The sequence below is a fragment of the Shimia sp. R10_1 genome, from assembly GCF_017744095.1.
GTDB lineage: Bacteria > Pseudomonadota > Alphaproteobacteria > Rhodobacterales > Rhodobacteraceae > Shimia.
Window position 1 is genome coordinate 57,672 of record NZ_JAGHQX010000004.1, and the last position, 228,075, is coordinate 285,746.

Annotated in this window: 212 protein-coding genes, 2 tRNA genes and 2 pseudogenes (1 of these 216 cut by a window edge); 123 read left to right on the forward strand and 93 right to left on the reverse strand. The window is 56.2% G+C overall.

The features are described 5' to 3' along the window. The 3 genes in view from hemW to rph are tightly spaced (each overlapping or abutting the next) and all read right to left on the reverse strand, a layout consistent with a single transcriptional unit that may run on beyond the window. A protein-coding gene (gene hemW / locus J7413_RS09180; RefSeq protein WP_209097789.1) for a radical SAM family heme chaperone HemW crosses the window boundary here: on the reverse strand, positions 1-680 show its 5' portion. It extends 478 nt beyond the left edge of the window; only the first 680 of its 1,158 coding nucleotides appear in the window; the start codon lies at positions 678-680; the stop codon falls past the left edge of the window. After that, complete coding sequence (gene rdgB, locus J7413_RS09185) at positions 673-1,284, reverse strand: RdgB/HAM1 family non-canonical purine NTP pyrophosphatase (RefSeq protein ID WP_209097790.1); 612 nt, start codon at positions 1,282-1,284, stop codon at positions 673-675. The genes hemW and rdgB overlap by 8 nt, the downstream gene beginning before the upstream one ends. Beyond that, on the reverse strand, positions 1,281-1,994 hold the full coding sequence (rph, locus tag J7413_RS09190) for a ribonuclease PH (RefSeq protein ID WP_209097791.1): 714 nt from the start codon (positions 1,992-1,994) through the stop codon (positions 1,281-1,283). Before rph ends, rdgB begins: the two co-directional genes overlap by 4 nt. Positions 1,995-2,109: 115 nt before the next feature. Here rph and hrcA point away from each other — a divergent pair, with 115 nt between their 5' ends. Next, entirely contained in the window at positions 2,110-3,174 is a 1,065-nt protein-coding gene (gene hrcA, locus J7413_RS09195) for a heat-inducible transcriptional repressor HrcA (RefSeq protein ID WP_209097792.1), read from the forward strand. Between the two features lie 9 nt (positions 3,175-3,183). Next, positions 3,184-3,744 carry a nucleotide exchange factor GrpE gene (locus J7413_RS09200; protein ID WP_209058282.1) on the forward strand — a complete coding sequence of 187 codons (561 nt, stop codon included), beginning with the start codon at positions 3,184-3,186 and terminating at the stop codon, positions 3,742-3,744. Positions 3,745-3,838: 94 nt separating this feature from the next. Here the strand turns inward: J7413_RS09200 and J7413_RS09205 are convergent, their stop codons facing one another. Both J7413_RS09205 and J7413_RS09210 read right to left on the reverse strand, forming a co-directional pair. Further along, positions 3,839-4,528 (reverse strand): Hint domain-containing protein, encoded by a 690-nt coding sequence (locus J7413_RS09205; RefSeq protein ID WP_209097793.1) that lies wholly within the window; start codon positions 4,526-4,528, stop codon positions 3,839-3,841. A gap of 51 nt (positions 4,529-4,579) precedes the next feature. Continuing rightward, positions 4,580-5,110, reverse strand: a complete 531-nt coding sequence (locus J7413_RS09210) for an invasion associated locus B family protein (protein ID WP_247743430.1) — start codon at positions 5,108-5,110, stop codon at positions 4,580-4,582. Positions 5,111-5,279: 169 nt separating this feature from the next. Between J7413_RS09210 and J7413_RS09215 the strand changes: the two genes are divergently transcribed. Further along, on the forward strand, positions 5,280-6,275 hold the full coding sequence (locus tag J7413_RS09215) for an asparaginase (protein WP_209097794.1): 996 nt from the start codon (positions 5,280-5,282) through the stop codon (positions 6,273-6,275). Between the two features lie 64 nt (positions 6,276-6,339). On the opposite strand, the gene J7413_RS09220 is transcribed toward J7413_RS09215, so the two are convergent. Both J7413_RS09220 and serB read right to left on the reverse strand, forming a co-directional pair. Continuing rightward, positions 6,340-7,098 (reverse strand): TSUP family transporter, encoded by a 759-nt coding sequence (locus tag J7413_RS09220; RefSeq protein ID WP_209097795.1) that lies wholly within the window; start codon positions 7,096-7,098, stop codon positions 6,340-6,342. A gap of 3 nt (positions 7,099-7,101) precedes the next feature. Then, positions 7,102-7,980: a phosphoserine phosphatase SerB gene (gene serB, locus J7413_RS09225; RefSeq protein ID WP_209097796.1), complete on the reverse strand. Its 879-nt coding sequence runs from the start codon at positions 7,978-7,980 to the stop codon at positions 7,102-7,104. Positions 7,981-8,274: 294 nt separating this feature from the next. Here serB and J7413_RS09230 point away from each other — a divergent pair, with 294 nt between their 5' ends. The 3 genes from J7413_RS09230 (at position 8,275) to J7413_RS09240 (ending at position 12,066) form a co-directional block, all read left to right on the forward strand. Then, complete coding sequence (locus J7413_RS09230) at positions 8,275-9,423, forward strand: phosphoserine transaminase (protein WP_209097797.1); 1,149 nt, start codon at positions 8,275-8,277, stop codon at positions 9,421-9,423. 86 nt (positions 9,424-9,509) lie between these two features. After that, a complete protein-coding gene (gene serA / locus J7413_RS09235; protein WP_209097798.1) occupies positions 9,510-11,105 on the forward strand; it encodes a phosphoglycerate dehydrogenase in 1,596 nt (531 codons plus the stop codon). 217 nt (positions 11,106-11,322) lie between these two features. Next, entirely contained in the window at positions 11,323-12,066 is a 744-nt protein-coding gene (locus J7413_RS09240; RefSeq protein WP_209097799.1) for a metallophosphoesterase family protein, read from the forward strand. Between the two features lie 12 nt (positions 12,067-12,078). On the opposite strand, the gene J7413_RS09245 is transcribed toward J7413_RS09240, so the two are convergent. Continuing rightward, a tRNA-Thr gene (locus J7413_RS09245) sits at positions 12,079-12,154 on the reverse strand. 216 nt (positions 12,155-12,370) lie between these two features. Between J7413_RS09245 and J7413_RS09250 the strand changes: the two genes are divergently transcribed. The 5 genes from J7413_RS09250 (at position 12,371) to msrA (J7413_RS09270) (ending at position 16,921) form a co-directional block, all read left to right on the forward strand. Next, entirely contained in the window at positions 12,371-13,594 is a 1,224-nt protein-coding gene (locus tag J7413_RS09250; RefSeq protein WP_209097800.1) for an argininosuccinate synthase, read from the forward strand. Between the two features lie 517 nt (positions 13,595-14,111). Then, on the forward strand, positions 14,112-14,393 hold the full coding sequence (locus J7413_RS09255; RefSeq protein ID WP_209097801.1) for an SCP2 sterol-binding domain-containing protein: 282 nt from the start codon (positions 14,112-14,114) through the stop codon (positions 14,391-14,393). Positions 14,394-14,746: 353 nt separating this feature from the next. Beyond that, the gene (locus J7413_RS09260; RefSeq protein ID WP_209097802.1) at positions 14,747-15,502 is read left to right on the forward strand and encodes an NAD-dependent epimerase/dehydratase family protein; all 756 of its coding nucleotides are present in this window, start codon (positions 14,747-14,749) and stop codon (positions 15,500-15,502) included. Continuing rightward, on the forward strand, positions 15,472-16,146 hold the full coding sequence (locus tag J7413_RS09265) for a sugar transferase (protein WP_247743431.1): 675 nt from the start codon (positions 15,472-15,474) through the stop codon (positions 16,144-16,146). The genes J7413_RS09260 and J7413_RS09265 overlap by 31 nt, the downstream gene beginning before the upstream one ends. A gap of 112 nt (positions 16,147-16,258) precedes the next feature. Further along, a complete protein-coding gene (gene msrA / locus J7413_RS09270; RefSeq protein WP_209097803.1) occupies positions 16,259-16,921 on the forward strand; it encodes a peptide-methionine (S)-S-oxide reductase MsrA in 663 nt (220 codons plus the stop codon). 21 nt (positions 16,922-16,942) lie between these two features. Here the strand turns inward: msrA (J7413_RS09270) and J7413_RS09275 are convergent, their stop codons facing one another. Further along, positions 16,943-17,812, reverse strand: a complete 870-nt coding sequence (locus tag J7413_RS09275; protein WP_209097804.1) for a ribokinase — start codon at positions 17,810-17,812, stop codon at positions 16,943-16,945. Between the two features lie 180 nt (positions 17,813-17,992). On the opposite strand from J7413_RS09275, the gene mutS reads away from it, so the two are divergent. From mutS to J7413_RS09290, 3 genes are all read left to right on the forward strand, one after another. Further along, entirely contained in the window at positions 17,993-20,608 is a 2,616-nt protein-coding gene (gene mutS, locus J7413_RS09280) for a DNA mismatch repair protein MutS (RefSeq protein WP_209098038.1), read from the forward strand. A gap of 107 nt (positions 20,609-20,715) precedes the next feature. Next, on the forward strand, positions 20,716-21,909 hold the full coding sequence (gene rlmN, locus J7413_RS09285; RefSeq protein ID WP_209097805.1) for a 23S rRNA (adenine(2503)-C(2))-methyltransferase RlmN: 1,194 nt from the start codon (positions 20,716-20,718) through the stop codon (positions 21,907-21,909). A gap of 71 nt (positions 21,910-21,980) precedes the next feature. Beyond that, on the forward strand, positions 21,981-22,370 hold the full coding sequence (locus J7413_RS09290; protein WP_209097806.1) for a phage holin family protein: 390 nt from the start codon (positions 21,981-21,983) through the stop codon (positions 22,368-22,370). Positions 22,371-22,437: 67 nt separating this feature from the next. Here J7413_RS09290 and J7413_RS09295 read toward each other — a convergent pair whose 3' ends face one another. Next, entirely contained in the window at positions 22,438-23,271 is an 834-nt protein-coding gene (locus J7413_RS09295; RefSeq protein WP_209097807.1) for a TIGR00730 family Rossman fold protein, read from the reverse strand. A 76-nt stretch (positions 23,272-23,347) separates the two neighbouring features. Here J7413_RS09295 and J7413_RS09300 point away from each other — a divergent pair, with 76 nt between their 5' ends. The 3 genes from J7413_RS09300 (at position 23,348) to J7413_RS09310 (ending at position 25,803) form a co-directional block, all read left to right on the forward strand. Then, complete coding sequence (locus J7413_RS09300; RefSeq protein ID WP_209097808.1) at positions 23,348-24,271, forward strand: threonine/serine dehydratase; 924 nt, start codon at positions 23,348-23,350, stop codon at positions 24,269-24,271. 78 nt (positions 24,272-24,349) lie between these two features. Next, complete coding sequence (gene dapD, locus J7413_RS09305) at positions 24,350-25,177, forward strand: 2,3,4,5-tetrahydropyridine-2,6-dicarboxylate N-succinyltransferase (RefSeq protein ID WP_209097809.1); 828 nt, start codon at positions 24,350-24,352, stop codon at positions 25,175-25,177. Positions 25,178-25,437: 260 nt separating this feature from the next. Beyond that, a complete protein-coding gene (locus tag J7413_RS09310) occupies positions 25,438-25,803 on the forward strand; it encodes a hypothetical protein (RefSeq protein ID WP_209097810.1) in 366 nt (121 codons plus the stop codon). Between the two features lie 17 nt (positions 25,804-25,820). Here the strand turns inward: J7413_RS09310 and J7413_RS09315 are convergent, their stop codons facing one another. Together J7413_RS09315 and J7413_RS09320 are read right to left on the reverse strand one after the other, a co-directional pair. Next, positions 25,821-26,855, reverse strand: coding sequence for a Hint domain-containing protein (locus J7413_RS09315; RefSeq protein WP_209097811.1), 1,035 nt, complete (start codon positions 26,853-26,855; stop codon positions 25,821-25,823). A gap of 134 nt (positions 26,856-26,989) precedes the next feature. Next, complete coding sequence (locus J7413_RS09320) at positions 26,990-28,555, reverse strand: Hint domain-containing protein (RefSeq protein ID WP_247743432.1); 1,566 nt, start codon at positions 28,553-28,555, stop codon at positions 26,990-26,992. A gap of 289 nt (positions 28,556-28,844) precedes the next feature. Between J7413_RS09320 and dapE the strand changes: the two genes are divergently transcribed. From dapE to rnr, 3 genes are all read left to right on the forward strand, one after another. Next, the gene (dapE, locus tag J7413_RS09325; protein ID WP_209097812.1) at positions 28,845-29,990 is read left to right on the forward strand and encodes a succinyl-diaminopimelate desuccinylase; all 1,146 of its coding nucleotides are present in this window, start codon (positions 28,845-28,847) and stop codon (positions 29,988-29,990) included. 34 nt (positions 29,991-30,024) lie between these two features. Beyond that, positions 30,025-30,582: a TIGR04282 family arsenosugar biosynthesis glycosyltransferase gene (locus J7413_RS09330; protein ID WP_209098040.1), complete on the forward strand. Its 558-nt coding sequence runs from the start codon at positions 30,025-30,027 to the stop codon at positions 30,580-30,582. Positions 30,583-30,694: 112 nt separating this feature from the next. Beyond that, positions 30,695-32,956 carry a ribonuclease R gene (gene rnr, locus J7413_RS09335; RefSeq protein ID WP_209097813.1) on the forward strand — a complete coding sequence of 754 codons (2,262 nt, stop codon included), beginning with the start codon at positions 30,695-30,697 and terminating at the stop codon, positions 32,954-32,956. On the opposite strand, the gene J7413_RS09340 is transcribed toward rnr, so the two are convergent. Then, positions 32,937-33,671 (reverse strand): glutathione S-transferase family protein, encoded by a 735-nt coding sequence (locus J7413_RS09340; protein ID WP_209097814.1) that lies wholly within the window; start codon positions 33,669-33,671, stop codon positions 32,937-32,939. The genes rnr and J7413_RS09340 overlap by 20 nt on opposite strands. Positions 33,672-33,754: 83 nt before the next feature. Between J7413_RS09340 and J7413_RS09345 the strand changes: the two genes are divergently transcribed. Both J7413_RS09345 and J7413_RS09350 read left to right on the forward strand, forming a co-directional pair. Beyond that, complete coding sequence (locus J7413_RS09345) at positions 33,755-34,447, forward strand: YafY family protein (RefSeq protein ID WP_209097815.1); 693 nt, start codon at positions 33,755-33,757, stop codon at positions 34,445-34,447. An 85-nt stretch (positions 34,448-34,532) separates the two neighbouring features. Then, positions 34,533-35,804, forward strand: a complete 1,272-nt coding sequence (locus J7413_RS09350) for a lytic murein transglycosylase (protein ID WP_247743433.1) — start codon at positions 34,533-34,535, stop codon at positions 35,802-35,804. 72 nt (positions 35,805-35,876) lie between these two features. On the opposite strand, the pseudogene J7413_RS09355 reads toward J7413_RS09350, so the two are convergent. From J7413_RS09355 to J7413_RS09380, 6 genes and pseudogenes are all read right to left on the reverse strand, one after another. Further along, positions 35,877-36,722 (reverse strand): annotated as a pseudogene (locus tag J7413_RS09355) (ABC transporter permease); the annotation flags it as partial. Positions 36,723-36,736: 14 nt separating this feature from the next. Next, entirely contained in the window at positions 36,737-38,011 is a 1,275-nt protein-coding gene (locus J7413_RS09360) for an ABC transporter permease (protein ID WP_209097817.1), read from the reverse strand. Between the two features lie 139 nt (positions 38,012-38,150). Further along, positions 38,151-39,257 (reverse strand): extracellular solute-binding protein, encoded by a 1,107-nt coding sequence (locus J7413_RS09365; protein ID WP_209097818.1) that lies wholly within the window; start codon positions 39,255-39,257, stop codon positions 38,151-38,153. Between the two features lie 85 nt (positions 39,258-39,342). Next, on the reverse strand, positions 39,343-40,446 hold the full coding sequence (locus J7413_RS09370) for an ABC transporter ATP-binding protein (RefSeq protein WP_209097819.1): 1,104 nt from the start codon (positions 40,444-40,446) through the stop codon (positions 39,343-39,345). Positions 40,447-40,752: 306 nt separating this feature from the next. Next, a complete protein-coding gene (locus J7413_RS09375) occupies positions 40,753-42,141 on the reverse strand; it encodes an aspartate aminotransferase family protein (protein WP_209097820.1) in 1,389 nt (462 codons plus the stop codon). Positions 42,142-42,227: 86 nt separating this feature from the next. Further along, entirely contained in the window at positions 42,228-42,944 is a 717-nt protein-coding gene (locus tag J7413_RS09380) for a GntR family transcriptional regulator (protein WP_209097821.1), read from the reverse strand. Between the two features lie 147 nt (positions 42,945-43,091). Here J7413_RS09380 and J7413_RS09385 point away from each other — a divergent pair, with 147 nt between their 5' ends. The 5 genes from J7413_RS09385 (at position 43,092) to J7413_RS09405 (ending at position 48,416) form a co-directional block, all read left to right on the forward strand. Further along, positions 43,092-44,174, forward strand: coding sequence for a polyamine ABC transporter substrate-binding protein (locus J7413_RS09385; protein ID WP_209097822.1), 1,083 nt, complete (start codon positions 43,092-43,094; stop codon positions 44,172-44,174). Between the two features lie 89 nt (positions 44,175-44,263). Beyond that, positions 44,264-45,388 carry an ABC transporter ATP-binding protein gene (locus J7413_RS09390; protein WP_209097823.1) on the forward strand — a complete coding sequence of 375 codons (1,125 nt, stop codon included), beginning with the start codon at positions 44,264-44,266 and terminating at the stop codon, positions 45,386-45,388. Positions 45,389-45,391: 3 nt separating this feature from the next. Beyond that, entirely contained in the window at positions 45,392-46,279 is an 888-nt protein-coding gene (locus J7413_RS09395; RefSeq protein ID WP_209097824.1) for an ABC transporter permease subunit, read from the forward strand. After that, a complete protein-coding gene (locus tag J7413_RS09400) occupies positions 46,276-47,094 on the forward strand; it encodes an ABC transporter permease (RefSeq protein WP_209097825.1) in 819 nt (272 codons plus the stop codon). The genes J7413_RS09395 and J7413_RS09400 overlap by 4 nt, the downstream gene beginning before the upstream one ends. Continuing rightward, the gene (locus J7413_RS09405; RefSeq protein ID WP_209097826.1) at positions 47,091-48,416 is read left to right on the forward strand and encodes an FAD-binding oxidoreductase; all 1,326 of its coding nucleotides are present in this window, start codon (positions 47,091-47,093) and stop codon (positions 48,414-48,416) included. The genes J7413_RS09400 and J7413_RS09405 overlap by 4 nt, the downstream gene beginning before the upstream one ends. On the opposite strand, the gene J7413_RS09410 is transcribed toward J7413_RS09405, so the two are convergent. The 3 genes from J7413_RS09410 to J7413_RS09420 all read right to left on the reverse strand — a co-directional run bounded on the left by J7413_RS09410 (position 48,395) and on the right by J7413_RS09420 (position 51,444). Beyond that, the gene (locus J7413_RS09410; RefSeq protein WP_348538739.1) at positions 48,395-49,240 is read right to left on the reverse strand and encodes a phosphotransferase; all 846 of its coding nucleotides are present in this window, start codon (positions 49,238-49,240) and stop codon (positions 48,395-48,397) included. The two genes, J7413_RS09405 and J7413_RS09410, sit on opposite strands and share 22 nt — an antisense overlap. A gap of 92 nt (positions 49,241-49,332) precedes the next feature. Beyond that, a complete protein-coding gene (locus J7413_RS09415; protein ID WP_209097828.1) occupies positions 49,333-50,013 on the reverse strand; it encodes a flagellar hook capping FlgD N-terminal domain-containing protein in 681 nt (226 codons plus the stop codon). A 9-nt stretch (positions 50,014-50,022) separates the two neighbouring features. Beyond that, entirely contained in the window at positions 50,023-51,444 is a 1,422-nt protein-coding gene (locus J7413_RS09420) for a flagellar hook-length control protein FliK (protein WP_209097829.1), read from the reverse strand. 113 nt (positions 51,445-51,557) lie between these two features. On the opposite strand from J7413_RS09420, the gene J7413_RS09425 reads away from it, so the two are divergent. The 6 genes from J7413_RS09425 (at position 51,558) to J7413_RS09450 (ending at position 55,330) form a co-directional block, all read left to right on the forward strand. Continuing rightward, complete coding sequence (locus J7413_RS09425; RefSeq protein WP_209097830.1) at positions 51,558-51,863, forward strand: rod-binding protein; 306 nt, start codon at positions 51,558-51,560, stop codon at positions 51,861-51,863. After that, complete coding sequence (locus J7413_RS09430) at positions 51,856-52,224, forward strand: flagellar biosynthesis protein FlgN (protein WP_209097831.1); 369 nt, start codon at positions 51,856-51,858, stop codon at positions 52,222-52,224. The genes J7413_RS09425 and J7413_RS09430 overlap by 8 nt, the downstream gene beginning before the upstream one ends. Positions 52,225-52,448: 224 nt before the next feature. Next, a complete protein-coding gene (locus tag J7413_RS09435; RefSeq protein WP_209097832.1) occupies positions 52,449-53,681 on the forward strand; it encodes a flagellin in 1,233 nt (410 codons plus the stop codon). Between the two features lie 82 nt (positions 53,682-53,763). Beyond that, positions 53,764-54,144: a flagellar biosynthesis regulator FlaF gene (flaF, locus tag J7413_RS09440; RefSeq protein ID WP_209097833.1), complete on the forward strand. Its 381-nt coding sequence runs from the start codon at positions 53,764-53,766 to the stop codon at positions 54,142-54,144. Next, positions 54,141-54,545, forward strand: coding sequence for a flagellar biosynthesis repressor FlbT (gene flbT / locus J7413_RS09445; RefSeq protein ID WP_209097834.1), 405 nt, complete (start codon positions 54,141-54,143; stop codon positions 54,543-54,545). Before flaF ends, flbT begins: the two co-directional genes overlap by 4 nt. 47 nt (positions 54,546-54,592) lie before the next feature. Continuing rightward, positions 54,593-55,330, forward strand: a complete 738-nt coding sequence (locus tag J7413_RS09450) for a DUF1217 domain-containing protein (protein WP_209097835.1) — start codon at positions 54,593-54,595, stop codon at positions 55,328-55,330. Between the two features lie 120 nt (positions 55,331-55,450). On the opposite strand, the gene J7413_RS09455 is transcribed toward J7413_RS09450, so the two are convergent. Then, positions 55,451-56,785 (reverse strand): FliI/YscN family ATPase, encoded by a 1,335-nt coding sequence (locus tag J7413_RS09455; RefSeq protein ID WP_209097836.1) that lies wholly within the window; start codon positions 56,783-56,785, stop codon positions 55,451-55,453. 84 nt (positions 56,786-56,869) lie between these two features. Here J7413_RS09455 and J7413_RS09460 point away from each other — a divergent pair, with 84 nt between their 5' ends. The 9 genes from J7413_RS09460 to J7413_RS09500 are packed head-to-tail and all read left to right on the forward strand — an operon-like array spanning position 56,870 to position 61,454. After that, the gene (locus J7413_RS09460; RefSeq protein WP_209097837.1) at positions 56,870-57,253 is read left to right on the forward strand and encodes a FlgB family protein; all 384 of its coding nucleotides are present in this window, start codon (positions 56,870-56,872) and stop codon (positions 57,251-57,253) included. 18 nt (positions 57,254-57,271) lie between these two features. After that, on the forward strand, positions 57,272-57,658 hold the full coding sequence (gene flgC / locus J7413_RS09465) for a flagellar basal body rod protein FlgC (RefSeq protein ID WP_209097838.1): 387 nt from the start codon (positions 57,272-57,274) through the stop codon (positions 57,656-57,658). Between the two features lie 22 nt (positions 57,659-57,680). Continuing rightward, entirely contained in the window at positions 57,681-57,968 is a 288-nt protein-coding gene (fliE, locus tag J7413_RS09470; RefSeq protein WP_209097839.1) for a flagellar hook-basal body complex protein FliE, read from the forward strand. Continuing rightward, a complete protein-coding gene (locus J7413_RS09475; RefSeq protein ID WP_209097840.1) occupies positions 57,968-58,237 on the forward strand; it encodes a flagellar biosynthetic protein FliQ in 270 nt (89 codons plus the stop codon). Before fliE ends, J7413_RS09475 begins: the two co-directional genes overlap by 1 nt. A 2-nt stretch (positions 58,238-58,239) precedes the next feature. Beyond that, a complete protein-coding gene (locus J7413_RS09480) occupies positions 58,240-58,953 on the forward strand; it encodes a flagellar hook-basal body complex protein (RefSeq protein ID WP_209097841.1) in 714 nt (237 codons plus the stop codon). A 15-nt stretch (positions 58,954-58,968) separates the two neighbouring features. Beyond that, complete coding sequence (gene flgG / locus J7413_RS09485; protein WP_209097842.1) at positions 58,969-59,754, forward strand: flagellar basal-body rod protein FlgG; 786 nt, start codon at positions 58,969-58,971, stop codon at positions 59,752-59,754. Between the two features lies 1 nt (position 59,755). Then, entirely contained in the window at positions 59,756-60,175 is a 420-nt protein-coding gene (gene flgA, locus J7413_RS09490; RefSeq protein WP_209097843.1) for a flagellar basal body P-ring formation chaperone FlgA, read from the forward strand. 40 nt (positions 60,176-60,215) lie between these two features. Beyond that, positions 60,216-60,923: a flagellar basal body L-ring protein FlgH gene (gene flgH / locus J7413_RS09495; RefSeq protein WP_247743452.1), complete on the forward strand. Its 708-nt coding sequence runs from the start codon at positions 60,216-60,218 to the stop codon at positions 60,921-60,923. 12 nt (positions 60,924-60,935) lie between these two features. Then, positions 60,936-61,454: a flagellar basal body-associated protein FliL gene (locus J7413_RS09500; RefSeq protein WP_209097845.1), complete on the forward strand. Its 519-nt coding sequence runs from the start codon at positions 60,936-60,938 to the stop codon at positions 61,452-61,454. Positions 61,455-61,573: 119 nt separating this feature from the next. On the opposite strand, the gene J7413_RS09505 is transcribed toward J7413_RS09500, so the two are convergent. From J7413_RS09505 to J7413_RS09550, 10 genes and pseudogenes are all read right to left on the reverse strand, one after another. After that, positions 61,574-61,984, reverse strand: a complete 411-nt coding sequence (locus J7413_RS09505; protein ID WP_209097846.1) for a hypothetical protein — start codon at positions 61,982-61,984, stop codon at positions 61,574-61,576. Continuing rightward, the gene (locus J7413_RS09510) at positions 61,981-63,072 is read right to left on the reverse strand and encodes a flagellar type III secretion system protein FlhB (RefSeq protein ID WP_209097847.1); all 1,092 of its coding nucleotides are present in this window, start codon (positions 63,070-63,072) and stop codon (positions 61,981-61,983) included. Before J7413_RS09510 ends, J7413_RS09505 begins: the two co-directional genes overlap by 4 nt. Continuing rightward, positions 63,069-63,842: a flagellar biosynthetic protein FliR gene (locus J7413_RS09515; protein ID WP_209098042.1), complete on the reverse strand. Its 774-nt coding sequence runs from the start codon at positions 63,840-63,842 to the stop codon at positions 63,069-63,071. The genes J7413_RS09510 and J7413_RS09515 overlap by 4 nt, the downstream gene beginning before the upstream one ends. After that, entirely contained in the window at positions 63,842-65,926 is a 2,085-nt protein-coding gene (gene flhA, locus J7413_RS09520; RefSeq protein WP_209097848.1) for a flagellar biosynthesis protein FlhA, read from the reverse strand. Before flhA ends, J7413_RS09515 begins: the two co-directional genes overlap by 1 nt. Positions 65,927-65,929: 3 nt before the next feature. After that, the gene (locus tag J7413_RS09525; protein ID WP_247743434.1) at positions 65,930-66,700 is read right to left on the reverse strand and encodes a transglycosylase SLT domain-containing protein; all 771 of its coding nucleotides are present in this window, start codon (positions 66,698-66,700) and stop codon (positions 65,930-65,932) included. A gap of 67 nt (positions 66,701-66,767) precedes the next feature. After that, positions 66,768-69,092, reverse strand: coding sequence for a hypothetical protein (locus J7413_RS09530; protein ID WP_209097849.1), 2,325 nt, complete (start codon positions 69,090-69,092; stop codon positions 66,768-66,770). Continuing rightward, entirely contained in the window at positions 69,089-69,958 is an 870-nt protein-coding gene (gene motA / locus J7413_RS09535; protein WP_209097850.1) for a flagellar motor stator protein MotA, read from the reverse strand. Before motA ends, J7413_RS09530 begins: the two co-directional genes overlap by 4 nt. A gap of 60 nt (positions 69,959-70,018) precedes the next feature. Beyond that, complete coding sequence (locus tag J7413_RS09540; protein WP_247743435.1) at positions 70,019-70,672, reverse strand: hypothetical protein; 654 nt, start codon at positions 70,670-70,672, stop codon at positions 70,019-70,021. A gap of 404 nt (positions 70,673-71,076) precedes the next feature. Then, a pseudogene (locus J7413_RS09545) lies at positions 71,077-71,355 on the reverse strand (hypothetical protein); the annotation flags it as partial. A gap of 11 nt (positions 71,356-71,366) precedes the next feature. Beyond that, positions 71,367-71,861, reverse strand: a complete 495-nt coding sequence (locus J7413_RS09550; protein WP_209097851.1) for a flagellar basal body-associated FliL family protein — start codon at positions 71,859-71,861, stop codon at positions 71,367-71,369. A gap of 141 nt (positions 71,862-72,002) precedes the next feature. On the opposite strand from J7413_RS09550, the gene fliF reads away from it, so the two are divergent. From fliF to rpsT, 7 genes are all read left to right on the forward strand, one after another. Further along, the gene (gene fliF, locus J7413_RS09555) at positions 72,003-73,637 is read left to right on the forward strand and encodes a flagellar basal-body MS-ring/collar protein FliF (protein ID WP_247743454.1); all 1,635 of its coding nucleotides are present in this window, start codon (positions 72,003-72,005) and stop codon (positions 73,635-73,637) included. Beyond that, positions 73,637-74,233, forward strand: a complete 597-nt coding sequence (locus J7413_RS09560; RefSeq protein ID WP_209097853.1) for a hypothetical protein — start codon at positions 73,637-73,639, stop codon at positions 74,231-74,233. Before fliF ends, J7413_RS09560 begins: the two co-directional genes overlap by 1 nt. Then, entirely contained in the window at positions 74,226-74,507 is a 282-nt protein-coding gene (locus J7413_RS09565; RefSeq protein WP_209097854.1) for a FliM/FliN family flagellar motor C-terminal domain-containing protein, read from the forward strand. Before J7413_RS09560 ends, J7413_RS09565 begins: the two co-directional genes overlap by 8 nt. Positions 74,508-74,554: 47 nt before the next feature. After that, positions 74,555-75,244 (forward strand): flagellar type III secretion system pore protein FliP, encoded by a 690-nt coding sequence (gene fliP / locus J7413_RS09570; RefSeq protein WP_247743455.1) that lies wholly within the window; start codon positions 74,555-74,557, stop codon positions 75,242-75,244. 89 nt (positions 75,245-75,333) lie between these two features. Then, positions 75,334-76,284, forward strand: a complete 951-nt coding sequence (locus J7413_RS09575) for a DMT family transporter (RefSeq protein ID WP_209097856.1) — start codon at positions 75,334-75,336, stop codon at positions 76,282-76,284. Between the two features lie 56 nt (positions 76,285-76,340). Next, a tRNA-Pro gene (locus J7413_RS09580) sits at positions 76,341-76,417 on the forward strand. Positions 76,418-76,640: 223 nt separating this feature from the next. Continuing rightward, positions 76,641-76,904, forward strand: coding sequence for a 30S ribosomal protein S20 (rpsT, locus tag J7413_RS09585; RefSeq protein WP_209097857.1), 264 nt, complete (start codon positions 76,641-76,643; stop codon positions 76,902-76,904). Positions 76,905-76,966: 62 nt separating this feature from the next. Here rpsT and J7413_RS09590 read toward each other — a convergent pair whose 3' ends face one another. Then, on the reverse strand, positions 76,967-77,770 hold the full coding sequence (locus J7413_RS09590) for an undecaprenyl-diphosphate phosphatase (protein ID WP_209097858.1): 804 nt from the start codon (positions 77,768-77,770) through the stop codon (positions 76,967-76,969). Between the two features lie 218 nt (positions 77,771-77,988). On the opposite strand from J7413_RS09590, the gene J7413_RS09595 reads away from it, so the two are divergent. The 6 genes from J7413_RS09595 (at position 77,989) to J7413_RS09620 (ending at position 88,202) form a co-directional block, all read left to right on the forward strand. After that, positions 77,989-79,425: an NAD(P)-dependent oxidoreductase gene (locus J7413_RS09595; RefSeq protein ID WP_209097859.1), complete on the forward strand. Its 1,437-nt coding sequence runs from the start codon at positions 77,989-77,991 to the stop codon at positions 79,423-79,425. A gap of 212 nt (positions 79,426-79,637) precedes the next feature. Continuing rightward, entirely contained in the window at positions 79,638-84,176 is a 4,539-nt protein-coding gene (gene gltB / locus J7413_RS09600; RefSeq protein ID WP_209097860.1) for a glutamate synthase large subunit, read from the forward strand. Positions 84,177-84,421: 245 nt separating this feature from the next. Continuing rightward, positions 84,422-86,170, forward strand: coding sequence for an ATP-binding protein (locus J7413_RS09605; protein WP_209097861.1), 1,749 nt, complete (start codon positions 84,422-84,424; stop codon positions 86,168-86,170). A 138-nt stretch (positions 86,171-86,308) separates the two neighbouring features. Next, positions 86,309-86,674, forward strand: coding sequence for a DUF4189 domain-containing protein (locus J7413_RS09610; RefSeq protein WP_209097862.1), 366 nt, complete (start codon positions 86,309-86,311; stop codon positions 86,672-86,674). Positions 86,675-86,750: 76 nt separating this feature from the next. Continuing rightward, positions 86,751-87,467 (forward strand): monofunctional biosynthetic peptidoglycan transglycosylase, encoded by a 717-nt coding sequence (gene mtgA / locus J7413_RS09615; RefSeq protein ID WP_209097863.1) that lies wholly within the window; start codon positions 86,751-86,753, stop codon positions 87,465-87,467. Positions 87,468-87,536: 69 nt separating this feature from the next. Then, positions 87,537-88,202, forward strand: coding sequence for a glutathione S-transferase family protein (locus J7413_RS09620; protein WP_209097864.1), 666 nt, complete (start codon positions 87,537-87,539; stop codon positions 88,200-88,202). A gap of 46 nt (positions 88,203-88,248) precedes the next feature. Here the strand turns inward: J7413_RS09620 and J7413_RS09625 are convergent, their stop codons facing one another. Continuing rightward, entirely contained in the window at positions 88,249-89,547 is a 1,299-nt protein-coding gene (locus tag J7413_RS09625; RefSeq protein WP_209097865.1) for an FAD-dependent oxidoreductase, read from the reverse strand. Positions 89,548-89,745: 198 nt separating this feature from the next. On the opposite strand from J7413_RS09625, the gene queG reads away from it, so the two are divergent. The 3 genes from queG (at position 89,746) to J7413_RS09640 (ending at position 93,091) form a co-directional block, all read left to right on the forward strand. After that, positions 89,746-90,816, forward strand: a complete 1,071-nt coding sequence (gene queG / locus J7413_RS09630) for a tRNA epoxyqueuosine(34) reductase QueG (protein ID WP_209098045.1) — start codon at positions 89,746-89,748, stop codon at positions 90,814-90,816. An 87-nt stretch (positions 90,817-90,903) separates the two neighbouring features. Beyond that, complete coding sequence (locus tag J7413_RS09635; RefSeq protein ID WP_209097866.1) at positions 90,904-91,611, forward strand: transporter substrate-binding domain-containing protein; 708 nt, start codon at positions 90,904-90,906, stop codon at positions 91,609-91,611. A gap of 148 nt (positions 91,612-91,759) precedes the next feature. Then, positions 91,760-93,091, forward strand: coding sequence for a DUF2793 domain-containing protein (locus J7413_RS09640; RefSeq protein ID WP_209097867.1), 1,332 nt, complete (start codon positions 91,760-91,762; stop codon positions 93,089-93,091). A 36-nt stretch (positions 93,092-93,127) separates the two neighbouring features. Here the strand turns inward: J7413_RS09640 and msrA (J7413_RS09645) are convergent, their stop codons facing one another. The 5 genes from msrA (J7413_RS09645) to J7413_RS09665 all read right to left on the reverse strand — a co-directional run bounded on the left by msrA (J7413_RS09645) (position 93,128) and on the right by J7413_RS09665 (position 96,292). Then, positions 93,128-93,628: a peptide-methionine (S)-S-oxide reductase MsrA gene (msrA, locus tag J7413_RS09645; RefSeq protein WP_209097868.1), complete on the reverse strand. Its 501-nt coding sequence runs from the start codon at positions 93,626-93,628 to the stop codon at positions 93,128-93,130. Beyond that, on the reverse strand, positions 93,625-94,077 hold the full coding sequence (gene msrB / locus J7413_RS09650) for a peptide-methionine (R)-S-oxide reductase MsrB (RefSeq protein WP_209097869.1): 453 nt from the start codon (positions 94,075-94,077) through the stop codon (positions 93,625-93,627). The genes msrA (J7413_RS09645) and msrB overlap by 4 nt, the downstream gene beginning before the upstream one ends. Before the next feature lie 136 nt (positions 94,078-94,213). Beyond that, positions 94,214-94,621 carry a thioredoxin family protein gene (locus J7413_RS09655; protein WP_209097870.1) on the reverse strand — a complete coding sequence of 136 codons (408 nt, stop codon included), beginning with the start codon at positions 94,619-94,621 and terminating at the stop codon, positions 94,214-94,216. Between the two features lie 15 nt (positions 94,622-94,636). Then, positions 94,637-95,350 carry a cytochrome c biogenesis CcdA family protein gene (locus tag J7413_RS09660; protein WP_209097871.1) on the reverse strand — a complete coding sequence of 238 codons (714 nt, stop codon included), beginning with the start codon at positions 95,348-95,350 and terminating at the stop codon, positions 94,637-94,639. A 57-nt stretch (positions 95,351-95,407) separates the two neighbouring features. Continuing rightward, positions 95,408-96,292, reverse strand: coding sequence for a DMT family transporter (locus J7413_RS09665; RefSeq protein ID WP_209097872.1), 885 nt, complete (start codon positions 96,290-96,292; stop codon positions 95,408-95,410). 191 nt (positions 96,293-96,483) lie between these two features. Between J7413_RS09665 and J7413_RS09670 the strand changes: the two genes are divergently transcribed. The 5 genes from J7413_RS09670 to J7413_RS09690 all read left to right on the forward strand — a co-directional run bounded on the left by J7413_RS09670 (position 96,484) and on the right by J7413_RS09690 (position 101,518). Beyond that, positions 96,484-97,143 (forward strand): potassium channel family protein, encoded by a 660-nt coding sequence (locus J7413_RS09670; protein ID WP_209097873.1) that lies wholly within the window; start codon positions 96,484-96,486, stop codon positions 97,141-97,143. Then, the gene (locus J7413_RS09675; RefSeq protein WP_209097874.1) at positions 97,140-97,508 is read left to right on the forward strand and encodes a VOC family protein; all 369 of its coding nucleotides are present in this window, start codon (positions 97,140-97,142) and stop codon (positions 97,506-97,508) included. The genes J7413_RS09670 and J7413_RS09675 overlap by 4 nt, the downstream gene beginning before the upstream one ends. A 99-nt stretch (positions 97,509-97,607) precedes the next feature. Beyond that, complete coding sequence (locus J7413_RS09680; RefSeq protein ID WP_209097875.1) at positions 97,608-99,647, forward strand: hypothetical protein; 2,040 nt, start codon at positions 97,608-97,610, stop codon at positions 99,645-99,647. Between the two features lie 93 nt (positions 99,648-99,740). Continuing rightward, complete coding sequence (gene aroC, locus J7413_RS09685) at positions 99,741-100,847, forward strand: chorismate synthase (RefSeq protein WP_209097876.1); 1,107 nt, start codon at positions 99,741-99,743, stop codon at positions 100,845-100,847. Then, a complete protein-coding gene (locus J7413_RS09690; protein ID WP_209097877.1) occupies positions 100,847-101,518 on the forward strand; it encodes an HD domain-containing protein in 672 nt (223 codons plus the stop codon). The genes aroC and J7413_RS09690 overlap by 1 nt, the downstream gene beginning before the upstream one ends. 3 nt (positions 101,519-101,521) lie before the next feature. On the opposite strand, the gene J7413_RS09695 is transcribed toward J7413_RS09690, so the two are convergent. Further along, on the reverse strand, positions 101,522-102,445 hold the full coding sequence (locus tag J7413_RS09695; protein WP_209097878.1) for a DMT family transporter: 924 nt from the start codon (positions 102,443-102,445) through the stop codon (positions 101,522-101,524). A gap of 124 nt (positions 102,446-102,569) precedes the next feature. Continuing rightward, entirely contained in the window at positions 102,570-103,439 is an 870-nt protein-coding gene (locus tag J7413_RS09700; protein WP_209097879.1) for a branched-chain amino acid aminotransferase, read from the reverse strand. Between the two features lie 178 nt (positions 103,440-103,617). Here J7413_RS09700 and J7413_RS09705 point away from each other — a divergent pair, with 178 nt between their 5' ends. The 6 genes from J7413_RS09705 to dxs all read left to right on the forward strand — a co-directional run bounded on the left by J7413_RS09705 (position 103,618) and on the right by dxs (position 108,895). Then, complete coding sequence (locus tag J7413_RS09705) at positions 103,618-104,115, forward strand: MarR family transcriptional regulator (protein ID WP_209097880.1); 498 nt, start codon at positions 103,618-103,620, stop codon at positions 104,113-104,115. Positions 104,116-104,127: 12 nt separating this feature from the next. Next, the gene (locus tag J7413_RS09710) at positions 104,128-104,829 is read left to right on the forward strand and encodes a response regulator (RefSeq protein WP_209097881.1); all 702 of its coding nucleotides are present in this window, start codon (positions 104,128-104,130) and stop codon (positions 104,827-104,829) included. 64 nt (positions 104,830-104,893) lie between these two features. Next, positions 104,894-105,829, forward strand: a complete 936-nt coding sequence (locus J7413_RS09715) for a histone deacetylase family protein (RefSeq protein WP_209097882.1) — start codon at positions 104,894-104,896, stop codon at positions 105,827-105,829. Continuing rightward, the gene (locus J7413_RS09720; protein WP_209097883.1) at positions 105,826-106,068 is read left to right on the forward strand and encodes an exodeoxyribonuclease VII small subunit; all 243 of its coding nucleotides are present in this window, start codon (positions 105,826-105,828) and stop codon (positions 106,066-106,068) included. Before J7413_RS09715 ends, J7413_RS09720 begins: the two co-directional genes overlap by 4 nt. Positions 106,069-106,103: 35 nt before the next feature. Continuing rightward, complete coding sequence (locus J7413_RS09725; RefSeq protein WP_348538735.1) at positions 106,104-106,973, forward strand: polyprenyl synthetase family protein; 870 nt, start codon at positions 106,104-106,106, stop codon at positions 106,971-106,973. A gap of 14 nt (positions 106,974-106,987) precedes the next feature. Beyond that, entirely contained in the window at positions 106,988-108,895 is a 1,908-nt protein-coding gene (gene dxs / locus J7413_RS09730; RefSeq protein WP_209097884.1) for a 1-deoxy-D-xylulose-5-phosphate synthase, read from the forward strand. A gap of 82 nt (positions 108,896-108,977) precedes the next feature. On the opposite strand, the gene J7413_RS09735 is transcribed toward dxs, so the two are convergent. The 5 genes from J7413_RS09735 to J7413_RS09755 form a co-directional block, all read right to left on the reverse strand. Continuing rightward, positions 108,978-109,832, reverse strand: a complete 855-nt coding sequence (locus tag J7413_RS09735) for an SDR family oxidoreductase (RefSeq protein ID WP_209097885.1) — start codon at positions 109,830-109,832, stop codon at positions 108,978-108,980. Between the two features lie 145 nt (positions 109,833-109,977). Further along, positions 109,978-110,763, reverse strand: a complete 786-nt coding sequence (locus J7413_RS09740) for a carnitinyl-CoA dehydratase (protein WP_209097886.1) — start codon at positions 110,761-110,763, stop codon at positions 109,978-109,980. Then, positions 110,760-112,781 carry an acetate--CoA ligase family protein gene (locus J7413_RS09745; protein WP_209097887.1) on the reverse strand — a complete coding sequence of 674 codons (2,022 nt, stop codon included), beginning with the start codon at positions 112,779-112,781 and terminating at the stop codon, positions 110,760-110,762. The genes J7413_RS09740 and J7413_RS09745 overlap by 4 nt, the downstream gene beginning before the upstream one ends. Before the next feature lie 241 nt (positions 112,782-113,022). Further along, positions 113,023-113,298 carry a SelT/SelW/SelH family protein gene (locus J7413_RS09750; RefSeq protein ID WP_209097888.1) on the reverse strand — a complete coding sequence of 92 codons (276 nt, stop codon included), beginning with the start codon at positions 113,296-113,298 and terminating at the stop codon, positions 113,023-113,025. Positions 113,299-113,364: 66 nt separating this feature from the next. Next, a complete protein-coding gene (locus J7413_RS09755; RefSeq protein ID WP_209097889.1) occupies positions 113,365-114,525 on the reverse strand; it encodes an acyl-CoA dehydrogenase family protein in 1,161 nt (386 codons plus the stop codon). Between the two features lie 78 nt (positions 114,526-114,603). On the opposite strand from J7413_RS09755, the gene J7413_RS09760 reads away from it, so the two are divergent. Beyond that, on the forward strand, positions 114,604-115,548 hold the full coding sequence (locus J7413_RS09760) for a GlxA family transcriptional regulator (protein ID WP_209097890.1): 945 nt from the start codon (positions 114,604-114,606) through the stop codon (positions 115,546-115,548). A gap of 131 nt (positions 115,549-115,679) precedes the next feature. Here J7413_RS09760 and J7413_RS09765 read toward each other — a convergent pair whose 3' ends face one another. After that, entirely contained in the window at positions 115,680-116,435 is a 756-nt protein-coding gene (locus tag J7413_RS09765; protein WP_209097891.1) for a class II aldolase and adducin N-terminal domain-containing protein, read from the reverse strand. A gap of 191 nt (positions 116,436-116,626) precedes the next feature. Here J7413_RS09765 and ade point away from each other — a divergent pair, with 191 nt between their 5' ends. The 3 genes from ade to J7413_RS09780 all read left to right on the forward strand — a co-directional run bounded on the left by ade (position 116,627) and on the right by J7413_RS09780 (position 120,330). Continuing rightward, positions 116,627-118,435: an adenine deaminase gene (gene ade, locus J7413_RS09770; RefSeq protein ID WP_209097892.1), complete on the forward strand. Its 1,809-nt coding sequence runs from the start codon at positions 116,627-116,629 to the stop codon at positions 118,433-118,435. Then, positions 118,432-119,910 (forward strand): AMP nucleosidase, encoded by a 1,479-nt coding sequence (locus tag J7413_RS09775; RefSeq protein WP_209097893.1) that lies wholly within the window; start codon positions 118,432-118,434, stop codon positions 119,908-119,910. The genes ade and J7413_RS09775 overlap by 4 nt, the downstream gene beginning before the upstream one ends. 132 nt (positions 119,911-120,042) lie before the next feature. Further along, on the forward strand, positions 120,043-120,330 hold the full coding sequence (locus tag J7413_RS09780) for an HU family DNA-binding protein (RefSeq protein WP_209058508.1): 288 nt from the start codon (positions 120,043-120,045) through the stop codon (positions 120,328-120,330). Between the two features lie 72 nt (positions 120,331-120,402). Here the strand turns inward: J7413_RS09780 and cysK are convergent, their stop codons facing one another. Further along, entirely contained in the window at positions 120,403-121,467 is a 1,065-nt protein-coding gene (cysK, locus tag J7413_RS09785; protein ID WP_209097894.1) for a cysteine synthase A, read from the reverse strand. A 408-nt stretch (positions 121,468-121,875) separates the two neighbouring features. On the opposite strand from cysK, the gene J7413_RS09790 reads away from it, so the two are divergent. Genes J7413_RS09790 through J7413_RS09800 form a run of 3 tightly spaced genes read left to right on the forward strand, consistent with a single transcriptional unit; the run spans position 121,876 to position 124,099 of the window. Next, on the forward strand, positions 121,876-122,580 hold the full coding sequence (locus J7413_RS09790; protein ID WP_209097895.1) for an ABC transporter permease: 705 nt from the start codon (positions 121,876-121,878) through the stop codon (positions 122,578-122,580). Next, positions 122,574-123,293: an ATP-binding cassette domain-containing protein gene (locus J7413_RS09795; RefSeq protein ID WP_209097896.1), complete on the forward strand. Its 720-nt coding sequence runs from the start codon at positions 122,574-122,576 to the stop codon at positions 123,291-123,293. Before J7413_RS09790 ends, J7413_RS09795 begins: the two co-directional genes overlap by 7 nt. Then, a complete protein-coding gene (locus J7413_RS09800; RefSeq protein WP_209097897.1) occupies positions 123,290-124,099 on the forward strand; it encodes a substrate-binding domain-containing protein in 810 nt (269 codons plus the stop codon). Before J7413_RS09795 ends, J7413_RS09800 begins: the two co-directional genes overlap by 4 nt. 12 nt (positions 124,100-124,111) lie before the next feature. Here the strand turns inward: J7413_RS09800 and J7413_RS09805 are convergent, their stop codons facing one another. The 4 genes from J7413_RS09805 to J7413_RS09820 are packed head-to-tail and all read right to left on the reverse strand — an operon-like array spanning position 124,112 to position 126,578. After that, positions 124,112-124,591: a DUF6505 family protein gene (locus tag J7413_RS09805; protein ID WP_209097898.1), complete on the reverse strand. Its 480-nt coding sequence runs from the start codon at positions 124,589-124,591 to the stop codon at positions 124,112-124,114. After that, a complete protein-coding gene (locus J7413_RS09810; protein ID WP_209097899.1) occupies positions 124,591-125,316 on the reverse strand; it encodes a biotin/lipoate--protein ligase family protein in 726 nt (241 codons plus the stop codon). The genes J7413_RS09805 and J7413_RS09810 overlap by 1 nt, the downstream gene beginning before the upstream one ends. Further along, entirely contained in the window at positions 125,313-126,377 is a 1,065-nt protein-coding gene (gene apbC / locus J7413_RS09815; RefSeq protein WP_209097900.1) for an iron-sulfur cluster carrier protein ApbC, read from the reverse strand. Before apbC ends, J7413_RS09810 begins: the two co-directional genes overlap by 4 nt. Then, entirely contained in the window at positions 126,378-126,578 is a 201-nt protein-coding gene (locus J7413_RS09820) for a DUF6494 family protein (RefSeq protein ID WP_209097901.1), read from the reverse strand. Positions 126,579-126,670: 92 nt separating this feature from the next. On the opposite strand from J7413_RS09820, the gene J7413_RS09825 reads away from it, so the two are divergent. Further along, a complete protein-coding gene (locus J7413_RS09825; protein ID WP_209097902.1) occupies positions 126,671-127,420 on the forward strand; it encodes a hypothetical protein in 750 nt (249 codons plus the stop codon). On the opposite strand, the gene J7413_RS09830 is transcribed toward J7413_RS09825, so the two are convergent. Next, positions 127,414-129,387, reverse strand: coding sequence for a 4Fe-4S binding protein (locus J7413_RS09830; RefSeq protein ID WP_209097903.1), 1,974 nt, complete (start codon positions 129,385-129,387; stop codon positions 127,414-127,416). The genes J7413_RS09825 and J7413_RS09830 overlap by 7 nt on opposite strands. Positions 129,388-129,708: 321 nt before the next feature. On the opposite strand from J7413_RS09830, the gene J7413_RS09835 reads away from it, so the two are divergent. The 11 genes from J7413_RS09835 to J7413_RS09880 all read left to right on the forward strand — a co-directional run bounded on the left by J7413_RS09835 (position 129,709) and on the right by J7413_RS09880 (position 141,558). Beyond that, positions 129,709-130,266: a DUF3305 domain-containing protein gene (locus tag J7413_RS09835; RefSeq protein WP_209097904.1), complete on the forward strand. Its 558-nt coding sequence runs from the start codon at positions 129,709-129,711 to the stop codon at positions 130,264-130,266. Continuing rightward, positions 130,263-130,946, forward strand: coding sequence for a DUF3306 domain-containing protein (locus tag J7413_RS09840; RefSeq protein WP_209097905.1), 684 nt, complete (start codon positions 130,263-130,265; stop codon positions 130,944-130,946). The genes J7413_RS09835 and J7413_RS09840 overlap by 4 nt, the downstream gene beginning before the upstream one ends. Next, a complete protein-coding gene (locus J7413_RS09845) occupies positions 130,943-131,551 on the forward strand; it encodes a molecular chaperone TorD family protein (protein WP_209097906.1) in 609 nt (202 codons plus the stop codon). Before J7413_RS09840 ends, J7413_RS09845 begins: the two co-directional genes overlap by 4 nt. A 49-nt stretch (positions 131,552-131,600) precedes the next feature. After that, positions 131,601-131,792: a ubiquinol-cytochrome c reductase iron-sulfur subunit N-terminal domain-containing protein gene (locus J7413_RS09850; protein WP_209058538.1), complete on the forward strand. Its 192-nt coding sequence runs from the start codon at positions 131,601-131,603 to the stop codon at positions 131,790-131,792. Positions 131,793-131,897: 105 nt separating this feature from the next. Continuing rightward, entirely contained in the window at positions 131,898-134,792 is a 2,895-nt protein-coding gene (locus J7413_RS09855) for a formate dehydrogenase subunit alpha (protein ID WP_209097907.1), read from the forward strand. 12 nt (positions 134,793-134,804) lie between these two features. Then, complete coding sequence (fdh3B, locus tag J7413_RS09860; RefSeq protein ID WP_209058542.1) at positions 134,805-135,398, forward strand: formate dehydrogenase FDH3 subunit beta; 594 nt, start codon at positions 134,805-134,807, stop codon at positions 135,396-135,398. Positions 135,399-135,517: 119 nt separating this feature from the next. Further along, a complete protein-coding gene (locus J7413_RS09865; RefSeq protein ID WP_209097908.1) occupies positions 135,518-136,714 on the forward strand; it encodes a formate dehydrogenase subunit gamma in 1,197 nt (398 codons plus the stop codon). Positions 136,715-136,716: 2 nt separating this feature from the next. After that, entirely contained in the window at positions 136,717-138,012 is a 1,296-nt protein-coding gene (locus tag J7413_RS09870) for a c-type cytochrome (protein ID WP_209097909.1), read from the forward strand. 4 nt (positions 138,013-138,016) lie between these two features. Next, a complete protein-coding gene (locus tag J7413_RS20670; RefSeq protein ID WP_271309872.1) occupies positions 138,017-138,142 on the forward strand; it encodes a hypothetical protein in 126 nt (41 codons plus the stop codon). 4 nt (positions 138,143-138,146) lie between these two features. Then, positions 138,147-139,529 carry a sigma-54 dependent transcriptional regulator gene (locus tag J7413_RS09875; RefSeq protein WP_209097910.1) on the forward strand — a complete coding sequence of 461 codons (1,383 nt, stop codon included), beginning with the start codon at positions 138,147-138,149 and terminating at the stop codon, positions 139,527-139,529. After that, a complete protein-coding gene (locus J7413_RS09880; protein WP_247743436.1) occupies positions 139,522-141,558 on the forward strand; it encodes a HAMP domain-containing sensor histidine kinase in 2,037 nt (678 codons plus the stop codon). The genes J7413_RS09875 and J7413_RS09880 overlap by 8 nt, the downstream gene beginning before the upstream one ends. A 6-nt stretch (positions 141,559-141,564) precedes the next feature. Here J7413_RS09880 and J7413_RS09885 read toward each other — a convergent pair whose 3' ends face one another. Further along, positions 141,565-143,235 (reverse strand): sulfatase-like hydrolase/transferase, encoded by a 1,671-nt coding sequence (locus J7413_RS09885; RefSeq protein ID WP_209097911.1) that lies wholly within the window; start codon positions 143,233-143,235, stop codon positions 141,565-141,567. Between the two features lie 190 nt (positions 143,236-143,425). Here J7413_RS09885 and J7413_RS09890 point away from each other — a divergent pair, with 190 nt between their 5' ends. Both J7413_RS09890 and J7413_RS09895 read left to right on the forward strand, forming a co-directional pair. Then, positions 143,426-145,135 carry a cyclic peptide export ABC transporter gene (locus tag J7413_RS09890; protein WP_209097912.1) on the forward strand — a complete coding sequence of 570 codons (1,710 nt, stop codon included), beginning with the start codon at positions 143,426-143,428 and terminating at the stop codon, positions 145,133-145,135. Between the two features lie 5 nt (positions 145,136-145,140). Next, positions 145,141-145,902: a hypothetical protein gene (locus J7413_RS09895; RefSeq protein ID WP_209097913.1), complete on the forward strand. Its 762-nt coding sequence runs from the start codon at positions 145,141-145,143 to the stop codon at positions 145,900-145,902. On the opposite strand, the gene J7413_RS09900 is transcribed toward J7413_RS09895, so the two are convergent. The 10 genes from J7413_RS09900 to J7413_RS09945 form a co-directional block, all read right to left on the reverse strand. Next, on the reverse strand, positions 145,899-146,516 hold the full coding sequence (locus J7413_RS09900; RefSeq protein WP_209097914.1) for a CDP-alcohol phosphatidyltransferase family protein: 618 nt from the start codon (positions 146,514-146,516) through the stop codon (positions 145,899-145,901). The two genes, J7413_RS09895 and J7413_RS09900, sit on opposite strands and share 4 nt — an antisense overlap. A 10-nt stretch (positions 146,517-146,526) precedes the next feature. Further along, positions 146,527-148,047 (reverse strand): FGGY family carbohydrate kinase, encoded by a 1,521-nt coding sequence (locus J7413_RS09905; protein WP_209097915.1) that lies wholly within the window; start codon positions 148,045-148,047, stop codon positions 146,527-146,529. 106 nt (positions 148,048-148,153) lie between these two features. Then, positions 148,154-149,278: a glycosyltransferase family 4 protein gene (locus J7413_RS09910; RefSeq protein WP_209097916.1), complete on the reverse strand. Its 1,125-nt coding sequence runs from the start codon at positions 149,276-149,278 to the stop codon at positions 148,154-148,156. Continuing rightward, a complete protein-coding gene (locus J7413_RS09915) occupies positions 149,275-150,423 on the reverse strand; it encodes an LptF/LptG family permease (protein WP_209097917.1) in 1,149 nt (382 codons plus the stop codon). The genes J7413_RS09910 and J7413_RS09915 overlap by 4 nt, the downstream gene beginning before the upstream one ends. Then, positions 150,420-151,547, reverse strand: a complete 1,128-nt coding sequence (locus tag J7413_RS09920) for an LptF/LptG family permease (protein ID WP_209097918.1) — start codon at positions 151,545-151,547, stop codon at positions 150,420-150,422. The genes J7413_RS09915 and J7413_RS09920 overlap by 4 nt, the downstream gene beginning before the upstream one ends. A gap of 40 nt (positions 151,548-151,587) precedes the next feature. Further along, positions 151,588-152,463, reverse strand: a complete 876-nt coding sequence (locus J7413_RS09925) for a phosphatidate cytidylyltransferase (RefSeq protein ID WP_209097919.1) — start codon at positions 152,461-152,463, stop codon at positions 151,588-151,590. Further along, complete coding sequence (locus tag J7413_RS09930; protein ID WP_209097920.1) at positions 152,460-153,257, reverse strand: SDR family oxidoreductase; 798 nt, start codon at positions 153,255-153,257, stop codon at positions 152,460-152,462. The genes J7413_RS09925 and J7413_RS09930 overlap by 4 nt, the downstream gene beginning before the upstream one ends. After that, complete coding sequence (locus tag J7413_RS09935) at positions 153,257-154,366, reverse strand: inositol-3-phosphate synthase (protein ID WP_209097921.1); 1,110 nt, start codon at positions 154,364-154,366, stop codon at positions 153,257-153,259. The genes J7413_RS09930 and J7413_RS09935 overlap by 1 nt, the downstream gene beginning before the upstream one ends. After that, complete coding sequence (locus tag J7413_RS09940; protein ID WP_209097922.1) at positions 154,363-155,031, reverse strand: DUF4833 domain-containing protein; 669 nt, start codon at positions 155,029-155,031, stop codon at positions 154,363-154,365. Before J7413_RS09940 ends, J7413_RS09935 begins: the two co-directional genes overlap by 4 nt. Positions 155,032-155,035: 4 nt before the next feature. Further along, positions 155,036-156,262, reverse strand: coding sequence for an aminotransferase class I/II-fold pyridoxal phosphate-dependent enzyme (locus tag J7413_RS09945; RefSeq protein WP_209097923.1), 1,227 nt, complete (start codon positions 156,260-156,262; stop codon positions 155,036-155,038). A 313-nt stretch (positions 156,263-156,575) separates the two neighbouring features. Here J7413_RS09945 and J7413_RS09950 point away from each other — a divergent pair, with 313 nt between their 5' ends. The 4 genes from J7413_RS09950 to J7413_RS09965 are packed head-to-tail and all read left to right on the forward strand — an operon-like array spanning position 156,576 to position 162,437. Continuing rightward, positions 156,576-158,354 (forward strand): ABC transporter ATP-binding protein, encoded by a 1,779-nt coding sequence (locus J7413_RS09950; RefSeq protein ID WP_209097924.1) that lies wholly within the window; start codon positions 156,576-156,578, stop codon positions 158,352-158,354. Then, on the forward strand, positions 158,347-160,251 hold the full coding sequence (locus J7413_RS09955) for an ABC transporter substrate-binding protein (RefSeq protein WP_209097925.1): 1,905 nt from the start codon (positions 158,347-158,349) through the stop codon (positions 160,249-160,251). Before J7413_RS09950 ends, J7413_RS09955 begins: the two co-directional genes overlap by 8 nt. Before the next feature lie 9 nt (positions 160,252-160,260). Then, complete coding sequence (locus J7413_RS09960) at positions 160,261-161,289, forward strand: ABC transporter permease (RefSeq protein WP_209097926.1); 1,029 nt, start codon at positions 160,261-160,263, stop codon at positions 161,287-161,289. Then, the gene (locus tag J7413_RS09965) at positions 161,286-162,437 is read left to right on the forward strand and encodes an ABC transporter permease (RefSeq protein ID WP_209097927.1); all 1,152 of its coding nucleotides are present in this window, start codon (positions 161,286-161,288) and stop codon (positions 162,435-162,437) included. Before J7413_RS09960 ends, J7413_RS09965 begins: the two co-directional genes overlap by 4 nt. 58 nt (positions 162,438-162,495) lie before the next feature. On the opposite strand, the gene J7413_RS09970 is transcribed toward J7413_RS09965, so the two are convergent. Next, on the reverse strand, positions 162,496-162,960 hold the full coding sequence (locus tag J7413_RS09970; RefSeq protein WP_209097928.1) for a J domain-containing protein: 465 nt from the start codon (positions 162,958-162,960) through the stop codon (positions 162,496-162,498). A gap of 234 nt (positions 162,961-163,194) precedes the next feature. Further along, positions 163,195-165,669 (reverse strand): mechanosensitive ion channel family protein, encoded by a 2,475-nt coding sequence (locus J7413_RS09975; RefSeq protein WP_209097929.1) that lies wholly within the window; start codon positions 165,667-165,669, stop codon positions 163,195-163,197. A gap of 198 nt (positions 165,670-165,867) precedes the next feature. Here J7413_RS09975 and J7413_RS09980 point away from each other — a divergent pair, with 198 nt between their 5' ends. From J7413_RS09980 to J7413_RS10015, 8 genes are read left to right on the forward strand one after another with little or no spacing between them, the layout of a single operon-like run. Then, positions 165,868-167,145, forward strand: a complete 1,278-nt coding sequence (locus J7413_RS09980; RefSeq protein ID WP_209097930.1) for a nucleotide sugar dehydrogenase — start codon at positions 165,868-165,870, stop codon at positions 167,143-167,145. A gap of 35 nt (positions 167,146-167,180) precedes the next feature. Beyond that, positions 167,181-168,404, forward strand: a complete 1,224-nt coding sequence (locus tag J7413_RS09985) for a glycosyltransferase (protein ID WP_247743438.1) — start codon at positions 167,181-167,183, stop codon at positions 168,402-168,404. Beyond that, positions 168,401-169,648, forward strand: a complete 1,248-nt coding sequence (locus tag J7413_RS09990; RefSeq protein ID WP_209097932.1) for a glycosyltransferase family 4 protein — start codon at positions 168,401-168,403, stop codon at positions 169,646-169,648. Before J7413_RS09985 ends, J7413_RS09990 begins: the two co-directional genes overlap by 4 nt. Before the next feature lie 4 nt (positions 169,649-169,652). Then, entirely contained in the window at positions 169,653-170,732 is a 1,080-nt protein-coding gene (locus tag J7413_RS09995; protein WP_209097933.1) for a glycosyltransferase family 4 protein, read from the forward strand. Further along, positions 170,729-171,316, forward strand: coding sequence for a histidine phosphatase family protein (locus J7413_RS10000; protein WP_209097934.1), 588 nt, complete (start codon positions 170,729-170,731; stop codon positions 171,314-171,316). The genes J7413_RS09995 and J7413_RS10000 overlap by 4 nt, the downstream gene beginning before the upstream one ends. Further along, on the forward strand, positions 171,313-172,455 hold the full coding sequence (locus tag J7413_RS10005) for a glycosyltransferase (protein WP_209097935.1): 1,143 nt from the start codon (positions 171,313-171,315) through the stop codon (positions 172,453-172,455). The genes J7413_RS10000 and J7413_RS10005 overlap by 4 nt, the downstream gene beginning before the upstream one ends. Beyond that, positions 172,452-173,207: a polysaccharide deacetylase family protein gene (locus J7413_RS10010; protein ID WP_209097936.1), complete on the forward strand. Its 756-nt coding sequence runs from the start codon at positions 172,452-172,454 to the stop codon at positions 173,205-173,207. The genes J7413_RS10005 and J7413_RS10010 overlap by 4 nt, the downstream gene beginning before the upstream one ends. Then, a complete protein-coding gene (locus J7413_RS10015; RefSeq protein ID WP_209097937.1) occupies positions 173,204-173,680 on the forward strand; it encodes a class I SAM-dependent methyltransferase in 477 nt (158 codons plus the stop codon). Before J7413_RS10010 ends, J7413_RS10015 begins: the two co-directional genes overlap by 4 nt. 33 nt (positions 173,681-173,713) lie before the next feature. Here J7413_RS10015 and J7413_RS10020 read toward each other — a convergent pair whose 3' ends face one another. The 6 genes from J7413_RS10020 to J7413_RS10050 all read right to left on the reverse strand — a co-directional run bounded on the left by J7413_RS10020 (position 173,714) and on the right by J7413_RS10050 (position 181,583). Then, positions 173,714-175,369 (reverse strand): U32 family peptidase, encoded by a 1,656-nt coding sequence (locus J7413_RS10020; protein ID WP_209097938.1) that lies wholly within the window; start codon positions 175,367-175,369, stop codon positions 173,714-173,716. A gap of 155 nt (positions 175,370-175,524) precedes the next feature. Further along, on the reverse strand, positions 175,525-176,271 hold the full coding sequence (locus J7413_RS10025) for a sulfite exporter TauE/SafE family protein (RefSeq protein WP_209097939.1): 747 nt from the start codon (positions 176,269-176,271) through the stop codon (positions 175,525-175,527). Positions 176,272-176,352: 81 nt separating this feature from the next. Next, the gene (locus J7413_RS10030) at positions 176,353-177,147 is read right to left on the reverse strand and encodes a trypsin-like serine protease (protein ID WP_247743439.1); all 795 of its coding nucleotides are present in this window, start codon (positions 177,145-177,147) and stop codon (positions 176,353-176,355) included. A 98-nt stretch (positions 177,148-177,245) separates the two neighbouring features. Further along, on the reverse strand, positions 177,246-178,568 hold the full coding sequence (gene glcF, locus J7413_RS10035; protein WP_209097940.1) for a glycolate oxidase subunit GlcF: 1,323 nt from the start codon (positions 178,566-178,568) through the stop codon (positions 177,246-177,248). Positions 178,569-178,925: 357 nt separating this feature from the next. Next, entirely contained in the window at positions 178,926-180,062 is a 1,137-nt protein-coding gene (locus tag J7413_RS10045; protein WP_209098049.1) for an FAD-binding protein, read from the reverse strand. Between the two features lie 81 nt (positions 180,063-180,143). Continuing rightward, positions 180,144-181,583: an FAD-linked oxidase C-terminal domain-containing protein gene (locus J7413_RS10050; RefSeq protein ID WP_209097942.1), complete on the reverse strand. Its 1,440-nt coding sequence runs from the start codon at positions 181,581-181,583 to the stop codon at positions 180,144-180,146. Between the two features lie 84 nt (positions 181,584-181,667). Between J7413_RS10050 and J7413_RS10055 the strand changes: the two genes are divergently transcribed. After that, a complete protein-coding gene (locus J7413_RS10055) occupies positions 181,668-182,366 on the forward strand; it encodes a DUF599 domain-containing protein (RefSeq protein ID WP_209097943.1) in 699 nt (232 codons plus the stop codon). An 83-nt stretch (positions 182,367-182,449) separates the two neighbouring features. Here the strand turns inward: J7413_RS10055 and rlmH are convergent, their stop codons facing one another. The 3 genes from rlmH to J7413_RS10070 all read right to left on the reverse strand — a co-directional run bounded on the left by rlmH (position 182,450) and on the right by J7413_RS10070 (position 184,982). Then, positions 182,450-182,926, reverse strand: a complete 477-nt coding sequence (rlmH, locus tag J7413_RS10060; protein WP_209097944.1) for a 23S rRNA (pseudouridine(1915)-N(3))-methyltransferase RlmH — start codon at positions 182,924-182,926, stop codon at positions 182,450-182,452. A gap of 51 nt (positions 182,927-182,977) precedes the next feature. Continuing rightward, positions 182,978-183,394 carry a ribosome silencing factor gene (rsfS, locus tag J7413_RS10065; RefSeq protein ID WP_209097945.1) on the reverse strand — a complete coding sequence of 139 codons (417 nt, stop codon included), beginning with the start codon at positions 183,392-183,394 and terminating at the stop codon, positions 182,978-182,980. A gap of 151 nt (positions 183,395-183,545) precedes the next feature. Further along, the gene (locus J7413_RS10070; protein ID WP_209097946.1) at positions 183,546-184,982 is read right to left on the reverse strand and encodes a mechanosensitive ion channel domain-containing protein; all 1,437 of its coding nucleotides are present in this window, start codon (positions 184,980-184,982) and stop codon (positions 183,546-183,548) included. A 268-nt stretch (positions 184,983-185,250) separates the two neighbouring features. Between J7413_RS10070 and leuC the strand changes: the two genes are divergently transcribed. The 6 genes from leuC (at position 185,251) to leuB (ending at position 191,350) form a co-directional block, all read left to right on the forward strand. Beyond that, positions 185,251-186,657, forward strand: coding sequence for a 3-isopropylmalate dehydratase large subunit (gene leuC, locus J7413_RS10075; RefSeq protein WP_209097947.1), 1,407 nt, complete (start codon positions 185,251-185,253; stop codon positions 186,655-186,657). A gap of 12 nt (positions 186,658-186,669) precedes the next feature. Further along, positions 186,670-187,275: a 3-isopropylmalate dehydratase small subunit gene (gene leuD / locus J7413_RS10080; RefSeq protein ID WP_209097948.1), complete on the forward strand. Its 606-nt coding sequence runs from the start codon at positions 186,670-186,672 to the stop codon at positions 187,273-187,275. Positions 187,276-187,504: 229 nt separating this feature from the next. Continuing rightward, the gene (locus J7413_RS10085; RefSeq protein ID WP_209097949.1) at positions 187,505-187,888 is read left to right on the forward strand and encodes a GNAT family N-acetyltransferase; all 384 of its coding nucleotides are present in this window, start codon (positions 187,505-187,507) and stop codon (positions 187,886-187,888) included. Positions 187,889-188,254: 366 nt separating this feature from the next. Continuing rightward, the gene (locus J7413_RS10090) at positions 188,255-189,106 is read left to right on the forward strand and encodes a hypothetical protein (protein ID WP_209097950.1); all 852 of its coding nucleotides are present in this window, start codon (positions 188,255-188,257) and stop codon (positions 189,104-189,106) included. Between the two features lie 116 nt (positions 189,107-189,222). Beyond that, positions 189,223-190,143 carry an endonuclease/exonuclease/phosphatase family protein gene (locus J7413_RS10095; protein ID WP_209098056.1) on the forward strand — a complete coding sequence of 307 codons (921 nt, stop codon included), beginning with the start codon at positions 189,223-189,225 and terminating at the stop codon, positions 190,141-190,143. 103 nt (positions 190,144-190,246) lie between these two features. Further along, positions 190,247-191,350, forward strand: coding sequence for a 3-isopropylmalate dehydrogenase (gene leuB / locus J7413_RS10100; protein ID WP_209097951.1), 1,104 nt, complete (start codon positions 190,247-190,249; stop codon positions 191,348-191,350). Positions 191,351-191,414: 64 nt separating this feature from the next. On the opposite strand, the gene J7413_RS10105 is transcribed toward leuB, so the two are convergent. From J7413_RS10105 to J7413_RS10125, 5 genes are all read right to left on the reverse strand, one after another. After that, on the reverse strand, positions 191,415-192,080 hold the full coding sequence (locus J7413_RS10105; protein ID WP_209097952.1) for an ABC-type transport auxiliary lipoprotein family protein: 666 nt from the start codon (positions 192,078-192,080) through the stop codon (positions 191,415-191,417). Further along, positions 192,077-194,191 (reverse strand): MlaD family protein, encoded by a 2,115-nt coding sequence (locus tag J7413_RS10110; RefSeq protein WP_209097953.1) that lies wholly within the window; start codon positions 194,189-194,191, stop codon positions 192,077-192,079. The genes J7413_RS10105 and J7413_RS10110 overlap by 4 nt, the downstream gene beginning before the upstream one ends. After that, on the reverse strand, positions 194,192-194,989 hold the full coding sequence (locus J7413_RS10115) for an ATP-binding cassette domain-containing protein (protein ID WP_209097954.1): 798 nt from the start codon (positions 194,987-194,989) through the stop codon (positions 194,192-194,194). It abuts the gene before it with no gap. 20 nt (positions 194,990-195,009) lie between these two features. After that, positions 195,010-196,140: an MlaE family lipid ABC transporter permease subunit gene (locus J7413_RS10120; protein WP_209097955.1), complete on the reverse strand. Its 1,131-nt coding sequence runs from the start codon at positions 196,138-196,140 to the stop codon at positions 195,010-195,012. A 141-nt stretch (positions 196,141-196,281) separates the two neighbouring features. Next, a complete protein-coding gene (locus tag J7413_RS10125; RefSeq protein WP_209097956.1) occupies positions 196,282-197,073 on the reverse strand; it encodes a PaaX family transcriptional regulator C-terminal domain-containing protein in 792 nt (263 codons plus the stop codon). 160 nt (positions 197,074-197,233) lie between these two features. Between J7413_RS10125 and J7413_RS10130 the strand changes: the two genes are divergently transcribed. From J7413_RS10130 to J7413_RS10140, 3 genes are all read left to right on the forward strand, one after another. After that, entirely contained in the window at positions 197,234-198,061 is an 828-nt protein-coding gene (locus J7413_RS10130; RefSeq protein ID WP_209097957.1) for a trypsin-like peptidase domain-containing protein, read from the forward strand. 121 nt (positions 198,062-198,182) lie between these two features. Beyond that, entirely contained in the window at positions 198,183-198,656 is a 474-nt protein-coding gene (locus J7413_RS10135) for an Hsp20 family protein (protein WP_209097958.1), read from the forward strand. 96 nt (positions 198,657-198,752) lie between these two features. Then, a complete protein-coding gene (locus tag J7413_RS10140) occupies positions 198,753-200,000 on the forward strand; it encodes an MFS transporter (RefSeq protein WP_209097959.1) in 1,248 nt (415 codons plus the stop codon). Between the two features lie 53 nt (positions 200,001-200,053). On the opposite strand, the gene J7413_RS10145 is transcribed toward J7413_RS10140, so the two are convergent. After that, a complete protein-coding gene (locus J7413_RS10145) occupies positions 200,054-202,240 on the reverse strand; it encodes an esterase-like activity of phytase family protein (RefSeq protein ID WP_209097960.1) in 2,187 nt (728 codons plus the stop codon). A 178-nt stretch (positions 202,241-202,418) separates the two neighbouring features. Here J7413_RS10145 and J7413_RS10150 point away from each other — a divergent pair, with 178 nt between their 5' ends. Next, on the forward strand, positions 202,419-203,198 hold the full coding sequence (locus J7413_RS10150) for an alpha/beta hydrolase (RefSeq protein ID WP_209097961.1): 780 nt from the start codon (positions 202,419-202,421) through the stop codon (positions 203,196-203,198). On the opposite strand, the gene J7413_RS10155 is transcribed toward J7413_RS10150, so the two are convergent. Beyond that, positions 203,195-204,166 carry a P1 family peptidase gene (locus tag J7413_RS10155; RefSeq protein WP_209097962.1) on the reverse strand — a complete coding sequence of 324 codons (972 nt, stop codon included), beginning with the start codon at positions 204,164-204,166 and terminating at the stop codon, positions 203,195-203,197. The two genes, J7413_RS10150 and J7413_RS10155, sit on opposite strands and share 4 nt — an antisense overlap. A gap of 213 nt (positions 204,167-204,379) precedes the next feature. Here J7413_RS10155 and J7413_RS10160 point away from each other — a divergent pair, with 213 nt between their 5' ends. The 9 genes from J7413_RS10160 to J7413_RS10200 all read left to right on the forward strand — a co-directional run bounded on the left by J7413_RS10160 (position 204,380) and on the right by J7413_RS10200 (position 213,308). Further along, positions 204,380-205,588 carry an aminopeptidase P family protein gene (locus J7413_RS10160; RefSeq protein ID WP_209097963.1) on the forward strand — a complete coding sequence of 403 codons (1,209 nt, stop codon included), beginning with the start codon at positions 204,380-204,382 and terminating at the stop codon, positions 205,586-205,588. Between the two features lie 269 nt (positions 205,589-205,857). Further along, on the forward strand, positions 205,858-206,934 hold the full coding sequence (locus J7413_RS10165) for a hypothetical protein (protein WP_209097964.1): 1,077 nt from the start codon (positions 205,858-205,860) through the stop codon (positions 206,932-206,934). Then, positions 206,924-207,517: a hypothetical protein gene (locus J7413_RS10170; RefSeq protein WP_209097965.1), complete on the forward strand. Its 594-nt coding sequence runs from the start codon at positions 206,924-206,926 to the stop codon at positions 207,515-207,517. Before J7413_RS10165 ends, J7413_RS10170 begins: the two co-directional genes overlap by 11 nt. Before the next feature lie 2 nt (positions 207,518-207,519). After that, a complete protein-coding gene (locus J7413_RS10175; RefSeq protein WP_247743440.1) occupies positions 207,520-208,632 on the forward strand; it encodes a hypothetical protein in 1,113 nt (370 codons plus the stop codon). 67 nt (positions 208,633-208,699) lie between these two features. Continuing rightward, a complete protein-coding gene (locus J7413_RS10180; protein ID WP_209097967.1) occupies positions 208,700-210,637 on the forward strand; it encodes an ATP-binding protein in 1,938 nt (645 codons plus the stop codon). Next, positions 210,637-211,014, forward strand: coding sequence for a hypothetical protein (locus J7413_RS10185; protein ID WP_209097968.1), 378 nt, complete (start codon positions 210,637-210,639; stop codon positions 211,012-211,014). Before J7413_RS10180 ends, J7413_RS10185 begins: the two co-directional genes overlap by 1 nt. Positions 211,015-211,029: 15 nt before the next feature. Next, entirely contained in the window at positions 211,030-212,379 is a 1,350-nt protein-coding gene (locus J7413_RS10190) for a DUF6638 family protein (RefSeq protein ID WP_209097969.1), read from the forward strand. 3 nt (positions 212,380-212,382) lie between these two features. Then, complete coding sequence (locus J7413_RS10195) at positions 212,383-212,646, forward strand: hypothetical protein (protein WP_209097970.1); 264 nt, start codon at positions 212,383-212,385, stop codon at positions 212,644-212,646. Positions 212,647-212,657: 11 nt separating this feature from the next. Next, the gene (locus tag J7413_RS10200) at positions 212,658-213,308 is read left to right on the forward strand and encodes a DUF1523 family protein (protein WP_209097971.1); all 651 of its coding nucleotides are present in this window, start codon (positions 212,658-212,660) and stop codon (positions 213,306-213,308) included. Here J7413_RS10200 and J7413_RS10205 read toward each other — a convergent pair. The 5 genes from J7413_RS10205 to J7413_RS10225 form a co-directional block, all read right to left on the reverse strand. Beyond that, the gene (locus J7413_RS10205; RefSeq protein WP_209097972.1) at positions 213,305-214,180 is read right to left on the reverse strand and encodes a DmsC/YnfH family molybdoenzyme membrane anchor subunit; all 876 of its coding nucleotides are present in this window, start codon (positions 214,178-214,180) and stop codon (positions 213,305-213,307) included. The two genes, J7413_RS10200 and J7413_RS10205, sit on opposite strands and share 4 nt — an antisense overlap. Continuing rightward, positions 214,180-214,941, reverse strand: a complete 762-nt coding sequence (locus J7413_RS10210) for a 4Fe-4S dicluster domain-containing protein (RefSeq protein ID WP_209097973.1) — start codon at positions 214,939-214,941, stop codon at positions 214,180-214,182. The genes J7413_RS10205 and J7413_RS10210 overlap by 1 nt, the downstream gene beginning before the upstream one ends. Before the next feature lie 79 nt (positions 214,942-215,020). After that, on the reverse strand, positions 215,021-217,819 hold the full coding sequence (locus J7413_RS10215; protein WP_209097974.1) for a molybdopterin oxidoreductase family protein: 2,799 nt from the start codon (positions 217,817-217,819) through the stop codon (positions 215,021-215,023). 19 nt (positions 217,820-217,838) lie between these two features. Continuing rightward, entirely contained in the window at positions 217,839-218,831 is a 993-nt protein-coding gene (locus J7413_RS10220; protein WP_209097975.1) for a putative sulfate exporter family transporter, read from the reverse strand. Between the two features lie 137 nt (positions 218,832-218,968). After that, positions 218,969-220,102: a citrate/2-methylcitrate synthase gene (locus J7413_RS10225; protein ID WP_209097976.1), complete on the reverse strand. Its 1,134-nt coding sequence runs from the start codon at positions 220,100-220,102 to the stop codon at positions 218,969-218,971. Positions 220,103-220,138: 36 nt separating this feature from the next. Between J7413_RS10225 and J7413_RS10230 the strand changes: the two genes are divergently transcribed. After that, positions 220,139-220,990 (forward strand): phosphate acyltransferase, encoded by an 852-nt coding sequence (locus J7413_RS10230; RefSeq protein WP_209097977.1) that lies wholly within the window; start codon positions 220,139-220,141, stop codon positions 220,988-220,990. A 7-nt stretch (positions 220,991-220,997) separates the two neighbouring features. Here the strand turns inward: J7413_RS10230 and J7413_RS10235 are convergent, their stop codons facing one another. The 5 genes from J7413_RS10235 to J7413_RS10255 form a co-directional block, all read right to left on the reverse strand. Next, a complete protein-coding gene (locus J7413_RS10235) occupies positions 220,998-222,158 on the reverse strand; it encodes an acetate/propionate family kinase (protein ID WP_209097978.1) in 1,161 nt (386 codons plus the stop codon). Between the two features lie 3 nt (positions 222,159-222,161). Continuing rightward, complete coding sequence (xsc, locus tag J7413_RS10240; protein WP_209097979.1) at positions 222,162-223,943, reverse strand: sulfoacetaldehyde acetyltransferase; 1,782 nt, start codon at positions 223,941-223,943, stop codon at positions 222,162-222,164. 115 nt (positions 223,944-224,058) lie between these two features. Next, a complete protein-coding gene (locus J7413_RS10245) occupies positions 224,059-225,519 on the reverse strand; it encodes a PLP-dependent aminotransferase family protein (RefSeq protein WP_209097980.1) in 1,461 nt (486 codons plus the stop codon). Positions 225,520-225,590: 71 nt separating this feature from the next. After that, positions 225,591-226,181, reverse strand: coding sequence for a GNAT family protein (locus tag J7413_RS10250; RefSeq protein ID WP_209097981.1), 591 nt, complete (start codon positions 226,179-226,181; stop codon positions 225,591-225,593). 102 nt (positions 226,182-226,283) lie between these two features. Beyond that, positions 226,284-227,684 (reverse strand): aminotransferase class III-fold pyridoxal phosphate-dependent enzyme, encoded by a 1,401-nt coding sequence (locus tag J7413_RS10255; RefSeq protein WP_209097982.1) that lies wholly within the window; start codon positions 227,682-227,684, stop codon positions 226,284-226,286. Positions 227,685-228,075: the final 391 nt, after the last annotated feature.

Consider the following 228,075-nt stretch of genomic DNA (forward strand, 5'->3'; position numbering starts at 1 on the left):
TACATGTCTGCGGCAAGGTCATCTTCAGGCAGGCCGCGCAGTTTTCCTCGGTTGTACCGGTCACCAAATGCGGTGCCTTGTTCAATTGTAAGCTGATACAGTGACAAGTGATCGATTGTCATGGATAGAGCTTTGGAAAGTTCGCCTTTCCAGGCATCTAAAGTCTGATCTTGACGCGCGTAGATCAGATCAAAACTGACCCTATCAAAAGTTTTCCTTGCAATTTCAAAGGCTTTCCTAGCCTCTGAAACAGAATGGATCCGTCCAAGTCGACGTAGATCGTCGTCGTTAAGCGCTTGGATGCCCATAGAGATCCTATTCACGCCGCCGTCCCGATAGGCGACAAATCTACCCGCTTCGACAGAACCAGGATTCGCTTCTAGCGTGATTTCCATGTCGTTTGATGTTGGCCAGAGTGTGCGCACACGATCTAAAATAGATGCGACTATTTCCGGGTCCATCAAGCTAGGTGTTCCACCGCCAAAAAATACAGTGTTCAGAACCCGCCCTTGTGTTTCTGCGGCGACACGATCCAATTCTGAGAGATAAGCACGCAGCCACCGGTTTTGATCGATTTCACGGCTGACATGGCTGTTGAAATCGCAGTAGGGGCATTTGGCCTGACAAAATGGCCAATGAATATACAGGCCAAAGCCCCCGTTTTGCCAATCCTCAGCCAAAACAGCCCGCCACAAAGGCTTTCACGGCGCGACCGCGATGACTGATTTTGTTTTTTTCCCAGCGATCCATTTCCGCAAAGGTCACGTCATGGCCTTCAGGAACAAACATAGGATCATAGCCAAACCCGTCTTTGCCACGGATAGGCCAGACAAGATGGCCGGGCGCCACGCCCTCAAAGACTTCGTCATGTCCGTCTGGCCATGCCAGCACCAAGGTAGAGCGGAACTGTGCGAGGCGTGGGTGCGGAGCATTGATTGATTCAAGCTCCTCATGCGCGCGTGTCATAGCCATCATGAAATCTCGGCCATTCTCGGTTTCAGCCCAATCCGCAGTATAGACACCAGGCGCGCCATTCAACGCATCAATGGTGATCCCGCTGTCATCGGAGAGGGCGGGCAGGCCAGTCGCTTTGGCAGCCGCATGTGCCTTGATACGCGCGTTGCCGACAAAGGTGTCTTCGGTCTCTTCTGGTTCTGGCAGATCCATTTCTGCAGCACCTATGACTTTTACGCCAAAGGGCTCGAGGAGATGTGTCATCTCCTCGAGCTTGCCTTTGTTGTGCGTTGCCATCAGCAGAGTTTTGTCTGCGAACTTGCGGGTCATGCGACGGCTGCCTCTTGAGCGGCAACGAGTTCTGCCACGCCTTTTTCTGCAAGATCAAGCAGTTGGTTCATTTGATCGCGGGAATAGGTCGCGCCTTCCGCTGACATTTGGGTTTCGATCATTTGGCCGTTTGCGAGCATGATGAAGTTACCGTCTACGCCGGCTTCGCTGTCTTCTGGATAGTCCAGATCAAGCACAGGCTGACCTGCGTAGATGCCACAAGACACCGCGGCAACCGGGGAGATCAGCGGATCAGATGTGACATCGCCGGCTTTCATCAGCTTGTTCACTGCCAGACGAAGCGCCACCCAGCCGCCGGTGATAGATGCACAGCGCGTGCCGCCGTCGGCCTGAATGACATCGCAGTCCACGGTGATCTGGCGTTCACCCAGCGCCACACGATCAACGCCAGCGCGCAGAGAGCGGCCAATCAGGCGCTGGATTTCCACGGTGCGGCCACCTTGTTTTCCAGCGGCGGCTTCACGGCGCATACGCGAAGATGTGGAACGTGGAAGCATTCCGTACTCAGCTGTTACCCACCCCAGGCCAGAGCCCTTGATGAAAGGGGGGACGCGAGCTTCCAATGAGGCAGTGCAAAGCACATGGGTGTCGCCCATTTTGATCAGGCAAGAGCCTTCGGCGTGTTTGGTCACATTTGTTTCAATCGACACTTCACGCATTTCATTCAGCTGACGTCCAGAGGGGCGCATGGGAAATTCCTTCTCTTGATTTCATTTGGGCATAGCCGCGTGGGCAGGGCGGGTGCAACCCCGATTGACCTTTGCGCTTGAGCCTATTTTATTGAAAGACAGAAGGCACGGGCAGATGACAGACACCACTAAAATCCTAGAAGAAATGAATGATCGCAGTCGAGAAGTGTTTCGCCGTGTGGTCGAAGGCTATCTTGAGACCGGCGACCCAGTCGGATCACGGACGCTTACCAGATCGCTTTCTGAAAAAGTCAGCGCGGCAACAATTCGAAATGTGATGCAGGATCTGGAATATCTTGGCCTGTTGGACAGCCCACATGTTTCTGCTGGACGCGTTCCAACTCAGCAGGGTTTACGCATGTTTGTGGATGGATTGCTGGAAGTCGGTGACCTTGATCAGGGCGACCGCAAGAAAATTGATGCGACCTTGGGGGAAAGTGACACAGATGTGAGCAATATGCTCGATCGTGTCAGCACCGCACTTTCCGGCGTCACACAAGGCGCTTCATTGGTGCTTGCGCCCAAACATGAAGCACCAATCAAACACATAGAGTTTGTATCGCTGGCGCATGACCGCGCACTTGTGGTTCTGGTGTTTGCCGATGGACATGTCGAAAATCGATTGTTTACGCCACCGCCGGGGCAAACGCCAAGTTCAATGCGTGAGGCAGCCAATTTCCTAAATGTAGTGGCCGAAGGGCGCACATTGAGTGAGGTTGGGAAAGCGGTGCGTGAAGAGATTGCCCGCCGTCGCCAAGAGATAGACACACTTGCAGCAGATCTTGTGGAGAGCGGAATCGCGCTGTGGGCCGGCGACGGGGGGCAAGAGGAGCGCCTTATCGTGAGAGGCCGTGCGAATCTGCTTGGAACCGATGCAGAAGAGCAGGACTTGGAACGGATTCGGACGTTGTTTGATGATCTGGAACGTAAGCGCGATATTGCCGATTTTCTGGAACTTGCAGAGCAAGGCGATGGCGTGCGCATTTTTATTGGCTCAGAGAACAAACTTTTTTCACTTTCGGGTTCCTCTTTGGTGGTGTCTCCCTATATGAACGCTGATCGAAAGATCGTGGGTGCTGTTGGGGTCATTGGGCCCAAGCGCCTGAACTATGGACGCATTGTGCCGATTGTGGATTACACGGCACAACTGGTTGGAAAATTGATATCTGACCGCGGTTAGAGGTGAAAAATGGCTGAGCCGAAAGACAATGAGTTTCTGGACGATATCGCAGAAGCCGAAGCCGAAGAATTTGCTCAGAGCCTTGATGAGCTCGCAGATGAAGCGGTTGAACTGGATGAGTTGCGCGCAGAGCGTGACGAGCTGAAAGATCGCTGGATGCGTGCGTTGGCCGATGCCGAAAACGCACGTAAGCGCGGCGACAAAGCCCGTCGTGACGCGGAGCAATATGGTGGTTCCAAACTGGCTCGCGACATGTTGCCTGTATTTGACAACATGAAACGTGCCGTTGAATCCATCACCGAAGAGCAAAAAGAAGCTTCCTCTGCATTGATTGAAGGTATCGAGCTGACAATGCGTGAGCTGCTGAAAACCTTCTCTAAGCATGGCATCGAAATGATTTCGCCCGAAGTGGGCGACAAATTCGATCCAAATGTTCACGAGGCGATGTTTGAGGCCCCAGTGCCCGGTACCAAAGCTGGCGACATTATTCAGGTTTCCGCACAAGGCTTCATGCTTCACGATCGGCTTCTGCGGCCAGCTCAGGTGGGGGTGAGCTCCACACCAGCTTGAACTAAATAATAGCAGTTTGCTAAAGCCTCCGACTTTTCGGGGGCTTTTTTGTTGAAACTCTTTGATCTGAAGCTGCGAAATTCAGAAGCTTCTTCTATGCGCGCTTCTGAATTTCTACCAATAGCCTTGCGTCAGAGCGACTTAAACGGCGACGTCGATTGGAAGTTACAGAACTGAATTCTGGTGCACTCGGCAAAAACGCAGTCATTTCATCGGAGTCGACAGCTTCAAAAAGGGGCATGTCTGCTCCAGCATGGCGCATTTCGACTTGCATACCGTCCGCTGTGATAATTTGCGGAACATCGCAAAGCGCAAGGAAGTACTCCGTGCTTGGGCTGTGTGAAATGTCTTCCATTATGCCGCGCCACCCGATGAGGTCCTTGACTGGAACCATAACCTCGCGACTTGTGAAGGCTGCTTCAAAGGCAAAACTCCGCATCCAAATTCGAGTGTTAGGGGCGAGCCAGCAATCTCTTAATGGTACATTGCGACCCAGTGCACCTGCTGGCACCTTGATCGGACATTCGACCGCAGAGAGTTTTCCAATCCAACGGACAGGGCTGAGGCCGCGATCGCGGCTGACGATCTCGTCTCCAACCCGAAGAGTTTCGACCTTCACTTCTCCTCTCCGGGTTGCGATTTCTGTGCCGCGTGTCACCAAGCTTATATCTTTGGAAGCAAGACTTTCGATTTGATGCTCACAACTGCCTGTAAGGGCCTTAACGTTCTGTTCCACTTTCTGCTCTCCCATCACCAATAGACTGACCGTTTCTTCGATCAGCATCCCCGCGGTGGCAGTGTGTTCGTGGTTAAAGCCCTGGCAGAGGCTGTTTCTTCAGTTGCAGCGCTTTTCTGCGTCCTCAACAGCGGCGGTGAAGCCTCTCAATGAGAACGTGTCCGCTGTTTTGGTCCCACGCGAGGATCGGGCGGTCAACGTTGCATCTGCACCGCGTTTCATCGCTGCTACGATCTTTGCGTCATCACCAGAGGAGGCGGGCCAGGCCCATTCGCCTTCGGTGATCATGACAAAGCTTTGCCCATCGATGCTCACTTCAACTGTGGATCCCCCAGCAAAAGGGTAACCACCAGTAAAGCCCACCTGTGCAGAAACGCTTTCGTGCGGCAGGAAGGAAACCATCAGAAGGATATCGCTGCGTCTCACGGCAACCACCTGACCGCCGCGCGTATTTACGCTCTCTTTTGCAGTGCTCACCGCCCAACATTCACGTTTGTCGCCGTCTTTGTGTTCAAAAACGCTCCAATCCGTGATGGCGTTCACTTGGTTTTCGCTTGATGCTTGTGCTGAAACACTGCCACCCCAAAGTGTTGCCGCTATGCACAGCGCTGTCATCCAACGTGATGTCATGCTCTTCTACAGCCTCCAAGCTGTCTGTTGCCTCTTGTCGCCGCCCGCTGGCTTTGCACCATTTGTCTTGGGCTGACGCTTATTATACGCGATACAGTGAGCTTAGCCCATGATTGCCGCGAGACGAAAGACCCGTTGGCACAAATTTGCCCATGAAAGCGAGAGATTTATGACCAATGCCGTGCCCATGACTGAGATTTGGCGGGGAGATATTCTGGAGAGTGTCCACAGTGGGCATGCAGTGGTCTGCAACGTGGAGGGCGATATTGTAGAAGCTTGGGGAGATCCAGATGCAGTGGTGCTGCCGCGGAGCTCTTCCAAGATGATACAGGCACTGCCTTTGGTGGAAAGCGGCGCAGCGGATGCCGCAGGTCTGACAGACAAACACTTGGCGCTGTCTTGTGCCTCTCACAATGCCTCCAAAATCCACAACGATATGGTGAATGCCTGGCTTTCAGCGCAGGGGTTTTCGGATGATGATCTGATCTGTGGCCCCCAGGAGCCGCGCGATATTGGCATTCGCGACGAGTTGATACGCTGTAATGATCCTGTGTGTCGCGTGCATAATAACTGTTCTGGAAAGCACACTGGCTTTTTGACACTCACAAAACATCTGGGCGCAGAGCGAAACTACACAGACATCGATCACCCTGTGCAAAAAGCCGTTTTGGCAGCGCATGAAGACCTTACCCAAGAAACCAGCCCAGGATACGGTATTGATGGCTGCTCGGCGCCCAATCACGCAAGCACACTCAAAGGTATGGCGCGCGCGATGGCTTTCTTTGCTGCAGCGCGGGAAGGGCAGGGTACGCGAGAAACAGCCGCGGCGCGTTTGCGCGATGCGATGGCGAAACATCCGGAATATGTCGCGGGCGAAGGTCGCGCTTGTACCAACCTAATGCGGGCGATGGGCCACAAGGTTGCCATCAAGACCGGCGCAGAAGCATATTTTATCGCCATTTTGCCGGAACAAAAACTTGGAGTGGCGTTGAAAATCATCGACGGGGGCACCCGCGCTTCTGAGAATGCGATTGCAGCCATTCTCGCTAAGCTTGGCGTTCTGGATCCTGCTCACCCTGAAACCGCAAAGTATTTGGATGCGCCGATCAGAAACTGGGATGGCTTGCAAACAGGCATCATGCGGGCGTCTCCCGCGCTGCGTTAAAGTCTTTGTGTGATAGCCATCAGGCTGGAGCCTATAAACTAGGCTCCAGCAATTGTGTCTGCGCCTACAGCGCGTCCCAAAGTAGTTTCAGAGCAAGCGCAACCGAGGTCACAACCAAGAGAGGACGGATCAATTTCGCGCCTTTGGCCATCGCAACCTTTGCGCCGAGCCGCGCACCAAGGATTTGCATGGCCCCCATTGCCAAGCCAATCGCCCAAAGTGGGTTTGCCACGAGTATAAAGCCAGCCAGCCCACCGACATTTGATGCGAAGTTCAAGAGCTTTGTATGCGCAGTGGCCTTCAAAATCCCGTAGCCCCCCAAAGCTACGAAGGCGATCATGTAAAAACTACCTGCCCCCGGTCCGAGAATTCCGTCGTAGAATGCCACCAAAGGAACAGCAGACAGCGAAAAGGCAACCGGTTTGAGCCGTGCTGTTCTGTCCATCTCCCCGGGATCCTTGCGAAGTGCAAAGAACAGTGCGATGCCGATCAGCAATACTGGCAAGACAAGCCGTATCCAGTCTGTTGGCAGGAAAGAGACCGCCAACGCACCGATAAGCGAGGCAAAGAACGCCACAAGCGCTGGCACGGCTTGCGATTTAAGATCTACAAGTCCGCTTTTTGCATATGCGTAGGCGGCTGTACCTGAGCCAAACATGCCTTGAATCTTGTTGGTGGCCAATGCTTGCACCGGTGGAACACCTGCGATGATAAGTGCCGGAACCGTGATCAACCCACCACCGCCAGCGATAGCGTCTACAAAGCCCGCAAAGAACCCTGCTGCCAACAAGAGCAGCAGCCCTTCAATCCCAAATTCAAGCATAGATCAGAGGCCTACAAAATCGGACTTAGCATAGCCTTGGATATAAAGCAGGGCCGTCAGATCGCCATGATTGATACGAATGTCGCATTCTGCTGCGACAGAGGGTTTGGCGTGCAGTGCTACGCCGGCGCCAGCAAGCCCAAGCATGCCAAGGTCATTGGCGCCGTCGCCCACTGCCAAAACGTCTTCATGCGCCAAGCCTAAACGCGCTGTGATTTCTTTCAGTGCCTGTACTTTGGCTTCACGACCCAAGATGGGATAGCCCACCGCGCCGGTCAGTTTTTCATTCTCCACCAATAAGGTGTTGGCGCGGTTCTCGTCAAAGCCAAGTTCAGACGCCACTTTTGCAGTGAACGCTGTAAAGCCCCCTGATACCAACGCGGCATAAGCGCCATTGGCTTTCATCGTTGCCAAAAGCGCTTTGCCGCCGGGCATGAAGGTGATGCGCTCTGCCAGCACTCTGGAGATCACGCTCTCATCCAGGCCTTTCAGAAGACCAACACGTTCTGTCAAAGCCCCTTCAAAATCGAGCTCGCCATTCATAGCCCGCGCCGTGATGTCTTTGACGCGTTCGCCAACACCGGCCTCATCAGCCAGCTCGTCAATGCACTCCTGTTCGATCATGGTGCTGTCCATATCCGCGAGCAGCATCTTTTTGCGACGTCCCTCGGTGGGTTGCAGAACCAGATCCACGTGCGCTTTCTGAAGATCCTCCCACACTGTCCAAAGCGTGTCGGGTTTGATCGCAAGAGGAAACTCGGCGGCTTCGCCTTCTGCGAGCCAATGCGCCTCGCCGCCGCCCCAGGCATTTCGCAGAGACTCCACAAGCGCGCGATCCAGGTTTGGCGCGGCAGGGTTGGTCAAAAGCGTGGCGGTGAACATCGGCGACCTCAACAGATTTGGAATGTGGATGAGCGTCATAGAGCATGGCAGAGCCGGTGATTCCAGTACCAGATTTTGGTGCGGATAAGGTTTTCTTCACCAGAATCTGCACGCCCCACCTCCCTGAGCGCTTCAGGTACAGGTGTTTCCGATAGTGGTCATTTTGCGTCGCTTTTACCGCACAAAAAGTCGCTGTTGTCTTTTTACCTGTTGTCGACCGCCATCAATCCGCCTAAGCCGGTCCGTGGGACACCTCTCCCCAACGAGAGGCATTTATCTGGAAGGATAGCATTTATGGCTACTCAGCAACCGGCGGTTCGCCCGGCGAATCCGCGTTTCTCCTCTGGCCCTTGTGCCAAACCCCCCACATTTGATGTCACCAAGCTCGCCGATGCCGCTCTCGGCCGCAGCCACCGTGCCGCCATCGGCAAGGACAAGCTGAAGGCCGCGATTGAAGGCACGCGCGAAATTCTGGGCATCCCCGCAGACTACCGCATCGGCATTGTGCCCGCATCTGACACTGGCGCGGTTGAAATGGCGCTTTGGTCGCTTCTTGGTACGCGCAAAGTTGAAATGCTCGCATGGGAGAGCTTTGGCGCTGGCTGGGTCACCGATGTGGTGAAGCAGCTTAAAATCGACGCTGAAGTCAAAACTGCCGAGTACGGTGAGATCGTAGATCTGGCGGCCGTAGATACTAAGAACAACGATGTGGTTTTCACGTGGAACGGCACCACCTCCGGCGTGCGTGTGCCAAATGCAGACTGGATTGCGGATGATCGCGAAGGGCTGACCATCTGTGATGCCACCTCCGCCGCATTTGCAATGGATCTGCCGTGGGACAAGCTGGATGTAACCACTTTCTCCTGGCAGAAAGTGCTGGGTGGAGAGGCTGCGCATGGCGTTATCGTCCTGAGCCCACGTGCTGTTGAGCGTTTGGAAAACTATACGCCTGCATGGCCGCTGCCCAAAATTTTCCGTCTGACGAAAGGCGGCAAACTGATCGAGGGCATCTTCACTGGCGCCACCATCAACACACCCTCCATGCTGGCCGTCGAAGACTACCTTTTCGCGCTGGATTGGGCCCGTTCTGTAGGTGGCCTGAAAGGACTTATCGCGCGTGCTGATGCCAATGCCAAAGCGGTGTTTGATTTCTGTGAGGCAAATGACTGGATCGAAAATCTTGCAGAAGACACAGGCACACGCTCGAACACATCTGTTTGCCTGAAATTCACTGATGCCCGCATTCAAGACGGTGCAGCCTTTGCCAAAGCAGTGGCCAAACGTCTCGAAGCCGAAAACATCGCGCTCGACATCGGCGCGTATCGCGACGCCCCTGCAGGTCTTCGTATCTGGTGTGGTGGCACCGTAGAGACATCCGATCTGGAGGCGATGTTGCCATGGCTCACCTGGGCTTTTGAAGCAGAAATCGCAGCGCAAGTTTAAGAGCTGCGCCCCAAGGGCAAACCCTACGTAGGGTGCGCAATCTCTGCGCACCTTCCCTGACCTAGATTTTCCAAAGGACGCTCAAAATGGCTCCCAAAGTACTCGTATCAGACAAGCTTAGCGAAACCGCTGTTCAAATCTTTCGCGACCGCGGCATCGACGTGGATTTCATGCCTGACCTTGGCAAAGACAAAGAAAAACTTGCCGAAGTGATTGGCCAATACGATGGTCTGGCGATCCGTTCTGCCACCAAAGTGACCCCCACGATTCTGGAAGCTGCAACCAACCTGAAGGTTGTTGGCCGCGCAGGGATTGGCACCGATAACGTCGACAAAGAGGCGGCCTCCAAAAAAGGTGTGATCGTCATGAACACGCCTTTTGGAAACATGATCACCACCGCTGAACATGCCATTGCAATGATGTTTGCTGTGGCACGTCAGATTCCTGAGGCGTCTGAATCCACGCACGCCGGTAAGTGGGAAAAATCCAAGTTTATGGGTGTTGAGCTCACCAACAAAACGCTGGGTGTGATCGGTGCTGGCAACATCGGCGGTATCGTTTGCGACCGCGCCCGTGGCCTGAAAATGAAAGTGGTCGCATATGATCCGTTTTTGTCTGCTGAAAAAGCTGACAAAATGGGCGTGGAAAAGGTTGAGTTGGATGATCTGCTGGCGCGCGCCGACTTTATCACTCTGCACGTCCCCTTCACGGAAGCCACTGCAAATATCCTGAGCCGTGAAAACCTTGAGAAAACCAAAAAGGGTGTCCGCATCATCAACTGCGCGCGTGGCGGTTTGGTCGATGAAGAAGCTCTGGCAGAACTTCTCAAGTCTGGCCATGTCGCTGGAGCAGCTTTCGATGTGTTCTCCGAGGAGCCAGCGAAAGAAAACGCGCTTTTCAATCTTCCAAATGTTGTTTGCACCCCGCATCTTGGCGCAGCCACCACGGAAGCACAAGAAAACGTAGCGCTGCAAGTCGCTGAGCAGATGGCCAACTATCTACTGACTGGTGCTGTGGAAAATGCCCTCAACATGCCGTCTGTGACTGCAGAAGAAGCTAAAGTTATGGGCCCGTGGATCAAGCTCGCGGATCACCTTGGCGCTTTCTCAGGTCAGATGACCGACGAGCCGATAAAGGCCATCAATATCCTGTATGATGGTGTGGCGGCTGAGATGAACTTGGCTGCTTTGAACTGTTCTGTTGTTGCCGGGATCATGAAAAAGGCCAACCCAGATGTGAACATGGTTTCAGCGCCTGTTGTCGCCAAAGAGCGCGGTATTCAGATTTCTACCACCAATCAGGACAAGTCCGGTGCATTTGATGGCTACATAAAGGTGACCGTCGTGACCGATAAACGTGAGCGTTCGATTGCTGGCACGGTGTTCTCTGATGGCAAGCCGCGTTTCATCCAGATCAAAGGTATCAACATTGATGCCGAGATTGGCGCAAACATGCTCTATACAACTAACGAAGATGTGCCTGGCATTATTGGCGCATTGGGGCAGACTTTGGGAGACGAGGGCGTGAATATCGCGAACTTTACCCTTGGTCGGGCAGATGTCGGCGGAGAGGCGATCGCGTTGCTTTACGTTGATGAGCCGGTTCCAGCTGAGGCACGAGCGAAGCTGGCAGAAACGGATATGTTCCGCCAGATCAAACCATTGGCGTTTGATGTCGCTTAAGCTCGAAGCATTCAAAATAGAAAGGCGCTGCTATTTGGCAGCGCCACTTTTGTTTTTATGCGGGGCAGTTTCTTTGCTTGTGGTTCAATGATCTTCAATCAAAAGTGGCTGCGCGAATTGAGGGGCTGAACATGAAGCGTCTGCTTCCAAATTGAGTTGGTGCGTTGAAGCGCTGCGCATCGCATTTTTTGACCAACAATATCGAAGAAGAATACTGATGACAGATCCAATCTACGCCATCGGGGACGTTCATGGCCAACTCGAAAAACTCCTTGAGGTTATTGCACGGATCGAAGCCGATGGTGGGCCGACCGCCAATATTGTCTTTCTAGGCGATCTTGTAGATCGCGGTCCGGACAGTTCAGGTGTGATCGAATTGGTTATAAACGCCCGTCAACTGGGGAAAAACTGGCAAGTCGTGAAGGGCAATCATGACCGCATGTTCCAGTACTTCATGGAAGACACACCCAGACACGACACCCGGTTGCGGGCAGAGCTTTCTTGGATGCACCCGCGATTGGGTGGCCGGGAAACGCTCGCAAGCTATGGCGTTGATGTACACCCTGATCGCACTGAACAGGATTTACACGCCGAAGCGCGTGCCAAGGTACCACAATCACACATGGCCTTTATCGAAAGTCTGCCCTTCTTTCATCAAGTTGACAATCTCCTGTTTGTCCATGCAGGCATCCGACCTGGGATTGCTTTGCCGAAACAGTCAGAAGACGATTTATGTTGGATCAGAGATGACTTTTTGAATTATCCTCGCCAGCACCCCTGGCTTGTCGTCCATGGTCATACCGTGGTGCCTGCTGTCGAACACAGGGGGAACCGTGTGAATTTGGATACTGGTGCTGGTTACGGAAATCCGATTTCAGCAGTGGTGTTTGAAGGGGACCAAGTTTGGCGTTTGGGTCCAAATGGGCGTGAACTTCTTACACCCGCAGCAATCCAGATCTAGCTTTGGAAAAGCTGGTGCCTCAAGAGGGACTCGAACCCCCGACCTTGTCCTTACGAAGGACCTGCTCTACCAGCTGAGCTATTGAGGCACTCAGGCAGCTCGTTTAAACGCTCGTGCTTTGGCGCGCAAGAGTATCCAGCGATACGGTTGTACGTTTTCTCCCCGTTTTTGTGAGGTGCTATCGTGCGAATTCAACAATTCTGAGCCAGTTGGCAGGCAATACCGGCCTCAATTAGATGCTTATCTTGCCGAGACGGTCAAAAACCGTTATCGCGCGAGCGATATATGGACGAAGGATTAAGACATGTCGGCTCCGAAGAAAGTTGTGCTCGCCTATTCCGGTGGCCTGGATACCTCGATCATCCTGAAATGGCTGCAAACCGAATATGGTTGCGAAGTGGTGACCTTTACCGCGGATCTGGGTCAGGGCGAAGAGCTGGAACCCGCGCGCCAAAAGGCCGAGCTGCTGGGGATCAAACCCGAAAACATCTACATCGAAGATGTGCGCGAAGAGTTCGTGCGCGATTTTGTTTTCCCGATGTTCCGCGCCAATGCGGTCTATGAAGGGCTTTATCTGCTTGGCACGTCCATCGCCCGCCCCCTGATTTCAAAGCGTCTGATTGAGATTGCTGAGGAAACCGGCGCAGATGCGGTGGCGCACGGCGCAACCGGCAAAGGCAATGATCAGGTCCGTTTTGAACTGGCGGCCTATGCATTGAACCCGGACATCAAAGTGATTGCGCCTTGGCGCGAATGGGATCTGTCTTCCCGTACCAAGTTGATCGACTTTGCTGAACAGCACCAAATTCCAATCGCAAAAGACAAACGCGGCGAAGCCCCGTTCTCTGTGGATGCAAACCTTCTGCACACGTCTTCCGAAGGCAAAGTGCTTGAAGATCCTGCCGTTGCCGCGCCAGACTATGTGTACCAGCGCACGGTGCATCCTGAAGACGCGCCAAACGAGCCAGAATTCATTGAGATCGGTTTTGAAAAGGGCGATGCCGTCAGCATCAATGGCGAAGCGATGAGCCCTGCGACCATCCTCACCAAATTGAACGAATATGGTGGCAAGCACGGCATTGGCCGCTTGGATCTGGTGGAAGGCCGTTTCGTGGGTATGAAATCTCGCGGCATCTATGAGACGCCAGGTGGTACGGTGCTTCTGGAAGCGCACCGTGGCATCGAGTCAATCACCATGGACCGTGGCGCGATGCACCTCAAAGACGAATTGATGCCAAAATATGCTGAGCTGATCTATAATGGCTTCTGGTATTCGCCAGAGCGTGAGATGCTGCAGGCGGCGATCGACAAATCTCAAGAGCATGTCACCGGTACAGTTCGTGTGAAGCTCTACAAGGGCAGCGCAACCACTGTGGGCCGTTGGTCCGATTATTCGCTCTATTCTGAAGAGCACGTGACATTTGAAGATGATGCCGGTGCCTACGATCAGAAAGACGCAGCTGGCTTCATTCAGTTGCAAGCGTTGCGCCTGAAACTTATCGCAATGCGCAACAAGCGTAACAGCTGATTGTCTTATATTTGAAACGCTGAAAACCCGCCCTTTGGGCGGGTTTTTTGTGCCTGCAAAACACAAAAGTTTCGACGTGTATTCGTTCAGTGGTGAGCGACATAAAAATGCGCCGATTCCATTTTGTGTACCGGATCCTGTGATTTCTGCGGCTTACAAGTCAGCGGGTAGGTTGTGTTACTGTCGCATCCAGTGATGGGGTAAGTTCCGGTGTGCGAACACGCGGAAACGGCGGTAGCCAGGCAAGTAACAAGGATCAGTGAGCGCATTGGGGTCTCCTTAAGAAGTGACATATTGGTTTTGCGCGGCACTAACGCTTATCAGCCGGCCAAAACATGTCGGGACGGGCCATCTGTTTGATACTTTCGGCCAGAGCGTTGAAATGCGCTGTACGTCATCGATTATCCCTTTGCTTTTGACTACTTAACGTTGGGGTAACCAGTGTCACGTAACTCTTGCGACATAGCATTGAGACTGCGATTGAGTGCTAAGATTTAACCGTTTTTTGGGAGGACACATGCTGGAAGAGATTGCCGCGCAGATGCGCGAAGGGCTGAAAGACAAAGCGTTTGACAGCACGCTCAAATTTGATTGTGGTGACGCCGGGGTACTGGTGTTGGCAGATGGCACAGCGTCTGTCGAAGATCGAGAAACTGATTGCACAATCAAAATCTCTGCTGACAATCTGATCAAGCTTTTGGCGGGTGACCTAAAGCCAACAACGGCATTGATGTTGGGTAAGCTCAAAGTCTCCGGTGATATGGGGGTTGCGATGAAGATGGGTCAACTTCTGGCGTAAGCACTCTTATTGTTTTTTGAGGAGGCAGGAGGACCTGCCTTCACCCAAAAGCTTTTGTAATTTGTAGGCTTTCATTTTCAGAAGGCGATTTTTGTTCACGCAAAGAACTGGAAAGCTGACAAGCGATCTGTTCCGGCGTACCTAGTAAACTCCTGAAACATGTTCACACGTCGATGGACGTTTCCTTGCCACAGTTGGCAACTTGCGGTGAAAAATCATTGGGGGCACCACGAGTGACGCGCACAAATGACAATGACTTTGCCGCCTCGAGTGATCCAAAGTCTTTGCTTATTCTTGGTGGAACTGGGAAACTCGCCCGCCTGATGCGCGCTACAAAGCAACAGGATAATTCTTTGTTGCCCGATTGGCTGCCAATTTGGGCGGGACGCAAAGCTGACGATGGCGTTGACTTCACCTTTACAGAGACAACGACCGAGTTTCCAAGGGCAGATGCCGTCCTGGCGCTTTGGGGCATAATTCCAGGCGGCGGCGATCTTTCGCAGAATGCGCGATTGGCGACGCGCGCTGTAGATGTTGCAATCTCTTGTGGTGCCGACAAGGTCATCCATTGTTCGAGCAGTGCGGTTTATGGCCCCGGTCAGATGCTCTCTGAAACGTCAAGTCTCCTTCCTTTGAACGCTTATGGTGAAGCAAAAGTCGCTATGGAAGAGGTGGCGCTTCAGTCTCTTGGAGCGAATGAAACATCTCCCAGATCATTTATTTTGCGCCTATCGAATGTTGTGGGCGCTGATAGCCTGTTTGGTTCGATCGAACGCGGCGGGCAATTGACGCTTGATCGTTTTGCAGATGGAGAGAGCCCAAAGCGCAGCTATGCCACACCCAGAATTGTCTGGGCAGCGGTGGAGGCTGTCCTGAGCGGCCAAACGTTGCCAGATGTGCTCAATGTGGCTGCATCTGCACCTGTGGCCATGCACAGTTTACTTGAGGCAGCCAATCATCCGTTTGAATGGAAAGCCGCGCCGGAAAGCGCAATAGCGGAGGTCTCTTTGGATGTTTCAGAGCTTCAACGGTTGACCCCAACAGATCTGCGTGTGACAGCACCGCAAATGATTGAGGAATGGCGCGCAGTGCGCAAGGCTTTGGCATGACAGGCAGCGGAACGACGTTGGGCCGGCGGCTCATGGATTTGGTTTGGGTGTTGCTTCTGCTCGTGCTTTTATGGCCTGTGATGCTCCTCATTGGATTGTTAATCCTGATCCAAGACGGGCGACCTGTGTTTTATGTGTCTGAACGCATGAAAACGCCTGAGCAAGGTTTTCAGCTTCTCAAATTCCGCACAATGACCAACGTTGATGCAGACAGCGGCGTATCTGGTGGGGACAAAGCCCATCGGATTACACAAATTGGTGCATTTCTGCGCAAATACCGGTTGGATGAGCTACCACAGCTCCTCAACATTTTGCGTGGTGACATTAGCTTTGTAGGTCCGCGACCGCCTTTACGTCGGTATGTTGAGAGGTTTCCGGACCTTTATACAGAAGTGCTGAAGGACCGACCAGGCGTGACCGGATTGGCCACTCTGATCTATCATCGCACCGAAGAGCGCTTGCTGGCGCAGTGTGAGACCGCTGAGGAGACGGAGGCAGTTTACGAGCGCCGCTGCGTGCCGCGCAAGGCGCGACTCGATGTGCTTTATGCAAAGAAACGGACGTTGTGCAGCGATCAGAGACTGACGGTGGCAACAGTGTTTCGTCGGGTTTCGCCTGTTTATAGAAACCGCGATCAGGGCTGATCGAACGCGCGTCTTTGCTTTCAACAAGCTTCACCTTGGTGTGACAACACGTTTCATGGGATTGAGACTCTTTGCCCGGCACAGCAGGATCGGGACAGCAAGGAGTTGTCCGATGAAAAAATTGCAAAATCTGAAAACAGCAGCCCTTTCAGCTTTTATTGTTCTGGGAACGCTGGCACACGGAGATCGCGCCCATGCGATGAATAGCGAAACGCTGATTGTCGCCGGTGGGTGTTTCTGGTGCGTGGAGAGCGATTTTGAAAGCGTTCAGGGCGTTAAAGAAGCGCGATCAGGCTTTATTGGCGGTTCTACTGCAAATCCAAGCTACAAGCAGGTAACCAAAGGTGGCACCGGACACTACGAAGCGGTGGAAATCACTTTTGATCCGGCAAAAGTTTCACGTGAAACGCTTCTGGATTTGTTTTTCCGCTCTGTAGACCCTACGGATGCCGGCGGACAGTTTTGTGATCGGGGCGACAGCTATCGCACCGCCATATTTGTTTCCAACACAAGTGAACAAACAAAAGCTGAAGCGGCAAAAGTAAAGGCCCAAGCGCAGTTGGGGCAGACGATCGTGACGCCTATTTTGTCCGCTGGACCCTTTTATGAGGCAGAAGCGTACCATCAGGACTACTACAAAGGCAGCAAGATCGTTCTCACCCGTTTTGGTCCCAAAAAGCAGAGTGAAGCGTACAAACGTTATCGCAAAGCCTGTGGTCGGGATGCACGCGTGAAAGCCCTGTGGGGAGACGCTGCACCATTTGTTGGGCACTAGATGCGTTAGCGGCGGGCGCGCTTAGAAGCGCGCCTCATCCACTTCTTTGAGATCAGGGATAACATCTGCCGTGCCTTGGCGGGTCACCATCAGCGCCGCTGCGCGCATGGCGAGTGCAATGGCCTGCTCCATTGGCAACTTACGGTCCCTGGCTGCCAATACATAGCCAGTAAAGGTGTCGCCCGCGCCAGTGGTATCCACTGGAGTAACGGGCATTGAGGGAAAATCGCGTCCAACACCGTTGTGCAGCCAGCGCGCGCCCTTAGCGCCAAGCGTGATGACGACATCGGTAACGCCAAGATCGGCTGGCGATTGTCCTGTGGCGCTCTCAAGTTGTTTTGCCTCGACTTCATTGAGGATCAAGAAGTCAAGAAAAGGCAGTACAGCGGCCACTGCCTCGGCATCGAAAGGAGCGGCTGCATAGGCGACATAAAGTCCAAGCTCACGCGCAATTTTAGCAGATTCCGGCTGATTTAGTGTCTCATTCTGGATCAGAAAGGTGTCGCCTGTACTGGCCTCAGACAGTGCAGCAGAGATGGTTTCATTGGGGATGTTGTGGTTGGCGCCTTGAAACAGAACGATGCTGTTTTCGCCGCCTTCATCGACATAGATATGAGCTTGCCCATTTGGGGTGTCGGGCAATTTTGCAATATGGCGCGTGTCGACACCAAATTCCATCATGCGATCAGCAGCCCAAATTCCATCATGCCCCACTGCGCCCACGTGTATGGTATGGGCACCTGCTCGCGCTGCAGCGACACTCATGTTTGCCCCTTTGCCACCGAGACCACGGGTGAGTTTCGTTGCTGCAAGGGTTTCCCCCGGACCGGGGAGGTGAGGGACATGATAAAAAAAATCAGCGTTTATTGAGCCGAGGTTGTAAATCGCCATAAGGATACGCCGCCGTTCTGTTTCCGTGTGGGTTCGACCAAAAAAATGCCTGCTTGTCCATTCGCAATGACATTACCCGAGGTTTTGCGCTTTTCCATAGGGACCGAGGTTTGCTATCTGAGGAGAACCAAACCTTAGGGGGTCTGAGCAGTGAAGGGCGACAAGCCGAGCGTCACGCCAATGATGGCGCAATATCTGGATATCAAAGCGCAGTATCAGGATGCGCTCTTGTTTTACCGGATGGGTGATTTTTATGAGATGTTTTTTGACGACGCAGTCGCGGCGGCAGAAGCTCTTGATATTGCGCTGACCAAAAGAGGCAAACATGAAGGCAACGAGATCCCAATGTGTGGGGTGCCACACCATGCGGCAGAAGGCTATTTTCTGACGCTCATTCGCAAGGGATTTCGTGTCGCTGTCTGTGAACAGCTTGAAAGCCCGGCAGAGGCCAAAAAGCGCGGCTACAAAGCGGTTGTGAAGCGCGATGTCGTGCGCTTGGTCACACCTGGCACTTTGACAGAAGACAGTTTGCTAGATGCGCGGCGGCACAACTTTCTGGCAGCTTACGCTGTTGTGCGTGATGAGGCTGCGTTGGCTTGGGCAGATATCTCCACAGGAGCGCTGCATGTGATGCCGTTGGCGCCGGTGCGATTGGGGCCGGAACTTGCCCGTCTGGCGCCGAGCGAACTTCTGGTGGCAGAAGGGTCCGAAACTGACCTTGGGCCGGTTGTTGACGATATGGGCGTGCCACTGACATCGGTATCACGCGGAAGTTTCGACTCTGTTTCAGCGGAAAAGCGGGTTTCAGCACTGTTTAAAGCGTCTTCTCTGGAAGCTTTCGGTATGTTTTCTCGCCCCGAAGCTGGGGCGCTTGGAGCGATTGTCGACTATTTGGAGCTGACTCAAAAAGGCAAGCTTCCATTGTTGCAGCCGCCGGTCCGCGAAGCAACGCAGGGCGTGATGCAAATAGATGCTGCGACACGACGGAATTTGGAGCTGACAGCCAGCCTCTCCGGCGGTCGCGCTGGATCTCTGCTTGCAACAATAGACCGGACAGTGACTGCCGGTGGTGCGCGTCTTCTGGAGCAGCGTTTGTCGTCGCCATCGATGCGACTGTCGGCGATACGTGGGCGCTTGGATGCCGTGACATTTATGGCAGAGCAGCGCGCCGAGGCAGGTGATCTGCGTGAAACACTGCGAAAGGTTCCGGACTTGGATCGGGCATTGTCGCGTTTGGCTTTGGATCGCGGCGGGCCGCGGGATCTGGCTGCCATTCGAAATGGGTTGGGCCAAGCGCATTTGCTCGCTGAAAAAGAGTTCGAAAATGAGTTGCCGGACGATTTGGCCACTGCGCAACGGGCGTTGCAAGGTCACGATGAGTTGCTTGACCTTCTTGAGGAGGCGCTGATTGCAGAGCCTCCGTTGTTGGCGCGCGATGGTGGATTCATTGCGCCGGGCTTTGACGAAGACCTTGATGAGAGCCGTGAGCTGCGTGACCAAGGTCGTGGTGTGATCGCCGGGATGCAGGCGCAATATTCAGAGCAAACCGGAATTACCGCTCTGAAGATCAAGCATAACAATGTGCTGGGCTATTTCATCGAAACCACGGCCAAGCACGCGGATGCGATGATGTCGCCACCGCTTTCTGAAACCTTTATTCATCGACAGACCACCGCCAATCAGGTGCGTTTCACCACGGTAGAGCTGAGTGAAATGGAAACCAAGATTTTGAATGCTGGAAACCGGGCACTCGAGATCGAAAAACGGCTCTATGACACTTTAAAGTCTGCAATTTTGCAGCGTTCTGCCGAGGTTTCTGCGACCTCTAGGGCGCTGGCAGAATTCGATCTTTCTGCGGCTTTGGCTGAACTTGCTGCAAATGAGAACTGGACGCGCCCTGAGGTCAATGAAAGCCGTGACTTCTTCATCGAAGGCGGTCGGCACCCAGTTGTCGAAGCGGCCTTGCGCAAAACGGGCAATCCGTTTGTTGCCAATGATTGTGATCTTTCCGGAGGCGAGGCCGCAAGCATTTGGCTGCTGACTGGTCCAAACATGGCAGGTAAATCGACCTTTTTGCGCCAGAACGCTTTGATTGCGTTGCTTGCGCAGATGGGAAGCTTTGTCCCAGCAGACAGTGCGCGCATTGGTTTGGTCAGTCAGCTTTTCAGCCGTGTTGGCGCAAGCGATGATCTCGCACGCGGACGGTCTACATTTATGGTGGAAATGGTGGAAACCGCGGCCATCCTCAATCAGGCAGATGACCGGGCTTTGGTCATTCTGGATGAGATTGGGCGCGGGACCGCAACTTATGACGGGCTTTCCATTGCTTGGGCAACGCTGGAGCACTTGCATGATGTGAATAAGTCCCGCGCGCTGTTTGCGACGCACTACCATGAGATGACGCAGTTGGCCGGGAAAATGGCTGGTGTGGACAACGCAACAGTTGCGGTGCGTGAATGGGAAGGAGAAGTGATTTTCCTCCACGAAGTTACTCAGGGTGCGGCAGATCGGTCTTATGGTGTGCAGGTTGCGCAGCTTGCGGGTTTGCCAGCTGCGGTGGTTGCGCGCGCGCGCGTCGTTCTGGATGCCCTGGAGCAAGGGGAAAGGGAAGGACAGGCCCAAAAAGCTTTGATCGACGACTTGCCTTTGTTTGCTGCAAGCCCGGCACCCATCGCAGCGGAGCCTGTTGGTCCAACACCTCTTCAGGAAAAACTGGCGGATGTTCACCCAGACAGTTTGAGCCCGCGCGATGCATTGAACTTGATTTACGAGTTGAAGGATCTGGCAGAAGCGTGATTGCAGCGCGCGAAAGCTCGGTTCTTTACCCTAAATCTGGCAATGTTTGCAAAACGCCCTAAATGGTGTATCTGCACCGCTTAAATTCCCAGATGAGTCCCAGAGCCATGAGTACCTCCGCGCCAATCACGCAGGACGTGATGACCATTCCTCGCAAGCTGCCCGAAGGTGGCAAAATCAATCTGGTTGGATTGACGCGTGATCAGATGCGCGATGTGCTGATTGCAAATGGCACGAAGGAAAAGCAGGCCAAGATGCGCGTTGGCCAGATCTGGCAGTGGATCTATCAATGGGGCGTGCGTGACTTTCATGAGATGACCAACCTGTCCAAAGCCTATCGCGCTGAATTGGATGAGGTGTTTGAGATCGCCATTCCAGAAGTGATCACCAAACAGGTGTCTGAGGATGGCACACGCAAATATCTGGTGCGCATCGCCGGGGGCCATGAGGTTGAGGTGGTCTACATCCCCGAGGACGATCGCGGCACACTTTGTATCTCCTCACAGGTCGGCTGCACGCTGACTTGCTCGTTCTGTCACACCGGCACTCAGAAACTGGTGCGCAATCTCACTGCCGCTGAAATCATCGGCCAGCTCATGATGGCACGTGACGATCTGAACGAATGGCCTGTGCCCGGTGCGCCAAAGGATGAAACGCGTCTTCTGTCCAATATCGTCCTGATGGGCATGGGCGAGCCACTCTATAACTTCGATAATGTGCGCGATGCGATGAAGATCGCCATGGACCCCGAAGGGATCTCTTTGTCCCGCCGCCGTATCACGTTGTCTACCTCTGGCGTGGTGCCGGAAATTGCGCGCACAGCCGAAGAAATCGGATGCCTGTTGGCGATCTCTTTCCATGCAACCACCGATGATGTGCGCGATGTTCTGGTGCCGATCAACAAACGCTGGAAAATTGACGAACTGCTGCAGGCGCTTGCGGACTACCCCAAAGTGTCCAACTCAGAACGCATCACGTTTGAATATGTGATGCTGGATGGCGTGAATGACACCGACGAAGACGCCCACCGCCTGATCGACCATATCAAGCGCTACAACATTCCGGCGAAGATCAATCTGATCCCGTTCAACGAATGGCCCGGCGCGCCGTACAAGCGCAGCTCTAACAACCGCATCCGGGCGTTTGCCAACATCATCTATCAAGCGGGTTATGCGTCTCCGATCCGTAAAACACGCGGAGAAGACATTATGGCGGCGTGTGGTCAGCTTAAGTCTGCCACCGAGCGCGCGCGCAAGTCGCGTAAGCAGATTGAGGCAGAAGCGGGCGTGGCAAGAGGCTGATCACGCAACAGCTTGGATCGACAAAAGAAATTCGCTAACCTTAGGACGATTTCTATTTGGAGAGGCATCCTATGCCAAAGTTTGTTTTGTCTTCCGCCGCCCATCTGATTGCCAATGCCATTGGATTGGTGTTGGCAAGCCTTTTATTGCCGGGCTTTTCGATTGGTTTGCTTGGCGGCGTTATTGTGGTTCTGGTGTTCACAGTTGTGTCGGTTGTGCTGCTGCCAATCATTCGGAAGGTTTCCGAAAAGAAGATCCCCGAATTGCTTGGCGGGATCTCTCTGGTTGTCACTTTCGCAGGCCTGTTGATCACAGAACTCTTGGTGAGTGATTTTGCAATCGGGGGCGTCGCCAACCTTTTGGCGGCGACATTGATTGTCTGGCTTGGTGCGTTGGTGGCGGGCGTTCTGTTGCCGAAATATCTTTTCCCATCTTTGGCGCAACCAAAGCCCAAGCCGTAACCGGATCAACGTTCTAAAATCATTGGTGAGGCGCACCGCGTATGACGCTGCGCCTTTTGCTTTTATTTCAGCGACCCGGAATTTGATCTCTTCTGGAGTAGTCTTTCCAGTTGTTGAGCACATCCACAGCTTCTTCTGCGGTTTCTACAAACTGAAAAAGCTCAAGATCATCGGCAGAGATGGTGCCCGCGTCTGACAACGCGTCCCAATTGATGATTTTTTCCCAGAACGCACGACCAAACAGCAGGAATGGAACGCGTTGCATGCGACCAGTCTGGATAAGCGTAAGCGCTTCAAACAATTCATCCAGTGTACCAAATCCACCCGGGAAGACACAGATCGCACGGGCGCGCATCAGGAAATGCATCTTGCGGATCGCGAAATAGTGGAAGTTGAAGCACAGATCGGGTGACACATATTCGTTTGGCGCCTGCTCATGTGGCAACACTATGTTGAGACCAATCGAACGCCCGCCCGCATCCATTGCGCCGCGGTTGCCCGCTTCCATAACGCCCGGGCCACCACCCGTCACAATCACGTTTTTGCGTCCGTCGCTGGCCTTGGTCACGATTTCTGCGAATTTGCGCGCTTCGTCATAAAAGGAGGACAAATCCGCCAGCGTCTGCGTGCGCGCGGTGTCTTTTTTTGCAGGTTCTGGAATGCGGGCACCCCCAAATAGAACAACCGTGCTTTCGATCCCATGCGCATCAAGCGCCAGCTCTGGCTTCAGCAATTCGAGCTGCAGGCGAACAGGGCGTAACTCGTCCCGGCAGAGGAAATCTTCATCTGCAAATGCCAACCTATAAGAAGGGGCACGGGTTTGCGGTGTATCAGGAACATGAGCGGCCGTTTCACGATCTGAATGTGCATCGGAAAGGGGATGGGGGCGATCGTCGTGCATGTGTCGGTCCTTACTTGCGCGTGTATCTCAGACCTATAGGGTTCGCGTTAACAAAGCCAGTAACAGGGACGCTAAAATGGATTGGACTGCTGAAATCAAAGCTGCTGCGGCGCGCATACAAGGGCATGTTGTGCGCACACCTGTGATGAAGGTGGACCGCTCTTTTGGCGCCGATCATAGCATTGAATTGAAGTTGGAGCATATCCAGCACACGGGCACCTTCAAAGCACGCGGGGCCTTTAACACATTGCTGTCCCAAAAGGTCCCCACTGCCGGGTTGGTGGCGGCCTCAGGTGGAAATCACGGAGCAGCCGTGGCCTATGCGGCTCATCAGCTTGGGCACAAGGCACGTATCTATGTTCCAGAGATGGCTGGCCCGGCCAAAGTGTCCCTCATTCGTGAAGCCGGGGCGGATTTGGTGGTTGTGCCTGGGGCGTATTCGGACGCTTTGGAGCAGGCGCTCGCCTACGAAACGGAGACAGGTGCCATGCAGATCCATGCCTATGATGCTTCGGGGACAGTTGCTGGGCAAGGCACGGTGGCGCTGGAGTGGGAAGAGCAGGGGCTTGAGGCTGACACAGTGCTGATTGCCGTCGGAGGGGGCGGTCTGATTGCCGGTGCCATGGCGTGGTTTGACGGGCGCCGTCGGGTGATCGCGGTGGAGCCTGAAACCTCTTGCGCGCTCAATGCCGCCATCGCTTCTAGTGCGCCGGTTGATGTGGATGTGTCGGGCGTTGCAGCAAACGCACTGGGCGCCAAACGTATTGGCCAGATTTGCTATGATTTGGCGGTTTCAACCGGTACAGAGTCTGTTCTGGTCACGGATGAGGCCATCACACGCGCGCAGAGAGCGCTCTGGCAGGAGCGCCGCCAGCTTGTTGAGCCTGCCGGAGCCACCGCGCTCGCGGCACTCATGTCAGGCGCCTACGTGCCTGCACCAGGCGAAAAAGTGGCGGTGCTGCTCTGTGGTGCCAATATCGCGCCCGATCCGATGCAATAATGGTCGCAAAGAGGAGGTGACGGCTGCCTCCGATCTCGTTAAGTAAATGTGAACTCAAGACACCCGGAGCCTAAAGACATGTCCAATGCCCAACTGGAACAAGCCATCGAAGCCGCATGGGATGCGCGCGACACAATCACCTCTGCCACCACTGGCGAAACCCGCGAAGCCATCGAAGACACGTTGAATGCGCTGGACAGCGGCAGTCTGCGCGTCGCGGAAAAGCTGGAAAGCGGTGACTGGCATGTGAACCAATGGGCTAAGAAAGCTGTCCTGCTGGGGTTCCGCATCAAAGACATGGAGCTGCAAGAGGGTGGCCCACAAGGTTCCGGTTGGTGGGACAAAGTCGACAGCAAGTTCAAAGGCTGGGGCGAAACCCAATGGCAGGCGGCTGGCTTCCGTGCTGTTCCCAACTGCGTTGTGCGCAAATCTGCTTATATCGCGCCAGGTGTGGTGCTGATGCCGTCTTTTGTGAACCTGGGCGCCTATGTTGACGAAGGCACTATGGTTGATACTTGGGCCACCGTTGGATCCTGCGCGCAGATCGGCAAAAACGTGCACCTTTCCGGTGGCGTTGGTATCGGCGGCGTACTGGAGCCAATGCAGGCAGGCCCAACCATCATCGAAGACAACTGCTTCATCGGCGCACGCTCTGAGGTTGTCGAAGGCTGTATTGTACGCGAAGGCTCAGTACTGGGCATGGGTGTCTTCATCGGCCAGTCCACCAAAATTGTGGATCGCGAAACTGGCGAAGTGATGTATGGCGAAGTGCCCCCTTATTCGGTGGTTGTAGCAGGTTCTATGCCCTCCAAAAACGGCGTGAGCCTGTATTGCGCGGTGATCGTGAAGCGCGTTGATGAGAAAACGCGTTCCAAAACGGGCATCAATGAGTTGCTTCGCGACTAAGTGGCACTGTGCTTGGATCTTAAAAACTCAAAAGGCGCTCGAAGGTTCGAGCGCCTTTTTTGTTGTGGGTGTTGCCTAGGTTTCTTTCGGTCACTGAGCAAAGCTGCCAATGGATTTTAGCCACGCATCAGCGCTTAAAGCCGCTTTGACCGCTCAAATACCCGTAACAGAGGGCTATAGATGCGCGTTAAAGCTGGCTGAGCGGTTGACCGGCTGCACAGGGTCAGGCTAAGGCCGGACCAAGCAGAGAAGGCGACGTCATGACCCAGGACAAGAAAAAGAAAACGCGGCAACAAGTCTATACCCTGTTGGTTCAGGTTGGTCGCAAGGACGGGGATGGATTGCCTGAAGATGCGACAGGCGGCGCGCTGATGATTTATGCCAGCGGCATCGACGAGGCTGAGGCGGTCCGTGAAACCGTCGCAATTCTGAAACAAGCCGATCTCAACCCTCTGGATGTTACAGGCTATGGAACGGTTGAAGAGCGCGAAGCTCAAGGGCATGAAATTGACGGTCATGAGCGCGGACTGATGCAGCGTGCGCTAGAAGAGAACTCTGTTGTGGTGGCCCAGATGACTCCGTTCTTTCATGGTGAAGAAAGTGAGGGAGAGGGGACAGAGCACTAGTTCTGAACCGTCTTTTTCTATGCTGCGCGCTGTTCTGCTAAAGTAAGTGCATCAAATTCTCGCAGCACAGGATAGGCCGACTGCGAATGTTCTGGCAGCTTCGCTTTTGGGTAAGCAGAAAGCATGCTGGCTTTCAGAAGGTCAGGCTTTCGGCGAATGCGACCAATATCCAAGCTTTCAAGGAAAGTATCAGCAACCATAACTGCATCATGGTTTGGCAACAGAAGCTGGCAGTATGTCGCCAATGGAACTTCAGGCAGGTGTGTTGCTGCGTTCCCATGAAGCAGATGCCCTGCCGGGATCAGCACATGCTCGGTGCCGAACATGTATTCTACGCGGCTTCCTCCAAGCACGAGATTTTGGGTGTGACTGGTCACAATGTCTTGGCTCAGCCCCAAAAATGGTGCGCGGAGTCTGACGGGCGCGAAAAGACCTGCCGCCGGGACAGTGCGTATGATGTTTGCGAGCACAGGAACGAGCATACCAGTTGCGGTTTTAACAACGTCGCCGCGCTTGAGACTACCAGCCGAGCGGTAGCCGCGATCTGTCATTACAGGGGTTTGAAGGGACAGGCTCGGCATTGGTCCGATCGGCTCAATGCGGTCGGACACCGCAACATAAGAGACCTCCTCCGCCAAAACGTGTGTTTCGGGGTGTTTGGTGCAGATCTGCAAATCGCTATGTCGCAAACCGACAGGTGTACTGATCGCGCGCTGGGCCATTCGAAAAGTTCCCGGTTGCTCTACGGAAAGACGCCCAAGCCTTGCTTTGAGATCCCAGGAGTAGGTGATGCGCAGAACGTCTGATCGCCCGAGTGTGTCTAGATTGATTGCTGCATGGCAAGTGTGCTGCCCACGATTGATCACTAGGATCACGCCACCGCCCGGAACGGCCTGCAGTGATACTTGAAGGCCGTTGGACTCACCCGTACGAAGCGCAAACATGGTTTGTGGTTGCTCACACTCCGCGCTCTGCATCTCAAGGACCAAGCTGCCTCTTGGCATTTCCAGTTCAACACTTTTTGCAGATAAAGTTGCGCTGGCGCTGGCCATTTGATGGGACTTTGCGAGGCCAGCGCGACTATACAGCGCACGACTGTGATCAAGGAGGCTGACCCAACTCATCTAGCAGCCCTTTCAAAATGCGGCTGGTGTGCCGAAGTTTGCCACTCTTGTCGCATGTTGGCTCACTCCGCTGCCAAATGGGCCATGGCAGCCGCCTCATAGCTGCGCAGTCCACGTCGTGCCATTGGGCCATAGCCTTCGCCAGACTCCCGATCGATTTCCGGAAAAATCGTGCAAATCTCATCCACGATTTCGGCCTCAAAACTCGAAGCAGTTTGTGGTCCCGGCAAAAAACTTTCTGTCGGAAGGTTTTCCGAAAAAACGATCTGATGTTCATCAAAAAGGATATGCACGTATTCCACGGTGCCCCCAGGCACGCGCCGCACTGAGTGATCGTTTACCAAATCGCGCGCAGCCACCAAAACCTGCTCTTCTCCAAACAGTAGCTCGGCCCAGGCGTTCTGCATTAGAACGCGGTGCAGCGGCGACAGCTTAAGGCTGCGGTGTTTTCCAAAGGTGTTTGCCGCAATGTGAATGGGCGCCAAATTCCCTTCCGCCAGGACTTCGCGGCGCCCGATCCAGCGAATGGGTTGCGCCCCATTGTCCAGTGTTTCAACGGCGTCACCTACCTTAAGGCACTCAACGGGTACGTCCCCTTGCGGAGTGCGGATAAAGGTGCCAGCTGTAAAACAGGGAGCCTGATTGACGGTTACAAACCCCACGTCTGTGGTGCCGTTGCCATCGTCCACTGTGTAGGAAAAGTTGACCTGTTCCTCTTCACCGTCGCCTTCAAGTGTCAGGGTTCCATCTGCGTTGACGAGTATCTTCTGTCCACTCGGCAAAGTGATGGTGCTGCCTGCTGAAACAGGCTGCCCTGAGATATGCGTGATGGTGAGTGAATTGCCGGTGTTGTTCACATCATTGGCCAAAACATCGACGGTGCGCGTTCCGTCAATCGGCAGGTTCACCGTGTCAGCATTGGCAATCAGCGAAGTCTGAAGCGAGTCTGCTGCAATCAAAAGCGAGCTGTCATAGCTGCTGTCAGATACATCTGCAATTACGATGCGAATGGTGTTCAAACCGGGCGTGATGTTGAACTTTAGGGTCATGGTCTGGGTAAACCCATCCATCTCCGTGTTGAAGGTGCTGCCGGTGTTGTCGACAAACAGACTTTCATTGCTGCCGCTGTTGATGTTGCGCGGGTCAACGTCCCCATCGCCAATCGCCAAAGGAACATAGGTGCCGTTGACAGAAACAGCGACAAAGTCTTGATATACTGAGTTTGTGAACTCGGGATATTCCTCAGAAGCAAAGACAAACTGCATGGTCATTTGGCTTGCTTCAGTTGCGGTAAAAGAGACGTCCAGATAGGCGGCATCAAATGTCGAAGCGCCTGCAATCGCATTGAACTCAGGGTTGTTGTCTTCGCCGTTTGTATCGCTGGAGCGGTTGCCGCGCTGGTTGAATGCACCAAACCTGTTGGTAAAGTTGCTCGCCCGACCGGTCGAGAGGATCACTCCGGTGTCGCTTGGCGTAACACCGCCCGAAATGGCGTCGCCATCAGAGTAGATCCCTGAAGAAGAGCCTTGTCCACTGTACGATGCTGATTCAATCGTGACATCATCACCAAAGATGGTCTGAGCCATATCAAGTGCAGATGCGCCCGTGTTTATTGGCAATTTTGGCATGTCGCTTGTCCCTGCTTCGCACAGACATGCCACACATCAGCGCCCGGATGGCTCCGGGTGATTGTAAATCCTCATGTTTCAACTTTGTGTTGATTTTCAATGAGGGTGGCTTTGCGCCGAACTGCTGGTGACCTGCCTCGGTCGATTTTTTGTTATCTTTCAGGTAACTGCATAATTTACGGTTTGTTAAGTGTCTGGTGGTGCTCCCCGCTAATTTGTGACCAAAATGTGGCTTTCCGGTCCTTGCTGCCTGTGCGACAAGTCGGAGAAAGCAACAAAGGAAGCTCAAATGACCGCGATAGACGCTGCCAAACTGACCGCCGATCTGATTCGGTGCCCCTCGGTAACGCCGGAGGAAGGGGGCGCATTGGTGCTTTTGGAAGCGTTGTTGTCTGATGCCGGGTTTAGCTGCACCCGGGTTGATCGCGGCGGGATCAGCAATCTATTCGCCCGATGGGGAGAAAAAGGTCATGCTCAAACCTTCGGCTTTAACGGGCACACCGATGTTGTGCCGGTTGGGGACGAAGCCGCATGGTCTGTAGATCCATTTGGTGCAGAAGAAAAAGACGGCATCCTTTTTGGTCGCGGCGCCACAGATATGAAATCAGGTGTCGCGGCCTTTGCCGCAGCCGCCATCGATTTTGTCACCAACACGCCTCCAGACGGTGCCATTGTCCTGACCATCACGGGTGATGAAGAGGGCGACGCCTTAGATGGCACCACCGCGCTCTTGGAGTATATGGACCAAGAAAATGAGCAAATGGCGGTTTGTTTGGTTGGTGAACCCACCTGCCCCAATGAGATGGGGGAGATGATGAAAATCGGTCGACGTGGCTCGCTCACCGCGTATTTCACTTTCACCGGTGTTCAAGGTCATTCCGCCTATCCGCATCGCGCCAACAATCCGGTGCCTGTGATGGCACGGCTTATGGATCAATTCGCAAGCCACACCCTTGATGACGGAACAGACCATTTTGATGCCTCCACGCTCGCCGTTGTCACGATGGATACAGGCAACCCGGCGACCAATGTGATTCCTGCAGAATGCCGCGCGACACTCAATATCCGTTTCAATGATGCGCACTCTGGCGCTTCTTTGACGGAATGGATGCGGCAAACAGCGGACCAACTGTCGGATCAGACTGGTGTTGGTATTGATATGGATGTGAAAGTATCAGGTGAGAGCTTTATCACACCTCCCGGCCCCTTGTCTGATCTGGTCGCTGCAGCGGTAGAGGCGGAAACAGGGCGCAAGCCAGAGCTGTCTACATCCGGGGGCACATCAGATGCTCGTTTCGTACAGCACCATTGCCCAGTGGTCGAATTTGGTCTTGTTGGCAAAACCATGCATCAGGTGGACGAGCAGGTGCCGGTTGCACAGATCCATCAACTCAAAGACATCTATAGCCGGATTTTGCGTGACTACTTCAGCTAAAACTGGCCCAGTTTGGCACCAGCGCCTCATTGTGATGCTCAAAGAGCCAAAGCCTGGCCGCGTGAAAACGCGCTTGGGCCGCGACATCGGTATGACAGCCTCTGCATGGTGGTTCCGGCACCAATCTTCGGCCCTCTTGAAGCGACTGGAAGATCCACGCTGGGATCTCCTCCTTGCCGTGGCGCCAGATCGCGCTGGGCTGACCTCTCGTGTTTGGCCGAGCCACCTTCCCCGCATCCCTCAGGGTCAAGGCGATCTCGGCGCGCGTATGGCGCGCCAGTTTTATTCCATGCCTCCTGGACCTGTTTGTATCATCGGCGCTGACATTCCGGGGATCACGCCAGCGCGTATCAATGAGGCGTTTCGTGCGCTGGGCAATCATGATGCGGTTTTCGGGCCAGCGCCGGATGGCGGCTTTTGGCTGGTTGGCTTGAAGCGCAATGCGCCGCCGCCTCCGTCGCTGTTTGAAAATGTACGCTGGTCAACCGAACACGCATTGGCCGACAGCCGTGCAACACTGCCGGATGCGAAGATTGACACGGTTGCGACGCTTGCGGATGTGGACACAGCCGCAGATCTGGCGCGCGTGTAGTTTCTCACTCTGCAAGTATCCCGGCGATGAACGGAGCCGCAGGCCCAGGAGGGGGCTGAGCCTTTGATTTCTTCGCGTAGACCTCTCCGCCCGGCCGTGTTAGGCCAGCGTCATGCCTATGCCCTCCAAAGAGGAAGTTCTTGAGTGGATTTCCGAAAACCCGACCCTCACCTCTAAACGTGACATCGCCAAAGCCTTTGGCATCAAAGGTGCTGCGCGTATTGATCTGAAGCGGCTTCTGAAAGAGCTTGAAGCAGAGGGTCACCTGCAAAAACGGCGCAAGACCTATCGTGATCCCGATACGTTGCCCCCGGTTTCCGTGTTGCAAATTACAGGCCCCAATGATGACGGAGATCTCTTTGCCCGGCCATTGGAATGGCATGGCGAGGGAGAGGCACCTATCGTGTTGGTGCTCCCGCGTGCGTCCGACCCTGCTCTGGGGCAGGGGGATCGTATCTTGGGTCGTTTGACTGAGGTATCCGAAGAGAGTTTCCAATATGAAGCCCGGCTCATTCGCCGGATCGGCACCAATCCGCGCCGTGTCTTGGGGGTTTTCCGCAAGACCGCTGAAGGCGGGCGTATTGTCCCAATTGATAAGGGGGACGGCAAAGAGTGGTCCGTTGCCAGTGATCAAGCGGCGGGCGCAAAAGAAGGCGAGCTTGTTGAGGCGGAACAGATTGGCCCACGGGGGCGCCTTGGCTTGCCTCGCGCACGTATTGTCAGCCGTCTTGGTGATCCAAGCGCGCCCAAATCTGTTTCTCTGATCGCCATCCATCAGCATGGGATCCCTGACACCTTTCCTGATGACGTCGTTGCGGAGGCGGATAAAGCCAAACCTGCCCCGCTTGGGAAACGTGATGATTTGCGCGATATGCCATTTGTCACGATTGACCCTGCCGATGCACGCGATCACGATGATGCCTGTTGGGCCCATGCGGATGACGATCCCAAAAACGCGGGTGGACATGTGCTGTGGGTGGCGATTGCCGATGTGGCGCAATACGTGACGCCAGACACTGCGCTGGATCGCGAAGCGCGTAAACGTGGCAACTCCTCCTATTTCCCCGATCGCGTGGTGCCAATGTTGCCCGATCGCCTGTCTGGGGATCTTTGCTCTCTGCACGAAGGTGTGCCTCGCGCCGTTATTGCGCTGCGTATTCAGATTGACGCGCATGGCAAAAAGATCGGCCATCGTTTCTGTCGAGCGATGATCCGCTCCGTGGCGTCGCTGCATTATGGCGAGGTGCAGCAGGCCCAAGATGGGCATCCAAATGAGCGTTGCGCACCCCTTATGGAAAGCGTGATCACCCCGCTATATGCCGCTTATGCTGCGCTCACCAAAGCGCGCGAGGCGCGCCAGCCTCTGGCGCTGGATCTGCCAGAGCGCAAGATCGAGCTGTCTGACAAAGGCGATGTGCTTTCGGTAAATTTCCGGGATCGCTTTGACGCCCATAAGCTGATCGAAGAGTTCATGGTGCTTGCCAATGTCTGCGCCGCCGAAACGTTGATTGCGAAGGCCTCTCCACTTCTATTCCGCGTGCACGAAGAGCCAAGCCCCGAAAAACTCAATTCATTGCGCGACACGGCGCAAGCGGCCGGACTTACGCTGGCAAAAGGGCAAGTGCTGCAGACCCGGCATCTGAACCAACTCCTCGACGCTGCAGCAGGTACGGAACAGGCTGAGCTGATCAACCTGTCCACGCTGCGGTCGATGACGCAGGCCTATTATACCCCACAGAACTTTGGTCACTTTGGCCTAGCGCTGCGGGCCTATGCCCATTTCACCTCGCCGATCCGGCGTTATGCCGATCTGATCGTGCACCGGGCGCTGATCTCCGCGCATGGCTGGGGGGATGATGGCCTGACGCCGGAAACCATCGAGCGGCTTGAAAACACGGCAACCCATATTTCCGACACCGAGCGCCGCTCCATGCTGGCGGAGCGTGACACCACGGATCGATATCTCGCCGCCTATATGTCAGAGCGGATCGGCAATGAGTTCACTGGCCGGATCAGCGGAATTGCACGTTTTGGCGTCTTTGTGAAACTCGATGAAACCGGCGCCGATGGTCTGATCCCCATGCGTGAGCTAGGGCGGGAATATTTCCATTTTGATGCGGAAACCAATACGCTGACTGGCTCTGATACGGGGATCGTGATTGGTCTGGGCCAGCGCGTAACCACACGTTTAACCGAAGCTGCCCCAGTGACAGGGGGCATCGCACTGGAACTGATTTCGCTGGATGGCGAATTGGTGAAACGTGCGGGACGTGGCGGAAAAAACCGGCGCGGTGGTCCACCACGGCGCAAGGCCGCCAAGGCAAAGCACAAGGCGGCCAAGACCAAACGCAAGGTCACTCGGCGGCGGAAGTGAGCACCGGACGGTGGCGTGACATGTCTGGGTAGATGCTGGCGCGCACCCGATCAACATAGGGTTTGAAACGGGTGTTAGCCATCACCGCACGGCGCAAATCCGTGTCCGCGGGCAGGCGTTGGATCATGTCCAGAACCGGCGCAATCGTGGCGTCCGCTGCTGTGGGATGTGCGCCAAACAGAAAAGGCTGCCCCCCCAGTGTTGCGTCCAGTGCGGCAAGATCCTTGTCAAATCGCGCCTGTCTGTCTTCGGCAGAGAAACGTGCAATGCCCTGCGCCATAAGCGCCGACCGCACGCTTTCTTGTGCTTGATCTGCGAGCGTGTCTCTCAAATCGCTTGGCGCTTCGGCAAAGAAGGCTTCTCGCATGATTGGCCAAACGTCTGGATGCAACCAGCGATCATGCACCATGCCCAGAACAAGGCTATGTTCAACCATCGACTTCAGTGCATGCGCTTGGCAGATCTGTGTGTGTGACAAACCTGGGTAAAAGTCAGCGCCGCGCTCTGTCAGAAAATCCTCAATGTTGGAGCTATCCGGGATCAGACGCTCCTCATATCGCAAGAAAGGCAGCTTCCCGAGCGGCCCCTCGGTTACGTCGGTTGTGTACTCGGGTTGCCAGTCTTCTCCAGCCATTTCCAACAGGCACAGGGCTTTCAGACAAAATGGCGAATAAGTTGGCATGGCGGTATCGCCGGGGAACATAACGAGGTGCATGTCTTTCTCCTTGGTCAAATGCTGTGCAAGGAGTAACCGGGCCTCTTGTCAGTTTTTGTCAGTTGGGTGCAGTATCAGAAATTATGAGCCGTACCGATCGACTGTTCCAACTCATGCAAGCCTTACGGGATTTGCCGTCACCCGCCACAGCACACATCCTTGCGCAGGAAACGGGTGTTTCAGAGCGCACCATCTATCGTGATATCGACAGTCTGCGTGCGCTGGGGGCTGTGATTGATGGCGAGGCTGGGTTTGGCTTCACGCTGGTAGAAGATGCCACGCTGCCCCCTCTCGGGTTCTTGCCAGAAGAAATCGAAGCCTTGGTGGTCGGTTTAAACGAAGTGAGAGAAGTTGGTGATCCCGCACTTGCGGCCGCTGCACGGTCAGCTCTCAACAAACTGAAGTCTCGGCTTCCAGAGGGCCAATCTCATCGCCTTCAACACGCAGTTTTATCGGCACGTCGGTTTGAAAAACCGCCTGCGCCGGGCATTGACGCAAGTGTGTTGCGACAGGCAGCCTGGGAAGAGCGGACGGTGGGGTTTGACTATGCCGACGCACAGGGTGCTTACACAACACGCACCGCTGATCCTCTTTCGATTGTCTTCATGAAAACCGCACATTGTCTGTTGGCTTTCTGTCATCTGCGGAATGATTTCCGTGCGTTTCGTTTGGATCGCATGTCCAACCTGTTGGTAACTGAGCGTTCATTTCGGCCAAATCGTATCCCGATGTTGCGGGAATTTAAGCAGCGTTTGCACACAGAAAATACCAGATAGGCAAATCCTCGCGCTTGTTCTGTTGCGCGCTTTGTTGTTTTGCCGCAGCGCTGTACACTTTGGAAAACAGGCGAGGAGCGGTGCCATGTTGGCAAAAAAACGATGGGCAATCGGAATGATCTGCGCTGCAATGGCGACAGCGGCTTGGGCAAATCCACCCTCGCATTCTCTCCGCCCCGTTCTGCGCACAGTTGAGCCCAACCTTGCTGCATCAAACACTGTATCTGTTTCAGTCAGCGACAAAGGATTTTCCCGTTGGCTGAACAGCTATCGCAGCCGAGCGGTTCGTGCCGGGATCAGTGCGGCTGTTTTTGATCAGGCGTTTTCTGGAGTTCAGTACAACGCAGACGTGATCAAAAGAGATCGCAACCAAAGTGAGTTCACCAAAACCATTTGGGAATATCTCGACAGTGCGGTTTCGGATGCGCGCGTGAAAAATGGCAAAGCAGCCTTGCGCGAATACAGCGATACACTTCAGCGCATCGAAGCGCGGTATGGCGTGGACAAAGAGGTGGTTGTCGCGGTCTGGGGGCTGGAAAGCAATTATGGCACCTATCGTGGTAAAACGCCGATCATCGAAGCCTTGGCCACGCTTGCTTATGACGGTCGCCGAGGTGAGTTCTTTGAACAGCAGCTGACGGCAGCCTTGACGATTCTGCAAAACGGCGATGTTTCTGCACAGAACATGACTGGAAGTTGGGCGGGGGCTATGGGGCACACGCAGTTTATCCCGACTTCCTATCAGACATTTGCGGTGGATTTCACTGGCGATGGCAAGCGTGACATTTGGTCAGACGATCCCACGGATGCTCTTGCCTCTACGGCTGCTTATCTCAACAGATCTGGCTGGGTGTCGGGACAGCCCTGGGGGGTAGAGGTGAAGATTCCGCGTGATTTTGATTACGCCCTTGCCAGCCGTCAGATTCAGAAGCAGCCCTCAGAATGGGCGCGCCTTGGTGTGGTTGATATGCAGGGTCGGTCGGTTCAAAATCACGGTAAGGCTTCTCTGCTACTGCCTGCAGGCGGAAAGGGCGCTGCCTTTCTTATCTTCGAAAATTTCGCCGTGATTGAACGCTACAATACCGCTGATGCGTATGTGATCGGGGTCGGGCATCTGAGCGATCGCATTCAGGGCGGCCCCCCCATTCTCGGAAAGTGGCCGCGCGAAGATCGCGCTCTGACTTTCAATGAACGAAAAGAGTTGCAGCAACGTCTTTCTAAGGCGGGATTTGATACACAAAAGATAGACGGAAAGATCGGCCCATTGACCATTGAAGCGGTGCGTAAGTATCAGGATTCGGTTGGGCTTGACCCAGATGGATATGCGTCTCTGACACTGCTTAAAACGCTGCGCTGATCTCTCCCAATCCTAAGAAAAAGGCGGCCTCTGATCCCAGAGGCCGCCTTCTTTATCTGCTTTGTCTACCGTTTAGGAGGGCGACATGCCCCGCAGGCGCTCTGAACGCCGGCGCAGAAGCTCCACCGTGGTCAAAAGCGCGATAGAGATCGCAACCAAGATGGTCGCCACGGCCAGAATGGTCGGGCTGATTTGTTCGCGCAGGCCGGTGAACATCTGCCATGGCAAGGTCTGTTGCTTGGCTGAGCCCACAAAGATCACCACCACAACCTCGTCAAAAGAAGTGATGAAGGCAAACAGCGCGCCGGAGATCACGCCGGGCAGGATCAGAGGCATCTGTATGCGATAGAATGTGGTGACAGGGTTGGCGCCCATGCTGGCCGCAGCACGAGTAAGAGAATGGTCAAAGCCAACCAGCGTTGCGGTCACGGTGATGATCACAAAGGGAATTCCAAGCGCTGCGTGCGCCAGAACCACACCCCAGTAGGTGCCTGCAAGCCCCATCCGAGAGTAGAAGAAATACATGCCGGCTGCAGAGATAATCAGGGGCACGATCATCGGAGAGATCATCGTGGCCATGATGGCGCGGCGGAAAGGCACATGCGGTTGGCTGAGGCCGATGGCGGCCAATGTGCCCAGCGACACAGAGATCAACGTGGCCGCTGGTGCGATTTTCACCGAGTTCCAGAGGGCATCTTGCCAGTCGGGATTGCCGAAGAAATCCCGATAGTGTTTGAGCGAATAGCCTTCTGGATCAAAGCTCAGCATTTCCTTGGTGAAGGTGAAGAAGTCCTGTGCGTTAAAGCTCAGGGGGATCACCACCATGATGGGCGCGATCAGGAAGAAAAAGATCAGGCCACAGATGACACGGAAAGAGTAATACCAGGCACGCTGGCCGGTGGTTGCATATGGTGGAAGTGCGCTCATGTCCGTTACCCCAGCTTCACGTTGTCGATGCCGACGATCTTGTCATAGGCCCAATAGAGCACCAGAACGACCGCCAGAAGGATGGCCCCAAGCGCTGAGGCAAGACCCCAGTTGAGCGAGGTCGAGATGTGGAAGGCAATCTGGTTGGAGATGAAAGTGCCTTTGGTGCCGCCCACAAGCGCAGGCGTGATGTAATAGCCGATGGCAAGGATGAACACGAGGATCGACCCGGCGCCAATACCCGGCACGGTCTGCGGGAAATAGACCCGCCAGAAAGCTGTCCAATCAGTTGCGCCCAGAGATTTGGCCGCGCGCAGATAGGACGGGTTGATGGTTTGCATCACGGAATACATCGGCAGGATCATGAACGGCAGCAGGATGTGGGTCATGGCCACGATGGTGCCGAACTGGTTGTTGATGATCACAAGGCGGCTGTCATCGGCCACAAGTCCAACATAGACCAGGATGTCGTTGATCACCCCCTGTTGTTGCAGCAGGATTTTCCAGGCGGAGGTCCGCACCAGAAGCGATGTCCAGAACGGCAGCAACACCAGGATCATCAAGATGTTGGCCTTGCGCGCAGGGAGGTTGGCCAAAAGCCACGCCACCGGATAGGCCAACAGGATACAGCAAGATGTGATCGCCAGCGACATCCAGAGGGTGCGGCCCAACAGCTTCATGTAGATCTGCTCATCTTCCGGCCGCATTTCAGGACCGTCCGTACCGACCCGCATATCAACAGCATTGAGGAAGTAGCCGGATGTGATGGTGGGGGAATAGGTCTGGATTGTGCGCCAATTGTCGTGCTCGCCCCAGCCCTTGTTGATGTCGATCAGCTCTTCTTTCCAAGGGCCGCCTGCTTCAAGATCAAATTTCTTGGCTTTCCGGCCGGTCTTGCGGAACATGGAAGACATGCCGGGGTTTTCATAGTTCAGCCGCGTGCCGACCTTGGTGTGGATCTTGGCTTCGGCGGCTTCTTTGAGATCGGCGGCCAAAGCGGCATAGACCACCTCATCGGGCAACTCGCCTGTGCTTGCGTCCCAATCAGCGAGGGCTTCCACCGTGCGGGGAAGCGTGTTGGTCACGATGCCATTCTGTACCGAGCGATAGAGCATATCCACCACAGGCAGGATGAAGCTCACGAGAATGAAGATCAGCAGAGGGGCGATCAGCAGCAGCGCCCGGAGTTTCTGTCGCCGGAGTGCCCGCGCGAGACTGCGCTTGAGGGGCGTCCCGTCTGCGGCCAGAACCGGGCCGGCGGTATCGGTCATATCGCTCATAGTATCCCTGTCGGCTATTGCCGTTTGTGCGTTGCAAGTCTGCTTTGGCGCAGACGAACACCTATTTTTAGGTTGTTCTTATTTTGGAGGAGGGGGCCAGCTGTGGCCCCTTCCTAAATTTTGTCAGCTTAGGCTGGGATTATTTCGCCAGCCACGCTTCGAATTTCGCGTTCAGGTCATCGCGGTTGTCGGCCCACCATTCGTAGTCATAGATGTGTACGTTGGTTGCGTTGGCCGGATCGGTTGGCATGTGTGGTGCCATGTCGATGCCCAGTTCAGCGTGAGTGCCAACCAGCGGCGCAGAAGAGGCGCGGGCCGGACCGTAGGAGATGTACTTCGCCTGATCGGCCAGACGCTGGGTGTCGGTGGCGAACTTCAGGAAGTCCATCACACGCGCTTTGCGGTCTGCTGGCAGGCCTTCTGGAACAATCCAACCGTCCAGGTCAAAGGACTGCATGTCCCAGAGCATGCCAATTGGCTGGTTCTGCTCTGCGATGGCAGAGAACAGGCGGCCGTTGAAGGTGGAGCCCATCACAACTTCGCCGTCTGCCAGCAGCTGTGGGGTTTCTGCACCTGCGGTCCACCAGACAACCTGATCCTTGATGGTGTCGAGCTTGGCCAGCGCCTGGCTCACACCTTCGTCGGTGCCCAGCGTGTCATAGATGTCTTCTTTGGCCACACCGTCACAGAACAGCGCCCATTCCATGTTGTCGATTGGGCGTTTCTGCAAGGAACGCTTGCCTGGATACGCCTCCAAGTCGAACACATCACAAACAGACGTTGGCGCTGTGTCACCCACCAGGTCTGTGCGGTAGCCGAAGGTGGTGGAGTAAACGATCTGAGGGACAAAACACTCAGACACGAGCAGATCACCAAAGTCGTCTTCGGCAGAGGTGCCATCAGGCGCAGCTGCAAGATCGGCCGATGGGTCAATCTCTACAGCGAGACCTTCGTCGCACAGACGCATCGAGTCAGAGGCCACAACGTCGACCAGATCCCAGGTGACGTTGCCTGCTTCGTTCATGGCGCGCAGTTTGGCCACCGCTTCGGCAGAGCTTTCATCCCAGGTGACTTTCACTTCTGGGTGCATTTCCAGATAGGGCTCTACATAGGCTTTGATCTGGCTGGACTGGTAAGCACCGCCCCAAGACACCAGGGTCATTTCATTTGCCATTTCCTGGGCAAATGCTGCCGGGGCGCAAAGTGCGGTCGTTGCCGCCAGTGCTGCAAGTTTGGTGAGTTTCATAGAACACTCTCTCCTTGTTGGTTTTCTTTAATTTGTTTCTCTTGTCCCCCGGTCAATTTGGCGCCGGGGGTTTAAATCACATTTGTCAGGCGTCCAGCGCGCGACAATCTTGTGGCAGCCAGCCAATTTCGATTTGTTGCCCGGGCTGCAAACGTTCCACATCCGGCGCGTTCCGGGTTTTGATGACAAACTCATCATTGCCAGCCACCGATAGGCGCGTGCGGAAGATGTCACCCATATAGATGAACTCTTTCACTTCGGCTTTCAGCGTATGCGCGCCTTCTTGGATACGATCTTTGTTATATTCCACACGCTCTGGACGGATCGATACACGTGTGCGTGCGCCAGGTTTCACACTGTCGTGGACCGGCATCGCGTCAATCAATTCACCATCGTCGAGTTGGATCAACGCCAAACCGTTGTTGATTTCTTTGACGGTGCCTTCGAGCGTGTTGTTTTCACCGATGAACTGCGCAACGAAGCTGTTTTGTGGTGCTTCATACAGTGTGTCAGGTGGATCAAGCTGTTGAATACGGCCGTCATCAAATACGGCCACGCGATCAGACATCGTCAATGCTTCGGTCTGATCGTGGGTCACATAAACCGTTGTGATACCGAGGTTGTGTGCAAGGTTTGTGATTTCAAACTGCATCTTTTCGCGCAGCTGTTTATCCAGCGCGCCCAGCGGCTCATCCATCAGCACCAGCTCTGGTTCGAAAACCAGCGCACGTGCCAGCGCAACACGCTGCTGCTGACCACCGGAAAGCTGCGATGGACGACGACCACCAAAGGCCCCCATTTCCACCATGTCCAGCGCGCGCTTGATCTTCTCTTCGCGCTCTGTCTTGCCCATCTTGCGCACTTCCAGAGGGAAGCTCAGGTTCTCCGCAATCGTCATGTGCGGGAACAGGGCATAGTTCTGGAACACCATGCCGATGCCCCGCTTATGCGGTGGAATGTTGTTGATGGATGTACCACCGAGGCGTATGTCGCCATGTGTTGCGGTTTCAAAGCCTGCCAACATCATCAGACAAGTTGTCTTGCCCGATCCTGATGGTCCCAACATGGTGAGAAATTCGCCTCTCGGCAGGCTCAAGTTCAGATCTTTGACGACGAGTGTCTCACCATCATAGCTCTTTTGCACGCGGTCGAATTCGACAAACGCGCCGTTAGATGCACTATCAGCCAAAATAGGCTCCCTGTGTTTTTCAGTCGGCAGATTGTCTCTGCTCATCTATTTCAAGTGTAACCACACCTGCGTCTCAATGCGCAACACCGCAGTTCACTAAGGAAAGTCTGCCAGTCAATCGTGACCAACAAGGTCGGTTTGCGACGCATTGCGGATGATTTTCGCCAAAAACCGAGAGAGGTAAACCCGTAAAGCCAAAAATATTTTTTATATTCGGCTTTGAGTTGAACGTCTTTTTTCGGATGGGACGCAAAAAATCCCCGGAACGATGTCCCGGGGAGGCAGGTTTGATCAAAACTTGGGCGGTTATTGAAACAGCCCTTCGGCCTTGATCTGATCAAATGTCTGGTCAAGCGCGCGTCTGGCGCGTTCGATCAGAACATCTACGTCGGAAGGTTTCATGACGAGGGGGGGCGAAATGATCATGCGATCGCCGACATGGCGCATCACCAGATTGTTGGCAAAGCAGTGTTCGCGGCACTTATAACCAACCGTGCCTGTCTCTGCTGCAAATGGCGCGCGAGTTTCTTTGTTCGGTGTCAGCGCAATGGACCCCATCATTCCGACAATTTTGGCTTCCCCAACCAGCGGGTGATCTGCCAGCGCTTCCCACTTCTCTTTCAGATAGGGGGCAACGTCTTTCCGCACATGCTCAAGGATGTTTTCCTCTTCGAGGATACGCAGGTTCTCCAAAGCCACGGCACAAGCTACAGGATGGCCCGAGTAGGTGTAGCCGTGGTTGAATTCAGTTGCGCCGACAACGTTTGCCACCTCGTCACAAACGATGGATCCCCCAATAGGTGCATAGCCAGAGGATAGGCCCTTGGCGATCGACATGATGTGAGGGCGGATTCCCACCGTCTGACTGCCAAACCAATTTCCTGTGCGCCCAAATCCACAGATCACCTCATCAGCAATCAGCAGGATTTCGTACTTGTCGCAGATCCGCTGAATTTCGGGCCAATAGGTTTCCGGCGGCACAATCACGCCGCCAGCGCCTTGGATCGGCTCTGCGATGAAGGCCGCGACGCGGTCTTCGCCAAGCTCAAGAATAGCTTCTTCGAGTTCTTGCGCACGTTGGAGGCCAAATTCTTCTGGCGACAGGTCCCCGCCTTCTGCCCACCAGTTTGGTTGGTTGATGTGATGCACATCTGGGATAGGCAGGCTGCCTTGCTGGTGCATCGGCACCATACCGCCAAGGCTCGCACCAGCCATTGTTGAACCGTGATAGGCGTTCTTGCGGCTGATAAACACGGTCTTGCTTGGCTTGCCTTTCGCTGACCAGTAGTGGCGCACAAGCCGCATGTTTGTGTCATTGGCCTCAGAGCCTGACCCGGCAAAGAAGACGTGGTTGAGATCACCGGGCGCGAGCTCTGCCAATTTTTTGGAAAGGGCAATCACCGGCACATGGGTGGTTTTGAAAAACGTGTTATAATACGGCAGTTCGCGCATCTGGCGTGCTGCGGCTTCTGCCAGTTCTTCGCGCCCATAGCCAATGTTCACGCACCAGAGGCCGGCCATGGCATCGAGGATTTGCTCACCTTCACTGTCGGTAAGTGTCACACCCTGTGCCTGTGTGATGACACGGGCCCCTGCTTGATCAAAATCCGCCTGCGTAGAAAACGGGTGCATGTGATGCGCTGCATCCAGCGCCTGAAGCTCTGCCGTGGGCAGGTGATTTGTGATCATATTCATGTCAGTCCTCGCAGAGAAAATGGGCAGAAAGAATGCGGACAAACCCGCTTCATACATCTACACTCAAAAATATGATCAAATTTTGATTAGTCAATCACCTCGGCAAAACCGGTGCCTTCCAAAAGGGCTTCGCGGATCTGCTCCATCCCCTGAGTGACGTCTTGTCTGATGGCTTCCCCAGCAGCTTTTGCATCTTTTTTGTGCAGCGCTTCCAGAGCTGTTTTGTGGTTGTCAGGCAGGTTTTGCGTCCCCATCCGTCCACAAACCACACGCATTGATGGCCCAAACCTCAGCCACACACTGTTGGCCACATCCAGCAGAATCGGTGCAGCAGCGGCGTCGTAAAGCAATGCATGGAAATCGTAGTTGCGTCGTAGATATGCCGGCACATCACCGCGGGTTATGGCCTCGTCCAAACGCGTATCGATGGCCTCCAGCTGCGCGATCTGAGCGGCGGAAATACGAGCCGCAGCCAGTTCAGAAAGACGCGTTTCCACTGATTCTCTCAAGAAAATCAGATCGTCGATCGCATCCAATGTCATTAACGGGACCACAACACGCCGATTCCCCTGAAACTCCAGCGCCCCCTCACTGGTCAGGCGGCGAATGGCTTCGCGGATTGGCGTCATGCCCGCACCTGTGCGTTCAATCAATCCCTGAATGGTGACAGCTTGTCCCGGCGCAAGCTCGCCAAAAAGCACAGCATCTCGCAACTGCGCATAGACTTGCTGATGCACCGGCACGCGTGCGCTTTGCGCTTCTGTTTGTTCGATGGCTTGGGTCAAAACTTGCTTGCCTTCCATTTGTGCAATTCGTTGCAAAACCTTTGTTCGAACGGCGCCTTCAAAGTGGCACTTTGAACAAGGATATTGCCATAACGGAAAAACTTGATCAAATTAATCTCACATAAGTGACCGGGCTTTGAACTCGGCATCCAACGGGAGATCCTCATGAAGACACCCTTTATCACTCTTACTGCGACACTCGCGCTTACCACAGCTGCGCTGGCCGAAGAAGTCCGGGTCTACAACTGGTCCGACTATATTGATGAGGCATTGCTGGAGAAATTTGAATCCGAAACCGGCATCAAGCTGATCTACGACGTGTTTGACAGCAATGATGTGCTTGAAACGAAAATGCTCGCGGGCAACTCTGGCTATGACATCGTTGTGCCAACCGGTGCCTTTCTGCAGCGCCAGATTGCAGCAGGCGTGTTCCAGAAGCTCGACAAAGGCAAGCTGAGCAATATTGGCAACATGTGGGATGTGGTGGAGCAGCGCACCGCCAACTACGATCCCGGCAATGCCTATTCCATCAACTACATGTGGGGCACCACCGGCATCGGTGTGAACCTGAACAAGGTTAAGGAAGTGCTGGGGGAAGACGCTCCCATCGGTTCTCTGGACCTGATCTTCAATCCTGAAAACATGGAAAAGCTCGCCTCATGTGGTGTGCACATGCTGGACGCCTCTGATGAGATGATCCCAGCAGCTCTGGCCTACATCGGCGAAGACCCCACCAGTCAAGACAAAGACGTAATTGCCAAGGTGGAGCCAATCTTCACAGCGATTGCGCCCTACGTTCAGAAGTTCCACAGCTCAGAATACATCAATGGGCTCGCAAATGGTGATATTTGCGTGGCGATGGGCTGGTCGGGCGATATTCTTCAGGCGCGTGATCGTGCATGGGAAGCAGAGAACGGGGTAGAGATTGCCTACAATGCACCTTCCGAAGGCGCGTTGATGTGGTTTGACCAAATGGCCATTCCGGCGGATGCACCAAATCCAGAAGCTGCGCATAAATTCCTGAACTTTATCATGGAAGCGCAGAACATGGCGGATGCGTCTAACTATGTTTACTACGCAAACGGCAACCTCGCGTCTCAGGAACTGCTCGCTGAAGATGTGATTGGCGATCCGGCCATCTATCCAGACGAGGCGACGCTTGCAAATCTCTACACGGTCTCTCCTTACCCACCAAAGGTGCAGCGTGTCGTGACGCGTCTTTGGACGAAGATCAAATCCGGCATCTAATGCTGTGACGCCCATAGGCTCGCGCGATCAAAGCGCGGGCCTTCTTGCCGCACTCGTGAGCTTGCTCCCGCCCATCTTCGGAGACCACCATGGCGCTTGATGCCTTTGCCCCTTGGGAAGACCCAACCGCGAAACCCCTGATTCAGTTTCAGAATGTTACGAAACGGTTTGGCGATTTCACTGCGATTGACACTCTGAACATCGACATTTTCGAACGAGAGTTCTTTGCGCTTCTTGGGCCCTCGGGCTGTGGCAAAACCACGATGATGCGTATGCTTGCCGGTTTTGAAACACCCACAGAAGGCAGTATCTTGCTGGCTGGTCAAGATATTGCCCCTGTGCCGCCAAATAAGCGTGCGGTGAATATGATGTTTCAGTCTTACGCACTGTTCCCGCACCTGAGTATCTGGGAAAACATCGCCTTTGGCTTGCGCCGCGATCGTCTGCCCAAAGATCAGATCGCCGCTCGTGTCGAAGAAATGTTGCGTTTGACCCGACTGGAGAAATTTGCCAGTCGCAAACCGCACCAAATTTCCGGTGGTCAGCGCCAGCGCGTGGCGCTTGCACGGTCTTTGGCAAAGGCGCCGAAACTGCTCCTGCTTGATGAACCCCTTGGCGCGCTCGACAAAAAACTGCGCCAAGAAACGCAGTTCGAATTGATGGACATTCAGGAAAAAACCGGCACGACTTTTGTGATTGTTACCCACGATCAAGAAGAAGCGATGACAGTCGCAAGCCGCGTCGCCGTAATGGATCACGGGCAGATCATTCAAGTTGCAACACCTGATGTGATCTACGAAGCGCCAAACTCCACATATGTTGCCGACTTCATCGGAGAGGTAAATCTGATCACGGGCAAGGCGGATCCAAAAGGTGACGCTCTGCACATGCATTGGGCGGAGGCGCAGCCTGCCATCGTGGGCGCACCGCTCGAAGGTGCACAGGCCGGGCAAGAGCTGCATTACGCAATACGGCCTGAAAAAGTCTCTATTTCAGCGGAAAAACCGACAGATGCGGCAAACGCTGTGCAAGGTAAGGTGCTCGACATAGCGTACCTTGGCAACATTTCCACCTATCATGTGGAGCTCGCTGGCGGACAGATCATCAAAGCACAAGCCGCCAACAGCCGGCGCATTTCTCGGCGAGCGTTCACTTGGGAAGACGACGTATGGCTCAGCTGGACCGCCACCGCTGGCGTCTTCCTGGAGCGTTAAAAGATGCGTCGCCTCCTGATCGTCATTCCCTATGTCTGGTTGCTGGCGCTTTTCATTGTGCCGTTCCTGATCGTTTTCAAAATTTCGCTGTCCGACACCGCAATCGCCATTCCACCGTATACGCCCACACTGGACGTTTCAGCGGGTTTTGGCGCGATTAGAGACTTCTTTTTGGAGTTGGACTGGGAAAACTATATTTGGCTGACCGAAGATGATCTTTATTGGAAAGCCTATCTCTCCAGCTTAAAGATCGCGCTGATATCGACATTTCTGACGCTGCTTGTTGGTTATCCGATTGCCTATGGGATGGCGCGCGCTCCCGAAGAATGGCGCGCTATGTTGTTTATGCTGGTGATCCTACCGTTTTGGACAAGTTTCCTGATCCGGGTCTATTCGTGGATGGGGATCCTCAGTCAGGAGGGCTATCTCAACCAATTCCTGCTCAGCATCGGCGTCATCAGCGAACCTTTGGTGATCTTGAACACCAACATCGCTGTCTACATCGGCATTGTGTATACCTATCTGCCGTTCATGATCCTTCCGATTTACGCAGCGTTGGAAAAGCTCGATATAAGCCTTCTGGAGGCTGCCGAAGATCTCGGGTGTTCACGCTTTTCCGCGTTTTGGTTGATCACGGTACCGCTCTCCAAACAGGGGATCATCGCGGGCAGTTTCCTTGTCTTCATCCCAACCATCGGCGAATTTGTGATCCCTTCTTTGCTTGGCGGCTCACGCACTCTGATGATCGGGAAGGTTCTGTGGGAGGAGTTCTTCTCCAACCGCGACTGGCCGGTTGCCAGCGCAGTGGCTGTCGTACTTCTACTGATTTTGATCATTCCCATCGTGCTTTTCCAACGCAATGAGCAAAAACAGAGGGAGGCAGGCAAATGAGGCAGATGTCCTGGTTCAACGTCACCTCACTTACGCTGGGGTTCGCGTTTCTCTATCTTCCTATGCTGATCCTCATGATCTTCAGCTTCAATGAAAGCAAACTCGTCACTGTTTGGGCTGGATTCAGCACAAAATGGTACGTTGAGTTGATCAACAATCGCGCGTTTTTGGATGCGGCTTGGGTGACTTTGAAGGTTGCTTTCATCAGCTCCACACTGGCGACGGTGCTGGGCACGATGGCGGCGATCGTGATGGTGCGCGCAGGTCGCTTTCGCGGGCGCACACTGTTCTCCGGCATGATCTACGCCCCTATGGTGATGCCCGAAGTGATCACCGGCCTTTCGCTGCTATTGCTGTTCATCAGTCTGGGCATGGATCGCGGGGTATTCACCATCGTGCTAGCGCACACAACGTTTTCTATGTGCTATGTCTCTGTTGTCGTGAGTTCCCGCTTGGTGAGCTTTGATCAATCTCTCGAAGAAGCTGCGCTTGATTTGGGATCGACACCGTTTGAAGCTTTCCGCCTTGTGACACTTCCCATCATCGCCCCATCTGTCGTCTCCGGATGGCTTTTGGCGTTCACACTTTCGCTGGATGATTTGGTGATCGCCTCCTTCACCTCCGGTCCTTCCGCAACCACCTTGCCGATGAAAATCTGGTCGTCTGTTCGCCTTGGCGTCAGTCCGGAAATCAACGCGCTTTCCACCATCATGATCCTTGTGGTCGCGGTGGGTGTGGTCACTGCGTCGCTCATCAACAAACGCAACGTACTGCGCCAAAGACGCGAAGAAGCCGCCGCTGCCAAGCTCGCATGACCGGGATTTGTGACCCATTCGCTTATGGCGAAGGTCCGCTTGAAAGCTGCTTTTGGGCCGAAACAGTCTCGATTCAAAACAGGCCCTCTCTTTCCGGCCATGCAGAAAGGGAGGTTGCCGTTGTCGGCGCTGGGGTAACAGGGCTGAATACAGCGCTTCAACTGGCGAAGGCGGGCGTCTCGGTTGCTGTAGTCGATGCAAAACAGGTGGGGTGGGGCGCTTCAGGACGCAATGGCGGCTTTTGTTGCTTGGGTGGCGCAAAAGCTTCGCACACCAGTTTGAGAAAGCGATTTGGCCAGGAGGCACTGTCTGATTACCTCCAGACAGAGCGCGCCGCCGTAGACCATGTGGAGCAGCTCTTGTCACAGCATGCATGGCAAGTGGACCGTCATTCTCAAGGCGAAACGCTGCTGGCCCACAACACGCGCGTCGCGGCCACATTGCCAGCTGAAGCCGCAGAGTTTGAGCGCACCTATGGCCTTAAAGCGCAGGTGATTGACGCGTCAGACCTTGCTGGGCACGGGTTGGGCGCCACTTTTTACGGCGCGCTTACGCTGCCAATTGGTTTTGCGCTCAACCCGCGCAAGTACTTAAAAGGACTGGCAGACGCGGCGGAAGCTGCTGGCGCGGAGGTGTATTGCGACACCAAAGTGTCAGAAATTACGCAGGTTGCGGGGCGTTGGCAGCTGCGCACCCCGCAAGGAAACCTCAGTGCCAAAAAACTTGTAATCGCAACCAATGGCTATTCTAGCGAGCATATTCCGGCTTGGTTGGCTGGGCGTTATTTGCCCGCTCAATCCAGTGTGATTGTCACGCGCGTGCTCACAAGGTCCGAGCAGCAGTTGCAAAACTGGACCTCCGCTCAGATGGCGTACGACAGTCGCAATTTGCTCCACTACTTCCGCCTTATGCCAGACGGTCGTTTCCTCTTTGGCATGCGCGGCGGATTGGCAACAACCCGCCGTGCACACAGCGCCATAAAGCAGCAAATCAAACAAGACTTTGCGCGACTGTTCCCTGCCTGGTCTGCTGTTGAAACGCCCCACTTCTGGAGTGGTTTTGTGTGCTACAGCCGTGCGCTCACCCCATTTGCAGGGGCCGTTCCTGGCGCGGAAGGTCTGTATGCCGCTTTCGCGTATCACGGCAATGGTCTGGCAATGGGAAGCTATGCTGGCGCGCTTTTGGCTCAAGACATATTGGGAGGATGCGCGCTACGCCATCCCGACATTATGCGCGCTACACCAGGTCGTTTTCCTCTTGGTCGGGCCCGCCGCCTGTTGATGTATCCGGCCTATCTTTTCTACAAACTCAAGGATCTTTGAAGCGCCTCGCATTCAAGCGTTACGCCCGTGGCATAGTCAGGTTGCCCATTTTCTGATTGCCACTGGCAATACGCTGCCATGCGTGCGTGGTAAAACGGCGCGAGAGCCCGATACCGTTCCGCGGATTCTCTATCCGCGTAACGCGCCAAAAACGTCTCTGTTTCAGCTAAACTCAGCGGTTTTTTACGATACAACATCTGCATTGCCGGGGACAAGAAAACAGCGATATCCTCGCATGGATCACCCGCTGCAGGGCATTGCCAGTCTATCAGGTGCAGACCTGAATCGTTCTTGATGAGATTTCCGGGCACAATGTCACTGTGCAAAAGCACGGTCTTTCCAGATCGTGAAATTCTTTGGGTCGGCAATCGACGCAAAGCGTCCGGGGTTTGCAAGCAGCGGTGCAGGATTTCTTCGATTTGTGTGCAAAGCTCATCTGACCCATCCGCTATTTTTCGCAAGCCGGCAGGCGGTGCGATCTGATGCAAAGTGTGCATCAGATGGGCAACTGCGCCAGTATCAGAATGCCAGGTTTCTCCGGGAATATGTTCATAGACGTTGCAATGGCCATCTTCCGTCTCGAAAGAACCACAAGCTTTTGGTGTCAGGTTCAAATCTTCCAGAAGGTCCAACAATCGCGCTTCCGCGAGAGGGTCATTGGGAAACAGGGGGTTTTGCGCTGCGCCGCGATAGAGTTTCAAAACCACATCTGGTCGATCGCAACAGATCCCGCGCCAAGCCACGTTTGTACGTCCACCGTAGAGCGCCTCCCAAGATATAGCAGGCGAAGTATGCGGCAGAGCACGGGCAAACGCCGCGATCACCGATAGAGGCGGGGAGGGGGGCAATTTTTGCAGCGCGGCGTTCCTTCAAAGAGCGCCGCGACGCTAATTCACACTCGCGTCAGGGGCAAGCCTCAGCTTGGCTGACGCAGTGAAAGCACCTTGTCAGAGCCAAATTCAACGCCACCAGGTGCAACGAGAACCACGCCATCCGTGCCGGTGCGCGCTTCTGTGACACGCGTATAGACATCCGCATGCACACGATCCAGAAGTTCGTCCTTCGCGTAGCTTTCGGTCTCAAAACTATAGAGACCATTGGCAAACTTGCTGCCTGAATCGTTTACCCCGACCCAGTCCAGTGTTTTGGCTTCAGGATCAATTGAGAACCTTTGAACCTCAGTGCCATTTTCGTCTTTGACGATCAGATACGCTTTGTCGGCTTTCGAATTGGTGTTTGGCACCACTTCAATTGGGCTGCCAGAGAAATGTGCCGGAGCGCTGACACGTGCATCCATGCCAACCCAGTTTGTCAAACTGCTCAGTCCCATTGTGGTCAGCTGCGTACCCAGGTTGGTCAGCAATGTGTTTGTCAGTGTTTGTTGCTCTACAGTCGAGAATTGCGCCAGCTGAGTCGCGAACTCTGTTGAATCCTGCGGGTTCAGCGGGTCTTGGTTCTGCATCTGTACGGACAACATTTTCAGAAACGTCTCAAAATCAGACGAGAGCGCGGCCTCATTCTGATTTGCTGCCGCGGCCTGTGAAGCGGTTGCAGAGCGCGACGTGGTCGCAGTTGTTGAAGGGGTTACGGCGTCCATCGGGATCTCCTAAAGGCGGATGTCAACGCCGCTGCTTGCGGCGGAAAGTTGTGAGTTTTGTTGCGCTGCCAATGTGATGGAGGCGTCTGCTTGGGCAGAGTCACCGCGCGACGAATCGCCTTGCCCACCGTCACCCTGACCAAACTCATTGTCCATTTGGGCCTGTTTGCTGGAGCCATCGCTGCCGCCTTGTTCAAAAGAGAACGAGACATCCTGATAGCCCATCTCCATGAAGTCTTTGCGCAGCAAATCCATGTGACGACGCATCAGTTCGGTTGTCGCTTGGCTATCTGCGCTGATGGTCACCGCCATCACCCCGCCGGTCTCAGCCAAAGACATACGCACTTTGCCAAGTTCGGGCGGATCCATTGTGAGCTCGATCAGATTTTTGTCGCTGGTTTTGACCGCGTCGGCAATCTGGCGCACCACATAGGCGGGATTAGGTGCGTTGTTGGCCAGCCGCGCCTGAGATGCCGCTTCTTGCGTGTTCATGATTCCGCGTGCGCTCATGCTGCTTTCTTCCAATGCAGCAGTCAAAACAGCTTCCGCAGCCTGAACTGGGGGTGTTTCGCTCTTTGTTAAAGCAGAGGGTGAGCCAGCGTGCACCTGCTCCATGATGGCGCGGGCCTGCATTTGCTGTGTGGTCGAAATGGTTGGCGTGGACGGAGCTTCCGACTTGGACGTTTGTGTTTGCGCATCAGCATCCGCGTCGACCTCGATTCGCGCGCTCCTTTGCGGGGAGCTTTCCTGCGCCAGCTGATCAACCATCGCTTTTTGTGCGGCAGTGGCTGTGGGCGCGATTGTTTGCGCCTGTTGGCCACTTTTGTTGCGCACCTGCACCTGCATCGGATCAAGCCCTTCAGGGGCTTCGGCAGCCAATTGTGCGGATTTGCCGTCTGCAGTCTGTGCTGCTTCAGCGGCCTTCGCTGCCGCTGCCGCTGCCGCTGCCGCTGCGGCTTGCGACTCGCCTGACGCTTGTTTCGCCAGTGCCGCGGTGTTTTGGGGTTGGGCAACAGTCACCTCAGTTGTCGCCTTTTCACCCTGCGCCTGCGTCGCCATACGCATCATGGCAGCGGTCTCCGTTGCGTTTAGCGCTGCACGTTTGTCAGTGCCCCGCAAAGGCGCCTCAGCCTCCGCATCAGCGTGATCTGGCGCTTCCGTCGCTGCAAAATCGGCCTCTTCCGAAGTTTCTTTTTCAGAAGAAGGCTTGCTCTTTTGGGGAGCCGAATCGCCTTCGACGGGCGCATCTTCTGCGCGGTCGCTCTTCGTTTCTGCTGTGTTGGGAAGATCGTCAGACGGGCGGTCTTTCGCACCGTCCATATCCTCATAAACATCAGAAAAACCGCTGTTTTCCTGATTTGCATTCGTCTGTTTCTTAGATGCGGCGGCTGCCGGTTGGGCGGGCTGCGGCGCAAGTACAGGCATGTTCATCCTAGGGCCTCCGGGAATTCTTCCACCGGGATCTCCCTAGCGCACCTTTCCTTACCACTTCTTTACCGTCCTCGGTCACAACGGAAAAACATGTGTAACCCGCGAGGCAAGAAATGCTCCACAATACGGCCCCAGTCGCGGTCCCGGTTGCGCCCAGTGCTCAGCCGGTCCGTCCGCTACCCACTGCTCAGGAGGAAGCGCTGCGCAGCGCTGCCAATGAGCTTGAAGTCACCTTTCTGGCTGAAATGCTAAAATCTGCCGGTCTCGGCAAAACCAGCGAATCCTTTGGCGGGGGGGCAGGCGAAGATCAGTTTTCCTCTTTCCTGCGTCAGGAACAGGCCCGCGCCATGGTCGACTCTGGGGGCATCGGCCTCTCCGAATCGTTTTTCAATGCCTTAAAGGAGCGTGCCAATGTCTGAAGACACCACTGTTGATCTCGTCGAATCGCTGACAACTCTCTTGGAAGAAGAGCGCAGCATCCTGATTGAGGGAAAGCTTGATGCGCTCGAAGCGCTGCTTGCCCGCAAAGAAGCCCTCTTTGAAGAGCTTGAGGAGCTGCAAGAAGAAGATCCCATTGATCTTGATACACTTGCGCCCCTGCAAGATCTCTTCCGCCGCAATCACGCTTTGTTGGAATCGACTCAGAGCGGACTGCGCGCAACTCAGGAGCGTATGGGCACAATGCGTCGCGTGCGCACCTCTTTGGAAACCTACACCAACACAGGTCAACGTCAGGCTGTTCAAATGAGCGCCGGTCAACGTGTTGAAAAGAGAGCATAATTTCAACTCTCGCAAGTTTAGTTAAAATGCCAGTGATTGCGGGGTTCGTGTTTAGGAAAGCGTTAGCACTTATCCCGCCATGTTGAACCCGCACTCCACAGAGGGTGGCACCGAGCCGGACAACCGGCGGTACATGTCAGAATGACGTTCAGGAGCGTTCCCACGAAGGGACGCAAAATACAAACCGGCGCAAAAGCGCCATATATATTAGGTATAGGAAAGCCATGACCAGCCTTCTGACAAACAACGGCGCAATGGTTGCGCTGCAAACCCTGAAATCTGTAAACTCCAGCCTGTCTGAAACTCAGGGTCAAATCTCCACTGGTAAGAAAGTGGACAATGCCAAGCAGAACGCGTCTGTTTGGGCGATCTCCAAGACCATGGAATCTGACGTAAACGGCTTCAAATCCGTGCAGGAAAGCCTTGCGCTCGGTGAATCCACTGTTGCAGTTGCCCGTCAGGCCACTGAAACTGTGACCGAGCTGTTGGGCCAGGTAAAAGAGCGTATCGTTTCCGCACAGGGCGACAACGTTGACACCGGTAAACTGCAGAAAGAGATTGAATCGCTGACAGGCCAGATTGAATCTGTTGTTGGCGCGGCGCAGTTCAACGGCCTGAACCTCGTGGACGGCAACACCACATCCACAGATGTTCTGTCGTCTCTTGATCGTGCGTCTGATGGCAGCGTGTCTTCGTCTAGCATCACCGTGTCTGGTGCAAACCTGTCGACAGGTGGTTATACCGCGAAAAACGTTTTTGGTGCCACCACTGGTGTAACTTCTGACGGTGACGTGGCAGGTTTCGGTCTTGATAAAACTGGTGGTACTGATGACCTGGTCATCGACAGCTCGGGTGCTGCTTTTGCTGCCGGTGATACCATCAGTGTGACCATCAACGATCAAGTCGCTTCTTACACAGTAAGTGCGGATGACATCGATGCAACCTACACTGCAGCAAACACCGATGCTCTGGTCGCGGCTGGACTGAAGGCGGCGATTGACGATCTGGGCATCACCGGCCTGACTGCCAGCTTCGATGGTTCCGGTACGTTGGCTCTCGCAACTGGCGCTGGCACACCAGCAGATCCAGCAGCTGACACCGACCTTGTGATTTCCGCGCAGTTTGAAAATGCGGGTTCTGGTGGTCTTGGCCTGTTGTCTGACATCGACGTCGAAAATGATCCAGCAACAGCACTTGCCAACATCGAAGGCATGATTACTCGTGCCATCGACGCAACTGCTGCATTTGGTACTGTTGAGAACCGTATCAGCATTCAGAAAGACTTTGTGTCTAACCTGTCTGACTCTGTGAAATCCGGTATCGGCTCTCTGGTCGATGCGGATATGGAAGAAACTTCTGCACGTCTGCAGGCGCTTCAGGTTCAGCAACAGCTGGCGACCCAGTCGCTGTCTATCGCGAACCAGGGCCCACAGCAGCTGCTGTCCCTCTTCCGTTAATGGATCTGGGTGGGGGCGCCACGCGCGCCCCCATTCCATCCATTAAATCGCCCTTCCGCACCACTATTCAGGGAATTCTGACGTGACCCCAAACGCGCTTGCCAAAAAGGCATACAGTCAAGCTTCTGCACCAACCAGAACAGCGGGGAAACTCGAATACGATGTGATCGCACGCATTACCCATAAGTTGAAAGAAGCGGCCAAAAAGGGCAAAAAACGCGGATTTCCGGCATTAGTGGAAGCTATCCACGAAAATCGCCAGCTTTGGACACTGCTTGCCACTATGGTGGCAGATAAAGACAACGAACTGCCCAAAGAGCTGCGCGCTCAGATTTTCTACCTTGCCGAGTTTACAAATCATCATAGCACCAAGGTGCTGGCGGGCGACGCCAATGTACGCCCCCTTCTTGAAGTCAATACCGCCATTTTGCGCGGTCTTCGAAGCGGAGCAGCAGCAGCATGAGCGGCCTTGTTCTTAAATTGAGCCCGAAAGAGCGGGTTCTGGTCAATGGAGCAGTGATTGAAAACGGCGACCGCCGGTCTCGTCTCTCCATCATGACCCCAAATGCCAACATCCTGCGCCTGCGGGATGCCATCCACCCTGAAGAGGCGAACACTCCGGTGCGCCGCGCCTGCTACTCCTTGCAGCTTGTGCTGTCCGGTGACGCGGACTCCGACGATCTGGAACGTACGTTGCTGCGTCACATCGAGGATCTCAGCCAGGTGTTTACCGATCATGACAGCCGTCGCCAAATTGCCATGGCAACCGAAGCTGTGATTGGCGGGCGGCACTATCAGGGCCTCAAGGCGCTGCGGTCCCTCTTGCCACGTGAAGAGCGTTTGATGGCGGTGGCACGTCAATGACCTATCAGCCGATTGTCGTTGGAACAGGTCTCGTTGCATGGGGTTTCATGCAACGAACCATGGAGACTCAAACCGAAGCGTTTGAAAACTCTTTTGTGGTCAAACGCGATCTCGACTACTTTGCCGAAAACATCGGCAAAATTGAGAACGCCGAAGATCTGGTCAACGATCGTCAGCTTCTAAGTGTCGCGCTGGGCGCCTTTGGCCTTGAGGACGACATCAACAGTAAGTTTTTCGTCAAGACCATTCTGGAAGAAGGGTCACAGGCAGACGACGCGCTTGCAAACCGGCTGGCGGATACGCGGTACCGCGAATTCGCAGAGGCGTTCGGTTTTGGGGATCTTGGCGGTCCATGGCACAAAACGCCAGGATTTGCCGAAGAAATTCGTGAGGGTTATGTTGCGCGACAGTTTGAGAAAGCTGTTGGTGAACAAGATGAAAACCTACGTTTTGCAATGAACACCATTCGCGAGCTTGACGACATCGCTGTGTCTGGCAACAGCGACAACACCAACTGGTTCACAGTGATGGGCAACCCGCCGCTGCGCAAGGTGTTCGAAACAGCCTTTGGCCTTCCGACAGAATTCGGGTCACAAGATCTGGATACGCAGCTGAACACGTTTCGTGAGCGACTGAAGGATCTGACAGGTGACGGAGAGATTTCTCAGTTTGTCTCCACAACGTCTCGCGATGAGCTTGTGCAGCGATTTTTGCTCATGTCAGAAATCAACAATGTGTCGGTCGCCAGCTCTGGTCAGATCGCGCTGACATTGCTTTCTTATTGAGCAAGCACATACCGACTTTGCACTGTCGCAATACAGTCGCGTTACCGACGCAATACAGATGCTATACCGACGTTGGTTTTAAGAGAAAAAGGCGCGCTTTCCAGCGCGCCTTTTCTATATTTAGACACCACGTGCCCCTGCACGTCTCAGCAGCAAAGTCAGCTTGGCAAAGGCGTTGTCTATGGAGGCGCTCTGCCCATCTGCGAGGTAGGTATCAAGCTCTGGCCAGGCCGTAATCGCCACATCCAAATTAGGGTCTGATCCAGCGGCATAGAGCCCCGCACGGATCATTGTGGCGGACTGCTCATAAGCCCCCAAAAGCTTGCGAGCCTCTGAAATCACAGCGTTTTCTGTCTGAGTCGCACAATGCGGCAAGCTGCGAGAAACAGAGCGCAGCAGGTCGACCGCTGGGTAGCGCCCTCGCTCTGCAATCTTGCGATCCAGCACCACATGCCCATCCAAAACACCGCGCAGAATGTCTGCAATCGGCTCATCCATATCCGACCCCGCCACCAGAACGCTGAAAATCCCGGTAATGTCACCTTGGCTGTCCAGCCCTGGCCCCGCGCGTTCACAAAGTGACATGATCATATGCGACGTAGACGGCGGATAGCCTCGCAGCGCTGGCATTTCTCCGGCAGCAACGGCCACTTCACGGTGTGCTTCAGCGAATCGTGTGATCGAATCCGCCATAAAAATCACGTGTTTACCCTGATCGCGGAAGTGTTCTGCAACGCTCATTGCTGCCAGTGCGCAACGCCTGCGTACGAGCGGCGATTGATCAGATGTTGCGGCCACAACGATGGAGCGTTTTAGCCCCTCAGGGCCCAAAACGTGCTCCACAAATTCACGCAGCTCTCGCCCACGTTCACCAATCAAGGCGATGACCGCAATGTCACCCGTCATGTGGCGCGCGAACTGCCCCATCAGGCTCGACTTCCCGACGCCTGAACCTGCAAACAAACCAATGCGTTGCCCCCTCACGATCGGCAGCATCGTGTTGAACACCGCCATCCCGGTCTCAAGCCGCTCTCCGAGTGCACGACGGGCAGCTGGCGGGGGAGGGCTGTTTTTGAGTGGGCGCATCTCTGGTCCACGCAACAAAGGCTTTCCATCCAATGGGTTACCATAAGGGTCAATGATACGGCCAATCCACGCATCCGAGGGGGCGATTCCGATTTGATCTCTCAGAGACACGCGATCTCCGATGGACACGCCATCGGGCGCTGCATCAGGTAACATCGTGATATCTTTGCTGTGCAACTGGATGACTTCGCCTGAGATTTTACGCTCATCTTGAAGTGTCACCTCAAGCAGATCACCGATTCGGGCGACCGAATTGAGGGCACGTACCCTTAGTAGGTTGCCTTCTACCGCGCAAACCCGGCCTATATCTTTGATTGGGCGCACTCTTTTAAGTTCTGCGCTCAGGCTTTCTAGCCCTTTTGTGTCCATTGGATTCTCCAAAGCTCGTACGAAACACTTTCTAAAGGAATCAGGGTTAAGCCTTGCTTTAAGTTGTTCGAGGGAGAAGCCCCGATGTTCAAATCATTGGACGTTTTTAAAGCCGCCCATGCGATGGGTAAACATGCTGCCGCACGACAGGCTGTCGTTGCGCAGAACATGGCGAATGCGGATACGCCTGGGTACCAGGCCCGTGATATCAAACCTTTCAAAGAGCTTTATCAGAATGACTCGGGTGTTGGTAGCATGCGCGCCACACGTGCAGGTCATCATGGAAGCAGCCTTGAGTCATCAGGCATGGCACCAGGTCTCGCAACTGCTGAAGTTTCTCCCAATGGCAATAGCGTCTCCGTCGAAGAAGAGATGCTGAAGGCGGTCGATGTCAAGCGACAGCATGATCGTTCGGTTGCCATCTACAAATCAGCATTGACTGTCTTGCGCGCAGCAGCAGCGCGCTAACGAAAAGGTTTTGGATTTATGAGCGATTTTGGCACCGCACTCAGCGTTACATCCTCTGGCTTGCGCGCGCAGGCGGCGCGTTTGCGGCATGTTTCAGAAAACATCGCAAACGCTGATACCCCTGGATACCAACGTAAGACCGTGAGCTTTGAAGCCGATACGGCGTCTGGGGACGGGCGCGTAACCGTGAGCCCCGTGCAACTCGATCGCACTGAAGGACAGCAGATCTATGATCCAAGCCATCCAATGGCAGACGCGACGGGCAATTATCTGAGTTCTAACGTTGATATGATCATCGAAATAGCTGACGCGCGCGAAGCGCAGCGCAGCTACGAGGCCAATCTCAAAATGTTTGACCAAACCCGACAGATGTCATCCTCGCTGATGGAACTATTGAGAAAATAACACTTGAATAAGGAGAGCCAGAATGGATGTCCGTACAGTACTCGCCGCACAGAAATACACCGCTTCAAAGCCTGCAACTGGGCCGGCTGAAAATGGCCAAGGCGGCAATGTCCTTGTCGGGATGGCCAAAGACTTTGCCGCAACGCTTCAAGAAAGCGAGCAGGTGTCGATGCAGGCCATGACTGGCAAAGCAGATCCGCACACCTTGGTGCAGGCTTTGGCCCAGACGGAACTTGCGGTCGAAACCGCTGTTACCGTGCGAAATAAGGTTGTTGAAGCCTATCAAGAAATCCTGCGCATGCCTGTCTGATGCTGGAGCAGGCCATCTTCTTTGACACTCTGCGCCAAGGGCTTTGGGTCGCAGTTCTGATCTCCACGCCAATTTTGGCAGTGGCGTTGGTTTCTGGTGTGGTCGTTGGCTTGTTTCAAGCGCTTACGTCAATTCAGGAAATGACGCTGACGTTTGTGCCCAAGGTCTTGTGCATCGTCATTATCTTCTGGGCGACCATGGGCTTTATGGTTCAGACGCTGGTGTCGTTTTTTCAATCTCAAATTATCCCGCTTGTTGTCGGAGGCTGACTATGGATAACGCTGGCTACACAACCCTGACCCGTCAATCTGGCTTGAAACGCGAGATGACGGTGCTCGCCAACAATATTGCCAATGCTGCGACCACCGGGTACCGCGCCGAAGGGGTCACATTCTCCGAGTTTATTAAGTCTGCACCGGGTACGGAAAGTATTTCGATGGCGGCAGCGAACGTGCAAACCACCTCTCTGGAGCAAGGCGCCCTTAAAAGAACCGGTGGGGATTTTGACTTTGCCATTGAAGGCACCGGCTTTTTTCTCATCCAGACCCCAGAGGGTGAACGCCTGACTCGCGCTGGGGCTTTCACACCCAATGAAAATGGCGATCTGGTGACTATGGATGGGAACTTGGTCTTGGATGCCGGCGGCGCGCCCGTATTCATCCCACCAGATGCAAAAGGTGTTGAGGTGTCCTCAGACGGGACTGTCAGCGTAGATGGCGAGCCTCTTGGGCAGATTGGTTTGTATCGTCCGATCAATCCGCTGGATCTTAAGCGCGAGTCTGGTGTGCTGTTTGATGCACCTGATGGTTATGAGCCGATCGAAGAAGGGCGCATGCTTCAGGGCTTTCTTGAGAATTCCAACGTGAACCCGATCACTCAGATTTCGCGCATGATCGAGGTGCAGCGGGCCTATGAAATGGGTCAGACCTTCCTTGACAACGAACACAACCGCATTCGCGACGCGGTGAAAAACCTCATCAAGTAACCAAAGGATTTTGCCATGCGAGCCCTTACGATTGCAGCCACAGGCATGAGCGCACAGCAGCTGCGTGTCGAAACCATTTCAAACAACCTCGCAAACATGTCGACCACAGGTTACAACGCACGGCGCGCTGAATTTGCCGACTTGCATTATCAGCAAGTGTCGCGTGCGGGTGCGATCAGTGCTTCTGACGGATCGATTTTGCCAACAGGTGTTCAAGTTGGTTTGGGTGTTCGGCCTTCCGCGATTTCTGTCCAGTTGGAACAAGGTTCGCTGTCCAATACAGGCGGTGACTTGGATATCGCGATCGAAGGCAAAGGCTATCTGGAAGTGCAACTGCCTTCCGGGCAATCTGCATATACACGAGACGGTGGGCTGAAGCGCAGTGCGGATGGTCTCATCGTCACGTCTGATGGCTTCCCGGTCGCGCCTCAGATTACCATTCCTGAAGATGCGCGCAGCATCTCGATCAATGCCGATGGTGAGGTCTATGCGTACTTCAATGATGCCCCTGAAGCGGAGCTTTTGGGCAGCTTTACCTTGGCGAATTTTTCCAACGCCAAGGGTCTGGAAGCGATTGGCAGCAACCTCTTTTTAGAAACCGAAGCTTCCGGTGCTCCGGCTGTTTCTGATCCTGGTCAAGATGGACTTGGCACTCTGCGTCAAGGGTATCTCGAAGACAGCTCTGTTGATGCCGTTCGCGAAGTGACCGAGCTGATCGAAGCACAGCGCGGGTACGAAATGAACGCCAAGGTTATCACAGCGGCTGACCAGATGATGGCTGCCACATCGCAGGTGAGATAAGATGAAACGCATCCTAACAGCTGTCCTTTTGATGAGTGCTGGTTCGGTTTCGGCGGAGATCGTCGTGGCGACCCAAACCATTCGCGCGAATACGATCGTCACCGCTGACGTTGTTGGCGTGAAAAAAGGTGATGTGGCCGGGGTGCATTCTGATCTGGAAGCCGTCATCGGCCAAGAAGCGCGCAAAGCAATTTATCCGGGTCGTCCTATTCGGCTTGGAGATATTGGTGCGCCAGCTCTTGTTGAGCGCAATCAAGTTGTAAACCTTCGCTACAACGCGGGTGGCTTGGCTATTTCTACCGAAGGCCGTTCACTGGCGCGGGCAGGAGCTGGAGAGTCCCTGCGTGTAATGAATATCGGATCTCGTTCGACTGTGACCGGTATCGTGATGCCAGACGGCAGTGTCCATGTGTCTAACTAATCAAAGGAAGAGAGTCGTGCGTCTTTTTTCAGCAATCCTCATGATTTCAGCGCTGGCTGTTTCCGCATGTGCCCGCATGGATCATATCGGTAAAGCCCCGACATTTTCGCCCACCACCAATACGCAAGAGCACTATGCGATGATGAATCCACCGTTGCCGGTGCAAACAAATGTGTCGCGAAGATCAGACAGCGCCTCGCTCTGGAGCGGTAACAAACAGTCTTTGCTAGGCGACCGTCGCGCAGCACAGCGTGGCGACATTTTGACGGTTGTGATTGAAGTTGATGAAGAAGCAGAAATCGACAACGAAACAGAGCGCAACCGTAGTGGCACCGAAAGCCTAAGCGTACCGCAGCTGATCGGTATTCCTCAACGTGTGAATGGCCGTCTTCCCGAAGGTGCGACCACAGACCCACTTGTTGATCTGACATCTTCTAGCAAAAGCAGTGGTGACGGCTCCGTTAAGCGTAGCGAAAAGCTGACATTGCGTGTGGCTGCCACGATCACGGATGTGCTTCCCAACGGCGTTCTCGCTATCCAAGGAACCCAGGAGCTTCGTGTGAATTTTGAACTGAGAGAGCTTCTTGTATCGGGCTATGTAAGACCGGCAGATATCTCACGGAAGAACGAAATTACCTTTGATAAAATCGCGTCAGCTCGGGTCTCATATGGTGGCCGTGGACAAATCACCGACGTGCAACAACCAAGAATTGGGCAGCAAGTTCTGGATGCTGTGCTCCCATTCTGATCGGGGACGACTATGAAGAAACTTCTTCCAATCATTATGTTGCTAGTAGGTGTCGGGGCTGGTGTCGGAGCAGGCATTGCCCTGCGCCCGGCACCTGAGCCTCCTGTCATGGACGCTGAAATGGCCGAAGGTGCAGAGCATTCTGACGAACACGCCATGAAGAAAGAGCCTAAGAAAGAAGAAAAGGCAGAGGGTGTCCCAACCGGGCGTGAATACGTTGAGCTGGTTGATCAGTTCATTATTCCCGTTGTGAACGACAGCTCTGTTACGTCGCTTATCCTGATCACATTGACCCTAGAAGTGGATGCCGGAACGACTGAAAGCGTGTTCCAGGCGGAGCCACGCATTCGTGGTGCTCTACTGCAAGCGATGTTTGATCACGCCAATATCGGAGGCTTCAATGGCGCCTTCACGAATTCCAGCAAACTGGAACCGCTTCGCCAGACTTTCGTAGATGTTGCGCAGAACGTTTATGGGGACGAAATCTCCGATGTGCTGATTGTTCAAATCACGCGCCAGGACGTATCCTAAAGGAACTCGTCGCACGCATTTGCGTGTTAGGCCAAATAGAAAACGCGCTGGGCGAAGGTCTGGCGCGTTTTTCTTTGCGTTTCAGATAGATTGGTGAGTTTGACAGCGATGTTGGGATTTTATCCGCAACTCAGCTTCGTCTCCATCACCGACTCGATCAATGCCATTTGGCGCAATTGGCGACGTTTGAATTCGGCATCTTCCAGTAAGTTTTGCATTACGTCCGCTTTGCCGAAGTGATTTTGCAGCTCTCGGTAGGCCATCTCTTTACGCACCAACACGTTTGCAAGCTGGTGATTGAGAATTTTTCTGTTCCGGCCAATCCAGTTATTCCATGCCAAGTCGCCACCCGTCATGCTCATCATACTGTCGCTGCGCATGCTTTCGCGGCCGGCTTTTTCCTGTTCTGTCAGGTCATTGAGCAAGCCGCGAAGCTTGTTTTCCTCTGCCTGTACCGCTTGCATCGCCGATTGGGCTTTTTGGTAGCGCGCTTGAGTAATCACATGCAGGTCATTTAGGTCTTCGCTCATACGCGGCCTTTCGCTCGGGCACGCATCGCATCCGCAAAGCGGATGGCTGCTGCGACGGCTTGATATTGTTCTTCTGGAATTTCTTGACCGATCTCCACGATCGCATGCAGCGCGCGCGCGGTTGGAGGATCACGGTGAATTGGAATGGCAGCTTCTTGCGCCTTTTCTCTGATGCGTGCGGCGATTTCGTCAACACCCTTGGCAACGCAGATTGGCGCTGCGCCAGGTAGACGGGACCATTTGAGTGCGACGGCGTAGTGCGTGGGGTTCACGATGATCACATCTGCTTCCGGCACATCCGCCAGCATCTGGTTCATCGCGATTTCTTGTCCCTTTTGACGGCGCTGCTGCTTCATATGTGGATCGCCCTCGGATTCCTTTTGTTCGTCTGTCATTTCCTTGCGCGTCATCATGTTCTTGCGAATATGCTCAGCGCGTTGCCAGAAATAGTCGACAACCGCGATAGAGGCGGCGACAACAATGACGATCATGAGAAACTCAAGCATCAGTCGCCCTAAAAGCGCGGGCACCATAATGGGATCGAGCTGAATGGAGGATGCCATTTCCGGCATTCTGATGTTTAGAAAAATGCCCAGGCAAAGCGAATAAATCGTGAGTTTGACAAAGCTCTTTGCAAACTCAAACAGGCCGTTGCGCCCAAACTTATTCTTTGCGTTAGAAATAGGACTGATTTTTGAGAGCTTTGGTTGAATTTTCGAAGGTGTAAACAGAAAGGCGTTCTGAGCGATGATGCTCAGGATAACTGCGATCATCGGGATGAAAAACCAGGGTGCGATAGACCAAATGGTTTCCATCATGATACCGCCAATTGGGGCGGACGGGCTGCCTTCGAAAACGAGGGGAGCTATGGATTCAGCCTGATCCAGGAGGACCATCAGCCCGTTGCCCGCAGCTTTGATTGTGCCGGCGCCTATAGCCAAAAATGCCAATGTGATGCCCAGATAACCCGCGGCAACTGAAACATCAGCAGACTTTGCGATTTCACCCTTTTTTCGTGCCTGCTCCAGTTTCTGCTGGGTCGGCTCAAAGGACTTTTCGCTGTCATCGTCCTGACCGCCTCCGCTCATCTCAGGCCCTCAATCGGGTTGATCATGAAGCCCTGCAACGCGCCCCACCAAAGTGTCAAAAGCGCGGGTGCCACGAGGAACAGGAGGAACAACCCGCCAGCCGTAATAAGAGGCGCGCCAACAAACGCCACCATCAACTGAGTCATAGCGCGGTTGATGACGCCTAGCATCAGGTTGTAGATTGCAGAAATAATCACAAATGGCGCCGCCAGGCGGAACGCCATGCCAAAGGCTGAGGAAACCTGTGGTACACCCCACTCTGTCATAATCTCTCTCGCTGGGAAAACTCCGGCTGGGAATAGCATGTAGGACCCGATCAGATAGCGGGCGAGATAGACGTGCAGCCCCATTGTTACGGCAAGCGCGAAGCCGCCAAGAACCAGAACGTTGCCGATCGCTGGCAGTGGTTCACCAGATGCACCGCCCAGCAATTGTGCGAGTGATGTGGACTGGCCGGCGATGGTGCCTGCGGTCTGGAGTGCAAAAATGAACATGCGCACAGAAATGCCAATCAAAAGGCCAATCAATCCTTCCGTCACCGTGTAGCGCGCGACTGCGCCCATGCTTGGAGGAACCGATTCAAAAACAGGTACGGCTGGCGCGACAATCGCTGTGAAGGCAAGTGCGACGCCAAGTTTGATCCGGGGAGGCACGCTCTGTTCACCAAATGCAGGAAAGACAGAAACCGCTGCACCAATGCGCAAAAACACAAGGAAGCCATGCCAAAGCATAGCCTCCGTTATGTTTAGAACCGCCAGCGCATTCTCCATCATGCGGCCACAACCCCCACAAGTGCTGGCCGGGCGTCTAGTCCGATTTCCTCAAATGAAAGCACCGGGTTTGAGATACCTTTGGCGCTCAAAACGGTTCTTAGGAAACGCCTGCGTCGTGTTGAGGTAACGAGGGCTGCGAAGATGCCACTGTTTCCGGCCTCATTCATGCGATCGGCGATCGATTGTGCGAGTGAATTGAACACATCAGGAGGCAACGCGACATCCATATTTCCTGCCTCTCCGTCCACTTGATAGGTGGCAAATGTATCTTCCCATTCTGGTGCGAGCTGCACGAGTGGGATTGTGCCGTCTTCGCGCTTGAGTTCGGAAATCAATTGGAACCCAAGTCGTTGGCGCACGTTTTCGCAAATGGCATCTGGCATAACGCTGACATGTCGTGCTTCGGCGATGCCCTCCAGTATGAGAGGCATATTTCGGATAGAGACTTGTTCGTCCAGCAGCATACGCAAGATGCGGTGCAAGAGATCAAGTGGAACTTTATCCGGAACGAACTCGTCCATCATACGGCGGTTGGCTTCCGCACGTACAGGATCTGAAAGATTGACCATCTCATCCAAGATCCGCCGCAGCGCCTTAAACGTCAGAAGGCGACCGAAGTTGGTCTTGATGGTTTCCAGCAGATGTGTCGCCAGCACTTCGCCGGGCGTCACGATGGTAATGCCAGACAGCGCTGCGGCTTCCTGCGCTTTACTGTCAATCCAGCGCGCAGGTGCACCATAGACCGGCTCCGACACATCTTCGCCCGGAGGCAGCGCGTCTGGCGTGTCACCAGCAAGGGCTAGCACCTTCTCTGGCTCTAGCCTGTCACGCACCTGCTCCACACCCTGAATGCGGATGGTGTAAGTGCCATTGGGCAAAGAAGGTTCATCCGTCAAACGAATTTCAGGAAGGATCAGGCCGAAAGTCGAAGCAACGTGAGTCCGCATATTGGTGATCCGGGCATCCAGACCAGCACCAGGGTCGAGCACCATGTTGACCAGATCTGTTGCAAATTCCACGTGGATGTCATCCAGATCCAAGACGTCGCCGATCGGCTTGTCGCGTGGTAGTACGGGCGCCTCTTCTTCGACCGCTGCCTCTTCTTCTTGTTCTTTGTTTTTGTAGAGGTAGTAGGCTGCTCCGCCCAAAACCGCACCACCAAACAGGAATGGCAAGAAAGGAAGGCCCGGTACCAGAGCAAAGAGCACCATGAGCACAGCCACAGTTGCAAGCGCTGGGGGGTAGTTGCCGAGTTGTTTTACCAGCGTGAGGTCGGTCGACCCTGTGGTCCCTCCGCGTGCCAGCAACAGCGCTGATGCGATCGAAATGATCACGGCTGGGATCTGGGTGACCAGACCGTCGCCAACAGTCAGGATCGCATAGGTTTCGAAGGCCTGGCCGATGGGCATGCCGTGAATGGCAACCCCCATGATCAGGCCCATCACCAGATTAAGCAGGGTGATCAAAAGGCCAGCGACAGCATCCCCTTTTACGAATTTTGAGGCACCGTCGAGTGAGCCAAAGAAAGTTGTTTCTTGCTGTTCGCGCTCGCGGCGTGCCTTGGCTTCGGCGTGGTCAATGGCGCCTGCGGACATGTCGCTGTCGATGGCAAGCTGTTTACCTGGCATCCCGTCCAGCGCAAAACGCGCACCGACTTCGGCCATTCGTGTTGCACCTTTGTTGATCACCATGAAGTTCACAATCAACAGGACGCAGAACACGACCAAGCCAAGGAAGACACTGCCGCCCATAACAAAGTTGGCGAAGCCTTCGATCACGTCGCCTGCAGCGCCGGTTCCCGTGTGACCCTGGCCGATAATCAGCTTGGTTGAAGATACGTTGAGCGAAAGGCGCAGCATCAGGGATGCGAGCAGGATCGTCGGGAAGGCGGAAAAATCCAGAGGCCGCTCAATAAAGAGTGTGACCGTAAAGATCAAAATGGCCAAAGCAAAGGATGCGGCCAGACCGATATCCAAGACCCAGGACGGCATTGGCAGGATCATCATGACAATAATCGCCATGAGGGCCAGAGCCAAAAGGATGGTGGGACTGAATAGTGTTTTGAGCGTTTGCGGGTTCACAGATCAGCCTCCAGAGCCGAGAAATGGACGGACGGAGCCTGTGCTGCCTGGGAAGAGAGAACCCATCGCACCATTGCTGCTCCCTCTTTTGAGCAGAGGAAAATTGTTCTCTCTCACGACAGTGGCCGTTTGAATCAGTGGCTTGGATTGCTTTTGAGGGGAGAGTGGCATCGAGTCAGGATCTGGCAAGTTGGCCATAATGCGCTTAAAGCGCGCTTTGTATTTTTCGGCATATTTAGGTGTTCGGGAGTGATACGCAGCAGCGGCATCATCCCAATTCTGCATTTCAACGTATAGACGAGAGAGAAAATCAGCTGCGTAGCGGGCGTTGGCGACTGGATCGAACATATGGGTCACATCGGTGAAATGTTGGCCATGCCAGCGATAGTTCAGCTGAAAGCAGCCTACGTCGAAGCTTCGCGCCCCAGCTGCAAAGTGTTTTTGAACATAGGCGAGAGCTTCATGCTGGGACTCAAACCAGACCCCTTTGCCTTCCATGTTGACGGTCCATGGCCAAGGCGAGAGCACTCCGTTTTTGGCGCGGCCTGTTTCTGTTCGAGTGATGGCACGCAAAACATCGAGTGGCACACCTGTTTCGCTGGCAACAATGCGTGCAACGCGATCGCAGGTTTCGGCCTCTTGAGTGCTGGCATGTGCGACCCGAATCCCTTGCATGAAAGGATTCCACAAGGTGACAAGCGCACCTAAGCCAAAAATCAAAAGCGAGTCGCGAGACCCTCGCAACAATGCTTTGAAAACATTCTGTTTTTTCATACCGATAGCTTTCTGCCCCAGTTTGAGGCCAAGCTATCGGTCGTTTATTTACATTTGGTAAGCGTGGTTAAGAAGAAGGCTCTGTAAGGCGGTGCCAATTCAACAAATCGTCCAGGAGCTTTCTGCTCTCGGCGCTGTTTTCAAGTAGCCCACGGTTGCGCGCAAGAATCCCTTGGGGGCTTGCATCTTCTTCAGAGTTTCCTGCCACCGAGTTTGCAATGAGATCGCTTGTTTGTCGGTAGACTTCTGTTTCGGAGCCAGAGAGCGCATCCAGATTTCCACCAAGCCAGTTTTGCTCTTCTGCGCTTTGAGTGTCTCCTAGGTCTGACAGCATTTTTGCCGCCATTTCGTGGTCTCCGACCAGTGACCGCGCCTCTGCACGCACACGCTCTGCTTCGGGCGAGGTCATTCCTAACAGCTCTGCCTCAGCTCTGCGGGGCAAAGACTCTGCCAGAGCGATACGCGCTTTAAGAAGGCGTTTGGCATCATTCTTATGCGTGTTTTGTGCCGTCTGAAGCAGGCGTTTTGTTTCACCAACAAATCCCAACTCAAACATCTTCTGCGCCAGCGCGAGTGCTGTGTCTGGGCTGATTTTCCCAGGGTCAGCCAGGCTCTCCGACAGCGTGAACGACACAATGTCAAAGTCTTGTGCATGGTTGATCACGGCATTGGTTAGGCGGCTTCGTACCTCAACCGCAGCTGTAACACCGTCTCTTTCTTCGATCTCACCGATAATTTCAAACGCAGGTTCAAACTCACCAACGAGCATCCGCGCCAAAGCATGTGCGCGTCGCAGTGGGGGGCCCATCGCGCCAACTTTGTGCTCTACAGCGAGGGCACCAACCAGTGAGATGGTGTCGTGAGACGGCGGCAAGTCTTGTTTCACGTGAGAATCGATCAGCTCTACCACCGCATGAGTCGCCAGATCCGTGTTTTGGGTGGCGATGTCTTCCAAAGTGGAATCTGCCTGGTCGGTGTTGCCCATCTCGGCGTCTAAGTTCGCCTGCGCAAAATCAAAACTCGTCCCTGGCTGCGGGTTAGACCGTTCGATACCGTTCAAGACAAGTGTGGCTGCCTCGGTTTCACCCTGGTTTACGAGTGCATTGCTCAACTTCGGCCCGAGATACTCTCTCAGATGACGTGGCAAAGTGTTGAGCCCATCCATTGCGCCGTTAATCGCACTTTCGCCTGTCAAACGTTCGCCGGATAATGCAGCCCAAAGGGCGACATGCCCAGAGCAGTGGCCTTGCTGTGCAAAGACGTTGTCGTCACCGACAGGAACTTCTCCATCCACGATATGTGACATTGCACTGAGAACACGGGTCTCGCCGGTATTGGGAAGAAGCTGCAGAGCTTGCAGAGCTTCTGCGCCAAATGTGTAGTGCACGTATAGCTGCACAAGTTTCTTGATAGCTTTTTCATCTGTGCGATCGAATTCGCCAACGAGGGTCCTGCGTATTTTTGCAAGTTCTTCCACAAAGCTTTTGTCGCCGCTCCACTCTGCGATGTTGACCGCTGAGTCAGGCATGCAGGTTCCGACGCCCACTTTACCATTTAGAAGTGCGGCAATGTCGCGCCCAACTTCATCAATCACGTTGTAGGCGGCTATGTTGAGGTTCTCGCCGTCCAAGCCGATCGAGGCTTGAGGCGGGATATGATCCATGTTTTTGCTAGGTGTCGCTGGTGTCTTGAATTGAGATCCGTTCGCCATCTCAACGGATCCATCAGCATTGGACGGCTTTGGCATCTGAATTTGAGAATCCAGCAGGTTCTGAGATGTTGCGCGATCAACCTGCTTTATGAGGTCTTGCCTCAGTGTTGTGACCTGTACATTGCGATTTACGAACGTCTCAAGCGCCAACAGACCAGAAAAATCGGGTTTCTGTTCCGGATTTTGCTCAATTGTTGGTGTGAGTGGTACCGGCTTTGCAGCTTCCAGTGCTGAGAAGCGAAAGAGCCGTTGAGGTGACACGCTTTCGACATCTTCCCCAAAAGAAAGTGGGATCTGAGGCACATCTTCCGGTGCTGAAGAGAGATCTTCGCGAATGTCGAATATGACATAGCGTTCGTTGTAAGGGATCGTGACGACACGGCAATCACAGGCGAGCGTTAAGTCAACCTCACCGGTTCTGTCATTCGCGCGAATGTCGGCCAGACGTGTCCGCGGGATCTTGTCAAACACGTTTTCCGTATCAAGATCGAGGGCATCGCCCTCAATCTTGATACGATAGCCTTGGCCCGTCCGATTGATTGTCCAAGCTGTGTCGCTGGTTGGCAGTGTAGCGACCAGACGAGTGAAATCTTCGTGTTCCCCTGAGATAAAGGGCACGTTTTGAGCCTGAACGGTTGTGGCCAGGAGGGCCAACGGAATGGACAGGAGTAGTGGTCTCACGCCGCTTCCTTCTTAACTTCTTTAAGTGCCTCTTCGAGTTCAGCGAACTGCGGGCGGTTGTGCGCTGGGGTATTCTGACGCCCAACTTCGATACAGATATTCGGTGAATGGTTGTGCAGGTTTGCGATCAACACTTCACGGATCAGCTGGTGGAAATGCGCATCTTCTTCGATGACACCTTTGATTTTCGCCGCGAACGGGCCGACGAGACCATAAGCCAAGAAAACCCCCAAGAACGTCCCTACAAGCGCGCCGCCGATCATTTTACCAAGGACTTCTGGGGGCTGATCAATTGACCCCATGGTTTTGATCACACCCAAAACCGCGGCCACAATTCCCAGCGCGGGCAATGCGTCAGCAAGAGACTGCAACGCGTGCGATGAGTGCAGGGAATGATGAAGATTCGCCTCGATACGCTTTTCCAACACTTCTTCGACCTGATGTGGATCGTCATAGTTCATAGATGCCGAACGCATGGTGTCAGAAATGAGGTTTACGGCTTCTTTGTCGGCCTGGATTTTTGGGTATTTCTGAAAAATGGACGACTCTTCCGGGTTTTCGATATGCTCTTCGATGGCGACGGGATTTTTGCGCGCCAATCGTATGAGCTCAAAGAGCAGGCAGAGGAGATCTTGATAGTCCTGCGGCTGCCACTTCGGCCCCTTGAAGACCTTTCCCAGATCTTTCAGCGTGTGTTTTACCGCGGCGCCATCGTTAGACAGCAGAAATGCGCCAACCCCCGAGCCGCCAATAATAATCATCTCAAAGGGAAGCGCCTTAAAAATGGGGCCAAGGTTACCGCCCGCCAGCACGTAACCACCCAAAACCATGATGAAAACGACAGCGATGCCGATAATGCTGATCATGAGTCTAAACTCCTATTACCCGTCTTTGGGAAACATACGCGGCGGCGGGTTAACAATGTCTCATTCAGTAGGCGAATTTGCGTTTCGACCGGCCAAAATCACGCTGATTGTGTAGGCGGCATCTGGCTTCATACCTGCCATGATACCGGCCGCGGCTTCAGGCTTCATGCGTCCGATAAAACCAGCAGCAAATTGCGGATCCATCTCTTCAAAGAGAAGCGCAACACTCTTGGGCTTCATAGTCTCATAGACTTCGGTGAGGCGCGTGAGATCGTCTTCTGCGGCTGTCTCTGCAATAGAAATCATATCGCGTAGACGATTTTCGGCATCTTCAAGAGCTGCCATTTTGCGAGAAACTTCTTCATCGGCGATATTCAGCGCTTGCAAGCGATTCTTGATTTCCGCTTCTTGCTTTGCGATGCGTGCTTCGCGTTCCTCGAAGACAGACATCAGTTTGCGCATGTCTTCAGGGTGTTCACAGGCTTGCGGCTCTGCCATTGCAGTTTGAGGCGAATCGATGAGCGGCTCTTCTCGCGCCAATGCTTCCGTTGCACCTACGCCGACGCGAAGCGTTGCAGAAGCGATCAAGAAGGACGCGATCATGAACAGGCTGCCTTTCGCCTGTTTGCGCTGCGTCTTTCCTTTGCGCTTAGACTTTTGGATTTTGTCAGCAGCGCCAGCTTTCACTGGCGCTTTTTTCTGAGCCTTTGTCATCGTATTCGCTCCGGTTAAGCAACGTGGCGGGTAAAGACTGGGGCGGCTTTTACGCCCTCATTTGGTGTTGATTTACCCGACTTGCCTTTCTTTTTGGTTTGCGTGGCCGCTTCTTTTTCTTTGGCAGCTTTACGCTTCGCCTTGCGCTTGGCCTTTTTCTTTTCACGACGACGCAGGCGCTCTTCTTCTTCGGCGTCTACTTCTGCTTCAAATGCCTGGTCGAGCAGATCTTCGTCAGTAATTTCATCTTCTTCGGGCTGAGGTTCAGCGTCGGGCTCCTCAGCTTCAGACTCGGCATCCGCTTTTTCGGCTCTTCGCATCGCGGCTGCCTCAAGTTCTTTTTTGAGGGCTTCTTCTGCAGCTTCCGCTTCTGTTTTTGCGTCTTGCACTGCGCTTGCGTCTTGCAGGTCGTGCATTGAGGCGAGCATCAATTCGAGACGTTTGGAAACGCCTTCTGCGCGTTCGGTCAACGTTTCTAGGCGTTCGGTTGATTTACCCGCGGTTTGCTGTGCGGCTTTAAGGGTGCGGGTCATGTCATCAACCTGCGCTGACAGCACGGCAACCGCCCCTCCAACACCAGCTTCGAGGTCATTGAATTTTGCGAGTCTGCGCGCCAGGACATAACAATAGAGTCCTGCACCAAGTGCGCCCGCGACAAGTAAGATATCTGCAATCAAATCCATATCGGGACTCCTTAGTTCAGTACAAATTCCATGACCAAAAGGTCAGAGACGCGTTCTTGGCCGGTTACAATTTGGACGCGGCGAAGCATTTGGGAGCGTAGTTTTACCAATGCGTCGGGCGATTCGATGTCTGCGGGACTAAGAGCACGTAGGTATCCGTTTAAGACGTCCACAACGCGCGGTAGAACGCGCTCGACCTCTTCTTTGTGTGCGCTTGGAACTTCTAGTTGCGCCCGAAATCGTAGATATTCGGAGCTTCCGCCGGATGTGAGCGACACCACAAAGGGATCAAGGCCCACATATGTGATGTCAGGAAGGGGTTCGGCTTCATGCGTCTCAACCGATTCTTCTTCGGTTGGAGCAGAATCATTGCCCAAAATCATCCCGGAATAGACGGCATAAAAGCCGCCGCCGCCGCCAGCCAAAGCCAGTACTAGCCCTAAAATTAAAGGGAGTTTTGACGCCTTTTTTGGCGTCTCCTCTGTGTCGACAGTTTCGTCAGTCATCGCAGGTTCCAAATTCTTTGTCCCTGCATGTTCAACCACACAGAAACTAACCGATTGTTAAGCCTGTTCGTGGAAAGAGTAGTTCAAGGTCGTGCAGAACGTGCGGCATCACGGAGTGAAGACGTGCAACAATTATTGAATATGTGGACTGGGTTGGACTCGCGGCGTAAGGTTATCGTCGTCTTGGCCACCGTTGCGGTGTTTGCAACAGTACTTTCCTTGGGACGGGTAGCAACGAAACCGGGAATGGCTTTGCTTTATAGCGGTCTTGAGAGCGGATCTGCTGGTGAGGTGGTTCGTGCGCTGGAACAGCGTGGCGCGGTTTATGAGGTTCGTGGCGGCTCTATTTATGTCGCATCTTCCGCGCGCGATGAGCTGCGGATGACACTGGCAAGCGAGGGGCTGCCAGCGAATACGACACAGGGGTATGAGCTTCTCGATTCGTTGTCAGGTTTTGGCACAACATCGCAGATGTTTGACGCAGCTTATTGGCGCGCCAAAGAAGGTGAGCTTGCACGTACGATTGTTGTGAGCCCGCTTATCAGTCAGGCACGGGTGCATATTGCAAATGCTTCTTCAAACCCGTTTCAGCGCCAAATCAAACCGTCTGCGTCTGTGACAATCACGACCGCTGCAGGCGATTTGCCCACAAAACATGCCCAAGCCCTACGATTTCTCGTGGCATCAGCCGTTTCTGGTCTGTCGCCAGAAGACGTTGCGATTATTGATGGCAATGGTGGGCTGGTTGGCGTTGCTGAAGAAACCACGACAAAGGTTGGTGAGAATCGCGAGGAAGAAACACGCTTGGCGGTGCAGCGTCTGCTTGAAGCACGTGTTGGTCCTGGAAATGCAGTTGTGGAAGTCAGCATTGAAACGGTGACTGAAACAGAATCGATCACGGAGCGCATTTTTGATCCGAGCGGCCGCGTTGCCATCAGCACAGACACAGAAGAGCGCAGCACCGATTCGACAAATGCCAGCGGTCAGGTAACCGTTGCATCAAACCTGCCGGACGGCGACGCAGCAGGTGGTGATGCGGGGTCTTCGAACCAAAACCGAGAGACACGCGAGCGCATTAACTATGAGGTGTCCGAAACACAGCGAGAAATCCTGCGTCAGCCTGGAGCGATCCGCCGTATGACCGTCGCGGTTCTTGTAAATGGCACCACCACTGAGACAGCGGAAGGCGAAACACTATTCGTTCCTCGCCCTGAAGAAGAAATGGGCGCTTTGCGAGAGTTGGTGGCTTCAGCAGTCGGATTCGACGAAGCTCGCGGTGATGTAATCACACTTAAGTCCATGACCTTTCAGCCAGCATTGCCAATGGGCACAACGGCGGAGTCCTCAATGTTTAAGGGGATGACACTGGATCTCATGGCCATCATTCAAACGGCTGTTCTTGCAATAGTTGCAATTGTTTTGGGCCTCTTCGTTATTCGCCCATTGTTGGCGGGGGGATCAGGTGCTGGTGATTTGAATGATATGCCAGACGCCCCGATGCTGCCGGGCCTTGATGGAGATGAGGGCTTCCCTGCGATGGCACCTATGATGGGTGACATGGGAGGAGATGGCATGATGGGTATGCCAATGGCGCTTGGTGATATGGGCGGAGAAGTTGGTGGCCTGCCTGCGCTTGGAGGCGACACGGCGATGGGCGGCGATGGGATGTCCCAATCTGAAGCCGCAGACCGCCTACGCTCTCTGATCAGCGATCGAAAAGAAGAAACCGTGGAAATTCTGCGCCACTGGCTCGATGATCGGGAGGAGCGTGCATAATGTCGATTTCCCACCTATTTGAAGACTTTGGCGGTATTTCTGAACCGCAGCCTGCGCCGATTGAGGAAGTCGAGGGCAATGAAGATGAGATGCTCGAGAGCTTTGAGCAGGGCTACAAAGCTGGCTGGGATGATGCGATAAGCGCGAAGTCTGAAGAGCATGCGAGCATGTCAGCGGAACTTGCACGTAAACTTCAGGACCTGTCCTTCACATATCATGAGGCGCGCGAGGCCATCATTGCCGATATGGCTCCAACAATAGAGAAGGCGATCATGACAGTTCTTCCGGAACTGGCGCGCCAGGCGATCGGTGCAATGGCGGTGGAGCAGCTTAATTCGATCGTGCGCGAGAGCAGCGAAACGCCTGTGATCCTATCCGCTGCGCCAGATGCCTATCAGCCGGTGATTGATGTGATGCCGGAAAAACCACAATTGCCTGTCGAGGTCGTCCGCGACGAAAGCCTCGGCGAAGGACAAATCAGATTCGAATTTGCAGAACGCGAACGCTTGCTGGATATGAGCGAGGTTTTGGCCACCGTTGCAGAAGCCTTGAAAGCGTTCACACATGAAACCCGCAAGGAGGCCCAGAATGGCTGATCCAATGATGAAATCCGATTCCGCAAACCCATTCACCTCTGTTCCGGTGGAAATCACGATCTCCGTGGGCAAAGCACGGCCGTTGATCGGAGACCTGCTGAACATGAACGCCAACTCGGTGCTTCCGCTAGACAAACGTGTGGACGACCCTGTTGAACTCTATGTTGGTGACAAACTCATCGCCCGGGGTGAGTTGGAAGAGCTGGAAGGTGGGCAAGAAGGGCAACTTGCCGTGCGCCTGACCGAAGTTGCAGAGTTTGAAAGCGGGTTATGATGCGTAAGGCGGCTTCCTTTGCCGCCGCTCTGTTGATCCTTCTCCTGATGCAGGTGGATCCTGCGTCTGCGCAAGATGCAGCCCTTTCCATAGGGAGCGATGGATCGCTAACGGCGCGCAGCATTCAAATATTTCTATTGATTACGGTACTCAGCCTGGCGCCGGGTATCGCGATCATGGTGACATGTTTCCCGTTCATTGTGACGGTGCTCTCGATTTTGCGACAAGCCATAGGTCTGCAGCAGTCTCCGCCCAACATGATGATGGTTTCGCTGGCCATGTTCCTTACATATTATGTAATGGAGCCAGTCTTCATGCAGGCTTGGACGACGGGTGTGCAACCGTTGCTTGACGAGTTGATAGACATAGAAACTGCGTTTCAGCGGACGACAGAGCCTTTCCGCCTGTTTATGTCCTCTCGTTTGGATCCTGACACGTTTCTGCACTTGGCGGCTTTGCGGCCAGACACTGCGGAACTTGCACCCGGACCGGATGCACCTCTTTCTGTTCTTGTGCCGAGCTTCATGCTCTCAGAAATTGCCAGGGCTTTTCAGATTGGGTTCTTGATCTTTTTGCCTTTCCTGATCATCGATCTGGTGGTTGCAGCGGTGTTGATGTCAATGGGCATGATGATGGTGCCTCCAGCTATCGTGTCTTTGCCGTTCAAGCTGAGCTTTTTTGTAATCGCTGATGGGTGGAGTTTGATCGCAGGCAGTCTAGTTCGGAGCTATTTCTAACGCTGAAGCTTGCATGTATCGCTTTTGTCTTTGAAGCGGTGCATGCTATTTGGAATATGGCGTGAAAAGAAAATTCGGTAGCGAGCCTCATGAACTTTAAGGCAACTTTGTTGGCGCTGTTGGCCTTTGCGCTGTTTTCCACGCACGATGTGGTGGCGAAGCTTTTGGGGGCTACTTATTCGCCGTTCCAAATCGTGTTCTTTGCGTCGCTGTTCTCATTTCCGCTGGTCACAATCATGCTCGTGCGTGATCCCACGCAAGGCAATTTACGTCCCGTGCATCCCTGGTGGGTGGCGTTGCGATCCCTTTGCGTTGTTGTCGCACCGGTTGCAGGATTTTATGCTTTCACGCGCCTACCGCTGGCGCAGGTGTATGCAATTCTGTTTTCGTCTCCTTTGCTGATTACGTTGATCTCGATTCCGATTCTGAAAGAGAAAGTCGGGCTTTGGCGAATGTTGGCGGTTGTATTGGGTCTTGGTGGCGTATTGATTGTTGTGAGGCCCGGGGCAACGGAACTCAATTTGGGTCATGCCGCAGCAATCATCACCGCGCTGAGCACTGCGTTCCAGTCCGTGATTGTTCGAAAAATCGGCCGTGAAGAACGCCGTGTGGTGCTGATGCTCTACCCCCTTCTTGGCAGTGTGGCCTTGATGTCTGTGGCACTTACATTTGTTTATCAACCTATGCAGTTGATCGATCTCGGTGGTATGGCATTTGTCTCTCTATTTGGGTTTTGCGCGACGCTTTTGCTTGTCTATGCCTATACGATCGGCGAAGCGGCGCTGGTGGCGCCGATGCAATATTCACAAATCATTTGGGCAGTGATTTTTGGAATGCTGTTTTTTGGTGAGTCACCTGATCTGCCGACGATGCTTGGTGCTGCGATCATTGTCGCCAGTGGTCTCTTCATTATCGCGCGTGAGGCGGTGGGAGGCACCTCTGAACAAACTCCCGTTCTGCGTACACGCTCGCGTGGTATTTCACCCAGCAGCATGCGGGTCAGTCTCGCATTGAAGCGGTCTGACAACCCGCGGTCTTGATAAGTCTAAGGGGCCTTGCCAAAAATTTGCGTAACCACTATCCCGCGCCGCACGGTCGGAGTGTAGCTCAGCCTGGTAGAGCACTGTCTTCGGGAGGCAGGGGTCGGAGGTTCGAATCCTCTCACTCCGACCAGACTGAGAGATCTTTGAGATTGCTGCGCGCTCTTTCAGTAGACGGGCAATACTGGAGGTCTCGTCGAGCGATTTGCCATTGTACATCTTGAGAATCTCGGTATAAGCCCTCGTCATACATGCGCGTGCAGCCCGCTTAGGCTTGATCTGATTCTCGATAGAGATAGGCCCGTTCGGTCGTCGCACGCACTAGAAACGCACCGATACACAAAGGGTAAAAGATCATGGCAAATTCACCCCAAGCCAAGAAGCGCGCTCGTCAGAATGAACGTCGTCTCGAAGTCAACAAAGCGCGCCGCTCGCGCATTCGTACTTTCTTGCGCAAAGTAGAAGAAGCAATCGAATCTGGCGACAAAGAAGCAGCTGTCGCAGCTCTTCGCGCCGCTCAGCCAGAATTGATGCGTGGTGTGAGCAAAGGCGTTTATCACAAGAACACCGCTTCCCGTAAAATGTCTCGTTTGGCATCTCGCGTGAAAGCTCTGGCATAAGTCAGTGTTTATAGTACTAGGAAAAAACGCCGCTGTTTTAGCGGCGTTTTTTTGTGTGATAGTCAGCTGTACGCAAAGCTGAGCAACGCAATACCCAGCAGGATGCGATAGACAACATACGGTGTGAAACTGATGGCGCGCAGCAGGCGCATCATCAGGATTAATGCGACCAGAGCTGCAAAAAATGAGAATACGGCAGCGATCGCGCCGTCGCGCAGGATCGTGATGTCCGATTGAGTTGCAACGTCGATGGACAGTAGTGCTCCGCTTGCAAGAATTGTGGGTATCGACATCAGCATCGCAAGCTTGGCTGCGTCTGTACGGGCATAGCCAAGGCGTCTTGCGCCAGTGATTGTAATGCCTGAGCGGGATGTTCCGGGGATCAGGGCAATCGCTTGCCACATCCCGAGTTTCCAAGCGTCTGTCAAATTCCAGTCTTTGTCGGTTTTGGCCTGACCACTGTAACGATCTGCCCACCAGAGGACCAACCCAAAGAGTATCATAGTCCATCCGATCACACTGATGGAGCGCATCATTTCGTTAAGTCCACTGACCTTCAACAAAAGTCCCGCAATAATCACGGGGACTGTTGCGACAATGAGTAAGAATGCAAGCTGCGATCCTTCAGTGTCGATTTGACCTGTTGCAAGCCGTGGAAGTCCCACCACCGCACTACGAACATCCTTCCAGAAGTAAATGACCACGGCGCCCAGCGTTCCCACGTGCGCAGCCACGTCTATAGCCAGTCCTTGGTCTGGAAGTGGTGTGACCTTGGAAAGGAGAATCAGGTGTCCTGATGAGCTAACTGGAAGAAATTCAGTTATGCCTTGAATGATTGCCACCAAAAATATGTGAAAAAGTGCCATAATCTGCACAACCTCGCTCTAATCAATGGAGGTATAAAGGCCCAATGAATCAAGGGGAACATAGAATTTAGTCTCATATCGGACTTTATTTTTGAAGATTTTACACGCCGCGCACTTCAAAAGGTCAAAAAAACGAAATAAAGGTCAGCTGTTATGACTTTTATGCCGTGTGGAAATTATTTACATAGCGGGGACTCAAAAATTGGGAGGCAGCTGGCATGGCCAAGCAACCTATGTTGAAATTTGTAACTGTTGAACGCGACATGCCGGAGAAGCGTGACGCGACTGTGCGTAAGGACGACTTCAACGAAATTTATGCGGAATTCGCGAAGGCGAAAGCAGAAGAGCAGGCAAGTCGGTGCAGCCAGTGTGGTGTGCCGTACTGTCAAAGCCACTGCCCGCTGCACAACAATATTCCCGATTGGCTGAACCTGACGGCGACGGGTCGTCTCAAGGAAGCCTACGCTGTTAGTCAGGCCACGAACACTTTCCCAGAGATCTGTGGCCGTATTTGCCCGCAGGACCGTCTGTGTGAGGGCAATTGTGTGATTGAGCAGTCCGGCCATGGCACAGTGACCATCGGCTCTGTTGAAAAATACATCACGGATACGGCTTGGGAAAACGGCTGGGTGGACGCGCTGGCGCCAAGCGAAGAGCGTGGCGAGAGCGTGGGTATCATCGGCGCGGGCCCCGGTGGCCTGGCAGCGGCTGATCGTCTGCGCCGCGCAGGGTTTCAGGTCACCATCTATGACCGCTATGACCGCGCAGGCGGCCTGCTGACCTACGGCATTCCGGGCTTCAAACTGGAAAAAGACGTGGTGATGCGCCGCAACCAGTTGCTGGAAGATGGCGGTGTCACTTTCAAGCTGAACTGCAATGTGGGTGAGGACATTTCGTTCCAAGAGATCCGTGATGCGCATGACGCTGTGATCATTGCAACAGGCGTCTACAAAAGCCGTGATTTGCAAGGCCCCGGCGCCGGTGCAGAGGGTATCGTGAAAGCGATTGACTACCTCACCGCCTCCAACCGACTGAACTTTGGCGACACCGTGCCTGAGATCGAGAGCGGTGAGCTGAATGCAGAGGGCAAAAAGGTTGTGGTGATCGGCGGTGGCGACACCGCGATGGACTGTGTGCGCACGGCGATCCGTCAGGGTGCCGAGAGCGTGAAATGTCTCTATCGCCGCGACAAAGCGAATATGCCGGGCTCTCAGCGGGAAACACAGAACGCCGAAGAAGAAGGCGTGGAATTTGTCTGGCTGTCGGCGCCGAAAGGCTTCACGGGCTCTGACAAAGTTGATGGCGTAATGGTGCAGAAAATGCGCCTTGGTCAGCCGGATGCCTCTGGCCGTCAAAGCCCTGAGGTGATCGAAGGCGCAGACTATGTGGAAGAGGCCGATCTGGTCATCAAGGCGCTGGGCTTTGAACCGGAAGACCTGCCGACCCTTTGGGGTCAGCCAGAGCTGGAAGTGACTCGCTGGGGCACTGTGAAAGCACAGTTCACCACGGGTGCCACTGATCTGGATGGGGTTTACGCGGTGGGCGATATCGTGCGCGGTGCAAGCCTTGTGGTCTGGGCGATCAAGGATGGACGGGATTGCGCAGATGCGATCATCGAACGCTTTGGCGACCAGCAGGCCGTAGCTGCCGAATAATCGTTAACGCCGCTGACATTCGGTGAAAAACCGAATGTCGGTATCGCGTCGGCCCTGCGTCGGTATCGCGACGGTGCGAAAAACGGCAGAAAAAAGTTAATAAGACAGTCGCGCTGACTATTTGGTGCCCCGCACCTGAAGCGCAAACCGCCGGAAGAAGGTTACGACTTTCGCCTGACAAGGAAAACCGGTGCGAAATATGGAGACAGCCAATGACCAAATTTGATCAGAACTGGGTCAGAGCCGAGGAAGCCAAGCGCGAGTGGATGGCCGAAAATGGCCTCTACTCTGAGCAGGAGGAGCACTCCTCCTGTGGTGTGGGGCTTGTGGTGTCCATCGACGGCAAGCCAAGCCGCAAAGTTGTGGAAGCGGGCATCACCGCATTGAAAGCGATCTGGCACCGCGGTGCTGTTGATGCGGATGGCAAGACCGGAGATGGCGCGGGTATTCACGTGCAGATCCCTGTGCCTTTCTTTTACGACCAGATCGAACGCACGGGCCATGAGCCAAATAAAGACGAACTGATCGCGGTTGGTCAGGTCTTCCTGCCACGGACGGATTTCGGCGCGCAGGAGCACTGCCGGACCATCGTGGAAACCGAAGTTCTGAAAATGGGCTATCGCATCTATGGCTGGCGTCACGTGCCGGTGGATGTGACCTGTCTTGGCGAAAAGGCAAATGCCACCCGCCCAGAGATTGAGCAGATCCTGATCTCCAACTCCAAAGGTGTGGACGAAGACACCTTTGAACGCGAGCTTTACGTGATCCGCCGTCGCATCGAAAAAGCGGCATTGGCGGCCAATATTGGTGAGCTGTATATCGCGTCGCTGTCCTGCCGCTCGATCATCTACAAAGGCATGATGCTGGCGGAACAGGTGGCGGTGTTTTACCCCGACCTGATGGATGAGCGTTTTGAAAGTGCCTTTGCACTTTATCACCAGCGCTATTCCACCAACACCTTCCCGCAGTGGTGGCTGGCACAGCCGTTCCGCATGCTCGCGCACAACGGTGAGATTAACACGCTGAAAGGCAACCTGAACTGGATGAAGAGCCATGAAATCCGCATGGCCTCTGACAGCTTTGGGGATTACGCCGAAGACATCAAACCGATTGTGCCGGGTGGGGCCTCTGACTCTGCGGCACTGGATGGTGTGTTTGAGGTGCTGGTGCGTGCAGGCCGTTCTGCGCCCATGGCGAAAACCATGCTGGTGCCGGAAAGCTGGTCCAAGCAGGCGGTGGAGCTGCCGCAGGCATGGCGCGACATGTATTCCTATTGCAACTCTGTGATGGAGCCATGGGATGGCCCCGCCGCGCTGGCGATGACCGATGGTCGCTGGGTTTGTGCCGGTCTGGACCGCAACGGCCTGCGCCCGATGCGCTATGTTGTGACGGGTGATGGCCTGCTGATTTCTGGTTCTGAGGCCGGCATGGTGCCGATTGATGAAGCCACCGTGGTGGAAAAGGGTGCGCTTGGTCCGGGTCAGCTTCTGGCTGTGGATATGAAAGAGGGCAAGCTTTACCACGACACGGAGATCAAGGACAAATTGGCCAATGCGCGCCCCTATGGCGAGTGGGTTGGCAAGATCCGTGATCTGTCAGGAGAGCTGGATGCGGTGACTGAAACCGCGACTTTCACTGGCGAAGAGCTGCGTGCGCGTCAGATCGCGGCGGGCTTCTCCATGGAAGAGATCGAGCAGATCCTCGCGCCGATGGCTGAGGATGGCAAAGAGGCGCTGGCCTCTATGGGCGATGACACGCCGTCTGCGGTTCTGTCCAACATGTACCGTCCGCTGAGCCATTTCTTCCGCCAGAACTTCTCTCAGGTGACCAACCCGCCGATCGACAGCCTGCGCGAATACCGCGTGATGAGCCTGAAGACCCGGTTTGGCAATCTGAAGAACGTGCTGGATGAAGACGGCAGCCAGACCGAAATCGCTGTGCTCGACAGCCCGTTTGTGGCCAATGCGCAGTTTGCGCGGTTGCTTGAGGCGTTTGATGACACGGTGGTGCGCATCGATTGTACCTTTGATGCTGGCGCGGATTCCCGTGCGCTGCAGGTGGGGCTTGAGCGCATCCGCGCAGAGGCCGAAGACGCGGTGCGTTCCGGTGCGGGCCACATTGTGCTGTCTGATGAGGCGCAGGGTGCCGACAAGGTTGCCATGCCGATGATCCTCGCCACCAGCGCGGTGCACAGCCATTTGACCCGCAAGGGCCTGCGGACCTTCTGCTCGCTGAACGTGCGCTCCGCTGAATGTATCGACCCGCATTACTTTGCGGTGCTGATCGGTGCAGGTGCGACGGTGGTGAACGCCTACTTGGCAGAAGACACGCTGGCGGATCGCATTGAGCGTGGTCTGGCAGATGGCACGCTGACCGAGAATGTCGCGCGCTATCGTGAGGCGATTGATCAGGGCCTTCTGAAGATCATGGCGAAGATGGGGATCTCGGTGATTTCCTCCTATCGCGGTGGTCTGAACTTTGAAGCGGTGGGTCTGTCCCGTGCCATGTGTGCGGAATATTTCCCCGGCATGACCAGCCGGATTTCCGGCATCGGTGTGAGCGGCATTCAGAAGAAAATCGAAGAAGTGCACGCCAAGGGCTTCCTCTCTGGTGTTGATGTGCTGCCGATTGGTGGTTTCTACAAGGCGCGGAAATCTGGCGAGACCCATGCCTGGGGCGCGCAGAGCATGCATATGATGCAGGCAGCCTGTAACCGCGCGTCTTATCAGCTGTGGAAGCAGTACTCCGCAAAGATGCAGGCGAACCCGCCGATCCACCTGCGCGATCTGCTCGACATCAAGGCGATTGGCAAGCCTGTGCCGATTGAAGAGGTCGAAAGCATCACCGCGATCCGCAAGCGTTTTGTGACGCCGGGCATGTCGCTGGGGGCGCTGAGCCCTGAGGCGCATAAGACGCTGAACGTGGCGATGAACCGGATTGGCGCGAAGTCTGACTCCGGTGAGGGCGGCGAAGATCCGGCGCATTTTGTGCCAGAGCCAAATGGCGACAACCCCTCTGCGAAGATCAAGCAGGTGGCTTCTGGCCGGTTTGGTGTGACCGCAGAGTATCTGAACCAGTGTGAAGAGCTGGAGATCAAGGTGGCGCAGGGTGCAAAGCCCGGTGAAGGCGGCCAGCTGCCGGGGATGAAGGTCACCGACCTGATCGCCCGCCTGCGCCACTCCACCAAAGGCGTGACGCTGATCTCCCCGCCGCCGCACCATGATATCTATTCCATCGAAGATCTGGCGCAGCTGATCTATGACCTCAAGCAGATCAACCCGCGCTGTAAGGTGACGGTGAAGCTGGTGGCTTCGTCCGGTGTGGGCACAATTGCGGCTGGTGTGGCGAAGGCGAAGGCCGACATCATCCTGATCTCGGGCCACAATGGCGGCACGGGTGCGAGCCCGGCGACCTCGATCAAACACGCGGGTCTGCCGTGGGAGATGGGTCTGACCGAGGCGCATCAGGTGCTGGCGATGAACAACCTGCGCGAGCGGGTGACGCTGCGGACCGATGGTGGTCTGCGCACGGGGCGTGACATCGTGATGGCGGCGATGATGGGGGCTGAAGAATACGGCATCGGCACCGCGGCACTGATCGCGATGGGCTGTATCATGGTGCGTCAGTGCCAGTCCAACACCTGCCCGGTTGGGGTTTGTACACAGGATGAAAGCCTGCGTGCGAAATACACCGGCTCTGCGGACAAGGTTGTGAACCTGATCACCTTCTACGCCACCGAAGTGCGGGAAATCCTCGCCTCGATCGGTGCGCGCAGCCTGGATGAGGTCATTGGCCGTGCTGACCTGCTGGCGCAGGTGAGCCGTGGCTCTGCACATCTTGACGATCTTGATCTCAACCCGCTGCTGATCACTGTCGATGGCGCGCATGACATCGTCTACAACCGCGACAAAGACCGCAACTACGTGCCTGACACGCTGGATGCGGAGATCGTGCGGGATGCGGCGCGCTTCCTTGAGGAAGGCGAGAAGATGCAGCTGTCCTATGCGGTGCAGAACACGCACCGGACCGTGGGCACACGCACCTCTAGCCACATCGTGCGCAACTTCGGCATGCGTAACACGCTGCAGGAAGACCACCTGACCGTGAAGCTCACTGGCTCTGCGGGGCAGTCTCTGGGCGCCTTTGCGGCACCGGGCCTGAAGATCGAAGTGTCCGGCGATGCCAACGACTATGTGGGCAAAGGTCTGTCGGGTGGCACCGTGGTGGTGCGCCCGCCAATGGCGAGCCCGCTGACAGCGGCCGACAACACCATCATCGGCAACACCGTGCTTTATGGCGCGACCGACGGGCACCTGTTTGCCGCGGGCCGCGCAGGCGAGCGCTTTGCGGTGCGCAACTCCGGTGCGAAAGTGGTGGTCGAGGGCTGTGGCGCCTGTGGGTGTGAATACATGACCGGCGGCGTGGCCGTGATCCTTGGGGAGATCGGCGCAAACTTCGGCGCAGGCATGACCGGCGGCATGGCCTATCTCTATGATCCGGAGGGCAAAGCCGAGGATGTCATGAACATGGAAACGCTGGTGACCTGCCCGGTGACGGTGCAGCACTGGGAAGATCAGCTGAAAGGTTTGATTGAACGCCATGTGGCCGAGACCGGCAGCGCCAAAGCGCGTGACATCCTGCAACACTGGGATGTGGAAAAAGCCAACTTCCTGCAGGTCTGCCCGAAAGAGATGCTGGTGCATATCCCGCATCCTCTGAGCGCGGAAAGCACTGCGGTTCCAGCGGAATAATTCTGGAACAGCGACAAAAAAACACCCCCGCTGGCGTTGGCTGGCGGGGGTTTTTGTTTTATGCGGCGCGCGTGTCCCGCCGTGCCGTAGTTTTCCCTTTGAAACTGGTGCCGAAATTGTGTGTGTAAAACCTGATCTAAGAAGCATTTACCCTTGTCGGGTTAAGTATTTTTTAGCCTTATCCCTTAAATTAACGAAGTTGGGATAGCCGCTGGCCGTTACCTGAATTTGAAAGAGTACCTCATATGTCGTCGAGTTTGTTCAGTGCTTGGAAAGAAATCCTTGAAATTCAGAACCACTTTCTGAAGGAGGCGCAATCTGGCCAGTCTCTGGACGTTTTGCTGAGCACGCTTACTGATCGTTTGGACGCGCTGCACGATCACCACGCCGTCAGTATTATGTTGAAAGGCGAGGGAAACGAGCTGTTTTTTGGCGCAGGATCGCGGCTTAGTCCGGACTATATCAGTCTGATAAATCCCCTGCCGATTGGTGCGAATACCGGGTCCTGTGGCACAGCGGCATTTCTGAAAGAACAGATCATTGTCGACAACATTTTGACCCACCCTTTATGGGCAGAGTATCGCGAATTGCAGCCCATTTGTGGATATATGGCCTGTTGGTCGCAACCTATGCTGTCCCAAGATAACAGCCTGCTGGGGACATTTGCCGTTTACTTCAAGGAGCCCCGTGCGCCGAGTGAACTGGAAACCGATATTATTGAATCATTGGGCAACACGGTTGGCTTTATTCTGGAGCGTAAAAAGTTCGAAGAAGATTTGAAGTCTGCGAATGCTTCACTGGCCAAACAAGTTGAAACGCGCACGGCGGAATTGCAGTTGCAAAAGGAAAAAGCCGAAGACGCCAACACGCTAAAGACGCGCTTTCTGGCGGCCATGAGCCATGAACTTCGGACACCGCTGAATGGCATCATTGGCACGGCGCATCTGCTTTCCAATACAAGTTTGAGCACAGATCAGCGGGAGCTGAATGAGATGTGTTCGAACTCGGCGCAATTGTTGCTGACACTGGTGAACGATTTGCTTGATCTGTCCTCTATCGAGAGCGGCCAGCTGAAGCCAAATTCAGAGGTGGGCAATCTGAAGGAACATTTGAAAGAAACCTGTAAGCTGTTCCAGGTGTCAGAAAAGGGCGCAGATGTTCCAATCAATCTGACTGTTTCTGATGATGTTTCTGACGGCTACCTTCTGGATTTCATGCGGGTGAAGCAGATCATTTTCAATTTGGTTGGCAATGCCGTCAAATTCACCTCTGAAGGCAGTATTGAGGTCCGTGTCTCTGAAACGTCTTCGCCGGCAGCGCAGCCTGTCCTACGCTTTGAAATCAAAGACAGCGGAATCGGTATTGCACGCGAACACCACGAGGCGATTTTCGAGCTGTTTCGACAGGCGGATGCGTCGACAACCAGAAGATTTGGCGGAACCGGGCTGGGTCTTGCCATATGCAAGCGTTTGGTCGAGGCCATGGGGGGGCAAATCGGGGTGGAAAGCGCGCTCGGTGAGGGCGCCGTTTTCTGGTTTGAGATCCCGGCCATCCGCTGCGAAGAAAGCGTGCATGGCGCAGAGGGTGTCACCTATGGTGCGGCAGATGGCACTTTGCGTGCAAAGCGGCGGGTTCTTTTGGTGGAAGATTCTGCGGTGAACCGGACGATTGCGCAGAAATTTTTGCAATCGTTGAACTGTGATGTTGATACAGCCAGCAATGGGCAAGAGGGGGTAGATCGTATCAGCGCCGAAGCCTACGATCTGGTCTTTATGGATTGCATGATGCCGGAAATGGATGGCTATACAGCGACCCAGATCATTCGTGAACGCGAAGGACGTGATCCTGCATCCCGATCTTTGCCAATCATCGCGTTGACAGCGAATGCAATGAATGGCGACCAGGAAAAATGTCTCAGCTGGGGGATGACAGACTATCTGTCAAAGCCATTTGATGTGAAGTCGCTGGAGGCGATGATCCACAAATACGGGTGATCGCCCGATGGCGGCGGATCGTGCGTTCAGATATCTGCTTGTTCCCACCAAATTTTTAACCTGATCCCGGTAGACTGAGCCTCTCTTTTTCGCGTGAACAGAATGTTGCGCCACTCTTTGATCTGGAGGTGACGTGTCTTGAAACGATGGGCTGTTCTTTGTGCGGTGCTTTCGATTGTTGCGGCTGGGCAAAGCCACGCGCAGCAATGTGGATTTGCGCGGTGTTGGGGCGCTGTTGGTGTTGGCCCTGATGGTGCGCGGGGGTATGCTCATGGGCAATATTCCGAAGCCTTGGCGCAGAGGCAGGTGCAGGCGATCTGTGACGACAATTGCGACACGGTGCAGACCTTTTACAATGGGTGTGGAGCCATGGCGCAGGGCCCAAGCGGGCAATGGGGCTTTGGGGAAAGCTACTCGCGCATTGAAGCACAGGATGTGGCCCTGGCCTTTTGTGAGGGCTATGGCGCGAGCTGTGAAGTGCGGGCTTGGGCGTGCTCGCCTTAGGCGGTGATTTGCATGCGCGTCTTGCCAGAGCAGCGGCGAAGCTCTAGTCCCTATGCGCAAAGAGCGCGGCAGGGCGATGGCCAAGACAAAGAGCAAAAAGAAAACAGCCGGGGCGGTGCAACGCCAGTGGACACGTTTGCGGACTTGGCTGCGGCGGGTTGCGCTGTGGGGCGTGGTGCTGGTTGTGTTGTCGGTGCTGCTTTATGCGGTGGTGAACCCGCCGATCACCTGGACCATGGTGGGAGAGAAGCGGCGGCTTGGCTCGATTGATCGGCAATGGGTGCCGATTGAGCAGGTGGCACCTGTGATGCAGCGTTCTGTGGTTGCAGCGGAGGATGCGAATTTCTGTCTGCACTGGGGGTTTGACATGCGAGCGATCCGCAGTGCGATTGCCGAAGGCGCTGGGCGCGGGGCGAGCACGCTGAGCCAGCAGACCGTCAAAAATGTCTATTTCTGGCAGGGGCGTAATTGGCTGCGCAAATCCCTGGAGGCGCTGATGACGCCTTTGGTGGAGATGGTCTGGTCGAAACGGCGCATTCTGGAGGTCTATCTGAATGTGGTGGAGTTCGATGAGGGGGTGTTTGGCGTTGAGGCGGCGGCGCGACACTATTTTGGTGTGGGGCCTGAGGAGTTGACGGCGGTGCAGGCGGCGCGATTGGCGGCGGTGTTGCCCAATCCCAAGGCGCGGTCTGCCAGCAAGCCAACAGCCCGGCTGCGCAAGCGGTCGGCGGCGATCTTGGATGGGGCGGCAACGATACGCGCGGATGGGCGCGATGCGTGTTTTGCGGATTGAAAAATCTGACCTCGCAGGGCATTGAGGATCAAACCCCACACTGCATTCAAGAAAACTGTGATTTTGCCGATGAATCGTCTGTTCCATGTTCCGCTCTCTCCGTTCTGCCGCAAGGTGCGCCTGTGCATGGGCGAAAAGCGGCTTGAGGTGGAGCTGGTGGAAGAGCGCTATTGGGAGCAGGATCCGGATTTTCTGCGCCGCAATCCAGCCGCGAAAGTGCCGGTGCTGAAGATGGACGGCAAGATGATGGCCGACAGCGGGGCGATCTGTGAGTATCTGGAAGAGAAGTACCCAGAGCCTGCGCTGATGCCTAAGGATGCAGATGGGCGCTATGAGGTGCGCCGTCTGGTGGCGTGGTTTGATGACAAGTTTCACCACGAGGTCACCTCAAAGCTGCTGTATGAGCGGGTCAATCGCAAGCTGATGGGCACGGGCTATCCGGACAGCACCAATGTGAAGGCCGGGGCGAAGGCGATCAAATATCACCTCGACTATATGCACTGGCTGCTGGATCATCGCCGCTGGCTGGCGGGCGATATGATGACGATGGCGGATTTTGCCGCTGCTGCGCATCTGAGCGCGCTGGACTATATTTCGGATGTGGATTGGAACCGCTCAGCGGTGGTGAAAGACTGGTATGCGACGATCAAGTCGCGCCCGGCCTTCCGCGCCATTCTGGCCGATCAGGTGCCGGGGTTCCCGCCACCCGCGCATTACGCTGATTTGGATTTCTGATCCTTAAGATCGGTTTGCAAACCAGCGCATAAGTGCGCAGGCAAAGTCACCCCGCAGCGCGCAATCTGTTGACGCCCTGCTGTGACAACGCCTGAACGAGAAGATCAGTTGAGACGTCTTGCACGCTGACTTGCGCGCGTAGTGCAAGTGCGGCGGCGGTGCCGGTTGCCTGTCCCATGACCATGCACTGCGGCATGCCACGCACGGATGCAAATGCCACTGGGTCTGCAGAGAGAATGCGCCCGGCAAACATCAGGTTGGTGATTTTTTCAGGCAGCAGCGACCGGAAAGGGATCGTGTAGAACTGGCCAGCCTCAATTGCTGCGTGGTGGGTCATGTCGCCCTCTGCGCGCATCACATCGTCGACAGGGTTGTCACAGGCCACAACGCCATCGTCAAATTTGGTTGCGCGTGCAAGGTCTTCGCCCGTCAGGCGGTAGACCCCTTGCAGTTTGCGCGTTTCACGCACCCCAACGGTGGGCGACAACATTGCCATATGTGCGTTTTCAAATCCGGGCACGTCGCTTTGCAAAAATTTTGCCAGTTGGTGGCAGCGCCTGCGCCCTTCTTGCGTGGCCGCAGCAACGGCGGCGGGGGCGGTGCCATCCACGCCCCGCACATGGACGGAGTTGCAGAAAACCGTGCCGTCATGAAAGCCCGGCATCAGGTAGAGTTTCGCCAGATCTGGATGTAGGCGACCCTCCGCGATGCCTTTCTCAGCATATTTTTGAAAATAGGGATCGGGGTCTGCAAAGGCGCGGGCTGCATCCACATTCATCATGAAGAAAGAGATCGTCACTGCCATCATGTTTCCAGACGCGTCCCCCAAAGTGTAGGGCACACCGGCCTTCGCTGAGATATCGCCGTCACCTGAGCAGTCGATCACAATTTTCGGATGGACCACGAAAGGCCCGTTTCTGTCACAGCAGGCAACCGTGACAATCCTGCCGCCTTCCATTTCCGGCGCGATGGCGATTGCGCCCAATCTGACACGTACGCCTGCCTCTTCGAGCATTTCAAACATGGTGACGGTGGCAATGTCATGGTCGTAAATGATTTCAGGACCGAAATTTTCCAAAGCGCAGGGTCGTTTTTCGGCGGCGGGTGGATCCATGGACGTCAGCCGATCTGTCAGCTCCTCAATCAGGCCCCCTACGATGCGATCCATCGGATAGGCCCCGCCCCAAGGCATTCCCGGGCAGAACGCCATCACACCGCCCACTTTGGAACTCGCTTCCAGAAGTGTCACCTGCAAACCGGCCCGCGCCGCAGCGATTGCGGCACCAAAACCAGCGGTGCCCCCGCCGATAACAAGGACGTCGGTGTGATCCGTTTGTTGATCCATTCAGTCTGCTCCGTGGTCTTCTTGGGGCTGCCTTAGAGGGGCAAGAGACCCCTCAGTTGGTCGGCAGTCAAGAGCAAAGCCCAGAAGGAGGAGCCTGCATCTGTTTTTGCCGTTGAGGGCATTGGCCTTGTTTCTATTGGCTTGCGCGCTGAGCGAAGGTAGAGGGGAGCTACTTTGGCAAAGGACACAGGGTCGCGCATGTCAGCAGATCTGACTCAACGCATGAAAGCCGAAGCTTTGGAAATGGGCTTTGATCTGGCACGGGTGTGCCGGCCTGATGCTGTGCGTCATGTGGGTGCGGATCTGGCTGGTTTTTTGGCCAAAGGCTATCACGGGCAGATGAAATGGCTGGGAGAGCGCACCCATTGGCGGGGGGATCCCAGCGTTTTGTGGCCGGAGGCGCGATCTGTGATCATGCTGGGGGAAAGCTATACGCCCACACATGATCCCACAGAGGTGCATGCCCACCCTGACCGTGCCGCCATTTCGGTTTATGCGCAAAACAAGGACTACCACGATACCGTTAAAAAGCGGCTGAAGCGGCTGGCGCGCTGGCTGATTGCGGAGACAGATCCAGAGGTGCAAGTGAAGGTGTTTGTGGACACTGCGCCCGTGCCGGAGAAACCTTTGGGGCAGGCGGCGGGGCTGGGCTGGCAGGGCAAACACACCAATCTGGTGAGCCGGGATCTGGGCTCTTGGTTTTTTATTGGCTCGGTGTTCACCACTGCGGTGTTGGATATCGACACAGCGGAAGTGGATCACTGTGGCTCTTGCCGAGCGTGTCTGGATGCATGCCCGACCAATGCCTTTCCTGCGCCTCACAAGATCGACGCACGGCGGTGCATTTCCTATCTGACCATTGAATCGCATGGGCCGGTGGATGAGGCGTTGCGTCCGCTGCTTGGCAATCGGATTTATGGCTGCGACGATTGTCTGGCCGCCTGTCCGTGGAACAAATTTGCCCAAGATGCGCGGGAAATGAAGTATCACGCGCGAGAAGAACTGAAGGCGCCGAAGCTTGCAGAGCTCGTGCAATTTGATGATGCGGGGTTCCGGGCGTTTTTTTCCGGCTCTCCGATCAAACGGATTGGGCGCAACCGGTTTGTGCGCAATGTGCTTTATGCAATCGGCAATTCAGAAGATGCGGATTTATGCGCGGTTGTGGCGCCGTTGTTGCAGGATGCGGATGAAACCGTGGCGGATGCGGCACGCTGGGCCATGGGGCGTTTGCGCAAAGATGAGTTCCAGACAGATTTCGGGAAATTGTGATGGTCGCGGCCTTTGCCGCGTAACCTTCTTTTAGCGGAATCATGGTCCTTTCCGAGCAATGTTTCGATCATAGAGGAAGGATCGCGGATGCGCGTTTCGAAATGTCTACTTTCGTTGGCTGTGGCGGCTGTTGTTGCCCCGGCCGCTTATGCGGAAGCTGTTAAGCTGACCACTCTGGAGTGGCCGCCTTATGTCATGGCGGATGGCAGTGGCGCCAGCTCTGAGGCTGTGATCAGCACGTTTGCCGCGGCGGGTGACACGGCAACGGTGCAAGTGTTCCCCTGGAACCGCGCGGTGAATCTGGCGGCCAAAGATCCTGCCTGGATTGGCGTGTATCCTGAGTATTACGACAGCACGGCGGATGCGGAAGCGTCTGGGGACCGCTGCCTGTATTCCGCTTCGTTTGGCAAAAGTCCTGTGGGTTTTGTCCACCGTTCGGACAATGCATTTGACTGGAGCGGTCATGGCGATCTGAGCGCTTATAAAATTGGTGTGGTTCAGGGATACCTGAATGAAGAAACCTTTGACGCGATGGTGGCCGATGGCCGTCTGAAAGTGGACGCAGGGCCGACCGATGCGAGTAATTTGAGCAAAGTGGCTGCGGGGCGGATTGATGCGGCGGTGATTGATCGCAACGTGTTTGAGCATCTGATTGCGACAGAGGCCAGCCTTGCGGACCATGCCGGCGCTTTGACGTTCCATGCTGTGCCTCTGGCGGAGCATGACCTGCATGTGTGCTTTGAAAACAGCGATGCCGGACGCGCGGCGCGGGATCGGTTCAACGGGTCGCTGTAAGGCCTGCTGCAGGTGATCTGAAGAGCCCCGTACATCTGAAGGTGTGCGGGGTTTTTCTTTGCCTGCGTGCGGTGCTGTCAGGAAGTGTTGATCTCTCTTGCGCAGGGTTTGGGCAGCTTTGGCCACACCTGCCCGAAAGGATCGCGCGATGTTTGAGAGATCACCGAATTTGGACATGCCCTTTATTCAGCCGTCGCAGGCCCAGAAGCATGTCACCCACAATGAGGCACTGGAATATCTGGATGCCTTGGTGGGTTTGTCGGTGAAAGCCTTTGATGCGGTGGATCCGCCTGTTGGCGCAGCTGAGGGAGAGCGCTACGCGCTGGGGGTTGGCGCAAGCGGGGATTGGGCCGGGCAAGACGGGATGCTGGCGGTCTGGGCCAATGGCGGCTGGCTGTATCTCGCCCCGCAAGAAGGATGGCGCGCCTTTGGTGAGGCGGAGCAGGCGTTGCGGATTTATCGTGGCGGGCAATGGGCCGGGTTGTCGTTTGACCAGTTGGGGCTTGGGGCCACGCCGGATGCGGTGAACCGTTTGTCTGTGGCGGCGGAGGCCACGCTGTTGTCGCACAATGGGGCAGGGCATCAGCTGAAGCTGAATAAGGCATCCGCTGGCGAGACTGCATCGCTGTTGTTTCAATCCAATTGGACGGGCCATGCGGAGATGGGGCTGGCCGGTGAAAACGACTGGTCGATCAAAGTTTCGCCGGATGGGAGCAATTGGACGACGGCGCTTAAGGTTGCGGCGGCGACGGGGCATTTGAGTGGGAGCGCGGTGCAGGCGGATGCGCTGGACGCCACTGAGGGACGGCTTTTGACGGTGGGTGGCTTTGGGCTTGGAAGCGGTGCAGCACCGGAGGTAACGGATCTGGATGTGGCAGTTTCAGGTGGCATAGTCTCTGTTGATGCCGACACAGCTGCCAATGTGCCGACAGGGATGAGCGGGCGGCACGCGGTTTTGGTGGCGAAATCCGAAGCGGGTGGCGGGTTTCAGATGCTGTGTGAACAAAAGAGCGATGGGGCGCTTTACCTGCGGCGGCTTGATGGCGGCGTTTGGGGCGCGTGGCAGCGGCTTTGGGATAGTGGGTCTCTGGTGGGCACGGTGTCAGAGAGCGGCGGAGTGCCAACCGGTGCAGTGATCGAGCAGGGCAGCAATACAAATGGCGCTTTCACCAAATGGGCGGATGGGACGATGATCTGCGCGCAGGCGCTTGATCTGAGCTTTGATGCGGTGCATCGGCTGGCCGCTGACTGGAATTATCCGGCGGTTTTTGCCATGCCACCGGTGGTGACTGCGACGCTGGATGGGGATGATCTGGCAAGCAATGCGACACCGGTTGCAAGTGAGGTCGGTGCCGTGGGGATGGAAGCGGTGGGCGCAAGTTCTGCGCGGGCCGCGTTGCACAGGATCAGTGGGCTCACGGATTTTGCGGCTGCAGACAGTGCGCGGGTCTATCTGAGTGCGCAGGGGCGGTGGTTTTAAGCAAAAGCCCCGACGCATGGCCGGGGCTCTGAACTCTTAACCTGCGCGTTTGGGCAGGACCCAATCGGGGCGGGCGAAGTGGCAGGTATAGCCGCCTTTGTTTTTCTCCAGATAATCCTGATGATACTCTTCGGCTTCCCAGAAATCGCTGACTGGCGTGACTTCGGTGACGACTTTGCCGGGCCAGAGACCGGAGGCTTCGACGTCTTTGATGGTGTCGATCGCCATCTCTTTCTGCGCGTCATCCACATAGAAGATCGCAGAGCGGTAGGAGGTGCCAATGTCATTGCCCTGACGGTTCACCGTGGTCGGGTCATGGATCTGGAAGAAGAACTCCAGCAGCTTGCGGAAAGAGGTCTTGGCCGGATCGAATGTGATTTCGATGGCTTCGGCATGGGTGCCGTGATCTTTGTAGGTCGCATTGGGGACATCGCCGCCGGTGTAGCCTACGCGGGTGGCCAGAACCCCGTCCATTTTGCGGATCAGGTCTTCCATACCCCAGAAGCAGCCACCTGCCAGTACTGCGCGTTCGCTCATTGGTCGATCTCCTTTACTTGGTCGAGATAGGCGCCATAGCCTTCGGCCTCCATATCGTCGCGGTGCACGAAACGCAAAGAGGCGGAGTTGATGCAGTAGCGCAGGCCGCCACGGTCGCGGGGACCGTCAGGGAAGACATGGCCCAGATGGCTGTCGCCGTGTTTGGAGCGCACCTCGGTGCGGATCATGCCGTGGGTGGCGTCGTGATGTTCGGTGACAAAGGCCGCTTCCACCGGTTTGGTGAAGCTGGGCCAGCCGCAGCCGCTTTCATATTTGTCAGAGCTGACAAAGAGTGGCTCGCCAGAAACCACATCGACATAGAGGCCGGGCTCTTTGTTGTAGAGCAGTTTGCCCGAGCCGGGGCGCTCTGTGCCGTTTTCTTGGGTGACCCAGTGTTGTTCGTCTGTCAGGGCCGCGATGGCGTCCATATCCCGTTTATAGGTGGTCATTGGCCACTCCTTCCCTTGCCGCGCGTCAGGGCGCAGCGCATGTTCTGTCCCCTTGGAATATGGGAGATACGGGGGGGATGAAAAGGGGGATCACGCCAGCGTCATCACACAGGTCGCTGGCGTGGCGCTTTGGGGGCTAGGCGTTGGCGGCGCTGAGCGCTGTGTCAAGCAAGCCTTTGATCTGAGATTTTGACGTTCCAGCGACGATGCGGCCAAGCTCCTGATCGCCTTTCAGCACCACAAGTGTAGAGCGGCGCGGGATCTTGAGGCTCTTGGTCAGCTCTGCCTTGCGGTAGGTGTCCCAGTCGACCTTGATAAAGGTGATGGTTTCGCCATAGGCAGGGTTTTCGTCGATCAGTTCGTTGACCACACGCTCTTGCGTGGCGCAGGTGGCGCACCATGTGGCGGAGAAATCAAGGAACACGATGTCCCCTTTGGCGAGGTGTTGTTTCACGAGGCCGGGGGTGTAGTCGGTGGCGGCGCGGGCGGCAAAAGGGGCCAGTAGCGCAGCGGCGGAGGCGGTCAGAAATGTACGGCGGTGCATGAAATACTCCTTTGGTTAAACAGATACAGACAAGTCGACGAGCCATGCGGGCATGACACTGAGCAGCCAGCCTTCGATCACGTGATGCAGATTGAAGAAGAGCGCGAGACCTGTTGCGAGAAAGATGGCGCCCATGATGGGGCGTGATTTGGCTGCGATGGCGCGCATGGTGGCCTGATGGCGGCCTATGGTTGAACGCGCGCCATAGCCAAGCCCAAGGATCAGGGTGGAGACACCGGCAGCGAAAGCCACCATGATCAGCGCAGCAAAGCCGAGATTTTCGCCCTGACTGGCCAAAGAGATGGCGCCGCCCAAGGTGGGACCGATACAGGGCGACCAGACGGCCCCCAGCAGCAAGCCGCCAAGGAACTGACCGCGCAGAGTGGTGTGATCCACGCTGTTCATACCGCTGTCGGCCTTGGCAGCGACGCCAGCTGTTGCGGTGGAAAACGCCATGGAAAAGCGCGGGATCAGCAGGATTGCGCCAAATACAATCATCAGTACTGCGCCTGCTTGCGACAGGCTTTCGGGGGTGAGACCTATGGCGTAGCCAAAGGTGGTGACAGCCATGCCGAGCACAACAAAGCTGATGCTCATGCCCAAGGCCAGGGCCGCTGGGCCATGTTTTGAGGCCTGCAGTGCGGTGGCCAGCACAATCGGCAGCACCGGGATCACGCAGGGGTTGATTAAGGTCAGCAGACCAGCGGCATATGCAAACACAAACTCCATGGCGTTGTTTTGCCAAGGTGCTGGCGTGCTGTCATGTCAAACCCTGCTAACGGGTGATCACGTGGTCGTGTTGATTTGTTTCGTTTGCTTGGAAATCTGCACGGCCAAAATACCCGCGCAGATCACCGCCACGCCGATCAGATCGGTGAGTTGCAGGGTTTCTCCAAGCACAACAGCGGCGATTGCGACGCCAAAGAATGGGTTGAGGAAGTGAAAGGTGGAGGCTTTGACCGCACCGATGCGGCCGACAAGCGAAAACCAGATCCATGTCGCCAGAAGTCCGGGCACCAAAACGGTATAGGCAAAGGCGGCGATCATGACAGGGTTCCAGTTGAACACCCAAGTTTCAAACAGGAGTGAGGCAAAGAAAAGTGTGATGGAGCCGACAAACATCTGTAGTCCCACGATCATCAGCACGTTGCCCTCGCCAGAGGCATTGCGCACAGTGAGCGTGGCGATGGCGAGGGCCAGCGCAGCGATGACACAAAGCAGCACGCCAAAGAGATCCACACCTTGTTGCAGGCGCCCTGCCATGATGAGGATCACCCCCCCAAATCCAACCACGAGACCAAGCGCGGCCATTGGGGGCAGGCGCTCACCCATCACCGACCAGCCAAGAAGCGCCACGATCAGCGGCATGGTGGAGGCAATGATGGAGGCAAGCGAGGCTTCCACTGTGGTCATGGCGGTGAAGTTCAGGCCCAGATAGAGCGCATTTTGGCACAGACCGAAAATCAGGATGGCACGCCATTGGGCCGCGCTCAGATGCCAGCTCTGACCGAGCGCGCGGGCGATCAGCACTCCGATTGCGCCGGCAAGCGCAAACCGCAGGGAGGAGATCGCCAAAGGAGGGGCATCCGCCACAATGATACGGGCTGATGTGAAAGCAGATGACCAGATCAGAGCGAACAAAAGCCCCATGCCTATTGCGCGAAAATCCATCCTGCTCGTCTCAACCTATTGTAATTTGTTTTGGTTTTTCCGATGTAACCGCAACTTAGGTTTGATCGCAATCAACCTTTGCTCACATGGATCAAGAGCGGATGCGGCTTTGCCTGCAGGCTGTCGCGTGCGTAGGGTAGAGTGGCGGGCCTTTGACAAGGGGCATTGGAATGACGCTTAAGGATGAGAGAGTGAGTGATTTGAAGCCATTGCCTGCGCAGGCCGGGACGTTTTTTCAGACCCACAGGTGGTCGATATTGCTGGCGCTGTTGGTGGCGTTGATCTTGCTTGATGGGTTTGAGGACCGTGTGCATTGGGCGGATTCTGCGGGCCTTTGGGGGTTGAGCGCGTTGTTTGTGGGGATCGTCGGCGCGACCGGGCACAACACGGTGTTGCGCATTGCCATGGGCGTGCCTGTGGTGGCGTGGATCCTGCTGATCGTGCTGCATGAGTTCTGGGGGGTGAAAGCGGATGGCTTACTTGCCGCTTTGGCCGGGATATTGCTGTTTGGCGCGATGATCACCAGTTTCTGGCAGTTGATCGGGCCCGTGCATTCAGAATATGAGCGACTGTCCAGCGGTGTGTTTGGCTATCTGTTGATGGCGATGCTTTGGGGGGTGATCTACTGGCGGATTGAGGCGGCGCATCCGGGTGCATTCAACCTGCCACCGGATGTGCAGGGGGAGCGTGCCCCCTTTGTGTATTTCTCGATGATCACCATGACGACCGTTGGCTATGGCGAGATGACTCCGGCGGCGAGCTTGCCGCGGGTGCTGACGGGGCTGCAGGCGATTGTGGGCACGATGTTTGTGGCGATTTTCATCGGTCGCATTGTGGGGCGTCTGAAATGAGCGCTGTGCAGGCTCAGATCAGTTGGGTGTATACCGACGCGCTCGCGCCTTGCGTGCGGTTCTATCGTGATACGCTCGGGCTGAAAGTCGTGCGGGATGCGGGCAGCGCGATGATTTTTGAAACGGGGCCCGGTGCGCAGATCGGTGTTTGTGAGACCTTTGAGGGGCGGGTGGTGCAGTCTGAAGGCAGTATGATCACCCTTGTTGTCGTGGATCCTGCTCGCGTGGATCAGGCTTATGCGCGGCTCAAGGCGGCGCAGGCTGATCTGCGAGGACCACCGGAAGAGATCGCGCGTTTCGGCATCTATGGGTTTTTCTGCTGCGATCCAAATGGCTACCAGATCGAGGTGCAGTGTTTTTTGTAGCACTGCGCTCGCGCCTGTTGTGTTGCGCCATGGCGTTTCGGGTTCTTCCGAATTTGTGATAAACTGCCGACATTGGTTTGAGAGATTGGGAGCGGGACGATGGGGAAGCATCTTGTCCTGACGGTGCATGGTGTGGGCGAACAGAAGCCCAGTGAAACCGTGGATCAGGTGGTGGGCGCTGCAACAACCTGGGTGGATGGCAAAAGAAAGCCAGCGGTGGTGGTGAAGCGCAGCATGATTGAGCTGGCGGAAAATCACTTTAACGGCAGCAGCAGAAATGCACAGTTGTTCCCTGTGCATCTGCGGCATGTGACAGAGCCGGGCAATGACGAGGACGTGGCGCTGTTTGCTGAGGTGTTCTGGGCGGATCGCTCACCTGCGCCCAAAGGGGTGATCAACACGATTTTTGACTTGATCTGGGTTGTTCTGGCGCTGGGCTATCTGGCGATGGACAATGTGGAGCAGACCCACCGGCGCAAAGGGGTCGCGGCAGGTGCCGCTGGGGAACGCGACACGGTGCCTGCGCGGATTGTGCATCTGTTTACGTGGTTCTTCTTTGGCGGGCTGGCGACGTTGAACGTCTACCTGCTCTTGGGGTCCGCCTTTGCGTTTTTGGACCAGCTGTTTCCGGCAGAAAAGTGGGGTACCACCAAAGAGCTGTATCAGTTCTTGGGACTGTTCGCGCTTTATGGTGGCTTTGTTTGGATGGGGCTGGCGCGTTGGCATAAGGCGCCAACCTATCTGCGTCGTGTTTTCTGGCGTGGGATTTCTATCGTTGGCGGGGCCCTATTGTTCCTTTTGGTGACGGGCCCACAATTCATGGGCTTGTGGCACATTGGCTGGTTTGTGCCACAAGAAGCGCTTTCGGCCATGTCTGAGGCGGAAAAAGATCCGATGGCGCAGTTTGTGGGCGTACAGATCGCCGTTTTGGGATTGTTATGGGCAGTCCAGTGCCTGCTGACCGTTTTGATGCTGGTCACGTCCACCACCGCGCCTGAGATTGGAGACAAGATCGCAGGGCATCGGCGGCTTTATCCTGCGATTTGTGCGGGGATGATGGTGCTTTGGATGTTCTTTATTTCAGGGCTATGGCTGAGTTACCAAAAGATCGTTTTCAGTGTGCCTGCACTTACAACCTCTGAGATGAGATCACTTTTGGCCGTGCATCTGATTGAAGCCATCAATTCGGTGAGCGTGGTTTTTGTTGCTGTGGTTCTGCTGTGTGTTGTCGGCGTGGCGCTGTTTATTCTGCGCAAGGTGCATGCGCATGAGCTGTATCAACAGGGCGATGGTTTGCGCCGTGCCATTCTGAACAGGTGGGCGCAGCGGGTGTTCTGGCTGAGTGCAATTATTTTGGCGTTGATGGCTGCGCGTGCTGTGCTGATGGCGACTCTGAAGTATGATCCGCTGTGCAGCATGGACGTGAGCGCAGACCGCAAAACCTGTAACGCGCTGGGCGATGGACTTGAGTGGCTGGCAGAATATGAGGGCCAAATCGGTTTGTTTGTCGTGGGTGCGATTGCACTGCTCTATCGGTTTTCAGCCTTTGTGGCGGCGGGGCTTGGTGTGGCGCGCGATATCGTGACCTACGCCATTCGTGACCGCTGTGCATTGGATTGGGATCTTGCTGCACGCAAGGCGAACTATCCGCCGCGTGATGCGATTGAGGAGCGGTTTTTCCGCACCCTCTATTATGCGACGCAGGTGTTTTCGCCTGATCGGATCACGGTAATTTCGCATTCTCAGGGCACGGTGGTGGCCACGCGCATGCTGGCCGATCCCCGGGTGCAGAAACGGATTGCTGGGAAGCCAGTTACGCTGGTGACAATGGGGTCGCCGGTGACGCATATCTATCAGACCTATTTTCCTGAGCTGTTCACTGTGGACGCGGCCGCGCTGAATGCGCGTTGGTTCAATATCTTCCGTCATGATGATTTTGTGGGCACGAAGATCGAGGGGGGGCTGATTTCCGAGGATTGCAATATCCCGGTCTCTCCGGGCGGGCATTCAGGCTACTTTACGGATTATGAAGTCTGGAAAGCATTGTCCGGGTCCAAGATACGCTTTGCCCTGTTTGGAGATTGGGAGGAGGATTCTAAAGCTGCTTCCTCACCTGCGGCCGCTGCGCCGACGTCTTAGTAGTGAATTGCGCCACAGATCCCGCATTCTTTCCTGTCTGGCTTCCCCACGGCGCGCATTCTGTTTAAAGGTGCCACAAACAGGAGCCTGCGCATGTCGATGAATAGCTTTGGACACCTTTTTCGCGTCACCACTTGGGGCGAGAGCCACGGGCCTGCATTGGGCGCAACGGTGGATGGATGCCCCCCCGGTGTGCCGGTGGATGAGGCCATGTTGCAGCATTGGCTGGACAAGCGCCGCCCCGGCCAGAACAAAAACACCACACAGCGCAATGAGCCGGATGCGGTGAAAATTCTTTCGGGTGTGTTTGAAGGCAAAACCACAGGCACGTCGATCCAGTTGATGATCGAAAACACCGATCAGCGCAGTCGTGATTATGGTGAGATCAGTCAGACCTTTCGGCCCGGTCATGCCGATATCACCTATCACCTGAAATACGGCAATCGCGACTATCGTGGAGGCGGGCGCAGCTCGGCGCGCGAAACTGCGGCACGTGTCGCCGCTGGCGGGATTGCGCGTGAAGCGATCAAGGCGTTGGTGCCCGGCCTCGAGATCAAAGGCTATATGACCAAGATGGGCGCGATGGAGATTGATCGCGATGCCTTTGACTGGGATGCGATTGACGGCAATGATTTCTGGATCCCGCAGGGCAAAGAGGTTGCGCAGCAGTGGGAAGACTATCTGCAAGCGCTGCGCAAAGAGCATGACAGCGTGGGTGGTGTGATCGAAGTTGTGGCGCGCAATGTGCCAGCCGGGATTGGCGCGCCGATTTACAGCAAGCTTGATACGGATCTGGCGGCTGCGATGATGTCCATCAACGCTGTGAAAGGTGTGGAGATTGGCGAAGGCATGGCTGCGGCTGGGCTGAAAGGCTCAGAAAACGCGGATGAGATCTTCATGGGCAATGATGGCCAGCCTGTCTATTCCTCCAACCATGCAGGCGGTATTCTGGGCGGGATTTCCACAGGGCAGGATGTGGTGGTGCGTTTTGCGGTCAAGCCGACCAGCTCTATCCTTACCCCGCGCAAGTCGATCCGGCTGGATGGGAGCCCAACCGAGGTGATCACCAAGGGGCGGCATGACCCTTGTGTGGGCATTCGCGCGGTGCCTGTGGGAGAGGCCATGATGGCTTGTGTCATTCTGGATCATCTGCTGCTTCATCGGGGTCAGGTCGGGGAAAATCAGGGCAAGATTGGCTGATGCTGGACTTGGCGGAACTGGAAGCACTGCGCGGATCATTGCGCGATGTTGCCGCTGTGCGGATGGCCAAAGACAGTGCGCATGATCTGGCGCATCTGGATCGTGTCTGGGCCCTTGTGCAACGTATTGCGCTGGCTGAAGGGGAGGTCGATCTGAAGATCCTGCTTGGCGCGGCGTATTTGCATGATTTGGTGAACCTGCCCAAGAATGCGCCGAGCCGCTCCAAGGCGAGCACTTTGGCGGCTGCGGCCGCGGCGCCTGTTTTGAGTGAGCTGGGGTATGACAGGCGGCAAGTGGCCGCGGCGCAGCATGCGATTGCGGCGCATAGCTTTTCGGCTGGGATTGCGCCCAAATCCAAAGAAGCACGGATTTTGCGGGATGCGGACAGGCTGGATGCGCTGGGGATGATTGGGATTGCCCGCACTTTTGCCGTCAGCGGTGCGTTGGGGACAGATTTGTATGATCCCAATGATCCGTTTGCCACCGCGCGGGATCTGGATGATGCGGCCTTTGCGCTGGATCATTGGCCGGTCAAATTGTTCCGGCTGCAGGCAGATATGTTGACCGAAGCAGGCAAGGCGATCGCGCGGGAGCGGGTGGCGAACATGCGTCGGTTTGCCGAGGTTCTGGCTGGCGAGTTGGGCTCGGATCTGCCGGACAGTTGGGCGTGAGGTTTAACCCTGTGGGGTGATCCCGGGACGGGCTTTGCCGCGTTTGATGCCCAATTGGCGTTCGCGCCAGATGATCAGCACCCCGGCAAGGATCACAACTGTTGCGCCAATGAGCATTTGCTTGGTTGGGATCTCAGCAAACCAGACGTAGCCAATCAGCAAGGCAAACAGCATCGCCACATAATCAAAAGGCGCTACGACTGAGGCGGGTGCAAACCTGTAGCAAGACGTCAGCAGGATCTGTGCGAACCCCCCAATCAGCCCGGCAATGGTGAGCATTGCAGCCTGCTCCCATGAGGGGACCACCCAGCCAAATGGCAGTGTCAGAAGCGAAAGACCGGTTGCCGTAAGCGAGAAATAGAACACGATCGCGGAGGTTTGATCGGTTTGCACGAGTTTGCGGATGTGGATTTGCGCCAACGCCCGAAAGACAGCGGAGCCAAGCACAAGCATAACACCGAGGCTGGCCAGGGCTGAGGCCTGATCCGCATCAAAGAAGGTGATACGCGGCCAAAGCACGATGGTGACACCAATCAGGCCCAGACCCACAGCAGAGAGGCGGAAGGCGCGCACCTCCTCGCCAAGAAACATTGCGGCAAAGATCACCGTGAGCAGCGGCGCTGCAAAGCCGATGGCGGTGACTTCGGGCAGGGGCAGCAGGCCAAGAGCGGCAAAATTCATGGCCATGGCGGTGGTGCCGATCACCCCGCGCCAAACGTGCCCCATGCCGTTTTGAACACGCAGGCCCTGAGGCAGCTCGCGGCGATAGATCAGCCAACCAAAGATCACAAACAGCGCAAAGAACGAGCGAAAGAAAACGGCTTGCCCGGCTGGGACATCAGATGCGGTGGCTTTGATCAGCGCTGCCATCACAGAAAACAGCGCGATGGCGCTGACTTTCAGTGCGATGCCTTTGAGGGGGTTCATGCAAGCGGTCCTGCGCTGACTTTGGGTGCGGCAACACTGGACTGGAGGGCCAGAGATGGCAAGGTGTGGCCTGAAAACAAAACAGAGGCCCGAGGGCCTCTGTCTCAATCATGGGTGCGTGTGTTTAGGAACGCACAAGCTTTTCGTAAGATTCCGCGATGTCGCGGGTGATGTCGCCCACCTCAAAAGTGTAGTCGCCAATCTGGCCCACTGGGGTCACTTCGGCGGCGGTGCCGGTCAGCCAGCATTGCTCAAAATCGGCCAGCTCTTCGGGCATGATGTGACGCTCAATCACGTTGATGCCTTTGTCTTTCAGCATGCCGATCACGGTCTGACGGGTGATGCCGTTGAGGAAGCAATCCGGCGTCGGTGTGTGCACTTCGCCGTCTTTCACAAAGAAGATGTTTGCGCCGGTCGCCTCCGCCACATAGCCGCGGTAGTCCATGAAAAGCGCGTCGGAGCAGCCCTTGGCTTCGGCTTTGTGCTTGGAGATGGTGCAGATCATGTAGAGACCTGCCGCCTTGGCATGCACTGGGATGGTTTCCGGGCTCGGACGTTTCCACTCGGCAATATCAAGCTTGGCACCCTGCATCTTTGCGTCGCCATAGTAGGCGCCCCATGGCCAAACGGCGATCGCCACACGCACCGGGTTCGCTGCAGATGCGACACCCATGTCATCGCCGGAGCCACGCCACACAACAACACGTACATAGGCGTCTTGCAGGCCGGATTTCTTGAGCGTTTCCTGTTTTGCCGCTTCCAGTTCCTCCAGAGAGATCGGCATTGGCATGTCCAATGCCTCTGCGCTTTTGAAGAGGCGCTCGTTGTGCTCAACGCTTTTGAAGATTTTGCCGTTATATGCACGCTCGCCTTCAAAAACGGAGCTCGCGTAATGGAGGGCGTGGCTCAGGACGTGGACCTTGGCCTCGCGCCAGTCCACAAATTCGCCATCCATCCAGATGACGCCGTCGCGATCGTCATATGCACCTGCCATGGTTGTTCCTTTCGCCTTTCAAAGCATGTTCAAATTTCCGAATGTTGCGCGTGAAATGGCCGAAATGGTCATAAAGTTGCGCAAATCCTGGGATTCGCTACCAGTTAGCTCTTGGAGTGTCAACAAAGCTGACGTATTGTGACGTGGAAAGCGGTCAATTGTGATCTCAGGAGGTATCATGGGCGAGGGCATCCGCAGCGAAAATTTGCTGTATCTTACGGACGAACAGCTGCGTCAGGGTATCGAAGCGATGTACTTCGCCTATCGTGGATTTACTGCGGATCCTGATCGGATCCTTGAAAGCATGGCGTATGGGCGCGCGCATCATCGGGCGATTCACTTTATCAATCGCGCGCCGGGCACCACGGTGACCAATCTGCTGGCCATTCTTGGGGTGACGAAGCAATCGCTGAACCGTGTTCTGCGTACGCTCATCGAAGATGGGCTGGTGGAAAGCCGTGTGGGTACTTCAGATCGGCGTGAGCGCAACCTCTACTTAACGGAGACAGGAGTCGCGCTGGAAAATCGGTTGTCAGATTCGCAGCGCAACCGCATGCGTAGCGCGTTTCGTGATGCCGGACCGGAGGCCGTTGCGGGCTTTCGTCGCGTGCTTGAGTCAATGATGGACGGCGAGTTGCGTCGGCAGTATTTGTCTTTGCGAGAGACGGGCCAGTAAGGAAACCAGATCATGAATGAGATTGCCCCGCACTTGCTGATTGTGGATGACGATGAGCGCATCCGGACGCTGCTGCGTAAGTTTCTGATGCGACATGGGTTTCTGGTGACGGCGGCACGGGATGCTGATCATGCACGGCGGATCCTTTCGGGGCTTGATTTCGACTTGCTGGTGCTTGACGTGATGATGCCGGGCGAAGATGGCGTAAGCCTGACCAAAGGCATTCGCGAAACCTCTGAGACCCCGGTGCTGTTGTTGACGGCGAAGGGAGAAACAGAGGATCGGATCGCTGGGCTGGAAGCGGGGGCAGATGATTATCTGGCCAAACCGTTTGAGCCCAAGGAACTGTTGCTGCGCATCAACGCTATTTTGCGGCGCATGCCTGAGGTTGACGAGGCGGCGACGGTGCCCAAGGTGCTGCATCTTGGCGGCATTCGGTATGACATTGATCGCGGGGAAATGTGGCAGGGCGAAGAGCCTGTGCGCCTGACCGCGACCGAAAGTCACCTGATGCGGATCTTTTCCAAAACGCCGGGTGAGCCAATCAGCCGGGGCACTTTGGTCGAAGAGCTGGGGCGCGACAAAGGTCAGGCGCAGGAGCGCGCGGTCGATGTGCAGATCACCCGTTTGCGGCGCAAGATTGAAGAAGACCCTAAACAGCCGCGCTATCTGCAGACGGTGCGTGGCGCAGGGTATATGCTGGCGCCAGATTGAGGCGTTTCCAAATTAGATTTTTGCCTTCGGCGGGGATATTTATAGCAAGAGGAAGCGGGCAGCGATGACAACAGCATTGTTTGGCCATGACAGTTCGTTGCGCCATGTGACGCCGAACGGGCATCCGGAGCAGGTGGCGCGTGTGGAACGCATCATGGCGGGGCTCGCGGCACCGCAATTTGCCGGGTTGGATCGGCGTGATGCGCCAGAGTGTTCTGATGCGGATATTTTGCTCTGTCACCCACAAGCCCATTTGGATGCAATCACCGCAGCTGAGCCTGAGAGTGGCACGGTGGCGCTGGACGGCGATACACATATGTCGCCAGGGTCCACTATGGCTGCGCGCCATGCGGTCGGGGGCTGTGTTGCTGCGGTGGATGCTGTGCTTGCGGGCGAGGTGGGCAATGCCTTTGTGGCCTGTCGTCCGCCGGGGCATCATGCGGAGAAAGCCACACCTATGGGGTTTTGCCTGTTTGGCACTGCCGCCATCGCGGCGAAACATGCGCTGGAACGTCATGGGCTCAGCCGTGTGGCGGTGGTGGATTTTGATGTCCACCATGGCAATGGCACGCAGGATCTGTTGTGGAACGAGTCCCGTAGCCTGTTTATCGGCAGTCACCAGAACCCTTTGTGGCCCGGTACGGGGCTGCCAGAAGAGACCGGTGGGCATTACAACGTGATGAACCTGCCTTTGCCGCCGCACAGCGATGGGCGCCTGATGCGGGCCACGTATGAGGCTGAGGTGTTTCCGGCGCTTGCGCGGTTTAAGCCGGAGCTGGTGATCATTTCGGCAGGGTTTGATGCGCATGCAGATGATCCGCTGGCGCAGCTCAACTGGCGTGAGGATGATTTCGTTTGGCTGACGGAGCGGCTCTGTGATGTGGCGGATGCCTCTGCAGGTGGTCGGGTGGTCTCGACTTTGGAAGGGGGATATGATCTGAACGCGCTTGCGGCCTCGGTGGCTGCGCATGTCAGCGTTTTGATGGAGAGAGCCGGATGAGTGACACCCCTGTGCAAGAGATGAGCTTTGAAGCGGCCATGCGGGAGCTGGAGCAGGTTGTGGGCCAGTTGGAGCGCGGTGACGTCGAGCTGGAGAAATCCATCGCGCTGTATGAGCGTGGTGCGGCCCTGAAAGCGCGGTGTGAGGCCAAGCTGAAAGAAGCGGAAGAAAAAGTCGCGGCGATCACTTTGGATGGCAACGGTAACCCGGCTGGTTTGACCCCGGTTGAGGGCATGTGAGGCGATTGCGCCTGTGATTAAGGACTCGCCGGATCGTGTTTGAGACCAGACTGAAAGAGGCCGCCCAGCAGGTGGAGGCCCATTTGCAGCATGTGATGGCGCCCATGGGGACGCTGCCTGTTGTGAATGCGATGCGCTATGCCAGTGCGGGAGGTAAGCGCCTGCGGGCGTTTCTGGTGCTGGAAAGCGCGCGTCTGCATGGTGTTGCGCCAGAGCATGCGATCTGGCCCGCGACAGCGATTGAGGCGGTGCACGCCTATTCATTGGTACATGATGATCTGCCGTGTATGGATGATGATGACATGCGGCGGGGGCTGCCGACGACGCATGTAAAGTGGAATGAGTGCACCGCTGTTCTGGCCGGAGATGCGCTGCAAACGCTTGGGTTTGAATGTGTCAGCCGGGTTGAGTGCCATCCCGCACCTTTGGTGCGCGCTGAATTGACCGTGACGCTGGCCCGGGCGGCAGGCGCGCAGGGCATGGTTTTGGGGCAAGCGCTGGATATTGCCGCAGAGACCGCCAGCACGCCTTTGACGCTTGAGGAGATCACCCGCTTGCAAGCAGGCAAAACCGGGGCTTTGATCGTGTGGTCGGCCACAGCGGGCGCGGTGATGGCGCAGGCGGACACAGCCCATTTGCAGCGTTATGCCACGGATCTGGGACTGGCGTTTCAGATTGCAGATGACATTCTGGATGTGGAAGGCGATGCGGCCAAGGTGGGCAAGGCGGTTGGCAAAGACGCGCACGCGGGCAAGGCGACCTTTGTGTCTCTGTTGGGACTTGAGGGTGCCAAGGCGCGGGCGGAGCAGCTGATTGAAGCGGCCTGTGAGGCGCTCGCTCCGTACGGGGTAGAGGCAGAGACACTGCGGCAGGCCGCAAAGTTTGTTGTCTCGCGGGACAACTGATCGGAGGCGCGACCATGTCTGCCAGACCCGAGACCCCCTTGTTGGACCAGGTGACGCTGCCTGAGGATCTGAAGCGGTTTTCAGACCGTGAGCTGGCTCAGTTGGCGGATGAGCTGCGTGCCGAAACGATTTCTGTTGTGAGTGAAACCGGCGGGCACCTGGGCGCGGGGCTTGGCGTTGTGGAGCTGACCGTGGCGCTGCATGCGGTGTTTGATTTGCCGCAGGACAAGCTGATTTGGGATGTGGGGCACCAGAGCTATCCCCATAAGATCCTGACTGGGCGGCGCGGCCGTATTCGGACGCTGCGACAGCAGGGCGGCATCTCTGGATTTACCAAGCGCAGCGAAAGCGTGTTTGACCCGTTTGGCGCGGCGCATTCTTCGACCTCGATATCAGCAGCGCTGGGCTTTGCCGTGGCGCGCGATCTGGGGGGGGAGTGCGACGGCGGTCTGGGCGATGTGGTTGCGGTGATCGGCGATGGCGCGATCACGGCGGGCATGGCCTATGAGGCGATGAACAATGCCGGCCATCTGGGCAAACGGATGTTTGTGATCCTCAATGACAACGACATGTCGATTGCACCACCTGTTGGGGCGTTGAGCGTCTATCTATCCCGATTGTATGCCGGGGCCCCGTTTCAGGAGCTGAAAACAGCGGCGAAGGCGGCCACCAGCCTGCTGCCGCAGCCGTTTCGCGCAGGTGCCAAGCGCACCCGTGAGGCGCTGAAGGGGCTGGCGATGGGCGGCACGCTGTTTGAGCAGCTTGGGTTTTCCTATGTAGGCCCGATTGATGGCCATGACATGGACCAGCTTCTGCCGCTGTTACGCAGTTTGCGAGAGCGGGCAACCGGGCCGGTTTTGTTGCATGTGAATACCAAGAAAGGCAAAGGCTACGCCCCGGCGGAAGCGGCCTACGACAAGGGGCATGCCACAGCGAAATTTGATGTCACGACAGGTAAGCAGAAGAAGGCGAAATCCAACGCGCCGAGCTACACCTCGGTGTTTTCTGATGCTTTGCTGGAGGTGGCGGCAGAGGACAGCCGGATTTGTGCGGTGACGGCTGCGATGCCGGATGGCACTGGCTTGAAGCGGTTTGCGGAGCGCTATCCAAGCCGTTGTTTTGATGTGGCGATTGCTGAACAGCATGGTGTGACATTCTCTGCCGCGCTGGCCGCGGGCGGCATGAAGCCTTTCTGTGCGATCTATTCCACGTTTTTGCAGCGCGGCTATGATCAGGTGGTGCATGATGTGGCCATTCAGCGGTTGCCTGTGCGCTTTGCCATTGATCGTGCTGGGCTTGTGGGGGCGGATGGTGCGACCCATGCCGGCAGCTTTGACATTGCTTATCTCGCCAACTTGCCGGGCATGGTGGTGATGGCCGCAGCGGACGAAGCTGAGTTGAAACATATGGTGGCCACAGCCGCGGCCTATGACGCCGGGCCGATTGCCTTTCGCTATCCACGTGGTGAAGCGGTGGGGGTTGAGCTGCCTGAGCGCGGCGAGATCCTTGAAATCGGTAAAGGCCGTATGGTTCAGGCGGGCGCACGCGTGGCGCTGCTGTCTTTCGGCACCCGGCTGGAAGAAACCAAGAAAGCGGCGGAGGCTCTTGCAGCGCAGGGGATCACACCGACAATTGCCGATGCCCGTTTTGCCAAACCGTTGGACAAGTCGCTGATCTTAGAGCTCGCTGCCAAACACGAAGCGCTTATCACCATCGAAGAGGGCGCCGTGGGTGGCTTTGGCAGCCATGTGGCACAGCTTCTGGCGGACGAGGGCGTGTTTGATCGGGGGCTGAAGTATCGCTCAATGGTGTTGCCGGATGTGTTTATTGATCAGGCAAGTCCGAAGGCGATGTATGATGTGGCCGCAATGAATGCGGAGCACATAGAGGCGAAAGTGCTGGATGTTTTAGGCGAGCCCTGAGGCGCGTTTGGGAGAAAGCACAGCGTGGGGGCCAGCCCCCACACCCCCGGGATATTTTGTGCAAGAAGAAGACCTTAAGCGCTTAATCGGTTTCTTCTTCTAACATGGCTTTCAGCGCATCGCGGTAGTTGGGGTATTTGAGCGTGACGCCCAGCTCTTCTTTGATGCGCGTGTTACGCACCCGTTTGCTGTCTGAATAGAAGCTGCGCGCCATTGGGCTCATATCTGCGTCTTCGAAAGGAATTTCCGGGGGGGGCTCCATGCCAAGCAGTTCAGCGGCATAGGCGAGAATATCTTGCGGAGGCGCTGGGCTGTCATCACAAACATTGTAGATGCCGCCCGGTTTGGGCGCCAGTATCGAAGCCTCCAAGACGCGCGCGATGTCATCCACATGAGCGCGGGAAAACACCTGATTTTTCTTGATGATGCGGCGGGCCGTGCCGCGGCGCAATTTGGCAAAGGGGCCACGGCCGGGGCCATAAATCCCAGCAAGACGGAAGATATGCAGGGGCACGTCGGCAAGAGCGGACCATTCGGCTTCCGCCTTGACCCTCATTTTGCCGCGCATGCCGCCGGGATCGAGCGGGGTTTCCTCATCCACCCAGCCCCCGTCCATATCGCCATAGACGCCTGTGGTGGACAGGTAGCCCACCCATTTCAGATTGGGCGCCGCAGCCACAAGAGCATCGCGGCCAGCGCGCAGCACCGGATCGCCCGCATCATCCGGGCGGATGGAGCTGAGGACATGGGTGACGCCCTGAAGCGCTTCGTCAAAATTGATGGGCCATTGCAGTGGCGTGACCCCTTGTGCGCGCAGGGTTTCGGCCTGACCCGGATCGCGATGGGTGCCGATGATGGTCCAGCCTTGAGGCAGCAAACGCTTTGCCAGTGCCTGGGCGGAATATCCGTGACCTAGGGAGAGGAGTGTTTTGCTCATAAGGACACACTGCCTCTCTCGGTAAGGAGGGACAAGAGGGCGGCGGTGATTTTGCACAAGACAGGGAGATCAGCTCACGCAACTGTGCAAAATCGAGACGATATCGTGGTTTTATGGCTGCGGGCACTGCGCCGTTCTCTGACAGTCACCTACCTTTCCAAACCGGATCCCGCTTTTCGGCAAATGCGCGTGCCCCCTCCATTTGGTCTTCGCTGTCATAGAGCACATCGACACTGCGCAGCTGGCGTTGCGTGATGCGGTTCATGGCATCTTGAAACTTGGCATCTTCGGCGTCGCGCACAATTTCTTTGATCGCGGCGTAGACCAGCGGAGGGCCAGATGCGAGTAAGCGGGCCTGCTCCCAAGCGCGTGACATGAGGGTTGCGGCAGGGACGATTTCATTCACGAGGCCCCAGCGGTGGGCCTCTTCGGCATCAAACCAGCGACCTGTCAGCAAGAGTTCCATGGCGATGTGATACGGGATGCGTTTGGGAAGCTTGACAGAGGCTGCGTCGGCCACTGTGCCAGACCGGATTTCCGGCAGCGCAAAAGAGGCATGATCGGCGGAGATGATGATGTCGGCAGAAAGCGCGAGCTCCAGTCCGCCGCCGCAAGCAATGCCGTTGACAGCGGCGATCACGGGCTTGTTCATATCGCGCAACTCCTGAAGGCCGCCAAAGCCGCCGACGCCATAGTCGCCGTCCACCGCATCGCCCTCTGCGGCGGCTTTCAGATCCCATCCAGGGCAGAAGAATTTCTCGCCGCCCCCAGTGAGGATGGCTACGCGCAGGTCAGGATCATCGCGGAAGTCGCGAAACACCTCGCCCATGATCCGGCTGCTGGCGAGATCAATGGCGTTGGCTTTGGGGCGGTCCAAGGTGACTTCAAGAATGGCACCGTCGCGCCGGGTTTTCACAGGGCTGTCGGTCATGACATCTCCTTTCGTATCAACGCATCCGCCGCGACAGCGCGGGTTGGCGTGCAGATCAATGGATTGATTTCAACCTCTTCCAAGGTGGATGAGTTGGCAAGCACATAGGCTTGAAGAGCCTCTGCAGCATCGAGAATGGCGTCTATGTTGGCAGCGTCACCGCCACGATAGCCGGTGAGCAATTTGGCCACTTTCAGGCACATTAGAGACTGATACAGGCGGTCGCGGTTTGCCGGTACGAGAAGCGATACGCTGTCTTCCATCAGCTCGGTTAACACCCCACCTGCGGCCAGTGTCAGCACAAAGCCATGGGCAGGATCTCGGGTGATGCCCAGCAGAAGCTCAGCAACGCCTCCCTCAACCATTTCTTCAATCAGGAAAGTATCTGTGGGCATCTCTGCGGCAGCTGTGTCCAACTGTTCCAAACTCAGGCGCAACTTCACCGCTCCGGCCTCTGTTTTGTGTGCGATGCCCTGACCCTTGAGCACCAGAGGCGCGGTGAGGGTGGCGGCACATTGCGCAAGTTTGTCGTAGCGCGACGCGGTCTTGCTGGCTGGAATGTCCATTCCATGCTGTGTTAGTGCCTGTTTCGCGGCGACTTCACTTAAGACGGTGGCGTTTTGAGGTGTGCCCGGCAGGGCGAGTGGTGTGACGTTTGGGGCGGAGATACTGGCGGCGGCATCTGTGGCGCAGAGGGCCTCGCGCAGACCATAAAAAGGGACAACTTCACCTGAAATCAGGTCTTCAGTCACATCAGGAGGCATCAGTTCTGGCAAGCTCGCCACCACAGCCATGGGACGACCCGTGCGTTTGCGTGCGCCAATGGCAGCGGCGGTCGCGCAGTCCCAATCCGCGCGGTTTTCATGCGGGTAGTCGACCACAGTGAAGGTCATGGCGATGTCGGGGGCCGTCATGGCGGACCAAGCTCGGGCCATCGCCGCTTCGTCGCGCCAGATATAGGTGTGGTAATCCAATGGATTGGCGAGCGCGACCATGGGGCCAAGGACGTCCCGCAACTCTGCGGTTTGAGGCTCTGTTAAAGGTGGAAATCGAAGATCTGTCTGGAGCGCAGTGTCGGCCATAAGGCTGGCCTCGCCGCCTGAGCAACTGATCGAGGCAATGTTGCGGCCTTCAGGCACGCCAACCATGTGAAGCAGTTTGAGGGTCTCCAGCAACAACGGTAATTCGGCGACGCGGGCAAACCCAAGCCGCGAGATCAATGCGCTTGCGCCTGCGTCGCTGCCAGCCAATGAGGCCGTATGAGAGACTGTTGCGGCCTGAGCCTCACTGCTGGCGCCAACTTTGAGCACGACGACGGGCACACCCTTTACATAGGCTTTGTGGGCAAACCGTTCCCACGCACGCAGATCTGTGAAGCCTTCAATATGAAGGCCAATGGCGGTAACACGCGGGTCATCTAAAAACGCGGACGCGATTTCCGCCTGATTGAGTTGCGCCATGTTTCCGCAGGTGGCGACATAGGCGATTGGCAACCCGCGGCGCTGGTTGGTGAGATTGATGGCGATGTTTGAGCTTTGTGTCAGGATTGCCACGCCCTTGTCGACAGGGCGGCAACCGTGTTGGTCGGGCCAAAGCGCTGTGCCATCCAGTGCGTTGATGAGCCCGTAGCAGTTGGGGCCGAGAATGGGCATATCGCCTGCGGCCGTGATCAGCGCATCCTGAAGGTTGGCTCCTGTGGCGTCCTCAGACGCGGCCTCGGAAAAGCCCGAGGCAAAACAGACCGCGCCGCCTGCGCCCAGCTTTGAGAGCGCAGAAACCGCTTGGATGGTGGCGTGGCGATTGATGCCAATGAAGGTGGCGTCAGGTGGTGCCGGGAGTGCGGGGATGTCAGGGTAGGCGCGTCGACCCAACACAGACTCGGCTTTGGGGTGGACAGGCCAGATGTCTCCTGAGAAGCCAATTTTCTCGCACTGGCGAATGACCTCAGCACACCATGCGCCGCCGCCGACTACGGCGATGGATTTCGGGCGGATCAGTCTTGAGAGATCGCGGGTCATGATGCCGCCCTCTCGCACTGACTTTTGGCCTCCGGTGGGGATATTTGCAGCAAGAGGAAGTAAGGTTTTGTTAACCGGTTTTGCGCAGATTTTTGGGGCGGCACAGGCTGGGAAGCCGATGACCGTGCAAGGGGAAGCCCGAGAGGGTCTTTCTGGAGGGGGTGGCTGCGCGTCGCCCCCTTTCCTCTTGCTCTAAATATCCCGGGGGTGCGGGGGCTGGCCCCCGCTGCGCCATTTGCGTCTAACGATCCGAGTGTCCGAGATCGCGGTTTGGTTCTATCAAGTCGCGCAAGCGTTGTTTCAGCTCTTTGGCTTCGGGAAACCCGCCATCGCGTTTGCGATCCCACAGGAGCGTGCCATCCACAGTGATCTTGAAGGTGCCCGGCACTTCGGCTGGTGCGATTGTCACCCCGCCGAGGGTGTCGCCAAAGGTTTGCAACAGTTCCTGTGCCATCCATCCGGCGCGCAGAAGCCATTTGCACCCAACGCAATAGGTGATTGTTACAACCGGTTTCATCTGGCTTTCTCCTCGGATCTTTTCCGAGGTTGTGCCGCAGCTGGGCACGCAACACAACGCTTTCCATCATGCCCCCAGGGGCCGCAGAAGATCCCGGCTGATGATGTGGCGCTGGATCTCGCTGGTGCCATCCCAGATGCGCTCTACACGCGCGTCGCGCCAGAAACGCTCGATGGGGAAGTCGTCCATCAGCCCCATGCCGCCAAAGATCTGAAGAGTGGTGTCGGTGACACGTGCAAGCGCCTCTGAGGCATAGAGTTTGGCGGAGGCGATTTCGCGGTTGGAGGGCAGATTGTTGTCCAGGCGCCAGGCGGCCGCGAGGGTGAGCCAATCGGCAGCATCAATTTCGGTGATCATATCGGCGATTTGAAAACCGACGCCTTGGAATTTGCCGATGGGCTGGCCAAATTGTTTTCGCTCTGCGGCGTAGTTGAGGGCGTAGTCAAAACAGCGGCGCGCGCGTCCCACGGAGAAGGCGGCAACGGTGAGGCGGGTGGCGTAGAGCCATTCGTTCATCACGGCGAAACCGCCATCGACCTCGCCAAGGACCTGCGCATCTGGCAGGCGGCAGTCATCAAAGGAGAGGATGTAGTTTTTGTAGCCCTTGTGACTGACGGAATTGTAGCCCTCGCGCACATCAAAGCCGGGAGTGCCGCGATCTACGAGGAAGGTGGTGATGCGCTTTTTGGGGCCTTTGGGCGTGTCATCGACACCGGTTGCGATGAAGACGATGAAGAAATCCGCATGTTCCGCACCGGAGATGAAATGCTTGGAGCCATTGATGACCCAATCCCCTCCGTCGCGCTGGGCCTGACATTTCATACCGCGCACATCGGAACCTGCATCAGGCTCTGTCATAGCCAAAGCGTCCATTTTTTCGCCACGCACAGCGGGGAGCAAGTATCGTTCGCGTTGCTCGGCGTTGCAGGCCATCAGGATATTCTGGGGACGGCCAAAGAAGTGGGTGAGTGCCATGGAGCCGCGCCCCAGTTCACGCTCGACCAAGGTGAAGTCCAGATGAGACAGTCCGGCGCCGCCGACTTCCTCAGGGAAGTTGCAGGCGTAAAAGCCAAGGTCGATGCACTTTTGTTTGATCTCTTCGCCGAGCTCATGTGGCACTTGGCCTGTGCGTTCGACCTCTGCCTCATGAGGGTAGATCTCGTTTTCCACAAAGCTGCGAACTGTGGAGACAATCATCTCCTGTTCTTCGGTCAAGCCAAATTGCATGTGCCACGCTCCAATCCTGTTTCGCAGAAATCGTCCTTTGGCTTGACGGGCTACAGCATGCAGAATTATCCCTAAATCATGCGAAATTGGGAAAATCATCACGCTGCAGCGCAGAAGGTTGGGGTTCTGCTGTTTGACGGGTTTTCAAATCACTGCCTTGCCAATGCGATTGAGCCTATGCGTGCGGCCAATATGCTGTCTGGAAGAGACCTTTTTGTCTGGCGTTTTGTCTCTTTGGATGGTGGTCCTGTGGCGAGCTCTTCTGGATTGGTGGTTACACCGCATGGTCGCATGTCAGAGGCCGAGGGCGACATGTTGATTGTGATGCCATCTTATGGGTTTCGGGATCTTGGTGGATGGGCCACACAGGCGGCGTTGCGGGCGGCGGACAAACGCTTTCCTATCATCACGGCCATGGACACGGGCAGCTGGTTGTTGGCGGAGGCGGGGCTTCTGGAGGGGCGGCGTGCCACGATCCATTGGGAGGAGCTGATGCCCTTTGCGGAACGGTTTCCAGATGTGGATGTGGTGCGCGAGCGGTTTGTGATCGACGGCGATCGCATCACCTGTTCTGGGGCGATGGCGGCGTTTGATCTGGTGTTGGATTTGATTGGGCATGCGCACGGGCAGGCTTTGGCACTGGAGGTGGCGCAGTTGTTCATGACGCGGGACAGTGCGCGCTCTCACAGCGGGGGCGCAAGCCCGGCTGGGCGTTTGGTGAGTAGGGCGTTGGGGGTGATGCAGGACAACCTTGAAATGCCTCTCAGTATTGGACAGGTGGCAGCGCGGGCTGGAGCTACACAGAAGACACTTGAGAGTCGGATGCGTGCAGAGTTGGGCGCGCCGCCGGTGGTCGTCTATCGGCGTTTTCGGCTGAATTTGGCTCGGAAGCTGGTGGTTGAGACAGACTTGAGCGTGGCAGAAATCGCGCTTCGGTCTGGTTATCAGAGCCCAGCGGCGATGACGCGGGTGTTTAAAGAGACCTTTGGGATCACCCCGCGTGCGTTGCGCCAGAGCGGTTAGTTATCAGATGTACACCTGCTTAATGTGAGGCCGGCTGCGGCAGGTGCCAAGCTCTGGAGATTGTCGAAAGCTGAGGATTTAGCCTCAAGCAGCGACCAAGATTTTGCGTATTTGATACTGATACGCTGTGTTCAGGTGGCGTAGGGATCGCCCTCGGCATCCAGAATGGCTTTGAGTTCCTGCAGATGGCGCACATCCTGCTCCGGGTAGGCTTCAAGCTCCTGTGCCGTTTTCTCGGCGATGTCGTCTGACAGCACCCGCAAGGGCTGGCCGGTTTGCAGCGCGCGGATGTAGGTTTCAGCGGCGCGTTCGAAATAATAGAGCCTGTTAAATGTGTCTGCGACTGTATCACCGATGACCAAGACGCCGTGATTGCCCATGATCATGACCTTCTGTTTCGGATCGGTTAGCAGCGCGGCGCAGCGGGCGCCTTCGTCCTCAAAGGCCAAGCCGCCGTAGCCATCATCAATCACATAGCGGTTGAAGAAAGTGGCGCAGTTCTGGTCGATCGGGGGCAGGCGGGAGTCGGCCAAGCTGGCCAGCACAGTGGCGAAGATCGAATGCACATGCATCACACAGCGCGCGTGCGGGCAGGCGCGGTGGATGCCGCCGTGCAGGCCCCAGGCGGTGGGGTCCGGCGCATCAGGGCCGGTCAATGCGTCAGGGTTATTGGCGTCGACTTCGATCAGATCACTGGCGTTGATCCGTGCAAAGTGGCGCTGGTTTGGGTTCATCAAGAACCGTGTACCGTCCTCATTGATGGCGAGGCTGAAATGATTGGCGACGCCTTCGTGCATGTTGAGGCGGGCTGTCCAGCGGAAGGCGGCTGCGAGATCAACGCGCGCCTGCCAGTGTTCCATGTTGGGGCGAATGTTGGTGATGGCCATGATGTTTCTCTCCCTAAGATCACCTGAGCATGGCACAAATTTGCAGGTCTAAGACATTTGCGACGTCGCAAATGCACCTTGGGCGCAGGTAAATTGCGCGTGAGGGTTTCAAAATGTGCGAAAAACATCTTTTACAAAAGCTTCAAAACACAGCCGCTTGAACCTCCCGAAAACGCGTGGCACCTTGGGCCATGGAACATATGCAATTTCAAAGCTGGGCTGATCTGGCCCCACAGCTTGTCGCCGTCGCCGCAGGGCGTTCCCCTGCAGATCTCGTTATTCGCAAAGGCCAGTGGGTGAACGTACACACCCGTGAAGTGCTGCCGGATCATGACATTGCGGTCATTGCCGGGCGCATTGCCTATGTTGGGCCTGATGCGAGTCACTGTATTGGCGCAGATACAGAGGTCATTGAGGCGGAAGGGCGCTTTATGATCCCCGGTCTGTGTGACGGGCATATGCATATCGAAAGCGGGATGCTGACGCCTGCGGAGTTTGCTCGTGCGGTGATTGGGCATGGCACCACAACGATGTTCACCGACCCGCATGAGATCGCCAATGTGCTGGGCCTAGAAGGTGTAAAAATGATGCATGATGAGGCTCTGATGCAGCCCATCAACATCTTCACGCAGATGCCAAGCTGCGCGCCCTCAGCTCCTGGCCTCGAGACCACTGGTTATGAGATTGGTCCGGATGATGTAGCAGTAGCGATGAGCTGGCCGGGCATTATCGGGCTTGGGGAGATGATGAACTTCCCTGGTGTGATCAATGGGAGCCAGCAGATGCTGGCGGAGATTGCAGCGACGCAAAAAGCGGGCAAGACCGTCGGTGGGCACTACGCCTCTCCCGATTTGGGCAAGGATTTTCATGCCTACGCAGCGGGTGGGCCCGCGGACGATCATGAGGGCACATGTGAGGCAGACGCGATTGCGCGGGTGCGTCAGGGCATGCGTATGATGATGCGATTGGGCAGCGCGTGGTATGATGTGGAAACGCAGATCACCGCGGTGACCGAGAAAGGGCTGGATCCGCGTAGTTTCATCCTGTGCACCGATGATTGCCATTCCGGCACGTTGGTGAATGATGGGCACATGAACCGTGTGGTGCGCCACGCGATTGACTGTGGATGTGATCCGATTGTGGCTTTGCAGATGGCCACAATCAACACTGCCACGCACTTTGGTTTGGAGCGTGATTTAGGCTCTATTGCGCCCGGAAGACGGGCGGATGTGATCCTTACAAGTGATCTGAAGACGCTGCCGATTGAACATGTGATCGCGCGTGGCGTGACCGTGGCCAAGGCAGGTGAAGTGCTTGTGGATTGCCCGCATTATGATTGGCCAGTGCATGCGCGTCAGACGGTCAATCTTGGCCGTGCGCGGGTGGCGAAAGACTTTGAAGTTGGCGCTCCGGATGGCGCGACCCAAGTCACGGCCAATGTGATTGGCGTGATCGAGAACCAAGCCCCAACCAAGGCGTTGACTGCGGAGCTTTCTGTGGTTGACGCTGTCGTGGAAGGTGATCTCGCGCAGGATGTTTGCCAGATCGCTTTGGTGGAGCGCCACCGTGGCACCGGGGGCGTGACCAACGGGTTTGTGTCTGGCTTTGGGTATCAGGGCAAGATGGCGATGGCCTCGACTGTGGCGCATGACAGTCATCATATGATCGTGGTCGGGACTGACCGGGAGATGATGGCGAAAGCGGCCAATCGCCTGGGCGAAGTTGGCGGTGGTGTGACCGTCTTCAAAGATGGTGAGGAGATCGCCTTGGTGGAGCTGCCCATCGCGGGCCTGATGTCAGATGCACCGGCGATCGACGTGGCTGCCAAGGCGCAGAACATGGTTGAGGCGATGGAGGCTTGCGGCTGTACGCTCAACAACGCTTATATGCAGCATTCGCTGTTGGCTCTGGTGGTGATCCCGGAACTCAGGATTTCCGATCTCGGGCTGGTGGATGTGACCAAATTTGAAATGACCGACGTGATTAAGGCTGCGCAATGACCCCACAGAGTATTCCTGTACATTCCCCCGCTGTTCCCGCACCTGAAATGTTCACGGATGCAAAGGCGGCTGTAGATCGTCTGGAGGAGCTTTACACGATTGCGACCACCTATCTGTGTGATCAGTTCCGGCGCGCACTGCGCAAAGGGCCGGACGGGCATCGCATTCGCGCGTTTTATCCGGAAATTCGCATTATCACGACGAGTTTTGCGCAGGTAGACAGCCGTTTGAGTTTTGGCCACGTGGCGGAGCCCGGCGTGCATGCGGCAACCATCACCCGGCCGGATCTGTTTCGGCATTATCTGGAGCAGCAGATTGCTCTGCTTGTGGCCAATCATAAAGTGGGTGTGATGGTGGGAGTGTCGAGCACACCCATTCCGGTGCATTTCGCGGTGGCGGCGCGCACAGATATGACCGTGCCACAGGAAGGCGCTGCGGACTTCACGCTGCGGGATATTTTTGATGTGCCTGATCTGTCGACCACCAATGATGACATTGTGAATGGCACGGCTGCGCCGGACGAAAACGGTGTTGGGCCACTGGCTCCGTTTACGGCGCAGCGCGTGGATTACTCGCTTGCGCGATTGAGCCACTATACGGCAACGGACCCCGAGCATTTTCAGAACCACGTGCTGTTCACCAACTACCAGTTCTATGTGACCGAGTTCGAAGCCTATGCGCGTAGCATGCTCGCAGATGAAAAGAGCGGCTACACCAGCTTTGTCAGCACCGGAAATGTGGAGATTTCAGATGCGGAGACCCCAATTGCGCCGGTAGACAAGCAGCCGCAGATGCCAACTTACCACCTGAAGCGCGCGGATGGCTCTGGCATCACGCTTGTGAACATTGGGGTGGGCCCGTCAAATGCGAAGACGGCCACCGACCACATTGCCGTCTTGCGCCCGCACGCATGGATCATGGTGGGGCATTGTGCTGGTCTGCGCAATTCGCAGAGCCTGGGCGACTTTGTGCTGGCGCATGCGTATCTGCGTGAAGATCATGTGCTGGACGATGATCTGCCGGTTTGGGTGCCCATTCCGGCGTTGGCAGAAGTTCAAACGTCGTTGGAGGAGGCCGTAGTAAATGTCACGAAGCTCTCCGGATATGAGCTAAAACGCGTGATGCGGACTGGAACGGTGGCCACCATCGACAATCGCAACTGGGAGTTGCGAGAACATACCGGGCCTGTGCAAAGGCTGAGCCAAAGCCGTGCGATCGCGCTGGACATGGAAAGCGCAACGATTGCTGCAAACGGGTATCGTTTCCGCGTGCCATATGGGACATTGCTCTGTGTCAGCGACAAACCGCTGCACGGTGAACTTAAGCTTCCAGGAATGGCCAGCGACTTCTATAAGACGCAAGTGGCACGTCATTTGCTGATCGGAATTCGTGCCATGGAGCGATTGCGTGAAATGCCGCTTGAGCGTCTGCATTCGCGAAAATTGCGGTCTTTTGATGAGACGGCCTTTCTTTGACCCAACGGAAACTTGTGGAAAACCCATAAAAAACACGGTTTTTGGCATCACAATTTGTTGTGTTCACCCACCATATCCCGTTAAATGCCCGCCATGAGGCCCAACATTCGGGCAGACTAATGGAGACCTGAAATGGCAAAACCGATGACCAAGACCCAACTTGTTGCTGCTCTGGCCGAAGACATGGGTTCTGACAAGAAATCTGCAGGCGCAGCTCTGGAAGCTGTTTGCGCGCTGATCACCCGCGAAGTGTCCGCCGGTGGCGCAGTGACTCTGCCGGGTGTTGGCAAAATCTACTGCCGCGAGCGTCCAGAGCGCATGGTTCGCAACCCTGCGACTGGCGAGCAGATCAAAAAAGAAGCAGACAAGGTTGTGAAAATGACCATCGCCAAAGCGCTGAAAGATAGCGTGAACGGCTGATCGCTTTGATCACTGAATACGGAAAGGGTCGCTCTTGAGAGCGGCCCTTTTTGTTTGTGCAGCGCCATGCCGTCAAAGTTGCGCGCTGGGCGTAGATTGAGAGATGGCAATCTCTGCGTCGCTCATCTCTTCACCGATGCCTTCAAAGAGTGGCGTTGAGAGATAGCGCTCGCCGGTGTCTGGCAGCATGACGAGAATGTTTGCGCCTTCGGGGGCCTCCTTGGCAGCTTCGATCGCCGTTGCAAGTGTTGCGCCACCGGAGATTCCCGTGAAGATGCCTTCCTCAGCAGCGAGGCGTTTGGACCATGCGATCCCGTCCGGGCCGGCCACTTTGATCAGCTTGTCATAGCCGTTGTTGTCCAACGCTTCCTGAAGCACCCAGGGAATGAAATCCGGGGTCCAGCCCTGAATGGGATGGGGTTCAAAGGACGGGTGGCTTTCGGTGGCCTGATGCGCATCATTGCGGGTGTTTACATAGCCTGAGTCCACCAGTGCGGCGTTGGTTGGCTCAGATAAGATGATCTGGGTCTTAGGGCTTTCACGGCGCAGCACACGTGAAACACCTGCAACCGTGCCACCGGTGCCATAGCCCGTGACCCAATAGTCGAGCTGCTCACCTTCAAAATCATTGAGAATTTCGCGTGCCGTGGTGTTTTCATGCATGTCGGCATTGTCTGCCGTTTCAAACTGACTGGCCAGGAACCAGCCGTTTGCCTCTGCCAGTTCTTTGGCTTTGGTGTACATGCCAAAACCCTTTTGCGCCTTGGGTGTCAGCACGACCTTGGCGCCCAGAAACCGCATCAAACGCCGGCGCTCGACAGAGAAAGCTTCGGACATGGTGATCACCAGCGGGTAGCCTTTGGCGGCGCAGACCATGGCCAAACCAATGCCGGTGTTGCCTGATGTGGCTTCGACAACGGTTTGTCCCGGCGCCAGGCGCCCATCTTTTTCAGCGGCTTCAATGATATTGAGCGCCAGGCGATCTTTTACCGAGCCACCAGGGTTTGCCGCTTCGAACTTTACAAACATGTTCACGTGATTGGGCGCGATGCGATTTAGGCGCACAATGGGGGTGTCGCCGACAGTGTCCAGAATGCTGTCGTAGCGTTGTTTGCGGCCTTCTGTCTGTCTTGTCATGAGACTCTCCTCAAATTTGAGTGGTGCCAAAAAGGTAAGTGCTCGCCAATTGGTATGGTAGCGGCAACTGGCCGTCTTTCGAAATTAAGAACGGAGGATTGAGAGAGTGCTTGTGCCATGAGATCTGGTTCTGTGCCGGGCCAGTCGAAGCGGATCAGCGCTTTGAATTTATGATATTTCGAGAATGATTGGATTTGGCTGCGCTGTTGTTTGAGGGAGGACAAAATGTCGAACGCACTTTGTAGTGTCGCGACATTTTGGGGGGATTGCCCTCTACGAGCAGAGCTGGGCGCATTTTGCTTTCGTATCTGCTTGCCAATCCCTAAAAGTACTTCAAACAACACTTTGACTTCAGTTGGATAGGCTGAGGGCCGTGTTGTATGAAGGAGGCGGTTTCAGAAACTTCTAATGAACGACATTCTGGCGGGGTTGATCCATGCAGCCCATCTCATTTTTACTTTGGACGCGGATCTGATCGAGATTTCTGTTCGGTCGTTGCGTGTCACCCTGAGCGCCGTTGTGGTGTCGTCTCTCATAGGTTTGCCGTTGGGGTGCTGGCTCGCGGTTCAGCGTTTTCGGTTTCGCCGTTTGGTGATCGCAACCCTGAACGCATTGATGGGGTTGCCGCCCGTTGTGGTGGGATTGATTGTCTATCTGTTGCTGTCCCGTTCAGGGCCGTTTGGCGTGTTCGGGCTGCTGTTTACACCGACCGCAATGATCATTGCCCAAGTCGTTATTCTGACGCCTTTGATTGCGTCGATTTCTCATCAGGCGATCAGAGATCTGTGGGCTGAGTACCACGACCTGCTTATTTCCCTGAACACCACACGCAGGCAACGAATACTGACTCTGCTATGGGATGGGCGGCGTGCGCTGCTGACGGCATCGCTTGCTGGATTTGGCCGTGGGATCGGCGAAGTCGGGGCGATCATGATCGTGGGTGGCAACATTGATCATGCCACCCGTGTCCTGACCACTGCGATCTCTCTGGAAACCGGCAAAGGGAACTTTTCTCTCGCATTGGCGCTGGGGTTTGTTCTGATCGGTTTGGCAGTCGCTGTGAATTTGATCATTCATAGCCTCTCTCGTACGGAGGTGAGCGGGCGATGGTAGACGCAATTTTGCCTCTGAGTGTGGAAAATGCACAGGTCCGGCGGCGCGGAAAGGTTCTGGTTGGGCCGATTACGACCACTGTGTCTGAGACAGGGTTGAGCATTGTGATGGGCCCAAATGGGGCGGGGAAAACCACATTGCTGCGTCTGCTTCACGGTATGGAGCGCATTGCTCCGGGGGGGCAATTGAACTGGCAGGTGCCGGAGCCCAAAGCCCGTGGTCAGCAGGGATTTGTTTTTCAGGCGCCGATCATGATGCGACGGAGCGCTCTGGAGAATGTGGCGTATCCCTTGATCATACACGGTATGGCGCGCTCTGTGGCGCGCGACCGTGCGAAAGCGTGGCTTGCCCGAGTTGGATTACAGGGCAGTGCAGAGAAACGAGCGACGGTCTTGTCCGGAGGCGAGCGGCAGAAACTTGCCCTTGCCCGGGCATTGATCCGGCAACCCCAAATTCTGTTTCTGGATGAACCCTGTGCGAACCTAGATGGGCGCGCTACGCGTGAATTTGAGGCGTTGTTGCTGGAGATCCATCAAGAGGGCACGCGGATTGTGATGTCGACCCATGACATCGGTCAAGCGCGCCGGCTGGCGCAGGATGTCTGGTTTATTCATCATGGCCAGATCCTGGAAAAGACCCCTGCAGAAACCTTTTTTGAACACCCTGAATCCATGGAAGCGCGCGCATTCCTCCAAGGAGACATTATCGAATGAAACTCAGATCAATCTTTGTGATCGCCCTATGGGCCGCGGGCAGCGTTGCTGCACAGGCAGAGAGCCTTAAGGTGGCTGTCACGACATCGTTCCACAATTCTGGCCTTTCTGAGGTGTTGTTGCCGGAAATCAAAAAGGACACAGGGATCGAAGTGCAGCTCTTGGTGGTTGGCACAGGTCAGGCTTTGCGGCTTGGCGAAGCGGGGGATGTGGATGCCATTTTGGTACATTCCAAAGCCGCTGAAGAGAAATTTGTGCTTGATGGCTATGGGGTTCATCGACGCGAAATCATGTTTAATGATTTTGTTTTTGTCGGGCCATCTCAAGACCCGGCGGCCATCGCAGAGGCGGGATCGGCGGCTGACGCGCTTGCCCGCATTGCCGAGGGCGCGTTCCCATTTGTAAGCCGTGGCGACGACAGTGGCACCCACAAGAAAGAGCTGTCTTTGTGGACTGAAGCAGGCATCACTGGCGAAGAGCGCGCTGTTGACTGGTATAAAGAAGCCGGCGCGGGCATGGGGGCGTCACTCAACACGGCGTCGGGGCTGAATGCTTACATCATGTCGGATCGGGCGAGCTGGTTGAAGTTTGGAAACAAGGGCGATCTGGAGATGCTTTTTGCGGGCGATCCTGCGCTGTTCAATCAATATGCCTATCTTCCGGTGAACCCTGAAAAACATCCGCATGTGAAGGTCAAAACAGCGATGAAGTTGGAAGACTGGCTTGTCAGTGATCGCGCCCGCGACTTGATTGACGGCTATGTGCTGGAAGGAGGACGGCTGTTTGTGTTCAACGCAAAACGTTGAGACAGCCGCAGCTTATTCTTCTGGCACCGAATGAATCGCAAATTGCTCCAGCTCGGCATCGGCTGGGGCAATCGAGCGAAATTGCTCCCGCACGCCCGCGTCTGTTAATTCGCGCACCACTGTGAGCAGCGTGTTGGAGGCATGATCGGCGCACAGGTCTGCCATGTGCGCCAGCTCCTCAGCGGCCACAGGCCGGGCAGCTTCCAGAGACGGGGCGCCATAGATTTCGACAAAATGCTGTGCAAGGGCGTCTGTCAGGGCTTCGAGTTCGGCGGGTTCGATCGCCGTCACGGCCACAAAGGTCACGCGCCCGAAGGTTTCCACGCCCAGCCAGCCATTGGTGAAAGCTTGCCGCGCCTTGCCGGTGAGATCTGCGTCCGACCAATTGGAGAACTCAAAGCCACCGCTGATGGCCCATTCTCCCGTGCGCGCTGGGTTGTGATAGACCCTCTGGTCGCTTTCATCAAAGTGGATGGCACGTGCGAGCAGCATCAATTGTTTCCTTCCAAAAGGGTTGTGAGGGGGAGCAGACGGGTGTCTTGATCGCTGCGCAGCATGGCGCCGAAGCGTTCGTCGGTGCCGACGAAAGTGCCCGTTTCCAGGGTGTCGCCGATCGTCCAGTGCACTTCTTCGCCGAGATTGTGGGCAAGGCCGCGCCATTCGCCATTGAGGGCTGCGAGGCCATCGTCTTCCATGCGGTTGATCCAGACAAGAGAATGGCGGACCCAGGCGCTGAGCAGATCTTCGGGGGGGATGTCGACACAGCCCTCTTCATAGAGGGCTGTTTGATCAGGTGTGTCCCCCGGCGTGTCTGCGTTGGCCGGGATCAGGGGCAGTTCGAGGCCGACCACAATCCAGTCGGGCATGGCGTTGGTATCTTCTGTTGAAGCCGCCACGCGCAGCTGACCGCAGCGTGCACCATTCACCAAAATACCGCCCGGCCATTCCAAATGTACAGCGACCTCGGGCGGGGCCAGGGCACCCAGCGCATTTTGAAAGCCGATGGCACAGCTGATCAGCACGGGCATGGCTTCGCTCAAGGTGACTTCAGGGGCAAAGACAATCGCAGCGCGCAGCTGGTCGGCGGCCAGATTATAGACCACCAACCCCGCATCACAGCCCATGATGGCCTGTGTCTGCGCCTTGGCAAAGGGATCCGCCGCACCCGAAAGCGCGAGGCCTTCAAAGAGCGGCGGGAATTGCGGTGCTGCCCTCATGCGGTGCCATCCGCAATCAGTTGACGCGCCAGTTTGCGGAAGACCTGTGCTTGCGGTGAGTCCGGCTTGGAGACAACAATCGGTGCCCCGCCATCCGCGGCCAGACGGATATCCATCGCCAGAGGAATTTCTGCCAGCAGCGGCACGTTCAACTTTTCGGCTTCCGCCGCGACGCCACCATGGCCAAAGACATGTTCTTCGTGCCCACAATTGGAGCAGATATGGGTGCTCATGTTTTCGATCATGCCCACGATGGGTGTGCCGAGTTTTTCAAACATGTTGATGCCTTTGCGGGCATCCAAAAGCGCGATATCTTGCGGGGTGGAGACCACAAGCGCGCCGGTGAGCTCTGCTTTTTGCGCGAGCGTCATCTGCACATCGCCGGTGCCAGGTGGCAGATCGACGATTAGCACATCGAGCGCACCCCATTGCACCTGATTGAGCATCTGTTGCAGGGCGCCCATCAGCATGGGGCCACGCCAGACCACAGCTTCTTCTTCGCGGGTCATGAGGCCGATCGACATCATGGTCACGCCGTGGTTGCGCATGGGGAGAATGGTTTTGCCATCCGGGCTTGCAGGGCGGCCAGAGACACCAAGCATGCGCGGCTGTGAGGGGCCGTAGACATCGGCATCCAGTAGGCCAACCCGCCGACCTTCGACGGCCAAAGCGGCGGCGAGATTCGCTGAGACCGTGGATTTGCCCACGCCGCCTTTGCCTGAGGCGACGGCAAGAATACGGTCGATGCCGGGAATTTTTTGCGGGCCTTGGGGCTGGCTGGGACGGGAGGGTTTGAGATCGGGCGGCGGGGATTTCGCCTCATGTGCGGTCATGACAATGGCCACTTTGGAAACCCCTTCAAGCGCGTTCAGGCGGCTTTCAATGTCGGCCTTGATCGGCTGCATTGCCTGTGCGCGCGATGGGTCGATTTCCATCACAAATCGCACCTCGCCATTGTCCACAGAAAGCGCACGCACCATGCCCGAGGCCACCAGATCGCTGCCAGAAGCAGGGTCAGTGAAGTCTTTGAGAATATTTAGAATGTCGTCGCGGTTAGGCATTCATTCACGTCCTTTGATTTCGCCGGTGACCACATGCTCCATCTCCACTCCATCGATGGTGAGCACCATCTTGGCATTGAATGTCTTTCCTGCGGTGGCCTCAGCCCCCGCCGCGCGCATGGCTTCCTCGATGGCCTGCTGGCTTGTCACGCCAACCTGCTTCAGGAACTTGCGCATACTCATGTTGAAATCGTCGCTCATTGCGGTGTCCTTTGCTAAAACGCGCGTCTTAGGCGCGCGTGTTGACGCGAGCCGTGAGCCGCGCCTAGGTTTGCTACATGGTGATATCTCGGATGGCACGATGGGTTTTGGCAATGGCGATCAGCATCGCCGCCATGGCTGGTGCCGCTTTGGCGCAGGGGAAAACCACCACGCTTTATGTCGCGCCGCACCTCATCGAAACTGGTGTGATCAAATTTATGATGCCACGGTTCATGCTTAAGCACGGGGTGCGGGTCACGCTGGTGGAGGATGTCAGCGTGGGTGCTGCGGCGCTGGTGGCAGATGGGCAGCGCGCGGTTTTTTCCAAAGATGGCGTGACCTATGGGCTGACTGTTTCCAACGCAGATGATGTTCATATGGCCACCTTTGCCAAATGGCTGACCGGAGAGGTCGGTCAGCGCACGGTGCTGACGTACAAACGAGATGGCGCAGAGATTTTTGCGCCCCCGGTTGTCACCGAAGCTGCGGTTGAGGCGACGGTGTTTGACGGGGACGCCACGCGCGGGGCGGATCTGGCGCTTACGGCTTGTGGTCGTTGCCATGTCGTAGGTGAGGCCAACCGGATGTCGGGCATCGGCTCCACCCCCAGTTTCGCTGTCTTGCGCAGTTTGGCGGATTGGGAGGAGCGTTTCGCGGCCTTCTATGCGCTGAACCCGCATCCGGCATTCACGGTGATCCCGGATTTGACCGAGCCGTTTGACGAAACCCGGCCGTCGCCCATCAGTCCGGTCACTCTCAGCCTTGAGGAGCTGGAGAACATCCTGGCTTATGCCGCGACGGTGGTTCCGGCAGATTTGGGGAAGCCGATTGCGCATCAGTGATCCCGGCGCTTGCTGAAGTAATCCTCAGATGTACGCACGCGCGGGCGATCTGCTGCCGCAAAAGGATTGCTGGGCTGATGGAACTGCGCGTTCACACGGCAATCATCACACATCTGGATCATCCGCGCCGCATCTGAGGTGGCGAACATGGCGTGTTTGCCTGCGAGTTTGTCCATGATGCGTTCGATGGTGGATTTCACCCCAAACGGCGTGCCGCATTCCACACATTCAAAGGGCTCTTCTTCATGCACAACCTGTTGGGTGAGCGCAGCATCTGAGGTGTCGAATTGGGGCACCAGAGAGATCGCGTTTTCGGGGCAGACGTTGGCGCAGAGGCCGCATTGCAGGCAGGCGTCCTCCTGAAAGCGCAGCTGCGGCTTGTCGGGGTTGTCTCCCAGTGCGCCTGCCGGGCAGAGCGACGCGCAGGACAGGCACAATGTGCAGGCGTCTTTGTTCACCAGTACGGCACCGTATGGTGCGTTTTCTGGCAACTCAATTGGGGCGTCGAGCGCTGGCTGTAGCGCCTTTGCGGCCAATCGCGTGACTTGCCGGCGATTGCCAAGAGGCAGTATTGGAGTTTCCACCTCAATAGCTGGTGAGGCGCTATAGAGCATATCGCAGAGCGCGGTTGGCTCCTGTGGCTCCAGCAGGCGGAGAACACCAGATGTGCCGCAGAGAGCCTGAGCCAGAGAAAGTTCCGTATCGAGTGCGCTGCGGTCTGTTGTTGGGGACACCAGAATGTCCACGCTTGCAAAGCCGCTGGCGAGGCTCGCGAGCATTTCGGCATGGCCAAAGCCGCTGACGCGTTCAAGGTCCATCGGGATAACATCCGCAGGCAGGCCGCGATCAAATCGTGCGGCAAGCGCGATCATCTCTGCGCCGAAACTGCGGTCATGCACCAGAAGGCGCGGCGCGGTGCCGCCCGCAGAGCGATAGGCCTCTGCCAGAGCGTTGATGCGGGCAAAGAGCGCGCTTGTGGGCGGGTCATCATAGGTGATTGCGCCAGAGGGGCAGAGCGCCGCGCAGGCACCGCATCCGGCGCAGATGTTTGGATCGATATCCACATGATCGCCTGCAGGGTGGATTGCAGAGGTCGGACAAGCGTCCAGACACTTGGTGCAAGCTGTTTGTTCCGCACGTGAGTGCGCGCACAGGTTCGGCTCAAGTGCCAAATAGAGCGGTTTCTCGAAGGTTCCGACCAAATGGGAGGCTTCGAGGATAGCGGCGTGCACGGCGGACAGGCTGTTTGGATCGGCACTCAGGTAGCCTTCGCGTTTTTCCGGGGCAGGCACCAATGCCGGTTCACCGCGCAGATCAAGGATGATGTCGCAGGTGGTTTGTGCGCCGTCACGCGGGTCGCCGAATTTCAATGCGCCCCGTCCGCCGGGTTCAAGTTGTTGTAGTGCGTCGATGCGAACCTCGAACTGACCGAGGGCGCCGGAAACACGTTTGATTCGGCCTGCGATCACGTCGCAACTGCGATCCAAAGGCGTGTCGCTGCCGCTAGGGACCAGCACGGTGACGCTGAGAAACTCTGTGAGCTGGCGGGCCGCAGTTATGGCGACATCTGGCGCGCCCAAGATCAGGCACTGGCCTTCCGATGTGATGTCGTAGGTTTTTGTCTCCGGGGATGGGCGCAGCGCATCTGCGAGTAAAGCAGCCATTTTGGGCGTCGTTTGATCGGTCTGATCTGACCATCCTGCCCGGTCGCGGAGGTCCACACACAGGGGCGGCTCAAGGCCAAGATCGTCGGCAAGTTCGACGAAGAAGTCTTGCTCTTGCTGGCAAGCGACGATGGCGTTTTCGCCTCCGCCCGTTGCTTGCAACAACTCTGCGGCCTGGGGGGCTTGCGTGGTGCAAAGGCCGCTGTGAACTTTTGAACATGTCACTCCGGTTGAAGCAGACAAAGGCGCGCCTTCCAGTGCAAAGCTGTTCGAACAATTACACAATATCAAAGTCTTGGACATGTCTTCCTCCCGTATTCGACGCTGGATTTCTCGCCGAACGCTTCAAAGAAATGCATGAATCTCAGGTGCCGTAAAGCCTTACAAACATGACAAAAATCGTCGGGTAGAGGCTTGCAAGACCAAGTGATTCTATAGGTCTTTGAGGGCGTGTGGACAATCTGACCACGCTTTACCCCGGGGCAGCGCGCGCGGGATCAAAATGTCCAGTTTCGACCGACAATGAGCCGGGATTTACGTTTTCCTTTTGTGATTTCACATCGGCAGGGGATCATAGGGATGCGCCGAAAAAAATTCTGGGCGCGGGAGGAGAACTAAAGCCGCATGCGTAAAGCGCCGGTTTCATTGCCACTGGGCATCGTTATTCGTAGGACACCCTCGGTAAACCGTTGGGTGCCTTTTGCGTGGCAAGCTGTTGCTGTGCTCCCCGGCGCGGCGCAGGCCGATTGGCAGGTGTTGCGAGAGGAAGGTGAGGCAGTCGAATTTCATGCCGCCACGGTGCCTCTGGAATTGTGGCACACAGATACGGAGGCGTATCTTGCCACGTTGTCCGCACGAGTGCCCTCAATTGGCGTCGTGATGCGGGAGACCGAAGACCCTGACGCGGAGCACCCATACGAAATCTTGCTTGCGACGGCTTCGGCTTATGAATTCCAAGACTACGCGGACAGCGGTGAGGAACTATTGGAACTGGTGCCTATGCCAGAGGGGCTGGTTGCGTTCCTGCGCGACTTTGTTCAGGCGCATCATGAAGAAGAGATTTTTGTGAAGCGACGTCGTGATAAGAAACGCATCGATTTGATGGAAGATGGGCGCGGCGATGCGCGGATTTCGCAGTTGAGTGACGTTTTTCGGGCGCCACGCACTGGGAGGCCACATTGAGCCGGGGTGGAGATTTCTGGGCGCGCCGCAAGGCTGCTGTGGCGGAGGAAGCTGCCGAAGCAGCTTTGGTTGCGGAACAGCAGGTGCTCGCGCAAGAGCATGCGGTTCTTGAGGAAAAGACAGACGCTGAGATTTTGGCGGAATTGGAGTTGCCGGACCCTGATGCGCTGGAGCAAGGCGATGATTTCACCGTGTTTCTTGCAAAAGCGGTGCCAGAACGCATTCGCCGCCGCGCACTGCGCAAACTTTGGCTGACCAATCCGGTTTTGGCCAATCTGGATGAGCTGGTCGATTATGGTGAGGACTTCACCGACAGCGCGATGGTGATCGAGGGCATGCAGACCGCCTATCAAGTGGGCAAAGGCATGCTGAAACATGTGGAAGAAATGGCCCGTCAGGCGGCGGAGAAAGAGGCTGCTGAGGCGGGATCTCTCGTCGAAGCTGAGGCCGCCGATGACGCGGTCGAAGATGTGACTGAGGTGTCGCCAGTAGAGATGGAAGAAATGCGGGATGGCGGCTTAGAGGGAGCCCCGGTAGCGATGGCGTTTGAGGGCGAAGATGCAGAAATTGCAAGCGGTGTCGCCGAAGCCGCGGAGCCGGACCCCGTAGCCCCCGTGCGCCGCCGCCTGCGGTTTGAATTTGCAGGAATTGAACAGACTGAGGGGATGACACAGGAATGAGCGAAGCCGTCAAGGATACTGTGATCGCTGAAGAGGATCTGCTGCGCGCGGATCTTTATGACTTTCTTGCTGCGTTGCTATCAAGCCCGCCTGACACAGCTTTGCTGCAGCGTGCCGCGGGACTTGGCGGCGATGATAGCGAACTGGGGCGCGCCATCAGTACGCTTGCGCGTATTGCCAAAGCAATGAAAGAGACGGCTGTCGAGCGTGAGTTCAATGCGCTGTTCATCGGTTTGGGGCGTGGCGAGTTGATGCCCTTTGCCTCTTATTACCTTACGGGGTTCCTTAACGAAAAACCGCTCGCCACGCTGCGTTCGGATATGGCCGGTTTGCGGATTACGCGCGCGCCGAACGTATACGAACCCGAAGACAATATTGCGAGCTTGCTGGAAATGATGGCCGGGATGATCCGGGGCCGTTTTGGCGCACCTGTGCCGTTGGGGCGTCAGAAGGATTTCTACTTCACCCACATCGCGCCCTGGGCCGAGCATTTCTTCAGCGATTTGGAAGCGGCACAGAACTCAGTGTTCTATGCCCCTGTGGGCACTGTGGCCAAAGCGTTCCTTGAGATTGAGACACAAGCGTTCCGCATGGGGGCGGAGTGAACGTAAACCGAAACGTCGGGCCCCAACCGACATGAAGAAGGAGCAGACCATGAGCCAGCCAGAGGAAAAAGGCGCCAGCCGGCGTGATTTTCTGAAGCTCGCCACGACGGCAGCCCCAGCTGCAGCCGCAGTGGTGGCGCTTTCGCCTGATACGGCGGAAGCCCAACCGGCTGATCTGTCCAGCAACAAGATGCAGGACACCGCGCACACCCGCGCATACCTCGATAGCGCCCGGTTCTGATCGGACGGTATCCCCGCCCCCGACCACCGGTTGCGTGACGCCCACCGGTCGGGATCAAGGAAGTACCTAGCAAGTTCCCGATAAGGGACAGCAAGGGAGGAAACTATGCTTAGGAAAAAGACCAACGGGGTTGCGCGACGCCCCCAGCGGACAAGTATCCTGTCTGTCGCAGCTGAGAAAGCTGTGGACCGCCGCACATTCTTGCGCGGATCCGGCCTCGCCATCGGCGGGTTGGCAGCAATAGGTGCCACTGGAGGCACCGTCACTCAGGCGCAAGCCCAAGACGCCGCAAACACTGCCGTTCAAACAGTCAAATCCGTCTGCACCCACTGCTCTGTGGGCTGTACGGTTGTGGCTGAAGTGCAAAGCGGCGTTTGGGTCGGTCAGGAACCAGGTTGGGACAGCCCGTTCAACCTTGGCGCCCATTGCGCGAAAGGCGCTTCAGTACGTGAGCACGCCCATGGCGAACGCCGTCTGAAGTATCCGATGAAAAAAGAGGGTGGTGAGTGGAAACGCATCAGCTGGGAACAGGCGATCAACGAGATCGGCGACGGCATGATGAAGATCCGCGAAGAAAGTGGCCCGGACAGCGTTTATTGGCTCGGCTCTGCCAAGCACAACAACGAACAGGCCTATCTGTTCCGTAAGTTTGCCGCCTATTGGGGCACAAACAACGTGGATCACCAGGCGCGTATCTGTCACTCCACCACGGTTGCAGGTGTTGCAAACACATGGGGCTACGGCGCCATGACCAACTCCTACAATGACATTCACAATTCCAAAGCCATCTTCATCATTGGCGGCAACCCAGCCGAAGCCCACCCGGTTTCGCTGTTGCACGTGCTGCGCGCGAAAGAGCGCAACAACGCACCGCTGATCGTATGTGACCCGCGCTTTACCCGCACGGCGGCGCATGCGGATGAATATGTGCGTTTCCGTCCCGGCACCGACGTGGCGCTGGTTTGGGGCATCCTGTGGCACATCTTCGAAAACGGTTGGGAAGATAAAGAGTTCATCCGCACCCGTGTTTGGGGGATGGATCAGATCAAAGAAGAAGTGGCCAAGTGGAATCCGGAAGAAGTTGAACGCGTCACAGGCGCGCCGGGGGAACAGCTGCGCCGCGTCGCACGCCAGATGGTGAACAACCGTCCTGGCACTGTGATCTGGTGCATGGGTGGCACACAGCACACCAACGGTAATAACAATACGCGTGCGTATTGTGTGCTGCAGTTGGCGCTGGGCAATATGGGCACAGAGGGTGGCGGCACCAACATCTTCCGCGGCCACGACAACGTGCAAGGCGCAACGGACCTTGGCGTTCTGTCCCACACGCTGCCCGGCTACTATGGCCTGTCCGCAGGCGCATGGGCGCACTGGGGCCGTGTCTGGGGTGAAGATGGTGATTGGCTGAAAGGCCAGTTTGCGACCACCACCGGTGCTGACGGCAAAGAGAAGTCGCTTCAGAACCTCACCGGGATTCCGGTGTCGCGCTGGATCGACGGTGTGCTGGAAGATCCAGAGAACATGGACAACCCCGACAAAGTGCGGGCCATGGTGCTTTGGGGCCACGCGCCGAACTCGCAGACACGCGGTAAAGAAATGAAAACAGCGATGGAGAAGCTGGACATGCTGGTCGTTGTCGACCCGTTCCCAACCGCTTCTGCTGTTATGCAAGACCGCACCGATGGCGTGTATCTTCTGCCGGCCTGTACGCAGTTTGAGACCCGTGGGTCCGCGACCGCGTCCAACCGCTCTTTGCAGTGGCGTGATCAGATCATTGAACCGCTGTTTGAGAGCAAGCCGGACCATGAGATCATGGGGCTCTTTGCCAACAAGTTTGGCTGGGCAGACCGTTTCTTCCGCAACATCGAAATGGAAGACGAGAACACCCCGAATGTGGAAAGCATCACCCGTGAGTTCAACGCTGGTCTGTGGACGATTGGCTACACCGGTCAGTCGCCTGAACGCATCAAGCTGCATATGGCAAACCAGCACACCTTTGACCGCACGACGCTGAAAGCGAACGGTGGTCCGGCGGATGGTGACTACTATGGTATGCCGTGGCCATGCTGGGGCACGCCAGAGATGAAGCACCCGGGCACGCCAAACCTCTATGACATGTCCAAACGTGTCTCTGAGGGTGGTTTGACCTTCCGCGCCCGCTTTGGTGTAGAACGTGACGGTGACAACCTTCTGGCCGAAGGTGTGGCAAGCCTCGATTCCGAAATTCAGGATGGCTATCCAGAATTCACAATGCAGATGCTGATGGATCTGGGTTGGGATGGCGATCTGACGGATGAAGAGCGTGCTGCGATCGATGCGGTGGCCGGACCCAAGACCAACTGGAAAACCGACCTGTCAGGCGGCATCCAGCGGGTGGCGATCAAGCACGAATGTGCGCCATTTGGGAACGCGAAAGCCCGTGCCGTGGTTTGGACCTTCCCGGATCCTATCCCGCTGCACCGCGAGCCGCTCTACACCAACCGTCGTGATCTGGTGGCGGATTATCCGACCTATGAGGATCGGAAATTCTATCGTCTGCCAACCATGTACGCCTCGATCCAGAAACAGGACTTCAGCAAGGACTATCCGCTGATCCTGACGTCCGGGCGTCTGGTGGAATACGAAGGTGGCGGGGATGAAACCCGTTCCAACCCTTGGCTGGCCGAACTGCAGCAGGACATGTTTGTCGAGATCAACCCGCGTGATGCGAACAATCTCGGTGTGCGTGATCAGGCGCAGGTGTGGGTCGAAGGTGCCGAAGGGGCCAAGGTCAAAGTGATGGCCATGGTGACCGAACGCGTCGGCGAAGGTGTGGTCTTCATGCCGTTCCACTTTGCGGGCCATTTCGAAGGAGAAGACCTGCGGAGCAAGTATCCGGCAGGGGCCGATCCATATGTGTTGGGCGAAGCCACCAACACGGCGCAGACCTATGGCTATGACAGCGTGACTCAGATGCAGGAGACCAAAGCGACTCTCTGCAAAATCTGGGCAGCATAAGGAGGAAGAGAAATGGCACGAGCGAAATTTCTCTGCGACGCGGAACGTTGCATCGAATGCAACGCCTGCGTCACGGCCTGTAAGAACGAGCACGAGGTGCCTTGGGGCATCAACCGGCGTCGCGTTGTGACAATCAACGACGGTACACCGGGTGAGCGTTCGATTTCTGTGGCATGCATGCATTGTTCAGACGCGCCTTGTATGGCGGTCTGTCCGGTGGATTGCTTCTATCAGAACGAAGAAGGTGTGGTGCTGCACTCCAAAGACCTGTGCATTGGCTGTGGCTATTGCTTCTACGCGTGTCCGTTTGGCGCGCCGCAATATCCGCAGGCAGGCAACTTTGGCAGCCGCGGCAAGATGGACAAATGCACCTTCTGTGCAGGCGGGCCGGAAGAGAACCACTCCACTGCGGAATTCGCCAAATATGGCCGAAACCGCATCGCGGAAGGCAAGCTGCCGATCTGTGCGGAGATGTGTTCCACCAAAGCCCTTTTGGCGGGTGACGGGGATGTTGTCTCCGCGATCTACCGCGAACGCGTTGTGGCGCGCGGTTTTGGCACCGGCGCCTGGGGCTGGGGCACCGCTTATGAGCAAAAAGGCGGCTGATACCGTCTAAATCACCGGCGGCGGGTTTTCTTGCCGCCGGATTGATACTTTGAAGACTTCTTCATGCGCGGTTTTGGGCACAGCTCTGACCCCATGGTTTCAGATAAAATGAGGATGTGATGCGCGCGCTTCTCTGGATGGCTCTTTCGTTCATGTTGGCATTGCCAGCTTTGGCTCAAGACACGACACCTGATCGCAGCTTAACGGGCGGCGCTCAGACGCTCGAAGATATTATGGCACGGCAGCGTGGTGAAAAGCTTGATGACAGTTTCCGGCGCGATGCGACTGGCCAAGGCAATGTCGAAGCGTTGATAGGACAGCTGGGTACGCGCGGGGTTGCCTCAGATTCCGAAGTGTTTCGTGCGTTGCGCTACGGCAGTGCAAACACAACAACACAAGCCAGTGGCCCAACCAGTACTTTGCTTATTCAAGACAGCGGTATGACCTGGCTCACGTTCCGTGAAGGGCCTTTGATCCAATATGGGTTTTATCTGCTGGGCGGCATGACAGCAGTGATTGCCTTGTTTTGGCTGGTCCGTGGCAAGATCTTGATCGAAGGCGCAAAGACAGGCCGCAACATCATTCGGTTTTTGGCAATCGAACGCTTTGCGCATTGGTTGATGGGGATATCTTTCATCATTCTGGGGATTACGGGCCTGGTACTGCTGATTGGGCGCAAGTTTATCATCCCATGGATGGGACACGAGGCCTATGCCTCGATCGCTTTGGCCGGGAAGTGGGTGCACAACAACATTGCATGGGCGTTTATGCTTGGCCTGCTCATGGTGTTTGTCATGTGGGTACACCACAATATTCCGGACCGTACGGATCTCAAATGGCTTGCCAAAGGGGGCGGTCTTTTTGCCAAAGGTGTGCACCCACCTGCCAAGAAATTTAATGCCGGACAAAAGATCATTTTCTGGTCTGTGATCGTGTTGGGAGTTTCGATTTCAGCTTCGGGTCTTGCACTGCTCTTTCCGTTTGAGCTGCCGATGTTTGCCAAGACGTTCAACGTTTTGAACATGCTCGGCCTGCCCCAGCTGATCACAGGAGCGCCCTTGCCAGAGGTTTTGTCTCCCTATGAGGAAATGCAACTTAGCCAGATCTGGCATGGCGTCATTGCCTTTGTGTTCATCGCCATCATCATTGCCCATATCTATTTAGGGTCTGTCGGGATGGAAGGTGCCATTGATACAATGGCGACGGGCGAAGTGGATGAGCAATGGGCCAAAGAGCACCACTCCATCTGGTATGAAGAAGAGCTAGCCAAAGCGCAGGCGAAAACCGCGGCTGATCAGGCAACCCCAGCGGAGTGAATATGCGGGGCGTTGCGCTGTGTCTTGGGATGCTTTGTTGGGCGGTGAGCGCGGTGGCTGGGGAGTTCTTTCAGCTCACCGGACACGGTGGTCCGATCAAGGGGATCGCGGTTTCTCCGGATGGGGGTGCGATCCTGACCGCGAGCTTTGACAACTCTGTCGGTTTGTGGCGGGATCAGGCGCCGCAATGGCTTGAGGGGCATGAGGCTGCAGTCAATTCGGTTGCTTTTCTCACCAACACCGCAGCGGTTTCCGCTGGAGACGACTTTGCTGTTCGGCTTTGGAACTTAGAGACAGGACAGTCTCAGATATTGGGCCATCACAAAGGCAAGGTCATGTCGTTGCGTGTTGCCCCGGATGGCAAGGCGTTTGCGAGTGCGAGTTGGGATGGAACCGTTGGCCTCTGGTCGCTGCAAGGCGCAGCGCCGCGTTTTCTTGAAATTGGGAGCAACGTCAATGATGTGGCCTTCGCAGAAGGAGGCACTGCGCTTTTCACAGCGTCTTCTGATGGCAAGATACGTCTCTATGACACCCAAAGCGGTGACCTGCGCCAGTTGTTTCTCTCCAATGGTTTTGGCGTGAACACTTTGGTTTTGAGGGAAGAGCTGGGCTGGCTTGCTTTTGGGGCCGTGGATGGTGTGACCAAAGTGATTTCCTTGAAGAGCGCGGAGCTGATCAAAGACATTACATTGGAACGCCGTCCAATCCTTGCGATGGCAGCGAGCCCCATGGGCGATCATCTCGCGGTTGGAGATGGGGAGGGCTATATTTTGATGCTGAATACCGCAGATTGGACCATTGCCAATGACATCAAGGCGACGCACCGTGGCCCGATTTGGGCGCTTGCCTTCTCGGCTGATGGGGAGAACATTCACGCGGGGGGGCTGGATGAGGCGATGTTCAGTTGGCCGCTTTCGGATCCTGAAGATGCGCCTCGTATGGTCGCCGAAGGGCGAGACTTCTTGAATGGAAATGACAGCGGCTCAAATGGCGAGCGCCAGTTTCAGCGCAAATGTTCCATATGCCATACGTTAACAGGTGACAGCGCCAGACGCGCGGGCCCAACACTCAAAGATGTTTTTGGGCGACAAGCGGGGACAGTTTCTGACTATAGCTATTCAGAGACTTTGCTGACGTCTGATGTGGTTTGGACAGACCAAACCATTGATGCGCTTTTTGATTTGGGGCCGGACGTGTATATTGCGGGAACCAAAATGCCGGTTCAACGCATCACCCGCGCCGAAGACCGCGCAGATTTGATCGCTTATCTGCGCCTATACAGTGATATTGAGGACTGAGGATATGAAAGTGTTTTTCTTGGCTTGTGCCGCAGTGGCAGCCATTTCCGTGGCGGCCTATTTTGGTCTGCATGCCATCGGTTTTTCTGCCAGCGATGTTGCCAGTGGAACAGCGGTAAGGTTGGATTGATCCGATGAACCAAATAGACCGCGCACCAGCCCCTTCAAAACGGCCATCAGAATTCGGCATTGGCCTGTCGACTGCGTCCGTTTTGGTGGTGGATGATGAGCCGGGAATCCGAAACTTCATTGTGAAGATTTTGGATCCGGTTGTGGGGCGCATTGAGCAGGCTGCAAACACAGATGTGGCGAGCCGCCTGTTGGATCAAAACCACTTTGACATTGTCATTCTGGACAATGTGATGCCGGGTACAACCGGACTTGAGTGGTTGAGCGAGCAACGCAAGCTTGGTTTTTTCGCCGACACCATTCTGATCACGGCTTTTGCAGACATGGACACCGCGATCGAAGCGATGCGAGCTGGTGCCGTTGACTTTGTGTTGAAGCCGTTCCGGTCCAATCAGATTTTGAATGCGGTGGCGCGTTGCGTTGATCGGGTGAACTTGCGCCGTGAGAACTATCTCTTGAAGTATGAGCTCGCCGCAGGAAATGAGCAGGTGCGCGCGCGCCTTTTGGGCAGTTCATCCCAAATCGAAAGCATTCGGACCACAATGGCACGTGCCGCTCCATTGCCGACGCCGGTGTTGCTGACTGGGGATACTGGCACCGGCAAAGAGGTTGCTGCGCGTGCGCTGCACATGATGTCGTCGAGAGCTGATAAACCGTTTGTGCCCATCAACTGTGCCACGATTGCGGGCGATATGATCGAACATGAGTTGTTTGGCTATATCCGACAGGATGCGGCGGGGCGGACAGTGCGCCATGATGGGGTGTTTATGAATGCCAATGGTGGCACGCTTTACTTGGATGAAATTGTAGAGCTGCCACTGCCGGTTCAAGCGGCATTGTTGCGGGTGGTGGAGCATCAGAAAATTCGCCCTGTGGGATCATCCCGTGAAGTCCCTCTGGATTTGCGGTTTTTGTTTGCCACCAATGCCGATCCAGAAGACGCGGTCAAAGATGGCCGGTTGCGGGAAGATTTGTATCATCGCATCAATGTTTTAAACATTCAGATGCCGCCGCTGCAAAACAGAGATGGCGACCTGAAAGAACTCGCTTTGATGTTCTTGCAGCAAATCTCAAAATCCCTCGGCGTGCCGCCGCTCACCTTGTCGGAGGGCGTGTTGCTGAACATGGCGCGCTATGACTGGCCCGGAAACGTACGTGAGTTGCGCAATCTGATTGAACGTTCCCTGATTGTGGGAGAGTGGCCCGCTGAATTTGCCGCCAATGGCGCAGAAGAAGAGGTGGCAGCGGTGGACAGCCTTGCAGCAGTGGAGCGTCGCCACATTTTAACAGTGCTTGCAGCGTGCGACGGAAATCGGGCAGAGGCTGCGCGGCGATTGGGGATTTCTCGCAAAACCATCGATCGCAAATGCGCGATGTGGAATGACTGATACCCAGCTCAAGAACGCGGGCCTTTCTAAAGAGCGCATGTTTCGCTGGCTTCCGCGTCGTCGATCAGCATCGGTGCGCATGCGCCTATTGGCGATTGCCCTGTTACCGACGGTGGTGATCATGCCACTGTTTTTCATAGTCACGGCGGTCAATTGGTCCTCCAGATTCGACAACTTGCTGATCGCAAAAGTGAATGGCGAGCTGACCATCGCAGATCAGTATCTGTCTCAGCTTCTTGAAAACAGCGATTTGCGGATGCAGGCACTCGCAGCTTCCGCGGATTTTGTATCGCATGTGCGTGCTGATGATCATGACGGTATCGCGCGTCTTTTGCAGATACAGCGCACCCGCCTTGGATTGGACTTTCTTTATTATCTTGCGTCAGACGGCGGCGTGATTTCTTCGCCAAGATTTTCTGACGACAGGGGAATGGCGCAATGGCCGGTTGTCTCTCAGGCATTGGCGGGCATTGGATCAGCCCAGATAGACGTTTTTTCAGCTGCTGATCTGGCGAAGATTTCATCCGATCTTGCCGAGCTTGCGCGCATCAAATTGGTACCAACCGAAGCGGCTGTGCCGACTGAGCGGGTCGAAGAGACGCGCGGTATGGTCGTGCACGCAGCAACGCCTGTGTCTGAAGGTGGGCGTCATGGCGCTTTGGTGGGAGGGGTGCTGCTTAATCGAAATCTGACATTCATCGATACAATCAATGACTTGGTCTATCCTGTTGCAAGCCTGACCGAAGGCAGCCAGGGCACGGCGACCCTGTTTTTGGACGATGTGCGTATTTCCACCAACGTGCGTCTTTTTCAAGATGAGCGGGCCTTGGGCACGCGGGTTTCAGCGGTTGTGCGTGCGGCTGTGCTTGATCGCGGCGAGACATGGCTGGATCGCGCCTTTGTGGTGAATGATTGGTACATCTCTGCCTATGAGCCAATCACGGACAGTTTCGGCAATCGTGTTGGCATGCTGTATGTAGGCTTTCTCGATCAACCGTTTCGGGATGCGAAGTTTTCAACCATTCTAACATTCGCGGTAGCATTCGCGGTTATCGTTCTGATTTCTGTGCCCATCTTCCTGCGGTGGGCGCGCCAGATCTTCGCGCCTTTGGAGAGGATGCTTCGGACCATCACAAGGGTTGAGGGGGGCGATCTGGGCGCGCGCACGGGTGTAGAAAACAGCGATGAGGAAATTGCGCGCGTTGCGGCGCAGATGGATGCGCTGCTTGACCAAATTCAGGAGAGAGACCGAGAGCTTAATCGTCGGGTGGCCTCACGCACGCAGGACTTGGCGGAGGCGAACCGCCGACTGGAAGCCACAACGCGGCAGTTGGTGGTTTCTGAAAAGCTCGCAGCGGTTGGTGAGATTGCGGCGGGTATCGCGCATGAAATCAACAATCCGATCCAAGTGATTCAGGGTAATTTGGATGTCATTCGGGTGCAGCTTGGTGATCAGATTGAGGATATTCGTACAGAGCTGAAGCTGATAGATGAACAAACACATTCCATTTTTCTGATTGTGAACAAGCTTTTGCAATTCACACGGCCCGATGAATATGCCCAAGGCAGCGAGATGCATCGCCCGTCAGACGTTATGATGGATACGGTGCCCTTGGTGCAACATTTGTTGAGCAGCGGAAACATTGATCTGCAGTTGGAGCTTCAGAGTGAAGGTGCGATTGCGATCAATCGTACAGAGTTGCAGCAAGTGCTGATCAATCTGATCGTCAACGCCATTCATGCCATGCCGAGCGGAGGGATCCTGCGTGTCGAAACATCAGACAGCGCGCACGAGGGGCATGCAGGGGTGCGCATTGAGGTGGCGGATACTGGAATCGGAATGACGGAGGCCCATCTTAGCCGGATTTTTGATCCATTTTTCACCACCAAACAGGGAGAGGGGACTGGCTTGGGATTGTCGATCTCACGCAAGCTGGTTGAGCTGTATGATGGTACGATTGAGGCAGAGAGTGCAGCGGGGAAAGGCACGGTCTTTCGACTTTGGTTTCCCTCCGCAACTGCCGGCTAAGGAGGGCTATCTCTCGAGGTAATCCTTGTAGGGTTTTGCTTTAAGGCCGCGGTACTTGACCGTCAGTTCAAGTGGGGCATCGTTTTCATCATAAATCCCGATCATGACTCCTTTGCCGCCTGATTTTGTGCGCATCTCGTTGAGTTGCTCCTCGGAACGGGTCGTGCGTTGTGATTGACGACGTGTCCAGGTGAAGAGGTGATCATACATCATGGCAATGACATCTGCGTGCTGATCGCTTTGGCCAAGATCGGTGAGTTCGTCTGGATCATTTGCCAAATCAAACAGGATTGGAGGGTATCCACCTTCGCAATGTATCAACTTCCACTCTTTGGTAGCTACCATGAAAATCACTGCGTCTCGTACGGATGTGTTTAGTTTGGTGGCGATGGGACTTGCGGAATAGTCATACTCGCAGATTGCAAACGCGCGTGCTGTTTCGGCTTTCTTGCCATGCAGAATGGGCAGCAGGCTTTCGCCTTCGAGGATGTGGTAGGCAGGTGTTTCTCCCGTCACATCCACAAAAGTTGGTGCAAGATCAATGGATTCTACCAAAGCGTCACAGACTGTGCCGCGCGTTATGTCTGCCTCTGGACTGGGGTCGTAGATGATCAGCGGAACTTTGGTGGCTGCGTCCTGAAAAAAGGTTTTCTCGCCCATCCAGTGGTCGCCGAGAAAATCACCGTGGTCGGAGGTGAGTACAATCATTGTATCGTCCATTCGTCCGGTTTCTTCCAACCACTGAAAGAGGCGCCCCATCTGGTCGTCGGCTTGCTTGATCAGGCCCATATAGGCGGGAATCACAGCCTCCCGGACTTCTTGGCGTGAAAAGGTTTCGCCAATCTTGGTTTCCATGAAAGCTTTCAGGACGGGATGTGCGTTGTCACGTTCATCTTCGGAACGCACAACGGGCAATACGTGCTCTGGACCATACATTGAGGCGTAGGGTTCGGGCACGATGTAGGGCCAATGCGGTTTGATGTAGCTCAGGTGGCAGCACCATGGGTCCGTTGCCTGTGCGATGAAGTCCATGCCACGGGTGGTGAGATAAGGGGTTTCACTGTCTTCTTCAGCGATGTTGGCAGCCTGGTTGGAGTGTTTGAGGAACCAGCCGGACAGCACGTTACCCTCTGAATCCAAGCCAGAGTTTGCGAAATCGTGCCAAGGGTTATCGCTGACGTATCCCTTGTCCTGTAGATAGGCATTGTAGGCTTTGGCGCCGTCCGGATCATAGCTGCCTTCAGGCCCTTCCGGCTTCATGCCATCGTCGCGCTCAAACACATCAAAGCCGCATTCTGCGACACGTGCGCCGATCAGGCTGTCGGGTTCCAACCCCAGTCGCGCCATTCCCTCGGCATCTGCACGCATGTGGGTTTTTCCAACCAACCAGCATGCCATGCCTGCTTTTCGCAGGTGATCACCCATTGTGATTTCACCCACTTTCAAGGGGATACCGTTCCAACTGGCGCCGTGGCTGTGAACGTAGCGGCCGGTGTAAGTCGACATGCGGGAGCTGCCGCAGATGGGAGACTGGATATAGGCGCGACTGAAACGTACCCCCATAGAGGCCAAGCGGTCGATGTGCGGTGTGTGCAGATGGGGGTGGCCGTAGCAGCTCAGATAGTCCCAGCGGAGTTGGTCAAACATGATGAATAGGATGTTTTTGGCTTTGGCCACGGTTCTGCTCCCAAGTATTCTTGAGCGCTATCTTGGTTGACTGCGAGAGTGGGTCAACTGCCTAAAGGGCAAGAATTGACCCCAAAATGCCACTCTGCATCGCGGCTGTATCGCATCGGTATTGCGTCGGTATCGTTTTCTAGGTCAAAAGCGGTCAAGGAAACCGGACTGACCGGTGCAAGTGAGCCCATTGACCACCGCTACCAAGACCAATCGCGCGGCCCAAACAAAGCAACCAGAGAGCGCTTTCGCACGCCGCGTTGAGGTTGTGCGTTTTCTGCTGGATGCGGGCGCGGGTATGCGCGACCCTATTGTGTTTCTCACGCTCGTCTCCGGGCTCAGCCGTGCAGGTATGATATTTGCCATCAATGAGACGGCGCAGCGCTATGATGAAGGGATGGGATGGCCCGTCGCTCTGCTCCTGCTTTGCGCCACAGCGATGGTGGTGTCCGGCTACTTTCAAAAGGTGCGCGCCTTTACTTTGATCACGCGTATCGAAGCGCAGATGCGCAATCGGTTGTCTGAGCTGCTGCTTCGGGCAAACATCGATTTCCTGATCTCCCGGCGGCATGGCAAAGTGTATGGCGCGATGACCGCTGAGGTGAACCAACTGGCGCAGGCGGTGATCCATTTGGTCGAGGCCATTGGTGCTGCGCTCGTGCTGATGTGCGCTATTCCTTATCTGTTCTATGTGAGCTGGATCGCAGGTGTGGCGGCAGTGGCTGCCATCGCATTTGGCGGCATCGGCTTTGCCATGATGGATGGCCCTGCGCGACGCTGGGCGACCAAAGCCTCTGACGCTTTTGCGGCCTATTGTGACCGTGTCACAGACATGTTGAGCGGTTGGAAAGAGTTGCGTCTGCGCGCAAGTCGGCGTGATGCGCTTGAGGCTGAAACAAAGGCAGTGATTGCCGCACAAGTGGCCAACAAGATGCGGTCTGAGCGGTTGTTTGCAGCAAGCACGGGCGGTGGGCAGTTGGCGGTTGCGCTGCTGATGTGTTTTGTCGTGATTGTGTTGCCCGCTTTGAGTGGTGGCAATGCAATTGTGATGTTTCAGGTGCTGACCATCATCTTCCTTGTAAATGGGCCTACCGAGCTGGTGTTTAACACACTGCCGGTTTTGAGCCGTGCGGAAGCAAGCTATTTCAAAATCAAGGGCGTTGAGACAGAGCTGGCGGCCGCACAGAGCCATGCGCTGAGCGTTGCGTCACAGCCGTTGGAACGCTTTACAGGCATCGCTTTGCGAGGGGTCGAGGCGCGTGTGGGTGATACAGGGCGCGCAGATGTCGCGCCGTTTCACCTTGGGCCAGTCGATCTGGCTTTTCAGCCGGGCGAGACGGTTTTTATCTGCGGTGGGAATGGCTCTGGCAAGACCACATTGCTCTCTCTGATCACAGGTATGCGCCACCCCGAAGTGGGCGAGATCCTTTTGAATGACATGCCATTGACGGATGAGACGACCGCCACGTATCGCGAGTTGTTTTCGGCGGTTTTTGCGCAGTTTCATTTGTTTGATCACGCTTATGGGATGCCAGAGGCTGAGCTAAGAGAGCTGGAGGCGCGCATTTCCCAGCTTGGGCTGGCAGAACGGGTCTCGCTGCTTGGCGATAAATTCTCCACCACATCGCTGTCTGCGGGACAAAGCCGCCGCCTTGCTCTGGCAGTGGCGCTGGCGGAGCAGAGGCCGATTATTGTGCTTGACGAGTTTGCGGCGGACCAGGACCCGGCAAATCGCGCGTTCTTTTATGATGTTCTGATGCCGGAATTGTCTGCTTCTGGCCGACTGGTTCTGGCGGTGACACATGATGATCACCAATTTGGGAAATGTGATCGCTTGATCAAAATGGAAGCGGGGCGCATCGTTTCAGACGAACGCATGCGTGCGCGCAAAGAGGCTTGAGGCATATGAAGAATACGCAATGGACACCGTCTCGCGGTACGGGTTTGGCGATGTTGATTTCGTTGATTTGTACGGGGTTTGTGACCCTTGTGGTGAATGCGCAAATCTATCCTGCACGCTGGCAGTTCGCGGCGTTCTATCCTGATAAAACGTCAGAAAGACCCTACACCATCAGTGAGTCGATCGGTGATCCACGCATTGGCGAGCCCTTTGCCGACTGGATGCTTTTGTGTGCGCCGATCTTGTTTGTCGGAGTTGTGTTGCTGTGTCTGCCGGCGTTGCGCGCTTTGCAAACAAGTGGAGCCGACGCCAAAGCGGTGCGCCGGATTACTTTGCTGACTTGGGGGCTGTTGTTGCTGCAGGCGATGGCTTGTGTCGGATTGGTAATCCTGAGCCAATATCGCTTTCCACATTTTCGCGATGAGCATATGCTTGGCAGCTATTTGTTTTTCTTCAGCCAAGCACTTGTTGTGGTGGCGGGTGAATTCCTGTCACGCAGCTATGCGCGGCTTGGTGCAGAGGGGCGTGTTCTGACACCCCGTTATGCGCTTTGGCGTCGGGCTTATGTTTGGGTGCCGATTGCGCTGGGGGTGAGCTATCTGGTGTTCTTCCTTGGCAAAGGGCATGCGCCGGAAGGCCTGCGCTATGAGGTGTATTTCGTCTACACAGGCCTTGAGCTGCTGCTGCTGTCTTCGTTTTTGTTCTACGTCATGACCTTTGCGCCGGACATGTGGCGCACGTGGCGGGTGAGCCGCGCTGCGCGTTAATTCTCCGAAGACGTATCGGCGTCTTTGGCGCGCAGCATTTGAGTGGCACGTTGAGCGCGCTGCAGGGCGGTGAAATGCGACAGAAGCGCAAAGCCGCCCAAACCCCATGTGACAACCCAGCTGCCGAGAGCGCCTGCGAGCAGGAGCATGGCGCAGAGGTAAATTACCCGCTCCATGCGCTCAAAAAAGTCGGGCCAATCTGTGTTGGACACAGGCATTTCGATGGCGGTGCGCGCCTTTGCGTAAGATGTGATGACAGAGCCTGAGAAACAGGCAAGCGCCAGCGGCCAAGCATCGTGCATATGGGCTAGCGTGGCAAGCACCACCAGCTCTTGGTAGCGGTCGACCATGGCATCAAAATAGCCGCCTGCTTTGGTGGACATGCCGCGCCGCCGCGCCACTGCGCCATCCAATGCGTCAAAGACGAAGGCGAGGATCAGCGTCAGGCCATAAGCCACGGGCGACCCATGCCAGAGGTAGGCAAGCGACACCGCAATCACGAGCAAAAGGCCGATAAACGTCACCTGATTTGGGGTCAGCTTGGCTTTCACCAGAGGGGTGGCCATGGCCTCCCACAGAGGGTCAATTGTCGATTTCATGAGCCCGTCGATCATGGTGTGTCCTTTAAGTGTAGCTGCGGATCAGGCGGCGGCGGATTTTATTGAGTTTGTCAGCGCGAGCGGCCAGTGCATCGGCGCGATCTTTGTTCGGCGAATAGAAGGCAGAGCTCCGCAATTTCAGAGTGGCAGCAGCATCTGTGACAGACGGTGCCCAGCCCATCAGCGGTGCCGCCAGTGTTGCGGTGCCCAGCATCCCAGCATGGCGGGCGCTGCAAACGCGAATGTCCCGATTAAGAGCGTCTGCCAGAGTCTGTGCAAAGATTGGATTGGCAGCTGCACCGCCGACGATGGACAGGGCCCCGGAAGTCTGAACACCCTTTTCGCGCTCCACTTTGGACATGGCCCATCGCAGGTTCAATGCGACGCCTTCAACAGCGGCGCGGCGCATGGCGGCGCTGTCATGGTGCAGGCTGAGGCCATGGAACGTGCCGCGGAGGCTGTCATTGTCCACGGGGACACGCTCACCTGCGAGCCACGGCAGGAAGAATGGATCATCCGCCTGAGGTGTGCCAAGGTCGTCAAATCCGGTCTCGACAGCGCCACCGCCGGTGACGTTGCAAACCCAATCGAGGGCGGAGCCTGCGTTTTCCTGACTGGCGATCAGGAGCGGGCGAAAGTTCAGACCTGTGGTGACGGTGGCATAGGAATGGGGGACGCTCAGGCGGCGGTTGGGGAAGAACCCTGCGATCCATGCAGACGTGGCAATAGAGATGTGCAGCGCGCCATCTGCCACTTCACCAGACCCCAATGCAGAAGCCATCACGTCGGATGTGCCGCCCAGCACTTGCACCTCTGGTGGCAGACCCAGCTCTGCGGCGGCTTGCGGGGTGAGGGTGCCGACAACGGCGTCAGCCTGTGTGATCGGGGCGAGTTTGCTGCGGTCAATACCGGTGAGCGTGCACAGCGTATCGGACCAGCCTTCACGGCCTTGTCGCGTGTCCATCACCCAGCTTAGGTTGGCGCTTTCCGGGCTGGTGGTGATCTCGCCAGTGGCGCGGTGAATGAGCCAGTCTTTCACATCCATCATCCAGCGGGTGCGGGCGTAGATCTCTGGCTCTTGCTGCATGATCCAGAGCATTTTGGCGGTTGGATCCATGCCGTTTTTTGCCGGAGCGCCATTGGCGATGCGTAACCATTTGGCCAGACGCGGAATGTTGTAGCCGAGCACCTCAGGGAAGCCGCCGATCAGCTTTTGCCCCAAGGGTGCTGCGCGTTTGTCGAGCCATGTCAGGCAGGGGCGCAAGGGAGTGCCCGCCTCGTCACAGCAAATCAGCCCGAGGAGTTGTGAGGAAAATACCAGTGCGGAGGCGCGTTTGGAGAGGTCGGGGACGTCACGGCGGAGTGCCGCCAGTGCGTGTGCCAGAGCGCCCCACCAGTCTTCAGGGGTCTGTTCGGCCACACCGCCGGGCGCCAAAGAGAGCGGATAGGTCTCGGTCACACGTGCCAAAATGGTGAGGGAGCTGTCGACAACACCAACCTTTACGCCGGAGGTGCCAAAATCCGCTGAAATGACCAGATCGCCCATGGGTGTTTTCAAATGCCTCAGAGTCTTTGTTTTTGGTAATACCGCAGGCCATAGGGGCCTGTTTGGGTCTCTCATGCCATGAGGCGCTTGGCAAGGTCGTGGTGGTTCAATGGTGCTTGAGCAGGGCCTCTTCAAAAAGTGTGAGGTACTCTTGCCCAACCGTCGCCACGTCAAAGCTGCGGGCATGGGTGTTTGCCCAATTGCTCAAGTCCGTACGGTGCGCGGTATCGGTTGCCAGCTGGTGTATCTTCTCAGCAAGTGCTTGCGCGTCACCGGGCGGGACAAGCAGATCTGCGCCTCTGCCTGTCATGACCGTGCGAAACCCATCATTGTTTGCCGCCACCGGAAGTGCGCCAGCGGCCATGGCTTCGATCAGGACAAGTCCGAAGCTTTCACCATGCAAAGCAGGGGCCGCGAAAATATCGGAGCTGGCGATTAAGGCGCGTGCATCCGCGTTGTTGGGCGGAGGCTGGAATTGAATGTTGGTCAGTGCATGCTGCTTGGCGTAGGCGCGGAGTGTGTCCTCTTCCTCGCCGCTTCCCGCGATGATGAGCTCGGCATCGGGCAGTTTGTTTTGCAGACTGCGCCATGCCTCCAGCAAAACGGCTACCCCTTTGCGCGCCTCAAGGCGACCCATGTAAGTGATGCGGAAGCTGTCAGAAGAAGGTGTTGCCTCTGCCGCTGCGCGCCAGGAAGAAAGGTCGATTGCCGGCGGCAGGATCAGCGGCAGCGGGCGCGCATTCTCAGCTTTCCACTGTTCGTAAGGCGCGTCAGATGGGACAACGACGCGACTGATGCGCCGATTAAAGTAATGCCCAACGCGGCGCAGTGCCCAGGACATGGGGTCAAAGCTCTCGCTTTCCGGTAAGGTTGCGTGGAAGGTGGCGATCGCAGGCAGCTTCAAGGCGCGCCACATTTGCCACGGCAGGAGCGGGGTCCATGGGGTGTGCATATGTACGACGTCTGCGCCCCAGTTTTTCAAAGCAACCACCGCCTTAGCGCGCTGGGCACGGGAGGCGCGGCTGACCTCAAAGGCGGTGCCGTGGATCGCGAAGGGCCGCGCGGTGCCAACTGTCATGAGGCTCTCTTCGCGATGATCTGGATTGCCGGGCGGTGCGACGATGCGGACGTCATGACCCTGATCGCGCAGCCATGCCGAGAGGTCGCGCACGTGGGATTGCACGCCGCCGGGGCGGTCCATCGCATAGGGGGTGAGCTGAACGATTTTCATGGTGTGACCTTTGGCAGGTGTTTGCGAGGCAGACGCGGCAGATACCCCGAAAGCCGCAGCTGTAGAAGGCAAGCGAGACCAAATGCAAACACTGCGGGAAGCGTGGCGGCCAACAGAGGTGGCAGGACACCATGGATTCCAAGTGCCCAGAACACTTTGACGGAGACCACGGCGAGATAGCCAATGGCCGCGAGAGCCAGTAGCAAGAAGGGAGACAGGCGGCGGCCTACTGTGCCCTGGCTTGCCAGACTCACGCCGAGGAGGGCGAAGATGGCCGGCAGGAAAATCGCCACTTTGCGCACAGCAAGCGCGGTTGCCGCGTCCGAAGAAGCGGCATCATCTGGCGCTGTAGCAATGGCGCGGAGCGCGTGGTTCGGGAGGTAGTAGGCATCCACGCCGAACCAGCGCACGGTTTCGGGATCTAAGTTGAATGGCATATCGAGGCGCGGCTCTGCGCTTGGGGCGCTGGCGTTTGCAACGTCCCAGACTGTGACGTCTTCGAAGGTCCAGACACCCTCATCAAAGCTGGGATGCGCGGCGCGTGCATGTAGCACGTTTGTGAGTTTCGGCTCCGTCAGCCCGTCAAACAGCATCACATCATTCAGCTTTGGGTTTTCGCCTCTCGTGAGTGTTGCGCGTAGGGCGCGGGTGTCATCGATCACCCATTGCGTGCCCATGTCCGTTTCGTTGTACCGCTTGCCGTAGTCACCAAGATTGGCCGCGACTTGCCCTGCCACAGCTTCCGGGCGCAGCCAGTTTTCGCCCGCCATTTGTAAGCCGCCCAGTAGGAGCCCCGATATCAATAAGGCGGCGATACGGAAGCTGGGGCCAGCGCCAGCGGCGGCGAGGATCACATCGTCCTGCCTCTGGTGACGCAGCAGCGTAACGACAAACCCTCCGGCAAGGCAGGCCATGGTGAGCAGACGCGTGACAATGTCCACGCTGCGATACCCAATGTAGGGCAGTAGAACGGAGATCAGCGAAGCATCGGTGGCCTGTGCCTGCGCTTGAACGGAGCCCAGCCATTTGGCGAGATCGATGGCAAGCGCCACAACAAGCAGGGTGAACATCATAAACCCAATGGCGGCGAGATCTCCGCGCACCATGGCACGTACCGCAAGGCCTGTGTGTCGCTGCGCAATCATCGGCGCACCTCTGGCTTCATCAGCGCCTCTCCGCGCCAGATCAGATAGGCGAGCGGCGGGCCAAGGTAGAGCCCTGCAGCTGCAGCGCAGATCAGAGCTGTGGGCAGGCTTGACGCGAGTCCGGAGAGGATCGCCCCACTGGCAACATCGCTGCTCATCATGATGAGCACGGCCAGTGGCAACGCCACAAAGCGTAACGGGCCGCCACCGCCTGCGACGAGTGCTGCCAATGCCAAAAGACCAGCCATAGGCACCATTAGGGCGCGAGACAGAAGCCGGGTGATTTGCCCAGTTTCGACCTCAGAAAGGCTGAGGAGCTTTTCTGCGGCACCGCGCGTGGTGTCGGTTTGAGGCAGGGCGTCGGACATGGAAAAGGCAAAGTTGGCAGATTTTGTGGCAAAGCTGTTCAGTGGTCTGATCGCGGTGGCTGTAGTCGGATAAGGACCTTCAAGGACATTGAGCGCTTGCAGTTCGATCGTATGCGTGTCGGACGGGGCTGTGTTGGTGACGTACCAGTTTTCAGAGTTTGCGGTGCGCCATCCCCCTTTGATGTCGGGCTGAAACACAAAGAGGTGTCCACGTTGGTCTGTGAGCGCTTCTGAGGGTGTTGCGATGAAGGTGGTGTCGCCGAGGGTTTGAAGGGTGGTCTCGCGCCCGCCTTCCTGAATGCGGGTGAGAACGTAGTCCTTTTGCAGAGCGATAAGCGCAAGGCGTTCTCCAAACTTGGCGCTGGGCAAAATCAGGCCAGCATTGGCAAAGCTGAGCGCACCACCAATGAGGCCGAAGGTCAGGACAAAGCTGACGACCCGGCCCCAATGCACGCCTGCTGTGGCGAGGATCATCAGCTCGCCACGATTGCGGGCGTCCTGCGTGGCAAAATATGTGGCGATCAGGAGGCTCATTGCGAGGGCAAGATCCAGAATTTCCGGCACTTTGAAGCTCAAAAGATGTGCCACATCCAGAGGGCCACCGCCCAAGCGCAGAGCATGTTCGAGCAGTGTGGTGAAACTCTCGGCGAGGAAAATCGCCTCAATCACCAGCAACAGCAGCAGCAACCGCAAGAAAAGCGGTTTGCCCAGCACGCGCAACACAGGCAGGCGCAGGAAGGTTCCCAATCGGCTCATACGAGGAGTTTTGACATCTGAGGAGCCGTAGGCAAGGCGTTCACCACAATTGGGTGAGGAAATGGACAACCACGAGCCCGGCGCTGGCCGCGATCCAGCTGTCGAGACTGTCTAAGAGACCACCCTGCCGTGCGAGAACGCGAGGGTAATCTTTCACCCCAGCGATGCGTTTGTGGCGGGAGGCTGCGAGATCGCCCGCCACCGCAAGCGCGCCTACATAGAATGCCGTCGCTGTCGCAATGAGGGGTGAAAAATCCCAGACTGAGGATGCTGTTACCAGCGCGATGACAAGGGCGAGGGCGCCGCCTGCGAGGCCTTCGTAGGTTTTGTTCGGGCTGAGGACCGGGAAGGCCTTGTTTCGCCCGAGCAAGCTGCCGGTGAGCAGCGCGAAACTGTCAAAGATTTCAACCATTACGTAGGCCGCAAGCATAATAGCGGTCAGCGCTGGATGCGCCGCGCCATATGCGAGCAGACCCAATGGCAGGATTGGAAAGAGCAGTACGTCAGTGGCCGCGCCTTTCGCGGGTCGTGCCATCAATTGACGCGCAATAAGAAGAAACCAAAGACCTGCACAGGCAATGGCCACTGGGGCAAAGAGTGCACTGAGCACTGTCAGACCAGCGGCAGAGATCGCGGCCAGGATCACATGGGTTTGTTCTGACAAGCGTAAGGTTGCGACTTCGTAACCAATGCGGGCAGCGGCGAGTGCGAGACCTGCAATCAGGGCTTTTGGCCCCAAAAGAAAAAGCGCCAGATGGCAGAATAGGATCAGTGTGGCGCTGAATAACGTGGCCAACAAATCGAGGCTTTTGCGACGAATATTGGGGATCAGCGTCAGCAGCAGGAGGAGCAAAAAACCGGTCCCGATCAGGACCGCAGCAACCATAGAAATGTCTTGTACGGTGGGCGTGGTCATTGCGTGTTGTGTTGCGAAATAATGCGTTTTTGGTGCCAGCGCAGAAGCGGTGCCAGCAGACTGCCAAGCCGGTTGAGCGCTGCCATCTGAAAGCCAGGCGCCACTGTGGGGCGACCTGCCCACATGCCCGCGATAAGGCGTGCGGCAATATCCTCGGGCTGCCAAAGGCCACCGCCCTCGGTGATTTTTTGTGTGGCGGCGGGTTTGGTGCGCTTTTCTTCCAGCAATTGGGGGGTGTCTGTGTCGGGGGGATATATCACCGTAGTGGTGATGTTGGCGTCCGCCAGTTCCAGGTGCAGGATTTCACCGAGCCCTCGCAAAGCGAATTTCGAGGGTGCATAGGACCCGTAGCCATAGATGCCAAAAAACGCAGCACCTGAAGAAATCAGGCCAATATGGCCTCCGCCTGCCTGAGCCATGGGTTTGCTGAGTATCTGGACAAAGGTGAGGGTGCCAAAATAGTTCACCTCCATATGGCGCCGGTGCAGATCCGGGCTTTGCGCACGAAACAGGCCCGGTTGGGCAATGCCGGCGCTGGCTATGGCCATTTCTGGTGCGCCGAGTTTGGAAAGCGCGTTTTCAAGAGCTTCAGTCAGTGCAGGTTCATTGGCCACATCGACCGCATACGTCTCGATTTTGACCGCTGGTGCTTCTTGTAAGATTGCCTCGCGCGCGGCCAGCAGACGGCTGGCATCACGCGCGAAAAGAGCCAGATCATGCCCCTTTATCGCAAGTTGCATCGCAGCGGCAAACCCAATGCCGCTGGAGCCGCCTGTGACAAAGGCGGCGCGCATCAGCTGCCCTCGTTGACAAACTTCAGCACAACATCATGTGCGTCGGTGTCTTCGATCTGCTCTGGGGGATGCTTAAACAGGAAGGCGCTTGCCTCGGTGATGGGGCCAGCAAGGCCGCGATCCCGCGCGATACGTGCCAGACGGATCGCCACCAGCGCTTCAGCCGCTGCATTTGGGCTGTCTTCGACATCAAGGCGCACCTCGATGTTGGTGCGTGCGCCACCAAAGAGGCGGCCTTCAAGGCGGACGTAAGCAACCTTGCGGTCGTTCAGCCATGGCACGTAATCTGATGGGCCGATGCGGATGTCATTTTCATGCAGGCGCTCTTCCATCGCGGATTGCACCGCTTCGGTTTTGCTTTCCCGCTTGTTGGCCAGGCGGGCGTTTTCGCTCATGTTGAGGAAGTCTGTGTTGCCGCCCACGTTGAGCTGGTAGGTGCGGTCGATCTCAACGCCGCGCATTTCGGCGAGATTGGCCAGCGTGCGGTGCAGGACGGTTGCGCCCATCTGTGCTTTGAAATCGTCGCCCAGAATTGGGATGCCTGCTGTGCGGAATTTGTCGGCCCATACAGGGTGGGACGCGATGAAAACAGGGATGCCATTTACCACGGCCACACCTGCTTCGAGCGCGCATTCGACGTAGAATTCAACCGCCTTTTGCGAGCCAACCGGCAGGAAGATGATCATGATCTCTGCTTCAAGCTCTTTCAGCTTGGACACGATCTCGTCTTTGCTCATCGCTTCCTCAGCAGACAGGCGGAAGCTGCGGTCTTCTGGGTTGGCAAGCATATGAGCGGCCACACCATCCAGATCAGGGCCGCGCAGCACTGGCGCGGTCTGGTCTGCGAGATCCGTGTGGAACTGTTCGGTGCAGTTTGGAGCGGCAAAGGCGGCTTCGGCAAGAGTTTTGCCAACTTTGCGGCTGTCCACATCAAAACCTGCGACGAGTTCGACATCTGCAGGCGTATAGCCTGCCAGATCTGGGAAGCTTACGCCCACGGCGTCGTCTCCCAGAGCGCGGCAATAGGAAACACCTTGAATCAGCGAGCTGGCGCAGTTGCCAACACCAACAATCACGGTGCGGATCGGAGAGGAAGTTGCTTGTGTCATTCTTTGAAAGCTCCACCGGAAACGGCAATAGTATGGGTCACATAACGCCCTGTTTGGGGGTCGGTTGAATAAAGATGCAGCTGCGTGACTTTCGGCAAAAGTCCGCTTTCGTCGACGTCGAGGTATCCGTAGATCAACTGATATTCGCGTCCGTCCTGTTCGGTAAACAGCGCAGCTTTAAACGGGGCAAGCTGGCGCAGTTCGATCTTGTGCGATTTCAGTGCGTTAAACGCCAGATATTTGGACGTCGGAGTGTCGTGCGCATGTGTACGCACACCAAATCCAAAGATGCGCTCGTACCAACGCAGTTGCATTGTTTGCCCTGCGTCAGCGTAGCGTCGCCAGAACACGGACACGGGTGCGCGCTGTGCCAGATTCCCGTCATCATCGTAAGTTGCCGTGTAGACGATTGTGTTGGCATTCATACTGCGCTGCAAAAAAAACAGCTGCCCCGGTTCGGCAGGGTGCGGGAAATCTGGATGCGCCAAAGGTAAGTCTTCGCTCACCTCAGAAGAAACAAGCGCTAGTTGCGGTTTGGCGTCTGCGTCCGTTGCTGTAAGTCCGAAGTTAAAGGCGAGAACCAAACACCAGAAAACCACAAACAGAGACCTGCTGCGATTACTCAGGGAATTGCCCTGAAAGCCCTTTTGAGCAGTCAGGAGCATTGGCTTATTCCGCGCTCATACGCTGCCGAAGGGCCGCAGCCGCTTCAGATGCCTTGGCGACTGCGTCAATCACCCGGTCCAGATCAGCTTCGCTGTGGGCCGCAGAAATAAAGAAGCGGATACGCGGCATGTCTTTGGGCACACCCACATGCACGACTGGCGGTGCATATATGCCTTGCTGCATGAGCGCCTCTGCAACAAAAACACATTCTTCTGGTGTTTCAAACAGGATGGGGACAACCGCTTCGCCAATGGCGGTGCCGGTGTCCAATCCCATTTCTGCAGCTTTGGTCAGGAAGTGGCGCGAATTGGCGCGCAGCTTGGCAACGCGGCTGGGTTCCTTTTTTAGGATATCCAACGCGGTGTGTGCGCTTGCAACTGTAGCGGGCGGCAATCCAACGGAATACACAAAGCCAGGCAAACAAAAGCGCAACCATTCGATAACATCGGCGTTAGCGGCGATGAACCCGCCGGAAGACGCAAAACTTTTTGACAGTGTCCCGATGGCAATTTCTACTCGGTTTGGATCTTCGCCGAAGTGTTCGCAAAGACCGCGGCCTGTTTCGCCAAGCACGCCGTAGGAATGCGCTTCGTCCAGCAGAAGCCATGCGTCGTAGGAGTCTTTCAAATCCAGCAATCGCGGCAGATCTGTGATGTCACCATCCATGGAGAACAGACCGTCAGTGCAGATCAGCACGCGGCCATGCTCTGCGCGATGTTCGCGTAAAACACGCTCCAGATCGTCTAGGTCATTGTGCGCGTAGGTTTCGTATCGTGCTTTTGCTCCGCGCGCGCCCATCACAATCGAGTTGTGGGCGAGTTCATCAACGATGACCAGATCGCGCGGCCCCAACAGCAGGCCAATCACCGATACATTGGTGAGGTAGCCGGAAATGATCGAAAGCACCCCGCCGACGCCCAAAAACTCAGCCATGTCCCGCTCGAGGGCTCGGTGGGCAAGCCGTTCACCGCCTACCAGTCTCGAGGCTCCCACGCCCGTGCCTTGTGCATCGATTGCAGCTTTTGCGGCAGCCGTGGTTTCAGGATGATGCATCAGGCCGAGATAATCGTAGTGAGACAGCGATAGGTAGCCATTTGGCCATTGGTCAGACTTTGCTTCCAGCCCGTCGGTTGCAACAAAGTATGGATGCCCGTTTTCGATCAGTGCGCGGCCGCTTAGGCGAAAACGGCGTTCTGCAAAGGACAGGAAGCTAGAGTCTTCAGTTTTCATACAAGTCTCCGCAGCCTGTGCTGCGTTGTCATTTATTCGATTTTTTCAGCGATCCAAGGGCGCGCTGTGTGCGATGCATCATTTGCGGAATTGCAATATGACTGCTTCGTGGCATTCGGTCCAGCACAATGCAAGCTCCTATTTCTTTCAGGGTGTGGCTTTTGCGCCTGTGTGGCTTGGTGAACGTCTTTTGTGCAGAACCTGCGCCATTCATGTCCCTAGGAGCTTGCTCCAACCAAAATAATCATGTTCAGTTGACACAAACGCACCGCCGCAAGGTGGATCCAAAAAAGCGTGGTTGGGGACTTCTGCTGTGACAGCACTATTGACTGTGAAAAATCTGGTTATTGGCTTTGAAAAGGCCAAGCCGGTGGTGGATGATGTCAGCTTTTCGGTGGCTCCCGGGAAAACGCTTGCGCTGGTTGGGGAGAGTGGATCTGGCAAGACGCTGAGTTGTCGAGCTGCGTTGCGGATATTGCCGCCCGCTGCGCAACTTCGCGGGGGCCAGATCGAGTTTTTCGGGCGCGATAGTGCGACGCCGATCGATATAACCTCGCTGAGCGAACGGAAGATGCGCAGCATTCGCGGCAATCGCATTTCGATGATTTTTCAGGAGCCGATGCGCTCTCTGTCGCCGTTGCACCGCATAGGCAATCAGGTCTCAGAAGCCTTGAAGTTGCACCATAATTTCGACGCAGCGCAGCGTAAGAAATTGGTTTTGGAGCAATTTGACCGTGTTGGGTTTCCCAATCCAGAACGCGTGTATGACTCTTATCCGTTTGAACTTTCCGGGGGGATGCGTCAGCGCGCTATGATTGCGATGGCGATGGTGGGGCGTCCCGATCTGTTGATTGCAGATGAGCCCACAACCGCACTGGATGTGACAACGCAGGCGCAGGTTTTGGGGTTGATCAAAGATCTGCAAGCCGAAACCGGCATGGGCGTGATTTTGGTGACGCATGATCTGGGTGTTGTAGCAAATATGGCGGACGACGTGGTTGTGATGAACCGTGGCCGCGTGATGGAATCTGGGCCAGCGCCGTTGATTTTGCGCGACCCACATCATCCCTACACCAAAGACTTGATGGCAGCTGCGCCTGAAATTCCTGCCACTCCAGCGGATCGGCCAAAAGAGGATGAACGTGACTACATCCTTGAGATGCGGGATGTGAACAAGACTTACGAGCTTAAGGCGTCTTCTCCGTGGGGTGCAAAATCTGTCGTGAATGCGGTGCGCGGTGTGGACTTTGGCGTCGAGCGCGGCAAAACGCTGGCCGTTGTAGGGGAGTCTGGGTCTGGCAAAACCACCTGTGCGCGTATGGCGCTTGGTGCGGAGCGTGCTGATTCTGGAGCGTCCATCCTATTTCGCGCTGAGCCGGGCGCTGAGCCCGTCAATTTGCAGGACCTGAATCGCGCGGAACGGCTGGCTTTTCAGCGTCAGGCGCAGATGGTGTTTCAAGACCCCTACAGCACGCTCAATCCTCGCATGAGGGTGAAAGACGCATTGTGCGAACCGCTTGAAATTCATGGCATCGGTAGCGCGTCTGAGCGTATTGACCGTGCCGTTGAAATTCTGCGATGGGTCGGGCTGAATGAAAACATGCTGACCCGCTATCCACACGCGTTTTCGGGCGGGCAGCGACAGAGGCTTTCGATTGCGCGGGCCTTGATGCTTGATCCGACATTCCTCGTTTGTGATGAGCCCACCTCAGCGTTGGATGTATCCGTTCAAGAGCAGGTTCTGGGTCTGCTGGAAGACATTCGAGATCGGCTCAATCTCAGTTATTTGTTCATCAGTCATGACCTCGCGGTTGTTGCGCGGATTGCGGATGAGGTCGCTGTGATGCGCGCTGGCTTGGTGGTCGAACAAGGGCCACCAGAGCAGTTGTTTTATAATCCGCAGCATCCCTATACGAAGGCGTTGATTGCAGCTCAGCCTGAGCCCGATATTGCACGCCCCATCAACCTCAAGATCGTGGCACAGGGGGCGGGGGCGCCTTCCAGTTGGCCTGATGCCTTCAGATTTGACGGTGTAAATGCACCGCCATTGAGAGAGACTGAGCCCGGACACAAGGTGCGTTACCATGCTTAAAAGACCTCTGACAGCTCTCGTTTTTGCGGCCTGTTCCGCGTTTGGAGTGGGCCAAGCGCATGCTCTGGAGGTTCAGGAAAGCATGTTCTGGCAATCCGATGTTGCCTCTGGGACGTTGCCGCCCGTTGCAGAGCGGATTCCAGAGGTGCCGGAAATTGTCGATATGTCGCTGCGAAGCCGCGAATTTGGCGAACAGGGTGGGACACTGCGCACCATGGTCACGCGCTCCAAAGATGTGCGCCAGATGGTGGTGTATGGCTATGCGCGGCTCGTGGGCTACAATGAGCGCTACGAACTTGTGCCGGATCTCCTTGCGGGAATAGACAACGAGAGCGACAAAAAATTTACAATGCGTCTGCGCCCCGGGCACAAGTGGTCAGATGGGCATCCGTTTACGTCAGAAGACTTCCGATACTGGTGGGAAGATGTTGCCAACAACGAATTGTTGTCTCCTTCAGGACCTGTCGACTTTCTGCGTGTTGAGGGCGAACTGCCTAAAGTGACGTTCCCGGATGCGCACACTGTCATCTATGAGTGGTCCAAACCCAATCCGCAGTTTTTACAGATGCTCGCTGAGGCGCGGCCACCTTTCATTTACCGGCCTGCGCATTTCATGAAGCCATTTCATGCCAAATACACGAATGAAGATGAGCTAAGTGAACGTCTGTATGAGGCGCGGGTGCGCAGTTGGGCAGCCCTGCACAATCGCCAAGACAACATGTATAAATTCGACAACCCTGATCTGCCAACGTTGCAGCCGTGGATTTTGGCGACAAAAGATGGGAAGAGCCGCTTTCTGTTTGTGCGCAACCCCTATTACCATCGGGTCGACAGCAACGGTGTGCAGCTGCCCTATGTTGATGTTGTCGAGATGCAGGTGGTCGCGCCGGGGCTCGTTGCCGCTAAGGCAAACGCTGGTGAAGTGGATCTGCAAGCGCGTGGCTTGGATTTCAAAGACACAGCGATCTTGAAAAAGGGCGAGGCGCAGGGCGGATATACTACCAAGCTGTGGGGCAATGGCACGGCTAGCCAGATCGCGATTTATCCAAACCTCAACTACAATGATGAGGGATGGCGTGAAACATTGCGCGACGTGCGGTTCCGCCGTGCGTTGTCTTTGGCCATCAATCGCAAAATCATCAATCGCGGCCTTTATTTCGGTTTGGCCAAACAAGGCGGCATGACGGTGCTGCCGGTTAGCCCGTTCTTTAAGGAAAAAAACCGCGATGCATGGGCCATCCGGGATGTGGATCAGGCCAACGCGCTCTTGGATGAAATGGGCCTCGATAAGCGTGACAAAAACGGCTACCGCACCTTGCCAGACGGGCGGCCTGTTTGGGTTGTGATTGAAACGGCAGGTGAACGCCAAGAGGTGGAAAATGCCCTGCAGATCATCACCGATAACTGGGCCGAAATTGGCGTGAAACTTATCATGCGCCCCCTTGAGCGCGACATTCTGCGCAACCGTGTCTACGCTGGGGAGACCATGGCCTCGACCTGGTTTGGGTGGGACAATGGATTGCCGCAAACCTATACCTCTCCCGGCTATCTTGCACCGTGGGATCAGGCGTTTCAGGCTTGGCCGAAGTGGGGGCAGTATCACCAGACTCATGGAGAGGTGGGGGAGCCACCCGATTTGCCGGCGGCCATTGAGCTAAATGATTTGGCGCATCAGTGGACCAAAGCCTACACCAGCGTGGATCGCGCCGTGATCTGGCAACGGATGGTGGATATCCATGCCGAGAATGTCTTTGGCATTGGTCTTTTGAATGGTGCACCCCAACCCGTCGTGGTGTCCAATCGCTTGCGCAATGTGCCCGACAAGGCCATCTGGGCCTGGTCCCCAGGCGCGCATTTCGGGGTGCATCGCCCTGATGAATTCTTTTTTGTGGAATAGGAGCACGGAATGGCCCTGCTGCGGTTCGCGGTTTTCCGGTTTCTGACTATGCTCGCCACGCTCGTGGTGGTGTCGGTGTTGGTGTTTGTGATCATCAATCTGCCGCCGGGAGACTACCTGTCTAATCAGATCAATGAATTACGTGCGACAGGGCAATCCAATGGGATCGCCAAGGCAGAGTTCCTCCGGCAGGAATATTCCCTCGATCAGCCGTTGTGGAAGCAATACCTGATCTGGGCGGGTTTCATGCCGGGGCCGCATGGGTTTGCCGGGCTACTTCAAGGCGAATTTGGCTGGTCTTTTGAATTTGACAAGCCGGTGGCCGATCTTGTGGGCGGCGCGCTTTGGATGACAGTGCTTGTCAATCTTGCTGCGGTGCTTTTCATCTATGCTGTGGCGCTGCCGCTCGGGGTTTTGGCGGCCGCCAAATCCAAAACTTGGATTGACTATACCTCTGCATTCATCGGCTATCTTGGCCTCGCCACACCGAACTTTTTGCTGGCATTGATCCTGTTTTACTATGGCAACCGCTATCTCAACCTGCCCATTGGCGGCTTGATGGATCCGCAGTTTGAAGGTGAACCGATGAGTTTTGAGAAGATGAAGTCAGTGCTCATTCACCTGATCATTCCAACATTCGTCATCGGCACCTCTGGTGCGGCCGCCATGATGCAGCGACTGCGGGCAAACCTGCTCGATGAGCTTGGAAAACCATATGTGGAAACGGCGCGTGCCAAGGGGATGAGTGAACCACGGATGCTCAGCAAATACCCCCTACGTGTGGCGTTTAACCCGTTTGTAGCCGATATCGGCACGCTATTGCCGTCTCTGGTGTCAGGGTCAGTTCTGGTGTCGGTGGTTCTGGGGTTGCAGACCATTGGGCCGCTCCTGTTGTCCGCACTTAAGTCTCAGGATCTGTTCCTGTCAGCCTTTGTGTTGATGTTTGTGGCGCTTCTTACGCTGATCGGCACTTTGGTGTCTGATCTGTTGCTCGCGCTGCTTGATCCGCGCATTCGATTTGGAGGGCGGGAGCGATGAGCATTCAGCCAGACGGGCGGTTTGTCGACCAGGCGCCGTACAATCCCGAAGCTGCAGCAGAAGCGCGCAGTGCGGAATTGGATATGTCCAATGCGCGCTTGCTTTGGCTGCGGTTTAAGCAACACAAGCTGGGGCTGGTTTCCGGGATCTTTCTACTACTGGCATATTTTTCGCTTCCTTTTGCCGGGTTTATCGCGCCTTACGGGCCCAATGAGCGGTTGGAGGACTACATCTATGCTCCGCCGCAGCGGATGCATTTCATTCATGACGGGCGTTTCATCGGCCCGCATGTTTATCCGACCACGGCGGAAATGGATCTGGAAAGCTTCAGTTGGAAATATGTGCCGGATACCGACACGCCAATGATGCTCGATTTTTTCTGTGAAGGGGCTGACTACAAGCTCGCAGGCTTCATTCCGTCCGACACGCACCTATTTTGCGCACCTGATGGGGCCACTCTATTTCTGTTTGGGGCTGATCGTCTGGGACGGGATGTGTTCTCTCGGATCCTCTATGGCGCTCAGCTTTCGCTGACGGTGGGTCTTGTGGGCATCACGGTTTCTTTTGTGATTGGCATCATCTTGGGCTCTATCGCAGGGTACTTTGGTGGCTTTCTGGATTGGGTCATCAACCGTGTGATCGAAATCTTGCGCAGTTTGCCGGAGTTGCCCTTGTGGCTTGCTTTGTCCGCAGCAGTTCCCTCCCACTGGGGACCCGTGGCGGTGTTTTTCATTATCTCGATCATCTTAGGCATTCTGGACTGGCCCGGGCTGGCCCGTGCGGTGCGCTCCAAATTCCTGAGTTTGCGGGAAGAAGAGTTTGTCAAAGCGGCGGAGATGATGGGCGCAAAGCCCAGCCGGGTGATCAAAAAGCACCTTTTGCCCAACTTTCTCAGCCATCTGATTGCAAGCGCGACATTGTCTATTCCTGCAATGATCTTGGGGGAAACGGCGCTAAGCTTTCTGGGGCTTGGCCTGCGCGCACCAGCGGTGAGCTGGGGAGTGATGCTCAATGACGCGCAAAATCTTGCGTCGATTGAAATCTACCCCTGGACCGCGATCCCGATGTTGCCAATTGTAGTTGTGGTTTTGGCGTTCAACTTCTTTGGTGATGGCCTGCGGGATGCGATGGATCCGAACCGAAGCTAAAACTGAAAGAGGGTGGTACCGGACCACCCTCAGTGCTTTGAGCTAACTCGTGACAGCTTTAATGGCAGACAGAAAAGAGTGGCCGCCGAGCGGCCGCGCTCAGTTTGCGGCGAGTTTCCTCAAAGAGGGAAGACGCTGCATTCACCAAAGTCTGTTCTTCCGCATCCCATTTTGTTTCGGGTTTTGGTGGCGCCTCGGGCTCCGCCTGTGGCTCTTCTGGCGTTTCGCGCTTTGTGTATGTCTGGCTATTGGGTCTGGTTTTGCTTGAGCGGCGCGGCTTTTTTGATGGTGCGCTGCTGACCTTTGCTTCTTCTTCCGCCTCTATCTTGGAGCGGTGATAGGCCAAGGCGTCAAATGCTGCATTGATGTCAGCCATGCGAAGGCTGGCTTCTTCAGGGTCGTTTTTCGCAAGATCAGGGTGATACCGTCTTACAAGTTTGCGCCACGCGGAACGCATCTCTTTGTCAGAGACATCTGGTGTCACTTCAAGCAGTTCATAGGCGCGCTCAATCTCAGGCGACATTTCACCCCCTCCGCAGACCGATCCCATGGTCCGCAACAAATCCCACCTTTTTGCTAGCGCGTTTACCCTTTGTTTAAAAGTAGAGACGGCGCGAATGGTTAACGGTGGCGCGAGGCCAATCGCGAAATTTTACGTGTTTGGACCTCAAATTGTGGACGCGATCACATTTGGAAAAAGCCAAACCTTGCGCAGCACCCAAGGTCTTTTTGTTCCCATTGTCCTTGGGTTGCGTAATCAGCGATCATCGCCGCCAGAGGCCTCTTCCAACGCATCCTCATCGATAGCCGCTTCGACTGCGCCCACCACTGCTTCGCGTTGTTTCGGAGTCAGCTCTTCGCCTTTCTCTTCATCAGCAATACGCACGGTCACTTCGCGGTGCGCAAATTTGATGCCTTCGCGCGCAAAGAGTTCGCGAATTTCCTGATAGACTTTCTTGCGCACAAGCCATTGATCGCCCGGTTTTGTCATGAACTTCACTCGGATGATCATCGCGCTGTCCTGCATTTCAATCACGCCTTGTGATTTCAACGGTTGGATAAAGTTGTGACCAATGACCGGATCATCCAGCAGCTCAATACCAAGCTTTTTCACCAGTTTGCGCACACGCTCGACATCCGTGTCGTAGGTGACGCGCAGCTTTAGCTTCATAATCACCCAGTCGCGAGAATAGTTGGTCAGATATTGAATCTCTCCAAATGGGATCGTGTGCAAAGGGCCCAAATGGTGGCGCAGTTGGAAAGATCGCACGGAAATTTTCTCGACTGTTCCTTTGACAGAGCCAATGTCGATGTACTCCCCTTTGCGGAATGCATCGTCAAACAGGAAGAAGGCGCCAGAAAAAATATCCCTCACCAAGGATTGCGCGCCAAAACCGACTGCGAGGCCGATCACACCAGCGCCAGCGAAGAGTGGGCTGACGTTAACGCCTAGTTCCAGAAGCGCGATCAGGAGGATCGAAACGACGATAATGACGAGGATAAAACTGCGAAACAGCGGGAGCAATGTTGCCAGACGGCTTGCTCCAGTGGCGCCACCTTCGTCGCCGGGTTCAACACTTTCGGTTTCACCTGCTTCGTCTTGGATTTTGGTGTCCACCCAAATGCGAAAGGCGTGAAACAAGATATAGCCAATGAAGCAAATTATGGCCACATCCAGAGCTTTGTCGAAGACGCTGGTCTGTGCCATCATCTCTTCTGCACCGAAAATGGTCAGTGCTGCATAGAGACCAGAGACCAACGCAAGGATGCCTGCCACGCGGCGCGCAAGATCCTCAAAGGTATGTATGCTGCTGGATTGCATGTGTTGCTTGAACGCGCGCAGTTCTTCGTCTGTATCTTCACTCTCAATGATATCATCTGCTTCTGCCGGTTGTGCGGCGAGTTCATGTGCGGTGCCTTCTATCGGGGGATGCGCCGCTTCTGCTTGCAGCTTTGCGGCCTCTTGTTCCGCTTCTGCGCGCTCTGCGGCTTCGTTGGCGGCGCGCACTTTGCGCGCGCGCTCGAAATAGCGTTCGATTGCAAAGTTGAAGGTCGCATAGACCACAATTGTGGCTGCAAAAATCATATATGCACCGGCAATCGGCGGAATAGAAAGCTCGTTCCCTAGGACAATGTCGAAGGCTTGCTCTGTAAAACCGTAGACCACGTAGAGCATGAACACCGGCGCCCAGAGTATGCTGATCAGCCGGACGGGCAAACTGGCTTCTGCGATTGTTTTGCCATTGCGAATGGCATTGGAGATGGCGTTGCGGTTCACCAAAACCATTGCCAAGTTTCCGATGGCAAATACGGTCAACAGCATAAGGGTCATAACCGCAAAAACATCATAGTTCAGGCCCAGCTGTTTCAGCCACTCCCCAAAGAAAGCGGTGCAGATGTTAAGTGCGCCCAAAGTGAACATCCAGCGATGTAAGCGTTTTGCATCGCGAGACGAGAAACTGGGAATGCGATACTGGTCGAGGTAGGGCGATAGGATCATGCGCCAGACAAGGGCGACCAAACGGCTAAGTCCGTAAGCGACAAAAATCGAAATCAACGTGAAGCGGATGGCGCTGTCTTCTTCGCCGCCGATTATCGAGGATACGACGACGCCCATAATTGCGGCTACAACCATGGAAAACGCGACGCCGATGAGCCCACCTACGAAGCGGACCAGCAGGAAAGGAAGTTTTTCTGAATAGCCTTGAGGGTTCTGTTTGATCATTGGCACGACAAAGCGCGCCGCAATTTTCGGACCATAGATCCTGCGCTCTGCCAGGGCGCCGACCAAGAAGAAAGCCAAGCACCACAACAGTGTTCTGACAAACGCCATTATGGTGCCATCCGGGCTTGAGGCGCGCAAAATGAACTGCACTTCGTTGATGGCTGCTGGAAGGGCGTCCAGGCGTTTCAAAAAGATACTGCGGACTTGATCCACTTCTGACTGAGCGCGCATTAGAAATGCGTCTGTTTCTTGCGTGGCTGTGGCGACGCCGCCAGCGTCGTTCGCGGTGTTTGTTTCACCCAGCGTGCTGGTGCCATCTGGTTGCAAGATGATCACTTGCACCCCAGTGTTTGCAGCTTCTTGCATAAGCTTGTTGAGTGCGTCGTCGCCACTGCTTTCCGCAGACGGAGGGCTACCAGTGCTTGGCAAAAGAGCAGCCGTTTGTGCCGAGGCCACAATCGGCAACATTAGGATCATGCAAAGGCTTGCAAGCAGGTGACGCAACATTTCGGACTTGCCCCTCAAATCAGTCTCTATTTTGGTCTAGCCTTAAGTGGCGTTTCGCGCAAATGGCATCGCGCGTGTGCGCAAGCGATCGGTCGAAACCGCGCATCTGAGGTGTTAGGGCGTGACAAGCTTTGGTAAACAGGGTAGCGCCTGAAACGAACGGTAAGCAGCGCAAGCGAGCGGAAGGACTGGGCACAGGTGACCCTTACAAGAGCAGAGAAAATCGCTGTTTTAGGCCTTGGCTATGTGGGGTTGCCACTGGCTCTTGGGCTTGCGCGTGCAGGATTTGATGTTGTTGGTTTTGACACGAACCCCAAGCTGATTGAAGGGCTTTCGGCAGGACGTGATCCCAACGGGGAAGTCGCAGCAGACTCGCTGGCAAAGACGTCCGCAGTGTTCAGCGATGCGCCCGATATGCTCAAAGGCTGTACAGCGTTTATCCTGTCCGTGCCGACCCCGATCACAGACGCGAAAGCCCCTGATCTTGGGCCGGTTCTTGGGGCGTGTGACACCATTGCGCCGTACCTCACTTCGGGTGCGCTGGTGGTGCTGGAAAGCACGGTTTACCCGGGTGTCACCGAAGAGGTTTGCGGCCCCGCGTTGGCGCGTGCAAGCGGACTTGTCGTTGGTGCAGACATAAAGCTGGCTTACTCGCCGGAGCGCGTGAACCCGGGGGATGCGGAACATACGCTGGAAAATGTGGTCAAGGTCGTAGCCGCACAGGATGCGGAGACACTCTCGCGTGTTGAGGCGATCTACGCACCAGTGATCAAAGCTGGGCTGCACAAAGCCAGTTCGATCAAAACCGCAGAGGCCGCAAAGGTGATCGAAAACACGCAGCGGGATTTGAACATCGCGCTCGTAAATGAGTTTTCGTTGATCTTTTCGCGCATGGGGCTGGATACGTTAGAAGTGCTTGAGGCCGCCGGCACCAAATGGAACTTTTTGCCATTTAAGCCTGGTCTGGTCGGCGGGCATTGTATCGGGGTGGATCCCTATTACCTGACGTTCCGCGCGGAACAGCTTGGCTATCATCCTGAGGTTATTCTGGCAGGGCGACGGATCAATGATCACATGGGCCGCCATGTGGCGCAGGAAATGATCAAAGGCATGTTGTCTAAGGGAACCAATCCTGCGGGCGCGCGTGTTCTGGTGATGGGATTGGCGTTTAAGGAAAACTGTGCAGATACGCGCAACACCCGCGTCGCAGACATTGTAGACGAATTGCAGAGCTACAGTGTGGCGGTGGATGTCTGGGATCCGTGGGTCGATCCAGATGCTGTGCATGCTGAATATGGCATCACACCTATTCAAAAGCCTGAAAACGGGGCATATGACGGTGTTGTCGTTGCCGTTGCGCATCGCCAGTTTACAGATATGGGAAGTAAAGCAATCAGAAACCTCGGAAAATCCGAGGCATTGCTTTACGATATCAAAGGTGTGCTGCCCAAGTCCGAGTCGGACTTGCGGTTGTAATGAAGGTGGGGCGAAATTTGTCTGAGGTGCATTCGATGACAGGTGAAATGGCGGCCAATGCTTCCCCGCGAGTGCTGCTTTACAGCCACGACACATATGGCCTTGGACATTTGCGCCGCTCTCGTGCGCTTGCCACTGCCATAACGCAGGCGGACAGCCGCATCTCTGCGCTGATTTTGACAGGCTCGCCGGTGGCGGGGCGGTTCCCCTTCCCAGATAATGTAGACCACATCCGTTTGCCAGGTGTCACAAAGACTTTGGATGGCAACTATGAAAGCGAACGCCTCGGTTTACATATCGACGAAACCACGGCGTTGCGGGCTGGCCTGATCAAGGCGACCGTTGAGCACTTTGATCCCGACATCCTGATTGTGGACAAAGAGCCCACAGGCTTTCGTGGCGAATTGTTGCCTGCCCTTGAATGGTTGAAACTGAAGCGTAAGGCGCATCTGATCTTGGGCCTGCGCGACGTGTTGGACGAGCCCAAAGTGCTTGCCGCTGAGTGGGCACGTAAAGGGGCTGTTGAGGCGGCAGAGCGGTACTACGACGAAACTTGGGTTTACGGGTTGCGCTCAATTTACGATCCAACCGCCGGGCTTGAGCTTTCCGACAGTTTTCGCGAACGCATGACCTTTACGGGCTATTTGCAGCGCGAAGCATTCAGCGATGATACTGCACCAGAAGAGCCATATATCCTCGTCACGCCCGGTGGTGGTGGAGATGGTGCAGGTATGGTCGATCTTGTGCTCTGTGCCTATGAGCAAGATCCAGACCTCTCTCCGCGTGCGGTGCTTGTCTATGGGCCTTTCCTATCGGGGGAAGTACGCGCAGATTTTGAAGCGCGCGTGGCGAAACTGAATGGGCGAGTGCATGCGGTTGGTTTTGACAGCCGCATGGAGACTTTGATGGACGGGGCGCAAGGCATCGTATCAATGGGAGGCTACAACACGTTTTGTGAAGTGCTCTCGTTCGATAAACCGGTGGTTATTGTGCCGCGCACGCGACCTCGTATGGAGCAGCATATCCGCGCAAGCCGCGCCGAGGCGCTGGGTTTGGTTCGCATGTTGGATGAGCACCGCGATGGCTTTACACCAGAGGCGATGATTGCCGCCATTCGCGGATTGCCAGATCAACCGAAACCCAGCAATGCGTTTGTTCCGGGGCTGTTGGATGGTCTGGATGTGGTTTCAGAACGCACGCTGGCGATGCTGGGCATTTCTGCGCTTAAAACGAAGTCGAAGGCACAAGGCGTCGCATGAAGTCACAAAGACCGAAGCTGGCAGTGGTTGTCAAAGGATGGCCGCGCCTTTCAGAGACGTTTATCGCGCAGGAATTGGTGGCTCTGGAGGAGATGGGCTACGATATGGCGCTCTGGTCGCTGCGGTTTCCGACCGATAAAAAGCGCCACCCTCTGCATGACCGGCTGAATGCACCGGTGCACTATCTGCCAGAATATTTGCACCAAGAACCCATGCGCGTTTTGCGTGGGGTTTTGGCGGGCGTGCTAAAGCCGAGGTTTTGGCGTGCGGCTAAGTTATGGCTGAAAGATCTGCGGCGCGATGGGACGCGCAATCGTGTGCGTCGTTTCGGTCAGGCCTGCGTTCTGGCACATGAATTGCCGAAAGATATTGATCTGCTGTATGCGCATTTCATGCACACGCCGGCCTCTGTGACGCGATACGCGGCAATCATACGTGGTTTGCCTTGGTCTGTGTCGGCTCATGCGAAAGACATTTGGACCTCTCCTGATTGGGAGAAACGGGAGAAGCTGCAGGCCTCCACACATGGGGCGGCGTTTCTGGCAACATGCACTGGGGTGGGTGCTCGGCACTTGGCTGGGCTCGCCGATCAAGAAAGCCGCGTCGAATTGGTGTACCACGGTTTGGATCTGTCCCGCTTCCCTGAGCCGCCAAAACCGCGTGCCGCTGATGGTGTGGTGCGGTTTCTGTCAGTTGGGCGGCTGGTTGAAAAGAAAGGTTTTGATCGTCTGATAACGGCCCTTTCACTTTTGCCAAACGATTTGGAGTGGCGCTGGGAGCACATCGGCGGGGGGGATCTTGGCACTTCGTTGAAGGCAGATGCCGAACGGTTGGGTATCGCAGATCGGATCATCTGGCGCGGTGCGTGTGATCAGCCAGAGGTGATTGAGGCTTTGCGTGTATCTGACGTCTTTGTTTTGCCCAGCCGCGTTGCGGGTGATGGAGACCGTGATGGCTTGCCCAATGTTTTGATGGAAGCAGCCAGTCAAAAGCTATGTATCTTGTCCACGCCTGTGTCAGCCATTCCGGAATTTATCACAGACGGAGAGCATGGCGTGCTGAGCAGTGATGCTCCTGATGCGCTGGCTGATGCGATGGAGCGCTTGGCGCGTGATCCGGCGCTAAGGATGAAGTATGCGGAGGCGGCCTATCTGCGCCTGATCACATCTTTCTTGATGCAGCCGGGTATTGCGCAACTGGATAAGCGGTTGCAAGCTGCGGTGACGGTGGATCAGAAGGGGTAAGAGGATGGGGCGGATCGCGTTTTATGCGCCCTTGAAATCGCCGAACCATACGGTTCCGTCTGGAGAGCGGGAGATTGCCCGCAACCTGATGCAGGCTTTGGCGGTCGATGACGTGGTTCCTGTTCTGGCATCTGAGTTTCGCAGTTTTGAGAAACAGGGAGACGCTGCACAGCAACAAGTGCTCATCGCGCAGGCTATGCAAGAAGCCGACAAACTGATCGCGCGTGGCAAGGCAGAGGGCTGGCAGGCCTGGCTGACTTATCACAATTATTACAAGGCCCCAGATCTTCTTGGGCCCTTGGTGACGCAGGCTTTGGGCATTCCGTATCTCCTTGTTGAAGCCACGTTGGCCAACAAACGTTTGGATGGTCCATGGGCCGCTTTTGAACGCCGTGCCAAAACTGCGTGCCAAGCGGCAGATGTGATCTTTTCCTTTACCGAACGCGACGCGATAGCTTTGCGCGCTGAATTGGGGGCTGAGAAGCTTGTCTCACTCCCCCCCTTTTTGGCGCTGGAACGGTTGCCGGAAATTGCTAAACCAGAGGCTCCAATCGTGTTGGTGGCAGGTATGATGCGCGAGGGGGACAAATTTGCCTCCTATCAGATTATTGCCGACACCCTTGCGCAGATGCCTGACCAAGACTGGCAGCTTGAGGTTGCTGGCGGTGGGCCAAAACAGGCTGAGGTCGCTGCACTGTTGGCGCCATTTGGCGCACGCGTCCGTTTTCTTGGACAGCTGGATGCCGCTGGCATGGCCGCCGCCTATGCCCGAGCGAAGGCGTTTTTCTGGCCCGGGGTGAACGAGGCGTTTGGCATGGTTTATTTGGAAGCCCAGGCACGTGGAGTGCCCGTCATTGCGGAAGATCGTCCAGGTGTGCGGGAGGTTGTTGACCCATCGGGATTGGTTGCACAGGGCTCCGCAAAGAGTCTCTCTGATGCTTTGACGCGCGCGCTTTTTGATGCGTCATACCATCTCCAACGATCCGAAAAGGCACGTGCATTGATTAAGGCGCACCACCTGATGCCAGCTGCGCGTGACACCCTTTGGAGTGCGCTAAGACCACTATTGAAAGAGAAAACATGATCAAATTTGCGATGATGCGTCATGGTCATACGGCCTGGAACCGCGCTCACCAGATTCAGGGGCGCACTGACATTCCATTGGATGACCAGGCCCGTGCAGATTTGTCAGCGTTTGCATTGCCCGCCCCCTGGCAGGAGGCGGATCTTTTTGCCAGCCCGCTCATGCGCGCGCGTGAAACTGCGGAGATTGTTGCTGGCCGGGCACCCAAAACTGCGGTCGCATTAACAGAGATGGATTGGGGCGTATGGGAAGGTCAAAAAGGTGTGGAGTTGAAGGCAGATCCCGCCAGCGGTTTTCGCGATATTGAAGATTGGGGTTGGGACTACCGCCCACCCGAAGGGGAAAGCCCGCGTGAGGTCTGGGAGCGTATTTCCCCTTGGCTCCTTGCACGGGAACGGGACACGCTTGCGATCTGCCATATCGGGATTATGCGGATGATATTGGCCAAAGCGCACGGCTGGAATTTTGATGGACCTGCGCCGTTTGCCGTGAAGCGAAACCGGCTTTTTGTGGTGGAACTTCAGAATGATATGCTAAAGGTCGCGCACCCGGAGATAATTCGATTGGAGAGGCGCAGCGCATGAAGGTTTTGATCGCTGTTACCCATCTGTTGGGCACAGGGCATTTGGCGCGGGCCATGACTTTGGCACGGGCTTTTGTGAAAGGTGGTCATGAGGTTTTGGTGCTGTCTGGCGGTCGGCCAGCGCCACATTTGACAGAGGGCGATGTTGCAGTCGTGCAGCTACCCTCTCTGGCGTCAGATGGCGTGGATTTCTCCAAACTGATGACGGATCTCGGCGTTGAAGCAGATGCCGCCTATTTGTCCTCTCGTCGCAGCGCAATGGTCCGCGCTGTGACAGAGATGCAGCCGGATGTGGTGATCACCGAGCTGTTTCCATTTGGCCGCCGCAGTCTTGCGGATGAATTCAGAGCGTTGTTGGAAGCTGCGCGTGATCTGGCCCCGCGTCCGCTGGTTCTGGCGTCTGTACGCGATATTCTGGCACCGCCCTCCAAAGCGCGCAAAGCAGCACTCGCGCGAGATATGCTAAGCGAATTTTATGACGCTGTTCTGGTGCACTCTGATCCCGATTTGACGCGGCTTGAGGTCAGCTGGCCGGTCACAACCGATGTTGGCCAGAAGCTGCGGTACACGGGATATGTCGCGCCTGCCGCCCCAGAGCCGACAACCGCCGGGGCTGGAGCAGGTGAGGTTCTGGTGAGTGCCGGTGGCGGTTCGGTTGGGCAAGCGTTGTTTGAATGCGCGATTTTGGCGGCCAAGCGCAGCCCGTTGCGCTGGCGGCTTTTGGTTGGTGGCGCAGATAAAGAAGAGCGTATCGCGGCACTGCGCGCGCAAGCCAACGATCCTATGATTACGATTGAAGCTGTGCGGCCAGATTTTCGGCAGCTCCTCAACAATGTGACCGCGTCGGTCAGCATGTGTGGCTACAACACAGCGTTAGACGTGTTGCAAACCGGTGTGCCTGCGGTGTTTGTGCCCTTTGACGACGGTGGCGAGGTGGAGCAGACCCTGCGCGCGCGCGCACTGTCGGCACAGCCCGGAATTGAGATTTTGAGCGCAGCCGATTTGTCACCTGAGACGTTGAAGGCAGAGGTGAAACGCGCCGTTGCCCATGGCCGCCGCAGTGCGTCTGGCCTGCGCATGAATGGCGCGGCAGAGACAGTGCGGATCGCCGAGGACATGCTGGCGAGTGCGCGCGCATGAAGGCTGACTGGCAACCGCTGAGAGCAGAGTTCCGCACTTGGCGGTCCGAAGGATTGACGCTGCCGTTTTGGTGGCGGGATGACGATGCCGTGGTGCCGACGCCTGAACTTGACCAACTTTCGGCGCTCAGCGCGGCGACCGAAGTCCCTGTTCACCTTGCGATTATTCCGAAACAGGCAACGCAGGCATTGGCGGATGTGCTGGACGTGCGCTTTGTGCCGATCGTGCATGGTTGGGATCATGTCAGCCATAGTCTGCATGGGGTTAAGAACGCCGAGTTTGGCGCTGGCCGACAGCTTGAAGCTGTAGAGGATGATTTGAGAAACGCGATTGGGCGGATGCAAGCTCTTTTTGGATCGCGTTTGGCACCAATGTTTGTGCCGCCATGGAACCGTATGGATACGGCGTTTATGCCAACCCTTGCTGAGCTGGGATATGATGCGGTGTCTGCGTACAATCCACGTAAGCGGGCGTTTTCTGTTGCGGGCGTTGCTCAAATCAACACGCACCTGGATCCGATTTTCTGGCGTGGGACCAGAGGGTTGGTTGAGCCGGAGGTTCTGGTCGCGCAAGTGGTTGCTTTGTTGAAAGACCGCAGAGCGGGTGTCACGGACAATCACGAACCTTTGGGATATTTGACCCACCACCTTGTGCACGATGCAGATATCTGGGAGTTTTCCAGCGAGTTTTTGAAAGAGATTTGCGATGGGCCGGTTCAGCTCTATCGCCATGACCAAAGGGGCGAATTATGAGCCGTTTGAACAGCATGATGCGCCGTCTGGCCGCCCAAGCAGATGGGCTTGAGTGGGGCAACACCATGGTGGACAGTCTCGCAGGGGACTTTCTGGACATGGGGCTCGGCAATGGTCGCACCTACGACCACATCCGTGAGATTGCGCCAGACCGACGGATCTGGGTGATAGACCGTGCCCTGAATTGCCACGCGTCCTGTGTGCCTCCAGAAGAGGATTTTCTGCAGGGCGAAGCCGAGGAAATGCTGCGAAAAATGGCTTCCGACGGCACTAGAGTCGCTCTGGCGCATTATGATTTTGGCTTTGGGGACAAAGATAAAGATGTTGCAGAGGCCGCACGCCTCTCGGCGTTTATCAAAGAGATCATGCTGCCTGGTGGCGTGTTGGTGTCTGGCCAGCCGCTGGTTGGGTTTGAGCAGGTGCGTGGGCCGACCACCGTGGCACCAGAACGCTATTATTTTTACAGAACATAAGCTTACGCCCGGTTTGTAACCGGGCGTTTCACTTCATTCTGCGGCGGGCAACTTCAGTTCGGTGGCTTCTGCGCGGCTGAGCATAGAACCCATTTTTCGCTCCTTAAGAACGGCGCGTGCTTTGGCGTACATCGGGTCTTCCCAGAAGATCAGGCAGCCATTGCACCCCTTGCCGCAGCACCCTTCTGTGCCTTTGCGGTTGGTTTTGAAGCGCTTGGTGTTGGTGTCAGCCTCAATTGCCTCAACCAAAGCATCGCGGCGACGCTTGTAGGCGGTTTCGTTGGTGGTGTCTTTGACCTCCATGGCGAGCGCCGTTTTGTCGAGTTGCAGACGTTTCCATTGCTCATCTGTCAGCGCGCGCTCTTTGCGGATCACCGTCATGGCTGGGAAGTTTTCGCGAAGATCCGTCAGGTCTTCGTGGGGAAAGAGAGAGAAGGGCAGGCGGATCACGGTTTTGGTGGAGCCGTGGATCACGTCCTTTTTCTCACCCGTTTCGGCGAGTTCATAGTCGTATGCGCGCAGCAGGATGGTGTTGCGGGCAATTGGTGACACGATTTCAAGCACATCGCCGGGCTCAAGCTTGTTTTTCACTTCCACATGAAACGCGTCGTCGACCACATCGGTCACAAAACCCGCATACTCCCAATGCGCAATGGCTTGTGTCTGTTCATAGCCATGCGCGAGGTTGGTCAGGCGGCCTTTGTGGAAGGCGAGCGTGTAGCCACGATTGCCGACGGTTTCCAGCTCACCCATGTAGTTGGATGCGTCCCAATTGTCCGGGTCAGCATAATAGTCATCAATCGCCATGCGGTAAGCACGGGCCACAATTGCCGCGTAGTATTCTGATTTTCCACGCCCCTCGACCTTCAGACTGTCCACACCGATGCGCAGATAGTCATCCAGTTTGGGCAGCAGGCATAAGTCTTTGGAATTTAGGATATAACTGCCCCGTTCATCCTCCTGAATCGGGAGGAATTCACCGGGGCGTACACCTTCCTCCAGCAGGAATTCGAACATGTGCAAATTGTCTTCGTCTACAATCAGTTCCTGTACGGTGCCGTCTTTCAGGCGCATGTGGAACTTGTAGTTCCAGCGGCAGGAGTTGGCGCAGTTGCCCTGATTGGCGCCGCGTTCGGCCATGAAATTGGACAGCAGGCAGCGGCCGGAGTAGGTCATGCACATAGCGCCATGCACAAAGGCCTCAAGCTTGATGTCGGGACATTTTTCGCGAATCTCTTCGAGTTCGGGAAAGCTCACCTCGCGGGCGAGAACGACAAGGTCAGCGCCCTGCGCCTGCCAGAACTGAGTGGTTAGCCAACTGGCGATATTGGCTTGTGTCGAGACATGCAGAGGGATCTCTGGGGCACGTTCGCGGACGTATTGGAAGACGCCAGGATCAGAGATGATAAGCCCATCGGGGTTCACCTTGCGAACGGTGTCGATGTATTCGTCGAGTTTTGGAATGTCTTTGTTATGGCTGAACAAATTCAGCGTGAGATAGGCGCGTTTTCCGTGCGCGTGACAGAATTTCACGCCTTCGATCACGTCTTCAAGCGAAAACTCAGACTTGGTGCGCAGGCTCATGTCGGGGGTGCCGAGATAGACGGCGTCTGCCCCGTAAAGAATGGCCATTTTGAGTTTGCGGAGGTTGCCAGCTGGCATCAAAAGTTCGGATCTGTGTTGGGTCATCGCATGCGCTTTCCTGATCAGGAGGGCCTCCTACACCTTTCGGGAGCCTGGAGCAAATCAGAGGAAAGCTGTATTTTATATGTGTATATGTATTGCGTCTGTATCTCGGTGGTATCGCGTCGGTATTGCGGCGGTGCGATTGTCGGTATCCGGCGCTACAGAAATGCGCTGACGCCGCCCCAAATCAGTCGCAAGGCGAGCAGAACGAGAATGATGTTCAGGATGCGATGGAAGCCATGGTCGCTCATCCGGCCCAGAACCTGTTTGCCGATCCATGTGCCCAATGCGCCGCAGGCAATCAGACCAGCCATCAGGACTGCCCAATCCGCGAATGCAAATCCAAGCAAACCAAATATTGCGACCTTCAATCCATGTTGCACGGTCATCAATGCAGCTTGAGTGGCCACGTGGGTGTGGCGGTCCAGCTGCAGAGTTTTGACATAGCCCGCAACGAAGGGGCCTGTTGCGCCAAAGAACATGGTTAGGAAGCTGGACATGAGACCGGTCACCAAAGGCCAGCGGGAGAGCCATTTGGGCGGCTTGGCAAACACCACCCATAAGATGAACACGCCGACAACCGATTGCACGAGCCAACCCGGAAGGCTGACCACGACGCTGCCGCCGATTGCAACGCCAATGAGGGAGCCGACGACAAAAGCCGGAAGGGCTGTCCATATCAGGTGGCGCAGAAACATGATGGCGCGGATGGCATTGGAACCAAGCTGCACGACCCCATGAACTGGAATGATCGCCGCGGGCGGAAGCAGCAGCGCACAGGCGGCCAGAAATGCGACGCCGCCGCCGATGCCAAAGGCTGCTGTAATAAAGGAGCCTAAGAAGCTTGTGGCGAGCAAAATGATAGCTGCGGATTGCGCCAGCTCTGGAGGCAGAAATGCGATCATGAGGCCACTTTGGCGGGATGTGATGGGGGTGCAAGTGGCTTGGTACGGCTGTGCGCAGTAAGCGATGCCTGTGCCGATGGATCAGGGGCGGACAAATTTAGCACCGGTATTGTTTCTGTCCTGAAGAGGCGTCAGAGTTTCGATCTGCACGGTATTGTCTGCGCGCGCGGCAAACAGCTCTTTCAGGCTGTGATCCAGCGCAGCCCCAAGAGCCACCTTGCGTCCCCGCAGTTCGGCTTTCGCTGCGACCACCGAAGCAATACGCACGGTGTCATCCTCGAACACAAAGACCGGTGCGCCACTGCTGCCGAAATCTATGTCACAGGATAAGACATAGACGCCCTTCTGCCGGCCCATCACCCGGCAGGTTTCTTGCAGTGAAGGGGCCTCTTCGCGCCCGATCGCGTAGGAGACAACACCAATATGTGAGCCCTTGCGCAGGCGGTCGGTGGTCGCAAATGGAACGATTGTTGTATTGCGGATCGGGTGATGCAGCTCCAGCAGGGCAAGATCGTTTTGCACGTCTGTGAGGTTGCTCTGTGCTCCGAATGTGTAATTTGGATGCATTGTGACACGCTTGACGCTGCGATAAGCCTCGGCGCGCCCATTGCGCCAACCGGCGCGAAATTCGATCTGGTTAAGCCTGTGACGTGCGCCAGTCTGTTTTGAATACAGACAGTGGGCTGCGGTGAGGACAAGATCAGGTGCAATCAATGCGCCGGTGCAAAACCCCCGCCCATCAAGCTCAAGGCGCCCGACTGCGCCCCAGTGTCGGCTGTCTTCGCCGGTGTCCAGACGTCGCAATCCAGCGTCTTGTGCAAGGGCACTGCCTGCCAGACAAAGAGCCAAGAGGCTCACAAAGACCCTCATGATCATGACGCCTCCCGTGCTTGAACCCAAAGCTTTAGCGTAAGCCTGCGTCGGGACTAGGGTGTCGTACCGACAAAGACGCCGGGTGCGGCATTATGGCGACATCAACGCAAAATGGGAATTTCCGGCACCCGTTTGCCTGGTTCTGTCAGTGCTCGCGGCTGGGGACCGCCTGTCGCCCAATCCAAAAGTTCAACGGTGTGCACGATTGGAATGTCTGTGGCAGAGCTAATCTGCATCATGCAACCAATGTTGCCTGCCGCAATGATGTCGGGGTTTTTAGCCTCAAGCGTGCGCACTTTGCGGGCCTTAAGCTGCCCCGAAATTTCTGGCTGCATCAGATTGTACGTGCCAGCAGACCCACAACACAGATGACTGTCGGCGGGCTCCACCACCGTGTACCCGGCTTTTTTAAGCAGTTGTTTGGGATAGGTTTTGATTTGTTGACCGTGCTGCAAAGAGCAGGCCGCATGATAGGCCACCACAGTATCGTTTTGCTGGGCCTCGGGCAGATCCAGTTTCATCAGAACCTCAGAGACGTCCATCGCAAGCGTACTGACGCGGGCGGCATCCTCCGCGAGCGGATCGTTGCGGAACATATGGCCGTAGTCCTTGATCGTTGTGCCACATCCGGAGGTGTTGATCACGATCGCATCTAGCCCCTTTGCATCCATTTCAGCACACCAGGCCTTGATGTTTTTGGCCGCTGCGACATGGCTGTCTTTGGTTTTGCCCATGTGGTGGGTCAGTGCGCCGCAACAGCCTGCGCCCTCTGCGACCACAACTTCACATCCAAGCCGGGTCAACAGGCGGATGGTGGCGTCGTTGATGTCGGTGTTCAAGGCTTTCTGTGCGCATCCGGTCATCAGGGCGACGCGCATCTTCTTCTCTTGTTCGGGTGCAAAGCTTTGCGGATCATCGTTGCGGCTGACCGGTGGAACGGATCTGGGTGCCATGTCCAGCATGGCGCGCAGGCGCGCGTCCGGCATCAGAAAGCGGAAGGGTCGCCCGAGTTTCGCGCCAAACAACGCGAGGCGAAAGCGCATCGGATAGGGCAGGATCTGTGCCAGGATCCACCGCAACGCGCGGTCACTGAAGGGGCGCTTGTAGGTGTTTTCGATGTATTCGCGGGCGTGATCCACCAGATGCATATAGTGGACACCACTTGGGCAGGTGGTCATGCAGGCCAGACAGCTGAGGCAGCGATCAATGTGCTTTACGGTCTTGGCATCGGGAATGCGCTCGTTTTCGAGCATATCTTTGATCTGGTAGATCCGACCACGCGGGCTGTCGAGCTCATCGCCCAGCACTTGATAGGTTGGACAGGTGGCGGTGCAGAACCCACAATGCACACAGGCACGCAGGACTTCATTGGCGCGCTGCGTCCCGGGGTTTTTAAGCTGGTCTTCGGTGAATGTCGTTTGCATTTGCCTATTCCGGTCGTTCTGGCGTGTGCCACGCTGTGTTGGTGGGATGGCTCTCGAGCTCTGGTGGAAGCTCTTCTGGGCGGGGTGGGCGCACATGGGGCAGTAAGCGCGGCTCGCAGGCACCGATTTTGCGGTAGTTCCTGCGCCCATCCTCCAAGCTCAGGTTATTGGCGCCACCATCGTCAAATTCTGGTGTTTGATCGGGATCGTCCTCCCAAAAACACACACCACAGATTTCGTATCGGCCGCGTTCCCGTATGGTGAGGCAGCCGCAGCAGTGGCAGGGCAAATGTGGCTCAGGACGTGCCGCTTGCCGTGCCCTCCAACGCCGAACCTGCCTGCGTTTGCCTTTTGTGCTCATTCCATCAAGCCTGGATTCAGAATGCTGCGTGGGTCGAATTTGGTTCTGAGGCCTGCGCTGAGTGCCGCGAGCGGGGCAGGTTCAGGCTGAAAAACACCGAGCCGATCTTTGGTCGCGTCTGAGGCGCGCATCAGTGTGGCGTGACCTTGCGATACAAGCGCACGCACATCTGTGTCTGCGGTGACTTCCACCCAAATCAGGCCGCCGCCCCAATCATAAATCACTTGCGCCCCGGGGGCGCGCGCTTCGATTGCGGCCACCACCTGTGGGCCATCGGTTGGTTTCACGGAAATGCGCCAGACGTCGCCCGCGCCATTGTGAAATGGGGTCACGTCGCGCACCCAAGCCCACGCCTGTGCTGCTGTTGCGGCGTCATGTGTGATTTCTATGTCGGCACCTGTGCTGGCCAACATCGCCTTGAGCTTTTCGGTGCGATAGGCAACCGATGTTTCCAGCCCCTCGACGCGTATCATCGTGACAGCGGTGCCATCCTTGCCTACAGGCAGGTGCGCCGCACCGCTCACATCATAAGGCGAGCCAAGCGCCGCGCTCATGGCTTTTGTGGCAGCGGTTGCGTCTAAGCCGCGCAAAGTCACCGTGCCTGCGGCTTCTGGTATGGCCTGCACTTTCAGGCTGACCTCTGTTAGCACGCCCAACGTGCCCCAGCTGCCCGCCATCAGTTTGACGAGATCATAGCCGGTCACGTTTTTCATAACCCGGCCACCGTTTTTGAGAATGCGCCCCGCGCCATCTACAAAGCGCACGCCCAACAAGCTGTCTCGGCAGGCGCCAGCCTGAATGCGTCTTGGGCCGCTTACATTTGCGGCCACTGCCCCGCCGATTGTCGGCGTTCCGTTGGTGCCCAGAACGCCGCGATGATCGACGGGCTCAAAGGCCAATCGCTGACTTTCGGAAGCAAGCGTCGCTTCGATCTCGGCCATGGGGGTGCCTGCGCCCGCGACAATGGTCAGTGCGCCTGGTTCATAAAGGCGTACACCGGAAAGGGCTGCGGTGGAGAAAGGCGTACCGATGTTTTGCGCACCAATGTTGCGTGTTCCACCGCCTTGTATGAGGAGCGCGCTCTTTGTGGAGGCCACCATTTCTGCCGTTTCGGCTTCGCTTGCAGGTGTCATCATTGTCTTACGTGTCCAAAATCTGGGGTGGGTTTGCGTCTGAACGCGCAGAAGCTGCGCAGAGCGTTTCTGGGGGCGCGCTTATTCAGCTGCCATTCGCCGTGGTTCACTGGATTGCAAGGGAAACACTTTTGCCGGGTTCAAAAGCCATTTGGGATCAAACACATCTTTGACCGCCATCTGAATATCCAGATCCGCCGCGGCGTATTGATCAACCATCAAGTCACGCTTTTCGATGCCTACGCCGTGCTCACCGGTCAGGCATCCGCCCACCTCCACACAAAGCCGCAAAATATCCGCGCCAAAGGCTTCACATTTCTCCAGATCACCCGGCTTGTTGGCATCAAACAGGATAAGGGGATGCATGTTGCCGTCACCGGCATGGAACACGTTGCCCACGTCCAAGCCATAGTCTTTGCTCAACTCACCGATGCGGCGCAAAACGTAGGGCAGCTGGCTTACGGGGATTGTGCCGTCGAGGCACATATAGTCGTTGATCTGACCCATTGCACCGAAGGCTGATTTACGTCCGAGCCAGATCCGTGCGCTTTCTTCCGTGCTGGAGCTTTCACGCAGCTCCACGGGATTGTGGGTGCGTGCAATTGCAAGGATGCGTTCCAGTTGCGCATCGATTTCCTGATCAGAGCCTTCAACCTCAATGATCAGCAGCGCTTCGCAGTCTGGATACCCGGCTTTCGCAAAATCCTCTGTTGCACGGATGCAGGGGCGGTCCATGAACTCAATCGCCACAGGCAGGATGCCCGCTTTGATGATGTCGCTGACGCATTGCCCGGCCACTTCGTTGCTGTCAAAGCCCATCAGCACGGGTCGCGCACCTTCTGGCTTGTGCAAGATGCGCAGAGTGGCTTCGGTGACCACACCTAGCTGACCTTCGCTGCCGCAGATCACGCCGAGCAGATCGAGGCCACCCGCATCCAGGTGCGCGCCGCCGATTTCCATAATTTCGCCGTCCATGGTGACCATGGTGACGCCCATCAAGTTGTTGGTGGTCACACCGTATTTCAGGCAATGCGCGCCGCCGGAGTTCATGGCGATGTTGCCGGCAATCGCACAGGCAAGCTGGCTTGAGGGGTCTGGCGCGTAAAAGAAGCCATCTTCTTCGACTGCGCCGGACACACTCAGGTTGGTGCGGCCTGTCTGAACGCGGATGAAACGGTTTTCATAGTCCGTCTCCAGAACTTCGGTCATGCGGGCGACACCCAGTATGATAGAATCCGCCGTTGGCATTGAGCCGCCCGCCAATGAGGTGCCAGCGCCGCGTGGCACAACAGGAACATTCTCATCGTGGCAGATTTTAAGAACTGCGGCGACCTCTTCGGTGGATGCAGGCAGCACTGCCGCCAAGGGTGGACAGCGGTAGGCGGTCAGCGCGTCACATTCATAAGCGCGTGTCTCGGCCTCGTCGGAAATCACCGCGTCTGCGGGCAAGACTTGCCTAAGACGGCTGACAACGCGCCCCTTTTTAGCAAGCACTTCCGGGTTTGGGGTTGGCATGTCCATGGCTGGCCTCCGAAGTAATTGGTAATTTTATATAACCAATATTGCGGGCTGGCAAGCGTGAGGTGGAACCGTTAGTGTGGGGCCATGACCATGACACAGCTTCTTCTGCAGTTTTCACCGCTTGATTTTGCCGCGGTCGCGGTGAGTTTGATTGCGTGGATTGTAACCACCCATCTCATTGAAAACCCGCCCAAAAACAGGCCTTCTGTGTCGCACTTGATGGCGTTTTATCGGCGAGAGTGGATGGTGCATTACGTGGAGCGAAGTGCCCGTATTTTTGATGCGCAGATTATGGGTAATCTCCGTCAAAGCACCGCCTTTTTTGCGTCTTCGTCGATGATTGCATTGGGGGGTTTGGTTGCGTTGATTGGGAATACTGACCAAATCGCGGGCATCACTCAGGACCTGACGCAGACTGCCGATTCCACCACGGTGCTTGAAATCAAGCTGATGCTGATCTTGTTTTTTGTCGGCAATGCGTTTCTAAAATTTGTTTGGTCTCACAGACTGTTTGGCTATTGCTCCGTGCTGATGGGGGCTGTTCCCAATGAGAAAGATCACCCAGCGGCATTGTCACGGGCGGACAAGGCGGCGGATGTGAATATCACCGCGGCGCGTAGTTTTAATCGTGGCATACGGGCGATTTACTTCGGTTTGGCGTCTGCTGCTTGGCTGCTGGGACCGGTGATGCTGTTGGTGGGGATATCAGTCACTGTGATTGTTTTGGGACGGCGCGAATTTGCCTCTCAGTCTCGCGCTGCATTGCTGCGAGAGCCGCGCTAAAGCTCAGCTTTGGGTCAGCGATTGTGGTGCATTGCAGCCGTGCGTGTGGACTGTTGCTGCGCCGGATCGTGAGCCCGCGTGGCTCAGACCCGATGATAGGGTGCGCCTGCCAGAATGCTGGCGGCGCGATAAAGCTGTTCGCTGAGCATCACGCGGGCCAGCATATGTGGCCAAACCATTTTACCAAAACTGAGTTTGGCATCCGCACGGGCCCGAAGGCTCGGATCAATCCCGTCGGCCCCACCAATCACAAACGCCAGATCTCCGCGCCCGTCGTCGCGCCAACCGCCAAGCATCTGCGCGAAATCAGGGCTGCTCATCAGTTTGCCGCGTTCATCCAATGCGCAAATCACAGCGCCTTTGGGGATGACGCCTTCTAGCAGGCCAGCCTCTGCCGACATGCCGCCGCCTTTGCGGTCCTCGACCTCATGCACTGCAATCGGGCCAAGGCCCAAGGCCCGCCCGGTGCGGTCAAAACGTGTCAGATAGTCATCAAGAAGGTCGCGCTCCGGGCCAGACCGCAGCCGACCTACGGCGCAGATGTGCACTTTGAGTGCCATGTCGCTGCCTTGTGCTGTGGCGACGCTGCGCGAGGCGCGCGCCGCGCAGAGTTATGCTGAGCCGCCGGGCACCCACATTTTTTCCAGCTGGTAAAACTCGCGCACTTCCGGACGGAAGATATGCACGATCACATCGCCGGTATCCACAAGCACCCAGTCTCCGGACTCTTTGCCTTCTACCTTGGCGCTGCGGCCAAACTCATGTTTGAGCCGTTCTACAAGCTTCTCGGCGAGGGCAACCACCTGACGCGAGGAGCGCCCGGAGCAGATCACCATATAATCGCCAATCGACGTTTTGCCGCGCAGATCGATCTGCACAACGTCTTCGGCTTTATCTTCGTCGAGAGAGGTGAGAATGCGGGCAAGCAAGTCCTCGCTTGTCGCATCCGAGGTGCCCGATGTCAGGATCGGACCGGTATCAGCAGCATTTGCCACGTCAGTGTTCAAAGACAGAAGTCTGCCCTCCATGCAACGCACCGCAAAGCCCCGGTGCCGGGCCTGAATTCAAGATAGCACCGGTTGGACTCATTCTCAACGAAAGGCAAGCGAGAATCACTCTGACTGGAAAATTTGGCGCAGAAAGGCAGCGTTTTGAGAGAAATGAGCCTCTGTGCGTCTCCTACACGGTTTGGTTCGGGGGGTCTTTGGGGGTGCTGTCTTCTAGCATGCGCACCTCCCGTTGTGGGAAAGGCAGGGAGATATTGTGCTCTTTGAACGCATCCCAAAGTGCCAGATAGACATTGCCGCGAATGTTGGTCAGCCCGCCTGTGGGGTCTTTGATCCAGAAGCGCAGGATGTAATCCACGCTGCTGTCGCCAAACCCCACGATATGGCACACGGGGGTGTTGGGATAGGTCAGCACCCGGCCAACCGACTTTGCGGCGGTGACGGCCACGTCACGCACCAGATGCGGGTCATCATCATATGCGGTGCCAAAGTAGATATCGAGCCGCACGAAGGTGTCAGAATGAGACCAGTTGACCACCTGATTGGTGATCAGATCTTCGTTGGGGATCAGGAATTCGCGGCCATCGCGGGTGACCACGCTGACGTAGCGTGCGCCCAAGGAATTGATCCAGCCAAAGGTTTCACCCAGCGAAATCACGTCCCCGGGTTTGATCGACTTATCCATCAGGATGATCAGGCCGGAGACGAGATTGGAGACCACTTTTTGCAGGCCAAACCCCAGGCCAACACCGACGAAGCCGGTGAGAAAGGCCAAGCCGCGCAGGTCAAAGCCAATGATCCTGAGGCCGACAAAGAAGGCCGCCGTGTAAAGGAACACCTGCAGCAGCTTACCAAAGAGCACGCGCATCGAAGGCGATATGTCCTCGCTGCGGCTGAGGCGGTTGTCAGCCTGTCGCGCGGCAAGGCGGGCAATGACAAACGTGGCGCCCAGCATCAGGATGGCCTGTGCCATCATCCAGAGGGAGATGCGGGTTTCGCCAAAGGTGAGCGACATGCTGTCCATCAATTGCACGGCATCATCGCGCAGACCGGTGAGCACAAGGGTGACCCAGATCCACGCCCCATAGCGCAGGATGGCGCGCAGGGTGGTGTATTGCACAACCCGCAGAACGACCACAACAAACAGCCAGGCAAGGGCAAGGTTGCCCAGCTCAACCAGCAGATAAGATCGACTTGGCCAGGTGACGGCGCGCATCACCCACACTGTGAACCAGATCAGAAGGGTAAAAAAGATGAGCGCCATACGTCGGTGCACCATCATGGCATAGCGATACCGCCATTTGGGCCAGCCTTCGCGGGACTTCAGCCAGTCATACAGCTTGGGTTGAAAGATCAGCGCGAGCGCGGTGGCGATGACCATCAAGATCAGAGCAATCAGAACCTGATAGGCCGCCCAAGGGCGCAATAAGGTTTCTGCAAAAGTGACCACCTGATCCCAGATACCAAGCGCAATGTCTGTGGTTTCTGGCGTAACTTGATCCTGCGCCGGGGCTTCGGGATGCGGCACGGCACGGTCAACCCCAGCGACTCGATCCAGCTCTGAGAGCTCGTCTGCAGTTGGGTCTGTTGGCGTGATGTCTTCTTCCATGTGATGAGTTTTGCACGCCAGATCGTCTACAGCAATGCGGGCTGACGTCCGGCAACAGGTTGCGCGTCAAATACTTGAAGGAATCTCTTTGCGCGTATAAGTGGGGGGCATGACTCGCATTTATGAGATATCTGACCGCGCCTTTTTGCCATGGCGCTTTTTTGGTCAATCGAAATCCGTCATCGCCGGCCTATAAAGGTACGGCGTGCGCCTGCGCGCCTGTTTGACAGCCAAAACTTCAGCTACACAATCAGAATGGAGAGGACCCATGTCCCCCAAAACCCTCTATGATAAAATCTGGGATGCCCATGTCGCGCACGAAGCGGATGATGGCACCTGCCTGCTCTATATTGACCGCCACCTCGTCCACGAAGTGACCAGCCCGCAAGCCTTCGAAGGGCTGCGCATGACCGGTCGTAAGGTGCGCGCACCTGAGAAAACCATCGCTGTGCCGGATCACAACGTGCCGACCACTGCAGGTCGTGAAAATCCGGAACAGATGACTGAAGAGAGCCGCATTCAGGTGGCCGCTCTGGACAAAAACGCCAAGGAATTTGGTGTGCACTACTATCCTGTGTCTGACGTGCGTCAGGGCATCGTGCACATTGTTGGCCCGGAAAACGGCTGGACCTTGCCCGGCATGACCGTGGTTTGCGGTGACAGTCACACCGCGACACACGGCGCGTTTGGCTCTTTGGCGCATGGTATCGGCACCTCTGAGGTGGAGCACGTGCTCGCAACCCAGACGCTGATCCAGAAGAAATCCAAAAACATGAAGGTGGAGATCACCGGCAAGCTGAACCCTGGCGTGACCGCCAAGGACGTGACGCTGGCGATCATTGGTGCGACCGGCACCGGTGGCGGCACAGGCTATGTGATCGAATACTGTGGGGAAGCGATTCAATCGCTGTCCATGGAAGGCCGTATGACCGTCTGCAACATGGCGATCGAAGGTGGTGCGCGCGCTGGTCTGATCGCACCTGACCAGACAACCTTTGATTATTGCAAAGGCCGCCCACACGCACCGAAAGGCGGCGCTTGGGAGCAAGCCGAAGCCTACTGGCGCACGCTGTTCTCCGATGAAGGCGCGCATTTTGACAAGGTGGTCACGCTGAAGGGCGAAGACATCCAGCCGGTTGTGACTTGGGGCACCAGCCCTGAGGATGTGCTGCCGATCACAGGCGTTGTGCCATCCCCTGAGGATTTCGAAGGCGGCAAGGTGGAAGCCGCGCGTCGCTCCATCGAGTACATGGGGCTGACCCCGGGCCAGAAATTGACGGACATTGAGATCGACACCGTGTTCATCGGCTCCTGCACCAACGGTCGTATTGAAGACATGCGCGCCGCTGCTGAAGTTCTGAAGGGCAAGAAGATCAAAGATGGCATGCGGGCGATGATCGTGCCGGGCTCTGGCCTTGTGCGCGCACAGGCCGAAGAAGAAGGTCTGGCGGATATCTTCCGTGAGGCAGGCTTTGAGTGGCGTCTGGCGGGTTGTTCCATGTGTCTGGCAATGAACCCGGATCAGCTTTCTGAAAATGAGCGCTGTGCCTCGACCTCCAACCGGAACTTCGAAGGCCGTCAGGGCTACAAAGGGCGTACGCACCTTGTATCCCCTGCCATGGCCGCTGCTGCCGCGATTACCGGCAAGCTGACTGACATTCGCGAGCTGATGTAAGGAGCCAGCGTTATGAAAAAATTCGAAACCTTTTCCGGTATCGCCGCGCCTATGCCGCTGGTGAACATCGACACCGATATGATCATCCCTAAGGTCTTCCTGAAGTCGATCCAGCGCACGGGCTTTGGCAAAAACCTGTTTGATGAGATGCGCTACAACCGTGATGGCTCCGAGATCCCTGATTTTGTGCTGAACAAGCCGCAGTATCGCGACGCTCAGATCCTGATCGCGGGTGACAACTTTGGCTGTGGCTCCTCGCGTGAGCATGCACCCTGGGCGCTGGATGATTTTGGCATCAAGGTGATCGTCTCCACCTCTTTCGCCGACATCTTTTTCAACAACAGCTTCAAGAACGGCATGCTGCCGATCGTTCTGCCACAAGAGCAGGTTGATGTGTTGATGGCGGATGCGGAAAAAGGTGCGAACGCGCGCATGACCGTGGATCTGGAAGCACAGGAGATCACCACATCAGACGGTGACGTCATCAAGTTTGAGGTGGATGCGTTTAAAAAACACTGCCTGCTGAACGGTCTGGATGACATCGGCCTGACAATGGAAAAAGAAGCCTCCATTGATGCCTATGAGGCCACAGCAGGCGCCGAGCGTCCTTGGGTTTGAGTGAACCCCAGTCGTAAGTAAAATCAGAGGCGCTGCCCCCCGGGCGGCGCCTTTTTTGATGGAGTGTTTTATGGATCCTTTAGACACGTCATTTGAGACCGAGCGTCTTCTTGTCCGCAGTTGCCAAGTCGCAGATGCAGAGGCCCTTGCTGGGCTTATGACCCCTTCCATCAGCGCCTGTCTTGCAACATGGCCTGCGCCGCTCACTGTGGTGCAAGCATGAGCAATTGTGACCGATTTCCTCGAGGCAGCCACGGTCGGCAAAGCTTTTGGTGCGGTCATTATCAACAAGCAAACAGGTGAGATCGTCGGTTGGTTTAAAATTGATCTGTCTGAAACGCCTGAGGTGGTTGGAGAGTTCGGCTATTGGATTGGTGAGGCACATCAACGCAAAGGCTATGCCTATGAAATCACGCGCGGAGCATTTGACTTTGCGTTTCATGTTTTGAATGTGACGGTGATGCGCGCGAGGGCCCGATTGTACAACGACGCCTCCCTTAAGCTGCTTGAGAAGCTTGGCATGACATGTGTTGGCAGCGAACGCTTTTGGACACCAGCGCGAGAACGCTATGAGGACTGCACCTTTTGGGAGTATGAAAAACCGCGTCGATGACGGTTTTGGGCACGATCTCGCTTTTGAGTGCAGGGCTGGGATTTGCACATTGCGGCAAGAATGTGGCACCCTAATTTACCCTAGGTAAATCTGCATTGATTCTCAGGTGCTTAGGGTCACTTTGTGCGTTCAGGTGCAGTAAAGTTAACAAAATAACGCGTTTTTGGGGGTAAAGCTGGTGCATTCCCGCATCACTCGACGTCTGTAGTGGTTGTTTGTTAACCCTTTGGCAAACAATCCCTTGAGCCAAAACAGTTTTCAGAGTGAAATTGAGGCAGAAATGGGGCAAACCGCCACTAAGCGCGGATAAAGACGGAATAAGCTTGCGGCAGCGTATCGCGGCGTCCGGTTAAGGGTACTACAGAAGTGATAACTAAAATCGTTGGGGCGGGCACCCGCGCGGGGTTGGTGGCATTGCTGTTTGCATTGCCAGCCATTTTACTACCATCTGTCGGTTCAGACGCGATCCAGATCATGATGCTTTTTGCACTGTTGGCTGGATGTCTTGTGTTTGTTGAGTATGTCTCAAATGCACCGTCGATCCTTGAGTTTCGATATGCGCCGCCGTTCAATCGGTTGAGGTATCTTGCGATTTTTCTGACAGTTTTTGCACTTTCCGTCATTGCCCGCGGAGAAGTTGCCCCCAATGCGTTCACAGCCTTCTTGCATGCCCTTGGCCAGTTGGTCGGGGATGCGATCGATTTCCCCTATTCCCCTGTGCGCTTGATGGTGATCATGCTGCCAAACAACGCGACGCCGGAGCTGGTTGCCCAGGTCCGTACCGCGGCTGGCCTGTCTTATCTCATCTCTCTCGTGACCCTTGTCGTCTTTTATTTCTACGTGCGCGTCCTCGGTTGGCCTGCGCGCAACGGGGCCTTCAATGTCTGGGTAAACCTGCCGCTTTTTGATCCAACGGCTGGTGGGGATGTGATGCCGCGTCTGCTGCGCGATGGGCGTCTTAACATTTTGTTAGGCTTTCTTATGCCTTTCTTAATCCCGGCGATTGTTCAAATGATGTCAGATCTCATTGATCCGATCCATTTGAGTGACCCCAAGACGATGATCTGGACGATGAGCGCATGGGCTTTCATTCCGGCAAGCATGATCATGCGCGGCATTGCGATGACGCGCGTTGCGACGTTGATCAACGAGAACCGGCAGCGTGCCTATGCCGCCACTCATGCTGGACATGCACAGGTGACTTCTTCGGCAGCCTGACCAAAGGTCTCTTTGTTGGGCTCTTTATCTGCGCGTTGTCGATAAGCCGCGTATGGGCTGAGCCCCTTAGAATTGCCACCTACGATGTGGAACTGACCCGCAAAGGGCCGGGTTTGATGCTGCGGGATATCTTGCGGCGTGAGGATCAAACGCGTGCTGTGACACAGGTTGTGGCGCACGTCGCGCCGGATATTTTGTTCCTTCAGGGTGTGGACTATGACGCGGACCTCTTGGGGGCAAAAGCGTTGCGGGATCAGTTCGCGGAGGCAGGGGTGGTCTATACCCATCTGTTTGCACTGCCGCCGAACACCGGCGTGCCGACAGCGCTGGACATGAACGGCGACGGCTATCTGCATGATGCAGAAGACGCGCAAGGCTTTGGCCACTTCCGTGGGGCGTCGGGCCTTTTGGTGCTGTCGCGCTGGCCCTTTGGTGCAGTAGAAGACTACAGCACTCTGCTTTGGCGGGATCTGCCAAGTGCGCAGATGCCAGACATTGACGGGGCTCCTTTCCCTTCGATTGAAGCACAGGCCATTCAGCGACTTTCACGCACAAATCACTGGATCCTGCCCGTGGAGCATCCTGAGAAGCGCCTAAGTCTGCTGCTTTTTGCGGCGGGACCGCCGGTGTTTGACGGGCCTGAAGATCAGAATGGGTTGCGCAACGCCGATGAAATCCGTCTTTGGGTGCATCTGTTGAACGGGGCGCTGGGGCCAGTGCCTGACGCCCCGTTTGTGCTCATGGGCGGGGCCAATCTTGATCCGGATCGCGGGGAAGGGCGTCGACATGTGATCGCCAGTTTGCTCGCCGATCCGCGCTTACAAGATCCTCTGGAGGAGTCCGGGCCAACCGTGGATTGGCGCGAGCCACGTCCGGGGGATTTGCGTGTCGACTACCTTTTGCCATCCGCAGATATCAGAGTGCTGGAGGCGGGGGTTTTCTGGCCAAAAGCGCCAGATCCAGATGCGCGGTTTCTTGTGTTCAATAAGGTTCGTGCCAGTCGGCACCATATGGTTTGGGCGGATATCGAATTTTGACCTGATTTCCCGTCAAACGAGGGAGTCAAAGTCCCTTGTTTCTTGATCTTTTGCGCCTGTCTCGCTAACCCGTAGCGAACCCAAAGGATCAAGGACGACACTTATGAGCAACCCTTCGCTTCTCATCCTCGCCGGCGACGGCATCGGCCCCGAAGTCATGACCGAAGTGCAGCGCATTATCGGCTGGTTTGGCGACAAACGTGGCCTGAAATTTGACGTGAGCGAAGACCTCGTGGGCGGCGCAGCATACGACAAACACGGTGTGCCGCTGCATGATGACACCATGGCGAAAGCCCAAGAGGTGGACGCGGTGCTGCTGGGCGCTGTGGGCGGCCCTAAGTACGATGATCTGGACTTCTCCGTGAAGCCAGAGCGCGGTCTGCTGCGTCTGCGCAAAGAGATGGATCTGTTTGCCAACCTGCGCCCGGCACAGTGTTTTGACGCGCTCGCGGATTTCTCCTCTTTGAAAACCGACATCGTGTCTGGCCTTGACATCATGATCGTGCGTGAGCTGACTGGCGGCGTTTACTTCGGCGAGCCGCGCGGTATCTTTGAAGAGGGCAACGAGCGTGTGGGCATCAACACCCAGCGCTACACAGAAAGCGAAATCGAGCGCGGCGCACGTGCAGCGTTTGAACTGGCGATGAAGCGCGACAAACGTCTGTGCTCCATGGAAAAAGCCAATGTGATGGAAAGTGGCATCCTGTGGCGTGAAGTGGTCAACGAAGTGGCCAAAGACTACCCCGAGGTGGAACTGTCTCACATGTATGCAGACAACGGCGCGATGCAGCTGGTGCGCGCGCCCAAGCAGTTTGACGTGATCTATACCGACAACTTGTTTGGTGACATTCTGTCTGATTGTGCGGCGATGCTGACTGGTTCGCTGGGCATGCTGCCATCTGCGTCTCTTGGTGCGCCAATGGCCAATGGCCGCCCGAAAGCGCTGTATGAGCCGGTACACGGCTCCGCACCTGACATTGCTGGCCAAGGCAAAGCGAACCCATGCGCCTGTGTGCTCTCCTTTGCGATGGCCCTGCGCTATTCCTTCAACGAAGGTGCGGAAGCAGATCGTCTGGAAGCGGCGGTTGAAAAAGTGCTGGCTGACGGCGTGCGTACCGCCGACCTGATGCAGTCCGAAGGCGAGACACCGGTGTCGACCACTGAGATGGGCGATGCGTTGCTGGCAGCGTTGGACGCAAGCCTGTAATTGCGGGCAAACTTAACAAAAACAAAAGGCGCCTCATTGGGCGCCTTTTTCTTTGACTGTTTGTTTATTGCAAAGAGGGGTGTGGGTTCTTCTGCGCGTGGCTGTAAATGGATTTCACGCTCCATTCCACTGAGCTGCGCATGGTGCGGCCAAGGGCGGTGTCAAAGGCAAGCACCACATCATTGATGTCATCGCTTGCGGTTTGAACCAGCGCTTCGAAAGACTTTGAATCAATGATCAGGTTGTTGAAAGAATCCACGATTTTCAGGTTCAGTCGCACGTGAATTTGCAGGGCCTCTGAGCCTTCCACCTGAACAGCGGGCAATCGCGCCTGAAACTCTCTGAGGTCGGTGACAATGACGTAATCGGGGCGCAGCCCAACGCTGGAGCGACCGACAGAGCGGACTTTGCCGCTGTTCTCATAGCTTTCCACCAAAAGATTCTGCACGATCACCGGTGCGCGATCGACCCAGCGCGCGCGGGGCAGATACTCAATCTGATAGGGCGTGGGCTGTACGGCGATTTGGTCGGTGTTTACCGCAGAGGATGCCGTAGGTTCCTCCACAACGATTTGTTGACGAATGCGGGGCAGACCCGACGCAAACGTGCTTTTAGGCGTAAGCGTGTAGAGATCCGTGGGCGTTGTGGCGCGATTTAGCGTTTCAAGCCCGGTGCACCCAGAGAGGGCGATCGCGCCCAGCATCATGCCTGTCCATACCAGTCGCATCATCGACGAAACTCCGATCCTTGAGTGCCCAGAAGGAACCGTGCCGGGTCGCGCCTGATCAGCTCCACCAACCGGTCCATGTTGTTGACGAGAAACCGCGCCTCTTCGACGAAGCGGGTGGTTTGCGGCAGACCGATGCGGAAGAATTCCGTTACCTGACGCTCATTTTGCACAACGATGTTATCCAGACGTCCCAAGAGATCTGAGGCTGACTGTGCCGCCGAAAGCACCTCGGTAGAAGCGCTGTTGAGATCTTTCGTTACAGTCGTCACAGTTTCTGACACTGCGGAGACTGCGCCGCCAAGATCGGTGATGATGCCTGAGACATCCTCATCCAGAATTTGGTTCACACCGCTGAAGGTTTTTTGGGCTGTGTCTAGGGTGACATCAGCTGTTTCCATCGCCTGATAGATCGCCTCGAGGGTTTTGTTGGAGCGCGCGAAGGTGTCGGTTGCTGCCAGCAGAGCGGTGCTTCCCTGTTCTGAAAGCACATCGAGGTCATCTGCGGCACCGATTGCCAAAGTGTCGATGTTGCCGATCATCGTATTGGCAGAGGCGGCTGCCGCGCGGATGTCTGTCACAAGGTCAGGCAACTCGGTGTCGACGGTTGTGCGAATGGTGTCCAGAGCTGCGCGGGCGCTGGTTGCCGCTGCACGTGCGTCAGCCACAAAGGCGGCACCTTCGACGGTGACGAGTGTCGTCACACTGTCTGCGGTTGCATCAACAGAGCGCAGCATTTCGTTTGATAAATCCAGCGCTTCGTCCAGATTGGCGAGTGTTGTCTTGGCTTCGGTTAGGCGTGCTGTTGCCTCGGCAATCAGCACAGCGCCCTCGCTGGAAAGGGAGGAGACGCCCGTTTCGATTTCGGCCAGAGTGGTGTTGGCCTGATCCAGAAGGGGCGGCAGTTTCGTGTCGGTCAGGGCGCGTACAGAGGTCAGCGTCTGCGTGGCCTCATTGGCGAGTGGCTTGATGTCAGTGGCAAGCACCTGATTGGCTGTATCTGATGTGGTGCGGACTGAGTTGAGCGTGTCCGTGGCAGTATTGGTGGCCGTTTCAAACGCAGCGATCGCGCTTTCAGATTGATCGACGCGGGCCTTAAGGCTGCTGCCGACTTCCTCGTAGCGGCTGATCAGGGTGGAGGCTTCCTGTCCGACCTGTGTGACCTGCGATTCCAGAGCTAAGGCGGTATCCTGTACCTGCTCGACGAGTGCGGGCAGACGCTCTTCGATCAGGGTGCGAGCAGATTGCATGGTGGCCAATGCCGAGGGTTCCAGTACGTTTACCACGCCTTCAAGTGCGGCGGCTGCCTCGGCACCACGTGTGATGAACTCGCTGAGCTGATCTTTCATCAGTGCATCGGCGGTGCCGAAAGCGCTTTCGGCGTTGCGCAGGGTGCCTTCTGTCCGGTCTGCTGCCGTCTGAATGCTGCCAAGCGTGTCTGTGGCGGCCAGCAAGGTTTCCTCGGCAGTGTTGGACAGCAATTCCAGACGACCGGTGAAGGCCGCGATTTCGCGCGCGGCGCTGCCCACATCGGTGGACAGGGTTTCAAACTCTGCGATTGTGCGATCGAGGCGACCAGAGGCATTGGACAGGTTGTTGAGAAGCGCGGTGACCGCTTCGGTGTTTTCGTCGCTGACCACCGACTGCAACCGTTCGAGCAGCGTGATCGCCTTTTCCATCAGCTCCGGCGCACCTTCGACGACAGATTGCAGCGCGCTGGGCTCGGTTGGGATTTCGCCAAAGGGTGGGAGGGGATCCGCGTCAGCAGTGCCCCCGGAGAGGGAGACAAAGCTCACCCCTGTCACCCCTTGCCCCTGAAGTTTGGCGACCGTGTCCGTTTTGACTGGGGTGTCGGCGCCGACCTCGATGCGCACGCGCACCAGCGAGGGGTCCTCTTCATCCAGTTCAAGCATCACAACCTGGCCAACAGGCAGACCGTTGTAGCGCACGCCCCCGGCCATGCCGAGGCCTGAGACATTGTCAAAGAGCACGTCATAATAGGCGTATTGCCGTTCCAGATCGACTTTCGCGAGCCAAAACACAAAGAGGAAGGAGCCGATCAGCCCGACCAGCGCGAACACCCCTATCAGGAGATAGTTTGCCCGTGTCTCCATCTATTGAGACCTCCTACTGCCTTTGACCTGCGCCGCTCTGGCACGTGGGCCTGTGAAATACTCTTGCACCCAGGGGTGATCGATGTCTGTCATGGTTTCGATTGGACCTTCCACCAAGACGCGCTTTTCTGCCAGAACGGCGATCCGGTCACAAATGGCGTAAAGACTGTCAAGATCATGGGTCACCATAAACACGGTGATGCCAAGCGCGCGCTGCAACTCTCCAATCAAATCGTCATAGGCTGCGGCGCCGATGGGATCGAGGCCCGCGGTGGGTTCATCCAGAAAGACAATCTGCGGATCAAGCGCCAACGCGCGAGCCAATGCGGCCCGCTTGCGCATACCGCCGGACAGCTCACTTGGCAGTTTTTCACAGGCAAAATGTGGCAGGCCAACAAGGCCCACCTTGAGCGCGCCGAGATCTTTCATGAGATTGCTCGAGAGCTTTAAATGTTCGCGCATCGGCGCCATCACATTCTGCAACACGGTCAGGCTTGAAAACAGCGCACCATCCTGAAACGCAACCCCCCAGCGGGTTTCCACTTTGCGTCGTTCGCTTTCCGGCGCGTTTAAAACATCGGTGCCGAGCACTTCGATGTTGCCAGCCGCGGGGCGGTTGAGGCCCACGATGGTGCGCAACAGAACTGATTTGCCCGTGCCAGAGCCACCTACGATGCCTAAAACCTCGCCGCGCCAGACGTCGAGATCCAGATTGTCATGCACCACCTGTCGGCCAAACTGATTGCGCAGGCCGCGCACCTTGATCACCGCCTCCCGCTCTGCTGTTGCCTCAGGCATAGGCTGTGTGTCCACTGCATTCATATGCCCAGCCCCGCAAAGAAAATGGAGAATAGGGCATCCAGTGCGATCACCAGAAAGATGCCCTGAACCACGCTGGAAGTGGTGCGTTGGCCCACGCTGGTGGAACTGCTTTTGACCTGAAACGCCTGCCAGCAGGCTACCACACCGATCACCAGCGCAAAGAATGGCGCCTTGACCATACCGACGAGCAGGTGGGTTACATCGGTGTTTTCATAAAGCCGGGTGACGAACATGCCGGGGCTGACGCCCAGATTGATCCAACTCATCAGCCCGCCACCCAGCAGGCCGAAAAGATTTGCCACAAAGCCAAGCAGGGGCAGCATGATCAACAAAGCGAGCACGCGCGGCACCACCAGCACCCGTATCGGATCAAGGCCAAGGGTTTGCATGGCGTCGATTTCCTGCTGCACTTTCATCGAGCCCACCGATGCCGTGAAGGCCGAGCCGGATCGCCCTGCCACAATAATCGCGGTCAGCAAGATGCCGAGTTCGCGCAGGACGGAGATGGAGATGAGCTCAACCACAAAGACTTCTGCGCCAAAGCGCTGCAGCTGAGTGGCGCCCTGAAAGGCGAGGACCACACCAATGAGAAATCCCATCAGCCCGATGATGGGCACGGCGTTAAAGCCTGTGTCTTGCATATGCGTGACAAGAGAGGCCCAGCGCAGTTTGTGAGGGCGCGCCACTTCGCGCGCGAGCGCCACGAGTGTTTCACCGAGAAAGCTGATAAGGGAGAGCGCGCTTTGCCAGCCGCCGACTAGATTTTTGCCCCATTGCTCCAGCCAGTCCCAGGGAGAGCGTGAGGGAGTGTCGTCTAAGTCATCGTTTGGCATGGCTGCGGAAACGGTGCGCAACAAGGCCATCTGATCTTCAGCGCCCCCTTCCAGCACGACGTCAACACCATCACGTTGGAGGCGATTTCGCAAATTTGCCACCATCCAAGCGCCGCCTGTGTCCATCGCGCTTAGACCACCCAGACTGAGCCGCAATGTGCCGGACTTTGCTGAAACCTGCGCAAATGGGCGCTCCATCTCTGCCAGAAATTCCGTCAACAGCGCGCCGCTGAGCTGCACAACAGTTTCCGTGCCCGTTACATCCACGCGCAGGTTTGGGCGAACGCTGCTCATCGCGCAAAGATCATTTTGATGAAGGCATACGCCGCTGTCGTCCCGATCATTCTGATCCCAAATGCGTGGAGGCTCATTGCGTTTGTGCCACTATTATCAAATCGTGCCAGCGCTTTAAAGCGCTGCTGCTCTTTGCGTGTGTTATCGCCTCGTCAGGCGTTGCTCCAAAACGTCTATCGTCGGGCGTGTCCATTGATTGAGTGCGCGCATCACGACCAATCGCGCTTGAGCGCCTTCCCAATCCTGTCCCAATAGGTGGTTTGGGACCACCCCATGACGCAGGCAAAGCCGCCGCCAGTGATGCAATACGACGAGTCGCAGTGCGGTGCGCGTGATACAGTCATCCGGGGTAGGGCGGTGCAACGCAGTTTCCACTGCTGAGGCCAGTTCATCATATTCCGCGCGCATCACGTTCGGGGCGATGATCTCTACAACCCAGTTCGGTAGTTCTGTTGGGTTGAATGGGCTGAGAACACATCCGTCTGGGCAGGCATCGACATCCGAAACCAAGGCGCTGCGTGTGGACAACAGGATGGATCCCTCGGGCAGGCGCGTCTCAAAATCCGCGATACTCAACGCTGGCGATCCAATCAGAAGATCAACGCGTGTTTTGCTTTGTTCGGACATTCCGTACACCTGTGGGCGGGCGCGCTCTGTGGCTGCCCAGCCTGTCGGCGACAGGCGGTGCACTGACATGCGCCCGCGTTTTTGGGTCACAATCCATCCGTCGCGCCGCAAACGATGCAAGGCAACACGCAGTGCTTGGTTGTTGATCCCAAGACATCCAACCAGAGCATCCAGAACAGGGCCTGACATCCAGGCGTCTTCGTCTTGCAGAAGATCCCCCAGAATCGTCACGACGACCGACCACACTTTGATTGGCCCGCAGTCGCGCACTGTCTTGATATCGTCTGGCAGATCAATCTGTTGCATGACGGTACTTTACGCATGCCGCAACGCAACAACAAGCGCGGCGGTAACCTGCCATATTCATGCCGTTTTGGTTCGACATACAAACATAGATTGCAGAGTGTTTGGTGGCGGTGCAGGCCGGTCACAAGCTCGCTCTGCGCCTGGTTTGATAGAGAGATTTATGTATTTTTCCCGCATTGCTTGCCTAATTGCGCTGTTGTTCTCGGCGGTACCTGCATTTTCTGAAGAGCGCCTTCAGCCGCTGCGCACACGTGGAGAGCTGCTAGGCTGGGAGGCGATCGGTCGGCTTGATGTCAAAGGGGCTGGGTATTGCTCGGGGGCATTGATTGCGCCGGATCAGGTGCTGACAGCCGCGCATTGCGTTTTTGACACTGCAGGGCGGCAGGTTGCCCCAGAGAACATCCTCTTTCGCGCAGGCTATGTTGCCGGAGAGGCCTTGGCTGAACGCACTGTCAGCCGTGTGATTGTTGATGCTGGATATCAGGATGTTCCAGGAGGCAAGATCAGCAACAAGATGATCCGGCATGATGTGGCTTTGCTGCGTTTGGCCTCCCCGATTTCGACCTCTGAGGCCAATCCCTTTGCCATACATGTTGACCCGCAGGAGGGAGAAAAGGTCTCTGTTCTCAGCTATGGGCGGGGCCGGAGCGAGCATATTTCCTGGCAGCGGGACTGTTCGGTGGTGAGGCGCGGCTGGGGGCTTTTGAAGTTTGATTGCAATGTGACCTACGGCTCCTCGGGGGCACCGGTTTTTGTGCGCTATGGCAATCGGGTGCGCATATTGTCTTTGGTGTCGGCGGGCGATGATCTTGAAAACGGCAGCGCAGTTTCATTCGGCATGGAGCTTCCATCGGTGGTCGCAGAGCTGAAACGACGCATGCGGGTGGGGGATGCGCCGGTCGCGAAGGTCAGCGCAGGGGCAAAGCGTATTCAGATTGGCAATCGCAGCGGCACCGGTGCGAAATTTGTCCGCGCGGGAGGGGGTTGAAACCTGAAATAGGCTTCCCAAGTGATGTGTATCGAGGCGCCGATGATCGGGTCTTGTTTCTACACCGCCTGTCCGAATGGAAGGCACTTACATATTGTTGTCGCTCAATGGAGGATAACCCATGCGCACTTTTGATCTGGCTCCGCTGTACCGGTCGACCGTTGGCTTTGACCAATTGGCAAACATGATGGACCGTGTTTTGTCCAACGATGTCGCCCAGCCGAGCTACCCCCCATACAACATCGAAAAAACCGCCGATGATGCCTATCGCATTTCGCTGGCTGTGGCTGGTTTTTCCGCTGATGATCTGAGTATTGAGGTTAAGCAGAACGCTTTGATTGTGACCGCCAAGAAAGGCGAAGAGAGCAAAGACAAGACCTACCTGCACCGCGGGATAGCGACGCGCGCATTTGAACGTCGCTTCCACCTGGCGGACCACGTCCGCGTGACGGGTGCGAGCCACGAAGATGGCATGCTGCACATCGCGTTGCAGCGTGAAATCCCTGAGGCGCTGAAGCCGCGCCGTATCGAGATTTCCACTGGTGCCCGCAAAGCCGTGGAGCAGGATGTGGTTGACGCAAAAGCCGTGAACTGACCTCCAAATCACTGACACACAAATTCTTCCCTTGTTGTCAGGCGCGCGTCTCAGATTGAGGCGCGCGTTTTGCGTTTGTCTGGTTGCAGTTCGCTTATGAAGGCGTCAAAGTCGCCCGGTTTTCTGATCATTGGTGGCTTTGTGAACCTCGGCGCTTTGAAATCTGGTAATTTCCGGGCTTATGTCTGTGGCGCGGCCTTTGGGTTGATGGCGATCTGGATGCAGCGGATCGTAATGGGCTGGCTTGCGTGGGAGATGACAGACTCGCCCAGTTTTGTCGGATTTGTGGCGCTATTGATGTTTGCGCCGTCGATTGTGCTGTCGCCGCTGTTTGGAGTGTGGGTCGACCGCATCAGTGTGAAACGCGCGATGCTGATTGTGCAAGGCATCAACATGGTGTTGTGCATCGCGCTGTGGGCGTTGGTGGCGGTTGGTATGATGACGCCGTTCTGGCTGGCACTGCTTGCGTTTCTGATTGGTGTTATGTTGGCAGTCAACCAGCCGGTGCGGATGGCCATGACACCGCGACTGGTGAGACGTGAGCACGTGGGGTCTGTGGTCACGATCGTGGCGATAAACTTCAATATCGCCCGAATGGTTGGGCCGGCGATTGGGGGGCTGTTGATTGCCGAGATTGGCGTTGCGCACACGCTTTTGGTCCAATGGCTGCTGTTTGTGCCTTACCTTTTTATTCTGTCCCGTTTGAGACTTCGACCTAGGCGGGAGAGCGGTGGCGCGCGGGAGCCCTTTTTCACCGCACTTGGTGCCGGAATTCGCTACGTCTGGCAGGTCGCTGCCGTGCGCGAAGCCATGCTGCTGGCGGGCATGTTGGCGTTGGTGGCGCGCGGAACGCTGGAGGTTTTGCCGCCGCTGGCTGATGGTGTGTTTGGGCGTGGTGCGGATGGTCTGGGCGTATTGATGAGTGTCACAGGACTTGGTGCAATACTGGGGGGCTTCTCCAAAGCTGTTCTGCCCCCTCAAATGCCCGGGCGCTTGCCGTTGCTGACACGTTTGGCGATCGCATTGGGGCTAATGCTGGTCGCCGTTTTAGGGGTGGCCCCAACTTGGGAGTTGGCTTTGGCTGTCGCAGCGGGGATGTCCTTTGTTACCACGCTCACTGCGATTTCCACGCAGACCGCCATTCAGCTGGATCTGGAAGATGACATGCGCGGGCGTGTGATGAGCCTCTGGGCTGTGCTTGCGGCAGGAGGGGCTGCAGTGGGCGCCGGGGGCGTGGGTGTTTTGGCGGATTGGCTGGGATTTCAGACAAGCTTGATTTGGTGCGGCAGTCTTTCTGCAGTTGCGGTGGCGGGCTATCTCGCGTTGTCTGGTCTGAAAAAGTAAACCCCGCTGCCGATGGGCAACGGGGCTCTGTCTGTCTGACGGGGAGGATCAGATCAGTTGGCAGCGGGTTCGATGTTGCCGATGTTGAAGAACATCGTCTCACCGGAGTGATCGTCCACACCGTCGTTGTCTGTCGACACAAACGCTGTGCCGTCTTCTGAAATGGCCAGACCTTCCACTTTGTCGAGCACATAGCCGCCAGTAGAGGTCAGATCCGGGAGCAGGTCGCGCACCAGAGTTTTTGTGATAACAGGCAGGTCCCCACCCAGCGGGGCAGGCACCATGTCAGACGCCGCGACGCGGTAGATCTTCTTGGTCACCGCACGGTGATCGTGCTGATTGTCACGCTCTACAATGTAAACCCAATCGCCATGCGCCACGATTTCAGACAGGCCAACCCAACCGGTGGCAGGCTCGGCTTTGGGATAGTGCACCGCGCCCCACTCTTTGGTTTCCAGATTGTATGAGACCAGTTTCACGTGGTTTTTGTGGTCGTCCTTCCACTCGCGTTGAACCGCCATCCAGAGCGTGTCGCCCAGCTTGGTGATGCCTTCAAACCCAAAGCGTTTTTCCACCGCCATCAGTTCTGCTGGCAGGCCAATTTCGCCTTTGCGGTCTTTGATCAGACCTTCGGCGGAGACGTGGTAGATGGCATGCGGGATCACACGGTCGGTGCGGCCTTCAGACGCCACATAGAAGCCACCGTTGCCATCAAGTGTGATGCCTTCCATATCGATTTTCTGCGCGGGGCTGCCGTCCTGACGGTGCACACGGATCACATCGACGATGCGGGCGGGCGTCTGGGTGGTGTCGATTTTGAAGATGGAGGGCTGGAAGCCATAGAAGCTGTCATTCACAGCCCAGACGATGCCGTCTTTGTCGGACACCATGCCGGAGATCGCCCCCCAGCCGATTAGCTCATCAGCACCCTCAGATGTGAGATGCGGATACACGGCCGGTGCCTTCTGATGTTCAAACAGCATCACATGCGCACGTGCGCCGCCATCTTCGATCAGGTCTTTCTCATTGGCAGACACCAGCAGATTGCGCTCTGGGATTGCCACATAACCTTCGGGGCCGACGCCCGAGGGCAGCAGCTGTTTCAGCACAGGTTCTGCTGGGTTCGTAACGTCATAGACACCAACAACAGAGGCCCGTTCCGCGCCGACAAACACATAGGGCGTGCCGTTGAAGGTTGCGAAGGTCACACTTTCCGGCTCCACACCTTTGCTGTCAGAGCGTTTGTCCGGGTAGTGACCGATCTGAATGATCGCCTTTTCAAAATCGGTGCCGTTCTCGTAGACCACGGTGCCGTCTTTGTGGAAGATGGTCCAGCCACGAGAGCCGCCATCCATATCGCCCTCATTGGCTGTGGCGAAGTGATTGTCATCAATCCAAGTGACAGCATCGGGCTCGCGCAGGCGGCCTTTCTGACTTTCGGTGAAGATCAGTGCGCCGCGTTCGTCTGTCGCGTCGATGCCCTCAAGATCCACAGCACCTGCGGAGAAATGGGAGATGACTTCGCCTTCCTTGGAGACAACCACCATGTGGTTGTTTTCCTGCAAGGTTACCACGGTTTCGCCCAATGCGTTGATGGACACGTATTCCGGCTCTGGATCTTCTGGAGACACCGCAGCGAGGCCGGTCATGTCCACCATGCGCAGCGTGTCACACGCAAGAGAGCCGTCTTGCAGCTCAATCATGGCCAACATGCCCGCGGGCATTTGACCTGTGCGGCCATCGCCAAGATCTTCGTCACGCTCATTTTCAATGGCGACAGACACAAAGCTCTGATCCGGTGCAATGGCGACGCTGTCAGGCTGTCCGCCCAGATCACAAGAAGCAGCGACAGTGCCATCCGCGATGTTGATCGCCTGAATCAGGCCGGAGGGCTGTGTGTAGCTCTCAGATGTGTTCACGCCTACGATCGCGAGATCGCCAAACACGCCAACGGAGGTTGGCTCACCGTCAAGTGCGACATTGCCGAGCGGCTTTGGCTGGGTCGGATCGGTGATGTCGATGCGCCCAATAACACCCAGCGGGCTGTCCGTGTACACCAATGTCATGCCATCAGCGGTGGCTGCGATGATTTCCGGGGAAGTCTCACGCGTGGTATCCTCACCTTTGGCCATGTTTTTGACCACAGGGAAGGAGGCAATGCGGTTGAAATTCATTTCAGCGGTGGCGTGACCTGCGGTCAATGCCAGCGCCGACGTCAAGCAAAAGCTGCGCAGCAACATTTGGTGTCTCCGTGTTGGTTCATTATGTGCAGGTCGCACCCGTATATGACGCTGTGGCAACAGCCGTATGACAGATCTGCGAAAGCCGTGACGGGCCGTGACAAAGCAAAAAGCCATTTGTGGTTGGTGCGGTGATCCCGCAGAGTGGCGGCGCATTTGAAGTCATGGGGAGAGGGACATGGATTGGGATGACGCATACGCCAATGCCGCACATATCGCTGGGGCTGAGGCGTACCCACCGCGCTGGGCGGAAGAGGCCGCGGCGTTTCGGGAAGCCACCGGTGCCGAGATTGATCTGCCTTATGGGGATGGCGCCCGGCATCGGTTTGATGTGATGCGCCCCAAAGGCACGGCAAAGGGGCTCTTTGTGTTTGTGCACGGGGGATATTGGCTGCGGTTTGACAAGTCTTCCTGGAGTCATTTTGCCCGTGCGGCTGTGGCGCAGGGCTGGGCTGTGGCCATGCCCTCCTATGATTTGGCACCAAGCGTGCGCATTTCAGAGATCACAAAACAGATTGGTCAGGCTGTGTGCCGTGCAGCGGAAATGGTCGAGGGGCCGATCATTTTGGCGGGGCATTCCGCTGGTGGGCATCTCGTGGCTCGGATGGTCTGCGAAGGCGTGTTGCCAGACAGTGTTGGCCATCGGATCACACGCGTGGTGCCGATTTCACCTGTGTCTGATCTGCGGCCTTTGATGAAAACCGTTATGAATGCGGATTTGAAACTGGACGCAGCAGAATGTGGCTCTGAAAGCCCGGTATTTGGTACGCCGCATGCACATGTCGATGTCACGGTTTGGGTTGGCGCAGAGGAGCGGCCTGTGTTTCTGGATCAGGCGCGCTGGTTGGCAGAGGCTTGGGGCTGCGATCTGTTTGTGGCCGGTGGCAAGCACCACTTTGATGTCATCGACGCCTTGGCAGACCCTGAAAGTGATTTTGCCCGGATGGTCCTAGCCTAAGGTCTAAAGCAGGGCACGGTATCGCCCGCGGCAGGGCGCGCATGCCAGACCCCCCGCGCAATGGCGCGGGCAAGGCAGGTGGCTGCGGCATGCCCCAGCCAGAGGGTATCTGCGACCTCTGTTTCGAGCGGCTTGGCATTTGTGCTGACGCCAAAAATCAGATCTCCGTCCATTGGCGTGTGCGACGGCACCAAAGCGCGGGCCATGCCATCGTGAGCTGCGGTCGCCATGCGCATGCATTGCGCCTGCGTGAGATCTGCATCGGTTGCGACAATGGCGATGGTGGTGTTGTGGCTGGACAGTTTGGTGTTGGGCAAGCCCGTTGGCGCACAGGGTAGCAGGCCCAAATTGCCAAATTCGTCACCGACTTCCCAAGGGGCCGCCCAGAAGTGTTGCCCATCTGGAGAGGCATCGCCAAGCGCGTTCACAGCCACCAAGGCGCCGACCGTATGGCCGGATGGCAGGATCATAGATGCCGAGCCAAGACCGCCCTTGTGAGTGGCTAAGGTTGCGCCGGTTCCCGCGCCAAAGGAGCCTAATGTGAAGTCATCGAACGCAGTGGTGAGCGCCTCAGCACCTAGACGCTTGTAGGGGTTTTCGGCCCAGTCTTTGTTTCCTCCATTGAGGAGATCGAAGAGAATGGCACCGGGAACAATGGGGATGTTCTGGTCGCCAACCGCAAAGCCACGTCCGGCGGATCGCAGGGCATCGGCAACACCGGAGGACGCATCCAAACCAAAGGCCGAGCCGCCTGAAAGCGTTAGTGCATCAACCTGTTGCACGGTTTTGTCTGGTGCGAGCAGATCGGTTTCACGTGTGCCTGGTGCGCCGCCCATCACGCTGACGCCGCAGGTGAAAGGCGCCTCGCCAACCAACACGGTTGTGCCCGTCTTGATCGTTGTGTCCTGCGCATTGCCGACGCGAAGCCCCGCCACATCGGTGATCAAATTTCTGGCTCCGGTCTGCATCTGGGTACTCCTCTTTGCGTTCACAGTAGGCGCCTCGAATTTGGGCGCAAGAGTATCAGGGCGCGCAGGTCGTCGGATTTTTGTTGCGCGCGGCGTGCCTCCTTTGGCATGACTCGCACAGGCATTGGCGATGGCGTCGCCACATTCTGCATGAAGAATGCGCCACACTTTTTACAGTCCTGAACGCCGGGACCTCTTTGATCGGAGGTCAACATGACATCACGTCCTGAATTTTATCGGTTTCATAATGGCGAGAAAGCGCCGTTGCAGTTTGCGGAGGCCGAGTATGAGGCCCGCGTGGCGGGTCTGCGCGCAGTTATGGTAGAGGCTGGCGTTAATGCCGCGGTTTTCACCTCGATGCACAATGTGTCCTACTACTCCGGTTTCACCTATTGCGCCTTTGGGCGGCCGTATGCCGTGGTGGTGACCCCCACAGAGTGTGTGACGATTTCAGCCGGCATCGACGCGGGTCAGCCATGGCGGCGCTGCTACGGTGATAACATCACTTACACCGACTGGCAGCGGGACAATTACTGGCGGGCGATCCGATCGATCACGGGCGAGGGCGCAGTGATTGGCTTTGAGGGTGATCACCTGACGCTGCTGCAGCAAAGCAAGCTGAACAGTTTCCTTGCGCCAAAGAGCATGGTTGATCTTTATGAGCAAACCATGCGGCAGCGTATGCATAAGAGTGCAGCAGAGATTGAGTTGATCCGCGCAGGCGCCGCAGTTGCTGATGTGGGGGGATATGCCATCCGTGATGCCGTGAAGGCAGGCGCGCGCGAAATTGACGTGGCCATGGCCGGTCGGAACGCGATGGAGCTTGAGATCGCAAAACGTTTCCCCGGTTCCGAGTATCGCGACACTTGGGTGTGGTTTCAGTCGGGCATCAATACAGATGGCGCACACAACCCCGTCACCGCGCGTGAACTGCAACGTGGTGATATCCTGTCGCTTAACACCTTCCCGATGATTTCGGGCTATTACACAGCACTTGAGCGCACAATGTTTGTGGAAGAGGTCGATCCAGCGAGCCTTGCGATCTGGGAAGCCAATGTGGGCGCGCATGAATTGGGGATTTCTCTGCTGAAACCGGGCGCGAGCTGCGCTGAGGTGACCGAGCAGATCAACACCTTTTTTGCAGAGCGTGACCTGCTGCAATATCGCACCTTTGGCTACGGCCACAGCTTTGGCGTGTTGAGCCACTACTACGGACGCGAAGCCGGTTTGGAGTTGCGCGAGGATATCGACACGGTTCTGGAGCCGGGCATGGTGATCTCCATGGAGCCGATGCTGACGATTGCCGACGGGCAACCCGGCGCCGGTGGGTATCGCGAGCACGATATTCTGGTGATCACTGAAGATGGCAACGAGAACATCACGGGCTACCCTTACGGGCCCGAGTTCAACGTGGTTGGGTAATCAAGCTGTCGCGCCCTGCGGGGCGCGGCAAACCTGCGCGTTTCTTAAGCACGGTTGTCCAAAAGGGCAGAGGTGTGAAACGCGATACACTTATTGTGTGAATTCTCGATCTCAAAATAATTCGCTCTAGGATGGAGTAGCCTACTCTCCCCTCTTTCTTTTGATGTGCACATTTGCAACAGTTTGCCCGAATTGGATGCAGAGGCGATGTAAATGGGCGTAACATTCCCCATATGCGCTTCAAGATATTGAAAAGTAGGGGGTGTTTTATGGCGAATTTTGAAACCCAAGTGCGCGACTCTCAGGCGCAGGTTGCCGCAGCGCAGAGCAAGATCGCAGAGCTGACCAGCCGGATTGATGCCGCACGTGAAAAGATGAAGACCGGCGATGACGTTGCAATTGATATTGAGAACGCGACGCTGGATGACGTGCATGCCCACACAGAGGTGATGAACGCCAATATCGCCGAGCTGATCATGGGCCTTGATGATGTGACGGCGGCGTTTTCCAAAGACTTTGACCAGATGCGGGACAAAACCGGCTGGGAGAGTTTTGTCGGTATCTTCAGCCGAGGCAAATCAGAGTCGATGCGTGCTGAGAGGATCAAGACGGCCAATATTGACGACAAGCTGCAGGACCTGATTGCGAAATCGGATGTGATCACCAAGCTTCTGGAAAGCCAGTTGGCTGTACTCGAAGAGCAGAAGGTGAAGGTTGAGGACAATCTTACTGAGACGCTGGATGAGCGTGAATTCACTGTGGGTGAGCTGGAAAATCTGCGGGCGGAGATCCTTGGCATGGATCCTCAGATCATTGCGCTGGAGAACAAGATTGCCGTTGAGCAGGACGCCGCCGCGCGCACCAAGCTTGAGACCGAACTGGCGGATCTAAACAAAGCCTACAACGAGTTGGTACAGCAAGAGCAGGTGAAGCTGGCCAAAAGCCAGACACTGGAGCGCTATATCGAGAAAGGCAAAACCTGGGTCGACAGTCTGCAAAATCAGGCGGCGACGCAGATGGTGCTGATCAACAAGCTGCAGACCGACACAAAGCAGCGTGTGGTGCTGTATGATGCACTCACCAAATCGCTCAAGACAGCGCAGCAGCAGGACATCGCGCACCGCATCAACGAGATTGGCGTGGAAACCGACAAAGAGGCGCAGGCCTCCATGGCCGCAATTGGCACAGCCACCAACCAGCGCATGGCGGATATGATGGAGGCCCATGAGGAGCATATGGTCTTTGCCCGTGATGTTCTGGCGGCCAAAGCCAAGGCGGATGAACGCTTTGCCCGGAGGTTCCAGAAGATCGTCGAGAAGCACGATAAGAATTTGTATGGGGCGTGATTTGTTTTCCAATTATCAGGTTCTGTTAGAATTTGTTGCCTTTGCGTTGTTCATTTTTGTTATGATTTGGAGCGATCTTGCTCTGAAAGAACGATCACTACGAAACACTCTTTTCGAAGCCATCAAACTGAGCATAGCTGTGGTAGTCTTCGTTGCGGTGGGCCTTTGTCTGGTCTGGGCATTGGCCATCGGATACACGTTTGTCCTTTTTCCCGTTTTGATCGGTTGGTTTGTTTGGTTCGGAAGGGGAAACCCACCCAGTAAACAGCAAGCTACCCCAAAAGACTATTCTGGGCCGACGCGCATGAATGCAGATTTCCCGAGGGTTGTTCAATGGATCGAAACGGGCATTCAAACGTCCCTATTGATTGGTGTCGCTTGGGTTCTCGTCGGCTCGTTAGCGTTTGATATAGAAACATCTCTACCAAGCACGATCACTTTGGCCGCGCTGTTTGGGCTCATGCAATGGGGGCGCTATGTGTCGTTCAGAAGATTTGCCCGGTCAGACGCCGATTTGGCTGAAACAGTGTTCTATAACCCGGTGGACGGCTATTTTCGTCAGCCAAGATGGTTGAGCAAGTGACAATGAATTCAGACCACACCGCTCTGATGGAAACACATGCCTCACGGCGCTACTTTCAGAAGTTTGCGCGGATCACGGAGCATCTGACACAGGTGGCTGCGACACGTGAGGCGGAGGGGGAGATGCGCGCCGATGAGGTGAAAATCCTCACGCGTTATCTGGCCGCGATTGGCTACACGTTCAAAGCGCTGAGCATGAAGTATCTGCTGGTGGGGCGGCAGACCGGGCAGTTCTTTGGCAGCCTTGCAATGGATGCTGTCGAAAGCGGCTTTCCGATGTTCAATGAGCTGTTGGTGATGGCCAACGATGCCCAGCAGGCAGAAAGCCATCTGCGCAATATGCCGGATGCGGAAACGCTGAAGAACGATATGCTGCGCGCCATTATTGGCGATCAGGAGATCCCAACGAAGCTGCAATTCGCGCTGAGCCAGCGGCTCTATTATGAGGAGTTGCTCAAAGGAGAGCTGTTCTGGGCACAGAACCACCCGGAGGTGCTTTGGCTTGGCAATCTCTCTGAACGGCGGCGCAAGTTCCTGCTGCATTGGGCAGTCTATGACAGTCAGGTCAATCTGCCGACGATTTACCTCATGGAGCTTGAGGACACAGGCAAGCGGGCCTTGCCCAAGGATGAGCGGCGCTGGCCAGAGGTTCAGGCGCATCTCATGGCGCAGGCGGTGGCAGGTTTGAAGCTTGTGACCATCGCCAAGGGCTTTGATGAGAGTTTTGACGATCTGCACCCCAAGCGCCTGCAACGCCTGCATGTGGGGCCGATGTATTCCAGCGCTTTCACGCGGCAAAGCGGGCCAATCCGCGATGTGCTGGAGGCGGCGCGGGCACCGGAAGGGGAAGACTGGGCCTTGGCCTGGACCACTGAGGAGTTGCTGAGCGAAGACGTAAAGTCAGAGCGCTCTGGCTGGTTTGGCACTGTGGAGCGTCAGATCTTTGCGCTCGATCCTTTTGCCGGGCGTGGGGCAGACACTGGTGCCACGCGGATGGAGCGTTCAATTGTGCTGCCACAGCGGCCTTTTCAAGCGTTGGAAGAGCTGAACCCACCGGGATTTGGCAGCGTGAACAAATATGTGGTGAGCCCGCAGGGGCGGGTGCTCAGATATTGAATGGATGCTGTGCAACCAACTTTGACTGCGCGGCTTTTGACGATATGAATTTTGGGGTTGATGTAAGATGAGCCTGACAAGTGACCAGATGGAGCTGCGCGAAGAGGATATTCGCAAGCACTATGACGCCGCGGCGCAGATGCTTGCTGGCTTTGACCACACGCCGCGCATTGCCAAAGGCAAAGACATGGCACAGGCGGCGGAACGGTCCAGCGGTATCGGCACACGCCGACGGTTTCGCTCGACCACGCCGGGTTTGGTGACACGTTCAACGGCACGGCCCGAAGGGGTGCATCTGGTGGAACGTATCGAGGGCGCAGGTGTGGAAGATCCGCTGGTGTCACCGGTCCAGGCCAATGTGTTGCATGGTTTGCGGCGGGCTTTGGCGATTGCCTTGGCCGTTGGCGAAAATGTTTCTGAGGCCTCTGGGTTGGCTGATCTTAAGCGGGACAATCTGGCAGGAAGCCTCAGCGCGGATCGCAAGACGGCGTTTTCGGAGCTTTTGGCGGCGGAGGCTTTGGCGGTGAGCTATGTCTTTGCCAATGCGACATCCTTCCTGCTCGCTCCGCTTTTGGGAGAGACACAGGTCGAGGTGGGTGAGGTTGAGGAAGTTTTGACCGACAACGCCCCTTTGGCTTTGCATGGCGCACTTTGGGAACTGGATCAGGACATCGCAGCGCTTGTGAGCAGCGAGGATCGACTGGTCGCCTGTGTCTGCGCCTTTGCTGAGCAGTTGATGGAAAAGCTGAGCCTACGCGCCCAGAACGCGCCACGACTGGAGGCCTTTGAGGGCGCGAGCTGGAAAGTTGCAGCAGATGATCTCACGATCAACGGATTTACGCCTGCACGCGCGGCCAAAGGCACCACGCTGACCATGAGTTTCAAAAAGCCCAACGAAGTTGTGGGCAACCATATCGCCAAATATCAGGCGATGAAGCTCGCCAAGATGCTGATGGCCTATGATTTTGAGCGGCGCATGAATCCCTTTGCCGAAATGGGCGGGTTCATCTTTACCTTCATGGGCGATGGCGCGCCGGGGACAGGGAAAACAACGCTCATTCAGATGATGGCGGGGATGATCCACGATTATTGTCAGGTGGCAGGTTATGCTTTCCGCTACCAGAATTTTGGCATCGACAACATCGACAGCTATCAGGGCAAATCGGGCCAGAATGCCAAATCCTTTGTGGCCAATGTGCTGGATCCGCAGGTGATTGGCTTTGGTACAATTGACGACATTGACCAGATCGCCGGCAAACGCGGAGACCGGCAGAGCTCGGCCGGGCAGCAGGAGGTCACAGCCGTCTTTATGGAAGCTTTTGCCGGGGCCAACACGGTGGTGCGTGGCAACTGTACCTTTGGGATGTTTTCCAACTACCCTGAGAATGTGGACGACGCGCTGCGCCAGCGGGCTGGGGCGCGCTTTCTGGTGGATGGGCCGCAGACGCGGGAGGATTACATCGACATTCTCGCGCTGCTGATGGGCAAGAACCATGATATCGCGCTGGGTGAGCATACCTTGTTTGAGGCTCAGGCCATTCAGAAAGCGGTGGCCGCCAGTTTTGAAAGCCACAACCGCCCCCATGAGGACGGGCTGCTCAACGTGTTTGAGCGCGTGCAGGGGCAAGTCGGTGAGCTGGATACAATTGCGAAGATGGGCACCTATCTGAAGGCCATTCAGGAGGCCGACCCGCGCTTCACGGGCCGTGCGATCAAGAACATCACCGATGCGGTGAAAGTGCGTGCGATGGATTTTGAACTGCCCGACGAATGGATGGAGCAGCCCGATCTGTTCCTGAAAAAGGACTACGACACCAAAAAGGCGATGATTGCTGAGCTGCGCGTGCCGATCACCACCGAGATGGTGGTGCAGGAAATCAACCGCTATGCCGACAGCGAATTCCGCTATGCCGATAAGTCTGACGAGGCCGCGATAGAGGCCATGGTGCGCGACATGGGCCGTACCGAGGCAGCAAAACAGCGCTATCTGAAAGGCAAAGCCTGATGTTTGTGATTGATACCATAGGGTTCTGGAACACTCTGGTTCCGCTGGCTGCATTGGGCCTGTTGGCCGTTTTTCTGCCACGGGTGTTGGTGGATCGCGAAACGCGCTCACATGGCAAGCTGCTGCATGGCATCGCGCTGACGGCTGCGTTTCTGGTGGCAATTGGTTTCATGATTTCCATCGCGGTCACCCAGATGCGCGGGTTCGAGGCCGTGGGACACTTTGAGATTGATCCGCTGGGCGCGGCATGGGTGCATCTGCGTCTTTCATTGATGACTGCAATTGTTTGGGCACCGGTTCTGGGGCTGGTGTGGTTTGGCCAAGCGCAGGGCGTTGAGGCACGGCGCGGGCAGGATATCGCGGCGGGGGATCGGTGATGGAGGGGATGACAAATGCATAGACTGATCCAACGCGGCTTGATGTTTGGCAATCTGATCGAGGTTGCCTCCCCGGTGTTGGTGGAGCGCTACAATCGTGCGCTGAAACATCTGACGGGCAAGACCACCAACCTCACCGATTTTCACATCGATATCTCGGGCTATTCGCCGGAGATTGGCGACGAGCTGGATGATCATCTCTACCTCAACCACGGGGGATGCAATCGGCAGTTCATCCTGCTGACCACAGAACAGAAAACCGCGCCGCTCCTGAATGCGAAGTTCTCGACCAGCCGGGATATTCTGCGTCACTTTATTGAGGAAAATGAACCACAGCTCTTTGCGCTCACAGCGCGAGATGCGGTGGCAGGGGAGCTGGTGAACTCTGTGTTTTCGGTGAGCGACCCGAGCCGCCTTTTGGACATTCGACAGGTCACAATCGAGGCGGACACCACGGCGGGCACGCTGCGCGATGCGGCGAAGCTTGGCGCGTTGGCTGATCGGTTCAAACAGGAGGAAGACGGCTGGTTTGATGATGTGCTGATCGCAGATATGATCACACTCGCCAAACGCACCGGTGACGTGACGCGCAATCCGGTGACGCTCAAGCAAATGGCGTTTGACCAGCAGGATTATTGGACCGCGCATTTTGGCGGCGTTTATTTGTTCCGGGGCGTGGAGCACCCGGCTGTGATCGCTGCACAGGACAGGTCCGCTTTGGGGGAGCTGCCTGTCAAATACTGCTTTGAATTCTCAGACCGCAATCAGATTGCCAAGTTTCTGGATATGAACGGTTTGGCGGAGCCGATCGTGAAGGCACGCGGTGTGGATGGTGTGGCGATCCTGCGCCAGAAAATGGACTTCATTGTCGTGGACGCGGCGCAGGATGCGGGCGTTGATCTGACAGGGGCGACCCGCAGTGATATTCGCCGTCTGGCACGCGCGCATGCGGAGGCTCTGCCGCCAGAATATCATGCGCTGCGAGGGATTGTCGCCTGGGCCGAACACAATGGACCCTGGCCCAAAATCACCAGCGATCACCCAGCCTATTTCTACACCCTGCGTGCCACAGATACGGATCAGGCGGATCTTGTGAACATGCTGCTGTCGGAATTGGCGCCAAAGGACATTCGCCAGCTCTTCATCTGCCACAAAGAGGTGTTCTATCGCCTTTATCAAGGCTGGTCAGACACCAAGAAGAGCTTTGTCGCGGATTTTCTGGAGCGTGAATATCAGGTGGATAAGGCAGGCGCTCGAGAGGCGCTGTTTGGGCATGATCTCCCGCTTGAGATGCCGCGGGTGCCGCGTCGTGTCAGCGAGGATATGATCGCGCGCGTTGGTCCCTGGGGGGCTGTGAGGAGGTAGAAAATGGCACTGCTGCGTCTAACGGTAATCGGCTTCATCCTGCTGACCATCATTTATGTCTGTCTGTCGCTCTACAGCCGTGCGGTGCGGCGCTCTAAACTCCGTGCAGAATGGGACGAAGAGGGCATGACAGGTGATAAAGACGCGTTTATCGAGCAAGGGCTGCAAGAGTATGATGGCTCTTTGCGTCGAAAACTGATTTTGGGTGTTTATATTGTACCAGTGACCTGTGTTGCGATCCTTATCTATGTCATCAACTTCATGTAGAGGCGGCTTAAATGGTTTATGTAAAATGGATTTTCCGGATCCTGTTTTGGGGCGGCTTGGCGGCCTGGCTGCATTACACGCTGCCGCAGCATGACGTTGTGCGCCTTGTTGGCACCTATGAAGAGCGCCAGGAGTTGGGCGACTGGACGCGGATATTCTGGTCCAAACCGGACACACAGTCAGAAGGGCTGATCAACCGCGATGTGCAGTTTCTGCAGGGCTTTGATAGCAACGACAAAGCGCGGGTGTACCGCAATGAGGATACCGGCTGGAGCTGGCCGCCGTATTTCAAATTCGACACCGCGAACCTCTACACAGAGGCCAATGATGCGGTGTCGACCAAGGATGCACCGGAGTGGGTGGTGATCACCCACTATGGCTGGCGCAATGAGTTTTTCTCAGCCTTTCCAAATGCGGTGTCCATCAAACCCGCAACTGGGCCGGATATGCGGGTTATCCCTTGGTTTAACATCATTTTCCTGACGCTTTTGGCCGCGCTCTTCTGGGCAATCTATGTACGCTGGCGGCGCTTCCGCGAGGCGCGAATCGACCCTGTGCTCGATGATGTGGCGGACAGCTGGGATGCCGCTGGCGACAATATCACGGAAAAACGTGGCCGCTTCCGCGCCTGGCTCGATACCTGGCGCGGGAAGGCGCGTTAACGCATGCCGTAGTAGAGGCCGACCACATGTTCGGCCTCTGCAAAGAACAGCCAGCGGGATGTGGCGACGCCTGCGATATGGCTGAGTACAGCAATCGCAGCCAGGAAGTGGCCGAAGGGCAGAAGTGTCAGAACCACCAAGGGCAGCACGAAGGTGAGCACAAAGGCGATCACACGCAGTTTCTGGGCGTGTTTGCGCCCAATGACATATATGAACTCCTTGACCAGATAGTTCGGCGCGGTGTGCGGATGGGCCATAGAGCGCACCGTGCCGCGTTCGCCCAATCCTGTGGCGGTGCCCATATCTGTGCCGCTACTGGTTAGCGCGTTGTCGCCCCTTATCCACCAGAAGATTTGGATGACTGCCGCGATGGCCAGCAAGACGATGGCCATCGTGATACGGCCTGAAAGCAACGCCCCCCCAGCAAGCGAGAAACTGAGGTAAAGTGCTGGCGTTAATGGGGTTTTCCAACGGGGCACCGTGTCGAGTTGAGCGTAAATCATTGATGTGGTGAAGACTGTGAGCAGCGAGAGCAGTGCTCCGATCCAGCCCAAGATCACGATATGTGTGGCAAAGAAGATCAGGCAGAGCGCATAGAGCCCCATGATGCAGAGCGCGGCGACAGCGCAGACACCTTCTCGGCTCAGCCAGCTTGTGCGCCATTGGCTAAGCGCACGCCAGGCGCGTTCTGGGTGGCCAAGGTGGAAGGTGGAGGACAACAGCCCGCCCACCGCCAACGCAAAGCCTATGAAAAAGAAAGCAAAAGCCACTCCGCCTGTTGGGGGCGTCAGATCGATGCCAAGCCAGAATAGAAGGCCGAACCCAAGACCAGAGAGGGTGGAAAAGATGATGACGGATGGTGCGGGATGCATCAGGCAGACCCTCCGGGCAGTTTATCAAGCGCTTTGTCGAGCCATCCGAGGAAGCCGACCGGCTCTTCGGCCACAGGTTTCAGAAGCGGAGCCAGAAGGCTCTGATTATCCCAGGAATCCTTGGGCCTTGGGGGCAGATATTTGTTCACAGGCTTGGTGCCCATTTCCGGCATGAGGTCGAATCCGCCTCTGCTTTCAACAAGTTGACTGACGTCTGAATTGGGATCAGACAGGTCACCGAAGTGGCGAGCGCCTGCGGGGCAGGTGCGCACGCAGGATGGAATTTGGTCTTCCTCGGGCAGGTTTTCATTGTAGATACGATCGACACACAGGGTGCATTTCTTCATCACGCCCTCTTCCTTATCCAGCTCACGCGCGCCGTAGGGGCAGGCCCAGGCACAAAGGCCACAGCCGATGCAGTGATCCTCATTGACCAGAACAATGCCATCCTCAACCCGTTTGTAGCTGGCCCCTGTAGGACAGACGGTCACGCAAGGTGCGGTTTCGCAATGCAAACAAGACTTTGGGAAGTGTACGGTTTGCGCCGCACCCTCTTCGGGCTGCACTTCATAGCTGTGTACCCGGTTGAGGAATGTGCCCATAGGTTCTGTGCCATAAGGGCGTTGATCAGACAAAGGCGCGCCATAGTTTTCCGTGTTCCAGCCTTTGCAAGAGATCACGCAGGCGTGGCAGCCAACACAGGTGTCCAGATCGATCACGAGGCCGAGTTTGCGGTCGGTTTGCGTTGGGAGATCCGTCATATTTTGACCTCTGTATTGCGTCGGTATTGCGGCTGTATCGCGGAGGTGCGGCGACTCGCTCTTTGAATGGAGGTCATACTCATTTACCGACCTTCCATGTGAGGGTTTCCGGGCCTTGCGGCACAGGTGATGTGATGGGGGCAAAGGTCGGTTGCGCCACAACAGGCACGGCTGCTTTTTCGATTTTCACCCGTAGGTCAAACCAAGCGGCCTGTCCGGTGATGGGATCAGAATTGGCCCACCGCAGGCCATCCCCTTTGGGCGGCAGAAGCTCGTGGATCAGATGGTTGAGCAAAAAACCCCGGTTGGCTTCCGGCGCATCTTCAGAGAGCGCCCAGGTGCCACGGCGCTTGCCAATGGCATTCCACGTCCAGACGGTGTTTTCATTCAATGCTGCCTGATGGGCCACAGGGACAGTGATAGCGCCATGCGCAGAGGTCACGCGTGCCCAGTCGCCTTCTTCAAAACCATGTTTGTTCCAGAGTTTGGTTGGCAGGTAGAGTGGGTTTTCTCCGTGCAACTGCCGCAGCCAGGCGTTTTGTGTGCCCCAACTGTGGTACATCGCCATAGGGCGTTGCGTGAGCGCGTGGACATCGAATTCGTCAGGATCCACGCGGCCATCTTCCAGCGGTTCATACCAGATCGGCAGCGGGTCCATCACCTGCTTTAAGCGGTCGCGCAGATGGTCCGGTGGCTGGATGTCCCCATGCCCCTCGGCGGCGCGTTGGAACCGGCGCATCGGCTCGACATAAAGCTGGAACAGAAAGGGTTGCGGCGCGTCAAAGAGGCCGATTTTCACCGCCCAGTCCTGATAGTGCTGGTTCCATGGCTTCATATAGAGCGCATTCTCGGGCACGTGTTCGATGGCGAAGCCGCCATTGTCGATATAGCTCTGAAGCTGCTCTGGGTTCACGGCACCACGGCCGAACTGATCCCCATCTTCCCCCCTGAAACCTGCAAGCGGGCCGACGCCGGGGCGGCGTTCGTGGTTCACGATATAGTCGGCGTAGTCTTTCCATTTGGGCGTGCCATCCTCATTGAGGAAATGCGGCAGACCAATGCGTGCGCCCAGCTCGATCAGGACGGATTGAAAGCCGCGCACATCGCGGTCTGGCTCTACCACCGGCCAGCGGATGGCATCGGCGGCGCCATCGGCCTCACAAATCGGGCGATCCAAAAGCGAGATACAGTCGTGACGCTCCAGGTAAGTGGTGTCCGGCAGGATCAGATCGGCATAAGCGACCATTTCCGAACTATACGCATCCGAATAGATGATGCGCGGGATGCGATAGCCTCCGTCGTCATTGCGGTCGGTCAGCATTTTGATCACACCGGAGGTGTTCATCGTGGAGTTCCACGACATGTTGGCCATGTACATGAACAGCGTGTCGATCGGATAGGGATCCTGCGCGTGTGCGTTGGAGATCACCATATGCATGAGGCCATGCACGGACATGGGGTTTTCCCAGGTAAAGGCCTTATCAATCCGGCAGGCCGTGCCGTCCTCATTGATCTGCAGGTCTTCGGGGCCACGCGGAAAGCCGAGGTGCGGCCCTGCCAGCGGTTTGCCGGGGCGGCCATAGCCATGGGGTGTTGGGTGGGCTGATACCGGCTTGGGATAAGGCGGTTTGAACCGGAAACCGCCAGGCACTTCGACGGTGCCCAAAAGGATTTGCAGCACATGTAGCGCGCGGCAGGTTTGAAACCCGTTGGAGTGCGCCGAGATGCCCCGCATGGCGTGGAAGCTGACCGGGCGGCCTGTCATGGTTTTGTGGGTTTCGCCCCGGAAGTCGGTCCATTCCTGATCCAGTTCAAAGGCTTCGTCAAATGCGACGCGGGCCAATTCTGCGGCGATGGTTTTGATCTTCTGCGCTGGGATGCCGGTTTTTTCGGCCACTGCTTCGGGCGCATATTGCGGATCAAGATATTTCTCCGCCATCAAATGCATGACGGTTTTGTTGCCTTCATAGGTGGCAGACAGATCGGGGCGCACGCCTTTCTGATCAAAGGGGGTAAGCTTGCCTGTGGCACGATCCACCACCAGCTCTTTGCCATCGGCATCGCGCATCAATAAACCAGTTTCGCTGTCTACCAGAACGGCGGCGTTCGTGTATTGCGCGAGGTAGTGCAGGTCGATCTTGCCTGCCTTCATCAGCTCATGAATGAGCGCCAGAATGAAAAGCCCATCTGTGCCCGGGGTGATGCTGACCCATTCATCAGCAACGGCGTTGTAGCCGGAGCGTACCGGGTTCACACCAATGACCTTGGCCCCACGCGCCTTGATTTTGCCAATACCCGCTTTGATCGGGTTGCTGTCGTGATCTTCGGCCACCCCAAAGATCATGAAGAGCTTGGTGTGATCCCAATCTGGTTGGCCAAATTCCCAGAACGCGCCTCCCATGGTGTAGATGCCTGCCGCCGCCATATTGACGGAGCAAAATCCGCCGTGGGCCGCGTAATTGGGCGTGCCAAAGTGCTGGGCCCAGAAGCTTGTGAAGCTTTGTGATTGATCGCGACCGGTGAAGAACGCCAATTTGTGTGGCGCTGTTTCATGAAGCTCGGTGAGCCAGCCAACAGCGATGTTCATCGCCTCTTCCCAGCTGATTTCCTCAAATTCGCCAGATCCGCGTGGCCCGACCCGCTTCAGCGGCTTTCTGAGCCGCGATGGCGCGTTCACCTGCATGATCCCTGCGGAGCCTTTGGCGCAGAGCACGCCTTTGTTCACCGGGTGGTCGCGATTGCCCTCAATGTAGGCCACCTTACCATCCTTCATATGCACATTGATGCCACATCGGCAGGCACACATGTAACAGGTCGTCTGGCGGATCTCGTCAGAGACTTTTGGAGAGGTGTTGAGGGTGGGTTGCTGGAATGTCATCTGGCCTCCCTTGGCGCGTTTATCCGGTGAGCAGGTAAATCCCCGTGAGAATGAATGCTGCGATGAAGATGGTCTGGGTGACGATCAGCGCGATGGCGGCGCCGCCGACTCCCAAAACCTGTTTGAGGTTTGTTTTCATGCCCACAGCCGCGACAGCTGTGAGCAGAAGATAACGTGAGGTTTCGCTCATGAGGTCACAGAGGACAGCTGGAAGCAGGCCCAGTGAATTGAGTGTCGCGAGCGCAAGGAAGCCGATCACGAAGCCCGGCAAAAGCGGCGGGCGCTGGCCGTCATCCGGTGCGGCGGCAAAGCTCCGGATCAACATGGAGGCGACAAGCACCACCGGGGCCAGCATGGAAACTCGGATCAGTTTCACAAGAACAGCCGTGTCACCGGCATCCTGAGAGATCGAAAAGCCCGCGCCCGCAACCTGCGCCACATCATGGATGGTGCCCCCAAGGAAGACACCTGCCATGTGATCATTGAGGCCAAAAGCTTCCACAATAGGCGGATAGGCGATCATGGCGATGGTGGACATGACAGTGACGCCCATCACAGTAAACAAAAGGCGTTCTTCCGAACGTGCGTCTTTGGGGAGGATGGCGGCGATTGCCATGGCAGCAGAGGCACCGCAAATGGCCACCGAGCCTGCTGTCAGCACAGCAAAGCGCCATTTATGGCCAAAGAGCGGGGCGATCAGGAGGCCGAACAGGATTGTGACAACAACGCCCAGCACGGTGAGTGCAATGAGCTGCCAGCCAAGCTCCATCACCATCATGGCAGAGATACGCACGCCCAGAAGGGCCACCCCCAGACGCAGAACCGTGCGCGCGGCAAAGCCGACGCCAGCGACGGTACGCCCCTCTTCCCCCACAAAGTTCAGCGCGATGCCCAACAGCAGCGCAAGCAACATCGCCGGGGCGCCATGATGCTCAGAAAGCAATTGCGCCGTTGCCGCCACGGTCACGGCCACCGCCACGCCGGGGAAGTAGAGGCGAAACGCCTCCTTCATATGCGTTTTGATCTGATTGAGGCTGCTATATTGGGAGCCTGTTCTATTCATTGCGGGCAAGCGCGGAAATCCTTCTTTCTGACAGCAGAGACGAATAAACCCTGTCAGGTCAAGCCGGTGTCTTGATCAGTTTCGTATTAGCGTGTGGAGATTGGCTGATAAGGGCGCATGTCTGGCCCGTTGTAGAGCGTGAGGGGGCGGATCAGAATGTTGCTTTCTTGCTGGTCCATACACTGGATGATCCAGCCGGGCATGCGGCCAATCGCAAAAATCGGCACATAGAGATCCATCGGAATGCCATGCAACTGGTAGATTACCCCGGAGTAAAAATCCACGTTCACGTTCAGACCGTGGCGGGCATAGGGCTTCATCGCGTCGACCACACCCTGCAGGATTTCATACCATTCCGGCGCGCCCATTTCTTCACCGAGCTTCTTCACGCCGTCGCGCATGTGGCGGGCGCGGGGGTCTTCGGCGCGATAAACACGGTGGCCAAATCCAGTGACAGCCTCCCGATTTTTGCGCTTTTCTTTGACGTAGGCAGCGGCGTTGTCAGGCGTTCCAATCTCCTGCACCATTTTCATCACGTCTTCTGCCGCCCCGCCATGCGCTGGTCCTGCGAGGGTGGAGAGGGCCGTGACGATGCCGCCATGCAGATTTGTATCTGTGCCGATGGTAACGCGCGCTGCAAAGGAGGAGGCATTGGCGCCATGTTCGGCGTGCAGGATAAAGTCCACATCCGCCAACTTTGCCGCGTCCTCAGAGGGTTTTTCCCCTTTCAGCATCCAGAGCCAGTTGGCGGCATGGCTGAGCGTTTTGTCGGCGGGCACAGGATCACGTCCATTGCGGATGTTTTCATGCGCGGCAATGATCATGGGCACTTGCGAGGTAAGGCGCAGACCATTGGCAAGAAACGCCTCAGCGCCGGTGTTTTGGCTGTCGCTTTCCAGCGCGGCGAGGGCTGAAACAGCGGTGCGCAGCACATCCATCGGATGGCCGTCTTTGGTCGCGCGGATGATGTCATAAACCGCAGCAGGCAGTTCGCGCGCAGCTTTGAGCGTTGCGTCAAACGCGGCAAGTTCAGCTGCCGTTGGCAGCTCACCATGGATCAGGAGATAGCAGACCTCTTCAAACGTGGATTGGGTTGCGAGATCATGGATGGAATAGCCACGATAAGAGAGTTCTCCTTTGGCTCCGTCGATATGGCTCACGCCCGAGCGTTCGAAGTAAATACCTTTGAGGCCGCGGTTGATCTTGACGTTTTCTGTCACGGGTGGCTCCTTAATCGCAGGAATTGGGGAGGAACGATGTCAGCATTAGAGACCGCTATCGCCGGTGCAAAGACCCGCAAAGCCCGGGTTGTGATGCCCGAAATGGAAGACGATCGTATTGCGCAGGCATCAGAGCGGCTGCGGGCTGACGGGATTTGCGAGCCAGTTGAGCTGGGAGACAATACAGAGGCGTACGTTGCCGCGCTGGTGGATGCTCGAGGTCTGAAAGAGGCTGTGGCGCGGCGGATGCTGACCCGTCCGTTGTATCGCGCGGCTGCCATGGTGGCGGTGGGGGAAGCTGACGCGATGGTGGCGGGTGCTGTGGCCTCCACCAAGAAAGTCATAGAGGCTGCGAGTATTGGAATTGGCTTGGCGGACGGTGTGTCCGTGGCCAGCTCTTTCTTCCTAATGAGGTTCCCAAATGGCCGTGAAGTGATTTTTGCCGATTGTGGGCTGAATGTAGATCCGGACGCAGAGGCGCTCGCTGCAATTGCCTGTGCGTCTGAGCGCAGCGGCGCAGCTCTGCTTGGGGAGGCAAAGGTTGCGCTGTTGTCCTTTTCGACTGGGGCATCGGGGGCAGGGGCCAGCGTTGAAAAGGTGCGCGACGCGGCAGCGGCGACGGGTTTTGTTGGCCCAGTGCAAGGAGATGCGGCGCTGAACCCCCGTGTGGCAGAAATGAAGGGCCTTGGGGCAGGCGACGCCAATGTGCTGGTGTTCCCGTCGCTGGATGCGGGCAACATCGCGTATAAACTGGCGCAAGAGCTGGCAGGGGCGCAGGCTCTTGGCCCCATTCTCCAGGGTTTCCGAAAGCCCGTGTGCGATTTGAGCCGAGGTGCCACGGTGCAGGATATTGTGGATGCGACGGCCGTGTCTCTGGCGTTGGGGTGAGGCGCGATCATGCGGCCTCCATCTGCGAGGCTGCATCCATCGCGATCATGCGCTCTTCTTGTGCCGGGATCACCCAGATTGAAACCTTGGACGTCTCTGCATGCAGGCGTGCTTTGCGGGCGTGATTAGCATCTGGATTCATCCGGGCACCGACCCACTCCAAAGAGCGCAGGATGCGGGCGCGAACACCAATTGCGTTTTCCCCAATACCGCCCGTGAAGGCGATCGCGTCCAGCCCCTCCATGGCAGCGATCAAAGACCCTGCATGGCGCACCGACCAGTAGCAAAAATGCTCTATGGCAAAGGCACTGTCTGCAGACGGGTCCACCATAAGGTTGCGCATGTCTGACTTGCCTCCAGACAACCCCAACAGGCCGCTTTCATGGTTTAGAATGGCCTTGGTGCGCTCCAGCCCGTTTTCTTCGACCAGGCGCAGAACGGCATTTGCGTCGATCCCGCCCGAGCGCGTGCCCATGGTCAGACCGTCAAGAGGCGAATAACCCATGGTTGTCGCGATGGATTGGCCGTTTTTGATCGCGCAGAGCGACGCACCATTTCCAAGATGAAATGCCAGCAGGCGAGAAGGCAGTTTCTCGCCGGATATCTCCGGAAGATTTTCCACCAAAGAGGCATAGCTCAGCCCATGAAACCCGTATCGACGGATGCCTTTTGTCTCCATCATGCGTGGAATGGCATAGCGGGTTGCGGCCTCTGGGTTGTTGGCATGAAACGATGTGTCAAAGCTTGCATATTGCGGCAGGCTGGGGGCAATTTCTGCCAACATATCCATAGCTGCGAGATTGTGCGGATTGTGCAATGGCGCAAGCGGCGTACAGGATGCAATTTCAGCCCGCACTTCGGCGTTTACTTTCACGGGCGCGGTCAGTTTGCGCCCACCATGCACAACCCGATGTGCCGCAGCGCGCAGGTCTGCCACCGCCACACCTTCTGTATTGAGCGCTTCCAGCACGGCCTGCAATGCGGCGCGATGGTCTATGAAGGGCAGATCGCGCGATTTTCCGGCGATAGACAAAGAAGAGGCACCGCCGATTCCATCGGCGATGCCAGAGATGCACTCGGTCAAGTCGCCATCAAAAACAGCGAATTTGATCGAAGATGACCCAGCGTTGAGCACCAGAATGGGGCGAGTGATGCTGGGTCTCGCCATAGGTTAGCTCCCTGTCTGAGGAACCATGTCCGCCGGGTCGATGCCAGCGACGGCAACGGGCTTTTTCATCGCGTCGCGGCGGAAAGGTTCACCAAGTTCCTGGTTGATCAAGGCTTCGATCAATGTGGTTTTGCCATGGTTCATCTGGTCATCCACCGCTTTGTTCAGCGCGGCTGTGAGTTCATCCATGGTGCGGGCCACCACGCCCTGCAGGCCACAGGCTTGCGCGATGCCTGCGTAAGACACCTGTGTGTCCAGCTCTGTGCCGACGAAGTTGTCATCATACCACAGCGTCGAGTTCCGCTTTTCAGCGCCCCACTGATAGTTGCGGAACACAACTTGCGTGACGGCTGGCCACTCTTTGCGCCCAATCGCGGTCAGCTCGGTAACCGCAATGCCAAACGCACCGTCGCCAGAGAAGCCCACAACCGGCACATCAGGGCAGCCAATTTTCGCACCAATCACCGAGGGCAGCCCATAGCCACATGGGCCAAACAGGCCGGGGGCAAGGTATTTGCGCCCGGAATCGAAATCTGGGTAGGCGTTCCCGATGGCACAGTTGTTGCCAATGTCAGAACTGATTATCGCCTCGCGCGGGAGGGCAGACTGAATGGCACGCCACGCCATACGCGGGCTCATCCAATCAGGTTTGTCATCGCGCGCGCGCTGGTTCCATGTGGTGCCCGGATCATCGTCTTCATGATCCATGGACGAAAGCTGCTGCGCCCAGGCGGATTTGGTTTTCGCAATGTGGCTCTTGCGTGTGTCACGCCCCATGTCCCCAGCCGTGTCCGCCAGCTGCTCCAGAATGCCCGCGGCCACTTTGGCAGCGTCGCCTACAATGCCAACATCCACAGTTTTGGTCAGGCCAATGCGGTTGGGATTGATGTCCACCTGAATGATTTTCGCATTGGCAGGCCAATATTCAATGCCATAGCCCGGCAACGTCGAGAATGGGTTGAGGCGCGTGCCAAGTGCGAGCACAACGTCCGCATCTTTGATGAGTTCCATCGCCGCCTTGGAGCCGTTGTAGCCCAAGGGGCCAGCAAACAGTGGGTGTGAGCCGGGAAACGCGTCGTTGTGTTGGTAGCCCACACAAACCGGCGCATCGAGCCGCTCCGCCAGCGCCATGGAAGCCGCGATGCCACCTTTGGACAGCACAACACCTGCGCCATTCAGCAGCACAGGGTTTTTGGCTTCGGACAGAAGCGCAGCCGCCTGTGCCACAGAAGAGCTGCCGCCGGGGGAGGATTCAAATTCCACAGGTTCCGGTAGGGTGATATCAACCACCTGAGTCCACATATCGCGCGGAATGTTGATCTGTGCTGGCGCGCTGTGACGTTTGGCTTGTGCAATCACACGGGCCAGAACCTCGGCAATACGGGACGGATCGCGCACCTCTTCCTGATAGGCGACCATGTCCTTGAACAAGGCCATCTGCTCCACTTCCTGGAAGCCACCCTGGCCAACGGTCTTGTTCGCGGCCTGCGGTGTCACCAGCAGGAGCGGGGTGTGGTTCCAGTAGGCGGTTTTCACCGCGGTCACGAAGTTGGTGATGCCGGGGCCGTTTTGCGCGATCATCATCGACATCTTGCCGGTGGCGCGGGTGTAGCCGTCGGCCATCATCCCGCCAGATCCTTCATGTGCGCAATCCCAGAAGGAGATCCCAGCCTGCGGGAAAATATCGGAAATTGGCATAAAAGCCGATCCGATGATGCCAAAGACATGTTCGATGCCATGTTTTTGAAGCACTTTTACAAAGGCTTCCTCGGTTGTCATTTTCATGAGGCGAACTCCTATTGCGCCCGAAAGGGAGGTATGGGGCGGTCGTTTTGGTGAGAAACTACGGTTTGGCGTAGGGTGGCGTTAGGGCCAGTTTGTTTTCCCGGATATATCCAGATCAGAGTGTGCGCAGGGCTTGCGCAATACGAGACACACCTTCTGGTATGCGTTCACAAGGAATGGAGGAATACCCAAGGCGGTAAAAGTTCCGGGGAATGTCTGAGCCAGAGAAAAACGATGCGCCCGGCTCGATCAAAACGCCTTCGTTTTGCACCCTTTGCGCGAATTCTTCGGTGTCGATCTCGTCTTTTGTGCGCATCCAGAAACTGGACCCTCCGAAAGCCCCTTGGCCAGCAACATCCAAGCCTGATTGCGTGATTGCCTCTTGCATCACAGCCCGGCGTTCCTTGAGCGCCTCCCGAATGCGCCGGATCAAAGCATCATAGTGCCCAAGCGAAAGAAAATAGGCGGCGGTGCGTTGAATGTGCCCAGGCGGGTGCCGCAATACAGAGGCACGCAGGGCTCGGGCCTCGCGGATGAAGGCCTCACTGCCCACCAGATACCCAAGCCGCAGCCCCGGAAATAGCGATTTGGAGAAGCTGCCGACGTAGATCACACGGCCTTCGGTATCCAGCGATTTCAGGGCCGGCGACGGCGCATCCAGAAAAGACATTTCAAATTCATAGTCATCTTCCACAACCAGTGCATCGATTGCGCGGGCGCGCTCCAGAAGCGCATGGCGTCTGGACATTGGCATGGTGGCTGTGGTGGGGCATTGATGGCTTGGCGTGGTGAAAATCACATCTGCCTCAGTCGGAATCAGACTTGGATCCAGACCGTCCTGATCCACGTCGATCGGCGCCAAATGACAGCGCGACTGATTGAGAATATCCCGCAGAGCGTGGTAACAAGGGTTCTCAATCGCTGCCATACGGCGCTGGGTGAGCAAAACCTGCGCCGCAATCCAAAGCGCATTCTGGGCGCCGAGCGTAATCAGGATCTCCTCGGGGCGGGCAATGATGCCCCGACGCGGCAGTGTGTTGCGAGCGATAAATTCCACCAGTTCTGGGTCATCTTGGTCGTAATAGTCCGATGTCAGCGCTGTGAAGTCTTTTTGGCCCAGTGCTTGCAAGGCGCACAGGCGCCAATTCGCATGATCAAACAAACTTGGATCTGTTTGGCCGTAAACAAATGGGAACTGGTAGCTGGCCCAGTCTTGGGGTTTTTGGGGCGTATCCCCTCCCGTGTAACGCCGGCCGATAGCGCGCGTCCAATCAATGCTGTCTTCACGCTGTTTCGGGGGGGAAAAGCTTGGCGGCACGGGCGCATTTTCGGAGACATAATAGCCAGATCGCCCACGCGAGGAGAGATAGTCATTTGCCAAAAGTTCAGTGTAGGCGAGCGTTACCGTGATGCGGCTGACGCCCAGGTGACTGGCAAGCTTGCGTGAGGAGGGGAGTTTTTCCCCGCGTCGGAAGCGACCAGACAGAATACCTTCCGCGATCAACTGTTGGATCTGCGCTTGAAGCGTGCCCTGAAAACCGGGGGAAAGGAAAAAGGTTTCAACCGAGATTGCCATGTGGAAACGCTATACTGGACTTATCCGGGTTGCAAACTGGACTTTTCCTCTCCTCGCGAATGTCAATGTTTTCAGCGGTTCTGATCTAGCTTGTGTCTCAGATTGGCGTGAACTGCAGGCCATTCATGTTTACAGATAGAGTAAACAGCAGTGTCACGTAGTGTGCCGTTTGCCATGATCGTATGATTGCGCAAGACGCCGTCCAACTTGGCGCCAAGCCGTTCGATTGCGCGTCGGGACTGGTGATTCAGGAAATGGGTGCGAAACTCCACTGCGATACAAGACAGTTCCTCGAACGCGTGGCGCAGTAACATGAGTTTACACTCTGTGTTGATTGGAGAGCGCTGCGCGGACTTTCGATACCATGTTGAACCGATTTCCACGCGACGGTTGGCGGCGTCCGTGTTCATGTAGGTGGTCATGCCAATGGCGCGGCCTGATGGGTCCAGAATGGCGAAAGCAGTCATGTTTGGTTGAGACAGGCGACGCTCGATTTCTGCGGGCACCGCCGTCGGGCTCGGCACGGAAGTGTACCACAACGTGTGCAGATCGCCATCCGCAGAGGCTTCAGCAAGCTGGTCGCTGTGAAGCGGGGCGAGTGGCACAAGGCTGGCATGCGTGCCTTTCAGCGTGACTGGGGCGGGCCAGTTTCCTGTGTCCATGGGACGATTTCCTTTTGCAAACAAACGCCGCCCTCCTCACGTGGAGCGGGCGGCGCAGCAGGGCACGAATGTTGTCGCTCCCGTTGAGGTGACGTTTAAGCGTTAGCCAAACACCTTTGTTAGGGCGTTGTCGACGGCGTTGGTGATCGCGTCGATGTCCGCAGCGGTCGCGATCAATGCGGGTGAGAACGCAATAACATTGTTGCGCCCCGGAACAGAACGGTTGGCGGCGCCAATGATCACGCCTTGTGCGCCACAATCGGCGACCACCGCCGCAATATCGGCCTCATCTACCGGCTCTTTGGTTTCGCGGTCCTTCACCAGCTCACAGCCAAGGAACAGCCCTTTGCCGCGCACGTCCCCGATGATGTCATGTTTCTCCATCAACGCTTTCAGGTTCCCCATCATACGCGCGCCCATGGCGGTGCAGTTTTCCAACAACCCTTCTTCTTCGATGATTGCCATGTTTTCCAGCGCGGCTGCTGGTCCAGCGGTGCACCCACCAAACGTGGAGATGTCGCGGAAATGGTCAAGCTTATCGGATGGATCGGATTTGAAGTGTTCAAAAACGTCTTCTGTGGTCACAAGGCAAGAAATCGCTGCGTAGCCGGAGGCGACACCTTTGGCCATCGTCACGAAGTCTGGCTTGATGCCGTAATGCTGATAGCCAAACCAATGGGTTCCGGTACGTCCAATGCCGCAGACAACTTCGTCAATATGCAGCAGTATGTCATACTGTTTGCAAATCTCTTGCACGCGTTCCCAGTAGCCTTCCGGCGGAGTGATCACGCCGCCGCCAGCGGTCACCGGCTCCAGGCACAGGGCGCCAACGGTGTCTGGACCTTCGCGCAGGATGACCTCTTCGATCTGATTTGCGGCAGCAATACCAAACTCGCGCCCTGACAGATGACCAAGGCCCAGCTCATCCTTGCGGTATTCCATGCAATGCGGAACGCGCACAAAACCGGGTGCGAAAGGGCCGTATTGCGCATTGCGTTCGTCTTGGCCGCCCGCAGACATCGCAGCAAGCGTTGAGCCGTGATAGTCACGGTCACGGTAGAGAATCTTGTGTTTCTTGCCGCCATATTTCTTGTGCGCAATCTGGCGGACCATTTTGAAAGCTTTCTCATTCGCTTCCGACCCAGAGTTGCAATAGTAGACGCGGCTCATTCCGGGCATTTTTTCGACCAGCTTTTCCGCATAGAGCGCGCCGGGGACGTTGCCCGCCGCGTTGGCAAAATAGCACATCTTCATCAGGTTTTCGTGGACTGCATTGGCGATGCGCTCGCGACCATAGCCTACGTTTACGGTCCAGACCGCGCCCGAAACAGCATCAATATACTCTTTGCCATTCTGGTCCCAAACACGCATGCCTTTTCCCTCAATGATGATGCGCGGATCATTGGTTTCAAACGGCTTATGTTGCACCAGATGATGCCAGACATGTGCCTTGTCGGCTTTGACGACGTGGCTGATATCGTTTTCTTTCAGGGTGCCGTCCATGGCGTGAGCCTCCTTGAGGTAGTGCGTTCAGAGCTGAGAATTGCGCCAAATTTGAGCGCTTAGAATAGGTTTGCACGATATCCTCGCGACTTTTTCAAGCATCTTTATAGGGCCAGAGGCTCTATCTATATAAGGCCAGTCTGGCGGAAAATGTCTGGGTGTTAGTCGGAAAGATGGCTTCAAACACCTATTTTATATGACATTATACCAAATGGTCAAATTATTCTGAGTGGCGAAAGCCCATAGTCACTGCCGCATAATTGACCAAAAAAACATTGATCGGTGGGCCAAATTCCGCTCCGATCAGGAAGGATGCGGATTGTTGATGACCAAAAAAGAGGCCAAACGCCCAGGGGATCACACCGAGCAATCGCGCCAAAACGACAACGGG

Bases quoted from the DNA above. Each gene is read 5' to 3' on its own strand.
- J7413_RS10015 (WP_209097937.1), top strand. From the start codon at position 173,204: ATGAGCCGTTTGAACAGCATGATGCGCCGTCTGGCCGCCCAAGCAGAT.
- J7413_RS10165 (WP_209097964.1), top strand. From the start codon at position 205,858: ATGGCGAATTTTGAAACCCAAGTGCGCGACTCTCAGGCGCAGGTTGCC.
- gltB (WP_209097860.1), top strand. From the start codon at position 79,638: ATGACCAAATTTGATCAGAACTGGGTCAGAGCCGAGGAAGCCAAGCGC.
- J7413_RS10000 (WP_209097934.1), top strand. From the start codon at position 170,729: ATGATCAAATTTGCGATGATGCGTCATGGTCATACGGCCTGGAACCGC.
- J7413_RS10145 (WP_209097960.1), bottom strand. From the start codon at position 202,240: ATGTTGCTGCGCAGCTTTTGCTTGACGTCGGCGCTGGCATTGACCGCA.
- J7413_RS10170 (WP_209097965.1), top strand. From the start codon at position 206,924: ATGGGGCGTGATTTGTTTTCCAATTATCAGGTTCTGTTAGAATTTGTT.
- J7413_RS09400 (WP_209097825.1), top strand. From the start codon at position 46,276: ATGAGGCAGATGTCCTGGTTCAACGTCACCTCACTTACGCTGGGGTTC.
- J7413_RS09760 (WP_209097890.1), top strand. From the start codon at position 114,604: ATGCGAAATTGGGAAAATCATCACGCTGCAGCGCAGAAGGTTGGGGTT.
- J7413_RS09480 (WP_209097841.1), top strand. From the start codon at position 58,240: ATGGATAACGCTGGCTACACAACCCTGACCCGTCAATCTGGCTTGAAA.
- J7413_RS09800 (WP_209097897.1), top strand. From the start codon at position 123,290: ATGAAACTCAGATCAATCTTTGTGATCGCCCTATGGGCCGCGGGCAGC.
- serB (WP_209097796.1), bottom strand. From the start codon at position 7,980: ATGTTCACCGCCACGCTTTTGACCAACCCTGCCGCGCCAAACCTGGAT.
- J7413_RS10150 (WP_209097961.1), top strand. From the start codon at position 202,419: ATGGATTGGGATGACGCATACGCCAATGCCGCACATATCGCTGGGGCT.
- J7413_RS09935 (WP_209097921.1), bottom strand. From the start codon at position 154,366: ATGACACAAGCAACTTCCTCTCCGATCCGCACCGTGATTGTTGGTGTT.
- J7413_RS09605 (WP_209097861.1), top strand. From the start codon at position 84,422: ATGTCGTCGAGTTTGTTCAGTGCTTGGAAAGAAATCCTTGAAATTCAG.
- J7413_RS09375 (WP_209097820.1), bottom strand. From the start codon at position 42,141: ATGAATATGATCACAAATCACCTGCCCACGGCAGAGCTTCAGGCGCTG.
- fliE (WP_209097839.1), top strand. From the start codon at position 57,681: ATGGATGTCCGTACAGTACTCGCCGCACAGAAATACACCGCTTCAAAG.
- J7413_RS09565 (WP_209097854.1), top strand. From the start codon at position 74,226: ATGGCTGATCCAATGATGAAATCCGATTCCGCAAACCCATTCACCTCT.
- J7413_RS09775 (WP_209097893.1), top strand. From the start codon at position 118,432: ATGACCCCACAGAGTATTCCTGTACATTCCCCCGCTGTTCCCGCACCT.
- J7413_RS09415 (WP_209097828.1), bottom strand. From the start codon at position 50,013: ATGGACGCCGTAACCCCTTCAACAACTGCGACCACGTCGCGCTCTGCA.
- J7413_RS10250 (WP_209097981.1), bottom strand. From the start codon at position 226,181: ATGGACACAGGAAACTGGCCCGCCCCAGTCACGCTGAAAGGCACGCAT.
- J7413_RS09795 (WP_209097896.1), top strand. From the start codon at position 122,574: ATGGTAGACGCAATTTTGCCTCTGAGTGTGGAAAATGCACAGGTCCGG.
- J7413_RS09215 (WP_209097794.1), top strand. From the start codon at position 5,280: ATGACCAATGCCGTGCCCATGACTGAGATTTGGCGGGGAGATATTCTG.
- J7413_RS09590 (WP_209097858.1), bottom strand. From the start codon at position 77,770: ATGGCACTTTTTCACATATTTTTGGTGGCAATCATTCAAGGCATAACT.
- mutS (WP_209098038.1), top strand. From the start codon at position 17,993: ATGATGGCGCAATATCTGGATATCAAAGCGCAGTATCAGGATGCGCTC.
- rdgB (WP_209097790.1), bottom strand. From the start codon at position 1,284: ATGACCCGCAAGTTCGCAGACAAAACTCTGCTGATGGCAACGCACAAC.
- msrB (WP_209097869.1), bottom strand. From the start codon at position 94,077: ATGACCACCTATAAACGGGATATGGACGCCATCGCGGCCCTGACAGAC.
- J7413_RS10130 (WP_209097957.1), top strand. From the start codon at position 197,234: ATGTATTTTTCCCGCATTGCTTGCCTAATTGCGCTGTTGTTCTCGGCG.
- J7413_RS09735 (WP_209097885.1), bottom strand. From the start codon at position 109,832: ATGAGCAAAACACTCCTCTCCCTAGGTCACGGATATTCCGCCCAGGCA.
- J7413_RS10245 (WP_209097980.1), bottom strand. From the start codon at position 225,519: ATGGCAATCTCGGTTGAAACCTTTTTCCTTTCCCCCGGTTTTCAGGGC.
- J7413_RS09940 (WP_209097922.1), bottom strand. From the start codon at position 155,031: ATGCTCCTGACTGCTCAAAAGGGCTTTCAGGGCAATTCCCTGAGTAAT.
- J7413_RS09665 (WP_209097872.1), bottom strand. From the start codon at position 96,292: ATGGATTTTCGCGCAATAGGCATGGGGCTTTTGTTCGCTCTGATCTGG.
- J7413_RS10045 (WP_209098049.1), bottom strand. From the start codon at position 180,062: ATGACACCTGCAAGCGAAGCCGAAACGGCAGAAATGGTGGCCTCCACA.
- J7413_RS09905 (WP_209097915.1), bottom strand. From the start codon at position 148,047: ATGGGCGATCTGGTCATTTCAGCGGATTTTGGCACCTCCGGCGTAAAG.
- J7413_RS09310 (WP_209097810.1), top strand. From the start codon at position 25,438: ATGACCCAGGACAAGAAAAAGAAAACGCGGCAACAAGTCTATACCCTG.
- J7413_RS09765 (WP_209097891.1), bottom strand. From the start codon at position 116,435: ATGGCCATCACCAACATTCGCCCCAACATGGAACACTGGCAGGCGCGC.
- flgC (WP_209097838.1), top strand. From the start codon at position 57,272: ATGAGCGATTTTGGCACCGCACTCAGCGTTACATCCTCTGGCTTGCGC.
- serA (WP_209097798.1), top strand. From the start codon at position 9,510: ATGGCTCCCAAAGTACTCGTATCAGACAAGCTTAGCGAAACCGCTGTT.
- J7413_RS10010 (WP_209097936.1), top strand. From the start codon at position 172,452: ATGAAGGCTGACTGGCAACCGCTGAGAGCAGAGTTCCGCACTTGGCGG.
- J7413_RS10200 (WP_209097971.1), top strand. From the start codon at position 212,658: ATGGTTTATGTAAAATGGATTTTCCGGATCCTGTTTTGGGGCGGCTTG.
- J7413_RS09265 (WP_247743431.1), top strand. From the start codon at position 15,472: ATGGCGCGCAGTGCGCAAGGCTTTGGCATGACAGGCAGCGGAACGACG.
- J7413_RS09900 (WP_209097914.1), bottom strand. From the start codon at position 146,516: ATGATCGACGGGCTCATGAAATCGACAATTGACCCTCTGTGGGAGGCC.
- J7413_RS09845 (WP_209097906.1), top strand. From the start codon at position 130,943: ATGAGCGAAGCCGTCAAGGATACTGTGATCGCTGAAGAGGATCTGCTG.
- J7413_RS10030 (WP_247743439.1), bottom strand. From the start codon at position 177,147: ATGATCATGAGGGTCTTTGTGAGCCTCTTGGCTCTTTGTCTGGCAGGC.
- J7413_RS09705 (WP_209097880.1), top strand. From the start codon at position 103,618: ATGGGCGAGGGCATCCGCAGCGAAAATTTGCTGTATCTTACGGACGAA.
- J7413_RS10190 (WP_209097969.1), top strand. From the start codon at position 211,030: ATGCATAGACTGATCCAACGCGGCTTGATGTTTGGCAATCTGATCGAG.
- J7413_RS09910 (WP_209097916.1), bottom strand. From the start codon at position 149,278: ATGAAAATCGTTCAGCTCACCCCCTATGCGATGGACCGCCCCGGCGGC.
- J7413_RS09965 (WP_209097927.1), top strand. From the start codon at position 161,286: ATGAGCATTCAGCCAGACGGGCGGTTTGTCGACCAGGCGCCGTACAAT.
- J7413_RS09750 (WP_209097888.1), bottom strand. From the start codon at position 113,298: ATGAAACCGGTTGTAACAATCACCTATTGCGTTGGGTGCAAATGGCTT.
- J7413_RS09820 (WP_209097901.1), bottom strand. From the start codon at position 126,578: ATGAGCGACGATTTCAACATGAGTATGCGCAAGTTCCTGAAGCAGGTT.
- J7413_RS09240 (WP_209097799.1), top strand. From the start codon at position 11,323: ATGACAGATCCAATCTACGCCATCGGGGACGTTCATGGCCAACTCGAA.
- J7413_RS09500 (WP_209097845.1), top strand. From the start codon at position 60,936: ATGAAGAAACTTCTTCCAATCATTATGTTGCTAGTAGGTGTCGGGGCT.
- fliP (WP_247743455.1), top strand. From the start codon at position 74,555: ATGCAGGTGGATCCTGCGTCTGCGCAAGATGCAGCCCTTTCCATAGGG.
- fliF (WP_247743454.1), top strand. From the start codon at position 72,003: ATGTGGACTGGGTTGGACTCGCGGCGTAAGGTTATCGTCGTCTTGGCC.
- J7413_RS09970 (WP_209097928.1), bottom strand. From the start codon at position 162,960: ATGTCGCCTGAGATTGAGCGCGCCTATGAACTGCTTGAAGTGACACCA.
- J7413_RS10235 (WP_209097978.1), bottom strand. From the start codon at position 222,158: ATGGCGAGACCCAGCATCACTCGCCCCATTCTGGTGCTCAACGCTGGG.
- J7413_RS09275 (WP_209097804.1), bottom strand. From the start codon at position 17,812: ATGGCGATTTACAACCTCGGCTCAATAAACGCTGATTTTTTTTATCAT.
- J7413_RS09430 (WP_209097831.1), top strand. From the start codon at position 51,856: ATGTCTGAAGACACCACTGTTGATCTCGTCGAATCGCTGACAACTCTC.
- J7413_RS09395 (WP_209097824.1), top strand. From the start codon at position 45,392: ATGCGTCGCCTCCTGATCGTCATTCCCTATGTCTGGTTGCTGGCGCTT.
- J7413_RS09330 (WP_209098040.1), top strand. From the start codon at position 30,025: ATGCTCAAAGAGCCAAAGCCTGGCCGCGTGAAAACGCGCTTGGGCCGC.
- J7413_RS09635 (WP_209097866.1), top strand. From the start codon at position 90,904: ATGCGCGTTTCGAAATGTCTACTTTCGTTGGCTGTGGCGGCTGTTGTT.
- J7413_RS09695 (WP_209097878.1), bottom strand. From the start codon at position 102,445: ATGAACCCCCTCAAAGGCATCGCACTGAAAGTCAGCGCCATCGCGCTG.
- fdh3B (WP_209058542.1), top strand. From the start codon at position 134,805: ATGGCACGAGCGAAATTTCTCTGCGACGCGGAACGTTGCATCGAATGC.
- J7413_RS09340 (WP_209097814.1), bottom strand. From the start codon at position 33,671: ATGCACCTCGTTATGTTCCCCGGCGATACCGCCATGCCAACTTATTCG.
- J7413_RS10110 (WP_209097953.1), bottom strand. From the start codon at position 194,191: ATGGAGACACGGGCAAACTATCTCCTGATAGGGGTGTTCGCGCTGGTC.
- J7413_RS09780 (WP_209058508.1), top strand. From the start codon at position 120,043: ATGGCAAAACCGATGACCAAGACCCAACTTGTTGCTGCTCTGGCCGAA.
- J7413_RS09880 (WP_247743436.1), top strand. From the start codon at position 139,522: ATGACTGATACCCAGCTCAAGAACGCGGGCCTTTCTAAAGAGCGCATG.
- J7413_RS10050 (WP_209097942.1), bottom strand. From the start codon at position 181,583: ATGGACATGCCAACCCCAAACCCGGAAGTGCTTGCTAAAAAGGGGCGC.
- J7413_RS09450 (WP_209097835.1), top strand. From the start codon at position 54,593: ATGCAACGAACCATGGAGACTCAAACCGAAGCGTTTGAAAACTCTTTT.
- J7413_RS09510 (WP_209097847.1), bottom strand. From the start codon at position 63,072: ATGAGCGGAGGCGGTCAGGACGATGACAGCGAAAAGTCCTTTGAGCCG.
- J7413_RS09710 (WP_209097881.1), top strand. From the start codon at position 104,128: ATGAATGAGATTGCCCCGCACTTGCTGATTGTGGATGACGATGAGCGC.
- J7413_RS09975 (WP_209097929.1), bottom strand. From the start codon at position 165,669: ATGTTGCGTCACCTGCTTGCAAGCCTTTGCATGATCCTAATGTTGCCG.
- J7413_RS10120 (WP_209097955.1), bottom strand. From the start codon at position 196,140: ATGAGCAGCGTTCGCCCAAACCTGCGCGTGGATGTAACGGGCACGGAA.
- J7413_RS09220 (WP_209097795.1), bottom strand. From the start codon at position 7,098: ATGCTTGAATTTGGGATTGAAGGGCTGCTGCTCTTGTTGGCAGCAGGG.
- msrA (WP_209097803.1), top strand. From the start codon at position 16,259: ATGAAAAAATTGCAAAATCTGAAAACAGCAGCCCTTTCAGCTTTTATT.
- J7413_RS10020 (WP_209097938.1), bottom strand. From the start codon at position 175,369: ATGACCCAACACAGATCCGAACTTTTGATGCCAGCTGGCAACCTCCGC.
- J7413_RS10055 (WP_209097943.1), top strand. From the start codon at position 181,668: ATGACCATGACACAGCTTCTTCTGCAGTTTTCACCGCTTGATTTTGCC.
- J7413_RS09595 (WP_209097859.1), top strand. From the start codon at position 77,989: ATGGCCAAGCAACCTATGTTGAAATTTGTAACTGTTGAACGCGACATG.
- rpsT (WP_209097857.1), top strand. From the start codon at position 76,641: ATGGCAAATTCACCCCAAGCCAAGAAGCGCGCTCGTCAGAATGAACGT.
- J7413_RS09640 (WP_209097867.1), top strand. From the start codon at position 91,760: ATGTTTGAGAGATCACCGAATTTGGACATGCCCTTTATTCAGCCGTCG.
- J7413_RS09675 (WP_209097874.1), top strand. From the start codon at position 97,140: ATGAGCGCTGTGCAGGCTCAGATCAGTTGGGTGTATACCGACGCGCTC.
- J7413_RS09315 (WP_209097811.1), bottom strand. From the start codon at position 26,855: ATGGCCAGCGCCAGCGCAACTTTATCTGCAAAAAGTGTTGAACTGGAA.
- J7413_RS09915 (WP_209097917.1), bottom strand. From the start codon at position 150,423: ATGATTGCGCAGCGACACACAGGCCTTGCGGTACGTGCCATGGTGCGC.
- J7413_RS09380 (WP_209097821.1), bottom strand. From the start codon at position 42,944: ATGGAAGGCAAGCAAGTTTTGACCCAAGCCATCGAACAAACAGAAGCG.
- J7413_RS10070 (WP_209097946.1), bottom strand. From the start codon at position 184,982: ATGGAAGAAGACATCACGCCAACAGACCCAACTGCAGACGAGCTCTCA.
- ade (WP_209097892.1), top strand. From the start codon at position 116,627: ATGGAACATATGCAATTTCAAAGCTGGGCTGATCTGGCCCCACAGCTT.
- J7413_RS09850 (WP_209058538.1), top strand. From the start codon at position 131,601: ATGAGCCAGCCAGAGGAAAAAGGCGCCAGCCGGCGTGATTTTCTGAAG.
- J7413_RS09930 (WP_209097920.1), bottom strand. From the start codon at position 153,257: ATGCGCGCCGCCTTTGTCACAGGCGGCTCCAGCGGCATTGGGTTTGCC.
- J7413_RS09790 (WP_209097895.1), top strand. From the start codon at position 121,876: ATGAACGACATTCTGGCGGGGTTGATCCATGCAGCCCATCTCATTTTT.
- J7413_RS09525 (WP_247743434.1), bottom strand. From the start codon at position 66,700: ATGAAAAAACAGAATGTTTTCAAAGCATTGTTGCGAGGGTCTCGCGAC.
- J7413_RS09365 (WP_209097818.1), bottom strand. From the start codon at position 39,257: ATGAAACTCACCAAACTTGCAGCACTGGCGGCAACGACCGCACTTTGC.
- hrcA (WP_209097792.1), top strand. From the start codon at position 2,110: ATGACAGACACCACTAAAATCCTAGAAGAAATGAATGATCGCAGTCGA.
- mtgA (WP_209097863.1), top strand. From the start codon at position 86,751: ATGGCCAAGACAAAGAGCAAAAAGAAAACAGCCGGGGCGGTGCAACGC.
- J7413_RS09290 (WP_209097806.1), top strand. From the start codon at position 21,981: ATGCCAAAGTTTGTTTTGTCTTCCGCCGCCCATCTGATTGCCAATGCC.
- J7413_RS09425 (WP_209097830.1), top strand. From the start codon at position 51,558: ATGCTCCACAATACGGCCCCAGTCGCGGTCCCGGTTGCGCCCAGTGCT.
- J7413_RS09620 (WP_209097864.1), top strand. From the start codon at position 87,537: ATGAATCGTCTGTTCCATGTTCCGCTCTCTCCGTTCTGCCGCAAGGTG.
- J7413_RS20670 (WP_271309872.1), top strand. From the start codon at position 138,017: ATGAAAGTGTTTTTCTTGGCTTGTGCCGCAGTGGCAGCCATTTCCGTG.
- J7413_RS09230 (WP_209097797.1), top strand. From the start codon at position 8,275: ATGGCTACTCAGCAACCGGCGGTTCGCCCGGCGAATCCGCGTTTCTCC.
- J7413_RS10115 (WP_209097954.1), bottom strand. From the start codon at position 194,989: ATGCCTGAGGCAACAGCAGAGCGGGAGGCGGTGATCAAGGTGCGCGGC.
- J7413_RS09720 (WP_209097883.1), top strand. From the start codon at position 105,826: ATGAGTGACACCCCTGTGCAAGAGATGAGCTTTGAAGCGGCCATGCGG.
- J7413_RS09870 (WP_209097909.1), top strand. From the start codon at position 136,717: ATGCGGGGCGTTGCGCTGTGTCTTGGGATGCTTTGTTGGGCGGTGAGC.
- rlmH (WP_209097944.1), bottom strand. From the start codon at position 182,926: ATGGCACTCAAAGTGCACATCTGCGCCGTAGGTCGGCTGCGGTCTGGC.
- J7413_RS10205 (WP_209097972.1), bottom strand. From the start codon at position 214,180: ATGCATCCCGCACCATCCGTCATCATCTTTTCCACCCTCTCTGGTCTT.
- dxs (WP_209097884.1), top strand. From the start codon at position 106,988: ATGTCTGCCAGACCCGAGACCCCCTTGTTGGACCAGGTGACGCTGCCT.
- J7413_RS09295 (WP_209097807.1), bottom strand. From the start codon at position 23,271: ATGCACGACGATCGCCCCCATCCCCTTTCCGATGCACATTCAGATCGT.
- J7413_RS09895 (WP_209097913.1), top strand. From the start codon at position 145,141: ATGAAGAATACGCAATGGACACCGTCTCGCGGTACGGGTTTGGCGATG.
- J7413_RS09805 (WP_209097898.1), bottom strand. From the start codon at position 124,591: ATGCTGCTCGCACGTGCCATCCACTTTGATGAAAGCGACCAGAGGGTC.
- J7413_RS09320 (WP_247743432.1), bottom strand. From the start codon at position 28,555: ATGCCAAAATTGCCAATAAACACGGGCGCATCTGCACTTGATATGGCT.
- J7413_RS09550 (WP_209097851.1), bottom strand. From the start codon at position 71,861: ATGACTGACGAAACTGTCGACACAGAGGAGACGCCAAAAAAGGCGTCA.
- J7413_RS10230 (WP_209097977.1), top strand. From the start codon at position 220,139: ATGTCAGCATTAGAGACCGCTATCGCCGGTGCAAAGACCCGCAAAGCC.
- J7413_RS09830 (WP_209097903.1), bottom strand. From the start codon at position 129,387: ATGTCCAAGACTTTGATATTGTGTAATTGTTCGAACAGCTTTGCACTG.
- J7413_RS09515 (WP_209098042.1), bottom strand. From the start codon at position 63,842: ATGGAGAATGCGCTGGCGGTTCTAAACATAACGGAGGCTATGCTTTGG.
- J7413_RS10215 (WP_209097974.1), bottom strand. From the start codon at position 217,819: ATGACATTCCAGCAACCCACCCTCAACACCTCTCCAAAAGTCTCTGAC.
- J7413_RS09575 (WP_209097856.1), top strand. From the start codon at position 75,334: ATGAACTTTAAGGCAACTTTGTTGGCGCTGTTGGCCTTTGCGCTGTTT.
- J7413_RS09985 (WP_247743438.1), top strand. From the start codon at position 167,181: ATGACAGGTGAAATGGCGGCCAATGCTTCCCCGCGAGTGCTGCTTTAC.
- J7413_RS10025 (WP_209097939.1), bottom strand. From the start codon at position 176,271: ATGATCGCATTTCTGCCTCCAGAGCTGGCGCAATCCGCAGCTATCATT.
- J7413_RS09655 (WP_209097870.1), bottom strand. From the start codon at position 94,621: ATGCACCGCCGTACATTTCTGACCGCCTCCGCCGCTGCGCTACTGGCC.
- J7413_RS10095 (WP_209098056.1), top strand. From the start codon at position 189,223: ATGCTGCGGGATATCTTGCGGCGTGAGGATCAAACGCGTGCTGTGACA.
- flgA (WP_209097843.1), top strand. From the start codon at position 59,756: ATGAAACGCATCCTAACAGCTGTCCTTTTGATGAGTGCTGGTTCGGTT.
- J7413_RS09745 (WP_209097887.1), bottom strand. From the start codon at position 112,781: ATGACCCGCGATCTCTCAAGACTGATCCGCCCGAAATCCATCGCCGTA.
- rnr (WP_209097813.1), top strand. From the start codon at position 30,695: ATGCCTATGCCCTCCAAAGAGGAAGTTCTTGAGTGGATTTCCGAAAAC.
- J7413_RS09385 (WP_209097822.1), top strand. From the start codon at position 43,092: ATGAAGACACCCTTTATCACTCTTACTGCGACACTCGCGCTTACCACA.
- J7413_RS09200 (WP_209058282.1), top strand. From the start codon at position 3,184: ATGGCTGAGCCGAAAGACAATGAGTTTCTGGACGATATCGCAGAAGCC.
- J7413_RS09390 (WP_209097823.1), top strand. From the start codon at position 44,264: ATGGCGCTTGATGCCTTTGCCCCTTGGGAAGACCCAACCGCGAAACCC.
- J7413_RS09865 (WP_209097908.1), top strand. From the start codon at position 135,518: ATGCGCGCGCTTCTCTGGATGGCTCTTTCGTTCATGTTGGCATTGCCA.
- J7413_RS09505 (WP_209097846.1), bottom strand. From the start codon at position 61,984: ATGAGCGAAGACCTAAATGACCTGCATGTGATTACTCAAGCGCGCTAC.
- J7413_RS10210 (WP_209097973.1), bottom strand. From the start codon at position 214,941: ATGACGGATCTCCCAACGCAAACCGACCGCAAACTCGGCCTCGTGATC.
- motA (WP_209097850.1), bottom strand. From the start codon at position 69,958: ATGATCAGCATTATCGGCATCGCTGTCGTTTTCATCATGGTTTTGGGT.
- queG (WP_209098045.1), top strand. From the start codon at position 89,746: ATGTCAGCAGATCTGACTCAACGCATGAAAGCCGAAGCTTTGGAAATG.
- J7413_RS10180 (WP_209097967.1), top strand. From the start codon at position 208,700: ATGAGCCTGACAAGTGACCAGATGGAGCTGCGCGAAGAGGATATTCGC.
- J7413_RS10135 (WP_209097958.1), top strand. From the start codon at position 198,183: ATGCGCACTTTTGATCTGGCTCCGCTGTACCGGTCGACCGTTGGCTTT.
- J7413_RS09360 (WP_209097817.1), bottom strand. From the start codon at position 38,011: ATGAGCGATATGACCGATACCGCCGGCCCGGTTCTGGCCGCAGACGGG.
- leuC (WP_209097947.1), top strand. From the start codon at position 185,251: ATGTCCCCCAAAACCCTCTATGATAAAATCTGGGATGCCCATGTCGCG.
- rph (WP_209097791.1), bottom strand. From the start codon at position 1,994: ATGCGCCCCTCTGGACGTCAGCTGAATGAAATGCGTGAAGTGTCGATT.
- J7413_RS09625 (WP_209097865.1), bottom strand. From the start codon at position 89,547: ATGGATCAACAAACGGATCACACCGACGTCCTTGTTATCGGCGGGGGC.
- J7413_RS10155 (WP_209097962.1), bottom strand. From the start codon at position 204,166: ATGCAGACCGGAGCCAGAAATTTGATCACCGATGTGGCGGGGCTTCGC.
- J7413_RS10175 (WP_247743440.1), top strand. From the start codon at position 207,520: ATGAATTCAGACCACACCGCTCTGATGGAAACACATGCCTCACGGCGC.
- J7413_RS09680 (WP_209097875.1), top strand. From the start codon at position 97,608: ATGGGGAAGCATCTTGTCCTGACGGTGCATGGTGTGGGCGAACAGAAG.
- J7413_RS09920 (WP_209097918.1), bottom strand. From the start codon at position 151,547: ATGAGCCGATTGGGAACCTTCCTGCGCCTGCCTGTGTTGCGCGTGCTG.
- dapD (WP_209097809.1), top strand. From the start codon at position 24,350: ATGTCCAATGCCCAACTGGAACAAGCCATCGAAGCCGCATGGGATGCG.
- rsfS (WP_209097945.1), bottom strand. From the start codon at position 183,394: ATGGAGGGCAGACTTCTGTCTTTGAACACTGACGTGGCAAATGCTGCT.
- J7413_RS09350 (WP_247743433.1), top strand. From the start codon at position 34,533: ATGTTGGCAAAAAAACGATGGGCAATCGGAATGATCTGCGCTGCAATG.
- flgH (WP_247743452.1), top strand. From the start codon at position 60,216: ATGATTTCAGCGCTGGCTGTTTCCGCATGTGCCCGCATGGATCATATC.
- aroC (WP_209097876.1), top strand. From the start codon at position 99,741: ATGTCGATGAATAGCTTTGGACACCTTTTTCGCGTCACCACTTGGGGC.
- J7413_RS10220 (WP_209097975.1), bottom strand. From the start codon at position 218,831: ATGAAGGAGGCGTTTCGCCTCTACTTCCCCGGCGTGGCGGTGGCCGTG.
- J7413_RS09995 (WP_209097933.1), top strand. From the start codon at position 169,653: ATGGGGCGGATCGCGTTTTATGCGCCCTTGAAATCGCCGAACCATACG.
- J7413_RS09540 (WP_247743435.1), bottom strand. From the start codon at position 70,672: ATGACAAAGGCTCAGAAAAAAGCGCCAGTGAAAGCTGGCGCTGCTGAC.
- J7413_RS09700 (WP_209097879.1), bottom strand. From the start codon at position 103,439: ATGGCAGGTGCATATGACGATCGCGACGGCGTCATCTGGATGGATGGC.
- J7413_RS10255 (WP_209097982.1), bottom strand. From the start codon at position 227,684: ATGGACGGCACCCTGAAAGAAAACGATATCAGCCACGTCGTCAAAGCC.
- flbT (WP_209097834.1), top strand. From the start codon at position 54,141: ATGAGCGGCCTTGTTCTTAAATTGAGCCCGAAAGAGCGGGTTCTGGTC.
- J7413_RS09740 (WP_209097886.1), bottom strand. From the start codon at position 110,763: ATGACCGACAGCCCTGTGAAAACCCGGCGCGACGGTGCCATTCTTGAA.
- J7413_RS09835 (WP_209097904.1), top strand. From the start codon at position 129,709: ATGCGTAAAGCGCCGGTTTCATTGCCACTGGGCATCGTTATTCGTAGG.
- J7413_RS09825 (WP_209097902.1), top strand. From the start codon at position 126,671: ATGGCACGATGGGTTTTGGCAATGGCGATCAGCATCGCCGCCATGGCT.
- J7413_RS09460 (WP_209097837.1), top strand. From the start codon at position 56,870: ATGTTCAAATCATTGGACGTTTTTAAAGCCGCCCATGCGATGGGTAAA.
- leuD (WP_209097948.1), top strand. From the start codon at position 186,670: ATGAAAAAATTCGAAACCTTTTCCGGTATCGCCGCGCCTATGCCGCTG.
- J7413_RS09875 (WP_209097910.1), top strand. From the start codon at position 138,147: ATGAACCAAATAGACCGCGCACCAGCCCCTTCAAAACGGCCATCAGAA.
- rlmN (WP_209097805.1), top strand. From the start codon at position 20,716: ATGAGTACCTCCGCGCCAATCACGCAGGACGTGATGACCATTCCTCGC.
- J7413_RS09300 (WP_209097808.1), top strand. From the start codon at position 23,348: ATGGATTGGACTGCTGAAATCAAAGCTGCTGCGGCGCGCATACAAGGG.
- J7413_RS09455 (WP_209097836.1), bottom strand. From the start codon at position 56,785: ATGGACACAAAAGGGCTAGAAAGCCTGAGCGCAGAACTTAAAAGAGTG.
- cysK (WP_209097894.1), bottom strand. From the start codon at position 121,467: ATGACAAGACAGACAGAAGGCCGCAAACAACGCTACGACAGCATTCTG.
- J7413_RS10005 (WP_209097935.1), top strand. From the start codon at position 171,313: ATGAAGGTTTTGATCGCTGTTACCCATCTGTTGGGCACAGGGCATTTG.
- J7413_RS09250 (WP_209097800.1), top strand. From the start codon at position 12,371: ATGTCGGCTCCGAAGAAAGTTGTGCTCGCCTATTCCGGTGGCCTGGAT.
- J7413_RS09475 (WP_209097840.1), top strand. From the start codon at position 57,968: ATGCTGGAGCAGGCCATCTTCTTTGACACTCTGCGCCAAGGGCTTTGG.
- J7413_RS10125 (WP_209097956.1), bottom strand. From the start codon at position 197,073: ATGCAACAGATTGATCTGCCAGACGATATCAAGACAGTGCGCGACTGC.
- flgG (WP_209097842.1), top strand. From the start codon at position 58,969: ATGCGAGCCCTTACGATTGCAGCCACAGGCATGAGCGCACAGCAGCTG.
- dapE (WP_209097812.1), top strand. From the start codon at position 28,845: ATGACCGCGATAGACGCTGCCAAACTGACCGCCGATCTGATTCGGTGC.
- J7413_RS09690 (WP_209097877.1), top strand. From the start codon at position 100,847: ATGCTGGACTTGGCGGAACTGGAAGCACTGCGCGGATCATTGCGCGAT.
- J7413_RS09925 (WP_209097919.1), bottom strand. From the start codon at position 152,463: ATGACCACGCCCACCGTACAAGACATTTCTATGGTTGCTGCGGTCCTG.
- xsc (WP_209097979.1), bottom strand. From the start codon at position 223,943: ATGAAAATGACAACCGAGGAAGCCTTTGTAAAAGTGCTTCAAAAACAT.
- J7413_RS09405 (WP_209097826.1), top strand. From the start codon at position 47,091: ATGACCGGGATTTGTGACCCATTCGCTTATGGCGAAGGTCCGCTTGAA.
- J7413_RS10195 (WP_209097970.1), top strand. From the start codon at position 212,383: ATGGCACTGCTGCGTCTAACGGTAATCGGCTTCATCCTGCTGACCATC.
- J7413_RS10140 (WP_209097959.1), top strand. From the start codon at position 198,753: ATGAAGGCGTCAAAGTCGCCCGGTTTTCTGATCATTGGTGGCTTTGTG.
- apbC (WP_209097900.1), bottom strand. From the start codon at position 126,377: ATGCCTAACCGCGACGACATTCTAAATATTCTCAAAGACTTCACTGAC.
- J7413_RS10160 (WP_209097963.1), top strand. From the start codon at position 204,380: ATGACATCACGTCCTGAATTTTATCGGTTTCATAATGGCGAGAAAGCG.
- J7413_RS09210 (WP_247743430.1), bottom strand. From the start codon at position 5,110: ATGACATCACGTTGGATGACAGCGCTGTGCATAGCGGCAACACTTTGG.
- J7413_RS09715 (WP_209097882.1), top strand. From the start codon at position 104,894: ATGACAACAGCATTGTTTGGCCATGACAGTTCGTTGCGCCATGTGACG.
- J7413_RS10105 (WP_209097952.1), bottom strand. From the start codon at position 192,080: ATGATGCGACTGGTATGGACAGGCATGATGCTGGGCGCGATCGCCCTC.
- J7413_RS09420 (WP_209097829.1), bottom strand. From the start codon at position 51,444: ATGAACATGCCTGTACTTGCGCCGCAGCCCGCCCAACCGGCAGCCGCC.
- J7413_RS09205 (WP_209097793.1), bottom strand. From the start codon at position 4,528: ATGCTGATCGAAGAAACGGTCAGTCTATTGGTGATGGGAGAGCAGAAA.
- msrA (WP_209097868.1), bottom strand. From the start codon at position 93,628: ATGAGCGAACGCGCAGTACTGGCAGGTGGCTGCTTCTGGGGTATGGAA.
- J7413_RS09855 (WP_209097907.1), top strand. From the start codon at position 131,898: ATGCTTAGGAAAAAGACCAACGGGGTTGCGCGACGCCCCCAGCGGACA.
- J7413_RS09810 (WP_209097899.1), bottom strand. From the start codon at position 125,316: ATGAGGGCAGCACCGCAATTCCCGCCGCTCTTTGAAGGCCTCGCGCTT.
- J7413_RS09435 (WP_209097832.1), top strand. From the start codon at position 52,449: ATGACCAGCCTTCTGACAAACAACGGCGCAATGGTTGCGCTGCAAACC.
- glcF (WP_209097940.1), bottom strand. From the start codon at position 178,568: ATGCAAACGACATTCACCGAAGACCAGCTTAAAAACCCCGGGACGCAG.
- J7413_RS09660 (WP_209097871.1), bottom strand. From the start codon at position 95,350: ATGGAGTTTGTGTTTGCATATGCCGCTGGTCTGCTGACCTTAATCAAC.
- J7413_RS09560 (WP_209097853.1), top strand. From the start codon at position 73,637: ATGTCGATTTCCCACCTATTTGAAGACTTTGGCGGTATTTCTGAACCG.
- J7413_RS09990 (WP_209097932.1), top strand. From the start codon at position 168,401: ATGAAGTCACAAAGACCGAAGCTGGCAGTGGTTGTCAAAGGATGGCCG.
- J7413_RS09755 (WP_209097889.1), bottom strand. From the start codon at position 114,525: ATGCAATTTGGCTTGACCGAAGAACAGGAGATGATTGTCTCCACAGTT.
- J7413_RS09255 (WP_209097801.1), top strand. From the start codon at position 14,112: ATGCTGGAAGAGATTGCCGCGCAGATGCGCGAAGGGCTGAAAGACAAA.
- J7413_RS09345 (WP_209097815.1), top strand. From the start codon at position 33,755: ATGAGCCGTACCGATCGACTGTTCCAACTCATGCAAGCCTTACGGGAT.
- J7413_RS09945 (WP_209097923.1), bottom strand. From the start codon at position 156,262: ATGAAAACTGAAGACTCTAGCTTCCTGTCCTTTGCAGAACGCCGTTTT.
- J7413_RS09960 (WP_209097926.1), top strand. From the start codon at position 160,261: ATGGCCCTGCTGCGGTTCGCGGTTTTCCGGTTTCTGACTATGCTCGCC.
- leuB (WP_209097951.1), top strand. From the start codon at position 190,247: ATGAGCAACCCTTCGCTTCTCATCCTCGCCGGCGACGGCATCGGCCCC.
- J7413_RS09955 (WP_209097925.1), top strand. From the start codon at position 158,347: ATGCTTAAAAGACCTCTGACAGCTCTCGTTTTTGCGGCCTGTTCCGCG.
- J7413_RS10185 (WP_209097968.1), top strand. From the start codon at position 210,637: ATGTTTGTGATTGATACCATAGGGTTCTGGAACACTCTGGTTCCGCTG.